At 65.0% G+C, this 225,554-nt stretch carries 205 protein-coding genes and 3 pseudogenes (2 of these 208 only partly in view); 117 read left to right on the top strand and 91 right to left on the bottom strand.

Going from position 1 to position 225,554, the window contains the following annotated elements:
• Positions 1–803, bottom strand: partial view of a heme/hemin ABC transporter substrate-binding protein gene (locus tag BB934_RS12095; protein WP_237050256.1) — the 5' portion only. It extends 136 nt beyond the left edge of the window; only the first 803 of its 939 coding nucleotides appear in the window; the start codon lies at positions 801–803; its stop codon lies off the left edge, out of view.
• 270 nt (positions 804–1,073) lie between these two features.
• Here BB934_RS12095 and hmuQ point away from each other — a divergent pair, with 270 nt between their 5' ends.
• From hmuQ to BB934_RS12080, 3 genes are read left to right on the top strand one after another with little or no spacing between them, the layout of a single operon-like run.
• Positions 1,074–1,412 (top strand): heme-degrading protein HmuQ, encoded by a 339-nt coding sequence (hmuQ, locus tag BB934_RS12090; RefSeq protein WP_099509857.1) that lies wholly within the window; start codon positions 1,074–1,076, stop codon positions 1,410–1,412.
• A 7-nt stretch (positions 1,413–1,419) separates the two neighbouring features.
• Positions 1,420–1,926 carry a heme utilization cystosolic carrier protein HutX gene (hutX, locus tag BB934_RS12085; RefSeq protein WP_099509856.1) on the top strand — a complete coding sequence of 169 codons (507 nt, stop codon included), beginning with the start codon at positions 1,420–1,422 and terminating at the stop codon, positions 1,924–1,926.
• Positions 1,927–1,951: 25 nt separating this feature from the next.
• Positions 1,952–2,707 carry a HugZ family pyridoxamine 5'-phosphate oxidase gene (locus tag BB934_RS12080; protein WP_099509855.1) on the top strand — a complete coding sequence of 252 codons (756 nt, stop codon included), beginning with the start codon at positions 1,952–1,954 and terminating at the stop codon, positions 2,705–2,707.
• A 9-nt stretch (positions 2,708–2,716) separates the two neighbouring features.
• On the opposite strand, the gene BB934_RS12075 is transcribed toward BB934_RS12080, so the two are convergent.
• Positions 2,717–4,468 (bottom strand): adenylate/guanylate cyclase domain-containing protein, encoded by a 1,752-nt coding sequence (locus tag BB934_RS12075; RefSeq protein ID WP_099509854.1) that lies wholly within the window; start codon positions 4,466–4,468, stop codon positions 2,717–2,719.
• A 136-nt stretch (positions 4,469–4,604) separates the two neighbouring features.
• Between BB934_RS12075 and BB934_RS12070 the strand changes: the two genes are divergently transcribed.
• Complete coding sequence (locus tag BB934_RS12070) at positions 4,605–5,603, top strand: YihY/virulence factor BrkB family protein (RefSeq protein WP_157934142.1); 999 nt, start codon at positions 4,605–4,607, stop codon at positions 5,601–5,603.
• Here the strand turns inward: BB934_RS12070 and BB934_RS47025 are convergent.
• Positions 5,600–5,764 carry a hypothetical protein gene (locus tag BB934_RS47025; protein ID WP_157934141.1) on the bottom strand — a complete coding sequence of 55 codons (165 nt, stop codon included), beginning with the start codon at positions 5,762–5,764 and terminating at the stop codon, positions 5,600–5,602. The genes BB934_RS12070 and BB934_RS47025 overlap by 4 nt on opposite strands.
• 91 nt (positions 5,765–5,855) lie before the next feature.
• On the bottom strand, positions 5,856–6,407 hold the full coding sequence (locus BB934_RS12065) for a sigma-70 family RNA polymerase sigma factor (RefSeq protein ID WP_099509852.1): 552 nt from the start codon (positions 6,405–6,407) through the stop codon (positions 5,856–5,858).
• A 375-nt stretch (positions 6,408–6,782) separates the two neighbouring features.
• Between BB934_RS12065 and BB934_RS12060 the strand changes: the two genes are divergently transcribed.
• The 8 genes from BB934_RS12060 to BB934_RS12025 all read left to right on the top strand — a co-directional run bounded on the left by BB934_RS12060 (position 6,783) and on the right by BB934_RS12025 (position 14,608).
• Positions 6,783–7,397, top strand: a complete 615-nt coding sequence (locus tag BB934_RS12060) for a ribonuclease D (RefSeq protein ID WP_099509851.1) — start codon at positions 6,783–6,785, stop codon at positions 7,395–7,397.
• A 50-nt stretch (positions 7,398–7,447) separates the two neighbouring features.
• Complete coding sequence (lptC, locus tag BB934_RS12055) at positions 7,448–8,242, top strand: LPS export ABC transporter periplasmic protein LptC (RefSeq protein WP_099509850.1); 795 nt, start codon at positions 7,448–7,450, stop codon at positions 8,240–8,242.
• Positions 8,239–8,883, top strand: coding sequence for an LptA/OstA family protein (locus BB934_RS12050; RefSeq protein ID WP_099509849.1), 645 nt, complete (start codon positions 8,239–8,241; stop codon positions 8,881–8,883). Before lptC ends, BB934_RS12050 begins: the two co-directional genes overlap by 4 nt.
• Before the next feature lie 28 nt (positions 8,884–8,911).
• Entirely contained in the window at positions 8,912–9,775 is an 864-nt protein-coding gene (gene lptB / locus BB934_RS12045; protein ID WP_099509848.1) for an LPS export ABC transporter ATP-binding protein, read from the top strand.
• Positions 9,776–9,886: 111 nt separating this feature from the next.
• Positions 9,887–11,311 (top strand): RNA polymerase factor sigma-54, encoded by a 1,425-nt coding sequence (rpoN, locus tag BB934_RS12040; protein ID WP_099509847.1) that lies wholly within the window; start codon positions 9,887–9,889, stop codon positions 11,309–11,311.
• A gap of 115 nt (positions 11,312–11,426) precedes the next feature.
• Positions 11,427–11,993, top strand: a complete 567-nt coding sequence (hpf, locus tag BB934_RS12035) for a ribosome hibernation-promoting factor, HPF/YfiA family (RefSeq protein ID WP_099509846.1) — start codon at positions 11,427–11,429, stop codon at positions 11,991–11,993.
• 83 nt (positions 11,994–12,076) lie between these two features.
• The gene (gene ptsN, locus BB934_RS12030; RefSeq protein WP_099509845.1) at positions 12,077–12,535 is read left to right on the top strand and encodes a PTS IIA-like nitrogen regulatory protein PtsN; all 459 of its coding nucleotides are present in this window, start codon (positions 12,077–12,079) and stop codon (positions 12,533–12,535) included.
• Between the two features lie 84 nt (positions 12,536–12,619).
• Positions 12,620–14,608, top strand: coding sequence for a methyl-accepting chemotaxis protein (locus BB934_RS12025; protein ID WP_099509844.1), 1,989 nt, complete (start codon positions 12,620–12,622; stop codon positions 14,606–14,608).
• Between the two features lie 8 nt (positions 14,609–14,616).
• Here BB934_RS12025 and BB934_RS12020 read toward each other — a convergent pair whose 3' ends face one another.
• The 3 genes from BB934_RS12020 to BB934_RS12010 form a co-directional block, all read right to left on the bottom strand.
• Positions 14,617–15,339: an SIMPL domain-containing protein gene (locus BB934_RS12020; RefSeq protein WP_099509843.1), complete on the bottom strand. Its 723-nt coding sequence runs from the start codon at positions 15,337–15,339 to the stop codon at positions 14,617–14,619.
• 91 nt (positions 15,340–15,430) lie between these two features.
• Positions 15,431–16,516 (bottom strand): polyamine ABC transporter substrate-binding protein, encoded by a 1,086-nt coding sequence (locus tag BB934_RS12015; RefSeq protein ID WP_099509842.1) that lies wholly within the window; start codon positions 16,514–16,516, stop codon positions 15,431–15,433.
• A 100-nt stretch (positions 16,517–16,616) separates the two neighbouring features.
• Positions 16,617–17,771: an aminotransferase gene (locus tag BB934_RS12010; RefSeq protein WP_099509841.1), complete on the bottom strand. Its 1,155-nt coding sequence runs from the start codon at positions 17,769–17,771 to the stop codon at positions 16,617–16,619.
• 322 nt (positions 17,772–18,093) lie between these two features.
• On the opposite strand from BB934_RS12010, the gene BB934_RS12005 reads away from it, so the two are divergent.
• From BB934_RS12005 to BB934_RS11995, 3 genes are all read left to right on the top strand, one after another.
• A complete protein-coding gene (locus tag BB934_RS12005) occupies positions 18,094–19,098 on the top strand; it encodes a FecCD family ABC transporter permease (protein WP_099509840.1) in 1,005 nt (334 codons plus the stop codon).
• Positions 19,095–19,889, top strand: coding sequence for an ABC transporter ATP-binding protein (locus BB934_RS12000; protein WP_237050255.1), 795 nt, complete (start codon positions 19,095–19,097; stop codon positions 19,887–19,889). The genes BB934_RS12005 and BB934_RS12000 overlap by 4 nt, the downstream gene beginning before the upstream one ends.
• A gap of 93 nt (positions 19,890–19,982) precedes the next feature.
• Positions 19,983–21,947 carry a nucleoside-diphosphate sugar epimerase/dehydratase gene (locus BB934_RS11995; RefSeq protein WP_099509839.1) on the top strand — a complete coding sequence of 655 codons (1,965 nt, stop codon included), beginning with the start codon at positions 19,983–19,985 and terminating at the stop codon, positions 21,945–21,947.
• On the opposite strand, the gene BB934_RS11990 is transcribed toward BB934_RS11995, so the two are convergent.
• From BB934_RS11990 to BB934_RS11965, 6 genes are all read right to left on the bottom strand, one after another.
• Positions 21,880–22,821, bottom strand: a complete 942-nt coding sequence (locus tag BB934_RS11990; protein ID WP_099509838.1) for an NAD-dependent epimerase/dehydratase family protein — start codon at positions 22,819–22,821, stop codon at positions 21,880–21,882. The two genes, BB934_RS11995 and BB934_RS11990, sit on opposite strands and share 68 nt — an antisense overlap.
• Complete coding sequence (locus BB934_RS11985; protein ID WP_099509837.1) at positions 22,818–23,930, bottom strand: MraY family glycosyltransferase; 1,113 nt, start codon at positions 23,928–23,930, stop codon at positions 22,818–22,820. Before BB934_RS11985 ends, BB934_RS11990 begins: the two co-directional genes overlap by 4 nt.
• Positions 23,931–23,934: 4 nt before the next feature.
• On the bottom strand, positions 23,935–24,942 hold the full coding sequence (locus tag BB934_RS11980) for an NAD-dependent epimerase/dehydratase family protein (protein ID WP_099509836.1): 1,008 nt from the start codon (positions 24,940–24,942) through the stop codon (positions 23,935–23,937).
• 104 nt (positions 24,943–25,046) lie between these two features.
• Positions 25,047–26,987 (bottom strand): hypothetical protein, encoded by a 1,941-nt coding sequence (locus BB934_RS11975; RefSeq protein WP_099509835.1) that lies wholly within the window; start codon positions 26,985–26,987, stop codon positions 25,047–25,049.
• Positions 26,988–27,262: 275 nt separating this feature from the next.
• Complete coding sequence (locus tag BB934_RS11970; protein ID WP_099509834.1) at positions 27,263–28,162, bottom strand: MBL fold metallo-hydrolase; 900 nt, start codon at positions 28,160–28,162, stop codon at positions 27,263–27,265.
• A 95-nt stretch (positions 28,163–28,257) separates the two neighbouring features.
• Complete coding sequence (locus BB934_RS11965) at positions 28,258–30,804, bottom strand: ABC transporter ATP-binding protein/permease (protein ID WP_099509833.1); 2,547 nt, start codon at positions 30,802–30,804, stop codon at positions 28,258–28,260.
• Between the two features lie 264 nt (positions 30,805–31,068).
• Between BB934_RS11965 and BB934_RS11960 the strand changes: the two genes are divergently transcribed.
• The 6 genes and pseudogenes from BB934_RS11960 to BB934_RS11935 all read left to right on the top strand — a co-directional run bounded on the left by BB934_RS11960 (position 31,069) and on the right by BB934_RS11935 (position 35,348).
• Positions 31,069–31,623, top strand: coding sequence for a tetratricopeptide repeat protein (locus BB934_RS11960; RefSeq protein ID WP_099509832.1), 555 nt, complete (start codon positions 31,069–31,071; stop codon positions 31,621–31,623).
• A gap of 102 nt (positions 31,624–31,725) precedes the next feature.
• Positions 31,726–31,938 carry a hypothetical protein gene (locus BB934_RS11955; RefSeq protein ID WP_157934140.1) on the top strand — a complete coding sequence of 71 codons (213 nt, stop codon included), beginning with the start codon at positions 31,726–31,728 and terminating at the stop codon, positions 31,936–31,938.
• A 47-nt stretch (positions 31,939–31,985) separates the two neighbouring features.
• Positions 31,986–32,266, top strand: a pseudogene (locus tag BB934_RS11950) (DUF2218 domain-containing protein).
• 257 nt (positions 32,267–32,523) lie between these two features.
• Positions 32,524–34,038, top strand: coding sequence for a sensor histidine kinase (locus tag BB934_RS11945; RefSeq protein WP_237050254.1), 1,515 nt, complete (start codon positions 32,524–32,526; stop codon positions 34,036–34,038).
• A gap of 70 nt (positions 34,039–34,108) precedes the next feature.
• Positions 34,109–34,606: an MmcB family DNA repair protein gene (locus BB934_RS11940; RefSeq protein ID WP_099509830.1), complete on the top strand. Its 498-nt coding sequence runs from the start codon at positions 34,109–34,111 to the stop codon at positions 34,604–34,606.
• Positions 34,607–34,814: 208 nt separating this feature from the next.
• The gene (locus BB934_RS11935; protein WP_099509829.1) at positions 34,815–35,348 is read left to right on the top strand and encodes a DUF6790 family protein; all 534 of its coding nucleotides are present in this window, start codon (positions 34,815–34,817) and stop codon (positions 35,346–35,348) included.
• A gap of 20 nt (positions 35,349–35,368) precedes the next feature.
• On the opposite strand, the gene BB934_RS11930 is transcribed toward BB934_RS11935, so the two are convergent.
• Positions 35,369–35,926, bottom strand: a complete 558-nt coding sequence (locus BB934_RS11930; RefSeq protein ID WP_157934139.1) for an ActR/PrrA/RegA family redox response regulator transcription factor — start codon at positions 35,924–35,926, stop codon at positions 35,369–35,371.
• 82 nt (positions 35,927–36,008) lie between these two features.
• Positions 36,009–37,364: an ActS/PrrB/RegB family redox-sensitive histidine kinase gene (locus tag BB934_RS11925; RefSeq protein WP_099509827.1), complete on the bottom strand. Its 1,356-nt coding sequence runs from the start codon at positions 37,362–37,364 to the stop codon at positions 36,009–36,011.
• 311 nt (positions 37,365–37,675) lie between these two features.
• On the opposite strand from BB934_RS11925, the gene BB934_RS11920 reads away from it, so the two are divergent.
• The 3 genes from BB934_RS11920 (at position 37,676) to BB934_RS11910 (ending at position 41,205) form a co-directional block, all read left to right on the top strand.
• A complete protein-coding gene (locus BB934_RS11920) occupies positions 37,676–38,938 on the top strand; it encodes a polyhydroxyalkanoate depolymerase (protein ID WP_099509826.1) in 1,263 nt (420 codons plus the stop codon).
• A gap of 76 nt (positions 38,939–39,014) precedes the next feature.
• On the top strand, positions 39,015–39,758 hold the full coding sequence (locus BB934_RS11915) for a M48 family metallopeptidase (protein WP_099509825.1): 744 nt from the start codon (positions 39,015–39,017) through the stop codon (positions 39,756–39,758).
• Positions 39,759–40,005: 247 nt separating this feature from the next.
• Positions 40,006–41,205, top strand: a complete 1,200-nt coding sequence (locus BB934_RS11910; RefSeq protein WP_099509824.1) for a multidrug effflux MFS transporter — start codon at positions 40,006–40,008, stop codon at positions 41,203–41,205.
• Here BB934_RS11910 and BB934_RS11905 read toward each other — a convergent pair.
• Together BB934_RS11905 and BB934_RS11900 are read right to left on the bottom strand one after the other, a co-directional pair.
• On the bottom strand, positions 41,190–41,540 hold the full coding sequence (locus BB934_RS11905; protein WP_099512783.1) for a DUF1330 domain-containing protein: 351 nt from the start codon (positions 41,538–41,540) through the stop codon (positions 41,190–41,192). The two genes, BB934_RS11910 and BB934_RS11905, sit on opposite strands and share 16 nt — an antisense overlap.
• A gap of 269 nt (positions 41,541–41,809) precedes the next feature.
• Positions 41,810–43,942, bottom strand: coding sequence for a transglycosylase domain-containing protein (locus BB934_RS11900; RefSeq protein WP_099512781.1), 2,133 nt, complete (start codon positions 43,940–43,942; stop codon positions 41,810–41,812).
• Positions 43,943–44,226: 284 nt separating this feature from the next.
• On the opposite strand from BB934_RS11900, the gene BB934_RS11895 reads away from it, so the two are divergent.
• Positions 44,227–45,534 (top strand): cation:proton antiporter, encoded by a 1,308-nt coding sequence (locus tag BB934_RS11895; protein WP_099509823.1) that lies wholly within the window; start codon positions 44,227–44,229, stop codon positions 45,532–45,534.
• A gap of 14 nt (positions 45,535–45,548) precedes the next feature.
• Here the strand turns inward: BB934_RS11895 and BB934_RS11890 are convergent, their stop codons facing one another.
• On the bottom strand, positions 45,549–46,991 hold the full coding sequence (locus tag BB934_RS11890) for a UdgX family uracil-DNA binding protein (protein WP_099509822.1): 1,443 nt from the start codon (positions 46,989–46,991) through the stop codon (positions 45,549–45,551).
• Positions 46,992–47,160: 169 nt separating this feature from the next.
• Entirely contained in the window at positions 47,161–48,375 is a 1,215-nt protein-coding gene (locus BB934_RS11885; RefSeq protein WP_099509821.1) for a putative DNA modification/repair radical SAM protein, read from the bottom strand.
• A 255-nt stretch (positions 48,376–48,630) separates the two neighbouring features.
• On the opposite strand from BB934_RS11885, the gene BB934_RS11880 reads away from it, so the two are divergent.
• Entirely contained in the window at positions 48,631–49,005 is a 375-nt protein-coding gene (locus tag BB934_RS11880; protein ID WP_099509820.1) for a ComEA family DNA-binding protein, read from the top strand.
• Between the two features lie 52 nt (positions 49,006–49,057).
• On the opposite strand, the gene BB934_RS11875 is transcribed toward BB934_RS11880, so the two are convergent.
• Positions 49,058–49,621 carry a PRC-barrel domain-containing protein gene (locus tag BB934_RS11875; RefSeq protein ID WP_099509819.1) on the bottom strand — a complete coding sequence of 188 codons (564 nt, stop codon included), beginning with the start codon at positions 49,619–49,621 and terminating at the stop codon, positions 49,058–49,060.
• A 205-nt stretch (positions 49,622–49,826) separates the two neighbouring features.
• Here BB934_RS11875 and BB934_RS11870 point away from each other — a divergent pair, with 205 nt between their 5' ends.
• From BB934_RS11870 to BB934_RS11860, 3 genes are read left to right on the top strand one after another with little or no spacing between them, the layout of a single operon-like run.
• Complete coding sequence (locus BB934_RS11870) at positions 49,827–50,372, top strand: TRAP transporter small permease (protein ID WP_099512779.1); 546 nt, start codon at positions 49,827–49,829, stop codon at positions 50,370–50,372.
• A 6-nt stretch (positions 50,373–50,378) separates the two neighbouring features.
• On the top strand, positions 50,379–51,686 hold the full coding sequence (locus tag BB934_RS11865) for a TRAP transporter large permease (protein ID WP_099509818.1): 1,308 nt from the start codon (positions 50,379–50,381) through the stop codon (positions 51,684–51,686).
• Between the two features lie 30 nt (positions 51,687–51,716).
• Positions 51,717–52,700, top strand: coding sequence for a TRAP transporter substrate-binding protein (locus BB934_RS11860; RefSeq protein WP_099509817.1), 984 nt, complete (start codon positions 51,717–51,719; stop codon positions 52,698–52,700).
• A gap of 389 nt (positions 52,701–53,089) precedes the next feature.
• On the opposite strand, the gene BB934_RS11855 is transcribed toward BB934_RS11860, so the two are convergent.
• Positions 53,090–53,512: an OsmC family protein gene (locus BB934_RS11855; RefSeq protein ID WP_099509816.1), complete on the bottom strand. Its 423-nt coding sequence runs from the start codon at positions 53,510–53,512 to the stop codon at positions 53,090–53,092.
• A gap of 103 nt (positions 53,513–53,615) precedes the next feature.
• Here BB934_RS11855 and BB934_RS11850 point away from each other — a divergent pair, with 103 nt between their 5' ends.
• From BB934_RS11850 to BB934_RS11830, 5 genes are all read left to right on the top strand, one after another.
• The gene (locus BB934_RS11850; RefSeq protein ID WP_099509815.1) at positions 53,616–54,260 is read left to right on the top strand and encodes a DUF1345 domain-containing protein; all 645 of its coding nucleotides are present in this window, start codon (positions 53,616–53,618) and stop codon (positions 54,258–54,260) included.
• A gap of 221 nt (positions 54,261–54,481) precedes the next feature.
• Positions 54,482–55,723 (top strand): glycosyltransferase family 2 protein, encoded by a 1,242-nt coding sequence (locus tag BB934_RS11845; protein ID WP_237050317.1) that lies wholly within the window; start codon positions 54,482–54,484, stop codon positions 55,721–55,723.
• A gap of 11 nt (positions 55,724–55,734) precedes the next feature.
• A complete protein-coding gene (locus tag BB934_RS11840) occupies positions 55,735–56,790 on the top strand; it encodes an HlyD family secretion protein (protein ID WP_099509813.1) in 1,056 nt (351 codons plus the stop codon).
• A 9-nt stretch (positions 56,791–56,799) separates the two neighbouring features.
• The gene (locus tag BB934_RS11835; RefSeq protein WP_099509812.1) at positions 56,800–57,060 is read left to right on the top strand and encodes a TackOD1 domain-containing metal-binding protein; all 261 of its coding nucleotides are present in this window, start codon (positions 56,800–56,802) and stop codon (positions 57,058–57,060) included.
• Positions 57,061–57,082: 22 nt separating this feature from the next.
• The gene (locus tag BB934_RS11830; RefSeq protein WP_099512777.1) at positions 57,083–57,622 is read left to right on the top strand and encodes a GNAT family N-acetyltransferase; all 540 of its coding nucleotides are present in this window, start codon (positions 57,083–57,085) and stop codon (positions 57,620–57,622) included.
• Here BB934_RS11830 and BB934_RS11825 read toward each other — a convergent pair.
• From BB934_RS11825 to BB934_RS11805, 5 genes are all read right to left on the bottom strand, one after another.
• The gene (locus tag BB934_RS11825; RefSeq protein WP_099509811.1) at positions 57,606–58,217 is read right to left on the bottom strand and encodes a DUF2239 family protein; all 612 of its coding nucleotides are present in this window, start codon (positions 58,215–58,217) and stop codon (positions 57,606–57,608) included. The two genes, BB934_RS11830 and BB934_RS11825, sit on opposite strands and share 17 nt — an antisense overlap.
• A 231-nt stretch (positions 58,218–58,448) precedes the next feature.
• A complete protein-coding gene (locus tag BB934_RS11820; protein ID WP_099509810.1) occupies positions 58,449–58,997 on the bottom strand; it encodes a regulatory protein RecX in 549 nt (182 codons plus the stop codon).
• Entirely contained in the window at positions 58,994–59,746 is a 753-nt protein-coding gene (locus tag BB934_RS11815) for a phosphatase PAP2 family protein (protein WP_099509809.1), read from the bottom strand. The genes BB934_RS11820 and BB934_RS11815 overlap by 4 nt, the downstream gene beginning before the upstream one ends.
• A 44-nt stretch (positions 59,747–59,790) precedes the next feature.
• The gene (locus BB934_RS11810; protein WP_099509808.1) at positions 59,791–60,432 is read right to left on the bottom strand and encodes an NrsF family protein; all 642 of its coding nucleotides are present in this window, start codon (positions 60,430–60,432) and stop codon (positions 59,791–59,793) included.
• Complete coding sequence (locus tag BB934_RS11805; protein ID WP_099509807.1) at positions 60,429–60,941, bottom strand: sigma-70 family RNA polymerase sigma factor; 513 nt, start codon at positions 60,939–60,941, stop codon at positions 60,429–60,431. The genes BB934_RS11810 and BB934_RS11805 overlap by 4 nt, the downstream gene beginning before the upstream one ends.
• Positions 60,942–61,190: 249 nt before the next feature.
• Between BB934_RS11805 and BB934_RS11800 the strand changes: the two genes are divergently transcribed.
• Positions 61,191–61,928 (top strand): spondin domain-containing protein, encoded by a 738-nt coding sequence (locus tag BB934_RS11800; RefSeq protein ID WP_099509806.1) that lies wholly within the window; start codon positions 61,191–61,193, stop codon positions 61,926–61,928.
• A gap of 42 nt (positions 61,929–61,970) precedes the next feature.
• Here BB934_RS11800 and BB934_RS11795 read toward each other — a convergent pair whose 3' ends face one another.
• The gene (locus tag BB934_RS11795) at positions 61,971–63,164 is read right to left on the bottom strand and encodes a winged helix-turn-helix domain-containing protein (protein WP_099509805.1); all 1,194 of its coding nucleotides are present in this window, start codon (positions 63,162–63,164) and stop codon (positions 61,971–61,973) included.
• Positions 63,165–63,357: 193 nt separating this feature from the next.
• Between BB934_RS11795 and BB934_RS11790 the strand changes: the two genes are divergently transcribed.
• Positions 63,358–64,869, top strand: coding sequence for an MDR family MFS transporter (locus BB934_RS11790; RefSeq protein ID WP_099509804.1), 1,512 nt, complete (start codon positions 63,358–63,360; stop codon positions 64,867–64,869).
• A gap of 18 nt (positions 64,870–64,887) precedes the next feature.
• On the opposite strand, the gene BB934_RS11785 is transcribed toward BB934_RS11790, so the two are convergent.
• Positions 64,888–65,145: a hypothetical protein gene (locus BB934_RS11785; RefSeq protein WP_099509803.1), complete on the bottom strand. Its 258-nt coding sequence runs from the start codon at positions 65,143–65,145 to the stop codon at positions 64,888–64,890.
• Between the two features lie 198 nt (positions 65,146–65,343).
• Between BB934_RS11785 and BB934_RS11780 the strand changes: the two genes are divergently transcribed.
• The 8 genes from BB934_RS11780 (at position 65,344) to BB934_RS11745 (ending at position 75,824) form a co-directional block, all read left to right on the top strand.
• On the top strand, positions 65,344–66,888 hold the full coding sequence (locus BB934_RS11780) for a helicase HerA domain-containing protein (protein WP_099509802.1): 1,545 nt from the start codon (positions 65,344–65,346) through the stop codon (positions 66,886–66,888).
• A gap of 189 nt (positions 66,889–67,077) precedes the next feature.
• The gene (locus BB934_RS11775) at positions 67,078–68,931 is read left to right on the top strand and encodes an ABC transporter ATP-binding protein (RefSeq protein ID WP_099512776.1); all 1,854 of its coding nucleotides are present in this window, start codon (positions 67,078–67,080) and stop codon (positions 68,929–68,931) included.
• Positions 68,932–69,312: 381 nt separating this feature from the next.
• Positions 69,313–70,749, top strand: a complete 1,437-nt coding sequence (locus tag BB934_RS11770) for a M20 family metallopeptidase (protein WP_099509801.1) — start codon at positions 69,313–69,315, stop codon at positions 70,747–70,749.
• A gap of 167 nt (positions 70,750–70,916) precedes the next feature.
• A complete protein-coding gene (locus BB934_RS11765; protein WP_099512773.1) occupies positions 70,917–71,855 on the top strand; it encodes a ring-cleaving dioxygenase in 939 nt (312 codons plus the stop codon).
• A 203-nt stretch (positions 71,856–72,058) separates the two neighbouring features.
• Complete coding sequence (locus BB934_RS11760) at positions 72,059–72,577, top strand: putative pterin-binding protein (RefSeq protein WP_099509800.1); 519 nt, start codon at positions 72,059–72,061, stop codon at positions 72,575–72,577.
• Positions 72,578–72,609: 32 nt separating this feature from the next.
• Positions 72,610–74,541 (top strand): putative bifunctional diguanylate cyclase/phosphodiesterase, encoded by a 1,932-nt coding sequence (locus BB934_RS11755; RefSeq protein WP_099509799.1) that lies wholly within the window; start codon positions 72,610–72,612, stop codon positions 74,539–74,541.
• A gap of 78 nt (positions 74,542–74,619) precedes the next feature.
• The gene (catB, locus tag BB934_RS11750) at positions 74,620–75,270 is read left to right on the top strand and encodes a type B chloramphenicol O-acetyltransferase (protein WP_099509798.1); all 651 of its coding nucleotides are present in this window, start codon (positions 74,620–74,622) and stop codon (positions 75,268–75,270) included.
• A gap of 164 nt (positions 75,271–75,434) precedes the next feature.
• Positions 75,435–75,824 (top strand): 6-carboxytetrahydropterin synthase, encoded by a 390-nt coding sequence (locus BB934_RS11745; protein WP_099509797.1) that lies wholly within the window; start codon positions 75,435–75,437, stop codon positions 75,822–75,824.
• A gap of 74 nt (positions 75,825–75,898) precedes the next feature.
• Here the strand turns inward: BB934_RS11745 and BB934_RS11740 are convergent, their stop codons facing one another.
• The gene (locus BB934_RS11740; protein ID WP_099509796.1) at positions 75,899–76,714 is read right to left on the bottom strand and encodes a MipA/OmpV family protein; all 816 of its coding nucleotides are present in this window, start codon (positions 76,712–76,714) and stop codon (positions 75,899–75,901) included.
• Between the two features lie 173 nt (positions 76,715–76,887).
• On the opposite strand from BB934_RS11740, the gene BB934_RS47020 reads away from it, so the two are divergent.
• The 4 genes from BB934_RS47020 (at position 76,888) to BB934_RS11725 (ending at position 78,511) form a co-directional block, all read left to right on the top strand.
• Positions 76,888–77,091 carry a hypothetical protein gene (locus BB934_RS47020; RefSeq protein WP_157934138.1) on the top strand — a complete coding sequence of 68 codons (204 nt, stop codon included), beginning with the start codon at positions 76,888–76,890 and terminating at the stop codon, positions 77,089–77,091.
• A gap of 70 nt (positions 77,092–77,161) precedes the next feature.
• Positions 77,162–77,434: an HNH endonuclease gene (locus BB934_RS11735; RefSeq protein ID WP_099509795.1), complete on the top strand. Its 273-nt coding sequence runs from the start codon at positions 77,162–77,164 to the stop codon at positions 77,432–77,434.
• Between the two features lie 80 nt (positions 77,435–77,514).
• Positions 77,515–77,694: a hypothetical protein gene (locus BB934_RS11730; RefSeq protein ID WP_099509794.1), complete on the top strand. Its 180-nt coding sequence runs from the start codon at positions 77,515–77,517 to the stop codon at positions 77,692–77,694.
• Positions 77,695–77,785: 91 nt separating this feature from the next.
• The gene (locus BB934_RS11725; protein ID WP_162299214.1) at positions 77,786–78,511 is read left to right on the top strand and encodes a dienelactone hydrolase family protein; all 726 of its coding nucleotides are present in this window, start codon (positions 77,786–77,788) and stop codon (positions 78,509–78,511) included.
• A gap of 6 nt (positions 78,512–78,517) precedes the next feature.
• Here the strand turns inward: BB934_RS11725 and BB934_RS11720 are convergent, their stop codons facing one another.
• Positions 78,518–79,216: a winged helix-turn-helix transcriptional regulator gene (locus BB934_RS11720; protein WP_099509792.1), complete on the bottom strand. Its 699-nt coding sequence runs from the start codon at positions 79,214–79,216 to the stop codon at positions 78,518–78,520.
• Positions 79,217–79,277: 61 nt separating this feature from the next.
• Here BB934_RS11720 and BB934_RS11715 point away from each other — a divergent pair, with 61 nt between their 5' ends.
• The 3 genes and pseudogenes from BB934_RS11715 (at position 79,278) to BB934_RS11705 (ending at position 80,649) form a co-directional block, all read left to right on the top strand.
• On the top strand, positions 79,278–79,709 hold the full coding sequence (locus BB934_RS11715) for a VOC family protein (protein WP_099509791.1): 432 nt from the start codon (positions 79,278–79,280) through the stop codon (positions 79,707–79,709).
• Positions 79,710–79,737: 28 nt separating this feature from the next.
• A pseudogene (locus tag BB934_RS11710) lies at positions 79,738–80,213 on the top strand (SRPBCC family protein).
• 10 nt (positions 80,214–80,223) lie between these two features.
• The gene (locus BB934_RS11705) at positions 80,224–80,649 is read left to right on the top strand and encodes a DoxX family protein (RefSeq protein ID WP_099509790.1); all 426 of its coding nucleotides are present in this window, start codon (positions 80,224–80,226) and stop codon (positions 80,647–80,649) included.
• A gap of 137 nt (positions 80,650–80,786) precedes the next feature.
• Here BB934_RS11705 and BB934_RS11700 read toward each other — a convergent pair whose 3' ends face one another.
• Positions 80,787–82,472 carry a sensor domain-containing diguanylate cyclase gene (locus BB934_RS11700; RefSeq protein WP_162299157.1) on the bottom strand — a complete coding sequence of 562 codons (1,686 nt, stop codon included), beginning with the start codon at positions 82,470–82,472 and terminating at the stop codon, positions 80,787–80,789.
• A 190-nt stretch (positions 82,473–82,662) separates the two neighbouring features.
• Here BB934_RS11700 and BB934_RS11695 point away from each other — a divergent pair, with 190 nt between their 5' ends.
• The 7 genes from BB934_RS11695 to BB934_RS11665 all read left to right on the top strand — a co-directional run bounded on the left by BB934_RS11695 (position 82,663) and on the right by BB934_RS11665 (position 90,488).
• Entirely contained in the window at positions 82,663–83,124 is a 462-nt protein-coding gene (locus BB934_RS11695; protein ID WP_099512771.1) for a DUF4126 domain-containing protein, read from the top strand.
• Positions 83,121–84,497, top strand: coding sequence for an FAD-containing oxidoreductase (locus BB934_RS11690; RefSeq protein ID WP_099509788.1), 1,377 nt, complete (start codon positions 83,121–83,123; stop codon positions 84,495–84,497). Before BB934_RS11695 ends, BB934_RS11690 begins: the two co-directional genes overlap by 4 nt.
• A 120-nt stretch (positions 84,498–84,617) precedes the next feature.
• Entirely contained in the window at positions 84,618–85,097 is a 480-nt protein-coding gene (locus BB934_RS11685) for a DUF992 domain-containing protein (RefSeq protein WP_099509787.1), read from the top strand.
• Between the two features lie 58 nt (positions 85,098–85,155).
• Entirely contained in the window at positions 85,156–85,623 is a 468-nt protein-coding gene (locus BB934_RS11680; protein ID WP_099509786.1) for a DUF6790 family protein, read from the top strand.
• 114 nt (positions 85,624–85,737) lie between these two features.
• Positions 85,738–86,049 (top strand): hypothetical protein, encoded by a 312-nt coding sequence (locus BB934_RS11675; protein WP_157934137.1) that lies wholly within the window; start codon positions 85,738–85,740, stop codon positions 86,047–86,049.
• A 30-nt stretch (positions 86,050–86,079) separates the two neighbouring features.
• A complete protein-coding gene (locus BB934_RS11670; protein ID WP_157934136.1) occupies positions 86,080–87,324 on the top strand; it encodes an efflux RND transporter periplasmic adaptor subunit in 1,245 nt (414 codons plus the stop codon).
• A complete protein-coding gene (locus BB934_RS11665; protein WP_099509783.1) occupies positions 87,321–90,488 on the top strand; it encodes an efflux RND transporter permease subunit in 3,168 nt (1,055 codons plus the stop codon). Before BB934_RS11670 ends, BB934_RS11665 begins: the two co-directional genes overlap by 4 nt.
• 11 nt (positions 90,489–90,499) lie before the next feature.
• Here the strand turns inward: BB934_RS11665 and BB934_RS11660 are convergent, their stop codons facing one another.
• The 6 genes from BB934_RS11660 to BB934_RS11635 form a co-directional block, all read right to left on the bottom strand.
• Entirely contained in the window at positions 90,500–91,018 is a 519-nt protein-coding gene (locus BB934_RS11660) for a DedA family protein (protein ID WP_099509782.1), read from the bottom strand.
• A 15-nt stretch (positions 91,019–91,033) separates the two neighbouring features.
• Positions 91,034–91,828, bottom strand: coding sequence for a bestrophin-like domain (locus BB934_RS11655; protein WP_237050252.1), 795 nt, complete (start codon positions 91,826–91,828; stop codon positions 91,034–91,036).
• Between the two features lie 104 nt (positions 91,829–91,932).
• Complete coding sequence (locus BB934_RS11650; RefSeq protein ID WP_099512768.1) at positions 91,933–94,332, bottom strand: bifunctional diguanylate cyclase/phosphodiesterase; 2,400 nt, start codon at positions 94,330–94,332, stop codon at positions 91,933–91,935.
• Between the two features lie 302 nt (positions 94,333–94,634).
• Positions 94,635–95,387, bottom strand: a complete 753-nt coding sequence (locus tag BB934_RS11645) for an acetoacetate decarboxylase (RefSeq protein ID WP_099509781.1) — start codon at positions 95,385–95,387, stop codon at positions 94,635–94,637.
• 32 nt (positions 95,388–95,419) lie between these two features.
• Complete coding sequence (locus tag BB934_RS11640) at positions 95,420–96,589, bottom strand: patatin-like phospholipase family protein (protein ID WP_099509780.1); 1,170 nt, start codon at positions 96,587–96,589, stop codon at positions 95,420–95,422.
• Positions 96,590–96,780: 191 nt separating this feature from the next.
• Entirely contained in the window at positions 96,781–97,416 is a 636-nt protein-coding gene (locus tag BB934_RS11635) for a MarC family protein (protein WP_099509779.1), read from the bottom strand.
• A 243-nt stretch (positions 97,417–97,659) separates the two neighbouring features.
• Here BB934_RS11635 and BB934_RS11630 point away from each other — a divergent pair, with 243 nt between their 5' ends.
• Positions 97,660–97,842 (top strand): hypothetical protein, encoded by a 183-nt coding sequence (locus tag BB934_RS11630; RefSeq protein WP_099509778.1) that lies wholly within the window; start codon positions 97,660–97,662, stop codon positions 97,840–97,842.
• A gap of 224 nt (positions 97,843–98,066) precedes the next feature.
• Here the strand turns inward: BB934_RS11630 and BB934_RS11625 are convergent, their stop codons facing one another.
• The 10 genes from BB934_RS11625 to mutM all read right to left on the bottom strand — a co-directional run bounded on the left by BB934_RS11625 (position 98,067) and on the right by mutM (position 109,799).
• A complete protein-coding gene (locus tag BB934_RS11625) occupies positions 98,067–98,453 on the bottom strand; it encodes an ester cyclase (RefSeq protein WP_099509777.1) in 387 nt (128 codons plus the stop codon).
• Positions 98,454–98,534: 81 nt separating this feature from the next.
• The gene (gyrB, locus tag BB934_RS11620; protein ID WP_099509776.1) at positions 98,535–100,961 is read right to left on the bottom strand and encodes a DNA topoisomerase (ATP-hydrolyzing) subunit B; all 2,427 of its coding nucleotides are present in this window, start codon (positions 100,959–100,961) and stop codon (positions 98,535–98,537) included.
• A 174-nt stretch (positions 100,962–101,135) separates the two neighbouring features.
• A complete protein-coding gene (locus BB934_RS11615; RefSeq protein WP_099509775.1) occupies positions 101,136–101,750 on the bottom strand; it encodes a LysE family translocator in 615 nt (204 codons plus the stop codon).
• A gap of 62 nt (positions 101,751–101,812) precedes the next feature.
• A complete protein-coding gene (gene recF / locus BB934_RS11610) occupies positions 101,813–102,994 on the bottom strand; it encodes a DNA replication/repair protein RecF (protein WP_099509774.1) in 1,182 nt (393 codons plus the stop codon).
• A gap of 265 nt (positions 102,995–103,259) precedes the next feature.
• Complete coding sequence (gene dnaN, locus BB934_RS11605) at positions 103,260–104,378, bottom strand: DNA polymerase III subunit beta (protein ID WP_099509773.1); 1,119 nt, start codon at positions 104,376–104,378, stop codon at positions 103,260–103,262.
• A 136-nt stretch (positions 104,379–104,514) separates the two neighbouring features.
• Positions 104,515–105,945, bottom strand: a complete 1,431-nt coding sequence (gene dnaA / locus BB934_RS11600; RefSeq protein WP_237050316.1) for a chromosomal replication initiator protein DnaA — start codon at positions 105,943–105,945, stop codon at positions 104,515–104,517.
• Positions 105,946–106,796: 851 nt separating this feature from the next.
• Complete coding sequence (gene rpsT, locus BB934_RS11595; protein ID WP_099509771.1) at positions 106,797–107,063, bottom strand: 30S ribosomal protein S20; 267 nt, start codon at positions 107,061–107,063, stop codon at positions 106,797–106,799.
• A 175-nt stretch (positions 107,064–107,238) separates the two neighbouring features.
• Positions 107,239–108,039: a TSUP family transporter gene (locus tag BB934_RS11590; protein ID WP_162299213.1), complete on the bottom strand. Its 801-nt coding sequence runs from the start codon at positions 108,037–108,039 to the stop codon at positions 107,239–107,241.
• 6 nt (positions 108,040–108,045) lie between these two features.
• A complete protein-coding gene (locus BB934_RS11585; protein ID WP_099509769.1) occupies positions 108,046–108,819 on the bottom strand; it encodes an enoyl-CoA hydratase in 774 nt (257 codons plus the stop codon).
• An 86-nt stretch (positions 108,820–108,905) separates the two neighbouring features.
• Complete coding sequence (mutM, locus tag BB934_RS11580) at positions 108,906–109,799, bottom strand: bifunctional DNA-formamidopyrimidine glycosylase/DNA-(apurinic or apyrimidinic site) lyase (RefSeq protein WP_099509768.1); 894 nt, start codon at positions 109,797–109,799, stop codon at positions 108,906–108,908.
• 157 nt (positions 109,800–109,956) lie between these two features.
• Between mutM and ubiE the strand changes: the two genes are divergently transcribed.
• The 10 genes from ubiE to BB934_RS11535 all read left to right on the top strand — a co-directional run bounded on the left by ubiE (position 109,957) and on the right by BB934_RS11535 (position 117,730).
• On the top strand, positions 109,957–110,706 hold the full coding sequence (ubiE, locus tag BB934_RS11575; RefSeq protein ID WP_099512766.1) for a bifunctional demethylmenaquinone methyltransferase/2-methoxy-6-polyprenyl-1,4-benzoquinol methylase UbiE: 750 nt from the start codon (positions 109,957–109,959) through the stop codon (positions 110,704–110,706).
• Positions 110,707–110,709: 3 nt separating this feature from the next.
• Positions 110,710–112,284 carry a 2-polyprenylphenol 6-hydroxylase gene (gene ubiB, locus BB934_RS11570; RefSeq protein WP_099509767.1) on the top strand — a complete coding sequence of 525 codons (1,575 nt, stop codon included), beginning with the start codon at positions 110,710–110,712 and terminating at the stop codon, positions 112,282–112,284.
• Positions 112,281–113,492 carry a bifunctional phosphopantothenoylcysteine decarboxylase/phosphopantothenate--cysteine ligase CoaBC gene (gene coaBC, locus BB934_RS11565; protein WP_099509766.1) on the top strand — a complete coding sequence of 404 codons (1,212 nt, stop codon included), beginning with the start codon at positions 112,281–112,283 and terminating at the stop codon, positions 113,490–113,492. The genes ubiB and coaBC overlap by 4 nt, the downstream gene beginning before the upstream one ends.
• Entirely contained in the window at positions 113,489–113,944 is a 456-nt protein-coding gene (gene dut / locus BB934_RS11560) for a dUTP diphosphatase (protein WP_099509765.1), read from the top strand. The genes coaBC and dut overlap by 4 nt, the downstream gene beginning before the upstream one ends.
• Before the next feature lie 11 nt (positions 113,945–113,955).
• Positions 113,956–114,405 carry an RrF2 family transcriptional regulator gene (locus BB934_RS11555; RefSeq protein WP_099509764.1) on the top strand — a complete coding sequence of 150 codons (450 nt, stop codon included), beginning with the start codon at positions 113,956–113,958 and terminating at the stop codon, positions 114,403–114,405.
• Positions 114,406–114,479: 74 nt separating this feature from the next.
• On the top strand, positions 114,480–115,454 hold the full coding sequence (cysK, locus tag BB934_RS11550; RefSeq protein ID WP_099509763.1) for a cysteine synthase A: 975 nt from the start codon (positions 114,480–114,482) through the stop codon (positions 115,452–115,454).
• 154 nt (positions 115,455–115,608) lie between these two features.
• Positions 115,609–115,959, top strand: a complete 351-nt coding sequence (locus BB934_RS11545) for a hypothetical protein (RefSeq protein WP_099509762.1) — start codon at positions 115,609–115,611, stop codon at positions 115,957–115,959.
• Between the two features lie 12 nt (positions 115,960–115,971).
• Complete coding sequence (locus BB934_RS11540; RefSeq protein WP_099509761.1) at positions 115,972–116,205, top strand: hypothetical protein; 234 nt, start codon at positions 115,972–115,974, stop codon at positions 116,203–116,205.
• Positions 116,206–116,220: 15 nt separating this feature from the next.
• Positions 116,221–116,388: a hypothetical protein gene (locus BB934_RS48540; protein WP_173909446.1), complete on the top strand. Its 168-nt coding sequence runs from the start codon at positions 116,221–116,223 to the stop codon at positions 116,386–116,388.
• Between the two features lie 100 nt (positions 116,389–116,488).
• Complete coding sequence (locus BB934_RS11535) at positions 116,489–117,730, top strand: MFS transporter (RefSeq protein ID WP_099509760.1); 1,242 nt, start codon at positions 116,489–116,491, stop codon at positions 117,728–117,730.
• 51 nt (positions 117,731–117,781) lie between these two features.
• Here BB934_RS11535 and typA read toward each other — a convergent pair whose 3' ends face one another.
• From typA to BB934_RS11510, 5 genes are all read right to left on the bottom strand, one after another.
• On the bottom strand, positions 117,782–119,608 hold the full coding sequence (gene typA / locus BB934_RS11530) for a translational GTPase TypA (protein WP_099509759.1): 1,827 nt from the start codon (positions 119,606–119,608) through the stop codon (positions 117,782–117,784).
• Positions 119,609–120,971: 1,363 nt separating this feature from the next.
• Positions 120,972–121,829, bottom strand: a complete 858-nt coding sequence (locus tag BB934_RS11525) for a GNAT family N-acetyltransferase (RefSeq protein ID WP_099509758.1) — start codon at positions 121,827–121,829, stop codon at positions 120,972–120,974.
• Positions 121,830–122,011: 182 nt separating this feature from the next.
• Entirely contained in the window at positions 122,012–122,380 is a 369-nt protein-coding gene (locus tag BB934_RS11520; RefSeq protein ID WP_099509757.1) for a type II toxin-antitoxin system VapC family toxin, read from the bottom strand.
• On the bottom strand, positions 122,377–122,574 hold the full coding sequence (locus tag BB934_RS11515) for a type II toxin-antitoxin system VapB family antitoxin (RefSeq protein WP_099509756.1): 198 nt from the start codon (positions 122,572–122,574) through the stop codon (positions 122,377–122,379). The genes BB934_RS11520 and BB934_RS11515 overlap by 4 nt, the downstream gene beginning before the upstream one ends.
• Before the next feature lie 317 nt (positions 122,575–122,891).
• A complete protein-coding gene (locus BB934_RS11510) occupies positions 122,892–124,124 on the bottom strand; it encodes an argininosuccinate synthase (protein ID WP_099509755.1) in 1,233 nt (410 codons plus the stop codon).
• 238 nt (positions 124,125–124,362) lie between these two features.
• On the opposite strand from BB934_RS11510, the pseudogene BB934_RS11505 reads away from it, so the two are divergent.
• From BB934_RS11505 to BB934_RS11455, 11 genes and pseudogenes are all read left to right on the top strand, one after another.
• A pseudogene (locus tag BB934_RS11505) lies at positions 124,363–124,991 on the top strand (DsbA family protein).
• Between the two features lie 298 nt (positions 124,992–125,289).
• Positions 125,290–126,987 (top strand): 30S ribosomal protein S1, encoded by a 1,698-nt coding sequence (gene rpsA / locus BB934_RS11500; RefSeq protein WP_099509754.1) that lies wholly within the window; start codon positions 125,290–125,292, stop codon positions 126,985–126,987.
• 260 nt (positions 126,988–127,247) lie between these two features.
• On the top strand, positions 127,248–128,213 hold the full coding sequence (gene sppA, locus BB934_RS11495) for a signal peptide peptidase SppA (RefSeq protein WP_099509753.1): 966 nt from the start codon (positions 127,248–127,250) through the stop codon (positions 128,211–128,213).
• Positions 128,214–128,238: 25 nt separating this feature from the next.
• Positions 128,239–128,553 carry an integration host factor subunit beta gene (ihfB, locus tag BB934_RS11490; RefSeq protein WP_099509752.1) on the top strand — a complete coding sequence of 105 codons (315 nt, stop codon included), beginning with the start codon at positions 128,239–128,241 and terminating at the stop codon, positions 128,551–128,553.
• 16 nt (positions 128,554–128,569) lie between these two features.
• Positions 128,570–128,923, top strand: a complete 354-nt coding sequence (locus BB934_RS11485) for a LapA family protein (RefSeq protein WP_099509751.1) — start codon at positions 128,570–128,572, stop codon at positions 128,921–128,923.
• Between the two features lie 23 nt (positions 128,924–128,946).
• A complete protein-coding gene (gene lhpI / locus BB934_RS11480; RefSeq protein WP_099509750.1) occupies positions 128,947–129,894 on the top strand; it encodes a bifunctional Delta(1)-pyrroline-2-carboxylate/Delta(1)-piperideine-2-carboxylate reductase in 948 nt (315 codons plus the stop codon).
• A 10-nt stretch (positions 129,895–129,904) separates the two neighbouring features.
• A complete protein-coding gene (locus tag BB934_RS11475; protein WP_099509749.1) occupies positions 129,905–130,567 on the top strand; it encodes a phosphoribosylanthranilate isomerase in 663 nt (220 codons plus the stop codon).
• A 58-nt stretch (positions 130,568–130,625) separates the two neighbouring features.
• Positions 130,626–131,846, top strand: a complete 1,221-nt coding sequence (trpB, locus tag BB934_RS11470; protein ID WP_099509748.1) for a tryptophan synthase subunit beta — start codon at positions 130,626–130,628, stop codon at positions 131,844–131,846.
• A 148-nt stretch (positions 131,847–131,994) separates the two neighbouring features.
• Positions 131,995–132,834 (top strand): tryptophan synthase subunit alpha, encoded by an 840-nt coding sequence (gene trpA, locus BB934_RS11465; protein ID WP_099509747.1) that lies wholly within the window; start codon positions 131,995–131,997, stop codon positions 132,832–132,834.
• A gap of 160 nt (positions 132,835–132,994) precedes the next feature.
• Positions 132,995–133,900: an acetyl-CoA carboxylase, carboxyltransferase subunit beta gene (gene accD / locus BB934_RS11460; RefSeq protein ID WP_099509746.1), complete on the top strand. Its 906-nt coding sequence runs from the start codon at positions 132,995–132,997 to the stop codon at positions 133,898–133,900.
• A 24-nt stretch (positions 133,901–133,924) separates the two neighbouring features.
• Positions 133,925–135,250, top strand: a complete 1,326-nt coding sequence (locus tag BB934_RS11455) for a bifunctional folylpolyglutamate synthase/dihydrofolate synthase (protein ID WP_099509745.1) — start codon at positions 133,925–133,927, stop codon at positions 135,248–135,250.
• A 315-nt stretch (positions 135,251–135,565) separates the two neighbouring features.
• Here BB934_RS11455 and trxA read toward each other — a convergent pair whose 3' ends face one another.
• From trxA to BB934_RS11390, 13 genes are all read right to left on the bottom strand, one after another.
• Entirely contained in the window at positions 135,566–135,886 is a 321-nt protein-coding gene (gene trxA / locus BB934_RS11450) for a thioredoxin (protein ID WP_099509744.1), read from the bottom strand.
• A 101-nt stretch (positions 135,887–135,987) separates the two neighbouring features.
• A complete protein-coding gene (addA, locus tag BB934_RS11445; protein WP_099509743.1) occupies positions 135,988–139,422 on the bottom strand; it encodes a double-strand break repair helicase AddA in 3,435 nt (1,144 codons plus the stop codon).
• Positions 139,419–142,595 (bottom strand): double-strand break repair protein AddB, encoded by a 3,177-nt coding sequence (addB, locus tag BB934_RS11440; protein WP_099512764.1) that lies wholly within the window; start codon positions 142,593–142,595, stop codon positions 139,419–139,421. Before addB ends, addA begins: the two co-directional genes overlap by 4 nt.
• Before the next feature lie 60 nt (positions 142,596–142,655).
• Complete coding sequence (locus BB934_RS11435; protein WP_237050315.1) at positions 142,656–143,324, bottom strand: nucleotidyltransferase family protein; 669 nt, start codon at positions 143,322–143,324, stop codon at positions 142,656–142,658.
• A 74-nt stretch (positions 143,325–143,398) separates the two neighbouring features.
• The gene (tsaE, locus tag BB934_RS11430; protein WP_173909445.1) at positions 143,399–144,985 is read right to left on the bottom strand and encodes a tRNA (adenosine(37)-N6)-threonylcarbamoyltransferase complex ATPase subunit type 1 TsaE; all 1,587 of its coding nucleotides are present in this window, start codon (positions 144,983–144,985) and stop codon (positions 143,399–143,401) included.
• Positions 144,986–144,993: 8 nt separating this feature from the next.
• Entirely contained in the window at positions 144,994–147,561 is a 2,568-nt protein-coding gene (locus BB934_RS11425; RefSeq protein ID WP_237050251.1) for a sensor histidine kinase, read from the bottom strand.
• Positions 147,562–147,966: 405 nt separating this feature from the next.
• On the bottom strand, positions 147,967–149,367 hold the full coding sequence (ahcY, locus tag BB934_RS11420) for an adenosylhomocysteinase (protein ID WP_099509741.1): 1,401 nt from the start codon (positions 149,365–149,367) through the stop codon (positions 147,967–147,969).
• Between the two features lie 240 nt (positions 149,368–149,607).
• Positions 149,608–149,928 (bottom strand): HPr family phosphocarrier protein, encoded by a 321-nt coding sequence (locus BB934_RS11415; RefSeq protein ID WP_099512758.1) that lies wholly within the window; start codon positions 149,926–149,928, stop codon positions 149,608–149,610.
• Positions 149,929–149,933: 5 nt separating this feature from the next.
• On the bottom strand, positions 149,934–150,335 hold the full coding sequence (locus tag BB934_RS11410; RefSeq protein ID WP_036360951.1) for a PTS sugar transporter subunit IIA: 402 nt from the start codon (positions 150,333–150,335) through the stop codon (positions 149,934–149,936).
• Between the two features lie 88 nt (positions 150,336–150,423).
• A complete protein-coding gene (locus BB934_RS11405; RefSeq protein WP_099509740.1) occupies positions 150,424–150,879 on the bottom strand; it encodes an HPr kinase/phosphorylase in 456 nt (151 codons plus the stop codon).
• Positions 150,876–152,738: a sensor histidine kinase gene (locus BB934_RS11400; protein ID WP_099509739.1), complete on the bottom strand. Its 1,863-nt coding sequence runs from the start codon at positions 152,736–152,738 to the stop codon at positions 150,876–150,878. The genes BB934_RS11405 and BB934_RS11400 overlap by 4 nt, the downstream gene beginning before the upstream one ends.
• 78 nt (positions 152,739–152,816) lie before the next feature.
• Complete coding sequence (locus BB934_RS11395) at positions 152,817–153,515, bottom strand: response regulator transcription factor (protein ID WP_099509738.1); 699 nt, start codon at positions 153,513–153,515, stop codon at positions 152,817–152,819.
• A 233-nt stretch (positions 153,516–153,748) separates the two neighbouring features.
• Entirely contained in the window at positions 153,749–153,997 is a 249-nt protein-coding gene (locus BB934_RS11390) for a hypothetical protein (RefSeq protein WP_157934135.1), read from the bottom strand.
• A gap of 16 nt (positions 153,998–154,013) precedes the next feature.
• On the opposite strand from BB934_RS11390, the gene BB934_RS11385 reads away from it, so the two are divergent.
• The 3 genes from BB934_RS11385 to BB934_RS11375 all read left to right on the top strand — a co-directional run bounded on the left by BB934_RS11385 (position 154,014) and on the right by BB934_RS11375 (position 157,254).
• Positions 154,014–155,624 (top strand): phosphoenolpyruvate carboxykinase, encoded by a 1,611-nt coding sequence (locus BB934_RS11385; protein ID WP_099509736.1) that lies wholly within the window; start codon positions 154,014–154,016, stop codon positions 155,622–155,624.
• A gap of 46 nt (positions 155,625–155,670) precedes the next feature.
• Positions 155,671–156,117, top strand: a complete 447-nt coding sequence (locus tag BB934_RS11380) for a hypothetical protein (RefSeq protein WP_099509735.1) — start codon at positions 155,671–155,673, stop codon at positions 156,115–156,117.
• 207 nt (positions 156,118–156,324) lie between these two features.
• The gene (locus tag BB934_RS11375) at positions 156,325–157,254 is read left to right on the top strand and encodes a DMT family transporter (protein WP_099509734.1); all 930 of its coding nucleotides are present in this window, start codon (positions 156,325–156,327) and stop codon (positions 157,252–157,254) included.
• On the opposite strand, the gene BB934_RS11370 is transcribed toward BB934_RS11375, so the two are convergent.
• The 3 genes from BB934_RS11370 to BB934_RS11360 all read right to left on the bottom strand — a co-directional run bounded on the left by BB934_RS11370 (position 157,255) and on the right by BB934_RS11360 (position 161,009).
• Positions 157,255–158,316: an aldose epimerase family protein gene (locus BB934_RS11370; protein ID WP_099509733.1), complete on the bottom strand. Its 1,062-nt coding sequence runs from the start codon at positions 158,314–158,316 to the stop codon at positions 157,255–157,257.
• Positions 158,317–158,379: 63 nt separating this feature from the next.
• Positions 158,380–160,101: an L-arabinonate dehydratase gene (araD, locus tag BB934_RS11365; protein WP_099509732.1), complete on the bottom strand. Its 1,722-nt coding sequence runs from the start codon at positions 160,099–160,101 to the stop codon at positions 158,380–158,382.
• A gap of 122 nt (positions 160,102–160,223) precedes the next feature.
• Positions 160,224–161,009 carry a FadR/GntR family transcriptional regulator gene (locus BB934_RS11360; RefSeq protein WP_157934133.1) on the bottom strand — a complete coding sequence of 262 codons (786 nt, stop codon included), beginning with the start codon at positions 161,007–161,009 and terminating at the stop codon, positions 160,224–160,226.
• Positions 161,010–161,364: 355 nt separating this feature from the next.
• On the opposite strand from BB934_RS11360, the gene BB934_RS11355 reads away from it, so the two are divergent.
• The 11 genes from BB934_RS11355 to BB934_RS11305 all read left to right on the top strand — a co-directional run bounded on the left by BB934_RS11355 (position 161,365) and on the right by BB934_RS11305 (position 173,045).
• Positions 161,365–162,336: a Bug family tripartite tricarboxylate transporter substrate binding protein gene (locus tag BB934_RS11355; RefSeq protein WP_099509730.1), complete on the top strand. Its 972-nt coding sequence runs from the start codon at positions 161,365–161,367 to the stop codon at positions 162,334–162,336.
• A gap of 80 nt (positions 162,337–162,416) precedes the next feature.
• Entirely contained in the window at positions 162,417–163,355 is a 939-nt protein-coding gene (locus BB934_RS11350; RefSeq protein WP_099509729.1) for a dihydrodipicolinate synthase family protein, read from the top strand.
• Positions 163,356–163,394: 39 nt separating this feature from the next.
• The gene (locus BB934_RS11345; RefSeq protein WP_418294739.1) at positions 163,395–164,873 is read left to right on the top strand and encodes an FAD-binding oxidoreductase; all 1,479 of its coding nucleotides are present in this window, start codon (positions 163,395–163,397) and stop codon (positions 164,871–164,873) included.
• 91 nt (positions 164,874–164,964) lie between these two features.
• On the top strand, positions 164,965–165,609 hold the full coding sequence (locus BB934_RS11340; protein ID WP_099512754.1) for a TetR/AcrR family transcriptional regulator: 645 nt from the start codon (positions 164,965–164,967) through the stop codon (positions 165,607–165,609).
• Positions 165,610–165,728: 119 nt separating this feature from the next.
• Positions 165,729–166,535, top strand: a complete 807-nt coding sequence (locus BB934_RS11335) for an ABC transporter permease (RefSeq protein WP_099509728.1) — start codon at positions 165,729–165,731, stop codon at positions 166,533–166,535.
• A gap of 34 nt (positions 166,536–166,569) precedes the next feature.
• Positions 166,570–167,577, top strand: coding sequence for an ABC transporter substrate-binding protein (locus BB934_RS11330; RefSeq protein ID WP_099509727.1), 1,008 nt, complete (start codon positions 166,570–166,572; stop codon positions 167,575–167,577).
• Positions 167,578–167,594: 17 nt separating this feature from the next.
• Complete coding sequence (locus BB934_RS11325; protein WP_099509726.1) at positions 167,595–168,407, top strand: ABC transporter ATP-binding protein; 813 nt, start codon at positions 167,595–167,597, stop codon at positions 168,405–168,407.
• 6 nt (positions 168,408–168,413) lie between these two features.
• On the top strand, positions 168,414–169,799 hold the full coding sequence (locus BB934_RS11320; protein ID WP_099509725.1) for an enolase-like domain-containing protein: 1,386 nt from the start codon (positions 168,414–168,416) through the stop codon (positions 169,797–169,799).
• An 11-nt stretch (positions 169,800–169,810) separates the two neighbouring features.
• A complete protein-coding gene (locus BB934_RS11315; protein ID WP_099509724.1) occupies positions 169,811–170,998 on the top strand; it encodes a Gfo/Idh/MocA family protein in 1,188 nt (395 codons plus the stop codon).
• Positions 170,985–172,175, top strand: a complete 1,191-nt coding sequence (locus tag BB934_RS11310) for a dihydrodipicolinate synthase family protein (RefSeq protein ID WP_099509723.1) — start codon at positions 170,985–170,987, stop codon at positions 172,173–172,175. The genes BB934_RS11315 and BB934_RS11310 overlap by 14 nt, the downstream gene beginning before the upstream one ends.
• A 3-nt stretch (positions 172,176–172,178) precedes the next feature.
• The gene (locus BB934_RS11305) at positions 172,179–173,045 is read left to right on the top strand and encodes a sugar phosphate isomerase/epimerase family protein (RefSeq protein ID WP_099509722.1); all 867 of its coding nucleotides are present in this window, start codon (positions 172,179–172,181) and stop codon (positions 173,043–173,045) included.
• Positions 173,046–173,120: 75 nt separating this feature from the next.
• Here the strand turns inward: BB934_RS11305 and BB934_RS11300 are convergent, their stop codons facing one another.
• Together BB934_RS11300 and BB934_RS11295 are read right to left on the bottom strand one after the other, a co-directional pair.
• The gene (locus BB934_RS11300; RefSeq protein WP_099509721.1) at positions 173,121–174,233 is read right to left on the bottom strand and encodes an Ldh family oxidoreductase; all 1,113 of its coding nucleotides are present in this window, start codon (positions 174,231–174,233) and stop codon (positions 173,121–173,123) included.
• An 86-nt stretch (positions 174,234–174,319) separates the two neighbouring features.
• Positions 174,320–175,570: a Gfo/Idh/MocA family protein gene (locus BB934_RS11295; RefSeq protein ID WP_099509720.1), complete on the bottom strand. Its 1,251-nt coding sequence runs from the start codon at positions 175,568–175,570 to the stop codon at positions 174,320–174,322.
• 356 nt (positions 175,571–175,926) lie between these two features.
• Here BB934_RS11295 and BB934_RS11290 point away from each other — a divergent pair, with 356 nt between their 5' ends.
• From BB934_RS11290 to BB934_RS11265, 6 genes are all read left to right on the top strand, one after another.
• On the top strand, positions 175,927–177,207 hold the full coding sequence (locus BB934_RS11290) for an ABC transporter substrate-binding protein (protein ID WP_099509719.1): 1,281 nt from the start codon (positions 175,927–175,929) through the stop codon (positions 177,205–177,207).
• Between the two features lie 91 nt (positions 177,208–177,298).
• On the top strand, positions 177,299–178,240 hold the full coding sequence (locus BB934_RS11285; RefSeq protein ID WP_162299156.1) for a carbohydrate ABC transporter permease: 942 nt from the start codon (positions 177,299–177,301) through the stop codon (positions 178,238–178,240).
• Positions 178,233–179,099, top strand: coding sequence for a carbohydrate ABC transporter permease (locus tag BB934_RS11280; RefSeq protein WP_099509718.1), 867 nt, complete (start codon positions 178,233–178,235; stop codon positions 179,097–179,099). The genes BB934_RS11285 and BB934_RS11280 overlap by 8 nt, the downstream gene beginning before the upstream one ends.
• A gap of 10 nt (positions 179,100–179,109) precedes the next feature.
• Positions 179,110–180,141 (top strand): Gfo/Idh/MocA family protein, encoded by a 1,032-nt coding sequence (locus BB934_RS11275; protein WP_099509717.1) that lies wholly within the window; start codon positions 179,110–179,112, stop codon positions 180,139–180,141.
• On the top strand, positions 180,141–181,019 hold the full coding sequence (locus tag BB934_RS11270) for an SMP-30/gluconolactonase/LRE family protein (RefSeq protein WP_099509716.1): 879 nt from the start codon (positions 180,141–180,143) through the stop codon (positions 181,017–181,019). Before BB934_RS11275 ends, BB934_RS11270 begins: the two co-directional genes overlap by 1 nt.
• A gap of 185 nt (positions 181,020–181,204) precedes the next feature.
• Positions 181,205–182,008, top strand: a complete 804-nt coding sequence (locus BB934_RS11265) for an NAD-dependent epimerase/dehydratase family protein (protein WP_099509715.1) — start codon at positions 181,205–181,207, stop codon at positions 182,006–182,008.
• A gap of 79 nt (positions 182,009–182,087) precedes the next feature.
• Here BB934_RS11265 and BB934_RS11260 read toward each other — a convergent pair whose 3' ends face one another.
• Positions 182,088–183,188: a Gfo/Idh/MocA family protein gene (locus tag BB934_RS11260; RefSeq protein ID WP_099509714.1), complete on the bottom strand. Its 1,101-nt coding sequence runs from the start codon at positions 183,186–183,188 to the stop codon at positions 182,088–182,090.
• 290 nt (positions 183,189–183,478) lie between these two features.
• Between BB934_RS11260 and BB934_RS11255 the strand changes: the two genes are divergently transcribed.
• Both BB934_RS11255 and BB934_RS11250 read left to right on the top strand, forming a co-directional pair.
• The gene (locus BB934_RS11255) at positions 183,479–184,534 is read left to right on the top strand and encodes an ABC transporter ATP-binding protein (protein ID WP_099512750.1); all 1,056 of its coding nucleotides are present in this window, start codon (positions 183,479–183,481) and stop codon (positions 184,532–184,534) included.
• 156 nt (positions 184,535–184,690) lie between these two features.
• On the top strand, positions 184,691–185,785 hold the full coding sequence (locus BB934_RS11250; RefSeq protein ID WP_099509713.1) for an NAD(P)/FAD-dependent oxidoreductase: 1,095 nt from the start codon (positions 184,691–184,693) through the stop codon (positions 185,783–185,785).
• A gap of 114 nt (positions 185,786–185,899) precedes the next feature.
• Here the strand turns inward: BB934_RS11250 and BB934_RS11245 are convergent, their stop codons facing one another.
• The gene (locus BB934_RS11245; protein ID WP_099509712.1) at positions 185,900–187,306 is read right to left on the bottom strand and encodes a sodium:proton antiporter; all 1,407 of its coding nucleotides are present in this window, start codon (positions 187,304–187,306) and stop codon (positions 185,900–185,902) included.
• 175 nt (positions 187,307–187,481) lie between these two features.
• Here BB934_RS11245 and BB934_RS11240 point away from each other — a divergent pair, with 175 nt between their 5' ends.
• Positions 187,482–188,270: a class II glutamine amidotransferase gene (locus tag BB934_RS11240; protein ID WP_099509711.1), complete on the top strand. Its 789-nt coding sequence runs from the start codon at positions 187,482–187,484 to the stop codon at positions 188,268–188,270.
• Between the two features lie 9 nt (positions 188,271–188,279).
• Here the strand turns inward: BB934_RS11240 and BB934_RS11235 are convergent, their stop codons facing one another.
• The 4 genes from BB934_RS11235 to polA all read right to left on the bottom strand — a co-directional run bounded on the left by BB934_RS11235 (position 188,280) and on the right by polA (position 194,242).
• On the bottom strand, positions 188,280–188,564 hold the full coding sequence (locus BB934_RS11235; RefSeq protein WP_099509710.1) for a hypothetical protein: 285 nt from the start codon (positions 188,562–188,564) through the stop codon (positions 188,280–188,282).
• Between the two features lie 229 nt (positions 188,565–188,793).
• Complete coding sequence (locus BB934_RS11230) at positions 188,794–190,131, bottom strand: adenylate/guanylate cyclase domain-containing protein (RefSeq protein ID WP_099509709.1); 1,338 nt, start codon at positions 190,129–190,131, stop codon at positions 188,794–188,796.
• 170 nt (positions 190,132–190,301) lie between these two features.
• The gene (locus BB934_RS11225) at positions 190,302–191,012 is read right to left on the bottom strand and encodes a glutathione S-transferase (RefSeq protein ID WP_099509708.1); all 711 of its coding nucleotides are present in this window, start codon (positions 191,010–191,012) and stop codon (positions 190,302–190,304) included.
• A 170-nt stretch (positions 191,013–191,182) separates the two neighbouring features.
• Positions 191,183–194,242 carry a DNA polymerase I gene (gene polA / locus BB934_RS11220; protein ID WP_099509707.1) on the bottom strand — a complete coding sequence of 1,020 codons (3,060 nt, stop codon included), beginning with the start codon at positions 194,240–194,242 and terminating at the stop codon, positions 191,183–191,185.
• A gap of 377 nt (positions 194,243–194,619) precedes the next feature.
• Between polA and BB934_RS50420 the strand changes: the two genes are divergently transcribed.
• On the top strand, positions 194,620–198,060 hold the full coding sequence (locus BB934_RS50420) for a calcium-binding protein (RefSeq protein WP_099509706.1): 3,441 nt from the start codon (positions 194,620–194,622) through the stop codon (positions 198,058–198,060).
• 81 nt (positions 198,061–198,141) lie between these two features.
• On the opposite strand, the gene BB934_RS11210 is transcribed toward BB934_RS50420, so the two are convergent.
• Positions 198,142–199,350, bottom strand: a complete 1,209-nt coding sequence (locus BB934_RS11210) for an ROK family transcriptional regulator (RefSeq protein WP_099509705.1) — start codon at positions 199,348–199,350, stop codon at positions 198,142–198,144.
• 224 nt (positions 199,351–199,574) lie between these two features.
• Here BB934_RS11210 and xylF point away from each other — a divergent pair, with 224 nt between their 5' ends.
• From xylF to BB934_RS11190, 4 genes are all read left to right on the top strand, one after another.
• Entirely contained in the window at positions 199,575–200,621 is a 1,047-nt protein-coding gene (gene xylF / locus BB934_RS11205; protein ID WP_099509704.1) for a D-xylose ABC transporter substrate-binding protein, read from the top strand.
• A 171-nt stretch (positions 200,622–200,792) separates the two neighbouring features.
• Entirely contained in the window at positions 200,793–202,091 is a 1,299-nt protein-coding gene (locus BB934_RS11200) for a sugar ABC transporter permease (protein ID WP_099509703.1), read from the top strand.
• A 12-nt stretch (positions 202,092–202,103) separates the two neighbouring features.
• Positions 202,104–202,883: an ATP-binding cassette domain-containing protein gene (locus BB934_RS11195; protein WP_099509702.1), complete on the top strand. Its 780-nt coding sequence runs from the start codon at positions 202,104–202,106 to the stop codon at positions 202,881–202,883.
• A gap of 259 nt (positions 202,884–203,142) precedes the next feature.
• Positions 203,143–203,895, top strand: coding sequence for an SDR family NAD(P)-dependent oxidoreductase (locus tag BB934_RS11190; protein WP_099509701.1), 753 nt, complete (start codon positions 203,143–203,145; stop codon positions 203,893–203,895).
• A 237-nt stretch (positions 203,896–204,132) separates the two neighbouring features.
• Here BB934_RS11190 and BB934_RS11185 read toward each other — a convergent pair whose 3' ends face one another.
• Positions 204,133–205,455, bottom strand: coding sequence for an AmpG family muropeptide MFS transporter (locus tag BB934_RS11185; protein ID WP_237050250.1), 1,323 nt, complete (start codon positions 205,453–205,455; stop codon positions 204,133–204,135).
• Between the two features lie 185 nt (positions 205,456–205,640).
• Here BB934_RS11185 and BB934_RS11180 point away from each other — a divergent pair, with 185 nt between their 5' ends.
• A complete protein-coding gene (locus BB934_RS11180) occupies positions 205,641–206,213 on the top strand; it encodes an NUDIX domain-containing protein (protein ID WP_269467695.1) in 573 nt (190 codons plus the stop codon).
• A 3-nt stretch (positions 206,214–206,216) separates the two neighbouring features.
• On the opposite strand, the gene fghA is transcribed toward BB934_RS11180, so the two are convergent.
• Together fghA and BB934_RS11170 are read right to left on the bottom strand one after the other, a co-directional pair.
• Complete coding sequence (gene fghA, locus BB934_RS11175) at positions 206,217–207,062, bottom strand: S-formylglutathione hydrolase (RefSeq protein ID WP_099509700.1); 846 nt, start codon at positions 207,060–207,062, stop codon at positions 206,217–206,219.
• 71 nt (positions 207,063–207,133) lie between these two features.
• On the bottom strand, positions 207,134–208,246 hold the full coding sequence (locus BB934_RS11170) for an S-(hydroxymethyl)glutathione dehydrogenase/class III alcohol dehydrogenase (protein WP_099509699.1): 1,113 nt from the start codon (positions 208,244–208,246) through the stop codon (positions 207,134–207,136).
• A gap of 111 nt (positions 208,247–208,357) precedes the next feature.
• Between BB934_RS11170 and BB934_RS11165 the strand changes: the two genes are divergently transcribed.
• A complete protein-coding gene (locus BB934_RS11165; protein ID WP_099509698.1) occupies positions 208,358–209,041 on the top strand; it encodes an MBL fold metallo-hydrolase in 684 nt (227 codons plus the stop codon).
• Positions 209,042–209,271: 230 nt separating this feature from the next.
• Here the strand turns inward: BB934_RS11165 and BB934_RS11160 are convergent, their stop codons facing one another.
• Positions 209,272–210,735: a catalase gene (locus tag BB934_RS11160; protein WP_099512746.1), complete on the bottom strand. Its 1,464-nt coding sequence runs from the start codon at positions 210,733–210,735 to the stop codon at positions 209,272–209,274.
• 141 nt (positions 210,736–210,876) lie between these two features.
• On the opposite strand from BB934_RS11160, the gene BB934_RS11155 reads away from it, so the two are divergent.
• Together BB934_RS11155 and BB934_RS11150 are read left to right on the top strand one after the other, a co-directional pair.
• Positions 210,877–211,752: a hydrogen peroxide-inducible genes activator gene (locus BB934_RS11155; protein WP_335645613.1), complete on the top strand. Its 876-nt coding sequence runs from the start codon at positions 210,877–210,879 to the stop codon at positions 211,750–211,752.
• Positions 211,753–211,956: 204 nt separating this feature from the next.
• A complete protein-coding gene (locus tag BB934_RS11150) occupies positions 211,957–212,985 on the top strand; it encodes a cysteine synthase A (protein WP_099509696.1) in 1,029 nt (342 codons plus the stop codon).
• A 46-nt stretch (positions 212,986–213,031) separates the two neighbouring features.
• On the opposite strand, the gene BB934_RS11145 is transcribed toward BB934_RS11150, so the two are convergent.
• The 4 genes from BB934_RS11145 to BB934_RS11130 form a co-directional block, all read right to left on the bottom strand.
• Entirely contained in the window at positions 213,032–213,490 is a 459-nt protein-coding gene (locus BB934_RS11145; protein ID WP_157934132.1) for a hypothetical protein, read from the bottom strand.
• 129 nt (positions 213,491–213,619) lie between these two features.
• A complete protein-coding gene (locus BB934_RS11140) occupies positions 213,620–214,387 on the bottom strand; it encodes a sulfite exporter TauE/SafE family protein (RefSeq protein WP_099509694.1) in 768 nt (255 codons plus the stop codon).
• Positions 214,388–214,518: 131 nt separating this feature from the next.
• Complete coding sequence (locus BB934_RS11135; RefSeq protein WP_099509693.1) at positions 214,519–215,058, bottom strand: GNAT family N-acetyltransferase; 540 nt, start codon at positions 215,056–215,058, stop codon at positions 214,519–214,521.
• Between the two features lie 10 nt (positions 215,059–215,068).
• Positions 215,069–215,668, bottom strand: a complete 600-nt coding sequence (locus BB934_RS11130; protein WP_099509692.1) for a helix-turn-helix domain-containing protein — start codon at positions 215,666–215,668, stop codon at positions 215,069–215,071.
• Between the two features lie 139 nt (positions 215,669–215,807).
• Between BB934_RS11130 and BB934_RS11125 the strand changes: the two genes are divergently transcribed.
• Positions 215,808–216,065 (top strand): hypothetical protein, encoded by a 258-nt coding sequence (locus tag BB934_RS11125; RefSeq protein WP_099509691.1) that lies wholly within the window; start codon positions 215,808–215,810, stop codon positions 216,063–216,065.
• A 63-nt stretch (positions 216,066–216,128) separates the two neighbouring features.
• Here the strand turns inward: BB934_RS11125 and BB934_RS11120 are convergent, their stop codons facing one another.
• Together BB934_RS11120 and BB934_RS11115 are read right to left on the bottom strand one after the other, a co-directional pair.
• On the bottom strand, positions 216,129–217,718 hold the full coding sequence (locus BB934_RS11120; RefSeq protein WP_099509690.1) for a hypothetical protein: 1,590 nt from the start codon (positions 217,716–217,718) through the stop codon (positions 216,129–216,131).
• Positions 217,719–217,897: 179 nt separating this feature from the next.
• Positions 217,898–219,061 (bottom strand): TAXI family TRAP transporter solute-binding subunit, encoded by a 1,164-nt coding sequence (locus BB934_RS11115; RefSeq protein WP_099509689.1) that lies wholly within the window; start codon positions 219,059–219,061, stop codon positions 217,898–217,900.
• A 428-nt stretch (positions 219,062–219,489) separates the two neighbouring features.
• On the opposite strand from BB934_RS11115, the gene minC reads away from it, so the two are divergent.
• Genes minC through minE form a run of 3 tightly spaced genes read left to right on the top strand, consistent with a single transcriptional unit; the run spans position 219,490 to position 221,257 of the window.
• The gene (gene minC / locus BB934_RS11110) at positions 219,490–220,158 is read left to right on the top strand and encodes a septum site-determining protein MinC (protein WP_237050249.1); all 669 of its coding nucleotides are present in this window, start codon (positions 219,490–219,492) and stop codon (positions 220,156–220,158) included.
• A 17-nt stretch (positions 220,159–220,175) separates the two neighbouring features.
• A complete protein-coding gene (gene minD, locus BB934_RS11105; RefSeq protein ID WP_099509687.1) occupies positions 220,176–220,991 on the top strand; it encodes a septum site-determining protein MinD in 816 nt (271 codons plus the stop codon).
• A complete protein-coding gene (gene minE / locus BB934_RS11100) occupies positions 220,988–221,257 on the top strand; it encodes a cell division topological specificity factor MinE (RefSeq protein ID WP_099509686.1) in 270 nt (89 codons plus the stop codon). The genes minD and minE overlap by 4 nt, the downstream gene beginning before the upstream one ends.
• 51 nt (positions 221,258–221,308) lie before the next feature.
• On the opposite strand, the gene BB934_RS11095 is transcribed toward minE, so the two are convergent.
• The 4 genes from BB934_RS11095 to BB934_RS11080 form a co-directional block, all read right to left on the bottom strand.
• Positions 221,309–222,451 (bottom strand): hypothetical protein, encoded by a 1,143-nt coding sequence (locus BB934_RS11095; RefSeq protein ID WP_099509685.1) that lies wholly within the window; start codon positions 222,449–222,451, stop codon positions 221,309–221,311.
• Positions 222,444–223,181: a hypothetical protein gene (locus BB934_RS11090; RefSeq protein WP_099509684.1), complete on the bottom strand. Its 738-nt coding sequence runs from the start codon at positions 223,179–223,181 to the stop codon at positions 222,444–222,446. Before BB934_RS11090 ends, BB934_RS11095 begins: the two co-directional genes overlap by 8 nt.
• A gap of 147 nt (positions 223,182–223,328) precedes the next feature.
• Complete coding sequence (locus BB934_RS11085; protein ID WP_418294738.1) at positions 223,329–223,718, bottom strand: septal ring lytic transglycosylase RlpA family protein; 390 nt, start codon at positions 223,716–223,718, stop codon at positions 223,329–223,331.
• Positions 223,719–223,922: 204 nt separating this feature from the next.
• Complete coding sequence (locus tag BB934_RS11080) at positions 223,923–225,137, bottom strand: MFS transporter (protein WP_418294750.1); 1,215 nt, start codon at positions 225,135–225,137, stop codon at positions 223,923–223,925.
• A gap of 272 nt (positions 225,138–225,409) precedes the next feature.
• Here BB934_RS11080 and BB934_RS11075 point away from each other — a divergent pair, with 272 nt between their 5' ends.
• On the top strand, positions 225,410–225,554 hold the start of the coding sequence (locus BB934_RS11075) for a DMT family transporter (protein WP_099509682.1). It continues 788 nt past the right edge of the window; 145 of the gene's 933 nt are visible here — the first part of the coding sequence; the start codon lies at positions 225,410–225,412; the stop codon falls past the right edge of the window.

Below are 225,554 nucleotides of genomic sequence, written 5' to 3'. Positions count from 1 at the left end.
GTCGCGGCGAAAGCGGGATAGGCGAAGGGATCGGACGCCGCGCCGCCGGGGCCGTGATTCATCATCACGATGGCGTCGGGCGCCGCCGCGATCAGTCCCTCGTCGGACAGGGGCTTCCAGCCGGTGAGGGAAGAGGCGACATTGGTGGCGCCGGCGAGCGCGAGCATGGCATCCGCTGTGGTGCCCTGGCCGCCGACGAGCGGGCGCCCGTTCTGCAGCGAGAGCACGAAGAGGGCCTTGGCCGGCCGCGTCACCCGCGCCTTCGCCTCGGCCAATTGCTTAAATCCCTTCTCGATCTCGGCCACGAGCGCGGCGCCCCTGTCCGGAGCGTCCACGGCCTTGGCGACGGTCTCGACCCGCTTCGCGATTCCGGCCGCGCTCGGTTCGTCCGTGACGCGGACGATCGACACGCCCGCCTGCTCGATCAGGCGCAGGGAATCGGGGGGGCCTGCACCCTCCGAGGCGATGACGAGCGTCGGGTTGAGGGACAGCACGCCCTCGGCGCCGAGCTGGCGGACGTAGCCGACATTCTTCTTCGTCTTCAGCGCCTCTTCCGGAAAGAGGCTCGTTGAATCCACGCCGACGATCTCGTCCTGCCGCCCCAGGCGATAGAGGATCTCGGTCACGGCTCCGCCGATGCTGACGATCCGGTGGGACGGATCGGCGCGCAGATGCGATGCGCAGAACAGGAGAGGCGATGCGAGAAGCAGGGTGCGACGCGACAGCATGGTCATGGTTGGGCCTGAGACGTGAACGGGATCGGATCGCTCGTCGCTGCACCCGGCAACGAGAGCTGGTTTCACACGGAAATCTCTAGTTTTTACTTGTTCTAAATTAGAATTGACGCATCATGACTATGAATTCGTAGTTTAGAACTCTCCAAAACTACATCCATCAGAGCCAATATTGACGCAGTTACTTGATTTGGCTATCGCGTGTAAACCCTCCCGTATCGGGAGGGAGGGCGATGCCAGGCTGTCGCCACCATCATCGTGAACGAATCGGAAGACATGCAGGATGGGCTTTTGGCGCGCCCGGCTGCATCGAGGCCGGCTCGGCAAAAGGAGAGCGCCATGTTCATCGCCATGAACCGCTTCAAGGTTCTTAAAGACGCCACGCAGGATTTCGAGCAGCTCTGGCTCTCCCGGGAGAGCCGCCTGCACGAGCTCGACGGCTTCGTCGAATTCCACATGCTGCGCGGTCCCGAGCGCGAGGACCACGTGCTCTATTCCTCGCACACGGTTTGGGCCTCGCGGGCGCATTTCGAGGCCTGGACGCGCTCGGAGCAGTTCCGCGCCTCGCACAGCCGGTCCAATACTGGATCCAACAAGCCGCTGACCCTCGGCCATCCCGAGTTCGAGGGCTTCGAGGTCATCCAGACCATCGGCCGCCACGCGACGGCCGCGGAGTAGCATCGTGATGCAGAGTGCAGAAGACCTCGTCCAACAGGATCTCGCCGCCAGTCCCGACGGCGTCCTGGAGACGATTGCCGAAACGCGCGACGTTCCCTTCCAGACCGTGCTCGATCGCCTGCCGCAGGGGACGACATCGCGCGTTCCGGGCGCGCTTTTCGAGGCTATCTGGAGCGACCTCACCGGCTGGGGCGAGCTCACCTTCGTCGTGCATACCCAGGACGGGTTCTTCGAGAGCGAAGGCACGATCGTGCCGGGCGAGTTCGGCCACGGCTATTTCAACGTCCACGGCGACAGCCCCATCGGCGGGCATTTCCGGATGGATCGCTGCCGGTTCATCTATTTCGTCGACCGGCCCTATTTCGGCACCCGCTCCTGCTCCCTGCACTTCGTCAACGAGGAGGGCGGCGCGATGTTCAAGATTTACGTCGGCTACAACAAGGACCATACTCTCAAGGCGGATCAGGTCGCCCGGTTCGAGGCGTTGCGCGCGCGATACCGCGACACCGAGTAACTGAGCGGCGAAGCGGAGAGGCGACATGGCAAAGGATCCGGTCCTGCCCGTCGACGACGAGGCCCGTGCGCTGGCAAAAAAGCTGATGCGCACCGCGCGCTCGGGCGCGCTCGCCACCAACGATGCCGAGAGCGGCACGCCGTTCGCGAGCCTCGTTCAGGTGGGAACGGATCTCGACGGCTCTCCGGTCATTCTCACCTCGCAGCTTTCCGCTCACACACGCCTGCTGGAAGCCGATCCGCGCTGCTCGCTGCTGCTCTCCTCCATCGGCAAGGGCGACCCGCTGGCGCATCCGCGCCTGACCCTCGTGGCGCGGGCTGAGCGCCTCGAGCGTGAGAGCGACGAGGCGGCTGATATCCGCCGCCGCTATCTGCTGCAGCATCCGAAGGCCGAGCTTTACGTCGACTTTCCGGACTTCGCCTTCTGGCGCCTCAAGGTTCTGTCCGGCAGCCTCAACGGCGGCTTCGGCAAGGCCTATCGCATGGCGGCGGAGGATCTGCTCGCCGATGTCTCCGGCTTCTTCGACTTCTACGATTTCGAGGCGGGAGCTGTGGAGCACATGAACAGCGATCACGCCGACGCGATCGCGCTTTATGCGACGCAGCTCTGCGGGGCGCGCGAAGGCGCCTGGCACATGATCGGCATCGATCCGGAAGGGATCCAGATGGCGCTCGGCGACGAGATCCTGCGGCTTGCCTTCCCGAAGACGCTCTCCGGCCCGCACGAGGTGCGCCCGATGCTCATCCGCCTCGCCAACGAGGCCCGCAGCAGGCAGTCGTGACCTACGCGCCTATTCGGGAATACCGGCGATCTGGAGCGCATCGAGATAGCGCTGCCCGAAGGCTTGGTCGCGCCAGGGATTGATCTGCCGCTGCAGGGTCAGCGTGTAGGTCGGGAAAGCCTCCATCAGCCGGTCCGCCGCGACCTTGGCCTCGTCCAGACGCCCGAGCCCCACGAGGGCACCGATCACGACCCGATAGGACGAACCGTAGCCGGGCATTTCGCGCAAAGCCGTCTCGCCCCATTTGAGCGCATCCTCGAACTGCTCGAGCATGAGGTAGCTCATGCCGATGCCGGACAGCGCGATGCCCTTCTCCGGATCGACCGGGCTTAACCGCATCGCCTTGTGGAAATGGTCGATGGCGATGAGCGGGCGGCTGGCATGGGTGTTGACCCATCCGCTGCTGGTATAGCTCTGGGCCGAGTTCGGGTTGAGGAAGAGCGAGCGCTCGATGGCGCTGAGCGCCGTCTCGTAGTCCTTCGCGCTGTAGGCGAGCACCTGGGCGGCGAAGCGCAGGCTGGTCGGGTCGTCGCGCGCTTCCGCCATCACCTCGCGCGCCATCCGGATCGCGACGCGGATGTCGTCGGGCTCGTGCCAGCACTGGCTCACCGAGATGCTGCGGATATAGGCGCCGAGCGCCTTGGCGAGGGTGAAGCCGGGATCGACGCTCAAGGCCTCGTTCGTGAGCTTGCGGGCATCGGCGAAGCCATCCTGGGTCATCCTGTAGAAGCCGGGCAGAGCGCGCAGGTAGAGATCGTAGGCCGTGACGGAGATCGTCGGCTTGTTGTGCGCGAGCCGGATCTCCTCGAACCGGATGCTCGGCTCGACCGCGCCGACGACGCTTTCCGTCACCCGGTCCTGTAATTCGAAGATGTCGCTCATGTCGCCGTCGAAGCGCTCGGCCCAGACATGATGCCCGGTCATGCCGTCGATGAGCTGGCCGACGATACGCACGCGAGATCCCACCTTCCGGATGCTGCCCTCCAGCACGTAGTGAACGCCGAGCTCGCGGGAGATCTGCCGGACATCGACGGCGCGGCCCTTGTAGGTGAAGGACGAGTTGCGGGCGATCACGAAGAACGACCGCACCCGGCTCAGGCCCGTGATGATGTCCTCGACCAGGCCGTCGGCGAAATATTCCTGCTCCGGGTCGCCGCTCAGGTTGGTGAAGGGAAGCACGGCGATCGAGGGCTTGTCCGGCAGCGGCAGAGTCTTGGCATGATCCGCACCTGCCGATGTATGATGGCCGGACTTGACCGCATACGCCCTGACCGGCTCCTCCATGTTCTTCACGCGCTGGAGCCCGAGATCGCTGAACGTGAGGGGCAGGAGCTTGCGCACATAGGCATAGGCCACCTCCGACATGCAGACGGATCCGGGATAGGCCAGCTCCTGCAGGCGCGCCGCGACATTGACGCCGTCGCCGAGAAGGTCGCCCTCCCGCACGACCACGTCGCCCACGTGCACGCCGATGCGAAACCTCAGGTTTCGGCCCTCCGGTTCCAGGTCCAGCCGGTCCTGGATGTCGACGGCGCATTGAACCGCATCGACCGCGCTCGGGAATTCGGCCAGGATGCTGTCGCCCGCGGTGTTGGCGATCCGGCCGCCATGCTCGTCGATGAGCGCGTCCATGATCTCGCGACGGGCCGTGAGCGCGCGCAGGGTCCCCGCCTCGTCGGCCTCCATCAGCCGCGAGTATCCTGCCACGTCGGCAGCGAAGATGGCGGCGAGCCGCCTCTCGACCTTCCTCTGCGGGCTCATGCAGCTCCCGGCACCCCGCCCGATGTCCATTCTGCGGCCTCTCGGAAGGGTAGTCCAGACAAGTGTGACGCAAGGGAAGTGGTCCGTGAGGTTTTACACCGGGAAGCGCCCGTCCCGGTGTGAGACATATTGGGCCTTGTCATCGCGTGCTGCGGATCGCATCAAGAGGTCGGATCGCGCAGGATCGTCCACCTCGCTCGATCTGCCGATCCCTCCCGCCGGACCGACGATGCGCTTCGCTCCCTTCCTTCTCCGCGCCCGATCCGTCCTTGCGGCCGTCGCCCATGCCGGCCGGAGCTTTGCGCGCAACGACGGCCTGGCCATGGCGAGCCATGTGGCGCTCTCGCTGGTGATCGCGCTGTTTCCCTTTCTAATCTGCGTCGCGGCGCTCGCGGCCTTCCTCGGAGCAGGGCGCATCTCGACCCATATCGTCCATCTGCTCTTCGACTTCTGGCCCGAGGGCGTGGCCGGCCCCCTGGCGCGGGAGGCCGACAAGGTTCTGATCCCACGCCGGAACGTGCTGACGATCAGCATCGTGCTGACCCTTCTCGTTGCCACCAACGGGGTCGAGAGCCTCCGGGTCGCCCTGTGCCGCGCCTATGGCGTGCAGCGCTTCCGGCCCTGGTGGCAGGCGCGGCTCATCGGCGTGGCTTTCATCCTCATCGGCGCGGGCGCCCTCGTCGCATCGTCGGTGCTCGTGGTGCTGTGGCCGTCGATCTGGCGGGCGACCGTGAACTCGATGCCCGATCTCCGCAGCCTGGGCCTCACCTACGACGTGGTCCGCTACGCTCTCGCATCCGTCGTGCTGGTGCTCGGCCTCGTCGCGGCGCATCTCTGGCTGCCCGATTCCCGGCCCCGCTCATGGGACGTGGTGCCCGGCATCGCGGCAACCCTCGTCCTGTGGCTCGCCGGCGCGAGCCTCTATGGCGAGTTCCTGGCCAACATGACCCACCTGAAATCCACCTATGCCGGTCTCGCGGGCATTCTGACGGCGCTCATCTTCCTGCAGATTTCAGCGGCGATCTTCATCTTCGGCGCCGAGGTCAATGCCGCACTGCGCCAGCGCAGCGAGACAGGCGAGAAGGGCGCCCGTTCAGCCCTGTCCGACAGCGGAACGCCCGCGCCGCAATCCTAGGTGCCGACGCCCTCGTCGCGATTCCTCTCGCAATCCCGCCTCGGCGTTTGCTGCGGAGCCTGCTTGTCTTGGGCGACGACGGTCTCGCCCGCGGGCGTCTCCGCCGCAGAGGATGGAACGGTAAAGGCTGTCAGGACGACAAGGGAGAAGATGCGGAGCATGGCCTATCAATCCTCGGTCGATGTGGGGCCGATCGTAGGCCGTGACGAACCCTATGGCCAGCCGTTTCGGCCGGCGGGCATCGTGCGGCGATCAGGGCGTGGAGTGCATCAGGAGCGCGGCCTTGATGAGACGATCGGGGCCGAGATCGTCGCTGGCATCGAATTTCAGCAGTTCGGTGAGGCGGTTGCGGGCCCGGTTGATGCGACTCTTGATGGTGCCGATATTCGTGCCGCAGATGCGCGCCGCATCCTCGTAGGACAGGCCCTCGGCGCCGACGAGCAGGAGCGCCTCACGCTGGTCGACGGGAAGCTTGCTCAGGGCCTTCATCATGTCGGTGAAATCGAGATGTGCGCCCTGGTCCGGCATCACGGCGACCTTTTCGGCCCAGGATCCTTCCGGATCTTCGACTTCACGCTTTCTCCGGCGGGTCTGCGTGAGAAAGTCGTTGCGCAGGATCGTGAAGAGCCAGGCCTGCATGCTGGTGCCGGGCTGGAACTTGTCGAGGTTGCTCAGGCCCTTGAGAAGAGTGGTCTGAACCAGATCGTCGGCCCTGTCGACGCTGCCGGAGAGGGAGATGGCGAAGGCCCTCAGGTGCGGAATCGAATTGAGCATCTGCTGCTTGAGGGAGTTTTCGACCGTCAATCTGCCAACCCCATGCGATTCGAGCTTGCAAGAAGAAGCCTCCCGGCGACCAGGCGCATTAACCTATGCGAAGCTTGGCCATATTCCATGAAAAGAACCGTGGAGTCATGGTCGGAATCGCGAGGGGGGAGAGAAAAATTTCCTCTTCTGGAGCGTGCCTGGAGGAGAATCCGGAGGATCCGCACGTCGGCAGGCCCTATCCGAACGGTGACAAAGGGGGAGCGTCGGGGCTTTGACGGCCGTTGTCACTTAAGTCCAGCTTCAACCAAGTAACGAAAAGCCCCGTTGGCCGCGGGCTTTTCGATTCTCGAAAAGTGCATTCCACTTTTGGGTCCGATGCTCTAGGACCATTCTCAGCGCAGTTTCGGATTTGCCATGACAGCACGCTTCCATCGCGGCGATCTGCCCGCGACCTACAGGCCCGGTCCCGCGATCGCCATCGATACGGAGACGCTCGGCCTCAATCCCCACCGGGACAGGCTCTGCGTGGTGCAGATCTCGACTGGGGACGGCACGGCCGACGTGGTGCAGATCCTGAAGGACGGGCCGCTGCCGGCGAACCTGATCCGCGTCCTCTCCGACGAGAGCGTGCTCAAGATCTTCCACTATGCCCGCTTCGATCTCGCGGTTCTGTTCCACACCTTCGGAATCATGCCGCGCCCGGTCTACTGCACCAAGGTCGCCTCAAGGCTCGTGCGCACCTATACCGACCGGCATGGCCTGAAGGATCTGGTGCGCGAGCAGCTCGGCATCGAATTGTCCAAGCAGCAGCAATCCTCCGATTGGGGCGCAGACACGCTCACGCCGGCCCAGCTCGACTATGCCGCCTCGGACGTGCTCCATCTGCACGCGCTCAAGGACAAGCTCGACCGGATGCTGGAGCGCGAGAACAGGCTCGGCATTGCGCATCAATGCTTCGGCTTCCTACCGACCCGGGCCCAGCTCGATCTGCTCGGCTGGGAGGACACCGATATTTTTGCCCATTCTTGACGCGCACTTAAACTTTCCCGCATAAAACCCATATCCGTCATAACATCGCCATGACACTCCGGCATGGCGCCGTGCCGATGGTCAGGCGGAAGGGGTTGCACGAAGTGACGGGAATCCAGGGCATCGCCATGCGTGAGAGCCCGGCCTTGAGGCCGGCCGAACGGTCGCGCGCCTTCCGGAAGGCCCGCCGCCACTCCCGCTGGGTGCGATTCGCCAAGGTGGCCATCCCCCTCGGCGCCCTGATGGGCATGGCCGGTGTCGGCGTGGTCGCCTATTACGATCCGTTCCGGAAGATCGAGAACCTGAGCTTCGGCTCCATCGGGGTGAGCGGGACCAACGTCACCATGGAAAGCCCGAAGCTGACCGGCTTCAAGAACGACAACCGCCCCTACGAGGTGACCGCCAGCGAGGCCACGCAGGATGTGCGCCGGCCCGATCTCGTGAATCTGAAGAACCTCAAGGCGCGCATCGTGACCGACGAGCGCGGCGGCGTCGCCCGGCTCAAGGCGGCGAGCGGCGTTCTCGACACCAAGAGAGAGCAGATGCGGCTGCGTGATGACATCGTGGTCACCACGGATTCTGGCTACGAGGTCAAGCTCCGCTCGGCCTTCGTGCGCTTCAAGGCCGGTTCGGTCGTCTCCAACCAGCCCGTCTCCGTTTCCTTCGGCAACGGCACCATCGATGCGGAAGGGCTGACCGTCGAGGATAACGGCAAGGTCATGAGTTTCAAGGGCCGCGTCCGCACCGTCATCGAGCCTTCCTCCTCCGCCCCAGACGCAGCCGGCACGAGCTCCACGGCGAAGTCCCCGGCCCCCGCGCCCCAACAGACAAGTATCCGTCCATGATGACTTTCTCACGCGCTGCCCTCGCCATCGCGCTCCTCTCCTGCCTTCCTGCAGGAGCAGCCTTCGCTCAGGCAAGCAAGGAGCGCGCCGTCGGCTTCGGCAATTTCGGCTCCAGCAAGGAGCCGATCAAGATCGACGCCAACAAGCTCGACGTGTTCGACAAGGAAGGCCGCGCGGTCTTTACCGGCGACGTGGTCGCGGTTCAGGGCGAGAGCACGATGAAGTGCACGATCATGACCGTGTTCTACGAGCAGCGTGACCAGAATGGCGGCCAGGCCGCACCTTCGACACAGGCTGCCGACGACAGCGCCATCAAGAAGATCGACTGCAAGGGGCCGGTCACCATCGTCTCGCGCACGCAGGTCGCGACCGGCGAGAACGCCACCTTCGACCGCGGCTCGAACAAGATCATGCTCGTCGGCAACGCCACCTTGAGCGACGGCCCGAACGTGACCAAGGGCGAGCGGGTGCTCTACGACATCAATACCGGCGTCGCCAATATCGAGACCACACCCGGCGGACGCGTGCGGGCGCTGTTCGTGCCCGGCAATGGCGGGCCTGCCCCGACCGGTGCCGGAAACGCCGCGCCGGGGGCAGGCACCGCCAAGCCCAAGCCGCAGCAGAAGCCGGCGACGAACTAGGACGGGGCTCTTCCCGCTCGATCATTCCATGGACAGCGATCAGCCTGTGAAACCGCTTTTCAACCGTTCTCAACCCGGTTCCTCCCATGTGAGCCTTCTCGACGCCCGCCCGGCCGGGACGGCTCCGCACGTCGTCTCCCGCGGCGAGAGCGAGGCCGTCTTCGGCGGCCCCGGCATCCTGGCGGTCAAAGGCCTGCAGAAGAGCTATCGCGGCCGCACCGTGGTGCAGGATGCCGGCCTGAACGTGCGCGCGGGCGAGGCCGTGGGCCTGCTCGGCCCCAACGGCGCCGGCAAAACCACCATCTTCTATATGATCACCGGCCTCGTCGGCGCGGATCGCGGCATCATCAGCCTCGACGGTCACGACGTGACCGGCCTGCCCATGTATCGCCGCGCGCGGCTCGGCATCGGCTATCTGCCGCAGGAGGCCTCGATCTTCCGCGGCCTCAATGTCGAGGACAATATCCGCGCGGTGCTCGAGATCGTCGAGCCGAGCCGCAAGGAGCGCGAGCGCAAACTCGACGCGCTGCTCGACGAATTCAACATCACCCGCCTGCGCAAGGCGCCCTCCATCGCGCTCTCGGGCGGCGAGCGGCGGCGCTGCGAGATCGCCCGGGCGCTCGCAGGCGAGCCGACCTTCATGCTGCTCGACGAGCCCTTCGCCGGCATCGATCCCATCGCGGTCGGCGACATCCAGAACCTCGTCCGTCACCTGACCCGCCGCGGCATCGGCGTGCTCATCACGGATCACAATGTCCGCGAGACGCTGGGCCTCATCGACCGCGCCTACATCATCCATTCCGGCCGCGTGCTCACCGAAGGCGCGCCGGAGGCCATCGTGTCGAACGAGGAGGTGCGCCGCCTCTATCTCGGCGAGGACTTCCGGCTTTAGCGCATCGCAGGCCCCGGGTTAGGATTATTGCCCTTTTGACGTCAGTGGAGGGAGCACGGTAGAAATACCGAGGCATGCAAAAAGCATGCCTAATCTATCCGAGGTGGGTTCATGGGTGCGATGCAACGGCTGGAGCTGCGCCAGGGCCAGTCCCTGACGATGACTCCCCAGCTCGTGCAATCGATCAAGCTGCTGCAGCTTTCACATGCGGAGCTTGCCGCCTATGTGGAGGCCGAGCTCGAGCGCAATCCGCTCCTGCAGGAGGGCGAAACCCCGGCTGATGCCCCCGTTCCGAGCCTTGCCGATTTCCTGCGCGCGAAGCAGCGGGCGGAAGCCGCAGGTCCGCGGATGGTGCCGGGCCCGCCTCCGTCGCGCAGCGAGGCTGTGCCGGCCTCTTCCGGGCAGCCGGCCGGCTCCGGCCACAGCGAGCTCAAGCCGGAAATGGAGGCGATGCTCGCCCAGGCGACGAGCCTTGCCGGCCATCTGGAGGCACAGCTCGATCTCGCTACTGGCGATCCCCGGCTCCGCAGCATCGGCGAGCACCTGATCCACAATCTCGACGAGGCCGGATATCTCACCGAGGACCTGGCGGAGATCGCGGCCCGCCTCCAGGTCGCGCCGGCGGAGATCGAAGCTGCGCTCGGCCTGATCCAGACCTTCGAGCCGTCCGGAATCGGCGCACGCAACCTCGCCGAATGCCTCGCGATCCAGCTCAAGGAACGTGATCGGCTCGATCCTGCCATGCAGGCCCTTCTCGCCCATCTCCATCTCGTGGCACGGCAGGATTTCGCGGCCCTGCAGAAAGTCTGCGGCGTGGATCGCGAGGATCTCGCCGACATGCTGTCCGAGCTTCGCAGTTTGGAGCCCAAGCCCGGCCTTGCCTTCACGCCGGCATCCATCCATGTGCTCGTGGCGGATGTGCTGGTCCGGTCGGCCGCCGACGGCGGCTTCGCGGTCGAGCTGAACCCGGACACCCTGCCCAGGATCCTGCTCAACCGGTCCTATTATACGGAAGTGGCGAAGGTCGTGCGCAAGGACGAGGACAAGAGCTTTCTGTCCGATTGCCTGCAGACCGCGAGCTGGCTTACCCGCAGCCTCGACCAGCGCGCCAGGACGATCTTGAGGGTGGCAGCGGAGATCGTCCGCCAGCAGGAGGACTTCTTTCGGGAGGGCGTCTCCGGCCTGCGTCCGATGACCCTCAGAAGCGTGGCGGAAGCGATCGGGATGCACGAGTCCACGATCTCGCGCGTCGCAGCGAACAAGGCCCTCGGCACCGAGCGCGGCACGCATCCGATGCGGTTCTTCTTCAGCGCCGCCACGGGAGAAGGCGAGCATTCCGCGAAGGCGGTGAGGCACCGAATCAGGCAGCTGATCGAGGCGGAGAGCCCGAAAGCGGTGCTCTCGGATGAGGCAATTGCCCAGAAATTGAAAGCGGCGGGCATCCGGGTCGCCCGGCGCACCGTCGCCAAGTACCGGGAGGCGATGCGGATCCCGTCATCGTCCGACCGGCGCAGGGTTCACCAGGCCAAAGCCTGACCGGCTCGGCTCGGTATTTCAAGACTTGCATTGGCTTTCATTCGGATCATCATCGGTCTCAAGCGCCGCCCATCGACGATCGCAACCAAGCGACGGCGCAGGGGAGGAGAACACGATGACATTGAGGGTGTCGGGGAAGAATCTCGATATCGGCGAAGCTCTCAGGTCTCAGGTTCAGGCACGGATGGCGGGAGCGCTGTCGAAATATTTCGACGGCGGCTATTCGGGCCACGTGACCGTCACCCGCGACGGAGCCGGCTTCCGCACCGAATGCGTGCTCCACCTGACCTCCGGCATGACCCTGGAAGCCTCCGGCGCCGCCCAGGATGCCTATGCCAGCTTCGACCAGACGGCGGGCCGAATCGAAAACCGCCTGCGCCGCTACAAGCAGCGCCTGAAAGGTCGCTCCGGCCCGCCCGGCAGTCGCGTGGAGGCCTCCTACTCCGTCCTGGCGGCCCCCGACGACGAGGCGATCGTGGAGGAGGGCTACCATCCGATGGTGATTGCAGAAACCACGAAGCCGCTGCACGCGTTCTCGGTCAGCGACGCCGTGATGCAGCTCGATATGACCGGAGTACCCGCTCTTGTGTTCATCCACGCTAGCACCGGACGCGTGAACGTCGTATATCGCCGCGGCGACGGGGCGATCGGATGGGTCGATCCGCCGCTCGCACAGCCTTGACGGGGTTTACCCCTTCTTGGCCCGGTTCTTGCGTGGAACGGTGAGAGGCCTTCCAGGCTTCACATCATATTGCAGCGTGATCGATGCCCTTGCTGGATTTTCTAGACCCTCAAGCCGTCCTGCCCGCTTTGCGCGTCAACGGCAAGAAGCAGGCTCTTCAGGAACTGGCCTCCCATGCGGCCCGTATTACGGGTATCACCGATACCGCCATCTACGAGGCGCTCCTGCAGCGCGAGCGCCTCGGTTCGACGGGGATCGGCGAGGGCATTGCCATTCCCCACGGCAAGCTGCCCGGCCTGACCCGGATCTTCGGCCTCGTCGCACGGCTCGAGAAGCCGGTCGATTTCGAGGCCCTCGACGCCCAGCCGGTGGATGTGCTCTTCCTGCTCCTGGCCCCCGAGGGCGCCGGAGCCGATCACCTGAAGGCCCTGGCGCGGGTCGCCCGCGTCCTGCGCGAGCCGGGGCTCATCGAGCGCGTGCGGGCGACGCGGGACGCCAACGCCCTCTACGCGATCATGACCGAGCTGCCGAAGGCTGCCTGAGCCTCGAATTCTAACCTAGCGTAAAGCCCTCCTTAACCGGTCCGCCCCAATCTTGCCGCAAAGTCCTAAAGGGGGATTCGGGGCATGGGGTCTTTGGCTCGGTTGAGGCGGCCGTCGGTTCGGCTGCGCGTCGCCACGTTGAGCGGCGTGATGGTGCTCGGCTTCGCGGTCATCGGCGCGGTGTTCCAGACCGGCCGCCACGAGGTGGACCGGGCTCTTTCGGCGCAGCAGACCTATTCGGCCCTCGCCGAGCAGGCGAACCAGTTCCGCGGCCGTGCCGATGCCCTGAAAGTCACGGCCGGCGAATGGACGTCAAGCCGCCTCGGCCATCACGGCCAGGCCTTCATCGACCGGCACAAGGCTCTGGCCGCCCAGCTCGACGAGATGGGTTCGGCCTCCGGTGCCGACCTGATCGAACCCGAGATCGCGGCGCTGAAGCAGCACGCCTCCGCCCTCATCACTCAGGGCAATGCCCTCAACAAGCTTTATGTCGCCGTCGGCAGCAAGCCCGACGAGGGGGCCCAAGGCCGCCTCCTCAAGGCGGAGGCCAATCTGGAAAAGCTGGTGCGGCCTCTCACTGGCAGCGGGGAGACCATTGCCTGGCGCCTCTGGGCCTCCATGCTCGGCATGTTCAACCAGGAGGCCCGCGCCCGCATCCTGCTCGAGGAGAGCATTCTGGGCGCCTTCGAGGTCGAACAGGGGCGGTTCACGCGAGCCCTGGCCCAGCTCTCGGCCGATCCCAAGGACAAGTCGGCCATCGAATCAGCGAGCATCACGTTCCAGGAGGCCTTCCACGCCTGGAGCGAGCTCGAGCATCAGGTCTCCGGCCAGGGCGAGAAGCTGATGGGGCAGTTCGACCTGCTCGTGCCGGCTCTCGACCAGCTGCTGACCAAGGTGCGCGCCGAGGCGCACAAGACAGAGGAGCAGCTCACCGCCTCGCAGAACCGCACCTTCTCCCTGATCCTCTGGGCGATGGGCGCCACGCTGCTGCTCGGCCTTGTCCTCAATTTCGTTGTCGGCCGCTCGATCTCCCTGCCGCTGACCCGTCTCCAGCAGGCCATGCGACGGCTCGCCGACGGCGATGCGGCGAGCGAGATCCCCTCGACCGGAGCGACCGACGAGATCGGCGCCATGGCGCGCACGGTTCTCATCTTCCGCGACAATGCCCGCGAACGCGAGCGGCTGACGCAGGAGCGCGAAGGCATGGCGGCCGTCGATGCCGAGCGCGCCCATGCGATTTCCCATGCGATCGCCGCCTTCGACGCCTCCGTCGAGCAGATCCTCGCCGAAGTCCGGGAGGTCACCGGCGATCTCGCCAAGGCCTCCGGGCAGCTCGAGGGCTCGGCCCATCACGTAACGGAGCAGGCGCAGATAGCGGGACAGGCCTCGACCCGCACCGCGCAGAACATGTCGGCGGTGGCGAGCGCAGCCGAGGAGCTCGATGCCTCGCTCGCCGAGGTCGCCACCCAGACGAGCGCCTCTGCGAAAGCCTCAGAGCGCGCCGTCGCCGAGGCGCGCGGCGCCTCCGGCAGCATGTCGACCCTGTCGGCAGCGACCTCCCAGATCGGCGAGGTGGCTGGCCTCATCCGCTCCATCGCGGCGCAGACCAACCTGCTCGCGCTCAACGCCACCATCGAGGCGGCGCGCGCGGGCGAAGCCGGCAAGGGCTTTGCGGTCGTGGCCAATGAAGTGAAGGACCTGGCCGGCCAGACCGCCAAGGCGACGGAGGAGATCGCCCGTCAGATCGAGGCCGTGCAGGCGGCCTCCCGCGAGACCCTGGTGGCGCTCGGCACCGTCCAGGCCTCGGTCGAGGATCTGGCGGGGGTCGTCTCTACTGTGGCCGGAACCGTCGGACAGCAGACGGCCGCGGTGTCCGAGATCGCCCATTCGGTCGCTCAGGTCTCGACGGAAGCGCAGGCCGGCACCTCCGCCATCCAGACGACGCAGGGGGTCGCCGTCCAGTCCCTCGAAGCGGCGCGCAACGTGGCGGACCTGTCCGTGGCTCTCGAGCAGCAGGCCGGGCGCCTCGGCGCCGAGATCGGCCAGTTCCTGAACAGCGTCAGAGCAGCATAGGGGACGGCTTAGGGCTTCGGCGCCATCTCCCAGACGAGCTGGACATTGGCGGTGTAGCGGATCGTCGCCGGCGGCACGATCGGGACCGATTCGGCGCCCTTGGCCATCGCCATGGACATGCGCATGTCCGGCTGCGGCTCGAAGGGCTGGGCCGAGCCGTCGCGGATTTCGATGAGACGGCCCAAACCGACTCCAGCCGCCGTTGCATAGACCTCGGCCTGACGGCGGGCATCGCGGACGGCTGCCTCGCGCGCCTTGTCGCCGCCCTCCTCCTGCTTGTCGAGGCCGAAGGCGACGGACTGGAAGGTCATGTCGCCGCTCGCCAGGATCTCGCCGGCGAGACGCCCGACCCCGTCGAGATCACGGGTGGTGATCTGCAGCCGGTGATGGGCCGAGAACTTCGGCGTCTTCACCTCCTTGCCGTCCGGCCCGACTTGTTGAGGGGTCTGGAAGACCTGGAAATTGGCGGTGCGGATGTCCTCGCGCTTGATGCCGAGGCTCTGGATCCGGGCGAGAACCCGCTCGGTTGCCGTGTTGTTGGCGCCGGTCGCCTGGGCAATGGTCTCTCCCTGGGTCGCCACGGTCACGTTGACGCGGGCGAAATCCGGCTTCAGCTCCGCTTCGCCCGTTCCCATGACGCTGATCGTCGGCGGTCGTGGCGGGAGGGGCTGGGCCGATGCCGGCGAAGCGAGGGTCAGGGCTGCAAGGGTGGCAGCAACGGCAAGGCGCATGGAGAAACGTCCTTCTTCAAACAAAAAGCTCCGCCAGAAGGCGGAGCTTCGTGGGTGCGCAGAATGTGCGCGACCGAACCTGAGCGGCGGATTAACGGCCGGTCTTCACCTTGGTCCAGAGCCGGGTGACGGTGCGCTGGGAGCGCTCGTCATAGGCGGTGTTGGTGAAGAGGCGTTTCATGGTGGCCTCGTCCGGATAGATGCCGGGATTGTCGAGGATGTCCTTGTCGATATGCTGCTTTGCAGCGAGGTTGCCGGAGGCGTAGGACACGTAGTTCGTGTTCATGGCGGCGATCTCGGGACGCAGCATGAAGTTGATGAACTCGTGCGCTTCGGCCACGTTCTTGGCATCCGCCGGAACGACGAAGCTGTCGAACCACATCAGCGCGCCCTCGCGCGGGATGACATAGCCGACCTCGACATTGTTCTTGGCTTCCTCGGCGCGGTTCTTGGCCTGGATCATGTCGCCCGAATAGCCCACCGCCACGCAGATGTCGCCGTTGGCAAGCGCGTTGATGTATTCGGAGGAGTGGAACTTCTGGATGTTGCCGCGGATGCGGAACAGGGCATCACCCGCCCTGTTCAGATCCTCTACGCGCGTCGAATCCGGGTTGAGGCCGAGATAGGCCAGCACGCCGGGGAAGAGATCTTCAGGTGAATCCAGCATGTAGATGCCGCAGGCCTTCAGCTTGGAGGCGATCTCCGGCTTCAACACAAGATCCCAGGTGTTGAGCGGCACGTCGCCGAGGATGTCCTTGACCTTCTTCGTGTTGAGGCCGATGCCGGTCGTGCCCCACATGTAGTTCACGGCATATTGGTTGCCCTGGTCGAACACGGCCAGACGCTGCGTCACCTCGGGCCATTGATTGGCGAGGTTCGGCAGCTTCGCCTTGTCGAGCTTCTGGAATACCTTGGCGCCGATCAGACGCTGCACGAAGGGGCCGGACGGCACCACGATGTCGTAGCCCGACTTGCCTGCCAGAAGCTTGGTCTCGACGATCTCGTTGTTGTCGTAGGTGTCGTAGACGACCTTGATGCCGGTCTGTTTCGTGAACTCGTCCAGCGCCTTCGGATCCACATAGTCGGACCAGTTATAGACGTTGACCACACGCTCCTGGGCGGTGGCGGCGGTGATAAGGCCAAGGCCTAAAGCAACCGAAGCGAGAAGACGGAACATTTTGGGGCTTAAACTCCTGCGGATAGAGTGACAACGGGGGCAGGCTAGGAAATTCTGAGCAAAGAAACAATGTCCAAGTTGTTGGCAGGCCACTCATATTTTAGGCGGCCCGCTTGATCGCCTGCGCCAACCGCTCCAGCCCGCTATCGAGGGTGGAATCCTTCTTGGCAAAGCAGAAGCGCACCACGTTCTTCACCGCGCCTTCCGCATAGAAGGCCGAAACCGGGATCGCCGCGACGCCGTGCTCCGTGACGAGGCGACGGCAGAAGGCGACGTCGTCGGTCTCGCCCAGGGCTGAGATGTCGATGTTGACGAAATAGGTGCCCTGGCTCGGGATCACGTCGAAGCCCAGCGTGTTCAGCCCCGCCGTGAAGCGGTCGCGGCTGCGGGCGAAGTTTTGGCGCATGTCCTCGAAATAGCCGTCATCCTTGCCAAGCCCGTAGGCCACCGCGACCTGCAGGTTCGGCGCCGTCGTGAAGGCGAGGAACTGGTGCGACTTCGCCAGCACCTTCATGATGGCGGGCGCAGCGCAGACAAGGCCGACCTTCCAGCCCGTGAGGCTGAAGATCTTTCCCGCCGAGCCGATCTTCACCGAGCGCTCGCGCATGCCCTCGAGCGCCAGGATCGTCCGGTGGCGCCGGCCGTCGAAGACCACATGCTCCCAGACCTCGTCCGAGATCGCGATGGCGTCGAACTTGCGGCAGAACCGGGCGAGGAGGTCCAGGTCCTCGTCCGAGAACACCGTCGCCGTCGGGTTGAGCGGGTTGTTGAACACGACCGCCTTGGTCTTGGGCGAGAAGGCCTTGGCGAGCGCCTCCTCGGTCAGCCGGAAATGCGGCGGCTGCAGGGTGACGAATTTCGGCACGCCGCCGGCGAGCCTCACCAGGGGCAGGTAGGCGTCGTACATGGGCTCGAACAGCACGACCTCGTCGCCGGGCTCGACGATGCCGAGGATCGCGCCGGCGAGTGCTTCCGTCGCGCCCGAGGTCACCATCACCTCCGTGGTCGCATCGAGGTCGACGCCCTGCCAGTGCTTGTAATGAGCGGCGATGGCCGTGCGCAGCTCCGGGATCCCCATCATCGAGGGATATTGGTTGTAGCCGTTGAGCACCGCCTCCGCCGCCGCCCGCCGCACGTCCTCGGGGCCGGGATCGTCCGGGAAGCCCTGGCCGAGATTGATCGCGCCGGTCTCCCGGGCCAGGCTCGACATCACTTCGAAGATCGTGGTGGGCAGGTTGGCGAACAGACGGTTCATGCCGCTCTCTCAATGGTTGTTGTTCGGGTTGTTGCCTGGGGCGCTGGCGTGCTTCGTATCATGGAGCGGGGGAAGATCGAACCGGCATTGTTGTCTCTTTCGTCATCCCGGACGAAGCGTAGCGAAGATCCGGGATCGCGTGCAGGATGGAGCGCTGTTTCCCTCCCTCCTTGTGAGGGGAGAGGGTTGCCAGTGCCTCATTCTGAAGACGATCCCGGATCGGCTCTGCCGTCCGGGATGACACGATGAGGGACGACTTTGTCATCGACGCATTTCGTGCTCTATCCGGACGAAGCAACGAAACCGCCACCATGTCCCTCGCATGTCTTTCGCCCGGTCGCCCCTCATCCCCGGCCTCATCGCCCTCATCGGGATCTTGAGCCTGGCCTCCCTCGTCATCGGCCCGGCGCCGATCGGGGTGACGGAGGCGCTCAAGGCGCTCGCGTCGGATCGGGGGGCGGCGAGCATCGTGGTGCGGGAAATCCGCCTGCCGCGCACGCTTCTGGCTCTCATGATCGGCGGGGTGTTCGGCCTCTCGGGCGCGGGGTTGCAAGGCCTGCTGCGCAATCCGCTCGCCGACACGGCCGTCTTCGGCGCGCCGCAGGCGGCGGCCTTCGGGGCCGTGCTCGTGATCTATTCCGGCCTCGTCGGCACCCTGTCCTGGGCCCTGCCCTTCGCTGCCATCGCCGGCGCGCTCCTTTCCGTCGCCCTCGTGGTGGCGGTGGCGGGGCGCAGCGCCACCATCGTCGGGCTCGTGCTGGCCGGGCTCGCGGTCGGAAGCCTCGCGGGAGCGGGCACGTCGCTCGCCATCAGCCTCTCGCCCAATCCTTTCGCGGTGACGGAGATCGTCTTCTGGCTGCTCGGTTCCTTCGAGGACCGCTCCATGATGCATGTGCTGCTCGCGCTCCCCTTCATCCTCCTGGCCTCGCTCCTGATCCTCTCGGCGGCACCTGGCCTGCGCGCCCTGGCGCTCGGCGAGGACACGGCGCGAAGCCTCGGCATCCATGTGTCGCGACTCAGAGCGCTCATCGTCGCCGGCGCCGCCATCGGCACCGGCGCATCGGTGGCGGTGGTCGGGTCCATCGGCTTCGTCGGCCTCGTGGCGCCCCATCTCGTGCGCCCCTTCGTCGGCTACGACCCGGCCCGAACCCTCATGCCGGCAGGTCTCGCCGGAGCGGCATTGCTGCTCGCGGCCGACATCGCGGTGCGGCTCATTCCGTCGCAGGCGGAGGTGAAGGTCGGCGTGCTGACGGCCCTGCTCGGCGTCCCGTTCTTCCTGTGGGTGATCGCCCGCCGCAAGGCCGAGCTGGTGGAGACGCCCGCATGATGCAGGACGGGATCCGCCTGGAAGCCCGCGCCCTGTCGGTGGATTTCAGGGACAGCCGCGCCCTCGCCGCCCTCGATCTCGCCCTCGAACCCGGACGCATCACGGTGCTGCTCGGCCCCAACGGCGCCGGCAAGACGACCCTGCTGCGGGCGCTTGCCGGGCTGATCGTGCCAGCGGCAGGCGCGGTGACCCTAAACGGCACGTCCCTCGCGCTGATGCGGCCCTCCGTGCGGGCGCAGGTCATCGCCTATCTGCCCCAGGGCGGCAGCATCGCCTGGCCGCTGCCGGTCGAAAGCGTGGTGGCCCTCGGCCGCCTGCCGCATGGGGAGAGGCCGGATTCCCTTCCTCCGAGCGGCCGGGACGCCGTCGCGGGCGCCTTGCATTCCGTCGGGCTGCAGGATTTCGCGCAGCGGCCGGCGACGGCCCTTTCCGGCGGCGAGCGCGCCCGGGTGCTGCTGGCCCGCGCTCTCGCGACGCAGGCGCCGGTGCTCCTCGTCGACGAACCCGTCGCTGCCCTCGATCCACGCCATCAGCTCGTCGTGCTCGACCTGCTGAAGGCCCGGGCCCGGGCCGGCGCCACGGTGGTTGCCATCATGCACGACCTGACGCTCGCCGCCCGCTTCGCCGACGACATCGTCCTGCTCGGCCAAGGAAAAATCGAGGCCTTCGGACCGCCGGAGAGCGTCATGACGGGGCCGCGTCTTGCGGCCATCTTCGGGATCGGCACGCGGATCCTGCGCGAGGTGGGAGGCCTCGTGATCGTCGCGGAGAGCCCGCTGCCGGAAGCCTGACAGGGATGCGCTACGGGCAGCGATGAAGTCATAGCGTTACATTGACAAAGACATGAGCCCGACCGATACCCCCTGGTAGGGCATGGCAAAGTTATGAATCGGCAGGGTCTCAAGAAAGCGCTTATCGTTGTCCACGATCTCGCTGTGACGGGTGTCGCCGTCGTGGCGACGTTCTTCGTGCGCTTCGAAGGGCCGCTCCTGCAGGAGCGCCTCGCTCACCTGCCGCTGTTCCTGCCGCCCTTCATCGCCTTCGCCGGCGTGATCTACTGGTTCTCCCACCTCTACAAGTCCAAGTGGCGCTTCGCGTCCCTGCCGGATCTCTTCAACATCTTCCGGGCCGCGACCATCCTGGCGGTCACCCTGCTGGTGGTCGATTACGTCCTCGTCTCGCCGCAGCTGCGGGGCACCTTCTTCTTCGGCAAGATCACCATCGCCCTCTATTGGCTGATCCAGATGTTCCTGCTGGGCGGCCCGAGGCTCGCCTTCCGCTACCTGAAATATGCCCGCTCGCGTCATACCCTGCAGCGCGATTCCAGCACGCCGACCCTGCTGCTCGGGCGCGGCAGCGACATCGAGGTGATCCTGCGCGCCATCGAGGCCGGCACGGTCAAGAAAACGCAGCCCAAGGGCATCCTGTCCTACCGTTCCGACGACCTCGGGCAATCCATGCGCGGCGTGCCGGTGCTCGGCACCTTCGCCGATCTCGATCAGGTCATCCAGGATTTCCACGAGCGCGGCACGCCGATCCGCCGCCTTCTGGCGACGCCGAGCGCTCTGACGCCCGAAGCCAACCCGGACATGCTGCTCGCCCGTGCCCGGCGCCTCGGCCTGCCGCTGGTGCGGGTCACGAGCCTGGGCGAGGGCATGCGCGATGCCGAGCTTGCGCCGCTGGAGATCGAGGACCTGCTCCTGCGCCCCACCGTGCAGATCGACCGGAAGCGGCTCGAGAACTTCATCCGCGGCAAGCGCGTGCTCGTGACCGGCGGCGGAGGCTCGATCGGTTCGGAGATCTGCACCCGCGTCGTCGCCTTCGGGGCGAGCGACCTCTTGATCCTGGAAAGCTCCGAGCCGTCCCTGCACCATATTCTCGAAAACCCGACGTTGTTGTCGAGCGACACCAATGTGGACGGAGCGATCGCCGATGTGCGCGACCGGGAGCGGGTGCTTGAGGTGATGAATGCGTTCAAGCCGGAAGTGGTCTTCCACGCCGCGGCCCTCAAGCACGTGCCCTATCTCGAGAAGAACTGGACCGAGGGCATCAAGACCAATGTCTTCGGCTCGGTGAACGTGGCCGACGCGGCGGTGGAGGCCGGCGCCGACACCATCGTGATGATCTCGACCGACAAGGCCATCGATCCGGTCTCGATGCTGGGAGCCACCAAGCGCCTTGCGGAGATGTACGGGCAGGCGCTCGATGCGGAATTCATGGGCCGCAACGGCGCCACCCGCATCATCGCCGTGCGCTTCGGCAACGTGCTGGGCTCGGTCGGCTCCGTGGTGCCGAAGTTCAAGGCGCAGATCGCCCGCGGCGGGCCGATCACCGTCACCCATCCCGACATGGTGCGCTACTTCATGACCACCCGCGAGGCGGCGGACCTCGTGCTCACCTCCGCCTCCCATGCGGAGGAGAGCCGCGCCGTGACGGAGCGGACCAACAGCGACGAGCGCGCCTCGGTCTATGTGCTGAAGATGGGTCAGCCGGTGCGCATCTATGAGCTCGCCGAGCGCATGATCCGGCTCGCCGGCTACGAGCCCGGCGAGGACATCGAGATCGCGGTGACCGGCACGCGTCCCGGCGAGCGTCTGCACGAGATCCTCTTCGCCCGCGAGGAGCCGCGCACCGAGATCGGCATCGATGGCGTCATGGCCGCCAAGCCCGTCTTCGCCGACCGTGACCGGGTCGACGGGTGGCTCCAGGTTCTCAACCTGGCCATCCGCGAGGGCGACAGGCTCCTGGCGGAACGGGCGTTCGAGGAGGCGATTCCGGAGTTCAAGCGCCGGAAGCCGGTGCCCCAGCCTGCCGCGCCAGCGCCGCAAGCGCGTCTCGCGTCGAACTGACCGGCTGCCAGCCCAGATCCTTCAGGGCCTGCGGGCTCGCGACGAGCGATCCTGCCAGCCGCTCATAGGCTTCCGCCTTTCCGGCGAGCGCCGCCGCCCCCTTCAGAACGAAGGACGGAACCGGAATCAGCCCCGGCCCGCGGCCGAGCCCGTGGCGCAAAGCCGTGACGATCTCAGGGATCGAGATCGGCTCCGGATCGGCGGCGATGAAGGGGCGCCGCAGGGGGCCTTGTGCCTTCAGCACCGTGTCGATCGCCGCAGTGAGGTTGTCCAGGGAGAGAAGCGAGCGTTTCGCGCTCAGGCCGCCGAGCGGCAGCGGCCAGGGCGATTGCGCCAGGGCCAGCAGGGCCGCCATGTTGCCTTTCACGCCGGGCCCGTAGACGAGGACGGGGCGGAGCGCCGTCCAGTCGAGGCCGAGCGCGCCCAGGCCCCGCTCGGCCTCGAGCTTCGAGCGGCCGTAAGGGTCGGTGGGCTGCGGCTCCTGTGCTTCGGTCAGAATGCCCTCGGCCACCGGGCCGGTCTGCGCGCGGATCGAGGACAGGAAGACGAAGCGCTTCACGCCGGCCCGCTCGGCCGCCTGCGCGAGCCGGATCGTCGCCTCCGTGTTGATGGTGCGATAGTCGTCCTCTGGCCGCCCCGACATGGCGTGCGCCAGGCCCGCTGAGTGGATCACCATGTCCACGTCGCGCAAAGCCGCAGCCATGTTGTGCGGCGAGGCGATGTCGCCGATCACGGCGCTCGACGCTCCGGCGGGCACCTCGGACGGGCGCCGCAGCAGCACCCGGACCCGGAAGCCGCGCTTCGGCAGCTCTGCGAGGAGATGGCGGCCGATGAAGCCCGTGGCGCCGGTCAGGGCAATCAGCGGTGCATTCATCGAACAATCTCCGGATGGGAACGGGCAAAGCGCCTGAGAACCAGGCCGACGAGAACGAGGCCTGCGGTAAGCGCCGCGATCTGCACCGCGGCCGAGGGCCAGAGGAGTGTCATAGCGGCGAGGCCGGCGAGGGCAAGGTTGAGCCCGAACACATGGGCGCTGACCTCGAGCGCCGAAAAGCCGTTGTCGGTGGCCTTCTGGTAGAAATGGCTGCGATGCGCCTCCCAAACCTTTTCGCGCCGCGCAAGGCGGCGCAGCAGGGTGATGGTGGCGTCCATCAGGTAATAGAGCGGCAGCAGGATCGCAGCAGTGAGCGCGCCCGTTCCGGCCAGCTGCAGCAGCATCCAGCCGACGAGAAGGCCGATCGGCAGCGAGCCGACATCGCCGAGGAAGAGCCGCGCGACGGGCTTGTTGAACGGGGCGAAGCCGAGGAGCGCGCCGCAGAGGGCAAGGGCGACTAAGCCTACCAGGATCGGCGTTCCGGCAACGAGCCCGAGCATGGCGATGGCGCCGGTGACCGGCACCATCTCGGCCACTGTGATCCAGTCGAGACCGTCCATGAAGTTGACGAGATTCACGAACCAGACGCCGCCGAGGATGAGAAAAGCCTGCTCCACCACGAGGGGAAAGGAATCCGGCAGCACCCGCAGGCCGCTCGTCGTCACGATGGCTGCGACCGCCCCGATCTGCAGGATGAGCCGCAGGCTGGCGGGCAGGGGACGGATGTCGTCGACAGCGCCGACGACGCTTAGAAGGATCGAGGCAGCCGCGACGATAACAAAGGCCCGAAGGAAGTGGTGCGGCAGATCAAGAATCGTGAATGCGAGCGCCATGGCTATCAGCGCGGCGCCGACAACCGCGATCCCTCCTCCTTGCGGAGTCGGGATCCTGTGGCTCGACCGGGCGTTCGGGCGTGCCAGCGCGTAGCGAACGAGGAGCGGCTTGAGGGCTACGATCAGGGTCGCCGCCAGCAGACCTGCGGCCGGCAGAATCGCCGAGAAAATGATGACGGTGAAGAAGGCGAAGGGATTGAACACGACGGAGAGCAGGTAACCCGCCAGCACCAACGCAGCCCATATGGCCAGAAGCTTGAGATAGTCCCCAGTCATCAGCTCACGCCCCGTGATACTCGCGGTACCATTCGACGAAGCGTCCGATGCCGTCCTTCAGCGAGGTCGCGGGCGCGAAGCCCACGTCGCGGCGCAGGTCGCTCACGTCGGCGCGGGTCTCGAGCACGTCGCCGGGCGGTAGCGGCACGTCCACGCGGTTGGCTTTCTTCCCCAGCGCGTCCTCGATCAGGGCGATCAGGTGGTTCACGTTTTCCGGGCTGTCGTTGCCGATGTTGTAGACCCGGTGCGGTGCGGCGCTGGTCGCCGGATCCGGCGATTCCGCGTTCCAGGCTGCGTCGGGTCGGGGCGTTCGATCGACCAGCCGCACGATGCCTTCCACGATGTCGTCCACATAGGTGAAGTCGCGCCGGACATCGCCCGCGTTGGCGACCTGGATCTCGCGGCCTTGCGCGATGGCGTGGGTGAACTTGTACACCGCCATGTCGGGCCGGCCCCAGGGGCCGTAGACGGTGAAGAAGCGTAAGGCCGTCGCGGGCAGGCCGAAGAGCGAGGCATAGGAATGCGCCATCATCTCGTTCGCCTTCTTGGTGGCGGCATACAGGCTGATCGGGTGATCCGTGCCGTCGTGCTCGGAGAAGGGCAGCTTGCGGTTGGCGCCGTAGACCGAGCTGGACGAGGCATAGACGAGGTGCTGGATCTGCCCGTGCCGGCAGGCCTCCAGCATGTTCATGAAGCCCATCAGGTTCGAGGCCGCATAGGGCTGCGGATCGACGAAGCGCACGCCCGGCTGGGCGGCGAGGTGGATCACCTTCTCGAAGCGATGCTCCCGGAAGAGATCCTGCGTCGCCTGCGCATCGGCAAGGTCGAGGCGCTCGCCGAAAAAGGTGTTGTGCGGGGTGAGCCGCGAGAACCGGGCTTCCTTCAGGCCCACGTCGTAATACGGCGTGAAGCTGTCGACGCCGACCACCCGATGGCCCTCGGCCAGAAGCCGCTGCGCCACATGGAAGCCGATGAAGCCCGCCGCGCCGGTGACAAGAATGGGAGCTGACATGAAAGTGCCGCCTGATGATGTGGCGGGCACCATAGTGGATTTTTCGGCAAAGGGGAGAGCGTTCGTCGCCGGGCAAATGATCCGGTCTTTCCCGTGCAATCCGCTCAGATGACGAAGAAGTCCTTGTACGTCACCTTGAGGTTCTTGGAGAGGGTAGCGAACTCCACCGGCTTGTATTTCGCGCCCGAGCCGTCGGCATCGTAGAAGAGGATGCCCTTGGCCTTGTCGTAGATGACGTAGTCGTTCCTGTCCTTGGCCTTAGCGCCGACGACGAAGAAGTCCTTCTTGAGCAGCACCGGCTCGCTTTCAGTCCCCTTGCCGAGCTTGGTGAAGATCTTGTTGTCGAGCCAGAGCGTGTCATCCACGACCTTGAAGTCGACAAGCTTGTCCTTGTTGGTGCTTCGGCTCGGCTTGGTGTCGAAGACGAAGATGTCCTTTCCCGCGCCGCCCTCCAGCATGTCGTTGCCTAAGCCGCCCCACAGCGTGTCAGGGCCGCTCCCGCCCGTGAAGGCGTCCCTGCCGGAGCCGCCCTTGATGATGTCGGAGGAGGACGTCCCCGTGAGGCTTTCGGAGACGACGTCCTTGACACTCACCGCGAGCCAAGCCTGGTGAGTCGCGCCCAGCTTGTCCGACACTTCGACCCTGATCCGATGCGAACTTGCCTGCTCATAGTCGAGCCTTGTGCCGTCCGTAACGGTCAGGACCCCGCTCGGGCTGAGGGCGAAACGGCCCCCGGCATCGTCGAGGAGGGTGTAGGTGAAGCCCTGATCGGTGACAAAGGCTTCCACGTGGATCTGAGCCGTCGACGATGCGCCGGATGACCCTTCTTCGAATTCGCCTCCTTCCAAACGGAGGCCGGTGGGCGTTGTAGGTCCGACCGGTCGGCCGTCGGCCGTATAGCGCTGCTGATAGATACCGTAGTCATGGCCATCCTGGCCGTGTGAATTCCAGGTGACGATCCATCCTCCGTCCTTCAACGTTGTTACGGACGCCAGGGACTGATCGCCCGGGGTGAAGGTGTTCACCCGGTTCTCGGCGCCGATCTTCTGCCCATCGGAGGCATAGCGCTGCTGGTAAATGTCCCCGGGGGAGGTCATCGAGGGACCGGACGTCCAGGTAACGAGCCAGCCGCCATCCGGCAGCGCCGTGACCGACGAATCGAACTGGTCGGCGATCGTGGTCGTATTCACCTGGACTTCCGTACCGACCTTCTCACCGTTCACGGCGAAACGCTGCTGGCGAATGCCGATGCCGGAACCGTCCGCATTGACCGAGGACCAGGTCACGACCCACCCGCCGTCCTTCAGCGCCGTCGCCGTCGAGAGGGCCTGTCCGGCCTCGACGAGCGTGTTGACCAAGGTCAGCTCCCCTACCGTCCAGCCATCGGCGTCATAGCGCTGCTGGAAGATGTCGATGTCGCCGTCGCCGTCGGAAGCGGGACCATGCCCCTCATAGGTTACGAGCCAGCCTCCGTCGGAAAGGGCAGTCACGGATGGGTGCTGCGCGCCGTATCTGTAGCTGTCGACGACGGTTTCCGTACCGATCGGAAATCCGTTGGCTCCAAAACGCTGCTGGCGGATCTCATATCCCATGGCGGTGACGTACGAGGCCCAGGTGACGACCCAGCCTCCGCCCGCAAGGGCCGTGACGGACGGCTCGGTTTGGAAGCTCGCCGTCGCCGTGTTGACGCGGATTTCATGGCCGACCTTCAGCCCATAGGCGTTGTAGCGCTGTTGGAAGATGCCGTCTCCACTTCCGTCCTGTCCGATCCAGGTCACCACCCAGCCGCCATCCGAGAGCCCTGTGGACGAGATCTGGTTCTCCCCGTTCATCGAGGTCATGTTGACCCGGACTTCGTCTCCGATCGCGAGGCCCTTGGCGTCATAGCGCTGCTGATAGATTCCCTGAGGGACGTCGTTCTGGTTGCGGGCTCCCCAGGTGACGACCCAGCCTCCGTCCTTGAGCGAAGCGACCGAAGACCATTCCTGGATTCCATTGGTCGTCGCGTTGACGCGGGTTTCGCCAAAGGTTGTCGTGGTGCTCATGACAAGCCCTCATTGTCTCTGGCCTGCCGGACCAGCTCGCGGCAAGCTATGAATATAATAATGTAACAATGAAGAGCCGACACCGGAATCATCCTGAATTTCCGCGTCGGGGCTTAAATGACGGCTGCCGCCGGGTTCGCAGATGAAGCCCTGCCTCATGCGGCCTTTCGCAGGAACCCCCGTCTCGGACGGCGTTCGGCGCAGCCGACCGACAACAGGCCTACCAGCCTGAACGCGGCATCATAAAATCCTTGAGAGATACCAGGGCGCCTGTCTCAGGCCGTGACCGCGAGCGTTTCCTGCTTGCTCGCACCCGTCACACCGGCAGGCTCGAAGGCCACAACCTGGCGCTCGCGGGCAATGAAGGCCGTGGGCATGATGGCCTGCATCTCGGCTTCCGATGCTTTCAGGGAAGCGTCGTCATGGCCGGGATAGAGGTGGAAGATCGCGAGAGATTTCACGTCGGCGCCCTGGGCGAGCTCCACGCCCTTCTGCCATGTGGAATGGCCCCAGCCGCGGCAATAGGCATATTCAGAGGCGGAGAACATGCCGTCGAAGATCATGAGGTCGGTGCCGTGGACGAAATCGGCGAGGCCGGGGTCGGGCCAGAGGTCGCTGTGCTCCACGTCGCTGATGTAGCAGACGCTGCGGCCCCGATGGTTGATGCGAAAGCCCGTGGCGCCGCCGGGATGGTTCAGGAGATGGGTCTCGACCCGCATACCGTCGTCGAAGATGAGGGGCTCGCCCGCGTGAAAGCCATGGTGCTCGAAACGGGCGGGCAGCTGGCTCAGGCGGACGGGAAAGAGCGGCGGCGCGAAGAGGCGGTTCAGCGGCTCCATGGCGCTCTCGCCTTCGAGATTGCCGCAATAGGTGCGGATCACGCGTTCCCTGCCGAGCAGGGCGGGCTTGAAGAAGGGAAGGCCGCTGATGTGGTCGAGGTGGAGATGGCTGAGGAGGATGTCGATCTTGTCGGGAGCGGTGGGGCCGAGTTCTGCACCTAGGGCGGCAAGGCCGGACCCCGCATCGAAAATGAAGAGGCGCTCCCCGCATCGGACCTCGACGCAGGGAGTGTGCGAGCCAAACTCGACGTATTGCGGGCCGGATGCACAGGTGGAGCCGCGTGTGCCCCAGAACCGGACCTGCAACGCGTCAGAGGATGCAACACGCCTTACCATGTCAGGATCATGATCAATGGAAAACCCTGCTGATGTGCGCTAGCGCACATTTGTAAGCTGCTCCCGAGCGGGCGGCCGGGTCAAGGTGGAATCCGTCAGGCACTCAGCGCCTCCCGTTGTCTGCCGCGGTGATCGACCACCGGTTCGCCCCTCTCGAAACGGATAACCGCGTCGAAGGGCGGTTGATCCATAATGGGCGAGATCGATGGCGTCACCAGGATGAGACCGCGGCCCACCAGCGCGCGGCGCAGATTGGCCACGAGCCGATCGGCGGCAGGTCCCGGCAATCCGTCGAGAGCGCGCTGCACCACCAGGATGCTCGGTCGGCGCACGAGGCCGCGCACGAGGTCGATGGCAGCGACCTCGCTCAGGGTCAGGTCGTCGCCCTGGACGTCGATGGGCGTGTCGAGGCCGATGCGCGAAACCTCGCCGTCGAGGCCCCGCTGGGTCAGGACGCGGCGCGTCACCTCCTGCACCGCCTCGAGCGCGCCGGCCTGATCGGCCGCGATGCGCCCGAAGAGCAGGTTGTCCTGGAGGCTCGCCGCCGCGCAGAAGCGCGCCTCGTCGTAGAACTCGATCGCGGATTTCAGGCTCACCGGCAGCATGCGGGCGAAATCCGCACGGGCGACGAGGATCTGCCGCTCCAGGCCGGGTTCGAGCAGGCCGAGGCGGTGCCGGCTCTCGTTGTAGCGCAGGGCGAGGCCGGTCAGGCGCTCCCTATCCCGGGCGGTCTGGTCGCTGCGCCGCTGCTCGTTCCTGCGGTCGACGAGATCCTGAAAATAGGGCCGGTCGGCGGCGGAGAAGAAGGAGAAGCGCTCGAAGAGCGGCGATCCGTCCGGGATGTCCGCGAAAATCTCGATCATGCTGGTTGCGATCGACAGGCCCATCCGGGCCAGGGGCTTGGTCAGCTCGTTGGCCTCCAGGATCGCCCACACGAAGGGGTGGCCCGCCAGGCGGTCTTCCTGGAAGGCATCGCCGATCGGCTGCCCGAACAGCAGGTTCTCGCCGATCGTGGCGTAGCGGTTGTAGCGCTCCATGCCGAAGGGATCGACGAAACGGTCGAGATTCTCGGCGACGAGCGCCGTCTGCACGGCCCGGCGGGCCTCCACGATGTCGGCGGCAAGCTTCGGCTCGCGCTCCGGATCGAGGGTGCCGGACAGGCCGCGGGCATGGGTCAGGCGGTCGAGGCCCGCGATGGCGATAGCATCGGACAGGCGGTGGTCGATCTCGCCCGCCGGCGCGACGCAGCCATAGAGCAGATTGTCCTTCAGGCTGCCTTCGATCAGCACCGTGTTTCCGGCAAAGGCGATGCGCCCGCTGCGTCCCACGGGATCGGCGGCGGCCAGATCGACGCCGCCATAGGTGAGACGGCCGAGGGAGGGCGGCATCTGGCCGCTCATGAGGGCCGCGAGCAGCCGCGGGCCCGCATCCCCGTCGCCGACGAGGGCGACATGGGACGGGAAGGCGAGGTTCAGGTTGACCGAGACGACCCGGGCGCCGCTCGTGGGATCGTAGGCGGAGACGCCCTGGGCCACGAGAGCGCCGCTTTCGGGAAGGACGGCCTTGCCCTTCAGGGCGGCACGCAGCTTCAACGGTCCTAGCCCCTTGCCGAGATCGATCAGCAGCGCCCGCGCCCGCAAGGCGAGCCGGTGCCACTGCACCACCTCGCGGGTGCCGTAGGCGGACAAGGCCGCGGCGAGCACGCAGGCCGCGACCGTGCCCGAACTGAGCGGACGGACCTGCGAGAACCACGCGCCGAGGGCCAGGACCGACAGGGGCGCGAGCATGAGCACTGCCGCGGAGGCCGCCTCGGCGAGCGCAAGGCGGTATTCTCTCAGCCTTACCGGCCGGTGGCTCAGCGCCAGGGCCTCGCGCACCCGGTCCCGTTCATAGGGTCCGGTGCCGTGGGCGCGCAGGGCCGGAATGCGCTGCTCGAGTGCGGCGAACACGCCTTCCGCCTCGTCGCCCTCCCGATGCCGCGCCGTGGTGGCATCGAAGCGCAGGAGGGACCGGCGGGCGCTGATCACGGCGCCGAAGGCAAGAACCGCCGCGAGGGTCGCGCCGAGGTGCCAGTCCATGACGAAGACATAAGCGCAGGCGAGCCCGATCATGCCGCCGAGCTTGACCGGGATGAGCAGGCTCGATCCGAGTACCCCGCTCTCCCGGGCAAGCCCCCGGGCGGCAAGCGCCGCCACCATGGCCACCTCGTCATGCGAGGCGGAGGGAACCTTCATGATGATGTCGAGCGCGGCCGCCTGGGTTTTCGCCAGCATCGCCGAGCCGATCCCGATGGTCAGCGCCTCGAGCCCGACCAGGATCAGGCCGATGAGCAGCGGGATGAGGAGGATCCCGGCGACCGAGGCGAGCGCGAAGGCCTCCGGCGACAGCATGAATCCGGAAAACAGCACGATCGGCTCGGCCCAGAAATGGCCCGGCGGATCGAGGGCGATCCGCAGGAACGGCCCCGGCGCGCTCCAGCCCCCGGCCGCGCCGGTGGCCCGGGCGACGACGACGCGCACCAGATCGAGGCCGATCAGAATCAGGAGGCCGGCCAGGGCCAGAAGGCCGAAGCCGATAAGATGGCGAAACGGAGAGGTTTTCCATGCCAGGCGAAGAGGGTCGCGCTCGATGACGGCTCCCAAGGACAACTCCAACGACGAGAATTCATGACGGAAGCGGAACCTAGCGCATCGCGCGCAAAAAGGGACCTGGTTTTGCGTATCCTATCGGCAGCATTTTGCGGCGAGGAGTGCGCTCCGGCACATGGTGCCGGATTCCGAAAGGGATTCGCGGTCTCGATTTCCGTGTCGGACCTTGCTCGGCGACCCCTCGTCGCGCCGCACTTGCCCCCTATGTCACCCTCCTGATTCACCGCCCTGCCTGTCACGGGGGATTGCGAGCCAGCCATGACATGCTCCCTGCCGCTCGATCCGGTTTTCCAGCTCGTCCTCGAGCTTCCGACCCGCAGGCCGAATTCCGGCCTGCCGCATCGCCTGACCCCGCTGTTCCGTGAACTGGCCGCGGTGGAGCCCGATCGCCCGATCGAGGAGATCGAGGACCAGATCTGGGCCTTGTGGGGATCGCACGAGGACAGGCTTGCGGAGGAGACGATGGCGGCCGCGGTGGATGCCATCGGCTCGGGCTCGCTCAGGCAGGCGCGTCCCCTCCTCGATCATCTCGTGACCAAGCATCCCTGCTGGGCCGAGGCCTGGAACAAGCGGGCGACGCTCGCCTCGATCGAGAAGCGCGATGCGGACAGCCTGCTCGACATCGCCCAGACTCTGCGGCTCGAGCCGCGCCATTTCGGCGCCGTCGCCGGCTTCGGCAATATCTGCCTGCGCCACGGTCATCTCAACGAGGCCCGCGCCGCGTTCCAGATCGCGCTTTTCATCAATCCTCACATGGACGACCTGCGCGACATGCTGGAGAACCTGTCGCCGCATCACCTGATGCTGCATTGAGGCCGTCCGCCTCCATTACGGAATCGTAATCCTCCCGCAATGCAGCGGGCAGCGCGCCATGCCTACGATCACAGCTCCATCGGCTCGAACGGAGCATCAGGCATGACGTCAATCCAGGACATGCGAGAGGACGGCGAAGCGATGGTTTCTCCTTCGGACCTGAAACAAATCAGGGATGCGGTGAGCGCATTGCGCGCCTCGCATCCCCGCAGCGTCCTGGCCGATCTGGTCGAGGAGAAGCTCCGCAGGATCGAGAACGACGGCCTGCCGCACATCGCCGTTCCGCAGGCGCCGGAATGGCGGCTTTTCTGGTAAGAGAGAACGACATCGATGGCCGATTCCGCCGTCCAAGGAGTGAATGAATGCTCGTCACCGAAGCGAAGGTTCCCACCGCCCATGCAAGCCGCTACCTGCAGCAGCTGAGTAAGCATTGGTCGCACAAGTTCGCCGTCACCTTCGACGCGACGCAAAGCACGATCCCCTTCTCCGAGGACCGGAAGGCGGAACTGACTGCTTCGCCGGACCACCTGCAGATCACGCTCAGCGTCGCGGATGAGGAGACACGCGACCGGATGAAAAAGTGATCGAGGATCATCTCAACCGCTTCGCCTTCCGCGAGACGCTGGAATACGCCTGGACCTAGAGACTCGAAAAGCCGATAAAACGTCCCCACGCCGCCGGTTCAAGCTCGGCCTTGGGATAGAAGGCCTTAAGGCAGGAAAGTTCGATCGACGCGGCGATTGTCGCAGATCGCCCGGCGACTATATTCAGCCGCTATGATCAACAGGGCTGCCCGCTCAGCCGGTTCGACAGACGAGCCGGCATCGCCATCGACATGCATCGCGCCAAGCGCGATCGTCCGGCCGCGGAGCCGCTCACGGGAAGAGTGGATGAGTACCCGTGCACGGTGACCTCAGGACGGCGCCCGCCGATTTTCTCGCCGGCGGCCGCGAGGCGTCGGCTCTGATGAAAACCTTCGACTGGGGCGCCACCTCCATCGGGCCGATGGACCTGTGGCCGCAGAGCCTGCGGACCACCATCAGCATCATGCTGCGCTCCCCGATACCCATGGTCCTTCTCTGGGGACCGGACGGGATCATGATCTACAACGATGCCTATACCGTCTTCGCCGGCGGCCGGCATCCGCGCCTGTTGGGGTCCAAGGTGCTGGAGGGCTGGGCCGAGGTGGCGGATTTCAACGCCAACGTGATGCGCGTCGGCATGGCCGGCGGCACGCTCTCCTATCGCGACCAGGAACTCACCCTGTACCGCAACGGGGTCCCCGAGCAGGTCTGGATGAACCTGGATTACAGCCCCGTCATCGACGAGACCGGCAAGCCGGGCGGCGTGCTGGCGATCGTCGTGGAGACGACGGAACGCGTCATGGCGGAACGGCGGCTCGCGGCGGAGAAGGATCGCCTGCGCGAGCTCTTCCATCAGGCTCCGGGCTTCATGGTCATCTACAGCGGTCCCGACCATGTGTTCGAGCTCGTCAACGAGGCCTATTACCAGCTCGTCGGCCGGCGCGAGATCATCGGCAAGCCGCTCCTCGAGGCCCTGCCGGAGGTCGCTGGACAGGGCTTCGACAGGCTGCTCGACAAGGTCTACGAAACGCAGGAGCCTTTCGTCGGCCGCGGTCTGCCCGTCTATCTGCAGCGGGATCCGACAAGGGGGGCGGAACAGCGCTTCGTCGATTTCGTCTTTCAGCCGATCCGCGATGCGCATGGCCGGATTACCGGCGTCTTCGCCGAAGGCAGCGACGTCACCGAGCGGGTGCGCTCGGAGGACCATCAGCGGCTCCTGCTCAACGAACTGAACCACCGGGTCAAGAACACCCTCGCGACGGTGCAGTCGATCGCGTCGCAGACCTTGCGGAATGCGGGGTCGACCGTGGCGGCGCGCGAGGCGATCGAGTCGCGGCTCTTCGCCCTATCCCGCGCCCACGACGTGCTGACCCGCGAGAACTGGGACGGCGCCTGGATCGGCGAGGTCGTCGGCGAAGCCATGTCGCCGTTCCAGTCGACGGGCCAGAGCCGCATCCATTGCCACGGCCCGGCCATCCGTCTCCCGCCCAATGTGGCCCTCGCCCTCGCGATGGCGCTGCAGGAACTCGCGACCAATGCCGTCAAGTACGGAGCGCTGTCGAACGAGAGGGGCGAGGTCGAAATCGCATGGCAGGTGGACCGGATGCGGGAGGAGCCGCATCTGCTCCTGCGGTGGGAGGAGCGGGGAGGCCCGCCCGTTTCCCCACCGTCGCGCCGTGGCTTCGGCACGCGGCTCGTCGAGCGCAGCCTCGCCCAGGGGCATCTCGGCGGCGAGGCGAGGATCGCGTTCGCTCCGGCAGGCGTGATCTGCACTGTCGATGCACCCCTGAAGGCCGCCGAGGACGAGAGCGAAACGGGTGCCCTGATCTGACCCGCCTTCGCGTCGCCAGCGCGACAACCGTACCGTTGCAGGCCGGCGGCGAGGGCGTAATTTAGGGGCCATGTCCGATTCGCCCGCCACTCTTTCCCGCCCCATCGTCCTGCCGACGGACGGCCGCCAATCGCTCGTAGCGGCCGGGATCCAGCGCGGCGTGCGCCGCCTGTTCTCGGAGCTCGGCCACGTCACCCTGCCCGAGTTCACCCTGGCGAATGGCCGGCGCGCGGATCTCATCGCGCTCGCGCCCGATGGGGCGCTCACCATCATCGAGATCAAGTCGAGCGTGGTCGATTTCCGGGTCGACCGGAAATGGCCCGATTACGAGGATTTCTGCGACCGGTTCTATTTCGCCGTGCCGGAGACGGTGCCCGTGGACATCCTGCCCGAAGATCGCGGCCTGATCATTGCCGACAGCTTCGGCGCGGCGATCATGCGCCCTTCCGCCCACCGCCCGCTCGCCGGCGCGCGCCGCAAGGCCGTCACCCTGCGCTTCGCCCATGCCGCCGCCGCCCTGCTGCACGCCCTGGCCGATCCGGACAGGATCGCCGACGGACGGCTTTGATATCTCTTCGGTCGAGCGACAGCCTATCAGGGTGTAGCGCGGGTTCACCTCTCCCCACTGGGGAGAGGTGGGCGGCTGGAGCCTTCGCGCCTATTCCTCATAATATGGCGCCGACATCCTTCCCGGGATGACAGCGAAGAGGTTTATCTAAAGACATGCCTGGCCATAATCCACGGCACACAGAGGCTGTGACGATAGTGGGACAATCATGAGACAGGTCATCATCTTTCTGCTCAGCAATTTCACGCTGACGCTTTTCGTCATCGGGCTGATCGCATCGCTCGTCGCGCTGCTGCGGCGGCCGCGCCCCTGGGGCCGTGCCGCGGTGGCGGAGGCGCTTCTGTCGTGGTTCCTGTTCTTCTCGCTCGGGGTCAGCTTCCTCTACAACTTCGTCATGCACGTCTTCTTCTCGGAGATGGCGGCCTCCTTCATCGGCTGGCAGACGAGCCCGTTCCAGAAGGAGGTCGGCTTTGCCAGCCTCGGCTTCTCGGTCGTGGGATTCATGGCCTTCAAGGGCAGCGACGGCCTGCGCCTCGCCGCGATTGTCGGACCGGCCTGCTTCCTCTGGGGCGCTGCCATCGGCCATGCGGTGCAGATGGTGCAGGCGCACAACTATGCCCCCGGCAATGCCGGCGTGATCTTTTATACCGACATCCTGCTGCCGCTGTTCGGTCTTGTCATGCTGTGGATGCGGCGCAAGGCTGGGGATTCGAGCGCGTTGCGGCCGGCCTTCCCGCGCTGAGATCGGGCGCCGGGCGCGATCTAGCGCGGCGCGCGCTTGGCGAGGATCCGCTGCAGGGTGCGGCGGTGCATGTTGAGGCGGCGTGCGGTCTCGGACACGTTGCGGCCGCACAGTTCGTAGACCCGCTGGATATGCTCCCAGCGTACCCGGTCCGCCGACATGGGGTTCTCGGGCGGCAGGGCACGTTCCCCGGGCTGGGCCATCAGGGCAGCATGGATCTCGTCCGCATCGGCGGGCTTCGCCAGATAGTCGAAGGCCCCCATCTTCACCGCGGTGACAGCGGTCGCGATGTTGCCGTAGCCGGTGAGGATGACGCCGCGTGCATCGGGACGCCGGTTTTTGAGGCGCTCGATCACGTCGAGCCCGTTGCCGTCGCCGAGGCGCATGTCGATCACGGCAAAGGCCGGCGGCTCGTTCTCGATCGCGGCAATGCCGTCAGCAACGCTTTCGGCCACGCGAACCAGGTAGCCGCGGCCTTCCATGGCGCGGGCGAGGCGGGTCGAGAAAGGCCGGTCGTCGTCGACGATCAAGAGACTCTTGTCGGCGCGATCTTCGAACGCGGCAGGCGCATCGGCCATCTGACCATCTCCTTGCATCTCGAGGCTGAACTCCTTGAAGCGGTGAACCCGGGGGCTCCCCTTTCATATGGGAATTCTTCCCCTAACCTTTGAGAGCGAGTTCGCCCTCACCCTGCGGCGAAATTGCCGCACCTCGTTCAAACGCATGACGGGGCCAAACGATCCGCGCGATGGCGCCGGAGGCGGGCGGCGCAGTGTTCGTCAGGGTCAATTCGGCCCCCGAACGCTCGATCAGGGTCTTGGCGATGAACAGGCCCAAGCCCAGTCCTCCGCCCTCCTCGCTGTCCTTCGTCCGCTCGGCCGCGCTTCGCGTCGTCACATACGGCTCCCCGACTCTCAGCAGAATATCGGGAGCGTAACCGGGGCCGTCATCCCTGATCTCGATGAAAACCTCGTGAGGAGACCAGCAGGCGTCGATCGTGACCTGGCTCTCGGCGAAGTCGGTGGCGTTGTCGAGGATGTTGGACAGGCCGTAGACCACCCCCGGATTGCGCCGCCCCGTCGGCTCGGGGCCGTCGCCCCACGCCGTCACCTTCACGTCGAAGCCGACCGCGCGCTGCGGCTCGACGATCTCCTCGACGAGGTGGCTGAGCGAGATCGTCTCCAGGAACTCGGCCTCGTCCTCCTGCCCCATGGAGGTGAGCTTGGTCAGGATCGTGCGGCAGCGCTCCACCTGCTCCTGCAGGAGCTTCAGATCTTCGCCGACCGCCCCCTCCTTGGGCATGGAATGGCTCATTTCCTTCGTCACCAGGGCGATGGTGGCGAGCGGCGTTCCGAGTTCGTGGGCCGCCGCCGCCGCCAAGCCGTCGAGCTGGGACAGGTGCTGCTCGCGGGCGAGCACCAGCTCGGTCGCGGCGAGCGCCTGGGCGAGCTGGCGCGCCTCCTCGGCCACCCGCCAGGCATAGATGCCGGTGAACGCCGTCCCGAGGACGACAGCGGTCCAGATCCCCGTGACGTAAAGGAATGGGAGGGTGAAGCTCTGCCCCGGAAACCAGGGCAGGGGCTTGTGGGAGAGCACCAGGAAGGTGGCGCAGCCGATTGCGAGAAGGCCGAGCCCGAGCGTGCGCTCGGGAGTGAGCGCCGTGGCCGAGATCAGGACCGGTGCCAGGAACAGCATGGCGAAGGGGTTTTCGAGCCCGCCGGTCAGGTAGAGGAGCCCCGCTAGCTGCAGGATGTCGAAGGCGAGGAGCGCGGTGGCGATGTTGTCACTCAGCCTGTGGCTTGCCGGATACTGGATGCGCAGGAGCAGGTTGACCCAGACCGAGATGCTGATCACCAGGAAGCAGAGGGCGAAGGGAAGGGGAAATCCGAGGCCGAAGCGGACCCCGGCCACGGCCGCCGCCTGGCCCACGATGGCGAGCCAGCGCAGGCGGACGAGCGTGTCGAGGCGCAGGTGCCGGGCGTGATGCGTCAGGCTCTTCTGGTCGATCTTGGACATCCTCGAACAGAATAGGGCCTGCCCATCGTTCGCCAAGCATTCGCTGCCAGCCTATTTTCCTAGATCCTCGGGCTGTCCGATGCCGATTCGTGAACGGCGCAACCTTGGCTGCAGAAAACCGGGCCTACTTTTCTGAACGATCCGCTGATTCCGCCTGCCGGATGCCCTGAAACCAAAGTAGGTGATCCGTTTTCGTAAGGAAGCAACTAGGCTGTTGCATTGGATTCGAGGAACTTTAATCTTAAAATTACGGTTGAGGATAAAGCCTACCGCAGGCTGCGAGAACAGGCGCCCGGCCCTTGGGGATACAGATGAACCTTTCTTACGTTTGGTACGATACCGCGCATTGGCTCTTGAGCCCTGCCCGCGCGGCCTCCGATTTGACGAAGCATTTCTTTGACAATCCCGACAATCCGCTGACGCACACCCCCTACGGCCGGACCGTCTCGGCGGCCTGCGAATTGTTCGAGCGCACCACGCGACGCTACACAAAGCCCGATTTCGGCTTCGAGACGACCCTCCTCGGCAACGAGGAGGTCGCGGTCACGGAGCGGATCGTGTGGGAGCGCCCCTTCTGCCGGGTCATCTCCTTCGAGCGCGATTCCGAAAGCGCCGCGGACCAGCCGAAGCTGCTGATCGTGGCGCCCATGTCAGGCCATTACGCCACCCTCCTGCGCGGCACTGCGGAGGCCTTCCTGCCCACGCACCAGGTCATGATCACCGACTGGGCCGATGCCAGCCTGGTGCCCCTGGCCGAGGGCCGCTTCGACCTCGACGATTATATCGATTACCTCAAGGCCATGATCCGGGATCTCGGCCCGGACCTGAACGTGATGGCCGTCTGCCAGCCGGCGGTGCCCGTGATCGCGGCGATCGCCCGCCTGGAGGCGGAGAACGACCCCTTCGTCCCGCGTTCCATGGTCCTCATGGGCGGCCCTATCGACACCCGCCGCTCCCCCACCGCCGTCAACCGGCTGGCCGAGGAGCGCGGCATCGAGTGGTTCCGGCAGCACTGCATCACCAAGGTGCCCCCGTCCCATCCGGGCTTCTGGCGCGACGTCTATCCGGGTTTCCTGCAGCTTTCGGGGTTCATGGCCATGAACATCGACCGGCATCTCACCGCCCATTGGGAGATGTTCAACCACCTCGTCGAGGGCGATGGCGATTCGGCCGAGAAGCACCGGGATTTCTACGACGAATACCTCGCCGTCATGGACCTGACCGCGGAGTTCTACCTCCAGACGGTGGAGACCGTCTTCGTCGACCACGCCCTGCCCAAGGGCGAGATGATGCACCGGGACGAGCCGGTCGACCTCATGGCGATCCGGCGCTGCGCCATCATGGCCGTCGAGGGCGAAAAGGACGACATCTCCGGCGTCGGCCAGACCCTGGCCGCCCTCGACCTGACGCCGAACCTGTCCTCCGACAAGAAGTCCTATCACCTGCAGACCGGGGTCGGTCACTATGGCGTCTTCAACGGCTCCCGGTTCAGGGTTCAGATCGCTCCTCGAATTGTTGAATTCATTGAGAATCACCATCGAGAGCCCGCTCGGAAGAGGGCGTCAAGAGCCTGAAGGCGTTCTCGATACGTTCCTGGGAGCGGCAAACGGCTGCGCTGACAGAATCGACGTAACGGGGCAGATTGCGGACATGAAATCCGCCCTGTTCCGCCGCGTTCCTGCGGACCCGCCTCATCTCAAGGTTCTTCACGGGGGCCAAGCCTTCAAGGTGGCCCTCAAGCGCCGTCCGACGGCCAAACGGATCACGCTGCGCGTCTCGAACGCGACCGGCGAGGTCGTGCTCAGCATTCCCGAGCGCACCGATGTCGGCCTCGCCCAGAAATTCGCCGACAGCCACAGCCAATGGATCGCCACCCGGCTCGCCAAGGTGCCGGAGCGGGTGATCTTCGAGCCCGGCGCCCTGGTGCCCCTGCGCGGCGTTCCCCACCGGGTCGTCCATTGGTCGACGATCCGTGGCGTGACCCAGGCCACGACCGGCGGCGCCGGCGAGCCGATCATCGCCGTCACGGGCGAGGCCACCCATGTGGCCAGACGCGTGCGGGATTTCCTCGAGACGGAAGCCAAGAAGGATTTCGCCGTTGCCGTGAAGCGCCATACGGCCCAGCTCGGGCAGCCGGCCAAGCGCATCACCGTGCGCGACACCAAGAGCCGGTGGGGCTCGTGCTCGGCCAACGGGTCGCTGAACTTCTCCTGGCGCCTGATCATGGCCCCGCCCTTCGTGCTCGACTATCTCGCCGCCCATGAGGTGGCCCATTTGCGCGAGCTCAACCATTCCCCGCGCTTCTGGAAGCTTACGTATCAGCTCTGCCCCCGCACCGACGAGGCGGAGGCCTGGCTCAAGACCTACGGCAGCGCCCTGCACCGGATCGGGTGATCAGACCAGTCGACGCCTCCTTGTTCAAAAACAGGACCTCATCCTGAGGAGGTCGCGTAGCGACCGTCTCGAAGGAGGATCCAGTGCTCGCTGGAAGCTCCTTCGAGACGCCGCTTGCAGCGGCTCCTCAGGATGAGGGTTGAGCAGTTCGAGACGTGGACCACCGGCCGAAATTCGTCTTAAAACAGTGACACGCCCTCCGTTTCGGCCTACTCCCGACCGCTCCCGTCATTGCCGAACTCACCTCATGCTCAAGCCCGATACCCTGGCCCTCACAATCGTCCTAGCGCTGCTCACCGCGCTCGGGCCTCTCTCGACGGACATGTACCTGCCCTCGCTGCCGGCCATTGCGGCGAGCTTTAAGGCGAGTACGGGCCAGACGCAGCTCACTCTCTCGGCCTTCCTCCTCGGCTTTGCCGCCGGCCAGTTCTTCTACGGGCCGATCTCCGACCGAATCGGGCGCAAGCCCGTGCTGCTCTTCGGGCTTGGGCTTTTCACCCTGGCAAGCCTGATCTGCGCGCTCTCGCCCAACATCGAGACCCTGATCGGCGCGCGCTTCCTGCAGGCGCTCGGCGCCTCCGGGCCCATCGTGCTCGGGCGTGCCATCGTGCGCGACTTCTACGAGGGCCCGCGCGCGGGCAAGGAATTGTCGCGCATGGGCACGATCATGGGCGTGGTGCCCGCCGCCGCGCCCGTTCTCGGCGGCGTCATCGAGCGCTTCACCGGCTGGCGCGTGACCTTCGGCGCGATGATCCTGTTCGGTGTGGCGCTCGCCGCCATCATCGTGCTGAAGATGCCGGAGAGCATCCGCCGGAAATCGGACATCCCGATCTCCTTCGCCGCGATCCTGCACGGCTTTCGCGTTCTGCTCGGCCATGCCGGCTACCGCACCTATGTGGGTCTTTCCATGCTCACCTATGGCGGGCTCTTCGCCTTCATCTCGGGCTCGTCCTTCGTGCTGCAGAAGATCTACGGCCTCGACGAGTTGTCCTTCGCCTTTTCCTTCACATTCGTGGTGGCAGGCTTCATGACCGGCACCACGATCGCGCAGACCCTTGTCGGACGCTACGGGCTCGACGGCACCATCCGCCTCGGGGTGATCTGCCTCGCGCTCGGCGGTCTCGTCATGCTGTCCCTGGTGCTGTCGGGCGTGCCTTCATCGCTCGGCATCAGCGCACCGATGGCGATTTACGGGATCGGCGTCGGCCTGACCATGCCGCAATCCATGGCCTCTGCCCTGATGCCGTTTCCGGATCGCGCCGGCGCGGCCTCTTCGCTCCTCGGCATCTGCCAGATGACCTTTGCCGCCATCGTCGGCATCCTTCTCGGCCGCAACCTCGATGCCTCCGCCATCCCCCTGCCTGCCACCATCGCCACCACCGGCGTGCTGGCGCTCGCCCTCTTTCTGGCGACGGGACGGGCGAGGGCTCATCAACCCAGGGGCTGATCGATCATCGGCAGCCCCGCAAGCACATCGGTGGCCTTGTGATCGGCGGACACGCCGTCGATGAAGAACACGTCGCCGCGCGAATTGTCGGTACGCAGGCGCAGGATCCGCCGATAGGCCGGAGAATCGTACCACGCGCGGGCGTTTCCCATGTCCGGGAACGCGATCACGATGAGATCGCCCGACCACGACCCTTCCACCACGGTCGCGGGTCCGCCATGGATGATGAAACGGCCGCCGAAAGGCGCAAGCGTTTCATCGATGCGCTTGAGATAGTCGACGATATCCGCGCCGAGATCGACGTCGTGCAGATGGCCGATGGCATAGGCGGTCATGACAAGCTCCCTCTTGATCGATGAAGCGAGCATGCCGGGGGCACGGAGCATTGGCGATTACGTGCCGGGTAATGGTTTGCGGGTCTTCAATGACACCGCTGTCATTCCGGGGCGACCATAGGTCGAGCCCGGAATCCATAACCACTAACGGCACAGAATGAGGCGCTGCGGTAGCCAGCCGTATATTTCCGCATTCTGTCGTGGTTATGGATTCCGGGCTCCGCTTACGCGGCCCCGGAATGACAGTGCGGTGACCGAGAGAGCCGGCCTCAGAGCCCGAACAGCTTCTCGAAGAAGTTCTTCTCGCGGCTGGCGCGTCGCTGCGGAGCCGGCTGCGGCGGGATCCAGCCGTTCTCTCCGGCGCTGGCATAGCGCGGATCCTGTCCAGCGCCTGCGACCGCCGGGCCCGACGGGGTGCGGAAGCGCTCGCTGCCGGGGAGCGCGACGGGCTGTTTATCCTTCAAGGCGATCTGCATGAAGTTGTGCCAGACCTCCGTCGGCAGGTTGCCGCCGGTGACGCGCTTGGTGAGCGCGCCGTCGTCGTTGCCGAGCCAGACGCCGGCGACGAGATTGCCGGAGAAGCCGACGAACCAGGCGTCCTTGTAATCGTCGGTGGTTCCGGTCTTGCCGGCGAGCGACCAGCCGGGAATCTGCGCCTTCTGCGCCGTGCCGACGACGAAGGTGTTGTGCATCATCTCGTTCATCATCGCGACGACGCTAGGGTCGATGACGCGGCCGAGGCCGCCGGCATTCGGGCGCTTGTAAATCAGCTTGCCGTCCGTGGTCTTCACCTGGGCGATCACGTAGGGAATGACACCGATGCCGCCATTGGCGAAGGCCGCATAGGCGGAGACCAGTTCGAGCGGCGTCACCTCGGAGGTGCCGAGCGCGAGCGAGCCGTTGGCCTGCAGCGGCGAGGAGATGCCGAGGCGCTGCGCCGCCTGCACCACGTTCTTCGGTCCGACCTCCATGTTGAGCTTGACCGCGATGGTGTTGAGCGAGAGCGCGAGCGCATCGCGCATGGCGATAGGCCCGCGATACTTGCGGTCGTAGTTCTTCGGCGCCCAGCCGCCGTAATTGACCGGACCGTCTTCCAGAACCGTGTCGGGCGTATAGCCGCGCTCCACGGCGGTGAGATAGACGAAGGGCTTGAACGAGGAGCCCGGCTGGCGCCGCGCCGCCGTGGCCCGGTTGAACTGGCTCGTCTCGTAATTGCGGCCGCCCACCAGTGCCCTCACCGCGCCGTCCGGCTGCATGGCGACGAAAGCGCCCTGGCTCACGTTGAACTTCTCGCCCTTGGCGTTGAGTTCGTCGACGAGCACGCGCTCGGCTGCCGCCTGCATGGCGGGCTCGACCGTCGTCGAGACGACGATGTCGGATTCGACATTGCCGACGAAATCGTCGAGCACGTCCATCACGTAATCGGCGGCGTAGTTGGCGGAGCCGGCGCCCTTGGGGCGCACGGGCTCGGCGGGAGCGCCGAGCGCGGTCTTGGTCATGCCGGGCGTGATGAAGCCGAGATCGTTCATGGCCGCGATCACGAGCTCGGCGCGGGCCTGGGCGCGCTCGGGATTGCGGTTGGGCGCAAGGCGCGAGGGGGATTGCACGAGGCCCGCGAGCACCGCGGCTTCCGAGAGCGACACGCTGCGCGCCGACTTGCCGTAATAGCGCTGGGCGGCGGCCTCGACGCCATAGGCGCCGGCGCCGAAATAGACCCGGTTGAGATAGAGCTCGAGGATCTGGTCCTTGGAATAGTTGCGCTCGAGCCAGAGCGACAGGATCGCCTCCTGGATCTTGCGCGAGGCGGTGCGCTCCTGGGTGAGAAAGAGGTTCTTGGCAAGCTGCTGCGTCAGGGTCGAGCCGCCCTGCAGGCCGCCCTTATGCGCCAGGTTGCGATAGACCGCACGGGCGATGCCCATCGGGTCGATGCCGAAATGGTCGTAGAAGCGCCGATCCTCGATGGCGACGAAGGCCTTGGGCAGATAGGGCGGCAGCTCTTTCAGCGTCACCGTGCGCCCGCCGGTCTCGCCGCGATTGGCGAGAAGCGAGCCGTCGCTTGCCATGATGGCGATGTTCGGCGGCCGTTTCGGCACCGTGAGCTGGTCGATAGGCGGCAGCTGGGAGGCGTAATAGGCAACCACGCCGCCGACGCCGATGACGCCCCAAAGGCACAGGACGAGCCCGGCATAGACGAGCTTGCTCAGGAGCGAGCGGCCGCCCTTGCGCTTGGCCTTCTTCGGCCGGGCGGGCCGGCGCGGCCCGTCGCCGCCGTTCCGAGAAGCTCGCCTGCGCGCCATCGTTCCCCCTGCCCGATCCTCGGGCGAGAGGTGAAAATCCAGCTCCCCCGCTTCCCCAGCGGGCGCATCGAACACCGGCTCGCGCCGGTCACGTCCGTTCGCCACGTTTAAAAACCCCGCATCGATCTGGAGCATCGGACCCAAAAGTGGACTTGCACTTTTGGGATCCATCCGTTGCTCCCGCCCTTGAAGAGCGCATCGTTATCGCGAAAAACCGGATCCACTTTTCGCGGACGCGGCCCTTCGGGTCCGCACGATGCGCCAGCCGGTATATCGTCCGGCCTTTCATGCTGTGGAGCACCCTAATTGTGGCGGTTTAAGGGGCGGTTAACGGGGATTAACCCCTTGCCTGCCGGAACTGCCGAGTCGCGAGCCGCGTTCGCTCCTCCATGGATCCGTATGTCGTCGTGCTCGCAGGCTTCGGCGCCGTGGTGCTGCTCACCGCCTGGCTGCCGATGGTGCTGAAGGAACTGCCGCTCTCCCTGCCCATCGTCTGCGTTGGCCTGGGTGTCGTCATCTTCTCGGTGCCCGCCGTGCCCGGCGTCGCTCCCCATCCGCAGGAGCATCTGGCGATCACCCAGCGGCTGACCGAGTTCGTGGTGCTCATCGCGCTGATGGGCGCCGGCCTGAAGCTCGACAGGGCGCTGGCCTGGGTCACCTGCGCGCTCACTTGGCGCCTGCTCGGCATCGCCATGCCCCTCACCATCGCGCTGCTCGCGGTCCTGGGCCATGCCCTGCTCGGGCTCGGCGCCGCGGCGGCCATCCTGCTGGGAGCGTCGCTTGCCCCGACCGATCCCGTTCTGGCCAGCGACGTGCAGGTCGGGCCGCCCGGCGAGGGCCTGGAGGACGAGGTCCGCTTCACCCTCACCTCGGAGGCGGGGCTCAACGATGGCCTGGCCTTTCCCTTCGTCAATCTCGCCATCGCGCTCGCGCTCGCCGGCCAGACCGGCGAGCCCTGGCTCGTCAAGTGGCTGACCGTCGACGTGCTATGGAAGCTGTCGGCGGGGCTCGTCGCGGGCTGGATCGTCGGCCGCGTTCTCGGCTGGCTGACCTTCCGCCTGCCGAACCGCGCCAGGCTGTCCCGGACGGGCGACGGCTTCGTGGCGCTCGGCATCACCTGTCTCGCCTACGGGCTGACCGAGATGATCCACGGCTACGGCTTCCTGGCCGTGTTCGTGGCGGCCTTGGGCCTGCGGTCCGCGGAGCGCAACAGCAAGTATCATGAGAAGCTGCACGATTTCACCGAGCAGCTCGAGCGTCTGACCATGATGATGCTGCTCGTGCTCTTCGGCGGTGCGATCGCCGACGGAGGGCTTTTCCGGGCCGTCAGCTTCGAGGTCGTGGTCTACGCGCTGCTTGCGGTGTTTCTCGTGCGTCCGTTGAGCGGCTGGATCAGCCTTCTCGGCCGCGACCAGCGCCTCGACGAGAAGGCGGTCATCAGCTTCTTCGGCATCCGGGGACTGGGGTCGGCCTATTACCTCGCCTACGGCCTCGGCCACGCGAAGTTCGAACAGCCGGACCTGCTCTGGTCGACGACCGGGCTGATCGTGCTGATCTCGATCCTGCTCCATGGCACGACCGTAACTCCCGTCATGCGCTATCTCGACCGGCAGCGCCAGAGTCGAGGCGATGTGGTGGAAGCGATGTGTCCGACAGACGTGGCGCCGGCTCCTGCGTCCGTCGCCTCGAAGCCTTAAAAGCCGGCCCTGTCTTACTCCGCCGCCAGCGGCAGCTCGCCGGTATCGAGGTCGGCCTGAGCGAGATCGTGGATGCGGCGCAGGTCGCTCACGAAAGCCTCGTAGGCCTCCTGCTTCGTCGCCTCGTCGGGCAGGCGCAGCAGGTAGGATGGGTGTACGGTCACATAGCCTTCGTAACCGCCGAAGCGGGCGCGTCCGCGCGAGCGGGTGATCGGGGTCGACTTGCCGGTGAGCGCGAGGAGCGCCGTTCCGCCGAGCGCCACCACGAGCTTCGGCTTGACCAGCTCCAGCTCCTTCATCAGCCAGGGCCGGTAATGCTTCACCTCGCCGGTGGTCGGCTTCGCATGGATGCGGCGCTTGCCGCGCAGCTCGAATTTGAAGTGCTTCACCGCATTGGTGAGATAGGCCTGGGAACGGTCGATCCCGGCGTCTCTCATGGCCTTGTCGAGGAGCTTGCCGGCAGGTCCCACGAAGGGCTGTCCCTGCAGGTCCTCCTGATCGCCCGGCTGCTCGCCGACGAAGACGATGTCGGCATGGACAGGGCCCTCGCCGAACACCGCCTGGGTGGCGCCGGGCACCAGCGGCCCCGCCTTGGCGATGATCGCGTTGAGCTCTCTCAAGCTTTTCGGCTCCTGATCCCACATGGCCTCGAGAGCCCGTTCGGGGGTGCGTTTGGCAGGCATCGTCGCCTCCTGTTCGATCATCCGGTCAACGCGCCGGACGGCGGTTTGGATCAGGCCGGGAATCGCTGCTGTCTCCGGCATGTTGTGCCAGTACTTCTTCGGCATCTCGGCGCGCATGGCGGTCGGGTTCACCCGCGCCGGGTTGAACACGCTCTCGTAATAGCCACGCCAGCCCTCCTCGAAGCTGTCCGCATCGGGCGCGTCCTCACGCCGTGCGGGCGGGCCGAAGCTCAGCGCCGCGCGGTCCCAGCGCACGGAGCCGATGGGGGTGAGGATCGTCCAGTCCATCGAGCGAAACCGGTCGACGAAGAACGGTGCCGCCGCTTCCAGGATGAAATGCTCCGGCTCGAACCAGGCGGCGAAGCGTTCGAGGCCTTCATGGTGCATGCGGCGGAAGCGCACGAAGGCGTGCATCTTGTGCAGGTCGCGCCGCACGGAGCGCGCCATGAGATCGAGCCGGTGCACCAGCGGATCGCTGGCGACCTCCAGCAGATCGCGCTCGCCGTTGAGCACGCGCCAGACGAGCCGGTAGAGCAGCGCATAGCGTTCCGGATCGCTGTGGCAGACCGCATGCTCGACGAGCCGGGCCACGCCCTTCGGAATCGACACGGCCGGTGCATCGCCGGCCACATCGTCACCGAACAGCGCAGGCGCATCGTCGACCTCGAAGACCACGTGCTGCGGCGCCAGCTCCTCTGCGATCAGCCATCGCACCGCATGGCGGAAGGTGTGGCGATCGGCGCCGGTCTTCAGGGTGATGCGGTGGAGATTCACGCCATCTCTCTTTCGTCATCCCGGACGCCGCAGGCGGTCCGGGATCGTTGGACGAGCGTAGCTCGGGTCTCCCCTCCCTCCTTGTGGAGGAAGGCTGGTAGCGTCTCACTCGTCTCGCGATCCCGGATCTGCGCTGCGCTTCGTCCGGGATGACACGCTGAACCTCTGCTCATCCGAACAAACTCAGCTGTTCCGGCTTCTCGATCAGCCGCTCGCGCAGGTCGAGTTTGTCGAGCCTGGCCTTCGGGTGATGATCGGCTGTGATGAGAAAAGTCTTGGCGCGTTTCAGTCCCGAGGTCAGGCGGGCGATATCCTCGAGCCGCAATGTCGTGTGTTTGCGCGCCACCACGATCTTGTCGACTGCCCGTGCCCCGAGGCCCGGCACGCGCAGCAGCATCTCGCGATCCGCGATGTTCACATCGACCGGGAAGCGGTGGCGGTTCTTCAGCGCCCACGCGAGCTTCGGGTCGATGTCGAGATCGAGCATACCCTTGTCGCCACTGGCCGCGATCTCGTCCACGTCGAAGCCGTAATAGCGTAAAAGCCAATCGGCCTGATAGAGCCGGTTCTCGCGCATCAGCGGCGGCGATTTCAGGGGCAGGATCGCGCTCGAATCCGGGATCGGGCTGAAGGCGGAATAATAGACGCGCTTCATGGCGTAATGACCGTAGAGCTTGGCGGAGGTGCGCAGGACATCCTCGTCCGTGGTCTCGTCGGCGCCCACGATCATCTGCGTCGATTGGCCGGCGGGCGAGAAATGGCGCCGCTCCTCGCGGGCTTCCTCGATGCGCTCTGACATCTGCGCCATGGCGGTCTCGATCGAGGCGCCGTCCTTCTCTGGCGCCAGCCGTTCCAGGCTCTTCTCCGTCGGCAGTTCGAGGTTGATCGACAGGCGGTCGGCCCACAGGCCCGCCTCCTCGATCAGCCAGGGGCTCGCCTCGGGAATCGTCTTCAGGTGGATATAGCCGCGAAAGCCGTGGTCGCGGCGCAGCTTCTTCGCCACCAGGATCATCTGCTCCATGGTGTAGTCGGGCGAGCGGATGATGCCCGAGGAGAGAAACAGACCCTCGATATAGTTGCGCTTGTAGAACTCGATCGTGAGCGTCACCACCTCGTCGACGGAGAACTTCGCCCGCTTCACGTTGGACGAGCGCCGATTGACGCAATAGGCGCAGTCGAACAGGCAGTAATTGGTGAGCAGGATCTTGAGCAGGGATACGCAGCGCCCGTCCGGCGTGTAGGCGTGGCAGATGCCGGTTCCCACCGTGGAACCCAGGCCGCCCGCATCCGCCTTGCGCTTGGGCGCGCCGGAGGAGGAGCAGGAGGCATCGTATTTCGCCGCGTCCGCCAGGATGCGCAGCTTCCGGCTAAGCTTCTCGTCCATGGATCTTCCGCACAATTGTTCTCGTTTTGTTCTAGCATGAAGATGGGGCGCTGGCGAGGGCCGGGGAAGGGGCGGGAGGTCGCACGCCCGGAGCGATAGACTTCAGGTGATGGGCTCGCAATCCGCCTATAGCTTCGTGAACCTGAATTCCGACCGGATGAAAACGGATCGTTCCAGCCTGGCTGCGCGTTGATCCGGTGCTTCGAGGAAGCCGGGCCGAAGCCCTAGCAAGTCCGGCCATTGAACGAGGTTACAATGCGCCTCTCCCGTCTAGGAGCGTTGATCGCTCTTGGTTCCCTGCTCGCCTCACCGGCTCTCGCGCAAACCGCGGCGCCCGGCACGTCCATGCCCGGTTCGGCGGCAAAGCCGCCGATGGCCAGTACCGCTCCGTCAACGAGCCCGGCCAAGCCGGTTCCCAGCACGACATCGTCCACGAGCGCCCTGATCGACATCAACACCGCTCCCAAGGACGAGCTCGACAAGCTGCCCGAGATCGGCTCGGCGCGGGCCGATGCCATCATCAAGGGGCGCCCTTACAGGGGCAAGAACGAGCTCGTCGACAAGAAGATCATTCCGCAGAACGCCTATGATGCAATCAAGGATCGCATCATCGCGCATCAAAAGTCATAGACGGTACGAAAAAAGGGGCCCGGTCGGGCCCCTTTCGATGATCGACGACCTGTTAGCGGCTGTACTTGAATTCCGGGGCCGCCTTGAGCTGATCCTTGGTCATGTTCAAAAGAGCATGGTCCGGAGCCGACCGGTTCATGGTGTCGGCCGGCGCGGCCGTCGTCGTCGTCGTGGTCGAGCCGGTCGTTGCGGGGGTGCCAGCGGTGGTGCCCATCGTCGTACCGGCCGTCCCGGTGGTGGTGGTGTTCGCAGCGGTTGCGGCAGCCCGCGGCTCGTTGACGAACTTGATCTGGTCGAAGGGCACGGCCACGTCATGTTCGCCCATGCCGAGGAAGCCGCCCACGCCGATCACGACGGCCACGACCTTGCCGGTCTGGTCCACGAGCAATTCGCTGATGTCGCCGATCTTCTCATTGGCGTCGTTGTAGACGTTCAAGCCTTCGATCTTGGAGGCTCGCCACTGGCCCGCACGCTCCTGGGTCATCCAGTTGCCTGCAGACATGGTGGACGACGCGGCGTTCGGGGTGGCCGAAGGAGCGGGAGACGTTTGGGCAAGAGCGGGCGCCGACAGCAGAGCCGTACCGAGAAGCGCTGCCATGAGATGCTTGGAAGCCATATTCATCCTCCTGATTTGTATGTGACTCAACGATCACATCTGACCTCTCAACGGCGAAGTTGGTGTTTGGTTCTGTCGACACGCTGAGCATTGTCGCAGGTTGTGCCCGATGCCTGTGCAGCCCGAGTGGAGGAACCTCTTGCTCCCGCCGCGAATGCCCCTAAACTCGGCCACGCTTCATCGTCGATTTCTCGCAACGGACCGCATGATCCGAACCTTCCTCGACGGCCTTTATCTCGTCGCCGGCTACCTCGCCGGCGTGTTTCTTCTCATCATCTTTCTCCTCATGATGGGCCTGTCCCTCGGGCGGGGCATCGGCATCAACATCCCGGCCGGCGACGACCTTGCCTCCTGGTCCATGGCAGCGATGGCGTTCCTGGGGCTCGCCCACACGTTCCGCTCCGGCGAGATGATCCGGGTTGGCCTCATCACCGATCGACTGCGGGGACGCAGTCGCTGGTGGTTCGAGATGTTCTCGCTCGTAATCGGCGTCGGATTCGTCGGCTTCTTCGCCTGGCATGCGGTTCAGCTTACCTATGACAGCTGGCGCTTCAACGACATGTCCCAGGGCGTGGTGGCGATCCCGCTCTGGATCCCACAGACCGGCTATGCCGCCGGCCTCGTGATCCTGTTCATCGCCTTCGTCGACGAGTTCGTCCATGTGCTGCGCGGCGGCGATCCGCGCTACGAGAAGCCGCCCGCCACCACCGCCGAAGAGGTGGTGGAGCGCGCGATCCAGAGCGGAGTGTAGGGCGTCATGGAACTCATCGAGATTTCCGGCCTGCTGCTCCTGCTGCTCGCCCTGCTTCTTGCTGGCGGCGTGTGGATCGCGATTGCACTCATGGCCTGCGGCTGGGTCGGCATGCAGTTCGTGGGCGGCGGCATCCCGGCAGGCTCGGTGCTCGCTACCACCATCTGGGGCAATTCGGCGTCCTGGACATTGGCCGCCCTGCCGCTCTTCATCTGGATGGGCGAGATCCTGTTCCGCACGAGGCTTTCGGAAGAGATGTTCCGCGGCCTCGCGCCCTGGCTCAACTGGCTCCCCGGCCGGCTGATGCACGTGAACGTGCTTGCCTGCGGTCTCTTCGGCTCCGTCTCCGGCTCCTCCGCGGCCACTTGCGCGACGGTGGCCAAGATCGCTCTGCCGGAATTGAAGAAGCGCGGCTACGACGAGACGGTGAGCTTAGGGTCGCTTGCCGGCGCCGGCACGCTCGGCATCCTGATCCCGCCCTCGATCACCATGGTGGTCTATGCGGTGGCGGCGAACGTCTCGATCATCCAGATCTTTCTGGCGGGCTTCCTGCCGGGCCTTCTCGTGATGGCACTCTATTCCGGCTACATCGCTGTGTGGTCGCTGCTCAATCCGAAGAAATCCCCGCCGCCCGAGCCGCGGATGAGCCTTCGCGAGAAGCTTAAGGAATCGACCAATCTCGTCCCGGTGGCCTTGCTGATCACGCTGGTCTTTCTCACCCTGCTGCTCGGCTGGGCCACGGCTACGGAATGCGCCGCCTGGGGCGTGCTCGGTTCGCTGGCGATCGCCTGGTGGTCGGGCTCCCTGTCGTGGGACTCGTTCTGGGCCAGCGTCATGGGCACGACGCGCATCACCTGCATGATCATGCTGATCCTGGCCGGTGCCTCCTTCATGTCCACGTCGATGGCCTATACGGGCATTCCGCAGGCGCTGGCGAGCTGGGTCGACGGCCTGCATCTCTCGCCCTACGCGCTCATCGCCGCGCTCACGATCATGTACATCCTGCTCGGCACGGCGCTCGACGGCATCTCGATGATCGTGCTCACCACGGCGGTGGTGATCCCGATGGTGAAAACCGCCGGCTTCGACCTGATCTGGTTCGGCATCTTCCTCATTCTCGTGGTCGAGATGGCGGAGGTCTCGCCGCCGGTCGGCTTCAACCTCTTCGTGCTGCAGACAATGTCGGGCAAGGATTCGAACACGGTGGCGCTCGCAGCATTGCCGTTCTTCTTCCTGCTCGTCGCAGCGGTGGCGATCATCACCGTCTTTCCGCAGATCGTGATGGTGCTGCCGCAGATGGCCTTTCCGGACTAGAATTTCCATAACAACCAGAGGAGAACGACGATGAAGCACATGACGCGCCTCAGCCTGAGCCTCGCGGGCGCCCTGCTCCTGGCAGCGCCTGCCATGGCGCAGACCAAGTGGAACCTGCCCGCCGCCTATCCGCCGGACAACTTCCACACCGAGAACCTGAACGCCTTCGCCAAGGATGTGGCCGACGCCACCGGCGGCAAGCTGCAGATCACGGTCCACGGCAACGCCTCGCTGTTCAAGGCGCCGGAGATCAAGCGCGCAGTGCAGACCGGCCAGGCCCAGGCCGGCGAGGTGCTGATGTCGCTGCACGAGAACGAGGATCCGGTCTACGGCCTCGACGTGGTGCCCTTCCTCGCCACCTCCTTCGATCAGGCGAAGAAGCTCTGGGACGTGCAGAAGCCGGCCGTGGAGAAGAAGCTTTCGAGCCAGGGCCTGATGCTGCTGTTTGCGGTGCCGTGGCCGCCGCAGGGCATCTTCGCCAAGAAGGACATCAATACGGTGGATGACCTGAAGGGCGTGAAGTGGCGCTCCTACAATCCCGGCACGGCGCGCATCGCGGAACTCGTCGGCGCGCAGCCGGTGACGGTCCAGGCGGCGGACCTGCCGCAGGCGCTCGCCACCGGCGTCGTCAACACCTTCATGACCTCGGGCGCCACCGGCTACGATTCGAAGGTGTGGGAATCGCTCTCGCATTTCTACGACACCCAGGCCTGGATCCCGAAGAACCTGACCTTCGTCAACAAGGCCGCCTTCGACGCCCTCGACAAGCCGACCCAGGAAGCCATCCTGAAAGCCGCCAAGACGGCGGAGGAGCGCGGCTGGAAGACGGCTCAGGAAAAGACCAAGTGGTACGTCGACCAGATGACCGCGAAGGGCATGAAGGTGCAGCCGCCGAGCGCCGAGCTTAAAACCGGCTTGCAGAAGGTCGGCGAGCAGCTGACGCAGGACTGGCTCAAGAAGGCAGGCACCGACGGACAGGCGATCGTCGACGGCTACAAGAAGGCGGCGATGTAGGGTTCAAACGTCATCCCGGACGGCGAAGCCGATCCGGGATCGCATGACGAGTATGGTGCTATTGCCCTCCCTCCTTGTGGGTGAGGGCTAGGGAGGGGGGTGTGAGCGGTAGCCTATCAAGGTCAGGCGCCAGCACCCCCCTCTCCAACTCTCCCCCACAAGGGGGGAGAGGGTTTCTCCGCCTGGTTTTGAAAACGATCCCGGATCTCGCTTCCCTCGCCGGGGATGACACCCCTGACGTCATGGCCGGGCTTGTCCCGGCCAGCCCGATACGGACAAGCGCGGCGCTTCAATCAATCGAGATCACCGGCACGAGGCCGGTGATGACGTGGATTTTTAGTTCTGCACCCGATCCCGGATCTCGCTTCGCTCGTCCGGGATGACGCTCTTTAAGCCAGCGTGAAATCCATCGTGATTTCGGCGTTGAGCACCTTGGAGACGGGGCAGTTCTTTTCCGCTGCGCGGGCGAGCTCCTCGAACTTGGCACGGTCGATGTTCGGGACCTTTGCGTTCAGCGTCAGCGCCGATTTCTTGATTGCGAACCCGCTTCCCTCCTGTTCGAGGGAGACGACGGCTTCCGTGGCGAGCTCGGTCGGGGTGAAGCCGGCGCCCTGGAGCTGGAAGGCGAGCGCCATGGTGAAGCAGCCGGCATGGGCCGCGGCGATCAGCTCCTCCGGATTCGTGCCCTTCTCGTTCTCGAACCGGGTCTTGAAGGAATAGGGCGTCGCCGACAGAACGCCGGAATCCGAGGTGAGCTGGCCGGTGCCGTCCTTGCCCGTGCCCTGCCAGACGGCTCTTGCTTTGCGGTTCATCCTGATCTCCTTTTGCGGATAGGATGGGTGATCTAGCGCGTCGTGCGGAAAAGTGGACCCAGGTTCCGCATTCGACGATGCGCTTCAGTCAGGTGGCGTTTCGATGATGATTCCCATGCAAGCCCGCCTGCGTCCGCGGCTTCTCGGCTCCGCCGGCATCGCGCTTCTTGTCTTCGCCCTTCTGCCGGCGTCCTGGCTCCTGAATTCGCGCCTGCTCGTGGCCTGGGATATCGGCATCGTCTGTTACCTGATCCTCGCCTGGACCATGGCCCTGAGCTCCTCGACCGTCCAGATGCAGCAGAGGGCGGCGGAGGAGGACGAGAGCGCCATCGTCGTGCTCGCTCTGACCCTCGCGGCGTCGATTGCGAGCCTGGCCGCCATTGCGGTGGAATTGACCGATATTCACAACAGCCCGGCCAACCAACAGGCATCTCGCCTCGCCATCGCGGGGATCACGATCCTGTGCTCCTGGTTCTTCGTGCACACGATCTACGCGATCCATTACGCGCATGAATATTACGGCGACGACGGCGAGCGGCGAGGCCTCGCCTTCCCGCACGGGGACAAGCCGGATTACTGGGATTTCCTGTACTTCTCGTTCAATCTCGGCGCCGCGGCGCAGACCTCGGACGTGGTGATCGTCTCGAAGCGCATGCGCCGCCTGGCGCTGGCCCACACGGTGCTGGCCTTCCTCTTCAACACCACGATCCTAGCGCTCGCCGTCAATGTCGGCGCGGGGCTTTTATAGCCTGCTCCAGCTCAGCCGAGGCTTTCTCCCGGTCATTTCAGCCCTCGTAGCGAGATCCGCTTAGGGCTGTAACGTTACGAAGGAACGAATCCCCTTCTAAAGGGATTAATCGAACAGCCCAGATTGGGACCCATTCATCTGGGCCCCACGATGGACTCGAGAATGACGCAACGTCATCGGCAACAAATCAAAACGAAAGCGGGGCCATTCTCTTGAACGACATGCTGCTTCTGTTGAGCCACGCGGATTGGATTCTGCTGGCCTTCTCGGTCTTCGTGCTCGACATCCCGCGCTACACGATCTCCCTCCTCTCGCTGGTGGCGCTGCGCTGGCCCCGGCGGCCCGCGATCCTGGAGGCGGAGGGCGGCGTCACCATCAGCGTCATCCTGCCGGCCTTCAACGGCGGTCCCGGCCTTCTGCAATCCATAGCCTCCCTGCATCGGCAGACGTTCAAGCCCCTGGAAATCATCGTCGTCGACGACGGCTCGACGGACGATACGCTCGCGACCGCAAGGGAGGCGCAGGCAGCGGGGCTGATCGACACGGTCATCCATCACGGCACCCGCTGCGGGCGCAGCCCGGCCGTGAATGCCGGTGCCCGCTTCGCCCGCGGCGACCTGATCCTCGCGATGGACCCCGACACAATCTTTGCGCCCAACGCGCTGGCGCGCCTCGCCGCTGCGTTCCGCGATCCGCGTGTCGCCGCCGCCTGCTGCAATCTCGGCGTCAGCAACGAGGATGCCTCCTTCACAACGGCGTTGCAGGGGCTCGAGTACCTCATGTCTATCAGCGCCGGAAAATCCTTCCTCAACATCTTCGGCGCGATCTCGTGCTGCTCGGGCGCGTGTTCGGTCTATCGGAGCGATATCTTCCTGGAGCGGGGCGGGCTCGATCCCGGTCCGGGCGAGGATCTCGAGATGACCCTGCGCCTGCGCCGCCTCGGCTACCGGGTGCGGTTCGTGTCCGAGGCCTGGGCCGATACCGCAGTGCCCGACAATCCCGTCAGCCTGATCCGCCAGCGCCAGCGCTGGGATCGGGATTCGTTGCGGATCCGGCTCATCGAGTATCGCGAGATCGAGATCTTCAAGCCGGAGCGGCTGTCGGACACCCTCCAGCGCCTCGACTTCATCGTCTTCGACCTCGTCCCGACATTGTCGTTCCCGTTCTATATGATCTACTGCACCCTGATCTTCGGCCCGCAGACCCTGCTGTTTCTGATTGCGGTCTATGCGCTCCTGCTCGGGATCGCCCTGTTCAACATCGCGCTTGCGAGCCTTCTGTTCGGCCGCTCGCCGACCCTGTTCGGCCTGTCGGTCGCATTGGTGTTCCCGTTCTACCAGGGCATCGCGATGAAGCTGACGCGCTTCGTCGCCTATTCGTCGGAAATCCTGTTCTCCGCCTCGCGTTCCGACGATTACGTTCCGCCTCGCGTTCGGCGAGCCCTGACGGGCCAGCGCACGTGAAAGGCCGTGCCATGAACATTCAGCTCCGCCGCCTCGATCCGAACGTCCCCGATCCCGTCGAAAGCCGTCGCTCGGCGACCGGCCGCTTCGTGCGCTTCGTCTATGCGCTCGGCGTGCTCGGCGTGCTCGGCTTCTTCGTGTTCCGCTTCAGCGCACCGCTCGTTTTCTTAAGCGGACCGGGGATCGTCTCGGCCCCGCGCGAGATCGTGTCGGTGCCCTATATCGTCCAGGTCCAGCGCATGGACGTGGCGCCGGGCGCCACGGTGCAGGCGGGTACGCCGGTGGCCCTCGTCCGCTCGCCGCAGGTGAGCGAAACCCAGGCCAATCTCGTCCGCGCGCTTGCCGAGGTGACGACGCGGGAGGCGGAGCTGCGCATCAAGGCGCGGCTTGCCCGCGATTCGCTCGAGGCCGCGCGCTCGCGCCTGCGCATCGCCGACGATAACATGCGCCGGCTCGAAGCGGTCGCGAACGCGGACAGCGCTAGCGTCGCCTACCGCACCGAGGTCTACCGCGAACGGGCGCAGGCCGTTCAGAACGCGGTGGCACTCGAGGCGGAGGCCGATGAATCCTCCGTGCAGCTCCTGCGCCTCGCCGAAACGCGCCAGCAGATCCAGGGCCAGTTCGACCGCACGGAGAAGGAGTTCGACGGCGGCCGCGTGCTCTCACCCGTGAACGGCATCGTCGCGACCCACATCGCCCGGGCCGGAGAGACCGTCGTTGCCGGTTCCTCCATCGCCGAGGTCTTCCAGGCCGGAAACGTCTATGTCGACTGGTACATTCCGGATTTCCGGCTCGTCGACCCGCAGCCCGGCTACCGGGTCGTCGTCGGGATCGGCCGGACCCGGGTGCTCGGGACCATTGCCGAGATCCTGCCCCTCTCCGACACGTTCGAGAGCCGCCGCAGCTCGATCCTGCGCGAGCCGCAACGGGGCCAGGTCGCGCGCATCCGTCTCGATCCGGAGGTGCAGCCGCCGGCGCTCAATTCGACCGTGAACGTCTACATGTACTACACCGATATCGCAGGCCGGATTGCGGAAGGCTTCGTGCACGTCTTCAATCTCGATTGAGGCGTGACGATGCCATCCGATGCGATCCGTTTCACATGTCCGGCCTGCGGCAGTTCCGAGCTCGAGGCCACGCCGATCGTCCATCACCTGATCTGCGCCTATGTGGGGCCTTCTTACGATTTCGAAGCGCGGGACGGGCATCGCTGCCCGAAATGCCTGAGAGCGCTGCGCGATCATGATCACGCCGCGGAGATCGTCGGTGAAAGCGCGCGCTGCCGGCTATGCGAAACGGAATTCGTCGTGCCTCATGATCCCGTTCAAGGCGCGTGATTCGGAACTGTCAGTTCAAACGATGTTTTCTCTCACTTCAAATGCCGTTTCCGTCCCGGTCGTCGAGACCGAGCGCCTCCTCCTGCGCGGCCATCGCACCGACGATTATGCCGATTGCTTCGACCTCTGGACCGATGAATCGGTGACACGGTTCATCGGCGGCAGGCCGTCGACTCAAGAAGAAGTCTGGGCGCGCCTTCTGCGCTATGCCGGCCTCTGGGCATTGCTCGGCTTCGGCTATTGGGTCGTGACCGAGAAGGAGAGCGGCCGCTTCCTCGGCGAAGTGGGCTTCGCCAATTTTCGGCGCGAGATCGAGCCCTCCCTCGACGGGATGCCGGAGATGGGCTGGGTGATGGCGCCGCATAGCCACGGCAGGGGCTATGCCACGGAAGCGGCTCTCGCTGCTCTCGCCTGGGGCGACCGGCATTTCGCCGGACGGCAAATGGCCTGCATCATCGCACCGGAGAACGAAGCCTCGATCCGCGTGGCGGAAAAGTGCGGTTTCCAGGAATTGCGGCACACCACCTACAAGGGCAACCCGACCATCATGTTCGTGCGGTAGCCGGTGAGGGCTCCTGCGCGAAAGCGCCATCGGCCAGCTTCTCGGCATGAGCGCGAAGATCCTTCGGCCATAGCCGGATCAGAGCTGCGAACAGCGTCCGGTCTCCGGCGAAGAGCGCCCGCGCGGCGTCCTCGAAGCCGGCCTCGTTGCCGGCGAGCGTCGACATGAACCGGTAGAGCGATTCCTGCGCCTGCCGCACGCGATCCTTCGACTCGCTGCCGCGCCGCGCGTCCTCGACGAGCTTGCGCAGGGCGACCGATGCGCCGCCCGGCTGCGCGTTGAGCCATTCCCAATGCCGCGGCAGCAGCGTCACCTCCCGTGCGACGACGCCGAGCTTCGGCCGGCCGGGTCCGCGCGGCTCCGACTTGCCGGCATGAGAGGTTGCAGGTTTTTCCAGCCGCTCCAGCACGTCCTCGATTGTGCCGCGAAAATCGATTTCGATGACACGACAGGTTTCATCGTCGAGAACGATGACTGGCGCGCTCTCGCCCTTGTCGAGCACAGTCTTGGTCGCCTCGGCCACCGCGGGAAGGGCGCCTGAAGCGATCCGGCGCAGGCCTGCAAAGGCCGTGTAGGTTTTGTAATTCTCGGCCATGTTGTCCTCAGGGGCTAGCTCATACTTCGATGCGAGGCACAGACGTCTTCTCCCTCCCCCTTGTGGGGAGGGATCAAGGGTGGGGGTGTGAGCGATAGCCTATGAAGGTGTGGCGCTAGCACCCCCACCTCCAACTCCTCCCCACAAGGGGGAGGGTTCCAGGGCCTCAATCTGTTTGTTTTTTATCCGGGTTAAATTTGGCTGTCAATAATATCCGGATAAAATAGGGTGTTATGAAACGTCAGCCTCATCGTCCTTCTCGCCGTCGACCACGTCCCGCGCAACATCGAAGCGGAAGCCGGCCCGGGCCATGGCGGCGAGGTCCTTGTCGCGGTAAGGCGCCCGCTCGCCCGGGCGGAACGGGCCGAGCTTGCGGCGGCGGGCAAAGGCGCGCGCGGCCTGCGCCTCGTCGCCGTCTTCGCCCTCCAAAGCCGCCGCGATGGTGGTGCGGTCGACGCCCTTGGCGGAAAGTTTTGCCTGGATCGCCCGCGCCGAGCCGCCCCGGCGGCGCAGGGTCGCGACGCGGGCTTCCGCATAGCGCGCATCGTCGATGAGGCCGCTGCGCAGGCTTTTGGCCACTACGTCGTCGACCATGTCGTGAAAGGCGGCCGGATCCTCGCCGCGCAGGCGGCAGCGCTTCTCGACCTTGCGGCGGAGCACCCGGCGCAGGTTGTCGGCCGAGGAGGCATAGCGCTCGAGATAGGCGAGCGCAGCCCTCTGCAGGTAGGCGGGCGTTACCTGCCGCGGCGGCTTGCGAAGCGGTTTGCCTTCATCCCTCATTCCGGCTTCGCATCGGATGGAGGCGAGGTCTCACCCGGCTTTTCCACCTGGCCGCGCCGCTGGAGCTGGAGCGCCGCGAACCAGCACAGCGCGGCCCAGGCCGCGCCGACGGCCCAGCCCGCCAGAACGTCGCTCGGCCAGTGCACGCCGAGATAGACGCGGCTCACGCCGACGAGCAGGGTCACGACGATGGCGAGCGTCATGAGGAAGGCGCTGACGCGCCGGCTCTTTTCCACGCGGGCGAGCAGGGCGCCCAGCGTCAGGTAGGTGATGGCCGACATCATGGCATGGCCGCTCGGGAAGCTGGCCGTGTAGATCCGGGTCGCATGGGGCACGAGATCGGGACGTGGGCGCTCGAAGCCCATCTTGAGCCCCGTTGAGATCAGCATGCCCCCGACGATGGCGACGAGCACCAGAAGAGCGGCTCCCTGCCTGCGGGTCATCATCAGATAGACCCAGGTGGCGAGGGTGATGAGGGTCAGGATCGCGTAGCCGCCGAGGCCGGTGATGTCCCGGGCCGATTCCTCCAGCCAGGACGGCCCGAGGGGGTTGGCCGGGTTCTGCGGGTCGCGCAGGGCGAGCAGGAGCTGGCTGTCGATGGCATGGGTCTCGCCCTCCCGCACCTCGTCGGCCAGTTCTATGAAGGCCCAGGCGAAGAAGCCGCAGGCAGAGAGCGACAGAAGCGGGCCGATCTCGTTGAGGCGCAGGCGAAGCCACAGGCGCGTGGCAGGGGCGATGAACGTGCTCATGGCTCCTTGAGATAGGAGAGTTTGCTGCCGCTGGCGAGAGGCGCTTACCAGCGCAGCCACCAGCCTCCGAGCTTCGCGCCGACGGCGCTCACCATCAGGATCGCCGGCACATGCCATGCCGCGATATACAGAAGGGACGGCTCCGGGCAGTGCAGCACGTAGAGCATGGAGGTCACGCCCGCCGCGAGCAGTCCCGCCATGGCGCCAAGAAGGCCAGGCTGCGTCGGCGCACCTCGTTTCAGCACGCCCATGGCGGCGATCAGAATAGGCAGCGACAGACCCGAGACCAACAGGAAGCAGCCCAAGGGATCCTCGCCGAGCAGTCGTCTGGTCCAGGTCGAGGCGGGATGCAGGATCAACTCGATGGCGACGCCGGTAAGCAGCAGCAGAATGGGCCATGCCAGGGTGCCGAAGCCGATCTCCGCCTCCGGCTTCTGCATCAGAAGGGAGAGGCGGAACGCGCAAGCCGCAAGCGCGAGAGCCGCCGCCAGGGTCACTGCCGTGGTGAGATTGGGGCCGTGGGCGAGGTGAGGGCTGGGAGCGAGGAACAGGACGATGACTGCGCCGACGAGCATGCTCGATAACAGGAGCGCCACGATCAGCCATGCGGCTGCATGCCGGTGCTTGACGGGCGCCCTGCCCGACAAGTCCATTGTAAGAGCGCGAATGAGATGCTCCGTCTTCACTCCGATCCTCCAAACTTCGCGGCGAGTGCTTTAAGGCCCCGATGGAGGGCTACACGAACTGCTCCCTCGCTCATCCTAAGCCGCCGAGCGGCCTCGCGGATAGTCACACCGTCGAGAGTCAGGGCCTGCAGAACATCCCGCTGACGGGGTGGCAGAATTTCTAGGAAGCGCCCGGCCGATCCGGAAAGAGAGGGCTCCGGCTCAGGAGTTGGCAGGATCTCCGCCATCGTCTCGACGGGAACGGTCAACCGTCGTTTGTTTTTGCGGGCGTGGTCGAGAACCTTGTAATGCGCGATGGCCCGCAGCCACGGAACGATAGGCCGGGATTCGTCCCAGGTGTGCCGCTTTAAGTGAATCGCCAATAGGGTATCCTGCAAAACATCCTCCACATCGCTCCCGCTCAGTCCTAGCCTGATCGAATCGTAGGCGATGACACGACGAAGAGCGCGCGCGACATCACTCAGCAGACGCGCATAGGCATCCGCATCGCCGCGGTTTGCAGACCGCATGGCGTTCGCCCAAACTTCCTCGTGTTCCGTCACACGATCCCCTTTCGGGCTTATTCGCAATGACGAGGCTAATTGTTACGCAATATATTTTTATAACATTTCATTTCACAAGTATGTGAACGGAGTAACTTTCAGAGATTGCGATCCGAATAGGTGATTGGACGGCCGAGCCGAGGCGGCACCTCGTCGGCAAAAAGATCCACAACAACGCGGGGCTGGACCTTCACCTTAAGGAAAAAGGATCTCAGCATGTATCGCTCTCGTACCCTCGTGGCCGCTCTCGCCATCGGCCTTGCCTCTACGTCTGTCGCTTTCGCACAATCGCGGCCCACGTCGGATTCCATGAACGCTCAAGGCGCCGGCAAGCGCGTCCGAATCACCATCGAGAACCTGACGACCAGCCAGACCCTGTCGCCTCCGGTCTTCATCAGCCACAACTCCAAGGCTCCTCCGCTCTTCAAGGAAGGCGAGGAGGCGTCCTTCGGCCTGATGCGCATTGCGGAAGGGGGCAATGCCGGTCCGTTGCTGTCGGCGGTGGTGACGAAGAACATCGGCGACGAGTTCGGCTCTGTCGGTTCGGGAACGTCGATCCTGCCGGGCCAGAGCCGTGTGATCGAACTCGAGGTGACACGCGAGTTTCCGATGGTATCCGGCGCTGCCATGCTCGTGATGACCAATGACGGCTTTACCGGCGTCAACGGCCTCAACGCCTATGAGCTGACCGCGCCGCGGCGCATCGAGGCGATGGCCTATGACGCCGGCACGGAGAAGAACAACGAGCGCAAGTCGGCTCTCATCGCCATGATGGGCACCGATCGCGATCCGGAAAACGGCAAGATCAAGATGCATGCCGGCATCCGAGGCGATGCCGATGCGCCGGCCGACTGGAAGTTCGATCCGTCGAAGCCCGTGACCCGCATCACCGTCGCGCCGGTCGGCATGGAAGCGACCGGCTCCGTCAACAGCGACGGCATGATGAAGCGCTAAATCTATCCGGCCTCACGCCATGGCGTGAGGCCGGACATTCTCTTACACCGCCAACCCTTTGCGCCACGCCTTCGGCGCGGTGATGCTGCCGAGATTGAGCCACGCGGCCATGAGGCGAAGCTCCTCGCCGAGCGCCGGCGCGATCATCTCGGCGGGAACTCCGGCTTCCGGGTGGATCGAGTGCACGATGAGGTTGCCGCCCGTGCGGTCGGCCTTGAGGTCGACGCGGGCGACGATTTTGTCGCCGAGCACGAAGGGCAGGCAGTAATAGCCGAATTCGCGCTTCTCGACCGGCGTGTAGATCTCGATGCGGTAGCGAAAATCGAACAGGCGCTCGGTACGCGTGCGCTCCCAGACGATGGGATCGAAGGGCGAGACCAGCGCGCGGGCCTCCACGCGGCGCGGGATTTTGGCGTCGGGGTCGAGATAGACCGGCCCGTTCCAGCCCTCGACGGTGACGGGGATCAGGTCGCCCGCCTCCACCAGTTCCGGGATGCGCGCCTTCGCGTCCTGCGGCTCGATGCGGAAATAGTCGCGCAGGCAGCGTTCGGAGGCGATGCCGAGCGAGCGGATGGACAGGCGCAGCAATTCGCGCTGCGCCTCGTCCTCCGACGGTGTCGGCACGTTCAAGATCTCGCTCGGCAAAACCCGTTCCGGCAGGTCGTAGATGCGCTCGAATCCGCGCCGCGTGGCGGTGGTGACCTCGCCGGCCCAGAACAGCCATTCCATGGCGCGCTTGCCGTCGCTCCAGCCCCACCAGGAGCCCTGGCCCTTATGTCCGCCGGACAGCTCGCCCGCAGCCATGGGTCCCCGCGTGGCGATCTCGCGCCGGACCTCCTCGATGAAGGCGCGCTTCTCGCGGCCGAACCGGGCAAGCCCGCCATAGGTGCCCTCGCCGCGCTTCGCCCGCTCCATGCGCCAGCGGAAATAGGGATGCAGGTCGAGCCGGATCAGCGAGGCCTCGTGGCCCCAATACTCGAAGGCTTCCCGCTTCTTGCGGTGATAGGCGGTCTTTTCGAGAAGGCCCCGGTCATAGGCGCCGATGCGCGAGAAGAGCGGCATGTAATGGGCCCGCACCAGCACATTGACCGAATCGATCTGGAGCAGGTGCGAGCGCTGCAGGACACGGCTCAGGTGGCGCTTGGTCGCCGCTGCCGGTCGGCCTTCGTGAAACCCTTGTGCCGCCAGCGCAATGCGCCGGGCCTGGGCAAGGGAGAATCGGGTGCGAGGTGCCATGGCGCGAACAATACCGGAACGGGATTGCCCGACGCCAGGGGGGCGGGATAGGGTTAGGCGGCCAAGGCGGGCGGAACCTGTGGATGGCTCTCCTGCTTGAAGACCGGTCGGCGGGCGAACGCATATCTGCCCTGCAATCGACGGGCGGACAAAATCACCGTGCGTCGCCTAGATGGGCTCTCTTCGGAACGCGATGGATACGATGGACCAGTCACCGAACGAGCGGCTGCAGGGCAGTCCGGCTCCCGCCCTCAGCCATGCCGAGATCCGCACGATCATCCTCGGCGTCCTGCTCGCCATGTTCCTGGCGGCGCTCGACCAGACCATCATCGCGACGGCATTGCCCACCATCGGCCGCGAGCTCGGCGACCTGGAGCACCTGCCCTGGATCGTGACGGTCTATCTTCTGACCTCCACCGCCGTGACGCCGCTCTACGGCAAGATCAGCGATTCCTACGGCCGGCGCGTCACCATGCTGGTCGGCATTGCGATCTTCATCGCCGGATCCATCGCCTGCGCGCTGGCGCCGACCATGTTCGTCCTCATCCTGGCCCGCGCCCTGCAGGGCGTCGGCGGCGGCGGCCTGATCGCGCTCGCCCAGACGATCATCGCCGACATCGTCGCGCCGCGGGAGCGCGGACGCTACCAGGTCTATTTCGCCAGCGTCTTCATGACCTCGAGCCTGCTCGGCCCGGTGCTGGGCGGCTTCTTCGCCGAGCACATGCACTGGTCGGTGATCTTCTGGATCAACATTCCCCTCGGCCTCGTCGCTTTGGTCATTGCCTATCACAGCCTGAAGAAGCTGCCGCGCCACGACCGTCCGCATCGGCTCGACCTGCTCGGCGCGGCTCTTCTCGTGGCGGCCACTGTCGCTCTGCTTCTGGGCCTGAGCTGGGGCGGGATCCGTTATCCCTGGGCCTCACTGCCGGTGCTCGGGCTGTTTGCCGCCTCGCTCGCGCTCTGGGGTCTTTTCGCCCTGCGCATGCGCCTGGCGCCCGAGCCGCTGATTCCGCCCGGCGTACTGCACAATCCGGTCGTGCGCATGGCGGTGCTCTCCGCCTGCTTCGGCATGGGCACCTATATCGGACTCACCATCTACCTGCCGGTCTATTTCGAGACCGTGCGCGGCCTCTCCGCGAGCCATTCGGGTCTCTCCCTCATTCCGCTCATGGCCGGAACCGTGGTCGGCGCGACCCTGTCCGGCCGCAGCATGGCGAAGGTGAAGCACTACAAGCGGCTGCCCATCGCCGGCCTTCTCGTCGCCATGGCGACCACCGGGCTCCTCGCCGCCTACGGCCAGTCCCTCTCCATCGTCACCGTCGAGATCATCCTCGCGATCATCAGCGTCGGCCTGGGCACGGTGCTGCCGGTCACCATGGTGTCGACGCAGAATGCGGTGGCGCCGCATCAGATGGGAACGGCGACCGGCACGGCGAACTTCTTCCGCTCCCTCGGCGGCGCCTTCATCGTGGCGATCTTCGGCGCCATCGTCATCGGCGGCTCGGGCCTGAGCGGGGCCGCGAGCTTCGAGGCGCTGGGCGCTGCGGCGGCCCAGAGCGGCGTCGATCTCGCCCATGTGTTCAGCTACGTGTTCGTGGCGGCGCTCATCGGCTTCGGCCTGTCGCTCGCCTTCCTGCTCGCTCTCGAGGAGCGGCCCCTGCGCGGCACCGCCGTCAAGGCCGCGGAGGCGGCCATCGCCGATTGAACCGTTCCTGCGGGCGGTTCATAGCCGCCCGCGCAGGAGGATCCACAGGGCGGACAGACCGATCGCCAGCAGTAGAACAATCCCCACCGTCGTGAAAACCGTCTCGGCCCGGGAGGCTCCCGCCGGAGGGAGGGTGGCTCGATCAGCTTCCTCAAGGGTGAAGAAGCGTTCAGCGGCCGCTCGATGACTTGTCGGTCTCAGCATTTGCCCGGGCTCGGCCGCGGCTGTCCAAACGCCTTGGCCGAGGACGGGGCTGTAGGAAAGCTCGAGGGGCATGGTTCCTCCTCGGCAACGGCTGATGGGGGCCTTTCACGGTTAATCGCTTAACGGCAGCGGGGTTTCCCCGATCCCGCGGCGTCATGTCTGGGGATAGCCTCTCTCGCCTGTGGAGGACTTATCTGTATGCGGCACTGACCGAGGCTTTGCCGTGTTAGGACCGAGCCGGATTTTTCCGTAGCTGCACGAGGGAGGCTGATGAAGGTCGGCATCGACATGGGAGCGGCATCCTCCGCCCCCGGAGGACAATCGGCTCTGCTCGATCTGGAGGAGCTTCTGGCGACGCGTCTGCTCGTCCAGGGCAATTCCGGCTCCGGCAAGTCGCATCTCCTGCGCCGCCTTCTCGAGCAGAGCGCCAATCTCGTCCAGCAGGCCATCATCGACCCGGAGGGTGATTTCGTCACCCTCGCCGACAAGTTTGGCCATGTGGTAGTCGATGCCTCCCGCAGCGAGGGCGATTTGCAGCGCATCGCCGCCCGTGTGCGCCAGCACCGGGTCTCGGTGGTCTTAAGCCTCGAGGGTCTCGATTCGGAGGCGCAGATGCGCTGCGCGGCGGCCTTCCTCGGCGGCCTCTTCGATGCGGAGCGCGATTACTGGTATCCGATGCTCGTGGTGGTGGACGAGGCGCAGCTCTTCGCGCCCGCCGCCGCCGGTGACGTGTCGGACGAGGCCAGAAAAGTCTCGCTCGGCGCCATGACCAACCTCATGTGCCGCGGAAGAAAGCGCGGATTGGCCGGCATCATCGCGACCCAGCGCCTCGCCAAGCTCGCCAAGAACGTGGCGGCCGAAGCCTCGAACTTTCTCATGGGCCGCACCTTCCTCGACATCGACATGGCCCGCGCCGCCGATCTTTTGGGCATGGAGCGCCGGCAGGCCGAGATGTTCCGCGACCTCGAGCGTGGCCATTTCGTCGCTCTTGGCCCCGCGCTCTCGCGCCGCCCGCTGCCGATCCGCATCGGGGAGGTCGAGACCTCGACCCGCAGCGGCACCTTCAAGCTCATGCCCCTGCCCGAACAGCCGAAGCAGGAGGCCCGCGACCTCATCTTCAAGGCCGGCGAGGACGAGGTGGTGGCCCGCCCGGTCATGCCGCGGCGCGCGCCTCCGCCGCCGCCTGCTCCTTCGACCAACGATCTTTTAGCCCAGCTCGCCCGCACGCGGCCGGCCGCCGCGCCGGAACCTCAAGCCGAGGAGACCGAGCAGTCCAAGGCCGAGCGCGAGGCCGCACTCGATGCGATCCTGCGCGAGATCCTCGCCGATCCCGAAGCCGCTTTCCGCTCGGTCGCCGTTCTGTATCAGGATTTCCTCGTCCGCTGCCGCATCCGCCGCGTCTCCGGCGAGCCCCTGAATCTCAACGCCTTCCGCCGCCGCCTCGCGGTCGCCCGCGCCGGCGTCGATACGGCGACGGCCGAAGGGTCGGAATGGGACCGCGCGGTCGCCTTCGCCGCCGATCTGGCGGAAGACATCCAGGGCGTCTTCCTGCTCATCGCCCGCGCTGCCATGGAAGGCTCGGCCTGCCCGCCCGACGGCGAGATCGCGCGAGCCTGCGGCAGCCGCTCGCCGGGGCGCGCTCGGCGCCTCATCGCCTATATGGAAAGCCGCAACATCGTCGTGACCCGCAACGACCCGAGGGGCCTGCGTATCATCGCGCTCCCCGATCTCGGCTGGGAAACCGGCCCCGGCGATCCGAACGCCTTCGAAGAGCCGCAGGCGCCGGAGCCGCGGGATCTGTTCGCGGTGGGGTAGGAAGCGCTTATCACGAACGTTTGAAGCGACCGACGCATTCACTCGCCTCTGGTTTTCAAAGTCAGAGGCGCCGATTGATAAGATCCATCAGTCAATTTGAAGGGCGTTCGTCACTGCTCGGCCAAAGAGTGTTGCATCATTGCGCCCCTCGCCCGTCTGATTCGGGGCGACGACGATGAGTTCAAGCCGATGTTCCGCTTTTTCGAGACCCGGATCGATTTCCGGAAACAGCCGCCCGAGGAGCCGCCGCCGGATACGCTGTGGGGGTTCTACTGGCACTTCATCGCCCAGGCGAAGGGCCTCTTCATCGCGCTCTTCGCGCTCGGCTTCGTGCTCGCGATCTTCGAGGCGCTGATCCCCTATCTCATCGGCCGCCTGGTCAACGCGCTCTCGCACAGCTCGCCCGAGGGCATTTTCAGCGAGGCGGGCCCGCTGCTGATCACCATGGCGGCGGTCATCCTGCTGGTGCGGCCCTTCGGGACGATCCTGTTCCGGCTCCTCGTCAACCATTCGCTCGCGGTGTCCTTCACCACGATGGTGCACTGGCAGAACTACTGGCACGTGGTGCGTCAGCCCCTCGCGTTCTTCCAGGACGATTTCGCCGGCCGCATCGCCAATCGAGTGCTGCAGACAGGAAGACCCTTGCGCGAAAGCATCCTGTCGGTCGCCCGCGCCGTGTGGCAGATCCTGATCTTCGGCGCCGCCTCCATCGGCCTCCTCGGCACGCAGGACATCCGCCTCGCCCTGCCGATGGCGGGATGGTTCACGCTCTATGCCCTCCTGCTGGTCGTTGCCCTGCCGCGGATCCAGAAGCGGTCGCGCGTGTCGAGCGAGGCGCGTTCCGCCGTGACCGGCAAGGTGGTGGACAGCTTCACCAACATCATGACGGTGAAGCTGTTCGGGCGCCGAAAGGAGGAGGACGACTACATCAGCGAGGGCTATAGCAGGCTCAACGACGCCTTCATGAGCCAGCAGCGGGTGAACACGGTCTATGTCGCCGCGCTCACCCTCATCAATGCGGTGTTCCTGGTGGCGACCGGTGCCATGGCGGTGTGGCTGTTCAGCGCCAACCGGATCGATGCCGGCACCATGACCACGGCGCTTCTGCTCTCCACGCAGATCGTCTCCATGTCGGGCTGGGTCGCCTTTGAGGTCATGAGCATCTTCGAGAATGTGGGCACGGTGCAGGAGGGCATGAAGACGATCTCGCGCCCGCTCGCGATGCAGGACCTGCCCGACGCGAAACCGCTGAACGTGTCGCGCGGCGAGATCCGCTTCGAGAATGTCAGCTTCAGCTACGGCGAAGGCGATACGGTCATCGACGGGCTCGACCTCACCATCCGCCCGGGCGAGAAGATCGGCCTCGTCGGCCGCTCCGGCGTCGGCAAGACCACGCTCGTCAACCTGCTCCTGCGCTTCTTCGAGCCGCAGGAGGGCCGCATCCTGATCGACGGTCAGGACATCGCCGGCGTCAAGGAGGAGAGCCTGCGCGCGCAGATCTCCGTGGTGACGCAGGACACCTCCCTGCTGCACCGCTCCATCAAGGAGAACATCCTCTACGGGCGGCCACAGGCCGGCGACGACGCGATGGCCGCGGCAGCGCGCCAGGCGCATGCCACGGACTTCATCGAGCGGCTCGCCGACGGGCGCGGACGGCGCGAGTTCGAGGCGCATGTGGGCGAGCGCGGCGTGAAGCTGTCAGGTGGTCAGCGCCAGCGCATCGCCATCGCCCGCGTGATCGTCAAGGATGCGCCGATTCTGGTGCTGGACGAGGCGACGTCGGCCCTCGATTCCGAGGTCGAGGCCGCGATCCAGGAATCGCTTGCCACCCTGATGGAAGGCAAGACGGTGATCGCCATTGCGCATCGGCTCTCGACCCTGCAGCTCATGGACCGCCTGATCGTCATGGATGACGCGCGCATCGTCGAGGAGGGCACGCACGAGGAACTGCTGGAAAACGGCGGCCTCTATGCCGGCCTGTGGTCGCGCCAGTCCGGCGGGTTTCTCTCGGCGCGCAAGGGCGTGGCGGACGAGGCGGTTTAGAGGTTCGATTGCGCCAGGCCGAGATGTTCACCACGTCATCACCGGCCCTGTGCCGGTGATCTCGATACGAGGAACACCGCGCTTCACCGCATCGGGATGGCCGGCACGAGGCCGGCCATGACGTGGTGAGTGAGGACGCCACAGTGTCATTCCCGGCCAGAGCGCAGCGAAGGGGAAGGGAATCCATAGCGCTGAGCGTGTGGGTGGATCCCCTTACCGGCCTGCGGCCGCCGGGGATGACAAGCGCATGCTCCCCTGGCTGGAGACCTTATGCAGCGTCGGCTCGTCTGCACTGCGAAAGGCGAACGGCCTTCTCCCTTTCACGTCGGCACGAACCTGATATTGTCGCGCCGTTCATCTATTGCGAGACATAATAACATTATGAACAACGATCGCCTGAGCCTTGAAGCCATTTCCCGCCATGTCGATGCCAAGGCCGACGATTACTGCGCCTTGAGCGACCGCATCTGGGCCGCACCGGAGCTCGCCTTCGAGGAGCATCGTGCGGTCGCCGAGCAGATCGCCATGCTCGAGCGCGAGGGCTTCCGCATCGCCAGGAATGTGGGCGGCATGGCCACCGCCTTCGTCGCGGAATGGGGCTCGGGCGGCCCGGTGGTTGGCATCCTCGGCGAGTTCGACGCCCTGCCCGATCTCGCGCAGGTCTCCGGCGTCACCGAACATAAGCCGACCACCGGCGGAACGCCGGGCCATGGCTGCGGCCACAACCTGCTGGGAGCCGGCTCCGCCTTGGCCGCCGTCGCCCTCAAGGATGCGCTGGAGCGTGAGGGCATCGCCGGCACGGTGCGGTATTACGGCTGCCCGGCGGAGGAGAGCGGCTCCGGCAAGACCTTCATGGCCCGGGCCGGCCTGTTTCACGATCTCGATGCGGCCTTCTGCTGGCATCCGAGCCTCGTGAACGAGGTGCAGACTAGCTCGTCGCTCGCCTGCATCCAGGCCTATTTCCGCTTCAAGGGCCGCGCGGCGCATGCGGCGGCGGCGCCCCATGTGGGCCGTTCCGCGCTCGATGCGGTGGAGCTGATGAATGTGGGCGTCAACTACATGCGCGAGCACATGCCCTCCGATGCGCGCGTGCATTACGCCACCACCAATACCGGCGGCAGCGCGCCGAACGTGGTGCAGGCCTTTGCCGAATCGCTCTATCTCGTGCGTTCGCCGCATCTGCCCGATGCGGAGCGCCTGTTCGAGCGCGTGAAGAAGATCGCCGAAGGCGCCGCGCTGATGACTGAGACTTCGGTCACGGTGCAGATCACCGATGCCACCTCGAACGTGCTGCCGAACAAGGCGCTGCAGGAGGCCATGTACGAGAACATGCGCCGCCTCGGCCCGCCCGCCTTCGACGCGGCCGACGTCGCCTTCGCGGAAAAATTGCAGAGGGAGGCGCTGACCGAGGAGGAGATCTTGGCCAGCGTGAAGCCGCACGATCTGTCGCTGAAGAGCAAGGTGCTGCACGACGGCGTGCTGGCCATGCCGGCGCGGGAAGAGGTCATGATGGGCACCACCGATGTCGGCGATGTCAGCTGGATCGTACCTACGGTGCAATGCCACACGGCGTGCTTTGCCATCGGCACGCCGTTCCACACCTGGCAGCTCGTGACTCAGGGCAATCTGCCGGCCGCGCATAAGGGCATGGTGCTCGCCGCCAAGGCCATGGCTGCCACCGCGGCCGATGTCCTGCGCAATCCGGAACTCGTCGCCCGCGCCAAGGCGGAGCTGAAGGAGCGCAACGGCGGGCGCGACTATCTCTGCCCGATCCCGGCGGACGTCACGCCCGACGACCTGCGCGCGAAAGCGGCTTAATCCTTTCAACGTCATAGCCGGGCCTGTGCCGACCATGACGTGGAAGGGTGCGCATTCGCATGCGATCCTTGCGCTTGCATTTCGGCAAGATCGCCTTGGCGTGGCGCTGGCTCGTAACGGCATGCTTGCAGGTCTATCTTCATCGCAACACTGATGGAGACAGCACCATGAAGCTGACGGGAATTCACCATTTGACGGCCGTGACGGCCAATGCACCGGGCAACCACGCCTTCTACACGCAGTCCCTAGGGTTGCGCCTCGTCAAGAAGACGGTGAACCAGGACGACGTGAGCGCCTATCACCTGTTCTATGCGGACGGAAAGGCCTCGCCCGGCACCGACATCACCTTCTTCGACTGGCCGGTGGAGCGCGAGAAGCGCGGCACGCACAACATCGCCCAGACCGCCCTGCGCGTGAACGGCGAGACGGCTCTGAAATGGTGGAAGGATCGGTTCGGCAGCCTGAATGTCCGCAGCGATGAGATCGTGGAGCGCGATGGGCGGCTCTCCCTCGATTTCGAGGATTTCGAGGGCCAGCGCCTGAGCCTCGTCGACGATGGCGGCAAGGGCGAGTTCCATCCTTGGGAGCGCAGCCCGGTTCCGGTCGAGCACCAGATCCGCGGGCTCGGCCCGATCCGCATCAGCGTGCCGAAGCTCGAGCGCACCGCCCGGGTGCTGACGGAGGCCATGGACATGCGCGCCGCCCGCGAATACCGCATCGGCGATACACCGGTTCATGTGTTCGAGATGGGCGAGGGCGGACCTGCAGCCGAGCTGCATGTGGCGGTCGAGCCCGGCCTGTCACCGGGGCGTCCCGGCGCGGGCGGCGTGCATCACGTGGCCTTCCGCACGCCCAACGAGCAGACCTATCAGGAATGCTGGGAGAGGTTGCAATCCCTGAAGGCGCCGTCGAGCGGCCCGGTGGACCGCTATTACTTCCAGAGCCTGTATTTCCGCGAGCCGAACGGCATCCTGTTCGAGATCGCCACCGACGGTCCGGGCTTCGCCACCGACGAACCCATGGACAAGCTCGGCGAGAGCCTTGCCCTGCCGCCGTTCCTGGAGCCGCGGCGGGCCGAGATCGAAGCCGGCCTCAAGCCGCTCTAGGTCAGGCCTCATATCCTTCCTGAACAAAGGCCGCCTCCGCCTAGCGCTGAGGCGGCCTTTGCACGTTTCCGCTACGCTTCGATAACTATTACAAAATAACACCGGCAGATTCGTCGCTTTTACTTGCGAGACAGAGTTGTGTAACACTTTGCTCAAATTTATGTGTTGCTATCGCTTGTAATACTTTTCCGTAGGGGATCCGCATGCTTGGGGCCAAGGTGAAAACAGGTCTGATGGGGGCGCTTGTCGCGTTCGTCGGAATCGTAGGTGCGGCTTACGCCGCGACGCTCGCCGCCCCGACGGAGCGGCCGGTCCTGACGATCACGGGCAAGATCGGCGTGACCAACAAGGACAACACGGCGCAGTTCGACCGCCCGATGTTGGAATCGCTCGGCATGGTGGCCGTCGAAACGACGACGCCCTGGCATGAAGGCAAGGTCAAGTTCGAAGGCGTTCCGGTCGACAAGCTGATGAAGCAGGTCGGCGCGACGGGCGACCGCGTCGTCGTGACGGCCCTGAACGATTACACCACCGAGATCCCGATGGAGGATTTCGCAAAGTACAAGGTGATCTTGGCAATCAAGCGCAACGGCGAATACATGCCTGTGCGCGACAAAGGTCCCCTGTTCATCATCTATCCCTATGACAGCGATCCCGAGCTGAAGAGCCAGACCTATTATGCCCGCTCGGCCTGGCAGGTTGCCAAGATCGATGTGAGATAGCGAAGGCAAGGCTGCTTCCGGAGGCTGCCCATTTGTCGCTGCGCACGTTCAAAACGGTCATTGCCATCGTGATTGGCGGCTTCATGGTCGCCGGCGCCTATATTTCGGTGCTGGTGGTCGAACGCCAGGGTGCGCTGCGGCAGATCTCCGCCTATAACCCCGCCTGGGAGGCCAGTCAGGCGGCATCCGAATTCATTCGCCTCGAGCATCGGCTTGCGCAGGTCGAGCGGCCGGACAGCGGCGTCGACAAGGATGAGGTCGAGCTGCGCTACGACATCCTCGCCGGGCGTGTGCACATGCTCAACGAGGGCGATTTCCACGAGCTGCTCCGGCGCGATCCCGAACATCAGGTCACCCTCCGCGGGCTGGAAAAGGCCCTCACCTCCATCGAGCCGCTGATCAAGGAGCTGGACCGTCCCGGCACCGTCAGGAAGATCATGGAGGTCCTGCAGCCGTTCGAGGGCAGCCTGTCGCAGATCGCGTCGACGGCGCTCATGTATGGCTCGGAGGTGATCCGCAGGGATCAGCAGGAACTCATTCGCCTGCACTGGGTCTTCTCCGCCATCGCCGCCAGCCTGATCCTCATCGGAATTGTGCTGATCGCGCTTCTCAACCGCCACAACCGCCTGCTCGGGCGCGCCCACCAGGAACTGCACGTCCTAGCCCACCAGGATGCGCTTACCGGCCTTCCCAACCGGGTGGTGCTGCGCGAAAAGCTGGAACAGGCCCTCGCAGGGATGAGGCCGCAGGGCCGCACCGTCTCCGTTTCCTATCTCGATCTCGATCACTTCAAGGACGTGAACGATTCTTTCGGCCACGAAACCGGCGACGAATTGCTCAAGGCGGTGGCCGACCGGCTGCGCGCCTGCATTCCCCCCGGGGAGGGCCAGGTTCGCAACCTGATCTCCCGGTTCGGCGGCGACGAATTCGCCATCCTGCAGACCGGGATCCGCAGGCCGGAGGAGAGCGCCGCCCTGGCCTCGCGCGTCGTTCAAGCCCTGCAGGAGCCGTTCAGCGTGAACGGCCAGGAGATTTTCATCGGCACGAGCATCGGCATCGCCCTGGCGCAGCGGCACATGAACTCGAGCCAGATCCTGAAGAATGCCGACATGGCGCTCTATCATGCGAAGGCGGACGGGCGCGGCACGTTCCGCTTCTTCGAGCCGGAGATGGATGCCCAGCTCCAGGCCCGCCGGGTGCTGGAAGTGGATCTGCGCAAGGCGATCGGCAACGGAGAGTTCGAGCTCTTCTACCAGCCCCAGATCAACATCGAGGCCAACGAGATCGGCGGCTTCGAGGCTCTTCTGCGCTGGCATCATCCCGAGCGCGGCCTGGTTCCGCCGGCGGAGTTTATCCCCGTCATCGAAGATACCGGCCTCATCTCGCCCCTGGGCGACTGGATCATCGAGGAGGCCTGCAGGGAAGCGGCCTCCTGGCCGCGGGACATCAACGTCGCCGTCAATCTCTCGCCGATCCAGTTCCGCAACCGCGGCCTCGTGCAAAGCGTCACCCGGGCTCTCGCGGTGTCGGGACTTGCGCCGCATCGGCTCGAGCTGGAGATCACCGAGTCGGTCCTTCTCCAGGACAGCGAAACCACCGTGTCCACGCTTCATCAGCTGCGCCGTCTCGGCGTGCGCATCGCCATGGACGATTTCGGAACCGGCTATTCGTCCCTGAGCTACCTGCGCAGCTTTCCGTTCGACAAGATCAAGATCGACCAGTCTTTCGTGCGGGAGATGTCCCAGCGCACCGACTGCCTGGCGATCGTGCAATCCGTCGCCAGTCTCGGCGCGAGCCTCGGCATGCCGACCGTGGCCGAAGGCATCGAGACGGAGGACCAGTTGCGCCAGATCCAGGCCGCAGGCTGCACCGACGCCCAGGGCTATTACTTCGGGCGGCCCAAGCCGGCGCGGGAGCTGGTTCACACGCTCGCCGCCCTCAAGCACAAGGCCAAGGTGGCCTAACGGAAACGATCCGAAAGCGGCGAGAGACGGGATCCCCAAGCTTGGCTGCGCCAGGCTCCTCTCCTAAGATGGGGCGTGATGACGAATTTCTTCGAAAGCCCTTTGCAGGGGATCCCCCTGTCGGAGCAGGTGACCAATCCGCATATCAAGGTCGGACGGTACAGCTATTATTCCGGCTATTACCACGGCCATTCCTTCGACGACTGCGCCCTCTACCTGCTGGCCGACGAGCCGGAGGTCGACAAGCTGATCATCGGCAGCTTCTGCTCCATCGCGACGGGCGTCACCTTCATGATGCACGGCAATCAGGGCCATCGGCGCGACTGGGCCTCCACCTTCCCGTTCTTCTACATGAACGGGGACGGCGCGTTCGGGAATCCGCAGGATCCGTTCGTTCCCGCCGGCGACACGGTGGTCGGCAACGATGTCTGGATCGGCGCCGAGGCGATGATCATGCCGGGCATTACGATCGGCCATGGCGCCATCATCGGAAGCCGGGCGGTGGTGACCCGCGATGTGGAACCCTACACCATCGCTGCCGGAAATCCGGCGAAGCCGATCCGCAAGCGCTTCTCCGAAGTGGAGATCGCCATGCTGCTCGAGATGGCTTGGTGGGACTGGCCCGTCGAGCAGATCAAGGATGCAATGCCGCTTCTCTGCGCGTCCGATATTGCCGGGCTCCATCGCTTCTGGCGCGAGCGGGAGGTGCGGATGCCAGACACCATATGACCGAAAGGCCATGAGAGAAAATACCTCGCCGCACTTTGCCGGAATCGGTGTCCTATGTTACGCAGGATCAACCTGCCGGAGCGTCATTCCGGCATGAGCGCGTGGGGGCTGGCCGCGTTTCACGCCGAGAAAACAGACGATAGCCATTCGTGGGAGCAGGTTTGATGAAGACATATTGCGAGTTCACGTTCGATGCGGCGCATTCGGTGGCTCCCTATTCCGGGCTGCACGGACATACCTTCATCGTGAAGCTGACCTTCGGCGGAGCCGTCGATGAGGTTTATGGCTGGCCGGTCAACCTCTACGACGTCGAAAACTACATCAAGGAAATCAAGGGCGAGCATGGATCGGGCCTGGATCACGGGAACCTCGATCTCAACCCCGCGATCGGCGTCGCCTCGCTCGAGAACGTCACCAAATACGTCTGGAAGCTGGTGAAGGAGCGCTTCCCGGGGCTGGAGGAGGTCGAGCTCAAGCGCGGCATGGCCGGCTCGCAGGAAGGCTGCATCTACCGCGGTGAGGAAGCGGCCCGGGCCGGCAGCCTCGCGGCCTGACGCATTCGTCATCCGGAGCAAAAAGAAGCCGCCCGAAAGGGCGGCTTTTTCCATTTGCCGTGTGGCTCCAGCCTTTAGGGCGTGTAGGCGAAGGAATAGGAGGCGGTCAGGCCGAAGCCGTACTGGTTCTCCGAGCCAAATTGCTTGACGATCGGGCTGTCGGCGGCGTCGCCCACGAGGCGCTTGTAGGTCACGAAGGCGGTCGTCGACCATTCCGGAGACCAGGTGTAGGTGAGAGCGCCCGTCGCGCCGACCGATGTGATGCCGCCCGAGGGGTCGTAAGGCGTCACCTGGCCGTTCAGCGCCGCCTCGGCGGGCGTCACGCCGAAATAGGTCTGGGTGAACTCGCTGTCGCCGAGCGCTAGCCGGGGACCGATCGAAACCGTGAAGGCGCCGAACCTCTGGACGGCGTCGAGGCCGAAATCGGCGACGAAGCCCTCATGCCCGTTGAAGCCGCGCCGGATCTCGGCGCGGGCGCGCAGGAAATCCAGGGGCCAATATTCCACGAAGACACCGGGCTCGATCGCCCAGTCGACCTTCGCCAGGCCGTAAAGCTCTCGATTGTCCTGCAGGTAGCGACCGCCCTGGAAGCGGCCGACGACGCCGATGCGGAGCACGGATTCATCCAGGAACGAGAAGCTCAGGCCGTCATCGGGGGCGCTGTAGCGCTCGACCGTACCGGGGCGGCGGAAGCTGAGCGAGGGATAGCCGATGAAGCCGTATTCGTCCGAGCCCGGATAGGACGGCCCGACCCTCACATTGCCCTTTACGGTGACGATCCAGCCCTGGGAGGATTGAATCGGCTCAGGGGAGAAGAGATCGGCCGCCTGAGCTGCGGTGGCACCGGTCGTGAGGGCGGCGAGGAGGGCAAGGGATGGGGCAGCGCGCATAGCTCTTCCGTTTCGAGACTCCACCCTGCCGTGGTGGCCTCAAACGGCCGTAAGGTCAAGCATCCGTTGCGCCTATGGTTTCGCTATCGTGACGCAAGGGATGAGCGGGAGCCGAGAACTTTCGGGGAGCCGAGCGGTTGACGACGGATAGATCGTTGCAATGGGAGAGCTTCTTGTCTGCAAGAAACGACAGCCGGCAACAGCCTGATGAATTCTACCCCAAGCCTCCCCCGACCGAGCCGCTGCCCGCCATGCCGATCCCTCCCGAGACGCCTCTGCCGTCGGTTCCGCCAAGCGCGCCCTCATCCCTTCCGGAGCAGCCGCCGGAGTCCGAAAAGCCGGTGCTCCACCCGATGCTGCCGCCCGAAGTTCCGTGAGGATTCGGGCTCCCCGGATCGTTCCGAACGTGCGACATGACGGTACTGGCACGGAGGCGGCTTCCCGCACATGAAGGCAGCGCATCGCATCAAGCTCTTCGAGGATATCTATACCCGCGACGAGGGGCGCTGCGTCTATTGCTGCAAGCCCGCGCGCCGTCCGGGACGGGGCGTGAAACGCGCGCCCGACCTCGCGACCCTCGATCATGTGGTTCCCAAGTCCACCGGAGGCCCGCTCGCGCGAGACAACCTCGTGCTCGCCTGCTCCGCCTGCAACAACGAGCGGGGCACCATGGATGCCGAGACCTTCCGGGCGCTGAAGGCGGTGCGACGGGACGGGTGAGGGCCGGCATCGGCGTGGAACAGGGTCCTTCGCATCGACGTTCGACAGCAGGATCGTTTCAAGGCGAAAGGACTGGGTCGATGAATATCGAGGATCAAGTGCGCAACGCCATCGTCGCCGAACTGAAGCGCCAGTCGGAGGTAGGCGAGCAGGGGCTTCGCGTCAGATCGGGCGACGCCGAGATGATTACCGTCGAGGGAAAGGTCAATCTCGACGAGCTGACCATGGCGGTGGTTGGATCTCTCGCCGGCGGTCCTTAAGCCTCTGCAACAATGTCAGGCTTGAAAGACCACGTTCGTGCCGTAAGACGTGTCGGGACGACGTAGGGAGCGCATCTTGGCCAGGCAGGACATGACCATTCGGACGGAGGACGGAAACGCCAAGGCGGGGCTGTTCCACCCAGGCGCGAAACCGACGGCAACCGCGCCCGGCGTCATCCTCTACATGGATGCCTTCGGGCCGCGCCCTGCCCTCGATGCCATGGCCGAGCGTCTTGCCGGCGAGGGTTATCTCGTCCTGGTTCCCGATCTCTTCTACCGCTTCGGCGATTACGGCCCCTTCGATGCCAGGACGGCTTTTGCCGAAGAGCCCAGCCGCAGCGCATTGCGGAGCATGATCGACGGCACGAGCCAGGACATGACCCGGCGCGATTCGGGCGCCTTCATCGCTGCCCTAACGGAGGCGGGCGCAACCGGGCGCATCGGCACGGTCGGCTATTGCATGGGCGGCAGCCGCGCCATCCGTGCGGCGGCGGCCTATCCCGACCGCATCGCCGCCGCGGCGAGCTTCCATGGCGGTCGCCTCGCCAGCGATGCGCCGGACAGCCCCCATCGTCACGTGGCGACGATCAAGGGGCGCGTCTATGTCGGCAGCGCGGGCGTCGATGGCAGCTTCCCGCCCGAGCAGTCCGCCCTGCTGGCGGAGGCCCTGCGCCGGGCCGAGATCGATCACATCATCGAAAACTATGTCGGTATGGCCCATGGCTGGGCCGTCCCCGACCACAGCGTCTACGACGAGCGCGGCGCCGAGCGGCACTGGACGCGCCTGCTCACCTTCTTCGACGAGACGCTGCGCTGAAACCTCTCAGGTGAGGGAGGCTTTAGCGGGAAGCGGAAACAGACCGGTGAACGTTTTCGCCAACGCCCGGTCGCCCTCGACCTGGAGCACGCCGGCCTGTTCCAGCACCTCGAGCGGCTGGCCGCCATAGATCGCGCCGGCGAGAACCGGCGGCGTGCCGGTGAGAACCAAGTCTGCTTCCTCGATGGAGCCGCGTGCGATCTCGATTTTCCCGTCGGCCAGATGCGCGAGGAATGTTTCTTCGCCGAGGCAAAAGCCGATCCTTCCTGCAACATCCTTCGCCCGTTCCGCATCGAGCATCGTCCTGAGCGAGAGAAAGAACGAGGCGGCGCTGAACGGCAGGGCCGGGTTGTGCGACGGGGAGCGCGCGGCCCAGCGTCCGAGAGCCTGGAAGATCGGCTCGCTCTCATAGCCCCACTCGGTCAGCTCGTAGACCTGCGAGGCCGCCGGCGGCGGCAGCCGGCGCTTGAGGAGAACGCCGGCCGCTTCCAGGCTCTCGAGGCGCTGGGTGAGGACATTGGCACTGATCCCGGGAAGGCTCTCGCGCAGGTCGCTGAAGCGCTTCGGGCCCAGCATCAGCTCGCGCATCACCAGGAGCGCCCAGCGCTCGCCGACGAGGTCGAGGGCGTGAGCCGCAGCGCAGGCGTCCTCGTAATGACGCTTGGTGCGGGCCTCAGCAGGTTCAGTTATTTTTTCTAACGGCATAGTTGCTATTTATAACTTTCCGTGGAATCAATGTCAAATCACAAGCCAGAGGAAGAGCCCGATGCCCAAGCTGATCTTCGTGAACCTGCCCGTTGCCGACCTTCCCAAGTCCATTGCCTTCTACGAGGCCTTGGGCGCCGTGAAGAACGAGCAGTTCACCGACCATACCGCCGCCTGCATGGTCTTCTCCGAGACCATCCATGCGATGCTTCTGACCCACGAGAAGTTCCGCCAGTTCACGCCCAAGGCGATCGCCGACGCGAAGAAGACGAGCGAAGTGCTGATCTGCCTCTCTGCCGACAGCCGCGACGAGGTCGACGCGACGCTCGCCAAGGCGACCTCTGCCGGCGGCAAGGCCGATCCGGGTCCGCAGCAGGATTACGGCTTCATGTATGGCCGCAGCTTCGAGGATCCCGACGGCCACATCTGGGAGATCATGTGGATGGATCTGGCGGCCGCGCAGGAGGCCATGGGCGCCAACACCGCTGCGTGAGTGAAGAGAGCTTCCAGGGAGCAGAGACATGACCGACCCAAACGCCAAGCACGAACTCTCGATCACGCGTTTCATCGCGGCCTCGCCGGAAGCCGTCTCAAGGTCTGGACCGAGCGCACCGGCGAATGGTGGGCGCCTCGCCCCTACACGACGCCTGTCGTCGAATTCGATCTTCGTCCCGGCGGCAGCGCCCGCACGGTGATGCGCTCGCCCGACGGCACCGACATGCCCCATGGCGGCGTGTTCCTGGAGGTCGTGCCCAACCGCAGGATCGTCATGACCGATGCCCTCAAGCCGGGCTGGATTCCGCAGGAGGCATTCATGGTCGCCATCATCACCTTCGAACCCGAAGGCTCGGGCACGCGCTACACCGCCCGCGTGCTGCATTGGAGCGAGGAGGCCATGAAGCAGCACGAGGAGATGGGCTTTCACGAGGGCTGGGGCATCGTGGCAGGCCAATTGGCGGATCTGGCCGAAGGCCGGTCCGCAGCCTCGGCAGCGTGAGGAGGATGCGATGACGGCAGCGCAGCACATGGCAACCGCACCGGCGGAGTCGAAAGGTGCCATCGTCTGGACCGGACGAATCCTGAGCGGCCTCGTCGTTCTGTTTCTTCTGTTCGACGGAGCGATCAAGCTGGTTCCGCTTCAGGTGGTGACAGATACGGTCATCCCGCTCGGCTGGCCGACCGACGCCACAACCTGGCGTGCGCTCGGCATCGTGCTGATCGCCTCCGCCCTGCTCTATGCCTATCCGCGCACCTCGGTGCTCGGCGCGATCCTGATCACGGCCTATCTCGGCGGCGCCGTCGCCACCCAGATGCGGGTGGGCTCCCCCCTGTTCAGCCACACCCTGTTCGGCGTCTATCTCGGCATCATCCTGTGGGGAGGTCTCTGGCTGCGCGATCCGCGTGTGCGGGCTCTGCTGCCGATGGCGCGCTAGAGCATCGGACCCAAAAGTGGACCCACTTTTGGGATCCAATCCGATGCTCCACTCCTTGAAGAGCGCATCGTTGAACGCGGCCCTTCGGGTCCGCACGATGCGCTAGCGCCTCGCCGGTTGCTCCCAAAGGTCGCCTCTCAGGCGACCGCGGAGGCGAGCTGGATCTGCAGCCCGTCGATCGTCACGCGGTTGCGCCCGGCGGCCTTGGCCTTGTAGAGCGCGTCGTCCGCGCGCTCGATCACGTCCTGGATATCCCGGTCGTCGGGCCCGGCCAGGGCGCCGCCGACGCTGACGGTCACCGACAGCGTCCGGTCCTGGTACGCGATCGCGAGCGCCTCGACGGCGCGGCGCAGGTTCTGGGCGACGGTGATGATCCCGGTCTCGTCCACTTCGTGGATGAGGACGATGAACTCCTCGCCGCCGAAGCGGGCGATCTTGTCGGTGGCGCGCAGGGTTCCGTTCAGCGCGGTTCCGATGGCTTGGATCACCACGTCGCCGGCCGCGTGCCCATAGGTGTCGTTGACCGCCTTGAAGAAGTCGATGTCGAGAAGCAGCACGGCGAGGGAATGCCCGTGGCGCCGATGCAGGCCGAAGGCCTCATCGGCGAGCAGCGCGAAGCCGCGCCGATTGAGCAGGCCCGACAGGGGATCCGTCTCAGCAAGCTGGCGCAGGGCCATCTTGTCCTTCTCATGCTGCGACGACGCCTCGATCACCTGCTGCTCTGCCGCGCCGGCCCGCCGGAGAAGCGAGCGGAGTGCCGCCGAGAGCCTGACGATTTCCGCCGACCCGGAAACGCGGGGCACCTGCGAGATCGTCGGGTCGCGACCGATCTTGTCGGCCGCCTCGATGATGGTCTGCAAGGGGCGTGCGACGCCCCTGGCGATGAAGCGGGCGCAGATGAGTCCGATCAGAGCGATGACGAGACCGAGGCCCATGATCGTCCAGACGATGCCCTTGGTCGCCGCGAAGGCGACGCTGTCCGGCTGGCGTGCAATCACGATCCAGTTGAGGCCCGGATAATCCCGGTAGCCGCCCGCGACGGCGAAGCCGGTGAGCATGGGCTCCGTGCCCGACGGATCCTCGAAGGCCCCCGCCGTGGCTTGGCGCATGGCGCGGACGCGCTCCTCCGGAAACGGCTTGCTGCCGATATCCGGCCCGAGCAACATCGTGCCGTCGCCGGAGAGGATCCAGAGCGATTTTCCGCCGGATAGGCTCTGGCTGCCGAGCACGGCCCGCCGCCGCTCTTCGGCCCAGGTCCAGCTCAGATGGGCGCCGACCACGCCGATGACGCGACCGGTTTCGTCGCGCACGGGCGCCGCCACGTCGACGAAGCGGAAGGGCTCGTTGTTCGGCGCAGGCCCCAGAAGAGTGGCGAGGAGCTTCGCTTCATGCACGTCGCCGACGGCCGGCCCCTTGAGCCCGTCCTGAAACCACGGACGCTCACGGACCGACTGCCCCTCGAGCATGCCCTTCGTCGCCGCGCGGACCGTCCCGTCGGGCGTCGCGTATCCGATCCAGGCGTAATCGGGATAGGAGGTCCGCAGCTGCTCGAGCACCTGACGGATCACCGCCGGATCACCGGCCCAGATGTCCTTCAGGGGCGGCATGGCGGCCAGATTGCGGGCTTCCCTGAACCGCTCGAACATGCCGCGGTCGAGAAGGCTCGCGGTGAGAACCGCATCCTGGGTCTCGTTCTCCATGACGATCTGCCGGACCCGGCTCTGGGCGATGTAAGCCGCCCCCGCAGCCAGGATGCAGACGAGGGCCAGACACAGCACGCCGACCAGCAGAGTGACCTGCTGCCGGAGAGACCAATGCCGCATCGCTATCATGAAAGCCGTTCGCCAAGGGAGATGAGAACCGAAACGGTGAGCCTTATATCGGCATAAGCTTGCGCGTGTCACCCTATTACGCGGAAAGTTATGGTTGGGGTCTCCCGGCGGCGATTCCGGGCAGGATTGAAAAATTCAGCTTGGCCATGCAAGCTTCGCGCGATTGCGGGGAAGAGCGATGATCCTCTATGTCTTGGCGCTCCTGATCGGAGTGATAGCCGGCCTGCGTGCGATGACGGCGCCGGCAGCCATCAGCTGGGCGGCCTCTCTCGGCCTCCTCAATCTCGAAGGAACCTGGCTCGCCTTTCTGGGCTATCGGTGGACGCCATGGATCATGACGGTCCTCGCTATCGGCGAACTGATCGGCGATCAGCTTCCCACCACGCCGAGCCGCAAGACGCTGATGCCTTTCGCCACCAGGATCATCATGGGCGGCCTGTGCGGCGGCGCCATCGCGGTGCAGGGCGGTTCCTTCCTCGGCGGCCTTGTTGCCGGCGCACTCGGCGGTATCATCGGGACATTGGGAGGAGCGGAGGGCCGCGCGCGTCTCGCCGCCGCCTTCGGCAAGGACCGTCCCGCCGCCCTGATCGAGGATGCTGTCGCGATTCTCGGAGCGGTGCTGATCGTGGGAGCGCTGCCATGACGCAAACCTTCGATGCCATCGTCGTCGGCGCCGGACAGGCGGGGCCTTCGCTGGCCGCACGGCTGGTTGCGGCTGGCATGAAGGTCGCCGTCGTCGAGCGTAAGCTGATCGGCGGGACCTGCGTCAACACCGGCTGCATGCCGACCAAGACGCTGGTGGCGAGCGCCTACGCCGCCCATCTCGCGCGACGGGGCGCGGATTACGGGATCGCGACCGGCCCGGTCGGTATCGACATGAAAAAGGTCAAGGCCCGCGCCGACACCGTCTCGACGAATGCGCGCACGAATCTGGAGACATGGCTGCGCGGCATGGACGGCGTTACCGTGATCGTGGGCCATGCCCGTTTCGAGGGGCCGGACACGCTGCGCGTCGGAGACGAGTTGCTGCAGGCGCCGCGCATCTTCCTCAATGTGGGCGGCCGGGCCAGCGTTCCCGACATGCCGGGCGTCGGCACGGTCGACTACCTCACCAACACATCGATCCTTCAGCTCGATGCGGTTCCTCGGCATCTGGTCGTGGTCGGAGGCAGCTATATCGGCCTTGAATTCGCGCAAATGTACCGCCGCTTCGGCGCGGAGGTCACCATCGTCGAGAAGGGGCCGCGCCTGATCGCCCGCGAGGACGAGGATGTCTCGGAGGCCATTCGCGACATCCTTTCCGCCGAGAGGATCGCTATCCGCACGAATGCCACCTGCATCGGCTTCAAGCCGCATGCGGACGGCGTCGCGGTCGATGTCGACTGCACCTCCGGCGATCCGTTCGTCGTCGGTTCGCATGTGCTGCTTGCCGTCGGACGCCGGCCCAACACCGACGATCTCGATCTCGACAAGGCAGGCGTAACGACTGATGCGCGCGGCAACATCGTCGTGGACGAGTCGCTTGCGACGACCGTGCCCGGCATCTGGGCGCTCGGCGACTGCAACGGCCGCGGCGCCTTCACGCACACCGCCTACAACGATTACGAAATCGTCGCCGCCAACCTGCTCGACGGCGCCGCGCGCCGCGTCAGCGAGCGGATCCTCGGCTATGCGCTCTACATCGACCCGCCGCTCGGCCGCGTCGGCGTGACGGAGACGGAAGCCCGCAAGAGCGGCCGCAGGCTTCTCGTCTCCAAGCGCCCCATGACGCGGGTCGGGCGTGCGATCGAGAAGGACGAGACGAAAGGCTTCATGAAGGTCGTCGCCGATGCCGAGACGAAGGAGATCCTCGGGGCCGCGATCCTGGGAACCGGCGGCGACGAGGCGATCCACGGCGTACTCGACATGATGAATGCCAAGACAGCCTATCCGACGCTGCAATGGGCGGTGCCGATCCACCCGACCGTCTCGGAACTGATCCCGACCGTTCTGGGCGACCTGAAGCCCGCGATCTGAGACGTTCACGCGACGCCTTGCAAGCTTATCCTTAAGAGTACCTTGCAAAAATCTCTCAGCGGGTAAGCTGGAGCGTGCATCACATCATGAAGTAGGACATTCGAACCGGAGGTTTTTGCCATGGCATTGCGTCATCTTGTAACAACCGTTCCCGTTCTCGCCGTACTCGCCGCCGCATCTCCTGCCGACACGCGCGCGGCCGCGCAGGTCGGCCTGCTGTCATGCGATCTTTCGGCCGGGATCGGTCTGATCCTGATGCAGAGGCAATCGATGACATGCACGTTCCGGCGCACGGGCGGCGGCCCCGTCGAAAGATATACGGGAACCATCAACGAATACGGCATCGAACTCGGCGGCGTTGCGAGAGGACATCTCGTCTGGGCCGTTGCAGCCGAAACGCAGGGCATTCCCGCCGGCGCGCTTGCCGGAACCTATGCGGGCGTTGCCGCGGATGCCGCTTTCGGTCCCGGGGCCGGTGCCAGCGTGCTCATCGGTGGAACCGGTCGAGCGTTCTCGCTCCAACCGGTCTCGGTCGAGGGCGAGGTCGGCGTCAACATCGCCGCGGGAGTCCGAACCATCGAGTTGAGGCCCGCGAGCTGAGGCTCCTCCGGCTTCGATGGACAACGGTCGCGGCGTTTTGAGGTCCGTTGGAGGTCCAATGTATCTTGTCAGCGTCCTGGGATTGGCGGTTGTTCTTCCCATTGTCTCCATCCTGCTCGACATGACCCTGGCCGGAAGCGCAATCACCCTGCCGCTTGTCGGGAAATGGTTCGTGTTCTGGGCCGTCGGAATCCGCCTGTTTATGGCGGGCATACGCCAGGTCCTGCAACCGTCCTTCACCGCCGTGACGATCTTCAAGATCAAGGATCCCGAGGCCGAAAAACTCGTCACCGAGATCGGCTTCGGCAATCTGTCCATGGGCCTCATCGGCATCCTGTCGCTAGCGGTCCCAAACTGGCTGGTCCCAAGCGGTGTGGCAGGCGGGCTCTATCTCGGCCTGGCGGGCCTCAAGCACATCGCATCGAAGAATCGCACGCGTGAAGAGACCATCGCGATGGTGACCGACCTGCTTGTCGCGCTGATCGTCGGCATCGCGATTGCCGCAATCTTCCTTCAGCGCGCTTGAACCGGACGATGTTCCCAAGTTCGACGCTATTGAATCCTAGGGCGCTGAATGGCAGGATAGGAAAATCGTACGGTGCCCCTCCGAAGCATGCTCTTCGCATCAAAGGACGGTTCGATGTCCATCATCCCACCAGTGCTTTCCCTCATCGCTTCGCTGTCGATCGGCGTGGCCGATACACTTCCCGAATTCGATACCCCCCGGAATTGCGAGGCCGCCATGAAGGCGGTGGGCGGTTCGCAGATCCAGACCGTGCAGCAATGCATTGCCGACGAAAGAAGCGCGCGGGCGGAAATCGAAAGGCAATGGGGAACCTTCGCGGCAAGCCTTCGCGATCGCTGCATCGATGAGACTCAGGTCGGCGGCGGCCCGAGCTATGTGGACATCCTCGAATGCCTCCGATTCGGCGCTAGCGCGAAACCGATGTGAGGCGCGAGGGGCCGTGCCGGAGCGATGACAATGGCTCCATTGCCGTTTCCGGCTCGAAGTCCCGAGGCCCTGTCTCTCCAGGGCCGGCGATCGTGGAAGCTTCTGGCCGTCGTGATATTGCTCGGCTGCTGCACCCCTCATAGCCCCGTTTCGGCCCAGCCGGCGGGACCGCCCCCGTCGGTCGTCGTTGCGCCGATTCGTGCGCAGGACGTCACCGACCGCGTCCATTTCATCGGCAATGTCGAGGCGACCCAGCAGGTCGAGCTGAGAGCCCGCGTGGAGGGCTTTCTCGACAAGGTGGCCTTCGCCGAGGGCAGCTTCGTCGAAGCGGGAACGATGCTCTATCAGATCGAGCAGGGGCCGTATCAGGCCTCGCTCGACCAGTCCAAGGCGGGGCTCGCATCGGCCGAGGCGCAGCTCGCATCCGCGCAGGCGACCTTGACGGCGAGGCAGGCCGAGCTCGATCGCCAGACGACTCTGGCGCGGCAGCAATTCGCCTCGCAGGCGGTTCTCGACCAGGCAACCGCCCAGCGGGACGAGGCCGCCGCCGCCGTGCAGCAGGCAAAGGCGCAGATTCAATCGGCGCAGGCGCAGATCAACACCGCGACCTTGAACCTCTCTTACACGACCGTCATGGCTCCGATTGCCGGCCGCATCGGTAAGTCCGCGGTCACAATCGGCAATCTCGTCTCCCCCAGCACCGGCGTGCTCGCCACCATCGTCCAGATGTCGCCGATCCGTGTCGTCTTCTCGATCCCGGAACGGGACTACGTCGCTCTCATGAAGTATCTGTCCGGACCGGACGGGCGCGCAGCCGCGAACCCGTTCGATCTGTTCGCACCGCATCTTCTCCTGCCCGATGGCACCGATTACGGGAAGTCCGGAAAGATCGAATTCATCAACAATCAGATCGATCCCTCGACCGGCACGGTCGCGGTGCGGGCCGTGTTCGAGAACCCGGACAACCTCCTCCTGCCCGGCCAGTTCGTGTCCGTCACGGTGCAGATCGGGCGTCCGCAAATGCTTCCGAACGTGCCTCAATCGGCCATCATGAGGGACGACCAGGGGCCTTACGTCTATCTCGTGGACAAGGACAACCGGGTCCAGAAGCGTCCGATCAAGACCGGCATCCGCACCGATACCGGTTATGCGGTCGAGAGCGGATTGCAGGAGGGCGAAACCGTCATCGTCGACGGCATCCAGAAAGCCCGTCCGGGAATCGTGGTGCAGCCGGTCGCGGCCGCAGCACCGGATCCTGCGGGACCCCGCCGATGATTTCGGGTGTCTTCATCGCGCGGCCGCGTCTGGCCATCGTCATCTCCCTCGTCATCACGATCGCCGGCCTTCTGAGCCTGTTCACGCTCCCCGTCGCGCAATACCCGAACATCACGCCGCCCGTCGTTCAGGTGAGCGCCTCGTATCCGGGGGCCGACGCCTCGACGATCGCACAGACGGTGGGAGCGCCGATCGAGCAGCAGGTGAACGGCGTCAAGGGCATGATGTACATGTCGTCGACGAGCTCGTCCTCCGGCACATACTCGCTCCAGGTGACGTTCGCGCTCGGCACCGATCCCGACCTCGCCCAGGTCAACACCCAGAACCGGGTGGCCCTGGCCACGTCGCAGCTTCCGGCCATCGTCAACAGCCTCGGCGTCAACGTCCAGCAGCAATCGACCAGCATGCTGGCCGTCATCAACGTCTCTTCCGACGACCCGTCCCAGGACCCGATCTTCATCTCCAACTACACGAGCATCAACCTGCAGCCGGCGCTGGCGCGGGTGCCCGGCGTCGGATCGACGACCCTGTTCGGCGCTCTCAACTACTCGATGCGCATCTGGCTCGACGTCGACAGGATGACGGCTCTTTCGATTACGCCCGGCGATGTGGCGGCGGCCATCGAGGGGCAGAACATCCAGGCCTCGCTCGGCCAGATCGGCGGCGCGCCGATCGCTTCCGACCAGGTCCTCCAGTATACGGTCGAAACGAAGGGCAGGCTTCTCGAACCGTCCGAGTTCGAGAACATCGTGCTGCGATCCGGCGGCAATGGCGCCGTCGTGCGCATCCGCGATATCGGACGGGTCGAGCTCGGCGCACAATCCTACAATCAAACCTCGCGACTCAACGGGGTGCCGGCAGCGACATTGGCGATCTACCAGCTTCCCAACGCCAATGCGCTGAGCGTCGCCAGGCAGGTGCGCACGCAGCTGGCGCAGCTGCAGAGCCGCTTTCCCCCGAACCTCAAGGCGGAAGTCATCTACGATTCGACCCTGTTCGTGTCCGCCTCCATCAAGGAGATCGCCGAGACATTGGGGCTGACGGCCATCGTCGTGCTGCTGGTCGTCTTCATCTTCCTCCAGGACCTGCGCGCCACGATCATCCCCGCGGTGACGATTCCGGTGTCGCTGATCGGCGTCTTCGCGATCTTCCAGATCGCCGGCTATTCGGCCAACACGATCAGCCTGTTCGCCATCGTGCTCGCCATCGGCCTTGTGGTCGACGATGCGATCGTGGTCGTCGAGAACGTGCAGCGTATCATGGAAGAGGAGGGGGCTTCCCCCCGCGAGGCCGCGCTGAGGGCCATGGAGCAGGTCACGGGTCCCATCGTCTCGACGACTCTCGTGCTGTTTGCGGTGTTCGGGCCCGTCGCCTTTCTTCCCGGCATCACCGGTGAACTCTACCGGCAGTTCGCCGTCACCATCTCGGCGGCGGTCGCCATCTCGGCCGTGAATGCGCTGACCCTCTCTCCTGCGCTCTGTGCCGTCGTCTTAAGGCCGCCCAAGCATCGCACGAGCGGTCCCTTCGCCCTGTTCAACAGCGGTCTCGACCGGATCCGGCATCGTTATGTCGGTATTGCCGGACTGATCGCGCGCCGGTCCGTGGTGGCGGGGCTGATCGTCCTCGTCGCGGGCGCCGCCGCGGCGCTGGGTTTCATCCGGCTGCCGACCTCGTTTCTTCCGAGCGAGGATCAAGGCGTCATGTTCGTCGACGTCCAGCTGCCGGACGCTGCCGCCCTGCCGCGGACGGAAGCGATCATGGGCGAGGTGGACTCGATTGCGCGCTCGCTCCCGGGCGTGGCCAATGTCATCACCGTCTCCGGCTTCAGCCTTCTGACGAGTGCGCCCTCATCGAGCAGCGGTCTTGGCATCGTGGTCCTCAAGCCCTGGTCGGAGCGGACCAGCGCCGAGACGAGCCTCGGGGCGATCTATCAGAAGCTCCGCAGCGAATATGCAGCGCTGCCCGGAGCCAATGTCACGCCCTTCCCGCCGCCGGCCATTCCAGGACTCGGTGCTTCGGGCGGGTTCGATTTCCGGCTGGAGGCGGTGGGCAATCAAACGCCGGAGGATCTTGCCATCGCGCTGCGCTCCGTTATCGCCACCGCCAACCAGGACCCGCGCATCGCGCACGCCTATTCGACCTATTCGGCATCGGTTCCCCGCCTCTTCATGGACTTGAACCGCGTAAAGGCCGAGAGCCTCGGTGTGTCCGTCGGCGATCTTTTCGCGACGATGCAGGCGATGCTCGGGTCCTTTTATGTCAACCAGTTCAACTATCTGGGCCGGACGTTCCAGGTCAACATTCAGGCGGATGCCTCCTTCCGTTCACGGGTCAGCGACATCTCCCGCCTCTACGTCCGTAACAGGAGCGGGGCGATGGTGCCGTTGAGAACCGTTGCCGATATCCGCACGCAGCTCGGGGCCGATCTCGTCTACCGGTACAACCAGTTCCCGTCGGCCCAGATCTCCGGCGATTCCGCACCCGGCTACAGTTCGGGCGATGCGATGGCAGCCATGACCGCCGCCTTCGATAAGACGCTCCCTTCCGGCTACAATTTCGACTGGTCGGGGCTCTCCTTCCAGGAGGCCAGCCAAACCGGGGCGGGCACCGCTCTCATCTTCGCCCTCGCGTTGATATTCGGATATCTGTTCCTTGTCGGCCTCTACGAGAGCTGGATGGTGCCGCTTGCCGTAGTCACTTCCATTGTGATCGCCGTTCTCGGCTCTGTTCTGACCGTCACGGTCCTGGGTCTCGGCAACGATCTCTATACGCAGATCGGCCTCGTGCTCCTGATCGGGCTGTCGGCGAAGAATGCGATCCTTATCGTGGAGTTCGCGCATGAGCAGCGGGATGCCGGAAAGACCCGTTACGACGCGGCGTTGGCTGCGGCCGGAATGCGTTTTCGCGCCGTCGTGATGACCGCCATCGCCTTCATCATCGGTCTTGTCCCCCTCGTGATCGCGACGGGTGCGGGCGCTAACAGCCGCATCCATCTGGGCTTTACGGTGCTGGGCGGCATGGTGGCGGCAACGCTCTTCGGCATTCTCGTCGTTCCGGGCCTTTACGTCATGTTCCAGTGGATGGGCGACAAGGCCTTCGGGGTGCCCGACGAGCCGAAAGCGGCAGCCGACGCACGGCCTGCTTCGAGCGGCGAAGCGGCCTGATCGCCTGGGCTTTACACCATCTTGTGGAACAGGTCGGTGAAGAGATAGGGCCCGAACGTCCAGAAGCCCGCCCAGAGCGAAGCGCCGAGGGCATTGGCGACGACGAAGTGGCTCCACGGCATGCCGACCGATCCGGCCACGAGTCCATTGAGCTGCCGCAGCAGCACGACGAACCGGGCGGTCAGGACCATGACGAAACCTCTCTTCCGAGCCATCGCCTCCACATTAGCCAGACGCTCCGGGGTCAACTTGACCAGCGATCCGAAACGCTGGAGCAGCAGGCGTCCGCCGAAGCGGCCGATCAGGTATCCCGTGCTGTCGCCGAGCACGCCGCCCATCCAGGCGGCGAGGAAGACGTGCACGATGGCAAGGTCACCACGGGCCGCCAGAAGAGCGGCGGCGATCAGTGCGCTTTCGCCCGGAAGCGGAACGCCGAAGGACTCGAAATAGATGATCAGGAACAGGGCGAAGGCGCCATAGCTCACGATGGCCGGCTCGATCCATGCAAGCGCCTCCTGGAACAGGCTCATCGGATATCGCTCTCGTCAGCGCGCTTCGATTTCGGCGATGGCATCGGATATCGGAGAAACGGAGACCCGGATCAATCCGCGTGTCGGAGAGCCGAGCTCGAGGATCAGGAAGATCCCTCCGGAGATGGCCAGCGCGGACAACAGCAGGATGGTGATTACGGTCTTGTTGCTGGGAGCGAAAAGGCCGAAGCTCGCATACAGCAGAGACAGCCAGAAGATGACGAGGATCAGAAAGGGAGGCGGGGTGAAAACGCTTGTCCTCTCCACGAGAATCCAGCGCGCATCCGAGATCGCATCGATCAGCTGCAGGGCCTGCGACTGGATCATGCGCAACCGATCGTCGCCGGGACGCAACTCGGCGACCCGGTCGTTGATGGCCTCGAGCATATAGAGGTTGTCGAGGCTCAAACGATCGTCGCTGCGGCCCATGGACAATTCATATGCCTTCGCCTCAGCGTATTTGCGCAGCTCGTCTCGGATGCCGGAGGCGTCGGGGCCATATCGGACCAGGACCCGGTTGAGTTTGACGATATCGATCGCCAATGTCGTGATCGCGTTGGTCCGGGCGCTGAACGCCGTATTGGCCGTGCTGATCATCAGGCTGATCACGAGCGCCGCAAGCGTGCCCACCACGGCCATGGACACCGAGACGGCCGTTCGCGACTCGACGCTCAGATGATTCGTGGGAAGCTGGCGGGAGAGCCCCAATCCGAGCAGGGCGCCGCAGAAGATCGCGAAGAAGGTGAGCAGGCTGACCACCACGGAATTCATGAGCAGGCCTGCATCCTCCGATCCTTGCGCGTCAGGCATTAGGGGGCTTCAGCCCATCCGCGTCAAGGTCTCGAAAGGACGGGCGGGAACGACCGGTTGCGTCTCGGAACCCTGCCGGCCTCAGGCGCCTGCGCCACGCGCTCTCACTCCGCCACAGCTCTAAGAAGAGGTTTCGGAAGCGCGACGATGTTGTCGCAGATCAGCGAGCTCAGCTCATGAATCGGCGCCGGATGACCGACGAGATAGCCCTGAGCCTCGGTGCATCCCTCGAGGCCGAGGAAGCTCAGCTCTTCGGCCGTCTCCACGCCTTCGGCGATGACCGGAAGCCCGAGACCTCGGCCGAGGCCGAGGACGGCCCGGACGATGGCCGCAGCCTGCGGCTTGGTGTGGACGGCCTGAATGAAGGACCTGTCGATCTTGATCTTGTCGAACGGAAAAGCCTGCAGATTGGACAGCGACGAATAGCCGGTGCCGAAATCGTCCATGGCGATGTTGACGCCGAGCGTCTTGAGTTTCTGCAGAGCCAGAAGCGCCCGGTTGGGATCGCGGATGAGGGCCGTCTCGGTGATTTCGATTTCGAGCCGCTTGGATGAAAGGCCCGTCTCTTCGAGGATGCTGCGCACCAGTTCGACGAAGCCGTCGCTGCTCAGCTGCAGGGCCGAGACGTTGACGGCGACATTGAGCGGGCGCATCCATCCGACGGCCTCCCGGCAGGCCTCGCGCAGGACCCATTCGCCGATCTTCAGGATCAGCCCGCTTTCTTCGGCGATGGGGATGAAGATGGACGGTGAGACGCTGCCTCGCACCGGATGGGTCCAGCGCAGCAGAACCTCGAAGCCGAGCACCTCGCCGGTGTCGACCTGCGCCTGCGGCTGGAAGACCAGACGCAGCTCGTCGTTGTCGATGGCATGCCGCAGGTCGTGCTCGATGCTGCGGCGTTCGCGGATCTGCGCTCCCATCCCCGCCTCGAAGAAGCGATAGGCGCCTTTCCCTTCGGCTTTTGCGCGATAGAGAGCGGTGTCGGCGCTGGAGAGAAGCTCCGTGCGGTCCCGTGCGTCGGACGGGTACAGGGCAATGCCGATGCTGACCGAGACGACGCCGGCGGGCGTCTTGTCCGTATCAGGGCCCTTGAGGGATTTCAGCAAGCTCTCAGCCAGCTGTCCGACCTGGGCGGGATCGGTGGCCTGCGGAACGATGATGGCGAACTCGTCGCCGCCGAGGCGCGCAAGCATGTGGTCTTCGGCCAGGACGGACGAGAACTGCTGGGCGATGTGCTGAAGCAGCTGATCTCCCGCCGAATGTCCGTAGAGATCGTTGACGTCTTTGAAGCCGTCGAGGTCCAGGCAGAGCAAAGCAAGCTGCTGGCTGGTTCTGCGATGCAGCTTGATCTCGCGATTGAGCCGCTGGTCGAAACTCGCGCGGTTGTCCAACCCGGTCAACGGATCGTGATGCGCGAGATAGCGGATCTGCGCCTCGGCATTGCGGCGGTCGCGCAGGTCGCGGAACGCCACGACATTGTGCAACTCGCCGTTATAGGTGATCTGCCGCGTGATCAGCTCGACAGGAATCAAGGTTCCGTCACCGTCCAGCAGATCGGCTTCGATGGCTTGTCCGGCAACCGCAAAAAGCGCTTCGCGCCTCTTGGCGTTCGGCAGGCAGGCGGCCAGTTCCCGTCCGCAGATCTGCTCCGGGGCCAGATTTGCAAGCCGTGCGAAGCTCTGGTTGACGGAGACGATGGTCTCTCCCTTGCAGAGCACGAGGCCCTCGACAGCTGCGTCGGTGAGGTCCCGCATTCGCTCCATCTCGAGCGCTTCGCGCCGTCGCTCCCGCAGGTCGAGGCTCAAGGCTGCGACGGCGAGCAGGAGGATGACCAAGCTGATGAAGGCCACGCCGATGGCAAGCCATTCGGACTGAAGGGCCAAAGACGAAAGTTCGATGCTGGGATCGGGCGTGATCGCTGCAGCACCCATGGCCGTGAAATGGTGGCTGCAGATCGCCAGCGTCAGCAGTCCCGCGCCGATCAATTTCCGGCGCATCGTATGGCCTTTGAGACCCGTGAACAGGGAGAGAGCGCCGAGGAGCGCACCGAGCAGGATCGAGACGATGACCAGTACGGGATTCCACGCGATGGTGCCGGCCACTTCGAAGGCGGCCATGCCGGTGTAGTGCATCGTGGCGATGCCGCCTCCGACAACGGCCCCCCCGAGACCTGCCCACACACGTCCGGGCATGAGAGCGACGCAGAATCCGACACCTGTCAGGGAGACGGCGGCCAGCAGGGACAGGATCGTCAGCGCGACGTTGTATCCCGTGGGCAGGCTGGGAGCGAAGGCCAGCATCGCGATGAAATGCGTTGCCCAGATGCCGAACCCGGTGGAGATGGCAGCGATCCCAAGCCAAAGGCCCTGCCGGCTGCCCACGGATCGGGGTGCGTGGTGGAGAAGATGAACTGCCGTGAGGGATGCAAGACCGCACACCAGTGCTGCCAGGGCAACGAGCCGGAGGTCGTGCTCCTCAACGATGCAGTTATAGACCGTCAGCATGACAAACCTTAACGCCTCCGTCCTCGAGACGGCCCGGCGCAGGGCGGTTCGATTCGAAGCTTCGATCCTGAAAATGGCACATGGGAAATATACCGGGTTCGCACCGGTATGGCGGAGCAGCATCATGCCTTTGGACCGGCGTCTCTTGAGCGACGTCCAATCCGCCATCTTTGGTTTTTGTTCTTAGCGCCGAACTATTCTGCGATGGGCATGGCGAGTCAACGCAAGACGCTGCGCCTCGGCGCCCGGTCCGTTCAAAAGGTTAACGGTTCGTATGCGGATATCGAGGCACGCGCGATATCCTATTTCAGGTAGTCGTAGACCACCTCGCCAAGGCCGAGGGTGAGGTCGGCGATGTAGTGGCTCGCGGAGACGACTTCGCGCACCGGCAGGCGGGCGACGTCGCACATGGCGTGCTCGAAGAGCTGCAGCGCGGCAGGCCCGGTCCAGGCGCCCTTCAGCTGCACGTCCTCCATGTAGTATCGGACGAGTTCGCAGATCCGCGGCGTGCAATCCACATGCGGGATGATCTTGATCATGAAGGCCGGTTTGGCCATGCCCTTGGCTATCGTCGCGAGATCGATCTCCCGATGCTTGTAGCCCATCGTGGCGGTGACGCAGAGCACCGATCCGTAGTGCAGGGTGCCGACGAGCGTCTCCTGCTCGTGCGCGAGCTTGGGGCTCGCGAGCTTCTTCGGAAAGCCCCAGATCTCGCGTCCGCCGGCGATCGGCGAGTTGTCGTCGAGATACATGGCATGCACGTAGCCGCCTTCCTGCACCTCGCCGGACGGCGTGGTGAAGCGCACGGGAATCACCTGTCCGGTTTCGGTGTAGTCGCCGAAGCCCGTCGAGTCGGGCATGCGGATGAACTCATAGGCGACGGTGTCGCCGATGACCTCGAGCGGCTCCGGCACCACGGCGCGCAGCACCTCCGGATCGGTGCGATAGGTGATGACGACGAATTCCCGGTTGTAGAAGCGATAGGGCGGTTTCGGATAGGCCGGGTCGTTGAGCGGCATGGCGAAGGCTTTATCGCGAACGTCGGAGATCTTCATGGCTTCCTCATGAGGTCGGTCGGCATGGTGGATCAGGGCTCGGAGAGGTCGAAGGTCGCAACCCCGTCCGGCGTGACAGGCCGCTTCAGAATATCGGGATGGCGCAGAGTGCGTGCGGTGTCCTCGTAGCCCGCGGACCAGTGCTCCTCCATGGTCTCGCGCGAGAACTCGTAATCCTTGGACGAGCCTTCGTAGCTTTTGGCGCGGTAGATCAGGTGGACGATGTTGTGCACCGTTTCGTCGGCCTTTGCCCGCAGCAATGCCATTTCGGAATCGGCGTTCAGCAGGTCCTGGTCCGACACCAACTGGAGCAGCCGGTGGGCGGCGCGGCGCAGGCGCTGCTCCTGCTTGAACTGATCGGTGTTCTTGCGGGTGCGGCTCGAGAAGCGGATGTCTTTCTGCCGCAGGTCGATGCCGACGAGGTCGTGCGGGATCTCGCCTCTGGCGCTCCAGAGATCGACCTGGAACACCAGCGAATCCTGCCGCGGCCTGGAATCGCGCAGCCATTGCAGCGGCGTGTTGGAGACGAGCCCCCCGTCCCAGTAATAGTCTCCGCCGACCTGGACGGCGGGAAAGCCTGGGGGAAGCGCACCGCTCGCCATGATGTGCTCCGGCTCGAGAGTGCGTTCGGCATTGTCGAAGAATTCGAGATTGCCCGTGCGGATATTCACGGCTCCGATGGCGAAGCGGGTCTCCTGCGCATTGATGCGGTCGAAATCCACCAGCTCCTCCAGCGTCTCCCGTAGCGGGCCGACATCGTAGAAGCTGTTGGTCTCGATATTCGCGGAGCCGAGAAAGGGAGGGAGCTGCCGCGGAAAGAAGAAGCCGGGCGCCCCGTTCATGAGCGTCGTGCAGGCCTGCGTCTGGTTGACGAGGGTATGGAGGAACTCGCTGCCGAATTCGAGGGCACCCAGCATCGACGTTCCGATCGAGGGCATCCATGGCGGCGGCGCGGTGATGCGCTCCCAGAATGCTCTCAGGCGCGCAACGCGCTCTTTCGGCGGGTTGCCGGCGATGATCGCCGCATTGATCGCCCCGATCGAGATGCCACCGATCCAGTTCGGGTGCAGATCCGCCTCGGCCAGCGCCTGATAGACCCCGCCCTGATACGCGCCCAAAGCGCCGCCGCCCTGGAGCACCAGCGCGAGGCGCTCGAATTGCGGGCGTTCGGTGACGGGCCTGACCCCGGTTCTCGTCGTCATGAAAAACCTCACAAGAACGAAGGACCGCCCGCGCCGATCAGGGTCCAGCGCTCAGATGGTCCGTTCGTGATGAGCGATCGGCATGAAGGGCAACACAGGTCGTAGGGGTGACCCCACGAGACTGACACGAGAGGGCATGCACCGCAATGGCTCTTGGGAGGCACCACTTGCCTGCGCCCACCCGCACTCTGTCAGATCGGAGGCAGCTTGAGCCATTGCGCCAGGGCACTGACGATGAGGTTGACGGACAGAGCCGCGAGGATCACCCCCATGATGCGGCGGATGACATTGGCGCCGCCATGACCGATGATTCTGCCGATCGCGTTGCCCAGCAGAAAGACGACGAGCATCAAGGTCAGGACTGCGGCGAGGACGCCGTAGGTGACGACCTGCTCGGGAAGCGTGAATCGGTGATTGTCGGTGAGGATGATGATCGCCAGCATGGAGCCCGGACCGGCAATGATCGGCGTCGCCAGGGGATAGATGGCGACCCTCAACGCGTTGTTGCCCGGTTCGTCCGGAGATGATGCGCCGGATCGGGGCTCTCCCAGCACCATGGAGATGGAGAACAGGAGCAGGATGATCCCACCTGCGATCTGGAAGGACAGCAGCGATATGCCCATGGCGTGGAGCAGGAACTGGCCCGCCACGCCGAAGAAGATGAGAATGCAGAAGGCGATGACGACGGCGAGAGCCGCTGCCCGGCGTCGTTCCTGGCGCGCGAGCTCTTCCGTGGCCCCTAAGAACAGCGGCAGATGCCCGATCGGGTCGAGCATCGCCCAGAGTGTGAAGAACTGGTTCAGCAGCAGGCCTTGATCTTCCAGCATCTCTTGCTGTGTCCCTCTGGATCCCGAGACGAAGGATGAACGGCCTCACATCCGGTCACAAGTCGATAACGTCCTTTGCTCGGCAGCATATTTCCTCGGACGGAAAAGCTTGACCGAATGTGTCCTCGCCGAGCACACTCGTCCGAACAGGGTCCAGAGCCCGCCAGCCTGTACCAGTTCAAAGCCTGCCGCTTCGATGCACCACCAACAATCGAGAAATTCGGTCTGACAAGGGAGAAGTCGATGCAAGTCAAGCTGTCGTTCCTGGTTCTCGCTACAATCGCGGCCCTGGTTTCGGGCTGCATGTCGAGCAGTGCGGACCGCCCGCCGAACTATGTCGAGTCGCAGCTCACGCAAGATCCGCTTCCGCGCGGCTCGATGGTTGCATCGCCGGATCTCCCCGACGAGATCGGCGAGCCGGAATAGGCCTGCGCCGGCCAGGGTCCGTCATGATCGGACGCCCGCATGGTCTCCGGGATGGGAGACGGCATGTACGGCACCTGTTCACGATGGCTCCCCGGCCGGCGTGCTGCCGGCCGTTCTCGGCCATGCCGGCACGGCTGCGCCCCGCGCGGGAGCTGACGATGGCGATGATCCGAAGGCGAAGGCCGAGAGCCGGCCGCCATCGCGCCCGGCGGCGAGATGCGTGATTAAATCTGAGCTTCGATGGCCGCCTTGTCGATCACCGACCAGACTTGCACAATCTTTCCTTGCCGGAATTCGTAGAACACGTTCTCGGTGAAGGACACCCTCTTCCCATTGACATCGAGGCCAAGGAAATTTCCCTTTGGCGTACAGTCGAAGCCCAGCCGGCTCGCGATGTAAGGCGGATCGGACATCAGCAGAAGAATGCTGAAGTGAAGATCCGGGATGTCCTGAAAGTCCTGCTCCAGCATCTCGCGATAGCCTGATATCCCGATCCGCCGACCATTGTGGGACACCTCGTCATGAACGAAGTTTTTCAGCTTCGGCCAGTCCTGCTCGTTCAGGCAGGCGATGTAGTCGCGGTAGAGGGCTGAGAGATCGGTTTTCAGCATGATCCTTACCCGGAAATGAAAGGGCGGCGCACCTGCGAGAGACGCGCCGCCCTTGGCCTAACGAAAAACTGCGAACCGGGCTTACACGTCCAGGTTCGCCACCGAGAGGGCGTTCTCCTGGATGAACTCGCGGCGGGGCTCCACCACGTCGCCCATGAGCTTGACGAAGAGATCGTCGGCGTCGGTGGTGTCCTTCACCTTGACCTGCAGCAGCGAGCGCACGTCGGCATCGAGCGTCGTTTCCCAAAGCTGCTGTGCGGTCATCTCGCCGAGGCCCTTGTAGCGCTGGAGCTGCAGGCCCTTGCGGCCCGCGGCAAGCACCGCGTTGAAGAGCGAGAGCGGACCGTCGATCTGCATCTCGTCGTTCTTGCGCACGAGCTTTGCCGGCTTGGCATAGACGTCCTGCAGGGACTTGGCACGCTCGTCGAGCTTCTTGGCCTCCTGACTGGCGATGAGCGCCTGGTCGAGCGTTGCGGTCTGCGTCACGCCGCGCACGGTGCGCGAGAAGACATAGCCGCCGTCGCGGACCTCTCCGGTCCAGCCGCGCTCGAGCTCCTCAGAGATCGCATCGAGACGCTGGGCGATATAGGCTGCTGCCGCAGGACCGCGATCGGGATCGTCGACCACATCGGGGCGCAGCGCGCCGGCAGTCGCCGCCTGCTCCACCGCCTTGCGGTTATAGCGCGTGTGCAGGCTGTTCAGCACCTGCCGCACGAGGCGGGCCTCGTCTATCAGGCCTTTGAGCTGATCGCCCTGGAACTCCACGCCGGTTTCGAGGCGCAAAGCTGCGGCGTCGATGCCGGCATCGATGAGGAAGTCCTCCAGCGCGCGTTCGTCCTTCAGGTAGATCGCCTGCTTGCCGCGGGTCGCCTTATAGAGCGGCGGCTGCGCGATGTAGAGATAACCGCGGTCGATCAGCTCCGGCATCTGCCGGAAGAAGAAGGTGAGCAGCAGCGTGCGAATGTGCGAGCCGTCCACGTCCGCGTCCGTCATGATGATGATGCGGTGGTAGCGCAGCTTGTCGAGGTTGAACTCCTCGCGGCCGATGCCGGTGCCGAGCGCAGTGATCAGCGTACCGATCTCTTGGCTGCCCAGCATCTTGTCGAAGCGCGCGCGCTCGACGTTGAGGATCTTTCCGCGCAAGGGGAGCACGGCCTGGAAGGCGCGGTTGCGGCCCTGCTTGGCGGAGCCGCCGGCCGAGTCGCCCTCGACGAGCAGCAGCTCGCATTTCGACGGATCGCGCTCCTGGCAATCGGCGAGCTTGCCGGGCAGTGATGCGATGTCGAGCGCGCCTTTGCGGCGGGTGAGCTCGCGCGCCTTGCGCGCAGCCTCGCGGGCGGCGGCTGCTTCCACCACCTTGCCGACGAGGGTCCGGGCTTCCTGCGGATGCTCCTCGAGCCAGTTGTTGAGCGCCTCGTTCAGGACGTTCTCGACGGCGGGACGCACTTCGGACGAGACGAGCTTGTCCTTCGTCTGCGACGAGAACTTCGGATCCGGCACCTTCACGGACACGACGGCGGTCAGACCCTCGCGGCAATCGTCGCCGGTGAGCGAAACCTTTTCCTTCTTCGTGAGGCCGGAGGATTCCGCATAGCCGTTCACCTGACGGGTGAGCGCTGCACGAAAGCCGGCGAGATGCGTGCCGCCATCCCGCTGCGGGATGTTGTTGGTGAAGCAGAGCACGTTCTCGTGGTACGAATCGTTCCACCACAAAGCCACCTCGACGCCGATGCTGTCCTTCTCCGAGCGGATGAGGATCGGCTGCTGGATCAGCGGGGTCTTGGCGCGGTCGAGATAGCGCACGAAGGCTTCGACGCCGCCCTCGTACATCAGCTCCTCGCGCTTGTGCTCCGCGTGGCGCTTATCGGTAAGGATGATGCGCACTCCCGAGTTCAGGAAGGCGAGCTCGCGCAGGCGATGCTCCAGGGTGGCGTAATCGTACTCCACCATGGTGAAGGTATCCGTGGAGGCTAGGAAGGTGACTTCCGTGCCGCGCTTGCCTTCGGCGTCGCCGACGACGGCCAAGGGCGCCACCGCGTTGCCATGACGGAACTCGATCTCGTGCGCCTTGCCATTGCGGTAGATGCGCAGCTTGAGCCAGCTGGAGAGGGCGTTCACCACGGACACGCCGACGCCGTGCAGGCCGCCGGAAACCTTGTAGGAATTCTGGTCGAACTTACCGCCCGCGTGCAGCTGGGTCATGATGACCTCGGCCGCCGAGATGCCTTCGCCCTGGTGGATGTCGGTGGGAATGCCGCGGCCGTTGTCGGTGACGGTCACCGAGCCGTCGGCATTGAGCGTCACGGTCACTTCCGTTGCATGACCGGCGAGTGCCTCGTCGATGGCGTTGTCCACCACCTCGTAGACCATGTGGTGCAGGCCCGAGCCGTCATCGGTATCGCCGATATACATGCCCGGCCGCTTGCGCACCGCATCAAGGCCCTTGAGCACCTTGATCGATTCCGCGCCATAGGCATCGGCATTCACGTTGATAGCAGGTTCGGCCATTTGGGATCCTTCAAGGCGCGCGGAAAAGGACAGGGCGCGCCAGGGTTTTGATTCGTCAGATCAATTATTTAGGGATGAATGGTTGAAATTTCACCCCCGCGCGCATATGCGCGCGTAAAAACGGGCGGAAAATCCACCAAAAATTGCCGAATCGGGGCCGAAGGGCGGTCCCCGTCAGCGTGACGCAACGGCGGCCGCGGCGCCCGCCAGCATGGCGCCGGTGGTCCGGTTGAGGATCCGGATGGCCTTGGGCGTCGTAAAGAGCTGCCGGGCGCGGGCGGCAAGCACGATATAGCCCGCAAAGACCACGCCCAGAACGGTCAAGGTCGCCGCCACCAGTTCGGCAAAGCCCAGCACGGTGATGCGGGTCAGGTCGAGGATCGTGGGCAGGAGCGCGAGGTAGAACACGATGGTCTTCGGATTGCCGAGCGTCAGCGCCAGCCCGCCCAGAAGAAGCCTGGCCGGATGCTCGGCTCGCTCCTCCGCCGTCACGTCCTTGGCGACCGCAGGCGCGGTCCAGATCTTGTAGGCAATGTAGAGCAGGTAGGCCGCGCCGGCATATTTGATGACCAGGAACACCTCGTGGAACGCCTGGGCCAGGGCGGCGAGGCCGAGAATCGCGAAGGTCAGCCAGACCACGTCGCCCAGGGCCACGCCGATGCTGAAGGCGATGGCGTCCCTCGGGCCCCGTCCCAGAACCCGCGCCACGATGGCGGCGATTCCCGGTCCCGGCGAGGCTGCGGCGATGAAGAGGGCGGAGGAGAAGAGCAGAAGGCCTGCGAGATCCATGGTTCTCTACCGACGAGCGACAAGGTGCCGGTCAGCATAGATCGAACCGGCCCGTCCCGCCATTAAGCTCTTGTGATGGGTTCGATCACGCCGGGTGACACCTGCAGCACGTCGGCCCGGCCCTCAAGTTCCGCAAAAAGGCTCGGGTCCGCCCCCGTCATCCAGACCTGCCCGCCGAGCGATTCCAGCGCGTGGTAGAGGCCGGCCCGGCGGCGGGGGTCGAGATGAGCGGCGACCTCGTCGAGGAGCACGAAGGGCGCGATGCCGCTCATGCTGGCGACGAGCCGGGCATGGGCGAGGACGAGGCCGATGAGAAGGGCCTTCTGCTCGCCTGTGGAAGCGGTGTTGGCGGGGATATCCTTCGGGCCGTGGCGCACGAGCAGGTCGGAGGCCTGGGGGCCGACGAGGGTGCGCCCGGCGGCGCGGTCGCGGTGGCGGTGATCGCGCAAGGTCGCCCGGTAGCGGTCCTCGGCGTCGACGGCGGGAAGCGTCGCCACGAGCGCGTCGATCTCGCCTTCCAGGTTCAGCGTGGCGAAGGGGAAGGGGGATTCCTCCTCGCGGGTTTCGAGCACCAGCGCAGCAAGCCGCTCCACGGTCTCGCGGCGGGCGGCGGCGACCGCGATGGCAAGTTCCGCCACCTCGCGCTCCAGCGCATCGAGCCAGAGACGGTCGTCGGGGTTCTCCTCGAGCACCCGATTGCGCGAGCGCAGCGCCCGCTCCAACGCGTTCACTCGCGTGCCGTGCTCCGCATCGACCGCAAGAACCAATCGGTCGAGAAAACGGCGCCGGTCGCCGGCAGGTCCGCGAAACAGCGCGTCGAGATCCGGGGTGAGCCAGACGACGCGCAGGTATTCGGCAAACGCCGTGGGCGAGGAAGCCGGCATGCCGTCGATGCGGCAGACCCGTGAGGCACGGGACCCTTCCCGCGAGGCGCGGGAGCCTTCATTCTGATGCTCGATTCCCGTGCCGAGCCGATGCTCGCCGTAAGGCGCATCGAGGGTGACGGAAACGGCGAAGGATCCCGGTCCCTCGTCGCGCGCCATGTCGGCGAGTTCCGCGCGCCGCAAGCCGCGCCCCGGCATGAAGAGCGAGATCGCCTCCAGCACGTTGGTCTTGCCGGCCCCGTTCTCGCCCACCAGCGCCACAAGCGGGCGTGCGACCGAGAGATCCAGGCTCGCATAGGTGCGGAAATCCTGGAGGATCAGACGGGCGATTCGGGAAGCGGCGGCGGGGGAGGAGGACATGCGCCCCCTTCATTCAGGAGCGGGCGCGAAAGATCAAGCACGAGATCCTCCGCACTGTCATTCCGGGGCGGCGCGTAGAGCCGAGCCCGGAATCCATAAGCATGACATTTCAACAAAGGACGATGGGAGCCGTGTCTCGTTTTGCAACGTCGATGGTTATGGATTCCGGGCTTCGCTGCGCGGCCCCGGAATGACAGTGCTAGACTGGTTTTCGCGATCCCGGATCGTCGCTCTGCTCCGTCCGGGATGACCAATCTCTAGCGGCTTACACCCGCATCGGCATCAGGACGTAGAGCGCGGGGGCGCCTTCGCGGTCCTGGACGATGGTGGGGGAGCCGGGATCGGCGAGCTTGAACAGGGCCGTGTCGCCGTCGAGCTGGCTTGCGATGTCGAGAAGGTAGCGGGCGTTGAAGCCGATATCGATTGGCGCCGCATCGTAATCGACCTCGAGCTCTTCCGTCGCGCTGCCCGAATCCGGGTTGTTGACGGTCAAAGTCAGGCGTCCGTCGCCCAGCGCGAGCTTCACCGCGCGGCCGCGTTCCGACGAGATGGTGGAGACGCGGTCCACGGCCTTCGAGAACTCGCCGCGCTCGACCACGAGAACCTTGTCGTTCCCGGCCGGGATGACGCGCTGGTAATCGGGGAAGGTGCCGTCGATGAGCTTGGAGGTCAGCACCACGCCGTCGAAGGTCAGCCGCACCTTGGCGGGGGACAATTCGATGGTGACGCTCTCGGAGCCGTCTTCCACGAGCTTGACGATCTCGGCCACGGCCTTGCGTGGCACGATCACGCCGGGCATGCCTTCCGAACCGTTCGGCGCCGGGATCTCGACCCGGGCGAGGCGGTGGCCATCGGTGGCGACCGCGCGCATGACAATGGAGCCGCCCGCATCGATTGTGTGGAGATAGATGCCGTTGAGGTAGTAGCGCGTCTCTTCCGTCGAGATCGCGAACTGCGTCTTCTCGATCAGACGCTTGAGATCGGCGGCAGTGAGCGTGAAGCGATGCGGCAGGTCGCCGGCGGCGAGATCGGGGAAGTCGCTCTCCGGCAGCGCCTGCAGCATGAAGCGCGAGCGGCCGGAACGGATCTGCATCTGGCCCATGTCGGGGCTCATCTCGAGCGAGACCTGCGCGCCGTCCGAGAGCTTGCGCACGATGTCGTAGATCATGTAGGCCGGAACGGTGGTGGAGCCTGCCTCGGTGATCTCGGCGGGGATCGTTTCCGTCACCTCGATGTCGAGGTCGGTCGCCTTCAGGCGCAGGGAACCCTCATCCGCCCGCAACAGGACGTTCGAGAGGATCGGGATGGTGTTGCGACGCTCGACGACGCGGTGCACATGCCCCAGCGCCTTCAGCAGAGCGGCGCGCTCAACGGTAACTCTCATAACCTAGCACCTGGTTTCGGTGAAATTCTTGGCCGATCCCATGAAGGACGACGCCTCCGGGCGGGACAAGCAGGGCAGCAGATTGGCTTTTGTCGCCCGAGAAAGCAAGGCCGGGGCAGCCCCCGGCCCGGAAGGCTTACTCCTGCAGCATCCGCTTGAGGAGCTCGACCTCGTCGGAGAGGGCGTGGTCCTCGCCTAAGGCCTTCTCGATCTTGCGCACGGCGTGGAGCACCGTGGTGTGGTCCCGCCCACCGAAGCGGCGGCCGATCTCAGGCAGGGAACGCAAGGTCAGCACCTTGGACAGGTACATGGCGATCTGGCGCGGGCGCACCACGGCGGCGGTGCGGCGCTCCGACAGGATGTCGGAGCGGGAGACGTTGTAGCGGGACGCCACCAGCTTCTGGATATCCTCGATCTTGACCCGCTTGGGCTCCCGGTTGCGCACGAGATCGCGGATCGCGGTCTCGGCGGTTTCCAGGGTGATCGCGGAACTGGTGAGCGTCGCATGGGCGAGCAGGCGGTTGACCGCGCCTTCGAGATCGCGCCCGTTGGCGGTGATGGCACGGGCGACATAGGCGATGACGCTCGAGCCGACCTCGAAGGTGGGGTGGATCGTTTTCAGGGCATCGATGCGCGTGGTGAGGATCGAGGTGCGCAGCGCCTCGTCGAGCGCGCTGACCTCGACCACGAGACCGCCGGCAAGACGCGAGCGCACGCGCTCGTCGAGATTTTCCAGATCGGCCGGCGGACGGTCCGCGGCGATGACGATCTGGCGGCCCGCATCGATCAGGGCATTCAGCGTGTGGCCGAATTCCTGCTGGATCTGCTTGCCCTGGATGAACTGCACGTCGTCGATGACGAGCAGGTCGATGCCACGCAGGCGCTCCTTGAAGGCGAGCGACGTCTGCGCCTTCAGGGAGGCGACGAAACCGTACATGAAGCGGTCGGCGGTGAGATAGATCACCCTGCGTCCCTGCGCGCGCACCTCGTGGCCGATAGCATGCAGAAGATGCGTCTTGCCGAGGCCCACACCCGCATGGAGATAGAGCGGGTTGTAGATGGCCTGGCCGTTCTGGGCATGGGCGACGCGGTCGGCGGCCGCATGGGCGAGCGCATTGGAGCGGCCGACGATGAAGCTGTCGAAGGTCAGGCGGGAATCGAGCGGCGCGCCGCCGAGATCGCCGGACTCGCTGCGGTCCTCGTGGGCGGACGCCATGGAGGGAGACTTGATCTCGCTTGTCATGCTGGGCATCGCCATCGAAGCGGTCGGTGTCGTGCGCGGGGCTTCGCTCGTCCGGCGCTGGGCGGCCGGATCGCGTCCAAGCGTGTTGCGCACGCCGATGGAGATGCGCCCCACATCGCCGGCCTCGGAGCGGTAAACCGCCAGCACCCGATCGGCATAGTGGGATTCGATCCAGCTCTTCAGGAAGCGGGTGGGAACCGTCAGATAGGCACAGCCCTCGACCACCGAATCCAGCTCCAGGCGACCGAACCAGCTGGCGAAGATGTCCTCGCCCAGTTCGGCCCGGAGGCGGCGCTTCACCCGCGCCCATACATCCGATGCCATTTGTTCGCCGGGAGCTTCCTTGCCGTTCTCGCTGGGAGCGGCAAAGGTGCGGTGATCTTCGCTGCGATACATCAATGTTCCTCCACGAGGTCCCGACCCTACAAGGCCGGAAACCCCCACGCATGACCCGCTTTGAACACCAAGGCACAGATGGCTCACAGGTTATTCAAAGCGCGGCGCCCCCAATTGTACTAAAGATTATATGATCACTTTTAAGTGGAGACGCTCACTGACTGTCGTCCCCTTTATCTTCACTCAAGGTCTATCAAGTTTACCTCTCGGTAAAGGACGGGCCTTCGCTTGCTTCTTGAGAGAATGAAACAACGGCCGATCCCCCGCTTATGGTGTTTTAGTTCGATCTTTGAGTGAGGACTTAACGGCGAGCCGTTGAAGCAGGTTGACCTTACACAGGGTGCGCGACGGGGTGCAATACGGCCGAGTCGAGTCGCGAGCCATTGCAAGCCTCCAATCGGGTTCACAGCCTCGTCCACAGGTTTTGAATCGGGGCTTTAAAGTCCTGACTCTTCAACTGATTCACTGTGTCGCTACAGTCGGTCCGCAGGCCTGAAAAAAGAGTCTTTCCGCAACCTTGATTCAGAACCGATTCGCCTCGACTCGGTAGGTGATTCTGATGCTTCGCGATGCTTTGCCTGCTAACCTATTGAGCGGGCTGGTTCTTTTATGTGCGGTTTGAAACCGAACTGTGGAGCTTTCAACCGGTCAGTCGGGGATAAAGTCAAGCTCCCGTGTGGATAAAATTTGGATGCGGATTCCGGCTTCGGATACGAAAAAACCCGGCCTCTCGGCCGGGTCTGATCGACGATGAAAAAGACAGCTGTCGAAGCTGCTTCTTAAGCGCTCAGCGTCTTGATGCGGCTCGCCAGACGCGAGACCTTCCGCGACGCGGTGTTCTTGTGCACGATGCCCTTCTGGGCGGCGCGCATCATCTCCGGCTCGGCGGCGCGCAGAGCGGCCGCGGCCTCGGTCTGATTACCGGCAGCGATCGCCTCTTCAACCTTGCGGACGAAGGTCCGCATCCGGCTACGACGCGACTTGTTGATCGCGGTGCGCTTTGCGATCTTGCGGGTCATCTTCTTGGCGGACACGGTGTTGGCCATGGCCCATCCTCGTTCTTTTCAAAATCCCGATGTGCCAAGCCCAAGCCTGTCGAGAGCTTCGGCGCCGATCGGGTGATTGCATGGAAACCGAAGAGCCCGCGGGACGCGCGGGCTCATGTGAGGCGGCTTATAGACGCGATACCTGCGAACGTCAACGTCCGTGGGCCTTTGCGCGTCAAAAAAGCGCCAGCGCCGCCTTCTGAAGGGCCTGGCGCCAGGGATTGGCGGGATCCAGAAGGAGCCTGAGCGCCATGAGGCTCGACACCAGGACCAGGAGCGGCCGGATGATCCGGGCCCCCAGCCGCATGGCGAGACGCGAGCCGATCTGGGCTCCCAGCAGCGAGGCTCCCGCCATGACGAGCCCGATCGGCCACACCACGGCACCGGTTGCGGAATAAAGGAGAAGGCTGCCGAAATTGCTCGCCAGATTGACAAGCTTGGTATGGGCGGTCGCCTTCACCACGCCGTAGCCGAGCAGCGTCACGAAGGCGAGCATATAGAAGGAGCCCGCGCCCGGCCCGAAGATGCCGTCGTAGAAGCCGATGGCGACCGGTGCCGTCAGGCCGAAGGCCAGGGCCGTCATGCGGGCATGGGCGTCCTCGTCCTTCATCTTGCGCGACAGGGCGAAGTAGAAGGCGATGGCGATGAGCAGCAGCGGGATCAGCACTTCGAGCACGGAGCGCGGCAGGAACTGGACGCACAGGGCCCCGGCGATGCTGCTCAGGAAAGCCACCAAGGTGAAGCCCCAGGCCTTCTGCCACTCGATCAGCCCCTTGCGGCCGAAGGTGTAGGTGGCGGAAGCGGCAGCGACCGAGCCCTGGACCTTGTTGGTGGCGATCGCCTGGGCCGGATCGAGGCCCGCGAGCAGGAGGGCCGGCACGGTCAGAAGCCCGCCGCCTCCGGCGATGGAATCCACGAAGCCCGCAAGAAAGGAGACCGCGGCAAGCGCCGCGATCATGTCGAAGCCGATATCGATCACAGTTTACTGGTTCTTGAACTCGGCCGGGCGCTTGCCGACGAAGGCGGCCATGCCTTCCTTCTGGTCGGCGGTGGCGAACATGGCGTGGAACAGGCGCCGCTCGAAGCGGATGCCCTCGGAAAGCGAGACCTCGTCGGCGCGGTTGATGGTTTCCTTCGTCATCATGGCGATGGGCAGCGACATGGCGGCGATGGTCTCGGCCGTCTTCATGGCCTCGTTCAGAAGATCCGCGAGCGGCACCACGCGGGCGACGAGGCCCGAGCGCTCGGCCTCCTCGGCACCCATCAGGCGGCCCGTCAAGCACATCTCCATGGCCTTGGCCTTGCCGATGAGCCGCGTCAGGCGCTGCGTGCCGCCCATGCCCGGCATGACGCCGAGCTTGATCTCCGGCTGGCCGAACTTGGCGTTGTCGGCCGCGATGATGAAGTCGCACATCATGGCGAACTCGCAGCCGCCGCCGAGCGCGAAGCCCGCCACCGCCGCGATCATCGGCTTGCGCCGCCCCGACACCTTCTCCCAGCCGGAGAAGAGATCGGCCATGTAGGTGTGCGGGTAGGCGAGTTCCGCCATCTCCTTGATATCGGCGCCGGCGGCGAAGGCCTTCTCCGATCCCGTGATGACGATGCAGCCGATATCGGCGTCCGCGTCGAAGGCGTCGAGCGCCTGGTTCACCTCGTTCAGCAGCGCCGTATTGAGGGCGTTCAGGGCCTGGGGCCGGTTGAGGGTGATCAGCCCCACCTTGCCGCGCGTCTCAACGAGAATCGTCTCAAAAGCCATGCCCGCGTCTCCTCATCGCTGGATGAGACACCGGTAGGCGAGGCCGGAAAGCCGGGCAAGAGAAAATCGGACGAGAGGCTTTCGTTTCAGGCGCGGGAGCGCTTCTGGCAGACCGGGCAATAGAAGGTGGAGCGTCCGGATTGCACGAGGCGCGTCACCGTGCCGGTGCAGGCGGGCGTCACGCAGGACTCTCCTTCCCGGTCATAGACCTTGAAGGAGTGCTGGAAATAACCGAGCGAGCCGTCGACCTGAGCATGATCGCGCAGGGTCGAGCCGCCGGCCTCCACGGCCTCCGCGAGCACGTCCCGGATGATATCGGCGAGCCTGTGCGCCTTCTCCGTCGGCTTGCCCGTTTTCGTTGCGAGAGAGCCCGCCGGGGCTTCCGGGTGCAGGCCGGTGCGGAACAGGGCTTCGCAGACATAGATGTTGCCGAGCCCCGCGATCAGGCGCTGATCGAGAAGCGCGGCCTTCAGGGGCGTGCGCTTGCCCTGGAAGAGCCGGGCGATGGTCTCGCCGGAGAGCTCGTTGCCGAGAGGCTCGATGCCCATGCCGGAAAAATGCTTCGAGGTCTCGATCCCCGAGCGCGGCACCAGGTCCATGAAGCCGAAGCGGCGGGCGTCGTTATAGGTGATGGTCGCGCCGTTGGAGAGCTGGAACACCACATGGTCATGGGCGCCGAGGCCCCCGTGCTCGTAGTGGAACTCGCCCGGCACGCGGGTTTTGCCCCCTTGCGTCACGAGAAACCGGCCGGACATGCCCAGATGCATGACCAGCACCTCGCCGGAGGAGAGATCGGCCAGCAGATACTTGGCCCGGCGGCTCAAGGATTGGACCTCCTGCCCCTCGAGCCTCTGGGCGAACCGCTCCGGGAAGGGGAAGCGCAGATCGGGCCGGCGCTGGGCGACCTTGGTGAAGCGGGCGCCGACCATGGCGGGCTCCAGGCCGCGGCGCACGGTTTCGACTTCAGGCAGTTCGGGCATCAACCATCTCTCGGGTTCTTGATGCCCCTTACATAGCCATCCGGTCCCGCTTCCGCTATGGATCGCCCTTCAAAGGGTGGAGCATCGGATCGATCCCAGAAGTGCAAATTCACTTTTGGGTCCGATGCTCTAGGTGACGGGAGCTTTGGTGCAGATCATGACCGACGAGAACACCCATTTCGGGTTCCAGTCCGTGCCCCTCGGCGAGAAGCAGGGCAAGGTCAACGAGGTCTTCCGCTCGGTGGCGAGCCGCTACGACCTGATGAACGACCTCATGTCCGCCGGGCTCCACCGCCACTGGAAGGATACGCTCGTCTCGACCCTGCGTCCGCCCCGCGACCGGCCGTTCCGCCATCTCGACGTGGCCGGCGGCACCGGTGACGTGGCCTTCCGTATCCTCGACGGGAGCGGCCCGCAGACCCGCGTGACCGTGCTCGACATCAACGGCGAGATGCTGAAAGTCGGCGCCGAGCGGGCCGGCCACCGGTATGAAGGCCGTATCGATTTCGTCGAAGCCAATGCGGAGGAACTGCCCTTCGAATCCAAGACCTTCGACGCCTACACCATCGCCTTCGGCATCCGCAACGTCCCGCGCATCGACGTGGCGCTTCGCGAGGCGCACCGGGTGCTCAAACCCGGCGGACGCTTCCTCTGCCTCGAATTCTCGAAGGTCGACGTGCCGGTGCTCGACAGGATCTACGACGCCTATTCCTTCAACGTCATCCCGAAGCTCGGGAGCATGGTGACGGGGGATGCGGAATCCTACCAGTATCTGGTGGAATCGATCCGCCGCTTCCCGACGCCGGCCGCCTTCGCGCAGATGATCGAGGAGGCGGGCTTCAGGCGCGTGACGCACCGCGCGCTGACGGCCGGCGTCGTCGCCATCCACTCGGGCTGGAAGATCTGACACGTGATCGGCAGCCTCGTTCATCTCGTCCGCAATCTGCGCGCCGGCTTCGTCCTGGCCCGCGAGGGCGCGCTCGCGCTCGTCGATCCGAGCGCCCTGCCGCCGTCAGCGCGGCTGGGTCTGCGGATCGCGCGGATCATCGAACGGCCGCAGGCCGGCGACGGCGCGACGCGCCTCTCGAAGGCATTGACGCGGCTCGGTCCGTCTTACGTGAAATTCGGCCAGTTCCTGGCCACCCGTCCCGACATCGTCGGCGTGGCGGCCGCCCGCGACCTGGAGCGCCTGCAGGATCGCATGCCGCCCTTCCCCCGTGCGGAAGCCGTACGCATGGTCGAGGTCGCCCTCGGCCGTCCCATCGACGAGCTTTTTCTCGAATTCAGCGAGCCGATCGCCGCCGCCTCCATCGCGCAGGTCCACAGGGCCCGCATTCGCACGGCCGAGGGCGAGGAGATCCTCGCGGTGAAGGTGGTGCGGCCCGGCGTGCGCGAGGGCTTCGCCCGCGATCTCCAGGCCATGCGCGCCGCCGCCCGCCTGTTCGAGCGCATGGTGCCCGATGCGCGCCGCCTCAAGCCGCTCGAGATCGTGGAGGCGCTGGCCCGCTCCGTCTCCGTCGAGATGGATCTGCGGCTCGAGGCCGCCGCCGTCTCGGAGCTTGCGGAAAACACCAAGGACGATCCGGATTTCCGCGTGCCGAAGCCGGAATGGGACCTGACCGCCCGCGACGTGCTCACCACCACCTGGATCGACGGCATCCGCCTCAACGATCTGGCGGGAATCGAGGCGGCGGGCCTCGACCGGGTGGCGCTCGGGCGCACCGTGATCCAGTCCTTCCTGCGCCACGCCATCCGCGACGGCTATTTCCATGCCGACATGCATCCCGGCAACCTGTTCGTGGATGCCGAGGGCCGCCTCGTCGCGGTCGATTTCGGCATCATGGGCCGGCTCGGCATGAAGGAGCGGCGCTTCCTGGCCGAAATTCTTTTGGGCTTCATCCGCCGCGATTACCTGCGCGTGGCGCAGGTGCATTTCGAGGCCGGCTATGTGCCGCCGCATCATTCGGTGGAGGATTTCGCGCAAGCGATCCGCGCCATCGGCGAGCCGATCCACGACCGGCGCGCCGACGAGATCTCCATGGCGAAGCTGCTCACGCTTCTCTTCGAGATCACGGCGCTCTTCGACATGGCGACCCGCATCGAGCTCGTCATGCTGCAGAAGACCATGGTCGTGGTGGAGGGCGTGGCCCGCAACCTCGATCCGAAGCTCGACATGTGGACCACGTCCGAGCCTGTGGTGCGCGACTGGATCGAGCGCAATCTCGGCCCCCTCGGCCGCGCCGAGCAGGCAGGAAGAGGCCTGTGGACGCTGGCCGGCGTCATCGGCGACCTGCCGGAGCTTGCTTTGCGCGCCGAGCGCGTGCTCAACCAGCTCGAGGACGTGACGGCCAAGGGCGTGATGCTCGACCAGGACAGCGTCGCCGCCATCGGCCGTGCCGAGGCGCGGGGCAACCGCTGGGGCGTGGCGGCCTTGTGGATTATCGCCGCCTCCCTGATGATCATGCTGTTCAGGGGCTTCGCATGACGGCGCTTTCAGGCAAACGCATCCTCCTCGTCATCGGCGGCGGCATCGCGGCCTACAAGTCGCTCGACCTCATCCGCCGTCTGCGCGAGCGCGGCGCCTCAGTGCGCTGCGTGCTCACCGCCGGTGCGCAGCAATTCATCACGCCGCTTGCGGTGTCTGCTCTCACCGGCCAGCGCTCGCATACCGATCTCTTCGACCGCGAAGACGAGGCCGATATCGGGCATATCAAGCTCGCCCGCGACGCGGATCTCGTCGTCGTCGCGCCGGCCACCGCCAATCTCATGGCGAAGATGGCGGGAGGGCATGCGGACGATCTCGCCTCGACGGTGCTTCTCGCCACGACCCTTCCCATCCTGATCGCGCCGGCGATGAACGTGCGCATGTGGCTGCACCCGGCGACGCAGCGTAATCTGAAAGTCCTGCAGGCTGACGGCGTGCATGTGGTCGGCCCCAACGACGGCGCGATGGCGGAGGCCGAGTTCGGACCCGGCCGCATGGCCGAGCCTTTGGAGATCGCGGCGGCCGTCGAGCGCCTGCTGGCACCCTCGGGACCGCTTGCCGGCAAGCATGTGATCGTGACGTCCGGGCCGACGCATGAGCCCATCGACCCCGTGCGCTACATCGCCAACCGCTCCTCCGGCAAGCAGGGCCACGCCATCGCGAAAGCCGCGGCAGAGGCCGGCGCGCGCGTGACCCTGATCTCCGGCCCCGTCACCTTGCCCGATCCCTCCGGCGTCACGATCGTGCATGTGGACAGTGCGCGCGAGATGCTCGAGGCCGTCGAAAAGGCGCTGCCGGCCGATATCGGCATCTTCGCCGCCGCCGTCGCCGACTGGCGCGTTGCCAATGCGGGCGAGCAGAAGATCAAGAAGAAGGACGGCGCCTTGCCGAACCTGTCACTGACGGAAAATCCCGATATTCTCGCCACCATTTCGCACCTCTCGGACAACCGCCCGCCGCTCATGGTGGGCTTTGCGGCTGAGACCGAGAACGTGATCGAGCATGCGAAGCAGAAGCTCGCGAAGAAGGGCTGCGACCTCATCGTTGCCAACGACGTCTCGACCGAAACGGGGGTCATGGGCGGCGACAGCAATAGCGTGCATCTCGTCACGGCCTCGGATGTGGAGACCTGGCCGACCCTGTCGAAGACCGATGTCGCGAAGAAGCTCGTTGAACGTCTGGGTCTGGTGGGAGGCGAAAGACCATGAGCCGCCAACTGCGCATCCGGCGTCTTGCCCATGCCGCCGACCTGCCGCTGCCGCGCTACGAGACTGCCGGCGCCGCGGGCATGGATCTCGTCGCGGCCAATCCGTCCGATGCGCCGATCGTCCTCGAATCCCTGGCGCGAGCGCTGGTTCCCACCGGTCTCGTCTTCCAGCTTGAGCCCGGTTTCGAGGCGCAGGTGCGGCCCCGTTCCGGGCTTGCCTTCAAGCATGGCGTGACCGTGCTCAATGCGCCGGGAACCGTCGATGCGGATTACCGCGGCGAAGTGCAGGTGCTGCTCGTCAACCTGGGCTCCGAGCCTTTCACTGTCACGCGCGGCATGCGCATCGCCCAGCTGGTCGTCGCGCCGGTTCTCCAGGTCGAGCCGGTCGAGGTCGAGCTGGTCGACGAGACGCCGCGTGCCGCCGGCGGGTTCGGCTCGACGGGCCTGGGCTAGGGGGCATCCGCATGAATTTTCTCTCGCGCCGCTCGCTTCTCGCCATCGCTGCCGTCACCGACATTGCGCTCCATGCCCGCCCCATGCCGGTCTCCGCCAAGGCGCTCGCTGGCCGGCACAACCTGCCGCCGCGCTATCTCGAGCCGGTTCTGCAGGCGCTGGTCCGGCAGGGCATCCTGAAGGGGGTGCGCGGGCCGCGCGGTGGCTACGAGTTGGCCCGCGAGCGGCGGCGGATCACGGCCGGGGATATCGTGCGCATCGCCATGTCGGCGCTGGAGGAGGACGGTTCCTCGCCGGTGCCGGAATCCCGTCTCGCGGAGGCTGTCGTCTCGCCCCTGGTCCAGCGCGGAACCGAGGCTTTTTTGAGCGAGCTCGACAAGGTGACGGTGGAGGATCTGTGCCAGAAGGCGCAGGCCGAAGCGGCCGTCGACGCCATGCCCGCGGTTGATTTCACGATATGATGCGTGAATTGAGGTAAATATCGACACATTGTGCGGGAAAGGTTAAGTTTTCTCCGACTTCAAGGAGGAAATGGATGGCTGACACTCGCAATCGGTCGGATGCCAAGCCCGGACATGGCCGCATCTACGGCTCCATCACGGAGACCATCGGCAACACCCCGCTCGTGCGCCTGAACCGGCTGCCCAAGGAGCATGGGATCGACGCCGAGATCCTAGTCAAGCTCGAGTTCTTCAACCCGATCTCGAGCGTGAAGGACCGTATCGGGGTAAGCATGATCGAAGCCATGGAAGCGGCCGGCAAGATCACGCCCGACACGACCCTGATCGAGCCCACCTCGGGCAATACGGGCATCGCGCTTGCCTTCGTCGCGGCAGCGCGGGGCTATCGGCTGATCTTGATCATGCCCGAGACGATGTCCCTCGAGCGGCGCAAGATGCTGGCCTATCTCGGTGCGGAACTCGTTCTCACGCCCGGACCCCTGGGCATGAAGGGCGCGCTGGCCAAGGCCGAGGAGCTCCTGAGCGAGATCCCGAACTCTGTTATGCCGCAGCAGTTCAAGAACCCGGCCAACCCCGAGATTCACCGTAGGACGACGGCGGAGGAAATCTGGAACGATACCGGCGGGCAGTTCGATGCCTTCGTCGCCGGTGTCGGCACCGGCGGCACGATCACTGGCGTTGCGCAAGTGATCAAGCCGCGCCTGCCGAACATGAAGGTGATCGCCGTCGAGCCGGAGGATTCCCCGGTGCTCTCCGGCGGCCAGCCCGGGCCCCACAAGATCCAGGGCATCGGCGCCGGCTTCGTGCCGGATGTGCTCGACCGTTCGCTCATCGACGACGTGGTGACAGTCGGCAACCAGACCGCCTTCGACACCGCGCGCAAGCTTGCCAAGCTGGAGGGCATTCCCGGCGGCATCTCCACCGGCGCCAATGTGGCGGCGGCGCTCGAAGTCGCCGCACGGCCCGAGTTCAAGGGCAAGCGCATCGTCACCGTCGCGCCGTCCTTCGCCGAGCGCTACATCTCGAGCGCTCTGTTCGAAGGTCTCTGAGCCTCATTGGATCAACGGATTTAGGGCGGCTTTCGAGCCGCCCTTTTTGTTTGCGCTCGTCCAAGCTTAGCCAGAACTTCACTCCGCTCGTCGGGTTCTCCCTGCTGCATCCAAATTCAAGCGATGTTTCCAAGATGATTTGATGGAGTTCATTATGGCGGAACGCAAAGCGCCTCATTCATTGAAGGATCAACCTGCGGACCAGATCCGCAACGAGCAGCGCGGCGTCATCGACAGCTCGGTGGATCCGAACCGGGAGGGCGGCATCGAGGGCAATGCCACGATGCGCGAGGTCTGGGACGAGCCCGGTGGCGAGGCCTATGCCTATCGCCAATCCATGGGTGGCGCCGGAAACCGGGACGAAGGGCATGATGAGCTCACGGCCGCCGAGACGCCCGAGACCACCAAGCACCTGAGCGATGCCAGCCTGTCGCCGAAGGACAAGGATGCGACCGCCGAGGCCATCGAGCGGGCGACCGCGGTCAAAGGCAAGGACAAGAGCTGAGAGGAGAGCGCCATGGGCAACGCAGGCTACGGCAATCACACCGACGACACGGAGAAGGACGCGGGCTCCAAGCGCGCGAAGCCGCCTGAAGGCGCGTCCAAAGCACCGCAGAAGCCCGCCTCCGGCAAGAGGCCGGCCGCAGGCCCGCACGACCAGCCGCATCTGACGAACCCGGATGCGACGCCCGGAACCGGATCATTGCCGGAATCGGGCGAGCACGACGCGACGAATTCGACGAGTTCCTGACATAAGGAGACGAGAATGGCTCAACCCGACAAGAAGAAGCCAAGTCAGGCGACCGAGGAGGATATCGATGCTCCGCGGCTGACCCCTCAGGGTCGCGAAAACCCGGAAGCCTCCGGCGAGGATTCGACGAACCCGATGGGCGAGGGTGCGAAGAAAGGGCAGAGCGACAAGGCTGAGGGATAAAAAAAGCCGGGCCTTAGCCGCCCTCCCACAGGAATCGGGTGGCGGCCGTTCATGAAACATTGTCTCATGAGGTGGAACGCTCACGAAGGTCTTCCACCTCATGTCCCATCCTCTTCCTCCCTCCTTCCGTCGGCTTGCGTGGTCGAATATCGCCGCTCAATCCGCCGAGCAGATCGGTCTCGCCGCCTCGCCCATGATCGCGGTTCTGGCGCTCGGCGCGGGAACGGGCGAGACGGGCCTGCTCGTCGCCATGCAGGCCCTGCCGTTCCTGCTGCTCTCGTTTCCGGCCGGAGTCCTGGCCGATCGCATGCCGCGCCGCGTGCTGATGACGGTCGCTGAAGTCCTGCGGGCGCTGGCTCTCCTCACCCTTCCCATTCTGGCAGCCTTCGAACTCCTTTCCGTTCCGGTGCTCGCGGTTCTCGGCTTCGCGGCGGCGACCGGGACGGTCGTCTTCAGCGTGGCCGCTCCGGCCCTCGTTCCGAGCTTGGTGCCGCGCGAAATGCTGGCGCGGGCCAACGGTGCCCTCGAACTGGCGCGCAGCCTGGCCTTCGCCGCCGGGCCCGCCCTGGCGGGTGCCCTCGTCGGATGGGCGGGCGCATCGCAGACCTTCATGCTCGCGGCCGCGCTTTCCATGCTGGCCGCTCTGTTCCTGATCCAGGTGCCCGAAGCGCCGCGTCCGAGCCTGCCGGAGCGGCATTTCTGGCGTGATCTGAAAGAGGGCGCGGCTTTTGCGTGGATTCATCCGCTGCTCAGGCCGATCCTGCTGACGGCGGTGGCCTGGAACCTTGCCTGGTTCGTGCTGCAGGCGGCCTATGTGCCTTATGCCGCCCATGTGCTCGGGCTGACGGCGTCGGGCATCGGAACGTCGCTGGCGGCCTATGGCATCGGCATGGTCGTCGGCGCTCTCGTAGCGCCTCGTCTGATCGCCCGCCTTGCCTTCGGTGCGGCGATCGTCGTCGGGCCTCTGGTTTCGGTCGCCGCCGCCCTGACGATGGTTGCGACCCTCTGGATGCCGACCGGCATCCTGGCCGGGCTGTCCTTCTTCCTGTTCGGGGCCGGCCCGATCCTCTGGACCATCAGCCAGACCACCCTGCGCCAGACGGTGACGCCGGGTGCGCTTCTCGGGCGGGTCTCGGCTCTCGTCATGACCGCGACGGCGGGGGTGCGCCCGGTCGGCGCCGCCATCGGCGCAGCGGTCGGGATCGCTTATGGACCGGAGGCGTGCATCGTGATTGCAGCATTGGGCTTCCTGGTGCAGCTCCTCGTGATCCTGACCTCGGCGGTGCCGAAGCTGACGGCCTTGCCGGATCCCGTTGCGGAGCCGGTGCCTGTCAACCCATGAAAAAAGGCCGCCTCAGGAGGCGGCCTTTTAATTCGACGATCGCGAGGAAAATTATGCGCTCAGCGCTTCCTTAGAGCGCTCGGCGCGCTTGCGGTCGTTCGGATCGAGGATCGCCTTGCGGATGCGGATCGACTTCGGCGTCACCTCGACGAGCTCGTCGTCCTGGATCCAGGCGAGCGAGCGCTCGAGGGTCATGCGGATCGGCGGCGTCAGGCGCACCGCCTCGTCCTTGGAGGTCGTGCGGATGTTGGTGAGCTTCTTGCCCTTGAGCACGTTCACCTCGAGATCGTTCTCGCGGTTGTGCTCGCCGACGATCATGCCCTGATAGACCTTCCAGCCGGGCTCGATCATCATCGGGCCGCGGTCTTCCAGGTTCCACAGGGCGTAGGCCACGGCCTCGCCGGCATCGTTGGAGATCAGCACGCCGTTGCGCCGTCCCGAGATCTCGCCCTTGTAGGGCTCGTAGGCGTGGAACAGGCGGTTCATGATCGCCGTGCCGCGGGTGTCGGTCATCAGCTCGCCCTGGTAGCCGATGAGGCCGCGGGTGGGAGCGTAGAACACGAGGCGCTGGCGGTTGCCGCCAGAAGGGCGCATCTCGACCATGTCGGCGCGGCGCTCGGACATCTTCTGCACCACGACGCCGGAATATTCCTCGTCCACGTCGATCACGACTTCCTCGATGGGCTCGAGAAGCTGGCCGGCCTCGTCCTTCTCGAACACCACGCGGGGACGCGACACGGCGAGCTCGAAGCCCTCGCGGCGCATGGTCTCGATCAGGATCGCGAGCTGCAATTCGCCGCGGCCGGAGACGTAGAACGAATCCTTGTCGGCGGCTTCCTCGATCTTGAGCGTGACGTTGCCTTCCGCTTCCTTAAACAGGCGGTCGCGGATCATGCGGCTCGTCACCTTGTCGCCCTCTGTGCCGGCGAGCGGGCTATCGTTGACGATGAAGGACATGGTTACAGTCGGCGGATCGATGGGCTGGGCCTGGATCGGAATGTCGTTCTCGGGCGCCGAGAAGGTGTCGGCCACCGAGCCCTTCACGAGGCCCGCGATGGAGACGATGTCGCCGGCCTCGCCGATCTCGATCGGCTGGCGCTCCAAGCCGCGGAAGGCGAGGATCTTTGACACCCGGCCGGTTTCCACCACGTTGCCCTTGCGGTCGAGCACTTTGATCGACTGGTTCGGCTTCACGGTGCCGGAGCTGATGCGGCCGGTGACGATGCGGCCCAGGAAGGGATTGGCCTCGAGCAGGGTTCCGAGCATGCGGAACGGGCCTTCCTCGGTCTTGGCCGGCGGCACGTGCTCGAGCACGAGATCGAACAGGGGCGCGAGGCCCTGATCGCTCGGGCCTTCCGGCGTCTTGGCCATCCAGCCGTTGCGGCCCGAACCGTAGAGGATCGGGAAGTCGAGCTGCTCGTCGGTGGCGTCGAGGGCCGCGAACAGGTCGAACACCTCGTTGACCACTTCGATATGGCGGGCGTCGGGCCGGTCGATCTTGTTGATGGCGACGATGGGGCGCAGGCCGATCTTGAGGGCCTTGGACACCACGAACTTGGTCTGCGGCATCGGGCCTTCGGCCGCGTCCACCAGCACGATGGCGCCGTCGACCATGCTCAGGATACGCTCGACCTCGCCGCCGAAATCGGCGTGGCCGGGGGTGTCGACGATGTTGATGCGGGTGTCCTTCCAGACGACCGAGGTCGCCTTGGCCAGGATGGTGATGCCGCGCTCCTTTTCGAGGTCGTTCGAGTCCATGGCGCGCTCTTCCACGCGCTGATTCTCACGGAAGCTGCCCGATTGCTGGAGCAGCTTGTCGACGAGGGTCGTCTTGCCATGGTCGACGTGTGCGATGATGGCGATGTTGCGGAGTTTCATGAGGCGCGTCTTTCAAAGCAAAGCAGCCCGGCACGCGGCAAGCGTAGCCGCGCCCCTGGCTCGTACCGGGCGAAAATGATTGCACTGCAATATAGGGAGAAAGGTAAGGCCGCAATAGGGCGGGCAACAGGATTGCAAGCGCGGCTGTTTCGCGCATAATGGTAATTCTGTTTCATTTGAGCCTCGGAACCCGACGATTGCCGGCCGCCGGGTTGCCCGCCCGTTCAATTTCACTCGTCCCGGATCCCGATGAATGCCCAGCCCCTGATCGAGGCCGACGAGGCCTTCAACACCATGGCCCAGCAGCAGGGCGTCGGCGACGAGTTCCTTGCCTATTCCGCCGAGGATCCGGTGCTGATCCGTCAGGGCAGCATGCCGCTCATCGGGCGCTCCGCGTTTCATGAAGCCTTTGCGGGGCCGGGCCGGCCCTGTCCTGGGAGCCGCTCAGGGCCGAGATCGCCGGGAGCGGGGATCTCGGCTACTCCTTCGGCCGCTACATTCTGCGCGAGGGCGGCGCGATCAAGGCCCATGGGGTCTATGTCAGCATCTGGAAGAAGCAGGCGGACGGCTCCTGGAAGTTCGTGCTCGACGGCGCCGGGACGACGCCGCGGGAAGTGATCCTTCCCTGATTTGTGCGACGCGCATGTGTCGACGGACCAGCACCGTGGGGCCCGGAGCCGTTGGGCTCCGAGCCTTTCAGGTATCGAGGGTGGCGCGAAGGGCAGCCCGGCTCGATGATGCATGAGAGTGATGGAAGAGCCGGGAGGCCGCTTCGCGTCCGGTTTGTTTCGGCGGACAGGCGGCGCCGGTTCGGCGACTGCCCGAGGCGGTGACCGCAATGTCAGCGGCGGCCTCGACCCAATCCCTATTCAGCGGCGCACAGCCTGGGCCACTCGCCTGGCCCGCGTGCGAGGCGAACCAGCGAGACCGGGTCTGCTCCCACACTGCGACGCCTCGCGAGCGCGCCCCTCGAAGAAGAGACCCTCACGATATAGCAGAGCTTATGGCCGCCGTCAAGAACAAAGTGAGAACATAACATTGCCCGCCACTTTCTTGTCTCCCTCTCACGTCATCACCGGCCTCGTGCCGGTGATCCCGAATTGAGAGGTGCCGCGCTTTTCCGCATCGGGATGGCCGGCACGAGGCCGGCCATGACGGGGTGGGTGGCATCAGAGACGGTCATCCCCTCTCCCGGCTGGGAGAGGGGCAGGGGTGAGGGAGCGCCCCTGACGAGAAAGCGTCACGACTTGCCGAAAGCCGAACCGCTGGCTGCACCTCCCTCCACCCTGGCCTTCCCTCACCCCAGCCCTCTCCCAGCCGGGAGAGGGAGCGCGTGCCGCCTGTCATCTGCGGACCGACTGCGTCATCCCAGCTCGAAGGTCGAGATGCCGTAGGTCCGGGACAGGGGCAGGTCGGGCGCCTCGCCGCGATACATCCGGGCGGTTTCGAAGACCGGCGACAGGCCGTGGCGGGCGGCGAGTCTGATCGCGGCTTCGTTCGGCTCGGGCAGGTCGAGAAAGATTTCGGCGCCCCCGGCCCGCGCGGTCAGCGCGCGAAATAGCAAGTCGGCCTCGCGCTCGCCCTCGGCGAAGAGCGGCCCGATCTTGAAGCCGCTGCGGCAGGCGCGCAGGACACCATAGCCCTTGACAGCGCCTTCCTCGACGAAGGCGAGGGCCTTGCGCGCGTCGTCCTTAAGCCAGCAGCGCAGAAAAGTGTCGCGCGCGGCGGGGAAGAAGTCCCGGTCATAGGCGAGAACGGCCTCGACGAGGGCGGCATCGACCGGCCGGATGCGCGGGTCGTCGGGCGCATCCACCTGCGCCGCGCCGCCGAAACGCACGTTGCGATGCGCCAACGCGAAGCCCGAGCGGGCATAATTCGCCTGCTGCGCGACGACGCCGTCGAGGCCGACGATGCGGCCTGTCAGGTGATCCATGCCGGCCTGCCAGAGCCGATAGCCAAAACCCCGACCACGCCATTCCGGACGCACGATGTAGAGGCCGAGAAAGCCGAACGTGTCGGCATAGCGCACGACCGAGATCGAGGCGACGGGCTCGTCGCCCGCAAAACCCATCAGGAAGCCCGCCGGATCGGCCGCGTGAAAGCACCCGGCATCGTCGAGCCCCGGATTCCAGCCCTCCGCCGCCGCCCACTCGACCGCCCGGTCGAGATCCGCGCGCGTCATCGCGCGGATGGTGAAATTGTCCGGCTCGGCATGGGCCATACTCGGCCTCGTCGGTCATCGTATCGGGAACGTTCGTTCAAGGATAGAACGGGCGCCACGCGAGGCAAGCGCGTTGCAGGATCGTGCATAGCGCTAGAGTTGTTTCCACTGACGTGGAATCATCTGTCATCTTTGGTTTTCCGCAACCGGATCCGCTTCGCCGAAAGATGCTCCAGCGAGCCTTATTCAAGCTCCGTGGACCCGTGCAGTCGTGCGGCCAGACGCTCGAGCCTTTTATCGCGGGTCCACAGGGATGATCCCGCCGTCAGCTTCGCCGAAGCGAGAAGATGGGCATCGATGAGGCCGATGCCGGTGCCATGGAGGGTTTCCGCTTCGATGAGACTCAAGACTTCCTGGTCCGTTGCCATTTCCGCCCGAGGCAATTGTCCGAGCAGTTCAAGAATGGTTTGTCGGTTCCGGAGGCTGCCGAGTGCAAGCTCGCCCAGCACGAAAGGATGCATGAGGACGCGGCCGGCTTCCAGGAGGCGGGCCAAGTTGTCGTCGCCCGTTTTGAGATGATCGATCCAGACGGAGGTGTCGACCAGGATCATGCGGGATCGGGCTGCCGCCGCGGGATGGGTCGCAGATCCGGCTCGCTGCCGCCGAGCTTGGCGAGGCGCCGCGCGCTTTCACGCTGAATCAAGGCTTCCAAAGCCTCTCGAACCAGGGCGGATTTCTCGCGCAGACCCGTCATCGCCTGCGCCTTCGCAACAAGACTGTCATCCAGGGCAATGGTCGTGCGCATGATCGGCCTCTCATCGGATAGGCACAGAACATCGCATCAAAAGATGACGAAAACAATGCCGGCGCATTCTCCCTCCCCCTGGTGGGGAGGGATAAAGGGTGGGGATGTAGGCGCCCAACCTTCAAAGGCTATCGCTCACACCCCCCTCCAACTCCTCCCCACAAGGGGGAGGAGGGCTTCGGTCGTGCCCTGATTGCCTTGGGCCAGCCTCTCAGGGCTGGAAGATCGTGACCCGCATCTGGGGCGTCGGACGCAATCCAAAAGAAAACGACCGGGAAGGGACCTGGCCGTTTGTGCCAGCCGTTTGCGCTTGTCGCTTACAGCCCAAGCTTCTTCTTGCGCTGGGCCAACGTGCGCAGGCGCAGCGCGTTGAGCTTGATGAAGCCTGCGGCGTCGCGGTGGTCGTAGGCGACGGCGCCTTCCTCGAAGGTGACGAGGTCCTGGTCGTAGAGCGAGTAGGGGCTTGTCCGGCCGATGATGTGGACGCCGCCCTTGTAGAGCTTGAGCTTCACGTCGCCGGCGACGAATTCCTGGGACTTGTCGATGAGCGACTGCAGCATCTCGCGCTCGGGGCTGAACCAGAAGCCGTTATAGATGAGCTCGGCATATTTCGGCATCAGCTCGTCCTTCAGATGCGCCGCGCCGCGGTCGAGGGTGATCGACTCGATGCCGCGATGGGCGAGATGAAGGATCGTGCCGCCGGGGGTCTCGTACATGCCGCGGCTCTTCATGCCGACGAAGCGGTTCTCGACGAGGTCGAGGCGGCCGATGCCGTTGATCTTGCCCAGTTCGTTGAGCTTTGCCAGCAGGTCAGCCGGGCCGAGCTTCTTGCCGTCGATGGCGACCGGGTCGCCCTTCTCGAAGGTGATCGTGATCACGGTCGGCGTGTCGGGCGCGCTCTCGGGGCCGTCGGTGCGGGAATAGACGTAGTCCGGAACCTCGGCCGCCGGATCTTCCAGCACCTTGCCCTCGGAGGAGGCGTGCAGGAGGTTGGCGTCGACGGAGAACGGCGCCTCGCCACGCTTGTCCTTGGCGATCGGGATCTGGTTCTGCTCGGCAAACGCGATGAGCTGCTCGCGGGAGCGCAGGTCCCATTCGCGCCAGGGCGCGATCACGGTCACGTCGGGCTTCAGCGCGTAATAGCCGAGCTCGAAGCGCACCTGGTCGTTGCCCTTGCCGGTCGCGCCGTGGGCGACCGCGTCGGCGCCGACCTTTTCCGCGATCTCGATCTGCTTCTTGGCGATCAGCGGCCGGGCGATGGAGGTGCCGAGCAGATAGAGGCCCTCGTATTGCGCGTTGGCGCGGAACATCGGGAACACGTAGTCGCGCACGAACTCGTCGCGCAAATCCTCGATGAAGATGTTCTCCGGCTTGATGCCCAGAAGCTCGGCCTTCTTGCGCGCCGGCTCCAGCTCCTCGCCCTGACCGAGATCGGCGGTGAAGGTCACCACCTCGCAGCCATAGGTGGTCTGCAGCCACTTGAGGATGATGGAGGTGTCGAGGCCGCCGGAATAGGCGAGCACGACCTTGTTCACGCGCTTCTCAGCCATAGCGAAGGGTTCCAGAGTGCAAGGGTTCAGGAATAGGATGCCTGCGACTTAAATCGGAAGCCTTGTCCGTGCAACGGGCATTTATCGGGGCGGCATGCTTCCTCTGCATTCCTGACCGGAATGCCGTGGACTGCCATAACCGAAGGGGATGCGGTACGCCCCCTGCCGGGGGAATAACGAGCCGGCTTAGGGAGGCGCAAGCCTTGCTGCCGGAACCGCCTGGCCTCAAGAGACGCTCATGATCCGTCAGCCCATTCTCGAATTCTGGTACGAATTCGCCTCGGCCTATTCCTATCTCGCCGCCATGCGCGTGGAGAAGGCGGCGCAGGCGGCGGGAATCCAGCTCCTGTGGCGCCCCTTCCTGCTCGGGCCGGTGTTCAAGGCCCAAGGGTGGGAGACCTCGCCGTTCGCGCTCCATCCCGACAAGGGCCGCTACATGTGGCGGGACATGGAGCGCGAGGCCGCCCGGCTCGGGCTGCCCTTCTACCGTCCCAAACCTTTCCCCAGAAGGGTGTCCTCGCCGCGCGCATCGCGCTGCTGGGGGCCGATCGCGGCTGGACGCCCGCCTTCACCCGGGCCGTCTATACGGCCGAGTTCGGCGAATGCCGGGACATCTCCGACCCGCAGGTCCTGAGCCCGATCCTGACGGATCTCGGCCTCGATCCGGAGGCGATCCTCGCGGAGGCGCTGACCGACTGCAACAAGATGCGCCTGCGCCGCATGGGCGAGGAGGTGCTCTCGCGCGGCATCTTCGGCGCGCCCACCTTCTTCACCGAGGACGGCGAGATGTTCTGGGGCAACGACCGCCTCGAACAGGCCCTCGACTGGGCGCTCGCCCAGGCCCGGCGCTCGGATTGGCCGGTTTGACGACCAAACCCTTGAAAGCCTTGTGATCCGAAGCCACTTGGGATAAAGAAACCCCCATCCGACAGGACATTGACGGTTTTCGATTGTCAGGGTGCGTGTTCCGCGCCCTCGCGGCGTCCCGAAAAAGTCTTGTCGGTACAGCGTTTTCATCCGTCGACGATACGCCGGCCCGCTCTCGAGAGCGGCATGCCTCGGACATGGCCCTAAAGGGGCGTCCTCGGGCAGCGGCGGATGGGAACGGCCCGTTAACACGAGCCGCCGGCGTTGCCCCTTGAACGAGGGCCATTCAGGAGAACCTATGTCTGCAGCTTTGCAACAGCCGAGTCGTGAAGATTTCGCGGCCCTGCTCGAAGAATCCTTCCGCACGAACGAGATCAGCGAAGGCTCGGTCGTGAAGGGCAAGGTGGTCGCGATCGAAAAGGACGTCGCGGTCATCGATATCGGCGCCAAGACCGAAGGTCGCGTCGCCCTGAAAGAATTTGCCGGCCCGAACCGCGACCAGACGGTTGTCGTCGGCGACGAGGTCGAGGTCTATGTCGAGCGCATCGAGAATGCGCTGGGCGAGGCCGTCATCTCCCGTGACAAGGCCCGCCGCGAAGAGTCGTGGGTGAAGCTCGAGAAGGCCTTCGAGGCCCAGGAGCGCGTCAACGGCACCATCTTCAACCAGGTGAAGGGCGGCTACACCGTCGACCTCGACGGCGCCGTGGCGTTCCTGCCGCGCTCCCAGGTCGACATCCGCCCGGTCCGCGACGTCACCCCGCTGATGGGCGTGGCTCAGCCGTTCCAGATCCTCAAGATGGACCGCCGCCGCGGCAACATCGTCGTGTCGCGCCGCACGGTTCTCGAAGAGAGCCGCGCCGAGCAGCGCTCCGAGCTCGTGGCCAACCTCGAAGAGGGTCAGGTCATCGACGGCGTGGTCAAGAACATCACCGAATACGGTGCGTTCGTTGATCTCGGCGGCATCGACGGCCTGCTGCACGTCACCGACATGGCATGGCGCCGCGTCAACCATCCGTCCGAGGTCGTAACCATCGGCCAGACGGTCAAGGTGAAGATCATCAAGATCAACCACGAGACGCACCGCATCTCGCTCGGCATCAAGCAGCTGCTCGCCGATCCGTGGGAGGGCATCGCCGCCCGCTACCCGGTCCAGGCGAAGCTCAAGGGCCGCGTCACGAACATCACCGATTACGGTGCGTTCGTCGAGCTCGAGCCGGGCATCGAAGGCCTGATCCACGTCTCCGAGATGTCCTGGACGAAGAAGAACGTCCATCCGGGCAAGATCATCTCCACCTCGCAGGAGGTTGAGGTCGTGATCCTCGAGGTCGATCAGGTGAAGCGCCGCATCTCGCTGGGCCTGAAGCAGACGCTCCAGAACCCGTGGGAGGCCTTCGCCGAGAAGCACCCTGTCGGCACCGTCGTCGAGGGCGAGGTGAAGAACAAGACCGAGTTCGGTCTCTTCATCGGCCTCGAGAACGACGTCGACGGCATGGTCCATCTCTCAGACCTCGACTGGAACCGTCCGGGCGAGCAGGTCATCGACGACTTCAAGAAGGGCGATGTCGTGCGCGCCCAGGTTCTCGACGTGGACGTCGAGAAGGAGCGCATCTCGCTCGGCATCAAGCAGCTGGCCGGCGACCCCTTCGCCGAGGCCGGCGAGCTGAAGAAGGGCCAGATCGTCACCTGCGAGGTTCTCGAGGTGAAGGACGGCGGCCTGGAAGTGAAGATCGTCGATACCGACCTCTCCACCTTCATCAAGCGCAACGAGCTTGCTCGTGACCGCGCCGACCAGCGCCCCGAGCGCTTCGCCGCCGGCGAGAAGCTCGATGCCCGCGTCACGCAGTTCGACCGCAAGGCCCGCCGCGTCACCGTCTCCATCAAGGCCCTCGAGGTCGCCGAGGAGAAGGAAGCCATGGCTCAGTACGGCTCGGCCGATTCGGGTGCGTCGCTCGGCGACATCCTCGGCGCCGCCCTGAAGGCCAAGGACAAGAAGTAATCGGGCTCTGAACGTCAGAGTTTGATGGATCCCCGGGCTCCGGCCCGGGGATTTTTTATTTCAGGAAACCCGCGCGAGCGATCATGCGGGTTTTTTGTTGGCCGGCTCGCTTGCTGCCCTATCTGCCTTCTCGCCAAAGCATTTTCCCAGGCGATGGGGATTCCGATGCGCCGCCTGGAAAATGCATTCAAACCAATCTAGGGTGCTGCCCCTCGCATCCGACTTGGAACCAGCAAAAGACGAACCCGAGAGATCCGCCGATGTCCATCGATGCCGAAGCCATCGCCGACCGCCGCCGCCTGCGCCGCAAGCTCTCCTTCTGGCGGGTGCTGGGGTTCTCCGGCCTCATCGCCGCCGTGGCCGCGCTGGGCTATGCTGCCGCGGACCGGGCGGGATACGGCGCGATCCAGAACCAGATCGCGCGAATCTCCGTCGACGGCGTGATCACCGGCAACCAGCGCCTCGCGGACCTGATGCAGCGCGTGGGCGATTCGAGCGCGGTCTCCGGCGTCGTGATTTCCATCAACAGTCCCGGCGGCACCACGACGGGATCCGAAGAGATCTACCGCAACATCCGCAGGCTTGCCGAGAAGAAGCCGGTGGTCACCTTCGTCGACGGCACGGCGGCCTCTGGCGGCTACATCACGGCGATTGCGACCGATTACATCGTGGCGCGCGAAACCTCGCTCGTGGGCTCCATCGGCGTGCTCTTCCAATATCCCGACCTGTCCGGGCTCATGGGCCAGGTCGGCGTGAAGCTGGAGGAGGTGAAATCCTCGCCGCTCAAGGCGGAGCCGAGCCCCTTCAAGCCGACCTCGCCCGAGGCCCGCGCCGCCATGCAGGCCGTGGTCAACGACACCTATGACTGGTTCAAGGCCCTGGTGCGCGACCGCCGTCGCCTGAACGAGGGCGAGCTGAGTGCTGCCTCCACCGGCCAGGTCTTCAGCGGCCGTCAGGGCGTGCCCATGAAGCTCGTCGACAAGATCGGCGGCGAGCGCGATGCGGTCGCCTGGCTCGAGCAGACGAAGGGCGTGGCCAAGGACCTGCCGATTCGCGACTGGAAGCCGAGCAGCGACCGGGATTTTTCCATCTTCACCATGAGCGCGACATTGGCCGATCTCTTCGGTTTCGAGCGTGTGGCCGAAGGCTTACGCCGGGTATCGTCTCATGCGCAGATTGCACAACTTGACGGCCTCCTGGCTGTCTGGCAACCTTCGGAAAAATAAAGCAACGTCAAAGATATAGCCGCCCATGATCAAATCCGAACTGGTGCTCAAGATCGCCGAGCAGAATCCGCATCTCTACCAGCGCGATGTCGAGAAGATCGTGAATGCGATTCTCGACACCATCGGCGACGCGCTGGCCAGGGGCGACCGGGTCGAGCTGCGCGGCTTCGGGGCGTTCTCCGTGAAGAAGCGGGATGCCCGCACGGGCCGCAACCCGCGCACGGGTGCATCCGTTTCCATCTCCGAAAAGGTCGTTCCCGTGTTCAAGACGGGCAAGGAAATGCGACAGCGGCTCAACGCTCCGGCTCCGAAGGTGCTCAAGGCCGCGGCCGCCCAGTGATTCGTGAGAGGTGTCCGTGATTCGGTTTCTGAAGGCGCTTATTCTTTTGCCGGTGGCCATCCTGATCGTGCTGCTCGCCGTGGCGAACCGCGCGCCGGTGACCCTGTCGCTCGATCCGTTCTCCCAGGATGCACCGGAATTCGCGACGCAGCTTCCCCTCTTCGCGGTGATCTTCGCTGCCGTCATGCTCGGCGTGGTGATCGGCGGCGTGGCAAGCTGGCTCGCGCAGGGAAAGAACCGCAAGTCCCGCCGCGAGCTCAGGCGCGAGACGCGTCAGCTGCGCTATGAGACCGAGCGCCTGAAGGCGCAGAGCGCGCCGGGCACGACCCTGCCGGCAACGGTTCCGTCCTCCCAGAGCCAAGGCTTCTAAGAGAAGGCTTCCAAGACCCTGCCATGCGTGTCGTGACATCTGCCGAGATCGATCGGGTTCTGACCTTTCCTGCCCTGATCGAGGCTCTCGCCGAGGCCTTTTGCGGCGACATGGTCACGCCGGTGCGCCACCACCACGAGATCGAGCGGAAAGGGGCCCACGGCACCCTGCTGCTCATGCCGTCCTGGACGGGGCCCGCCATGCAGGACGGCTTTCTCGGCGTGAAGATCGTCACCGTCTTTCCGGAGAACGGCACCCGAAGCCTGCCCAGCGTGATGGGCTCCTACCTGCTCATGGACGGAACCACGGGCGCGCCGGTCGCCGTTCTCGACGGCGCGCGCCTCACCGTCTGGCGCACGGCCGCCGCCTCGGCGCTCGCGGCGCGCCATCTGGCGCGCGAGGACGCGAGCCGCATGGTGATGGTCGGCTCAGGCGCGCTCGCTCCCTTCCTGATCCGCGCCCATATGAGCCAGCGCCCGATCCGTGAGGTTGCGCTCTGGAACCACAAGGCTGAGAAGGCCGAAACGCTTGCCGCCGAGCTCAAGGCCGAGGGCCTGCCCGTCACCGCGGTGACGGATCTGGAGGCCGCCGTGCGCGCGGCCGATCTGGTCTCCTGCGCCACGCTTTCGAGCGCGCCCATCGTCAAGGGTGCCTGGCTGAAGCCGGGAGCGCATCTCGATCTCGTCGGCGCCTTCAATCTCAAGATGCGCGAGGCGGACGACGAGGCCCTGCTTCGCTCGCAGGTCTATATCGATACGCCCGCCGCCAAGGTCGAGGGCGGCGACGTGGCCGTGTCGCTCCAGGGCGGCGCCATCTCCGAGAGCCATGTGCGCGGCACGCTTGCCGACCTGTGCCGGACCCCGCCGCGCCGTGAGATTCAAGCCATCACCGCCTTCAAATCGGTCGGTGCCGCGCTGGAGGATCTGGCTGCGGCAATGCTCGTATGGCGCTCGCTGGCAAAAGCGTTGTAAAATACCCCTTATGGACAACCTGATTAAAATCTGTGGGCTCTCCACGCCCGAGACCCTCGACGTCGCCCTTGGAGCGGGCGCGGATCTCGTCGGCTTCGTGCGGTACCCTAAGAGCCCCCGTCACGTGAGCCTCGATCTCGGCCACCGTCTTTCCCTGCAGGCGAAGGGACGGGCGCAGCGCGTCGTTCTTCTGGTCAATCCCGGCGACGAGGACATCGCCCAGGCCATCGAGGCCATCAACCCTGACCTGATCCAGCTGCATGGAAGCGAGACGCCCGAGCGCGTGGCCGAGATCCGGTCGATGGTCAGGCGGCCGGTCATGAAGGCTTTCGGCATTGCGGAGCCTTCGGATCTCAAGGCGCTGACCCCCTATGCCGGTGGCGTCGACCGCATCCTGCTCGACGCCAAGCCGCCCCGCACGGCGAATGCCCTGCCCGGCGGCAACGGGCTCGCCTTCGACTGGCGGGTCCTGAACGGGCTTGACCCCAAGCTTTCCTTCATGTTGTCAGGGGGCCTCACTCCCGACAACGTGGCGGAGGCGATCCGACTTACCAAGTCGCAGGCCGTCGATGTGTCGACCGGGGTGGAAAGCGGACCGGGTCTCAAGGATCCGGCGCGGATCGAGGCCTTCATCAGGGCCGCCCGGACAGCATTCGCTGCTGCCCATCACTAACATCGGGGTGCGTCCCGCTTCCAGGGCGTGCCTTAAGATCTTCAAGGCAGGACAGGCCGTGTCAGCTCAAGCCCAACCCAATTCCTTCCGCACCGGTCCCGACGAGCGCGGGCATTTCGGCACCTTCGGCGGCCGCTTCGTCGCCGAGACCCTGATGCCGAACATCCTCGAGCTGGAAAAGGCCTATGAGGCGGCGAGGAACGATCCGTCCTTCCATGCCGACATGGCGAGCTACTCGACCCATTACATCGGCCGCCCGAGCCCGCTCTATTACGCGGAGCGCATGACCGAGCATCTCGGTGGCGCGAAAATCTACTTCAAGCGCGAAGAGCTGAACCATACCGGCGCGCACAAGGTGAACAACGTGCTCGGCCAGATCCTTCTCGCCCGCCGCATGGGCAAGAAGCGCATCATCGCCGAGACCGGCGCCGGCCAGCATGGCGTGGCCACCGCAACGCTCTGCGCGCGCTTCGGCCTCGACTGCGTGGTCTATATGGGCGCGGTCGACGTGGAACGGCAGAAGCCGAACGTGTTCCGGATGCACATGCTCGGCGCCAAGGTCGTGCCCGTGCAGTCCGGAACGAAGACCCTGAAAGACGCCATGAACGAGGCTCTGCGCGACTGGGTCACGAACGTCTCCGACACCTTCTACTGCATCGGCACGGTGGCGGGGCCGCATCCCTATCCGGCCATGGTGCGCGACTTCCAGTGCGTCATTGGCAACGAGACCCGCGAGCAGATGATGGAAGCCGAAGGCCGCCTGCCGGATTCGCTCGTCGCCTGCATCGGCGGCGGCTCCAACGCCATCGGCCTGTTCCACCCGTTCCTCGACGACAAGGACATCGAGATCTACGGCGTGGAAGCCGCCGGCCACGGCCTCGACAAGCTGCATGCGGCCTCGCTCTCCGGCGGCCGTCCGGGCGTACTGCACGGCAACCGCACCTATCTGCTCATGGACCATGACGGGCAGATCCAAGACGCCCATTCCATCTCCGCCGGCCTCGATTATCCCGGCATCGGCCCGGAGCATGCCTGGCTGCACGAGATGGGCCGCGTGACATACCTCTCCGCCACCGACACGGAGGCGCTGGAAGCCTTCCAGCTCTGCTCTCGCCTCGAGGGCATCCTGCCAGCGCTCGAGCCCAGCCATGCGCTCGCCAAGGTGATGGAGCTCGCGCCGAAGAAGCCGAAGGATCACCTGATGGTGGTCAACATCAGCGGCCGCGGCGACAAGGACCTGTTCCAGATCGCCGAGCATCTGGGCGACCAGATCGTTTAAAACTGCCCGGTGTCATCCCCGGCGGCCGAAGGCCGGGAAGGGGATCCACGATCAGACGCAGCGGTATGGATTCCCTTCCCCTCCGCTGCGCTTCGGCCGGGAATGACATTCGTGTTCATTCTCATCTCCCCATGCTAAAGACCCGCCCATGACCCAACGCATCGAAGCCCGCTTCCAACAATGCCGCGCGGAAGGCCGCGCCGCGCTCGTCACCTATGTGATGGCCGGCGACCCGGATCCGGAGACGTCGCTCGAGATCCTGAAGAGCCTGCCGAAGGCCGGGGCCGACATCGTCGAGTTCGGGCTGCCCTTCACCGATCCCATGGCCGACGGCCCGGCGATCCAGGCGGCGGGCCTGCGGGCCCTGAAGATGGGCCAGGACACGGTCAAGACCCTCGACCTGGTCCGCCGCTTCCGGGCCGGGGACCAGGACACGCCCGTGATCCTCATGGGCTATTTCAACCCGATCTATGTCTACGGCGTCGACCGCTTCCTTGCCGATGCGAAAGAGGCGGGCGTCGACGGCCTGATCGTCGTCGACCTGCCGCCGGAGGAGGATGACGAGCTCTGCCTGCCGGCCCTCAAGGCAGGCCTTGCCTTCATTCGGCTGGCCACCCCGACGACCGACGACAAGCGCCTGCCGGCGGTGCTCGCGAACACGGCGGGCTTCGTCTATTACGTCTCGATCACCGGCATCACAGGCGCCGCGACGCCGGATTTCGGCAAGGTCGCGACGGCCGTGGAGCGGATCAAGCGCCACACGCCGCTTCCCGTCGTGGTCGGCTTCGGCGTGAAGAGCGGGGCGCATGCGGCTTCGGTGGCTAAAGGAGCCGACGGCGTGGTGGTGGGCTCGGCGATCATCGACGCCCTGAAAAACACCCTCGATGCCGAGGATCGCGCAACGGCAGGTTCGGTCGCGGCGGTGACGAAGCTGGTGAAGGAACTGAGCGACGGCGTGCGCTCGGTGGCAAAACGCGCCGCGGCCTAATACATAGAGCAAGGCCCCTCATCCTGAGGAGCAGCCTTAAGGCTGCGTCTCGAAGGAGGGTCCAGAGAGCACTGGAGACGCCCTGATCCTTCGAGACGGCGCTGACGCGCCTCCTCAGGATGAGGGCTTCCGGGACGCTCCTGACAGAGAAGGATAAGCGATGAACTGGATTTCCGAAGTCGTCCGTCCGAAGATCAAGACGCTCTTCAAGCGCGAGGCGCCGGACAATCTGTGGATCAAGTGCCCGGAGACGGGGCAGGTGGTGTTCCACAAGGATGTGGAGGCGAACCAGTGGGTGATCCCCGGTTCCAACCACCACATGCGCATCTCCGCCACCCAGCGCCTGCAGCTCATGTTCGACAACGGCACCTGGCTCGACGTGGCCCTGCCCGAGGTCGCCGTCGATCCGTTGAAATTCCGGGACGAGAAGAAATACATCGACCGCTTGAAGGATGCCCGCACCAAGACCGGCCAGCAGGATGCGTTCAAGGTCGGCTTCGGCCGGGTCGAGGAACTGCCGATGACCGTCGCCGTGCAGGATTTCGGCTTCATGGGCGGGTCGCTCGGCATGGCGGCGGGCGAGGCCTTCATCAAGGGCGCGGAAACGGCGCTCGACAAGAAGACCCCCTTCGTGCTCTTCGCCGGCTCCGGCGGCGCGCGCATGCAGGAGGGCATCCTCTCCCTGATGCAGATGCCGCGCACCACGGTGGCGATCCGCCGCCTGCGCGATGCGAAGCTGCCCTATATCGTCGTGCTCACCAACCCGACCACGGGCGGCGTGACCGCGTCCTATGCCATGCTCGGCGACGTGCATCTGGCCGAGCCCGGCGCGCTCATCGGCTTTGCCGGCCCGCGCGTGATCGAGCAGACCATCCGCGAGAAGCTGCCCGACGGCTTCCAGCGCGCCGAATACCTGAAGGAGCACGGCATGGTCGATGCGGTGGTGCACCGGCACGACCTGAAAGCGACGGTCGCCCGCCTGTCGCGCCTCTTCACCAAGGCACCGTCGGTCCATATTCCTGCGACCCCGGTCGGCCCTGACGTGACGGCCGCTGCGGCCGAGTAAGAACGAGTAAGAAAGAGCAGGGCGATGGATTCCTCCGATGCGCTGATCGCGCGCTTTCTCGCCCTGCATCCGAAGACCATCGATCTCTCGCTCGGGCGCATCCAGCGGCTTCTGGGTCAGCTCGGCCATCCCGAGCGCCGCCTGCCGCCCACGATCCATGTGGCGGGCACCAACGGCAAGGGCTCGACCATCGCCTTCATGCGGGCGATCCTGGAGAGCGCGGGGCTTGCCGTCCATGTCTATACCTCGCCCCATCTCGTGCGCTTCCACGAGCGCATCCGGCTAGGGCGGATCGGCGGCGGGCGCTATGTGACTGAGGAGAGGCTTGTCGAGGCCTTCCGGCGCTGCGAGGCGGTGAATGCGGGCGAGCCGATCACCGTGTTCGAGATCACGACCGCGGCCGCCCTGCTGCTCTTCTCGGAGGAGCCTGCCGACGTGCTCCTGCTCGAAGTCGGCTTGGGGGGCCGCTTCGACGCCACCAACGTCATCGACAGCCCGGCCGCCGCAATCGTCACGCCCATCGGTCACGACCACGCGGAATATCTCGGCACCACGCTTCATGCCATCGCCGGGGAGAAGGCCGGCATCTTCAAGCGCGGCTGCCCGGCCGTCATCGCGCCGCAGGATTACATCGAGGCCGACCAGACCCTGTTCGCCGAAGCCGAGCGCATCGGCGCCGCGCCGATCCTCGTGGGCCAGCAGGATTTCTCCGTGCACGAGGAAGGCGGACGCCTCGTCTACCAGGACGAGAACGGTCTCCTCGATCTGCCGCGCCCAAAACTCTTCGGGCGGCATCAATACGTCAATGCCGGGACGGCGATCGCAGCCCTGCGCGCGGCCGGCTTCGAGCAATTCGAAACCTCGGCCTTCGAGGCGGGCGTCACCCGGGCCGAATGGCCGGGCCGCCTGCAGCGGCTCAACCGGGGTCGCCTGCCGGAGATCGCGCCGAAGGATTGCGAGATCTGGCTCGACGGCGGCCACAACCCCGATGGCGGCCGGGTGCTTGCCGCCGCCATGGCCGACCAGAGCGAACGCTCGGACGCGCCTCTCGTGCTCATCGCCGGCATGCTCGGCACGAAGGACAGCCAGGCCTTCTTCAAGAATTTCGCCGGCCTCGCGCGCGAGGTGATCGCCGTGCCGATCGCCGGCCAGATCGCTGCGCGCCCGGCAGACGAGGTCGCGTCTATCGCGGCCAGTGTCGGGCTCACCACCTCGACTGCGCCGAGCGTCGAATCGGCACTCGCGGCGCTTCACAACTACGTCTGGGACCGCCCGCCCCGCGTGCTGATCTGCGGCTCGCTCTACCTCGCCGGCGAAGTCCTGGCGGCGAACGGGACATTGCCGGAGTAAAACCAAAGCGGTCATCCCGGACGGCGAAGCCGATCCGGGATCGTCGCCCGAATAGAGCGACTGAACCTCAACGCTGTCATTCCCGCGGAGGCGGACCCGAAGGGCCGCGCCGCAGGTGTGGAAATCTATAACCGCTGACTGTGCCTTGCTTGACCAACGTCGTGGTTATGGATTCCGGACTCCGCTACGCGGCTCCGGGATGACAGTGCCATATCCTGCACCCGATCCCGGATCTCGCTTCGCTCGTCCGGGATGACGGCCCAAAAAGAAAAGGGGCCTTTCGGCCCCTTCGCATCGCTTCACAATCGGCTGGCCTTATGCCGAAGCCTGGATCCAGCGGGAGAGCTCGCCCTTGGGGGCGGCGCCGACCTTCTGGGCGACGACCTTGCCGTCCTTGAACAGCATCAGCGCCGGGATCGAGCGGATGCCGAGCTGGGACGAGACCTGCGGGTTCTCGTCGACGTTGAGCTTGGCGATCTTCACCTTGCCTGCCATCTCGTCGGAAATCTCTTCCAGCGCCGGGCCGATCATGCGGCAGGGACCGCACCACTCGGCCCAGAAATCGACCACGACGGGCTCGGAGGATTGCAGGACGTCCTGCGCGAAGCTTGAGTCGGTCACCTTAACGGTCGCCATACCATCACCTTTGACGTTGCACGCGACTCGAGGTTGAGCCGCTCGGCTATAGGGCCAAGGTAAGAACCGGCGTTTCGGGAATCAAGCAAGGGCACCGGTCCTCACGCCGCTTTGATGAGGGTAAGTGCCGATTCCAGGTCCGGTTCCATGAGCTCGTGGATCACCGGGCCCGAGGTCCAGATCAGGAAGGTGCGGATGCGCTTTCCCGGATAGATCTCGGCGAGCAGCATCCGGTAGAGGGCGAGCTGGGCCACGTAGGAGCGCGGCGGCGGCTGGCCCGCTTTCGGCGGGCGCGCGGTCGTCTTGAAATCGGCCACCAGCACGTCCGATTCGAGAACGGCCAGCCGGTCGATCTGGCCCGAGACCATGATCGCGCCCTCGGCTGTCAGCACCCGCCCGGCGATGGGCGCCTCCGCCCGCGAGCCCTTGCCGAAGAGCGGCTTCAGGTCGGGATGATCGAGCACGGCGAGAGCATTGGCCAGAACCGATTCGCGCAGCTCCATGGGCAGACGCGGCGCGCGCGCTTTCACGTAAGCGCGCGCCATGCTCTCCCGATGCTCGGGCGAGAGCGCCGGCAGGCGTTCCAGCAGGGCATGGACCAGGGTGCCGCGCAGCCGCGCCTCGGGTGCATAGGGCCCGTCGCCGGGCCGCGTCATGCGGTCGGCGGCGCCGAGCGCGCTCGAGGGGCGGATCGGGGGCAAGGGCTCCGGCTCCGGCAGAACCATCGTCGTCAGCCAGTCCGGCACGGCGATGGGATCGAGCGGCGGCACGTCCGCTTCTGCGGCGAGCGGGCGTGCGAGGGGCGAGCCCTCGCGCCAGACCGCGATCTCGCCATAGGGCGCTTCATCGCGTTCCAGGCCGCCGGCCTTCGCGACGAGCCCGTGGCGGATCATCTCGCACCAGGCCTCCTGCCTGGTCTCGTTGCCGTTCGTCCGGTAGGGCGCGATCACCAGGCGGTCCTTGGCGCGGGTCATGGCGACGTAGAGCAGCCGGTTGTGCTCCTCATAGCCCTTGGCGTGCAGGAGTTCGCGCGCCTGAATCATCGCGCCCGAATCGGAATTCCTGCCCGGCGCCCAGACCGGGATCCTGTCGCCGGTTTCCGTCTGCAACTGCAGCAGCGCCGGATCGCGGCCGAGCACCTCGCAGCCGTCGATGAGCACGACGATGGGAGCCTCGAGGCCTTTCGCTCCGTGCACGGTCATCACGCGCACCTCGTCGTTCACGGAATCGAGGTCGCGCTTGATGGTGTGGGAGGCCGATTCGAAGCGGTTGAGGAAAACGGTGAGTGAGGGCGTCTCCGTCATCTCCGATTGATGCGCGAAGCACAGGAAGGCATCGATGGCGTCGCCCGCTTCGCTGCCCAAGCGTGCCACGAGCAGCGAGCGTCCGCCGCGGGGACCTAGCAGGGTGGCGAAGAAGCCGAAGGGGCCGTGGATGCGCGCGAGCTCGCGCCACGCGCTCAACGCTTCGCATCCGCGCCTCGCCTTCGCATCGCCGGTATCCGCATGGCGGGTCAGCGCCGCATGCAACGATTCATCCTCTGCGCGGTCGGTGGCGATGCGGATGAGATCGTCGTCGGTCAGTCCCACGAGCGGAGATTTCAGCGCGGTCGCGAGCGTGAGATCGTCGTCCGGCAGCAGCGCCGCGCGGCCCGCCGCCACGAGATCGAGCACGGCGATGTGCTCGCCGATATTGAGCCGGTCGGCGCCGGCCACCGGCACGCCTGCCCCTTTGAGGGCGCGGATCACCGCCTCGAAGGCGGCGCCGCGCTTGCGCACCAGCACGAGCACGTCGCCGGCCGTCCAGACGCGCCCCATCTCGTCGCCCTTGGTGGTCCAGCATTTCACCGCCTGCGCGATGCGGCGCGCGACGATGACGGGCGGCGCATGCTGCTCGGGCTCGTCGATGGGCAGAACCCAGGCCTCCGGCTCCTCTTCCTCGGCGGGCGTCTCGATGGGCCACAATTCCACGAGGCCCGGCGCATGCGGACGCGCAGACTCGTGCACGGTGCCGATGGCCTTGTCCTCGAAGGACAGGCCCTTGAAATTCCGCTCGAGAGCGAAGGTGGCGTCGACCGCCGAGAGCACGGTTCTCCCTGAGCGGAACGACATGGTCAGCGACACGTCCTCGAAATGAAGCTCCGCCTCGCGCACCTTCTGCGACCAGCTTCGGCGTGTCGTCTCGAATTGCTGGGGCGCTGCTCCTTGAAAGCCGTAGATCGACTGCTTGGGATCGCCGACCGCAAAGAGCGTGCGCATGCGTTGGCCGTTCGCACCGGCGCCCGCGGTGAAATCCTCGGTGATCTTGCGCAGGATCTCCCATTGCTCGGGGTTCGTGTCCTGCGCCTCGTCGATCAGCACGTGGTCGATGCCGCGATCGAGCTTGTAGAGCACCCAGGCCGTGTCGCCGCGCGAGAGCAGCGCCAGGGTCTTGTCGATGAGATCCTGGAAGTCGAGCGCGCCGAGACGCATCTTCGCCTGCTCGACGCGGGTGTGGATTTCGGCGGCGAGCGTGAAGAGAGCCCCCGTGCGCTCGGCGGCGCGCGCGGCCTTGCGCTTGTCGATGAGCGCGCACACGCGATCCTGCTCGCGCAGCAGCGCGTCCTTCAGGCTCTCGCCGACATCCTTGGTGAGGAAGGCCGAGCCCTTGCGCGGCGTACCGCCATCCGTGAGGAAGACCGAGAGGTAGTTTTCGAGCTTGTCTGCGACGTCCCTGGCCTCGGCGGCAGCGATGAGGGAGGCGGCCCGTTTCTGGTCGGTCGCTTTTCCGGCGAGAAGTTCCTGCGCGATGGCAGGCCAGTCCTGTGGCTTGAGTCCGCCTTCGAGCATCGCTCGCTCGACACTCTCAAGCGTCTCGTCCGGCCCCAGACCGAGCTCCCTGCGAAGCCGCGCAGGGCCTGCCCGATCGTGCAGGAACCGCTTGCATTTCAGAGCCGCGTCGATGGCGGCGGCGAGCGCATCGCCCACCGCATCGACGCTGACGATGTCGAGGGCTTCCGCCAGTTCCGGGAAATTGCCGCTCGCCGCATCGGCCATCACATTGGATGTCGCCTGCGCCAGCATCTCGTCGGTCTGGCTCTCGTCGAGCACGGCGAAGCGCGCGGGCACGTTGGCCTCGAACGGCACGAGGTGCAGCAGCCGCTCGCAGAAGGCGTGGATGGTGTCGATCTTCAATCCGCCCGGCGTCTCCACCGCTCGGGCGAAGAGCGTGCGCGCGAGCTTCACTTGGGCACGCGTCGGCTTCGCGCCTTCGAGTTCCGTCAATTCCGTGACGAGGCTGTCCTCGTCGAGCGTCACCCAGCGCCCCAGGCGCTCGAACACGCGGATCGCCATGTTGGCGGCGGCGGCCTTGGTGAAGGTGAGGCAGAGGATCCGGCCGGGCAGGGAGCCCGCGAGCAGCAGACGCACCACGCGGTCGGTGAGCACCTTGGTTTTTCCCGCGCCCGCATTGGCTGACACCCAGGCCGAGGCGCGCGGATTGGCGGCGCGGCGCTGCGCATCCTTGGTGTAGTCCGGGATGACGAGATCCGTGCTCATTCGGATCCCTCGCCACCGCCCGCGCTCGCCAGCGACCATTCCTTCACGCGCGCCAGATGATCGTATTCCGAGAAGCGGCGGGCATATTTCGGGAAGGGCCGCGAGACATACGCCGCTTCGCCCTTCGCGAAGCGCGCGATCATGCCCTCGAAGCGGCGTCGGTGCTCCTCGACGATCTCCGCAACGGGGCGCGTTTCCTTGCCCGTCGGCCCGATCTCGCGCGGCTTGATCGGCTCGCGTCCACCGGTGGTGTGGATGTAGATCAGGTCCGGCGTCTCCTTCGCCATGGGGAGGCCCTTGAAGGCGCCCTTCATCAGCATCATCGCCTCGAGGGTCAGCTGCGGCGAGAAGCCGGCATAGACTTCCTTCACGCCGGGCGGCTGGCCGGTCTTGAAGTCGACGATGGTGAAGCCGCCGTCGCGACGGTGCTCGATACGGTCGGCGCGGGCGCGCAGATTGAAGATCGTGCCGTCGGGCAGCGGGATCGACAGGCGTCCGGAGCGTTCCGCGTAGATCTCCACGAGATCGGCGCGGCGGTTCTGCTCCCACACCACGAATTCCGTCGCCAGCCGCGTGAAGCGCGGCCACCATTCCGCATAAAGCTCGGGATAGGCTTCCGCGATCTCGGCGAACGCGTCCGTGCCGAGCGCGAGCAGGATCTCCTGCGCATGCGCCGGCAGCGCTTTCGGGTACTGCTCGGCGAATGTCCCCAGCACATCGTGAATGATCGTGCCGCGCTCGGCGGCGCTCGGCGTCACGGCGATGGCATCGAGCGCGTCGAGCTTGAGGACGTGGCGCGCGAAGATCGAGTAGGGATCGCGCACCAGGATCTCGATCTCCGTGACGCTGAGATCGCGCGGGAACAGCGCCGGATCGGGCTTCGGCCGCGGGCGCGGCAACGGCGGTGCAGGCTCCGGCGTGTCGAGGTTGCGAGCGAGGCGGCGATAATACTCGCCTGCCTTCGTCATGCGCTCCCACACTTCCTTGCCGGTGAAGGCCTTGAGCCGCTGCAGGAAGCGCGAGGGCACCATGGGCGAGCCGTCGCGCTTCGTCGCCCGGGTGATCACCACGTCGTGCGTGCCGAGCGCCTGCACGAAATCGTGCGCGGTCTGGCCGATGCGCCGCTCCGGCGGCATCAGGCCGACGCGTGCGCGCATGGGACGGTTGAGGAACGCATCCGTCACCGTGCGCGGCGGCCATGTGCCCTCGTCCAGCCCGCCGAGCACCACGCGGTCGACGGAGAGCAGGCGCGCTTCGAGAAGGCCCAAGATCTTCAGGCGCCGGTGCGTGGAGCGCGGCGACGGGCTCAATGAACGCTGCTTGGCGAGCGCGGTGAAGAAGGTGGGATAATCGACGAAGCGGCCCGAAAGGGGATGGCCTTCCTCTGCGCGGATGTCGGAATTCTCCAGGTCGTCGAAGAGCGCTGCGAGCGCTTCCTGCGAGGCATCGTCGTCCTGCTCGTCCGGTGCATCGTCGGCCCCGGTCCAGAGCAGCTCGACGGCCCGGCGATGATGCTCCACCAAAGCCATCAGATCGAGCTTGCCCTCACCATGCGCGGCGGGCGTGAACGTGTCGAAGGCGATGCCGAGACGTTCCAGCAGCGCGTCGGCGAGGTCCCAGTCGGCCTCGGTCAGGCGCTTGCGCGGACGCGGCGCGCGGCGGTCCTCCTCGGCACGACGTGTCGCTAAAGCCGCGCGCATCCCTTCGATGCCGAGGGCGGGCGCGGGCCCGCGCAGCACGCCGATCTCGAGCACGCTCGCCGCATGCTCCACGGTTTCGCGCGAAAAGCCGAGGCGCACGAGCGGATGCGCGAGCAGCGCCAAAAGACGCACGGGCCGCAAGTCGTCCGCCGCCGCTTCGGCGGCAAGCCGCGCGAGGCGTCCGGCCGGCGTGTCGGAGAGCGGAATGCCGGCGGAATCCTCGACGGAGAGGCCCCAACGGGCGAGCTCCGCCGTCACGCGTGCGGCGAGCGCGCGGTCGGGCGTGACGAGGGCGGCGGTCCTGTGGGGATGGGCGATGGTTTCGCGCAACGCGATCGCGATGGCGAAGGCCTCCTCGCGTTCGTCCATGGCTTCCACGATGGCAAGGCCCTCGCCGCCGCTCCGGCTCAAGCCGACGCGATCTTCGGCTGAGATCAGCGACCAGCGGTCGGTGGTGTCCGCAGGGCGCAGGGCTTCCGAGAGCAGATGGTTGCGCGCTCTCGCCGATTCCGGCACCTCGCCCAGCACCGTGACGGCGGCGCGCGGAACGCGCAGATGTCTGTCGAGCAGGCGCCTGAGCGAGGCCTGCGGGTGGCTGTGCACCGGATCGGTTTCGTCGTCGCCCGCGCCGCCGATGGTCGCCCAGCTCTCCTCGTCGAGATCCGTGTCGAGGCCGGGGAGCACGATGGCGCCTTTGGGAAGGCGCGCGATCACGCCCATGAGGTTTGCGGTCGCCGGCACCGAGCCCGTCGAGCCCGCGACGATGATGGGCTGCTCCGGACGCTCGCGAGTGAGGCGCTTCGCTTCCGCTTCCAAAAGAGCGTTGCGACGCTGCGCCGGATCGCTGGCCTGGCGCTCGGCCAAAATCTTGGGCCAGTTCTCGCTCGCGATCTGCACGAAGTGGCGCGTGATCTCGAAATAGGTCGAGTAATCGGAATCCACCGCCAGTTCGAGAGCATGCCAGTCGATGCCTTCCGTGGTGAAGGCGTCCATCAGGGTCTCGAGATCGCCCGCGAGGTTCACCGCATCGGCGGGAGAGGCCGGCACCATGAAGGGCACCTCGGGGCCGAGCTGCAGCAGCGCCCGGTCCACTTGCGCCGACCAGCGCTGCACGAGGCGCGTGAGGATGAGGCGGCGCTCGAGCGGCGGGATCGGGGGCTTGAGGCTCGCGGCCTCCTGCAGCGGCGTGCCCTCTAGCCCCGTCAGCTCGAACTCGGCCTCGTCGGTCTCGCCGAGCGGCACGATGTGCGGCAGGAGCTGCGCCTTGCCTTCACCGCGCTCGGCCAGCAGCGCGATCAGCGCGCGGGTGGCGCGGCGGTTCGGAACATAGATCGTGATGTCGGCCAGCGCCGCGGGATCGTCGGCTAAAGGCCCGACGAGGCGGCCATCGAGCAGCGCGTCCACCAGGGTCGGCAGGAAGGCGCAACCCGGAGGGATGGAAAAGACGCGCGGTAAAGTTCTTGAATCATGCATGACCTGGTCGGAAAACCGGTTCCCACTTTTCCGGGTCATGATGCTCGGCACCTCACACTCTCATCGCTTGCCGGCGGCGAGGCACTTTTCTGCCTCGGCAATGGCCTGGGGCTCTCCAACATGCAGCCATTGCCCTTCCATGCACAAGCCGTAGAGACGGTCCTTGGCGATGGCGCGGTCATAGAAGGCGTTGGCCGAGAACGCGCCTTCCGGCGTGCCGTGGACGAGCTCCGGCTTCACGATGGCGACGCCCGCATAGGCGAAAGGGGCGCTGTCGTCGGTTCCGCGGCGGCGCAGACGGCCGTCCCCGTCCTGATGAAAATCGCCGCGGCTCTCGAATCCGATGCTTGTGGATAACGGCGCCACGAGCATCAGGATGTCCATCTGCTCCGGGTCCCAGGCCTTCACCAGACGCTTCAGGTTCGGCTCCTGTCCCTCGATCCAGAGCGAGTCGGAGTTGAAGGTGATGAAGGGATCGCTGCCCAGCAGCGGCAGCGCCTTCTTCACGCCGCCGCCGGTCTCCAAGAGTTCGCTGCGCTCATCCGAGATGACGATGCGCGGCGTCTCGCGCGTGCGCAGATGCGCTTCGAGCATGTCGGCGAAGTGGTGCACGTTCACCACCACGCTCTCCACGCCCGCCTCGTGCAGCTTGTCGAGGGCGAAATCGATCAGGCTCCGGCCCGCCACCTTCACGAGGGGCTTCGGCATCGTGGCGGTGATCGGCAGCATGCGCTTGCCCAATCCTGCAGCGAGGACGATGGCTTTGCGGGGCGCGCGCGAAGGGGTCTGGGTCAAGGGCTGGCTCAGGATTCGGGAGGGATTTCATCCACATGCGGGATGAGTCTGGGCAGGTAATTCTCATACCAGACCTTGAGCTTCCCCAGGGCCGGATGGGCGAGGTTGCGGATGAGGTAGGCTTCGATCCGCGGCAGGTGCTTGAGGTAATGCGGCTTGCCGTCGCGCCGGTCGAGGCGGGCGAAGATGCCGAGGATCTTGGTGGCGCGCTGGCCGGCCATGATCGCGTAGGACCGGGCGAAGGCCGACACCTCGAAGGCGGCATCGGCGCCTTTCCGCTCGCGGGCATAGAGGCCGATGAGCTTCAGTTCGAGCTCCGGCGGCACGGTCACGCGGGCATCCTGCAAAAGGGAGGCGACGTCGTAGGCCGGCGCGCCCAAAACCGCGTCCTGGAAGTCGATCATGCCGACCCGCTGTAGCCCTTCGCGTTCGGGCAGCCAGATCAGGTTGGGGGAATGGTAGTCGCGCAGGGTCCAGGTGGCCGGCGCGGCGAGAACCTCGCCGAGGGTCTCGGTCCAGAGATTGACGAATTCCGCCCGGGCCGAGCCGGACAGCTGCGTGCCGATGATGTGCGGCACATACCAGTCGAGCAGCAGCTCCACCTCGATCAGCAGCGCTTCGAGATCGTAGGGCGGGATCGGATGCTCGATCCCCTCGGCCACGGGCAGCGCCTGCGGCAGCGCCTGGCCGTGGAGCTTGGCGAGAAGCCGGGTCGCCTCCGCATAGCGCTCAGGGATCGGTGCGGTCCCGTCGGTGAAGGGCTCGGCGCCGAGATCCTCGATGAGGAGGAGGCCCGCCTCCAGGTCCTCGCCGTAGATGTAGGGCGCGCTGAAGCCCTGCGCCCGCAGGCCCTTGTCCATGGCGACGAAGGCATTCACGGTCTCGGCGAGCTTGGCGATGGTGGTGTAGGGCTTGCCCCGCCGCACCGCCGGCCCGACCGGGCGCGGCGGCGAGATCATCAGGAGCGCGGTCTCGCCGGACGGCTTCACCAGGCGCTCGTAGGAGCGGATCACCGAGGCATCGGCAGTCATGGGATGGCGCGCGGCATCGCTCCAGCCGCAGCGCTCGACCAAGTGTCGATAGGCCTTCATGCGCTGGAGCCGGGAGGCGAAGGCGCCCGTGCCGGTGAGCATGGCAAGGCGCCCCTTGCCCTGGCTTCCGGGCGCGAAGTCGAGGCGGATGTCGAGATGCTCGGGCTTGAGCCCATCCTCGGCGCGCTCCGGCCATTCGACGAGCGCGATGGCATTGTCGGTCATCTCGTCCCAGCCGAGCTCCACCAGCTCGTAGCTGCCCGAGAGGCGGTAGAAATCCGCATGGACGATGGGCGAGCGCGGACCGTCATAGACCTGCATCAGGGTGAAGGTCGGGCTCGGGACCTCCAGCTCCGGCTCGCCGGCGAGAAGGCGCACGAGGGCGCGGGCCAGCGTCGTCTTGCCGGCGCCGAGGCCGCCGGACAGGGTCACGAGATCGCCGGGTTTCAGCTCCTCGGCCAGAATGCGCGCGAAGTGCTCCGTCGCTTCGTGGTCGGGAAGCGTCACGATCCATGCGGCCTGCGAAATGTCCTGCTGGGGCATGAGGGCCAATCCGTTCACCATCGCTGATCCTACTCGGCTGCGATGGGAGTTAGCGCAGAATGCGCGGACCGGCCATCGGACGGAGTTTCGCGCCTTTCATTGGGGAAGATGCATGTGACCGTGGTGCCGACCCCCGGCGCGGACGAAATCTCGATCCGCCCGCCGTGCAGCTCGACGAAGGAGCGCACGATGGACAACCCCAGGCCCACGCCGCGATGGCGCGTCCCGAGCGTATGGCTCTCGAACCGCTCGAAGATGCGCGCCTTGATCTCCGGCGGAATGCCGCGGCCCTGATCCTTCACGTCGAAAATCACCTCGCCGCCGCGCTTGCGCGCCGAGACGCGGATGGTCTGGCCGGGCGAGGAGAAGCCAACCGCATTGGAGAGCAGGTTGAACAGGATCTGGCGCACGCGCTTGCCGTCGGCGACAAAGGTGCCGATGTCGTCCGGCACGTCGATGACGAGGTCGAGCGAGGATTCCGCAAGCCGGTCCTCGAGACCGCGCATGGCGGCCTCGATGGTGGAGCGGATGTCGACGATCTCCGGCGACAGCTCCAGCGAACCGGTGTCGATGGAGGCGAGATCGAGAATGTCGTTGAGGATCGCGAGCAGCGATGCCGACGAGCGCATGATGTGATCGGCATAATCGCGCTGGCGCGGATTGAGCGAGCCGACCGTCTCGTCGCCGAGGAGCTGCGTGAAGCCGATGATGTTGGTGAGCGGCGAGCGCAGCTCGTAGGAGACGTGGTGCACGAATTCGTCGCGAAGCCGCGAGGCGCGTTCCAGCGCATCGTTGCGCTCGGTGAGCGCGCGCTCCACGTTCACGCTCGCCGTCACGTCGGTGAAGCTCAGGAGCGTCGCGCCGTCGGGAAGCGGCTGCGCGGTGCAGTCGAGAGCGGTGCCGTCATGCCGCTCGATGCGGCAGGAGAGGCCCATGCGCATGTCGGCAAGGCCCGCCACCGCGCCGCGGATGTCGATCCACGGCTCGTCGCGCGGCGCGAGCGGACGGCAGGTTTTGATGAGCGTATCGATATGCGGGTTGGCAGCCGTCATCTCCGGCGCCAGGTTCCACATCTCCGCGAAGGCGCGGTTGTGCAGCTTGAGGCGCCCGTCCGAGCCGAACACCGCGACGCCCTCTTTCAGGGTGTCGAGGGTCTCGCTCTGCACGCGGGTGAGCGAATGCACCTGCGAGGCGAGCTCGAAGCGCTCGCTCACATCGTCGAAGAGATAGGTCACGCCGCCTTGCGGGTTGGGATTGATGACGATGCGAAGCGTCCGCCGGTCGGGCAGGTGCCACCAGATTTCCTGCTGTTCGACCGAGCGGTAGCCTTGCAGGAAATCGGCCTTCCAGGCGCGGAAATCCGCCTGCTCGGGCAGCTTGCGCGCCGCACGCAAGCGGTCGAGAACCTCGCTGTCCGAGGGACGCAAGGCGAGGAAGGCAGCATCGAGGCCCCAGAGGCGCTGGTAGGCGGCATTGCTGAAGATGAGGTTCTGCGAGCCGTCGAAGATTGCCACCGCGGTCGGCAGCTGATCGAGGGTGCGCACATGGGCATCCATCTGCCGCTGCAGATCGGTGCGCACCGCTTCGAGCTCCGACACGTCGACGGCAATGCCCGCGCTGCCGCCGGCGGTGGGCCGCTCGATCACGTCGAGCACCGCGCGGTGGCCGGCGACGACGGCAGTCACGCGGCTCGAGAAGGTGGTGCCGGCCTGGCGCTGGCGCCGCGCCTCCTCGCGGGTCGGCGCGCCGAGCAGCTCGAGGGAGCGTCCGATCGCATCGTCGAGATCCCTGGCCTCGACGGAGCGCAGATAGGCCTGATTGGCCCAGAGCAGACGATCCTCGGCGTCGCGGATCCACAGGGGATAGGCGACATCGTCGAGCAGCATCGTCATCGAGCGCAGGTCGCTGCGCGCGGTGGAAAGCTTCGCCTGCGCCTGCAGCAGCTCCGACCGGTCGCCGGTCACGTCCCGCAGGCGCAGGATCGCGCGCCCGCCGATGGTGCGGCCCTCGACGTCGATGAAGCGGTTGCCGAGGCAGCGCGCGGTCAGGCGAAAGGCCTGGCCGCGCTCCCTGAGCTGCTCGAGGGCGCTCTCCACGGCGGCGGCATCGGCGGGACCAAGCCAGGTGCCGAAGGCAAGCGCCCGCTGGGCAGGGGCGTTCTCGCCGACGATGGTGGGATCGCCCTGGAAGCGCGGCTCTCCGTCGCGTCCGTTCCAGCTCACGAGCAGCTGCCGCTCGGAGCCCATCAGCAGGGCGGCGAGGTCGTCGGCGCCGTGCAGGGCCGCGAGTTCGTTGCGGAGCCGGCGCTCGGCTCGCCCGGCGCGCCGGCGCTCGTACATCAGCAGCAGGGAGGTGGTGGTCGAGAAGGCGACCAGGCCCATGAACAGGCCGAAATAGACGGCGTTGTGCAGATCGAAGCGGCGCAGGAGGCCGAGGAGATCGGAGGCTGTCTCGGCAAACGGAAGCAGCAGGTCGTCGGCGAGCGCGGCCTGGGACGTTCCGGCAAGCAGCAACAGGGAGAGGGATATGCGGCCCGAGCCGGCGGGAGAGAATCTCCCGTCCTTTCCGCTCTCCTGACGCTCCCCTTGCGCGGCCATGCCGTGCTGCCCTTTCTTCCTGTGGCCGACAAAGGGCCAAGTTCGAGCCATCCCCCGCCACGTCCTCCGACGCCACAGAGGCCACCCGTCTACGCATGAACGGAACTGCCGGCACAGGTATGTGGCCGAAGCACAGGCCGGTCGATTCGCGTTCACTCTAGACCACCCCCGACTCCGCCAGAAAGGGGGTTAACACCCGCTTAAACTTCCTTTGGAGAACCTGTGCGCAATTCGTCGAACCATATTGCATTTGTGACACACACGTGTCGGTGCGACAGCGGGCGATTCGGGAGAGAATCGAACCCGAAAATGGTCCCCATTTTTAGTCCGGAAATGCTCTCGCAGACGGACAAAAAAAGCCCGGCCGGAGCCGGGCTTTCGAGGAGCGGCTCAGGAAGGAGCCGATCAGTAGCGGTAGTGATCCGGCTTGAACGGGCCCTTCTCGGAGACGCCGATATAGGACGCCTGGTCGGGACGCAGCTTGGTGAGCTTCACGCCGATCTTTTCGAGATGCAGCGAGGCGACCTTCTCGTCCAGGTGCTTGGGCAGGGTGTAGACATTCTTCTCGTACTTGCCGGCATTGTTCCAGAGCTCGATCTGGGCGAGCGTCTGGTTGGTGAACGAGGCCGACATCACGAAGGACGGGTGACCCATGGCGTTGCCGAGGTTCACGAGGCGGCCCTCCGAGAGCAGGATGATGCGGTGGCCGTCCGCGAAGGTGATCTCGTCGACCTGCGGCTTGATGTTGGTCCACTTGAGGTTCTTCAGGCCAGCGACCTGGATCTCGTTGTCGAAGTGGCCGATGTTGCAGACGATGGCCCGGTCCTTCATCGCCCGCATGTGGTCGAGGGTGATGACGTCCTTGTTGCCGGTGGCGGTGACGAAGATGTCGGCGCGGGGAGCCGCGTCCTCCATGGTCGTGACCTCATAGCCTTCCATCGCGGCCTGCAGAGCGCAGATCGGGTCGACTTCCGAGACGAGCACGCGGCAGCCGGCCTGACGGAGCGAGGCGGCGGAGCCCTTGCCCACGTCGCCGAAGCCCGCGACCATGGCGACCTTGCCGGCCATCATCACGTCCGTGCCGCGGCGGATGCCGTCGACGAGCGACTCGCGGCAGCCATAGAGGTTGTCGAACTTCGACTTGGTGACCGAGTCGTTGACGTTGATCGCCGGGAAGAGGAGCTTGCCCTCCTTGGCCATGATGTAGAGGCGGTGGACGCCCGTGGTGGTCTCTTCCGACACGCCCTTGATCGAGGCGGCGACTTCGGCGAACCAGCCCTTCGGCTTTTCCTTGAGCAGGCGCCTGATGAGCGCGAAGAGGACTTCCTCTTCCTCGGCGCCGGGCTTGTCGAGGAAGGCCACGTCGCCCTGCTCGGCGCGCAGGCCGAGATGAACGAGCATGGTGGCGTCGCCGCCGTCGTCGAGGATCATGTTCGGCACGCCGCCGCCATGCCAGTCGAACAGCTTGGCAGTGTAGTCCCAGTACTCGGTCAGCGTCTCGCCCTTATAGGCGAAGACCGGAATGCCGGCGGCGGCGATGGCCGCGGCGGCATGGTCCTGGGTCGAATAGATGTTGCAGGAGACCCAGCGGACATCGGCGCCGAGAGCCTTCAAGGTCTCGATCAGCACTGCGGTCTGGATGGTCATGTGCAGCGAGCCGGCGATGCGGGCGCCCTTGAGCGGCTGCTTCGGGCCATATTCCTCGCGGACGGCCATCAGGCCGGGCATCTCGGTCTCGGCGATCGAAATCTCCTTGCGGCCGAAATCGGCAAGGCTGATGTCTTTGACGATGTAATCCTGTGCCATGGTGGCCTCTCTTTCACCCGTTCGGTTGAGTTGGCGCAGTCTCTACCAGAGCTCGCGGGGAGAGGCAATCAAGATATAAAGATGTCTTTATATGTTTCGTTGAGGCGGGCGAACACCAACACCTCTTCCCGTCATGGCCGGGCTCGTCCCGGCCATCCCGATAAGGCGAAGCGCCGCGCTTTTCGGATCGAGATCACCGGCTAAAGGCCGGTGATGACGGGCTCAGGAGACTTTGTGGACTTACTCGTCCTCGCCGAACCGGTTGGCGAGGAGGTCGTGGATGGCCTGGAGGCAGATGGTGGCGTCCGGGCCCTTGGCGGTGACCGTGATGGAGGTGCCCTGTGCGGCGCCGAGGGTGAGCAGGCCCATGATGGAGCGTCCGCCCACGGTCTCGCCGCAGCGGGTCACCGTCACCTCCGCGTTGAAGCGCTCGACGGTCTGGACGAACTTGGCGGAGGCGCGGGCGTGCAGGCCACGGCGGTTGATGATCGGCAGCTCCCGGACCAGGACGCCCTCGGGCACGGCAAGGGGCGGGCAGTCCTGATCGAGAGGCCGATCCATGGTGGTCATTTTCCCGAGAGAACGCGCGACGCGATGTTGATGTATTTGCGCCCCGCCTCCTGGGCATGGGACACCGCGTCGGACAGCGGTTCTTCGTCGCGCACGCTGGCGAGCTTGATCAGCATGGGCAGGTTGATGCCGGCGACCACCTCGACGGAGCCGCCGTTCATGCAGGAGAGGGCCAGGTTCGAGGGCGTGCCGCCGAACATGTCCGTGAGAACGACAACCCCTTGACCCGAATTGACACGGCACACGGCGGCCATGATGTCCTTGCGCCGTGTCTCCATGTCGTCGTCTGGGCCGATCGTGATCGTTTCAAGCTGCTCCTGAGGCCCCACCACATGCTCCAGCGCCGCCTTGAATTCCGTCGCGAGCTGCCCGTGGGTGACGAGCACCATTCCAATCATAATGTTACAGGTCCGAACGCTCCAAGAGCGGAGCCGCTATTTTGTGCACCGCGAAGCCAAGCGCAAGAGCATTGAGAGGAAAAGTTCATCACAGTGTCACGACCGTGTCGCAAACACCACTCAGGCAGCCCAGGGCGATGTCAGCCGAGATTGCCCCGGCCTGCAGGCGAAGGCGAGGGACCATGACGCCGCATAGGACAATATGCTTGTCGCGGTTTTCGGGATAGCGGTCGGGGTCGTCGCACAGATCGATCGCCAGGCGGACGATGGCGGCGGCTTCGAAGGATTGCCGGACGATGCCGAGGCCGTGGATCTCGATGCAGCCGCCGAGCGGATCCACCGGACGCGCGAGGAGCCGGCCGTGGCGTCCTTCGATGCGGGTGCGGTCGTCGCTGACGAGGCGTCCGAAGCGGCCCGTCTCGCTGGCCCGGGCGATCACCTCGCGGGCGAGCGTCGACTTGCCCGATCCCGAGGGACCGCGGATCAGGAGTCCCGCCTCGCCGACGAGCACGCAGCCGGCATGGATGGTCTCAATCGCGATCACGCTTCCCTCTTCCCCGGCTCGCGCCTGGCCTTGTCCTTCTTCTCCTGGTCCTTCCTGTCCTGATCCTTCTTGGCCTTCGCCCCTTCGATGGGCAGGCGGATGACGAAGCGGGCGCCGAGGCGCCGGGGCTCGCCGGTCTCGTCGGGGGAGCCGAGCCGGTTCTCGGCGCGGATCGAGCCGCGATGGGCCTCGATGATCTGCCGCGAGATCGACAGGCCGAGACCCGAATTCTGGCCGAAGCCCTGCTCGGGCCGGTCGGTGTAGAAACGCTCGAAGATCCGGTCGAGGGCGTCGGGCTCGATGCCGGGCCCGCTGTCCTCCACGAGGATCTCGACCTCGTTCTTGCGGCGCCGGATCGACACCCGCACCGTCTCGTCGGGCGGGGAGAAGGAGCGCGCGTTGTCGATCAGGTTGTTGAAGATCTGGCCTAGGCGGCTGTCGTGGCCGAGGACCAGGAAGGCATCCCGGCCATGCGCCTGCCGGTCGATGTTGAGGGTGATGAGCGGTTCGTGCTCCTGGCGGCGCTCGTTGGCGACGGAGACCACAGCCTCGAGCAGGCGGACCATGTCCACGGGCTCCGCATCGGCGCGGGCGAGCTCCGCATCGAGGCGCGAGGCGTCCGAGATGTCGCTGATCAGCCGGTCGAGGCGCTTCACGTCATGCTGAATGATGGATAACAGCCGCTGGCGCGAGTCGTCGCTGCGGGCGAGCGGCAGGGTCTCGACCGCGCTGCGCAGCGAGGTCAGCGGGTTCTTCAGCTCGTGCGCCACGTCCGCGGCGAAGCTCTCGATGGCGTCGATGCGGTTGTAGAGCGCCTTCGTCATGTCGCGAAGCGCGCCTGACAGATGGCCGATCTCGTCGGCGCGGCCGGTGAAGTCGGGGATCTCCTGGCGCGACTTCGTTCCCCAGCGCACCCGTTCGGCGGCCTCCGCCAGGCGGCGGACCGGGCCGGCAATGGCGCCGGCGAGAAACAGGGACAGGACGATCATGACCACGGCCGCCACCAGGAAGACCTGCAGCAGGGCGAAGCGCTCGGAGGCGATGATGGCGTCGATATCGCCTTCCTGGGTCGAGAGCAGAAGCGCGCCCTGGACCGCGCGGAAGCGCTGGATCGGCACAGCCACCGAGACGATGGTCTCGCCCCGGGTGTTGACGCGCACCACGCTCGATTGCTGGCCGGCAAAGGCCTGCTGCACTTCCGGCAGAGACTTGCCGTTGGCGGGGCCGGCCTCCTCGAGCACCGGACGCTTGGTGCGCCGGAACATCTTGCGGATGCTGTTCCAGGTCCGCTCCATCACGCTGGTGGTGTCTTCCACATTCGCGACCGGCGGCAGCTCCATGCGCAGGATGTCGCCGCGGGAATAGAATGACCGGGAATCGAGCAGCAGCAGGCCGTCCCTGTCGAAGATCCGGGCGCGGGTCTTGGTGGGCGTCACCAGCCGGCGCAGCAGGGGCGCGACCCGCTCGGGGTTGATCGAGAATTCGAGCGACGAGAAGGATTCGTCGGTGAACCGTTCCGTTTCGCCGGCCTGCATCTGAAGCAGCTGGTCCGGATCGATGGTGATGGTGTTGGTCTCGACCGTCGCCGAGCCGGCGATGGCGCCCGCGATGATCTCGCCCTGGGTCAGAAGGCTCTGCACGCGGGCTTCGATCAGCCCCTCGCGGAACTGGTTGAGGTAGAGGAAGCCGACGAGGAGCGCGACGAGGCCGGCGAGGTTGAGCACGACGATGCGGCGGGTCAGGCTCGACGAGCCGCGCTGGACGATCATGCGGCCGAAATGCTTCAGCCGCTCAAGAGCGCTCCGGGGAGCCGGCGGGTCGTCGAATGTCGCGTCGGCGTGGATGGGCTCAGCCTTCATACCGCTCGTTCACGCATGGGCCGATGCGAGGCACCGGACCATGGCAGTCCTTCCAGGTTGCTTGCGCCTTCAAAAGCGTCAGGCTTCCTTGAAGCGGTAGCCCACGCCGTAGAGGGTCTCGATCATTTCGAAACTCTGGTCAACCGACTTGAACTTCTTGCGCAGGCGCTTGATGTGGCTGTCGATGGTCCGGTCATCCACATAGACCTGGTCGTCATAGGCCGCATCCATCAGGGCGTTGCGGCTTTTCACCACCCCCGGGCGCGTGGCGAGCGCCTGCAGGATCAGGAACTCCGTCACGGTCAGGGTGACCGGTTCGCCCTTCCAGGTGCATGCATGGCGCTCCGGATCCATCTTGAGCTGCCCGCGTTCGAGCGCCTTCGGGTCGGCCTCCTTGGGAGCGGTCTGGTCCTTGGGCGCGAAACGGCGCAGAACGGCCTTCACACGCTCGACCAGGAGACGCTGGGAGAACGGCTTCCGGATGAAGTCGTCGGCGCCCATCTTGAGGCCGAACAACTCGTCGATCTCCTCATCCTTCGAGGTCAGGAAGATCACCGGCAGGTCCGATTTCTGGCGCAGGCGGCGCAGGAGCTCCATGCCGTCCATGCGCGGCATCTTGATGTCGAAGATGGCGAGATCCGGCGGAGCGTGCTTGAGCCCGTCCAGGGCCGAGGCCCCGTCCGTATAGGTCTGAATGCGGTACCCCTCCGCCTCGAGGGCGATGGATACAGAGGTCAGGATATTGCGATCGTCATCGACGAGGGCGATCGTTGGCATGAACTCTTCCTTAGCTTAAGCACGGACGAATGTCGGCGTTTTCGTCCCGTCTGACAACGCAGAAGGCCCTAAAATGTCCCCAACTGCGCCTTTCTCGTGGCACAAATATGGTTTCGCCCAGGAGAAGGACCAGGGGGCGAGGCTGACGTGGTGTCCAAGGGGCGGCAATTCAACCGCCGCTGAACATCGGTCGCGCCGCTTAGCGGGGGCGGGCATCCGGCTCAGCGTCTTCCCTAGCGGAAGAACGCCATCATACGAAAGAACTCTCCAAAATCCTGAAAATTCGGGAGAATGAGCCGGATTGAAGTCTGGTTTCCGCGAAAATAGAATGCGATGAAACGGCTTGAGTTGACCGGATCGGCAGCTGACCTAAAGAAGGTTCCATGTTCAAGCGTGACGGCAAAGTTTTGCCCGAATTGTTTGGCCCACCCCATCTGACGACCATCGGACGGCGGCCCATCCGGCCGCGCGATGACCGGCAATCAGGAGAAGTCTTCCGTGGAAAATATCGGCGTGTTCAACAGCGCACAGGGCTCTGAGGCCTCCGGCCTTCGCAACCTCAAGCGGGTCTACTGGAATCTCGAGGCGCCCGCGCTCTACGAGCATTCCCTCACCCGGGGCGAGACCAAGCTTGTGCAGGGCGGTGCGCTTCTGGCCGAGACCGGCGTGCATACGGGCCGTTCGCCCAAGGACAAGTTCGTGGTGCGCGACGAGACCACGGAAAGCACCGTCTGGTGGGACAACAACGGCTCGATCACCCCCGGCCATTTCGACGCCCTGCTGGCCGACTTTCTCGCCCATGCCGAGGGCAAGGAGCTGTTCGCGCAGGATCTCTACGGCGGCGCCGATCCGGCCCACCGGGTCAAGGCCCGGGTCTTCACGGAATATGCTTGGCATTCGCTCTTCATCCGCAACCTGCTCATCCGCCCCGAGAAGGGGGAGCTTGCCGATTACGTGCCCGGGCTCACCATCATCGACCTGCCCTCCTTCAAGGCGGACCCGGCCCGGCACGGCTGCCGCACGGAGACGGTCATCGCCTGCGATTTCAAGCGCAAGATCGTGCTGATCGGCGGCACGTCCTATGCGGGCGAGATGAAGAAGTCGGTCTTCACCTATCTCAACTACGTGCTGCCGGCGCAGAACATCATGCCCATGCATTGCTCCGCCAATGTGGGCGACAAGAGCGACGTGGCCGTGTTCTTCGGCCTCTCTGGCACCGGCAAGACGACGCTCTCCGCCGACCCGAACCGCGTCCTGCTCGGCGACGACGAGCACGGCTGGGGCCCGAAAGGCGTGTTCAATTTCGAGGGCGGCTGCTACGCCAAGACCATCCGTCTTTCCCGCGAGGCGGAGCCGGAGATCTTCGCCACCACCGAGCGCTTCGGCACGGTGCTGGAAAACGTGGCGATCGACCCGATCACCCGCATTCCCGATTTTGACGATGCGTCGAAGACGGAGAACACGCGCTGCGCCTATCCGCTCGACTTCATTCCCAATGCCAGCGCCACCGGCCGCGCCGGCATCCCGAAGAACATCGTGATGCTCACCTGCGATGCCTTCGGCGTGCTGCCGCCCATCGCCAAGCTGACGCCGGCGGAAGCCATGTATCACTTCCTCTCCGGCTACACCGCGAAGGTGGCGGGCACGGAGAAGGGCGTGAAGGATCCGGAAGCAACCTTCTCCACCTGCTTCGGCGCGCCCTTCATGCCGCGCCATCCGTCGGTCTACGGCAACCTGCTGCGCGATCTCATCGCCAAGCACCATGTGGATTGCTGGCTCGTCAACACCGGCTGGACCGGCGGCAAGTACGGTGTCGGCCGGCGCATGCCGATCCGCGTCACCCGCCGCCTGCTGACGGCGGCGCTCGACGGCTCGCTCTCCCGCGCCGATTTCCGCCGCGATCCCTATTTCGGCTTCGCGGTGCCGACCTCGGTGCCCGGCGTCGAGCCGCACATCCTCTATCCGGTCAAGACCTGGCAGAACAAGGCCGAGTTCGCCGAGACCGCCAAGCGCCTGATCGACATGTTCAACGAGAACTTCAAGCGCTTCGAGAGCCACGTGGATTCGGACGTCCGCTCCGCCGCACCGCAGGCCTTGATTGCCGCTTAGCGAATAAGGTTACATTTTACGCCGAATAATGTTACTAAGGCGGCCCATGGGCCGCCTTTTCGCTTTTCTCACGCCGTTGTTTCTCGCTGGCATCGCCATAGGCCTGATGGCCTCTCCGGCGCTGGCCGAAGTCTGCGACAAGGTTCTGGGCGAGGGAAGAATCGGCTGGCCGATGCACGCCGGATTGTGGCGCGATCTGCTGAACGAGATTCTGTCGTTTCCTGTCCTGATCGGATTGGGTGTCGCGGCCATCACCATTGCGGGCCCCGGTTTCGGCCGCTGGTTCTCTCTCCCGGCCGGGCTCGGGGTGGGAACCCTCGCCGCAATGTCGATTCAGGAGAACCTGTTCCCGCATCAGCTCGTGGAAATGGCGCGGCGCGAGGGCTGCGGCGATGCCTACCTGGCGAGTGCCATTCTCTCCACCCTCGTGACGGCTCTGTTGATAAGCACTTTTGTTTGGTCGTTCTATCGCAAGTCCGACCAGGATAACTGATGAAACCTTGCTCGGTCAGCACCCAAGCCCGCGCGTAATTCTTCCCTAGCGGAAACGCTGTTGGAATTCGGCTCGACGACGAACCGGCCCCGAACGCTTCCCAGCCATGCATTCCGGGAATTTTGATGCGGCGAAAACTCTGTATGATGACAGGCAAATAAGACGGGATTCGCCTCGCGCGGTCTCGCGTCCAGGTGGGATCCGCTCGTGCTCCAGCTGACAGGCGTTCTCTTGGCGATTGGCGCAAACGCCTTGTTTGCGGCCAGCGACACCCTCGTGAAGCTGCTTTCCACCCGCTACCCCATCTTCCAGATCATCGCCATGCAGGCGAGCGTCGCCTGCATCGTGGTGGGCTTCGTCATCTGGCGCGACAGAGCCTATCGGTTCTCTGCGATCCGAAATCCGAAGATGCTGATCGGCCGGGGCTTTCTCGCCGGTGTCGGGACCGTGTCTGGCTTCTACGCCTTCTCGCTCCTGCCGCTTGCCGACGTCTATGCGATCACCTTCGGCTCGCCCCTCGTCGTCACTGTCGCGGCCGCCTGGCTCCTCGGCGAACGCACGGGGCTCGCCCGCTCGATCGCCATCCTGATCGGCTTTGCGGGCATCCTGATCATGGTGCAGCCGGGACATGGCGCGCTGTCCCTCGGACATCTGGCCGCCTTCATGAACGTCTTCGTCGGCGCCGGCGTCGTCCTGATCATGCGCTCGATCGGCTCACAGGAAAACCGTGCAATCATGGTGGCCGCCGTGATGGCGGGACAGCTCGCGGCGAGCCTTCCGGGCGTGTTCCTGAGCCATGCTCCCGCCTGGAGCGATGTCGGCCTCGTCGTCGTCTCGGGTCTCGTGATGGTGTCGGCGCAATTCCTCATGATCGAGGCCTTGCGCCGGGCTCCGGCCTCCAGCGTCGCGCCCATGCAATACACCAAGCTGGTCTGGGCTATCCCGGTGGGGCTTTTCGTGTTCGGCGACGAGCCGAAGCTGCATGTGCTGGCCGGTGCGCTTGTGGTGATCGGGTCGGTACTCTACCTGCTCAATCATCAGCGCCGGGCCGAAGGCTGGGCCCGTGCGGCGAGCGTTTCGGCGCCCGACGATCTCGAGACGGCCGCGCAGCAGGAATGTGTGAAGAAGGCCGGCTGATCAGCGCAGGCGCGACGGCTCCACGCCGAAGAACGGAATGCGCATCGCATGGCGATAGGTTTCGCCCGGACGCAGCACGGCCGAGGGGAAATGCGAAATGTTCGGCGCGTTCGGATAGTTCTGCGTCTCGAGCGCAAAGCCGGCATGCTTGTCGTATCGGGCGCCGCCCTTTCCAGTGGCCGGAGCCTTGCCGAAATGATTGGCGGTGTAGAACTGGACGCCCGGCTGGTTTGTCCAGATCTCCAGTCCTCGGCCCGAGACCGGATCGAGGGCGCGTGCGGCGCGGTGCAGGGGTCCGCTATCGCCGTCGAGGCAGAAATTGTGGTCGTAGCCGGCATCGGGCAACTGCGCATGATCGTCGATCATGGCGCCGATGGGACGCGATGACCGGAAATCGAAAGCCGTGCCCGCGACGGATGCCAGCTCGCCGGTCGGGATCTTGCCGGGGCCGACCGGGGTGTAGCGATTGGCGTCGATGAGAAGGAGCTGGTCGCGGATGTGGCCGCTCTCGTGGCCGCCGAGATTCCAGTAGCCGTGATAGGCCATGTTCATGACGGTCGGCCGGTCGGTCGTCGCTTCCATGACGATTTCGAGCGCAGCATCCTCCGTCAGCCTGTAGGTGACGGAAGCGGCGACGGCGCCTGGATAGCCCTCGTCGCCGTCGGGCCGGTTCAAGGTCAGACGGACGGCGTTGTTCGCCGTGTCGGCTTCGCCGCTCCAGAGCCGTTTGCTGAAGCTGGCAAAGCCGCCGTGGATGTGATTGGGCGGCTCGTTGGTCGAGAGCGAATAACTCTGTCCGTCGAGGGTGAATGTCGCGTCAGCAATGCGATTGGCATAGCGCCCGCAGATCGCGCCGGCGGAGCCGCGGTTCCTGACGTAGGATTCCACGTCGTCGTAGCCGAGCACGATGTCGGCCAGGCGTCCTTCGCGGTCGGGGACGAAGAGGCGGCTCAGGGCTGCGGCATAGGTGATGACCGTCGCACGGATCGCGCCGTTCTCGATCTCGAAGGCTTCGACGGGCTGGCCGTCGATGGAACCGAAGGTGCTTTTCTGGATGCTCATGAGCGGACCGCAAAAATGCCGGCAGCGCCGCGCTATGGCCTTGCTGCCGGCAGTTGGGAAGAGCTAGTGAATCTCGGGCTCCGGCACGCCGCCGGATCCTTCGAGGAAGTCGAAGTCGCAGCCCTCGTGGGCCTGTCGGATATGCTGGGCGAAGAGCTTGTTGTAGCCGCGCGGATAATCGCGCGGCGGCGGCGACCAGGTGCGCAGGCGATCCGCGATCTGCTCGTCGCTCACATGGAGATGGATCGAGCGTTTCGGCACGTCGACGGTGATGAGATCGCCGGTGCGCACCGCGGCGAGCGGGCCGCCGATATGGGCTTCGGGCGAGACGTGCAGGATGCAGGCGCCGTAGCTGGTGCCGCTCATGCGTGCATCGGAGATGCGCAGCATGTCGCGCACGCCCTGTTTCAGGAGCTTCTTCGGAATCGGCAGCATGCCCCATTCCGGCATGCCCGGCCCGCCGATGGGACCGGCATTGCGCAACACCATGATGTGATCGGGCGTGACGTCGAGATCGAGATCGTTCACGGCCTTCGTCATCTCGTCATAGGTGTCGAACACGATAGCCGGGCCTGTGTGCTGTAAAAGGCGCGCTTCCGCTGCCGGCGGCTTGATCACGCAGCCGTTCGGCGCGAGGTTGCCGCGCAGGATCGCCGTGCCGCCGGAGGCCGCGATCGGCTTGTCGAGCGGGCGGATCACGTCGTCGTTGTAGACAGCGGCGCCTTCGAGCGCGTCGCGCAGCGTTCCGACCACCGTGCGCTCGTCGAGATGGAGCAGGGGCTCGAGGCGCGAGAGCAGGCCGCGGATGCCGCCGGCGATGTGGAAATCCTCCATCAGCCATTCGCCCGAGGGGCGCAGGTTGGCGATCACCGGCACCTTCTGCGCGAAATCGTCGAAATCCTGCAAGTTGACCTCGATGCCGGCGCGCCCTGCCATCGCCACGAGATGGATCATCGCGTTCGTCGAGCCGGCAAGCGCGTTGTGAACCATGAGCGCGTTCTCGAACGAGCGCCGCGTGAGGATGTCGCTGGGTTTCAGATCGTCCCACACCATGTCGACGATCCGACGGCCGGTGAGGCTCGCCATGCGCGGGTGAGCGGCATCGACGGCCGGAATCGAGGCGGCTCCCGGCAGGCTTAGGCCCAGGGTCTCGACGATGGACGTCATGGTCGAGGCGGTGCCCATGGTCATGCAGGTGCCGGGCGAGCGCGCGATGCCTGCTTCCATGTCGTTCCATTGCTGGTTCGTGATCGTGCCGGCTTCCTTCTCGGCCCAATATTTCCAGATGTCCGAGCCCGAGCCGAGGATCGTGCCGCCATGGTGGCCGCGGATCATGGGGCCGGCCGGCATGAAGATCATCGGCAGGTTCATGCTGATCGCGCCCATCACGGTCGCGGGGGTGGTCTTGTCGCAGCCGCCCATGAGCACCGCCCCGTCGATCGGATGCGAGCGCAGCAATTCCTCCACCTCGAGCGCGAGGAGGTTGCGGTAAAGCATGGTGGTCGGCTTGACGAAGTTCTCCGACAGGGACAGCGCCGGCAGCTCGATGGGAAAGCCGCCCGCCTGCCATACGCCGCGCTTCACATCCTCGACGCGCACGCGGAAATGCGCGTGGCAGGGGTTGATGTCGCTCCAGGTATTGATTATCGCGATCACGGGCTTGCCCATGAAATCTTCCCGCGCATAGCCCATTTGCAGCGTGCGGGACCGGTGCCCGAAGGACCGCAGATCGGTTACGCCGAACCAGCGGTAACTTCTCAACTGCTCAGGCGACCGCTTCGTCATGACCGTCTCTCTCCCTGCGCGACCCGGCGCAAAAGCCATATATCATACAAATTTAGAAATTGGTCGCCGTTTTGGGAGGGCCTGTCAAGTGCGCACGGGCGCCTGGCGACCGCGATCTGCCGTCAGGCTTTCGCGGCGGAGCGCAGCTTGGGCGTCCTGAGTGCAGGCTTCGCGGAATTCTGCGTGATGCGCGCCGAGTAGCGGTTGCGGCTGTTGGCGAGATGGGCGCGCATCATCGCCGCAGAGAGGTTCGAGTCGCTCATGGCGATGGCGTCGCGGATCGCCCGGTGCTCGCGCTCGATCACGGCGAGATAATCCCGATGCCCTTGATCCTCGCCCACCTGGCGCGCGATGTGACCGCGCGGGACCGCGAACTCGCCGAGGAAGTTCAGGAAGCGCACGAAATACGGATTCTTGGTTGCGGCCGCGAGAATGCGGTGAAATTCGAGATCCGCCGCGATGCCGTAATCCTCGCCTCGGACGATGTTTTCGAGCGCGCGGTCGAGCGCGGCCATTTCTTCATCCGTGCGGCGCACCGCAGCGAGCGAAGCGGCTTCCACCTCAACGGCCAAGCGCAGTTCGAGCATCGCGAGAATGTCGTCGACCTCGCCGCTGCTGAGGGAGGCGAAGAAATCCGATTTCGGCGGCGGCGGCAGCACGAAGGCGCCTGCGCCCTGGCGGGTCTGAACGAGCTTGGCGGCCTTGAGCGCGGCCACGGCCTCGCGCACCACCGTCCGGCTCACGCCTGCGGCTGCTGCGAGCTCGGCTTCCGTCGGCAGCCGGTCTCCCGCCTGCAGCCGTCCTTCGGCGATCTCGCGGGAGATCGCTTCTGCCAGATCGCTCACCAGATTGCGTTTGCGGGCGACGGTGTTGAGGGACAGGCCGGAGAGGAAGGTGCTTTCGGTCATCGAGCTGTTGCGTGCCTCTTGCAAGGCGCTGAAATTCGGGATCCGCCCGCCGCCGCTCCCGATCCTTCGAAAGTGGTTCGTCAGGCCTGCCCGGGGTTCCTGAGCGCAGGCCGATCGTTACGGACGGATGTCCGATCCGGACGGCCAACTTGTCGTATGTCTCACTACTTGCCACGGTCCGGGAAGTCAAAAGAAATCGGTCCTAGGGGCCCATCTCCTGGTGGAAAGACGCTCGACGCCGACAGAGTTTGACTCAGGCGGATCGGCTTGTCAAAATTTGTATGTTGCCATACAAGACCTGTGCCGCTGTTCCAGCGCCGAACTCAACGACAAACGGATTCAGGGAGGTTTTCATATGAAGGCAATTCTTGCGGCCATCGGCCTGTCCTGTCTCCTCGGCGTCGGCGCGGCCCAGGCCCAGGCCCCGGCGTGGCCGCAGAAGCAGGTGACGATCATCGTCCCCTTCGGCGCCGGAGGCACGACGGATCTCTTCGCCCGCATCGTCGCCGAGCAGCTTCAGGCCAAATACGGCAAGCCCTTCGTGATCGAGAACCGTCCCGGTGCCGGCGGCAATATCGGAACGACCGCCGTCGCCAAGGCCGCGCCGGACGGGTATACCCTTCTCGTCGGCACGGTGAGCTCTCACGCCATTAACCCGTTCCTCTACAAGAACCTGCCGCACGACACGGAAAAGGATTTCGTGCCGATTACCGGCCTCGCCAAGCTTCCCAACCTGCTGGTGGTGAACCCCAAGATCCCGGTCAAGACCTTCGCCGAGTTCGTCGAATACGCGAAGCAGAATCCCGGCAAGCTGAACTATGGATCGTCGGGCGCGGGAACGTCGCAGCATCTCGCCGCCGAGCTGTTCCAGCTCAAGACCGGCGCGAAGATGACCCATGTGCCGTTCCGCAGCTCGCAGGACATCGTCAACGGCCTGATCGGCGGGCATATCGATCTCGCCTTCGACAACATGACCATTGCCTGGCCCCAGGCGCAGGGCGGCACCGTGCGCGCCCTTGCCGTCACCAGCACCGAGCGCAGCCCGCAGGCGCCGGAGATCCCGACCGTGGGCGAGACGCTGACCGGCTTCGACGCGACCTCATGGAACGGATTGTGGGCGCCCGCAGGCACGCCGCAGGCCATCGTCGACACCATCGCGGCCGACGTGAAGGCCATTCTCGAAAAGCCAGAGGTCCAGAAGAAGGCCGCCGAACTGGCCTCGACACCGGCGCCGATGACCCCGAAGCAATTCGCCGAGTACATTCAGGCCGAGCGGCAGAAATGGTCGGAGGTCGTGAAGACCGTCGGCATCCAAATCGGCCAGTGACCGGCCGCGTACCGATTGCACAGCCGAGCGAGTGATCGAGCGGCCAACCCAGAACAGCCATCAATTAAGCGAGACATATCATGCTGACAAAGATCGAAACCTCCGAACTCGCCCGCTCCGTTCTGGCCGTTCCGCCCTTCGCCCTGACGCCCGACTTCGAGGTCAGCCGGGAAGGCAATGCGAAGCTGATCCGCCATCTCGAAGCCGGCGGCGTCTCGACGCTGCTCTATGGCGGCAATGCCAATGTCCATAACTGGCCCGTGTCGCGTTTCGCCGACTGGCTCGACAGCCTCGAGGAATCGGCGGCCGACAACACATGGCTCATTCCCTCCGTCGGTCCGGACTGGGGCAAGCTCGTCGACGAAGCGGCGATCCTCAAGCAGCGCCGCTACCCCGTCGCCATGGCGCTGCCGATGATCGCGCCGCAGACGCCGGACGGCGTGGTGCGCGGGCTGCAGGATTTTGTCGACCGCTCCGGCGTGCCGCTGATCGTCTACATCAAGACCGACGGCTACGTGCCCGCCAAGGCCATCGGGCGACTGGTGGAGCAGGGCGCCGTCTTCGGCATCAAATATGCCGTGCCGCGCAACGACCTGAAGCAGGATGCCTATCTGCAGGAACTCATCGATGCGGTCGGTGCGGAGCGCATCGTCAGCGGCTTCGGCGAGCCGCCGGCCTTCCCGCATCTCACGCATTTCAAGCTCGCCGGCTTCACGGCCGGTTGCGTCTGCATCGCGCCGCATCTGTCGATGTCCTATCTGCACGCGTTGAAGCGCGGCGACGAGGCGGAGGCCAAGCGCCTGCTCGAGGTGTTCCTGCCGCTCGAGGCCATCCGCGAGCGCCATAACGCCATCCGCGTCCTGCACACGGCGGTCTCGCTCTCCGGCGTCGCCGATATGGGTCCGATCCTGCCCTTGCTCATGGAGGCCGATCCGGCGATCCATGGCGAGATCAAGGAGGCGGCGCGGGCGCTGCTCGCCGCCGAAATGACCGCTCGACAGCAGGCGGCTGCCGCGTAATGTGATCGGCCAAGCCGTTCGGGCCGGAAGCCCGGCGGCATGAAGGCGCCTGTGATCTCGATGGTTGAGTTCGATAGCGGTCTCCTGGATGTGCTCCGCGCACGTCTGGGGGCCAAGCATGTGATCGTCGATCCCGCCGACATGGCGGGCTATCTCGTCGAGGAGCGGAAGCTCTACCGCGGCACCGCCATGGCGGTCGTCCGTCCGGGCAGCACGGAGGAGGTCGCCTTCGTCGTCCGGGAATGCGCGAAGGCGGGCGTCGCCATCGTGCCGCAGGGCGGCAATACCGGCCTCGTCGGGGGAGGCGTACCGCATCGGGGCGTCGTGCTGTCCCTGGCGCGGCTCGACCGCATCCGCGAGGTCAACGCCTTCAACGCCACCATCACCGCCGAAGCCGGCTGTATCCTGAAGAGCGTCCAGGATGCGGCTAGGGCGGTGGATTGCATCTTCCCCCTGTCGCTCGCCTCTGAGGGCTCCTGCCGGATCGGCGGCAACATCGCGACCAATGCGGGCGGCGTGAATGTGCTGCGCTACGGCAATACCCGCGACCTCGTTCTCGGGCTCGAAGTAGTTCTGGCAGACGGGCGGATCTGGAACGGTCTCAAGGGTTTGCGCAAGGACAATATGGGCTACGACCTGAAGAATCTCTTCATCGGGTCGGAAGGGACGCTCGGCATTATCACCGCCGCGGTGCTGAAGCTGTTTCCGCGGCCCAAGACGCAGGTGGTCGCCTTCGTCGGCTGCGCGTCTCCCCATGCGGCGCTCGACCTCTTCGAGAGCCTGCGCCAGCGCGCCGGCGACGAGCTGACGGCCTTCGAGTTCATGCCGCGCTTCGCCCTCGAGATCGTGCTCAAACATGCCCCCGGCGCAATTCGTCCGCTTGAAGGGGACCATGCCGCCTATGCCCTGATCGAGCTGTCCTCGCCCGATCCCGAGCTCGACCTGCGCGAGCAGATGGAAAAGGTGCTGGAGGCGGCTTTCGAGGCCGGCATCGTCGAGGATGCCACCATCGCGGCGAGCGAGGCCCAGAACGCGGCGCTCTGGCATTTGCGCGAAAGCCTCTCCGACGTGCAGGGGCTCGAGGGTGGATCGATCAAGCACGACGTGTCCGTGCCCGTTTCGGACGTGGCGGACTTCATCATGACGGCAAGCCAGGCCTGCGAGGCGGCGTTGCCGAGCGTGCGCGTCTGCGCCTTCGGCCATTTCGGCGACGGCAACATCCATTTCAACCTGAGCCAGCCCGTGGACATGGAGAAGCAGGTCTTCCTCGCGCAATGGGAGCGTTTCAACCGGATCGTCCACGACATCGTCCATGCCATGAACGGCTCGATCGCCGCCGAGCACGGGGTCGGCCTCATCAAGCGCGACGAGCTGGCGCGCTACAAGGATCCGGTCGCCCTCGACCTGATGAGAACCGTGAAGGCGGCGCTCGATCCTCAGAACATCCTCAACCCCGGCAAGATCGTGACGCTGGGCGAGGATCTGCCGCCGGCCCTGCCGGTCGGGGGCAAGACGTGACGCGCCCGTTCCGTTTTGCCGGCGGTTGAGGTAACAAGGCCGAGCCTGCCCGTCAGGCCGGATGCAACCGGACCGAAGAAACTGGATCTCCATGAGCGCCTCCGACATCAGCAGCCGACAATTCGTTCGGGACGCCGAGGCGACGAAGCGTCGGATCCTCGACGCGGCGACGGCGGAGTTCGCCGGCCACGGCTATGGTGGCGCGCGGGTCGACCAGATCGCGGAGGCAGCCCGCAGCAACAAGCGCATGCTCTACTATTATTACGGGAGCAAGGAGGCGCTGTTCCTGGCAACCCTCGAGGCGGCCTACGACCATATCCGCGCGGCGGAGCGGGAACTGCACCTGGAAGAGCTGTCTCCGCTGCAGGCGCTGGAAGAGCTTGTCCGCTTCACCTGGAACTACTTCGTGAAGCATCCCGAATTCATGATGCTGCTCAACACCGAGAACCAGCATCGCGCGAAGCACCTGAAAAAATCCGGGCAGGTGCACACCATGAACTCCCCGGTGATCGAGACCATCGGCATCATCCTCGAACGCGGCGAGAAGACCGGGGCCGTTCGCCCCGGCATCGATCCGGTCCAGCTCTACGTGTCCATCGCCGGGCTTTGCTACTTCTACCTGTCCAACGTCTACACCCTGTCCGTGGCGTTCGGCCGGGAGCTTCTGTCCGCGCCCGCCATGAAGGAGCGCATCGACCACGTGGTCGATTTCGTGATCGCCGGCGTGCGCGCCTGATTTTTCCCGAACGGCGCTTGACATGTCCGACAACCGGGCCTCTAATTAACCGGTTGGTTACATAGAGCGGCCGAAGCCGCCGAAGGAACCCGTCGGAAACGCCCTTGAGGATGACGCCCATGCCGTCGAAGCTCGCGCGCGCCAGCCAGAATCTGCTAAACTCGGCCTGGATCAGGCCGTTCGGGCTGCTGGTCCTGACGGTCGTCCTCTGGGATCTCGCGGTGCGCATCTTCCGGATCCCGCCCTATCTGGTGCCGCCGCCGAAAGACGTGGCGGTGGCATTCTGGAACGAGGGAGGCATGCTGCTGGTGGAAGCGATCCCCACGACCACGGCGACCCTGGGCGGGTTCCTCCTCTCGGCCCTGTTCGGCATTCCGATCGCCATGCTCATCGCCGGCTCGCGCACGGTCGAATCCTACCTCTATCCGCTGCTCGTCTTCTCCCAGTCGATCCCCAAGGTCGCGGTGGCGCCCCTCTTCGTGGTGTGGTTCGGCTTCGGCATGGCGCCCAAGGTGATCTCGGCCTTCCTGCTCGGCTTCTTTCCGGTCGTGGTCGCCGGCGTCCAGGGCTTCAAGTCCCTCGATCCCGAGATGCGCGATCTGGTGCGTTCCATGAAGGCCTCGCGCCTGCAATCCTTCACCATGGTGAGCCTGCCCTATGCGCTGCCGGCGATCTTCGCCGGACTGAAGGTCTCAGTGACGCTTGCCGTCGTCGGCGCCGTGGTCGGCGAGTTCGTGGGCGCCAATTCAGGCATCGGCTTCGTGCTGCAGCGCTCCATCGGCAATTTCGAGCTGCCGACCATGTTCGCGGCGCTGGTGATCCTGGCCTCTATCAGCGTCATCCTGTTCTGGATCATCGATCTCATCGAGCGTTTCACCGTGCCCTGGCACGCCAGCCAGCGGCACGATTTCGCAGCAACCGCTTAAATCACAAGGGCGGAGCATCAACCGGAGGAAGTCCATGAGAAAACGTACGTTCCTGAAAGCTACGCTTTTTGCCGCCACGGCCCTCATTCCCTTCGCGACCCTGCCGGCACAGGCTGCCGACAAGGTCGTGCTGATGCTCAACTGGTACGTCTACGGCGAGCATGCGCCGTTCTTCTACGGCAAGGAGAAGGGCCTCTACGCGGCCGAGGGCATCGATCTCGAGATCCAGGAAGGGCGCGGCTCGGCCGTGACCGTGCAGGCGGTCGCCGCCAAGACGGTGGACTTCGCCTACGCCGACGTTCCCACCATGATCCGCGCTGCGGTGAAGGGCGCTCCCGTCACGTCTCCGGGCGTGCTGCTGCAGAAGAACCCCATGTCGGCGATGGGCTTCTCCGAGAAGAACATCCGCAAGGCCGAGGATCTGCGCGGCAAGATCGTTGCGACGACGCCGGGCGATTCCATGTCGCAGATCTGGCCGCTGTTTCTTAAAAAGGCCGGGCTGAAGGAAAGCGAGATGCGCATCGTCTCCGGCGACGCGCAGACGAAGCTCAACGCGGTCATCAACGGCCAGGCCGACGTGCTGCTCGGCTACGTCATGGACCAGAGCATGAAGATCAAGGACGCGACGGGCAAGAACGTCACGCCGGTCATGTTCGCGGATTACGGCGTCAACCTCGTCTCCTCCGGCATCATCGCGCACAAGGACACGCTGAAGGAGAAGGCCGATCTCGTCCGCCGCTTCATGAACGCCACCACCAAGGCGATCGAGGGCGCGGAGAAGGCGCCCGCCGAGGCGACGCAGGCCGTGCTGAAGGCGCTGCCGAAGGCCGGCAAGCCCGACACGCTGCAGGAGGGCTTCGAGCTGACGATTCCGCTCTACCGCACGGAAGAGACCAAGGGGCAGCGCCCGTTCAACGTCTCCGACGCCAACATGGCCGAGACGGTCAACCTGCTCATCGAATACGGCGGCCTCGACCCGGCGGCGAAGAACGATCCGAAGCAGTTCTACAGCCGCGAGTTCCTGCCCAAGGCGACGCAGTGAGCAGGCAGGCGCAGGCCATGGCACATCTTCGTGTCATCCCGAAAAGCGAGGCGTCCGCGCCTCGCTCCATGATCGAGATCCGCAATCTCGCGAAGACCTACCGCACGCGCAGCGGCGACGTGCCGTCCCTGCGGCCGATCAATCTCGACATCACGGAAGGCGAGTTCGTCGCCGTGGTCGGCCCGTCGGGATGCGGCAAGTCGACATTGCTCAAACTGGTCGCCGGCCTCATTCCGCCGAGCGAAGGCGAGGTGCAGATCGGCGGCGTCGCGGTGAGGGAACCGCCGGACGATGTGGGCATCGTGTTCCAGAGCCCGGTGCTGCTGCCCTGGCGCTCGGTTCTGCGCAACGTGATGATGCCGGTCGAGGTGCGCAAGCTCGACCGGGAGAGCCATCTCGCCCGTGCCCGCAAGCTGCTCGCCATGGCGGGGCTCGAGGACTTCCAGAACAAATATCCCTGGCAGCTCTCCGGCGGCATGCAGCAGCGCACCGCCATCTGCCGGGCGCTGGTGCACGATCCGAAGATCGTTCTCATGGACGAGCCGTTCGGCGCGCTCGATGCCATGACGCGCGAGCGCATGAATCTCGAGCTCCAGCGCATCCACCACGAGACCGGCAAGACGATCCTGCTGATCACCCATTCCATTCCCGAAGCGGTGTTCCTGGCGGACCGCGTGGTCGTCATGTCGGAGCGGCCGGGTACGATCGCCGCGATCTACGACGTGACGCTGCCGCGGCCGCGCAACCTTGAGGTCATGGGACATCCGACCTTCGTCGATCTCACGCAACGGATCCGCGGCCATTTCTATGCCCGCGGCCATCTGGACTAAAAGACCATGTCAGGCGCCCGGATTCGCATCGTTCAGATAAAGACCTTCGAGCGGCCGATGCGCTTCGCGCGTCCGTTCCGGTTCGGGCTCGTCACCGTCGACGAGGCGCCGCAGGCCTTCGTGCAGGTTGTGGTCGGGGTGGAGGGCATCGGCGTCGCGACCGGCGTCACCGCCGAGATGATGATGCCGAAATGGTTCGACAAGAACCCCGCCAAGACGCCCCATGACACCATCGCCGATCTCAAGGCCAGTCTCAATGAGGCGGCGCGCATCTATGCCGAGGCGGATGGTTGGGACACGGCCTTCGGCCACCACGCACGCGGCTTCGCGGCGCAGAAGATGTGGGCCGCCGATCGGGGCCTGCCCGGCCTCGTCGCATCCTACGGGCCGGCGCTGATCGACAAGGCGGTTGCCGACGGCGTGCTCAAGGCGCTGAAGCTCTCCTTCCCCGAAGGATTGCGGCGCAATGTCTTCGGCATCGATGCGCGGCAGACGCCGGATCTCGACGAGGAGCGCATCCGAACCTTCCTGGCGGATATCCGTCCGGTCGGCGAGGTCCGGCTCCGGCATACGATCGGGATGCTGGATGCTCTCGAGGGTGAGGGCAGTCTCGCGGAGGAGATCGCTCACGCGCGGCTGCTTCTGTTCAAGATCAAGATCGGCGGCGACGTGGACGCGGACATCGCGCGCCTGCAGGCGATCCACGCGCTTCTGTCGCTGCAGGTGCCGGATTACCGCGCGACGCTGGACGCCAACGAGCAATACGACCCTGAGCGTCTGCGTTTACTGTTGCAGGCGATGCAAAGCGGCGGGCTGCAAGCCTTCCGCGAGCGCCTGCTCTATATCGAGCAGCCCTTCGACCGGGCCGGGACCTTCGCGGCGCCCCTGGGCGATCTCGCCGCCGAGATCCCGTTCATCATCGACGAGGCGGATGGCGATTACGATGCCTTTCCGCGCGCGGTCGAGCTCGGTTATCGCGGCGTGTCCTCGAAGGCCTGCAAGGGCTTCTACAAGTCGATCCTGAACGGCGTGCGCGCCGCTGCCTTCAACGAGCGCCAGCCGGGCCGGTTCTTCGTCTCCGCCGAGGATCTCACCTGCCAGGCGGGGCTCGGGATCGAGCAGGACACCGCGCTCGTCGCCACGCTCGGGCTCACCCATGCCGAGCGCAACGGGCATCATTACGTCGATGGCTTCGGCCCCGCACCGGATGCGGAAGCGGTGCGCTTCGCCGCTGCGCATCCCGATCTCTACCGGAAGCAGGGCGGCCGCATCGGCCTTGCTTTCGAACGCGGTTCTCTGCCGACCGCTTCCCTGTTGTCTGCCCCAGGTTTCGCCGGCGCTGCCGAGCCTGACTGGAGCAGTCTCGTTCCTCTCTCGCAACATTATCGATAGGAGATTTCATCATGGCTCAACGCAGGTTAGGCATTGTGATGCATGGCATCACCGGCCGCATGGGAATGAACCAGCACCTCATCCGCTCCGTGGCTGCCATCCGCGCCGAGGGCGGCGTGACCCTGTCCGACGGGTCGAAGGTCCAGCTCGATCCGATCCTCGTCGGACGCAATGCGGACAAGATCCAGGAGCTTGCGAAGACCTATGGCATCGAGCGCTGGACGACCGATCTCGATGCCGCCATCGCCGATCCGAAGGATGAGATCTTCTTCGATGCGGCGACGACGCAGATGCGTCCGACCCTGCTCGACCAGGCGATCAATGCCGGCAAGCACATCTATTGCGAGAAGCCGATCTCCACGAACCTGCCGGAGGCGCTGCGGATCGTCCGTCTCGCCCGCGAGAAGGGCGTGAAGAACGGCACCGTGCAGGACAAGCTCTTCCTGCCCGGCCTGCAGAAGCTGAAGATGCTGCGCGATTCCGGCTTCTTCGGCCGCATGCTCTCGGTTCGCGGCGAGTTCGGCTATTGGGTGTTCGAGGGCGATTGGGGCCAGCCGGCGCAGCGTCCGTCCTGGAACTACCGTTCCGAGGACGGCGGCGGCATGATCCTCGATATGGTCTGCCACTGGCGCTACGTGCTCGACAACCTTTTCGGCGAGGTGCGCTCGGTCTCCTGCATCGGCTCGACGCATATTCCCGAGCGCGTCGACGAGAAGGGCAAGCCCTATCCGGCGACCGCCGACGATTCGGCTTACGCCACCTTCATGCTCGATGGCGGCGTGATCGCCCACATCAACATGTCCTGGTGCACCCGTGTCTACCGTGACGATCTCGTCACCTTCCAAGTGGACGGAACGCACGGTTCGGCCGTCGCCGGCCTCACCGATTGCGTGATCCAGCCGCGCCAGGCGACGCCGCGCCCGGTCTGGAATCCCGATCAGAAGCAGACCATCGACTTCTACGACACCTGGCAGCCGGTGCCCGACAATACGGTCTACGACAACGGCTTCAAGACGCAGTGGGAGATGTTCGTCCGTCACGTCGTCGAGGATGCGCCCTACCGCTACACCCTCGTCGAAGGCGCGAAGGGCGTTCAGCTCGTGGAATGCGCTCTCGAGAGCTGGCGCGAGCGCCGCTGGGTCGACGTGCCGCCGCTGAATGTAGGCGCCTCGAAGGAGAAGCAGCATGAACCGGCCTGAGACCGTCAGCGCCCTGTCGATCCGCCTGCCGCAGGCGGATCGCAGCGTGGAGACCTATAAGCTCTCCGCCCCAAAGTCCTTCCCCGACAAGGTGAGCGGGCCGATGAACCGCATCGCGTTCTCGGCCGCCCACGTGGTGGCCGATCCGCTCGCCGATGCGGACCCGTGGCTGCAGGCCGCCATCGACTGGGACAAGACCATCGCCTATCGCGAGCGCCTGTGGGATCTCGGCCTCGGCGTCGCGGAAGCCATGGACACGGCGCAGCGCGGCATGGGCCTCGACTGGCCGACCTCGCTCGAGCTGATCCGCCGCTCGGTCGGCGCCGCCAAGGCGCGGGGCGATGCCCTCGTGTTTTCCGGTGCCGGCACGGATCATCTCGCACCCGAAGCTGCGCGCAGCGTCGACGACGTCATCCGCGCCTATGAGGAGCAATTCGCCGCCATCGAGGCGGTGGGCGGACGCATCATCCTCATGGCGTCGCGGGCGCTTGCCCGCGTCGCCAAGTCCGCCGACGATTACGTCCAGGTCTACGACCGCATCCTCAGCCAGGCGAAGGAGCCGGTGATCATCCACTGGCTCGGCGACATGTTCGATCCGGCGCTCGCCGGCTATTGGGGCACGAGCGATCTCGATGCCGCGATGGATACATGCGTGTCGATCATCAACAGCCATGCGGAGAAGGTCGACGGCGTCAAGATCTCCCTTCTCGACAAGGACAAGGAAATCGCCATGCGCCGCCGCCTCGACAAGCGCGTGCGCATGTATACGGGCGACGACTTCAACTATGCCGAGCTGATCGCGGGAGACGACCAGGGCTATTCGCACGCGCTGCTCGGCATCTTCGATGCCATCGCGCCTGCGGCCTCGTCGGCTCTCGTGAGTCTTGCGGCGGGCAAGATCGACACGTTCCACGAGGTGCTCGCCCCGACCGTGCCGTTGTCGCGACACATCTTCCGGGCGCCGACGCGGTTCTACAAGACGGGCGTGGTGTTCATGGCCTATCTCAACGGCCATCAGGACCACTTCACCATGGTCGGCGGACAGGAGAGCGCCCGCTCGACCCTGCATCTCGCCGAGCTCTTCCGCCTGGCGGACAAGGCCGGTCTCCTGCGGGATCCGGACCTTGCGGTGGAGCGCATGCGCTTCGTCCTCGCCACGCATGGGGTGGAGGCGTAAGAGATGCGTAACTTCACACGCGATCACCGCGCCCTGTCGATCAACACCGCGACGGTGAGAAAGCAGGGCGACCTCGTCGCCATCGCTGAGGCCTGCGCCCGAGCCGAGATCAAGGCGATCTCGCCCTGGCGCGACCAGGTGGCGACTGTGGGCCTCAACCGCGCCGTGGCGGCGGTGAAGGATGCAGGGCTCGAACTCTCCGGCTATTGCCGCGGCGGCATGTTCCCGGCCGATGCGGCAAGGCTGCAGGAAGCCACCGACGACAACCGCCGCGCGGTGGACGAGGCCGTCGCCCTCGGCGCACCCTGCCTCGTGCTCGTGGTCGGCGGCCTGCCGCAATATTCCCGGCCAGGCTCTGAAGCTTCGAAGGACATCGACGCGGCGCGCGCCCTGGTCGAGGACGGGATCGCGACACTGCTCGACTATTCCCGCAAGGCCGGTCTCCCGCTCGCCATCGAGCCGCTGCATCCGATGTATGCGGCGGATCGTGCCTGCGTGAACACCATGAGCCAAGCTCTCGACATCTGCGACCGGGTCGATCCCGAGCGTACGGGCATGCTCGGCCTTGCGGTCGACGTCTACCATGTGTGGTGGGATCCGGACCTGAAGGAACAGATCCGCCGCACGGGCAAGGACAGGCTTCTTGCCTATCACGTCTGCGACTGGCTCGTGCCGACGACCGATCTGCTGCTCGATCGCGGCATGATGGGCGATGGCGTCATCGACCTGCGCGGCATCCGCGAGGCCGTCGAGGCGGTCGGATATGCCGGCTACTCGGAGGTGGAGATCTTCTCCGAGAACAACTGGTGGAAAAAGCCGATGGAGGAGGTGCTCGCCACCTGCATCGAGCGGCATCGCGCGGTCGTCTAAAAACCGCGCGCTTGCGATCTTTGACATCGTGTCTTGAAACATTGGCTCCCGCCCACGGGCGGGGGCCACAACCCGTCAGGCTGCGCGTGTCGGTTTCAACAGGAACGGAGCGCCCGCAGCTTCTGCGATCTCCCGCACTTTCAGCATCAACGTTTCCGGGATCGGAATGCCGTTGGCGAGCCGCTCCTCGCGGGAGATCCATTCCGGATCGCCGGGCACCAGAACCGGCTCGTCGTCCCGGACCGACCTCGTGGCATGCAGGGTGTCGATCGCGACATCCAGATCGGACCAGAAGTCATCCAGCGGCCTGAAGGCTGCGGGATTCAGCGCCATGAAGAAATGGCCGATATTGTCGGGATCGGACGGCTTTTGCGTCAGGTTCCGGATCGGCGAGAAGGAACCGCCGGAGAGGGTGCCGGACAGGATCTGGGCGATCAGGCCCAATCCGTATCCCTTGTGCCCGCCCATCTCGGTGCCGGCGCCGCCGATGGGTGTCAGCCCGCCCTCCCGGCTCTCGAAAATCTGTCTGAAGGCCTGGCCGGAATCGGTGACGTTCCGGCCCTCTCTATCCATCACCCATCCGGCCGGAAGATCCTTGTCCTGGAGCGCGTAAACCTTGACCTTGTTCGCGGCGGCGACACTGGTGGAGATGTCGAGGCAAACCGGACGATGACGGCCCGCGGGTGCGGCTATCGCAATCGGATTGGTTCCGAGAACGCGCTCGACCCCGTTGGTGGGCACCACGGAGATCACGCGGGTCGTCGAGGAGACGACACCGATCAGCCCGCGCTCCGCTGCCATTGTGGCGTAATAGCCCGCTGCGCCGAAATGATGCGAGTTGAAAACCGACACCACGCCGACATCGTGGGCGAGCGCCTTGTCGATGGCGAGGTTCATGCCCATCAGCGCCGCGGGATGTCCCAGTCCGGCGCCGCCGTCGATCAGGGCCGTGCTCGCGCTCTGCCGCACGATCCTCGGCTCCGCCCGAATCCGCAACTGCCCGGCGTCCTGCATCTGCGCATATTGCGTCAGCATGGAGATGCCGTGGGAATCGATGCCGCGCAGGTCGGTCTCGACCATCACCTCCGCCGTCCGGCGCAGGGTTTCTTCGCTCATGCCCCAGGCGCGCAGGATCGCTTCGATCTGGGCGCGAATCACCTCGGCCGAGACAGTCTCGCTCGCGATCATGGATTGCTCTCTTGCATATTCGATGCGACCGCTCCGGCACGCGGAGCAGGTGAGGAGGTGGCAGTCAAGCCACCTCCCGTCTTTCGTCAGGCTGCGATGGCCTGCGCCGGGTCGAGCAGCTTCGAGACGCTGACCATCTGACCCGTCTTCGAACTCTGAAGTGCGGCGATGCCGCACAGCACCGACATGGCGCCCGCGCGAGAACCGGCGCGCTGGTTCAGGGGATCCGGGGTGCCCGGCTTGAACAGCATGTCCTGCAGCTTCGGATCGCCGCCGAAATGGCCGCCCGGCTCGTGCGGGACCTGGATGGTCTCAACGCCGCCGAAATTCCGCACGAGCTGGATCTCGTCGTATTCCGGCGTTTCCCAGGGCTGGCGCTCGTATTGCCGCATCTGGATGCGGCCCTTGGTGCCGTCGAAGGCGATGAAATGCCCTTCGATGGGCATATAGGTGTTCACCGAATAGGTGACCTGCACGCCCTTGCGATAGCGGATCATGGCCGACATCGTGTCGGGAATGTTGATCTCCTCGCGGAACACGCAGGCATCGCGGACATAGCCGTCCTCGCGGGACGGATCCTCGTAGAGGGCCTCGAGCCACGGGTCCTTGCTGACGTCCATGTAGTAGTCGCAATAGCTGGCATGCTCGCAGGTCTTGCAGCGCTCGCCCCGGAAGGGGCCGGCCTTGCCGTATTTGCGCAGGCTGGCGAAGGCGAAGACCTGCTCCGGATCGTCGTCCAGGTACCAGTTCATCAGATCGAAATGGTGGGTGCTCTTGTGCACGAAGAGGCTGCCGGAATTCTCCTCCACCGCGTGCCAGCGGCGGAAGTAGTCGGCCCCGTGCTTGTTGTCGAGAAACCAGTGGAAATCGATGGAGGTGACGTCGCCGATCACGCCCGAGTTCAGCAGCTCCTTGATCTTCCGGACGGTCGGAGCGTAGCGGTAATTAAAGGTCACATCGACGCGGCGCCCGGTGCGCTTCTCGGCGTCGAGGATGCGCCGCACCTTCTCGGCCGTGGTGGTCATCGGCTTCTCGGTGATGACGTCGACGCCCGATTCGAGGGCGCGCACGATCATCTCGTCGTGATTCGAGTCACGGGTGCAGACGATGACCTGATCCGGCTTGACCGCCGCGATCATCTCCTGGGCGTCGGTGTAGATGGGGGCATCTATTCCCAGAAAGCCCCGCGCCCGCTCGGCACGAAGGCGGTTCGTGTCGCAGAGGGCGACGATGTCGACATAGTCACTGTAGTCCTTGACGACGTTGATCCCCCACATGCCCGTGCCGCGGTGGCCGGTCCCGATGAGGGCGATCCGTTTCCTGCTTGAGAGGTCCATTCTCCTGAGGTCTCCTGCTGCTTCGCTCGGATGGTGGTGAGAGCGTTAAATTTGTCAGACAAATTAGAGCTTTCAGCCGTTGGCAAACCACGGGTCGGGCTCGTTTCGTCTGCGTTTTATCTCTTGAAAGGCTTCGGTCGGGAAGCTTAGACCGCCGAATTACATCATACAACTGGTTGACATACAACCATTCTAAATTCTAGCTTCATGTCGGACGGCGACAAAAGAAACGCGCCCCGTGACGGCTGAGGCGAGGATGGAAGACCGGCCTGAGCAGGCGCCACAAGAGGGCTGTCGTCGAGGGCCATAAATTCGCGCTGCCGGTGAGGCAGCCTCATAAGAGGGAGACACGCCACATGACACATGACTTCAACCGCAGGACCTTATTAAAAGCGGCTCTTGGCTCCGCCGGACTTTCCGCTTTCGGCAGCCTGCCGGCCTTTGCCCAGGATTCCCGCATCCGCCTGTACTGGTGGGGATCCAAGGAGCGCTCCGACCGTACGCTGAAAGCGGTCTCGCTCTACCAGGACCGCAATACCGGCGTGAAAATCGATGGCGAAACCTTGGCCTGGGGTGATTATTGGCCGCGGCTCGCGACGCAGGCGGCCGGCCGCAATGCTCCCGACCTGATCCAGATGGATTATCGCTACGTTGCGGAATATGCCCGCCGCGGCGCTCTGCTGCCGCTCGACGAGTTCGTCGGCAAGTCCCTCGACATCAGCGATTTCGACAAGGCGTCGCTCGACAGCTGCAAGGTCGACGGCAAGCTCTACGGCATCAATCTCGGCAACAACTCGAACGCCATGATCTACAACAAGGCCGCGTTCCAGAAGGCGGGCGTGGCCGAGCCGGTCGACGTGAACTGGGACAAGTTCTTCGAGCTCGCCGCCGCCGTCACGAAGGCGCATAACGGCGAGTATTACGGCACGTCCGACGGCAGTGGAGAGGAGTCGCCTTACGAGAACTGGCTGCGCCAGCGCGGCAAGGCGCTGTTCACCGAGGACGGTAAGCTCGGCCTCGACGAGAAGGACGCCACCGACTGGTTCGCCATGTGGGCCAAGGCGCGTGAAACGAAGGCCTGCCCGCCGGCCGATCTGCAGGCGCTCGACAAGAACAACATCGAGACCAACCTGCTGACGCAAGGGCGCGCCGCCTGCGCCTTCAACCATTCGAACCAGTATGTCGGCTACCAGGTGCTCAACAAGAACCCGCTCGGCATCACCATGTACCCGCAGGGCGCAGGCCCGAGCCCGGGTCACTATCTCAAGCCGTCGATGATGTGGAGCATCTATGCCCGCACCAAGGTGGCCGATCCGGTGGTGAAGTTCGCGAACTTCACCGTGAAGGATGTCGAGGGTGCAAAGCTCCTCGGCGTGGAGCGCGGCGTCCCGGCTTCGCCGAAGATCCGCGAGGCGGTCTCGGCCGAACTCGACGCCATGGGCAAGCTTGTGGTCGACTTCATCTCGCACGTCACGCCGAAGGTCGGGCCGATCCCGCCCGCTCCTCCGAAGGGCGCCGGAGAGATCCAGACCATGCTGCGCCGCATTTCGGAGCAGGTCGGCTTCGGCCGTCTGTCCGTGGCCGATGGCGGAAAGCAATACGTCAGCGAAGCCCAGGCCATCCTGAGCCGCGCCTGACGCAAAGCGCCGCTTTTTGACTCACCAGGCTGACCCAGCCGAACCGGGTCGGCCTGTCCGTCTATCATGACATTGCTGTGAGCCATTCTATATGACGACAACCGCTCAAATCCCATTGACGATCATCGAGCCGGAGAAGACGAGCAAGCGCTGGCGCGGCCTGTCCCGTGCGCTTGTCGCCTATTCCTTCCTCGTCCCCTGGCTCATCGGCTTCCTCGGGCTGACGCTCGGCCCGACGCTCGCATCCCTTTATCTGTCCTTCACCAATTTCGATCTGCTGCAGGATCCGCAGGTCATCGGCCTGGCGAATTACCAGCGCATCTTCACCAATGACGCGAAGTTCTGGCATTCCATGCAGGTGACGTTCATGTACGTCATCCTGGCCGTGCCGCTGAAGCTGGCCTTCGCCCTTGGATTGGCCATGGTGCTCAATCGCGGCATCGCCGGCCTGCCCCTCTACCGCGCCCTGTTCTATCTGCCCTCGCTGCTCGGCGCGAGCGTCGCCATCGCCGTGCTGTGGCGCCAGCTCTTCGCGAAGGACGGTCTCGTCAACGTGGTGCTCGGCTTCTTCGGCTTCGACGGGCCGAGCTGGATTTCGGACCCGAGCTACTCGCTCTATACGCTGGTCCTGCTCAGCGTCTGGCAGTTCGGCTCGCCGATGATCATCTTCCTCGCCGGCCTGCGGCAGATCCCTTCGGACGTGTACGAGGCTGCCAGCATCGACGGCGCCAACAAGATACAGCAGTTCATCAAGATCACGCTTCCGCTGCTCACGCCGGTGATCTTCTTCAACGGCATCGTGCAGACCATCGACGCCTTCAAGGCCTTTACGCCGGCCTTCATCATCAGCGAGGGAACCGGCGGGCCGATCGATTCGACGCTCTTCTACACCCTCTACCTCTATCAGGAAGGCTTCGCCTATTTCCGCATGGGGTATGCGTCGGCCCTGGCATGGATCCTTCTGATCATCATTGCCTGCTTTACCGCCTTCTCCTTCCTGACCTCTCGCTACTGGGTCCATTACAATGACTGACACCACAGCAGTTGCGACGACGCCGAACGTCAGCGGAGGCCGCTCTCTCCTGTATCACGTGATCCTCTGCGGCGTGTCGCTGCTCATGCTCTATCCGCTCCTGTGGATGCTCGCGAGCAGCTTCAAGCCTGACGACGAGATCTTCGGCAATGCCTCGCTCTGGCCGGAGACCTTCACCATCGATGCCTATATCCGCGGCTGGTCAGGCCTGACGGTCAGCTTCGGGACGTTCTTCTGGAACTCGCTGGTCATCTCGGTGCTCAGCGTGATCGGCAACGTGTTCTCCTGCTCACTGGCCGCCTATGCCTTCGCGCGGCTGAAATTCCCGCTCAAGAACCTCTGGTTCGCGCTCATGCTGGGCACGCTGATGCTGCCCTATCACGTGACGCTCATCCCGCAATACGTGCTGTTCCTGAACCTCGACTGGGTGAACACCTTCCTGCCGCTCGTCGTGCCGAAGTTCCTGGCCGCGGACGCGTTCTTCATCTTCCTGCTGTATCAGTTCTTCCGCGGCATCCCGCGCGAGCTCGACGAGGCGGCGATCATCGACGGGGCGGGACCCTGGCGCATCTTCTGGAGCGTCATGCTGCCGTTGTCGATGCCGGCGCTGGCCACGGCTGCGATCTTCACCTTCATCTGGACCTGGGACGATTTCTTTGGCCCCCTGATCTATCTGAACGATGCCAGCCAGTACACGGTCCAGCTCGGCCTGCGCACCTTCGTCGACTCGACCGGCAAGTCCGACTGGAGCGCTCTCTTCGCCATGTCCGTGGTCGCCCTGATCCCGGTTCTGTTGTTCTTCGTGGTCTTCCAGCGCCTTCTCATCGAAGGCATCGCGACCACCGGTCTGAAGGGTTAGGGCAGGACGCATGTCAGCATCCGGAGTTCGCTTCGCCGTCATCGGCATCAACCACAACCATATCTTCGGTCAGGTCGATGCCCTTCTCGGCGCCGGGGCCGAGTTCGTCTCCTTCTTCGCCGAAGAGGACGATCTCGCCGCTCCCTTCGCGGAACGCTACCCGCAGACGCGGCGCGTTCACGATGCCCGCCAGATCCTCGAGGACGACAGCATTGCCGTCGTCGTCAGCGCCGCGATCCCCAGGGACCGGGCGCGGATCGGCCTTGCCGCGATGCGGCACGGCAAGGACTACATGGTCGACAAGCCGGGCATGATCACGCTCGAGGAATTGGCCGAGGTCCAAAGGGTTCAGAAGGAGACCGGGCGCATCTACTCGATCTTCTACTCCGAGCATTTCAGCAGCCGCGTGACCGACAAGGCCGGAGAGCTCGTGCGCTCCGGCGCCATCGGCCAGGTGGTGAACACGCTTGGCCTGGGGCCGCACCGGCTCAACGCGCCGATCCGCCCGTCCTGGTTCTTCGAGCGCGAGGCCTATGGCGGCATCCTCACCGACATCGCCTCGCATCAGTGCGAGCAGTTCCTGTTCTTCACGGGGGCAAAGGACGCCGAGGTCACCTATGCGCTGGTGGCCAACCGCGCCAATCAGCAGACTCCGGGCTTGCAGGATTTCGGCGAGATGACGCTCAAGTCGGAGAACGCCACCGGTTATATCCGCGTCGACTGGTTCACGCCGGACGGGCTGCCGATCTGGGGTGACGGGCGCGTCATGCTCGTCGGCACCGAAGGTACGATCGAGATGCGCAAATACATCGACGTCGCCGGCCGTGAGGGCAAGGACCACCTGTTCCTCGTGGACAAGACCGGCATGCGTCATCTCGACTGCTCCAACGAGGAGCTGGCTTACGGTCGCAATTTCCTGAACGATGTGCGCGACAGGACCGAGACCGCCATGGGGCAGGAGCATTGCTTCAAGGCCATGGATCTCGTGCTGAAGGCGCAGGCCATGGGGGAAGCGACTCCCGCAGGGCAGGGCGCGCGCTGATGCTCGAATTCCGATTGCTCAAGGACGTTCGCTGCGGGGTCGGCGAAAGCCCCGTCTGGGACGACCGCCGCAAGGTCCTGTTCTTCATCGACATCAAGGCGCCCGCGATCCACTCCATCCGGCTCGACGGCTCGGAGCATCGCACCTGGCCCATGCCCAAGGTCGTGGGCTCCGTCGGGCTCGGGGAAAGCGGCCGGCTGGTCGTGGCGCTGGAACGCTCCATCGCCGTCTTCGACCCGGACAGCGGCGGCCTCGAGATTCTTGCCGAGATTCCCGGCGAGCCGGCAGCGAACCGTCTCAACGACGGCAAGGTGGGGCCGGACGGCGCCTTCTGGGTCGGCTCGATGGACGACCGGCCTCAGAAGGAGCTGCGCGGCTCGCTCTACCGGGTCGATGGACGCGGCGAGGTGACCCGAGTGCTGGAAAATGTCTGCTTCGTGTCCAACGGGCTGGCCTGGTCGGCCGACGGCCGCACCCTGTTCCATTCCGATTCCCGCGGACCCTGGATCGACCGCCACGATTTCGAGCCCTCATCGGGTAGCCTTCGCAACCGGGTGCGCATCGCGACCCTGGACGAGGCTACCGGCCGGCCGGATGGCGGCGCCTGCGATGCGGAGGGGTTTTATTGGAGCTGCGGCGTCTCCGCGGGCCGCCTGAACCGCATCACGCGGGATGGAACGATCGTGGAATCCCATCCCGTTCCCGTTCCGGCGCCCACCATGCAGTGCTTCTGCGGAGACGATCTGCGGACGCTGGTGATCACCTCTCTGAAGCCGGACAATCCGGACGTGCTGGCCGGCGCCCCGCAATCCGGCAGCCTGTTCATCGCGTCGTCCCCGGTGGCCGGCGCCCGGGTCGAGCGGTGGGCCGACGCCTGACGGCTGTCTCCTCAGCGGATTCCTCCGGCCACCCTCGCCAGGATGGCTGGGACCCCGCCATCCCTCCCATCCTGAACTCTGTTGTGGAGAGAGCAATGCCTCAGCTCCGTCAGCAGCCGAGGTCGGGATGCAAAATTTATCATATATCGTATAAATATCTCGACATTCAGTCTCGGTGACCGATCATGACCTTGAACCGACTTCTCATCACGGGTGCGGCTGGAACGCTCGGCCATATCCTGCGCGGCGCCTTTGCCGGACGATTTCAGCTGCTGAGATTGTCGGACCGCTCGCCGCTCGGCCCGACGGGACCGGAAGAGGAAGCGATCACCTGCGATCTGGTCGACGCAGCCTCCGTGCGGCGCCTATGCGAGGGGGTTGATGCCATCGTCCATCTCGGCGGCATCGCCAACGAAGCGGCGTGGCCTGAGCTGCTGCAATCCAACATCGCCGGCGTGATCAACCTCTACGAAGGTGCGAGGAAAGCCGGCGTGGAACGGATCATCTTCGCGAGCAGCAACCACGCCACCGGCATGTATCCGAACGACAAAACGCTCTCACATGAAACACCGCCCCGACCCGATTCGCGCTATGGGCTGACGAAGGCCTTCGGCGAGGACGTGGCGGCGCTCTATGCCTACAAGCACGGCATCCGCAGCTTCTGCCTCCGCATCGGCTCATGCCTGCCCAAACCCGACAACCGAAGGGCTCTGTCCACATGGCTGTCGCAGGCGGATTTCGTCCGCCTGGTCGAGGTGGGGCTGAGCGCCGATTACGTGCATGAGATCGCCTATGGCGTTTCCCGCAATACGCGGTCCTGGTGGGACAATTCCGCTGCCTATCACCTCGGCTACCAGCCGCAGGACGATGCGGAGATCTTCGCGTCCGAGGTCGAGGCGATCGAGCTCGGCACGGAGCTCGCGCGCGGGCATCAGGGTGGAAATTTCGTGGCGACGGAGTTTTCCAGTCGAGAGGCATGGCTGGCCTGAACGCGGCGCGATCTCGGTCGGTCGCCAACAAAAAGGGCCAGGGCGATGCATCGCCCTGGCCCCTGTCGTGTGAGACGGCTTAAGCCCGCGCGGCGTAGCGCAGGATGTCGGCGCCTTTGTTCGCGAGGCTCCAGTTCTTATAGCGCGGATGGTCGGGCCCGACCTCGAGCGTTTGCGGACGCTCGGTCTCGATGGATTGATAGAAGGCCGTGAGAAGCTCGAGCGAACGACGCGCATCGGTCAGCGTGATCGGCAGTTCGCCGCCCGAGAGAAGCGCCGCGTGATAGGGCGCGAACAACCCTTCGAAGCGGGTCGGCACGAAATTCCAGCCCTCGAAGGCCTGGTCGATCTGCGCCTGAACTTCGGGCGAGGCGGGAATGATCTTCCACGGATCGTCGCCCGGCGCATAGGGCTTCTGGCAGCTCTCGAAGGTCACGTTCTCGAAGCAGAAACGAAGGCGGCTGATCTCGTCCTGCGAGCCGAGGGTCGCAGCGGTCGAGGCGAGCGCGCCGTTCTGCAGCTCCAGGCTGCCGACGACGCAATCCTCGACCTCGATGTTGTTTACGCGTGTGGCCGCGCGGGCAAACACGGACTTCACCGGGCCCATGATGAAGGTGAGCAGGTCGTGCAGGTGGATCGCATGGGTGACGAGAACGCCGCCGAGCTCGGTGTCCCAGCGCCCGCGCCAGGGATTGTCGTAATATTTCGCGGTGCGCTTCCAGAACACCTCGACGGAGGCGAGATAGGGCTTTCCGGCGATGCCCTGGTCGATGATGTGCTTGGCCTTCATGATGCCGTTGCCGTAGCGGTACTGGAAGATCGGCAGCACCCGGCCGCTGGATTGCTTCTCGGCCTCGATCACCTTGTCCACGTCGGCCACGGAGCCCACGAGCGGCTTCTCGCAGACCACGTTCTTGTTGGCGGCAAGCGCCGCAAGGATCTGCTCGAGATGGACGGCGGGAGGCGTGCAGACATCGACGATGTCCACCTCCTCCATGCGCAGGATCTCGCCGAAATCCTTGGTCCGGCGCTCGATGCCGAATTCGTCGCCGATGCTCGCCAGCCGCTCGTCGCTGAGGTCGCAGATGGCGACGACGCGGAACTTGTCCGGATGGGCGGCATAGGAAACGATGTGAGTGCGGCCGATTCCGCAGCCGACGACCGCAACATTCTTGATCATGAGCGCTTTTCTCCCCTTCGCTCCGGGCGCAAGTTGTCCGGAGCCAGCGTCGTAAAATCCGGTTCCTGTGCGTGATAATGCAACGGCGACTCATTGTGGCCGGGCGTCAGGAACCGTAATGTTGGCGATGCAACGGCACTCCGGCTTGCATGTCAAGATTTGTCGTGCAACATGATATGTGCTTAACTTGATCGCGCCATGAGAATGCCTACGATAGCGTGGCTGTATCAGGGATTCTGGCAAGCACCCGCAGAGGGCTGAAGAACAGAACGTTTTTGGAGGAAGATTTCGTGGCCTCAGTTGAGATCCGCAACATTCGAAAGAACTTCGGAACCGTCCCGGTCATTCACGGTGTCTCCATCGAGATCCAGGACGGCGAGTTCGTGATCCTGGTCGGGCCGTCCGGCTGCGGCAAATCCACCCTCCTGCGCATGATCGCGGGACTGGAAAGCGTGTCCGGCGGCGAGCTTCGCATCGGCCCGAAGGTCGTGAACGACGTTCCGCCCAAGGAGCGCGACATCGCGATGGTGTTCCAGAACTATGCGCTCTACCCGCATATGACGGTCGCCGACAACATGGCCTTCTCGCTCAAGCTGAAGCGGGCGCCCAAGACCGAGATCAAGTCCCGCGTCGACCGCGCCGCCGAGATCCTCGGCCTGGGCAAGCTTCTCGACCGCTATCCGCGCCAGCTCTCGGGCGGCCAGCGCCAGCGCGTCGCCATGGGACGCGCCATCGTGCGCGATCCGCAGGTCTTCCTCTTCGACGAGCCGCTCTCCAACCTCGATGCCAAGCTGCGGGTCGCCATGCGCACGGAGATCAAGGCCCTGCACCAGCGGCTGAAGACCACCACCATCTACGTCACCCACGACCAGATCGAGGCCATGACCATGGCCGACAAGATCGTGGTGATGCACGATGGCGTGGTCGAGCAGGTCGGCGCGCCGCTCGAACTCTACGACCGGCCGGCCAACCTCTTCGTCGCCGGCTTCATCGGATCGCCGGCCATGAACTTCCTCAAGGGGCATCTGCAGGGCGGGCGCTTCGTGACCGATACCGGGCTGACCCTGCCGGTCGCCAATCCGCCTGCCGCCTCGGACGGGCAGCCGATCATCTACGGCATCCGGCCGGAGCATTTCATCCTCGACGACGTCGACGGCGTTCCGGCCGAGGTCGCCGTGGTCGAGCCGACCGGGTCGGAGACGCAGGTCTTCGCCAAGTTCGGTGGCACGGATATCGTCGGCGTGTTCCGCGAGCGCGTCGATGCTCAGCCGGGCCATCACATCCGTATCACGCCCGACCCGAAGCTGGTGCACCTGTTCGACGAGCAGACCGGCAAGCGCCTCTGATTGCCGACAATCGTAACGGCGGCCCGCGCAAGCGGGCCGCTTTTTCGTTTCTGCTACACCCCGCAGCACGGTCATCTCTAGGCCGAAGCGCTGGCCGGCAAAGGCGCGTCATTGTATGCCGCTGAGCGAAAGAGCCTTGGGTAACGGGAGGCGGTCATGGACGTTCTGGTAATCGGGGCCGGCGTCGTCGGATTGGCGATTGCGCGGGCGCTGGCTCTTCGCGGGCATAGCGTGATCCTCGCCGAGGCCACCGGCGGCATCGGCAACGGCATCTCCTCGCGCAACAGCGAAGTGATCCATGCTGGCATGTATTATCCCTCCGGCTCCCTGAGAGCCCGTCACTGCGTCGCCGGGCGGCGCATGCTCTACGCCTTCTGTGCGAGTCACGGCGTGCCTCACGCCAAATGCGTCAAGCTCATCGTCGCGACCAACGATCTTGAGCAGGCCAAGATCGAGGGCATTTTTGAGCAGGGACTGGCGAACGGCGTCGAAGGCCTCTCTTTCCTGACGGGCGAAGAGGCGCGACGTCTCGAGCCCAACCTTGCCTGCACCGGCGCCGTGCTGTCGCAGGAAACCGGTATCGTCGACAGCCACGCGCTCATGCTGGCGCTCCAGGGCGGTCTGGAGAACGCTGGCGGCGTCATCGCCTTCAATGCACCGGTCCTGAACATCGCTCGGAGTGATTCCGGCTGGCACGTGCAGGTTGGTGGAGCGGAGCCGACCGAGCTCGTCGTCGACGCCATCGTCAATGCGGCGGGCCTTGGGGCCCAGGCGCTTGCTCGCGCGACGGAGGGCTATCCGACGGAGCGCGTGCCGCCGCTGGTGCTGGCCAAGGGCAATTACTTCGGCTGCCTCGGCAAGCCTGCCTTCTCGCGCCTGATCTATCCCGCTCCCGTCGACGGCGGCCTGGGCACCCATGTGACGCTGGACCTTGCCGGCCGCATGCGGTTCGGGCCCGATGTGGAATGGATCGAGCGCGAGGAATACGAAGTCGATCCGCGCCGGGCCGAGAGTTTCTATGCCTCGATCCGCCGCTACTGGCCCGGTCTCCCCGACGGCGCGCTCGTGCCCGATTACTCCGGCATTCGCCCGAAGCTCTCAGGGCCGGGCGAGAAGGCGGCCGATTTCATCATCGACGGCCCGGCGGAGCATGGACTGCCCGGCCTCGTCCACCTCTTCGGCATCGAGAGCCCCGGGCTGACATCCAGCCTCTCGATCGCGGAGGATGTGGCGGAGAGGCTGAGCGCCTAAAGACAAGTGTCATCCCGGGACTGCGCAGCAGAGCCCGGGATCGGTTGACGAGAATGGCGCGTCGTTGGCTGACGATCCCGGATCGCCTTTTAGGCGTCCGGGATGACGCGTTTGTTATCCCCTGAAGAACAGCAGTGTCAGCAGCAGGAAGGTCGGGATCAGGATGGCGCCCGACCAGAGCAGATAGCCGAAGAAACTCGGCATCTTCACGCCGCCCTCGCGGGCAATCGCATAGACCATGAAGTTGGGTGCATTGCCGATATAGGAGTTCGCGCCCATGAACACGGCGCCGGCCGAGATCGCCGCGAGCGTCAGCGCGCCGGTCGTCATCAGCTGCTGCGCATCGCCGCCGGCGAGCTCGAAGAACACGAGATAGGTCGGCGCATTGTCGAGGAATGACGAGAGGCCGCCCGAGAGCCAGAAATAGGCGGCGTTGTTGGCGCTGCCGTCCGGGTTGGTCACGAGCGCGACGAGCGGCGCGAAGGCGCCGTTCGCTCCGGCCTTGAGCATGGCGAGCACCGGGATGATCGCGATGAAGATGCCGGCGAAGAGTTTTGCCACTTCCTTGATCGGGCCCCAGGAGAAACCGTTCTCCGCGCGGTTCGCCTGCGGCGTCAGCGTCAGGGAGGCGATCGTCACCGCGATCATGATGAGATCGCGCAACGCATTGGCGAGCTCGATCTCGATGCCGAGCAAGGTTGCACGGCCGAGATCGATTGTGGCGCTCATGAGGATGGCGGCGATGATGACGAGGATCAGGACGAGGTTGATGCCGCCGGTGATGCGCACCGGATTGTCCGGAGTCGGATCGGGCCGGACGTGTCCTTCCTTTTTGTAAATCACCAGGTCGACCGCGAAGAAGAGCGCAAGCAGAAGCACGCTCGCGAAAAGCGTCGCGGGCAGCAGGTGCGTGGTGGTCCAGAAGAAATCCACGCCGCGCAGGAAGCCGAGGAAGAGCGGCGGATCGCCGAGCGGCGTGAGCGAGCCGCCGATATTCGACACCAGGAAGATGAAGAAGACGATCACGTGAACGTTGTGCCGCCGATCGTCGTTGGCGCGCATGACCGGACGGATCATCACCATGGACGCGCCCGTGGTGCCGATGAAGCTGGCGAGCACGGTGCCGATCGCGAGCAGGATCGTGTTGGTGCCCGGCGCGCCGTGGATGTTGCCGCGCACGAGAATGCCGCCGGCGACCGTGAACAAGGCGAGCAGCAGGAGGATGAAGGGGATGTATTCGAGGAGCGCCGTATGGGCGAGAGCATGGATCGCCGTCGACGGCCCGAAGGCGAGCGCCATGGGAACGAGGACCAGCAAGCCCCACAGGGCGGCTATCTTGCCCTGATGGTGTTCCCAGGCATGCGGCGCCAGAAGCGGGAAGAGGGCGATCGACAGCAGGATGCCGGCGAAGGGCAATGCCCAGGCGATGCCGAGGCTCGCCCCGTCGAACTCCGCCGCGAAAGCTGCTTGAGGTAGGAGTGTCAAGGCGGCGGCGAGCGCCAGGTTCGGGAGGCGAAGCATGTCGTGCGGATCCCCAGGCCGGCTCGACCGGCTCGTTCCTCGATGATTGAGGAACGCTTTTATGGGAATGGGCTTAACGCCGCAACGGCTCGGCTGTTAACCGGCTATTCACCATAAGTCAAAGATAGTAAAACATCGTTACAGTGATATGTTGGCCAAGGGGTCGCCATAACCGATGTGCCGCTTTCTCGCCTACAAGGGCTCGCCGATCTTCCTCGACGAGCTTGTCTGCGCCCCGGCTCATTCGCTGGTCCACCAGTCCCTCCACGCCGTCGAGGCCAAGACCGGGACGAACGGGGACGGCTTCGGTATCGGGTGGTACGGCGAGCGCCCGGAGCCGGGCATCTACCGTGAGGTGAGGCCCGCCTGGTCCGACGAGAACCTGCGCAGCCTGTGCGAGCAGGTGCGCTCGGGGCTCTTCTTCGCCCATGTGCGCGCCTCCACCGGCACCTCGACCACCCGGGCCAACTGCCATCCCTTCGCCCATGGGCCTTATCTCTTCATGCATAACGGCCAGATCGGCGGCTACGGGCGCATCAAGCGCCGGCTCGAAGCCCTGATCCCGGACGAGCTCTACGACCGCCGCCTCGGGACCACGGATTCGGAAGCGATCTTCCTCTTGGGCCTCGCCAACGGATTGCCCGAGGAGCCCGTCACCGCGATGGCAAAGACCCTGAAGCAGGTGCGCGGCCTGATGGATGAGGCCGGCATCGACGACGCCTTACGCTTCACGGCGGTCTTCACCGACGGCAAGAACCTGTGGGCTTATCGCTGGGCCTGCGATGCCAAGCCGCCCACGCTGTATTTCCGCGAGGACAACGGCAATCTTCTCGTGGTCTCCGAGCCGATCGACGACAAGACCAAGGGCTGGCGCGAGGTGCCGAAGGGCTGCAGCCTCGTCGCGAAAAACGGCAGCATCTCGGTGGAATGCCTGAACGAGGCCATGGGACGCCTGGCAGCCTGACGGCTCCCGTCAGGCGTTCAAAGGGCCGGCCGGTTGCGACATCAGGGAGAGGAGCGCCCCTTTCAGCGCCTCCATCTGATGCTCGGTCTCCGTTCGCGCCGAACCCGCGTCCACATGCAGAAGCCCTTTCAACCGCGCGATCTCGGCAGATTGCCGCTCGTTTTCCGCCAGCAGGATCGAGACCTTGTCCTCGGCGATGCGAAGCCGCGCCTGGGCTTCGTTCCGCTCCTGCTCGCGCAACTGCGCGCGGTCGCGCCAGAGACGGATCGCAACACCCTCGGTTTCTTCAGTCATGGCCGGCTCCTAATCCGGCCGTAGGATCCACGGCCAGAATGGAGGAAATGAGGCACGGTCCGTGCTCGGTTGCATGGCTTTCTGATTTCATCCCTAGAGCATTTTTCGGCGAAGTGGATCCGGTTCACCGTCAAAAATGCGGCAAGCCAAAGAAGAGAGGTGATTCCACGCAAGTGGAAACAGCTCTAGGCTGTCGAATGGCTTCGATGCGCGGTGTCGCCGAGACACGTTAGGGCGCGACGGCCGTCGCCGGCATCGTGATCTCGCCCTCGGCAGACAGCTCGATCTGCTCGTGCCGTCGGTGAGCCCTGTCGAGCCAGTCGGTGAGCACGGATTGGTCCAGGAAGAAGCGGGCGAGGCGGCCTTCCCGGTGCGCGGTGAGAAAAGCAGACAGGGCCGCATGCTCGACCTGGCCGTCCTCGTCTGTCTGCAGGCCTCCGATGCGATTTGCGGTATGCTCTTCGGCCAGAAGAAAGTGGGCAGGCGCAAAATCCGGATGCTCCGCGAGCAGGGCATTGAGCCGCGCTCTGCGCTCCGCTCCGTCGAATTGCAGGGCATAGACGAGAGCGGTTGCGCGGGTCGGTGCATCCTCGTTCAGTTCCGCATAGACCTGTTGCGCAATGAAGCGGCCCTCATGGGCCCGCACGAGGGCGGCGTAGCGCAGATGAGGGTCGATGAAGTCGAGGCCCATTCGTGCGAGCGTGTAATACGCGCGGTGCGCTGCGATGGCCTCGCCCTTGGCCTCGAAGAGCAGGGCATTGTGGTAGAGGCCCGGCGCGGATCCCGGATCGTCGATCTGCCCGCCTTTCTGCGCGAGCCGCGAAAAGGCCTCCACGGGGTTGGCCGTGAGCTGCAGCGCCTGGGCGGTCTTGTCGGCCGGGGGCAGGGCGCTCGCATCAACTGACCGCTCCGGCTGAGAGGGGCGCGACAGCTGCCGATCCGAGACGAAGCTTCCGACGCCGAGCAGAATGGACAGACAGATGCCCGCAAGGGACAGTGCACGCATGGCGAAGGACAGTCTCGGCTTGCGCAGCGGATTCCCGCCCGTCGGGCATCGCGGGCCCGCGATCGTGAAGGCATGCACCGGAAACGGGATGTTCTTGACGTGCCGTTCGCCAATATCGACGAAAGCGGCCGAGACCTGCGCCGAGACCGCCTCATAGACCGCGCGCGAGATGCAGATGCCCCCCGGCGAGGCCAGCGTTTCAAGCCGTGCCGCGAGATTGACCGCCATTCCGAGAAGATCGTCCTTGCGCTCGACCACCTCGCCGACCGAGATGCCGATGCGGAACTGCAGCCACTTGCCGGAGGACTGTGCACCGATCTGGGCTCGAGCGAAATCCTGGATCTCGATAGCGGCCCGTGCGGCATCGAGTGCGGTCTCGAACGCGCACATGATCGAGTCGCCGGCAGTATTGAAGATCCGCCCACCGTGGCGCACGACGAAGCCGTCGAGGACGTAGCGGCACTCCGCCAACTGCCGCAGCGTTCCCTCCTCATCCTCGGCGATCAGCCGGGAGAAGCCGACGACGTCCGCGGCAAGGATGGCAGCCATCCTGCGTTTCATGGCGCGGTCCCGCCGGACGTGCGGGCGTCGGAGAAAAGCGGCGGTGGCACCTCGTGTTCCGGCAAGAAGAGGCCCCTTTTACGTCACGATACATCATAACGAGTTCCCGAAGGGAGAAAAGGGGCTCGGCTTGGTTTTCGGATCCGATAATCCGTTTGAGGTATGGCGCGTTACTGATCCAACTCAGGGTAGTGCCGGAAGATGCCGTCTTCATTGAAGGGAATACGTCGCGGAGAGGCGAGATAGGCCCTGATACGGGGCCGTTCCATTACGGAATCGTGCAGGGCTGCGATCTTGGGCAGCTTCTTCAGGGCCCGGCCGGTCGCCTTGGGAAAAGCATAGGAGAGCCCCTCGACGACCTGGAACAGGGACAGGTCGGCATAGGTCGGCCTGCCGCCGACGAGATGGGCTGGGCCTTCCGGATTGCGGGCCAGGATCGTCTCGAACCAGGTCAGGAATTTCGGGATCCGGCTCTCGCGGAACTCTTCGGCGCGCCGACGGGCTTCTTCCTTCTGGTCCTCGTAATAGAGCCCGACGCCGACCGGATGATGGCTGTCATGGGCCTCGGCTACGAAATCGCTGATGGTAAGCTGGATCTGGTGCGTCCACAGGCCTCCTTCCGGATCCTTGGGGGCGAGGCCGTGCCAGGCCCCGAGATAGAGCAGGATCGCCGCCGTCTGGGCGACGATCGTGTCGCCATCCTTGAGAAAAGGCGGGGCGAAGGGCGGCTTCTCGGCGCTGTCCATCAGGCGCGTCATCGCCCCCATCCCCTTCGGCCGCCGCGCCACGTCCACATACTCGGCTCCGGCCTCTTCCAGCGCCAGACGCACGAACTCGCCTCGTCCCTGGATCGTCGGCCAGTAGTAGAACTCGTAGGGCATGAGGTGCTCCGGATGGTCGACGGTGAACGACGATCAAGCAGGCATTATGTAGAACGTCCGGTTGCTTCTTCATCCCCGGACTTGTTCCGGAAATCCACGTTCCCGAATTCAGGCTTCGCGAAGACGTGGCTGGCCGGGACAAGCCCGGCCATGACGGGCTTTAATGCCTCTCAATGCGCCTCGTCCCAGTTCTGCGCGGCGCGGGCTTCCACGGCGAGCGGCACTTTCAGGGTCACGGCCGGGAAGGGTGCTTCCGTCATCACGCGCGAGATCACGGGCAGGGTCGCATCGACCTCGTCGTCGGGCACCTCGAACACCAGCTCGTCGTGCACCTGCAGCAGCATGCGCGCGGAAAGGCGCTCGGCTTTGAGCGCATCCTCCATGCGGATCATCGCGCGGCGGATGATGTCGGCGGCGGTGCCCTGGATCGGCGCGTTGATGGCCTGGCGCTCCACGCCGGCGCGCTCGGACGGATTGCCGGACTTGATCTGCGGATAGTGGCAGACGCGTCCGAACAGCGTCGTCACGTAGCCCTTGTCGCGCACGAACTTCTTCGTCTCGTCGATATAGGTGCGGATGCCCGGAAAACGCTCGAAGTACTGCTTGATGAAGGCAGACGCGTCGGCGTTCGGAATGCCGAGGCGGACTGCGAGGCCGAAGGCGGAAATGCCGTAGATGATGCCGAAATTGATCGTCTTGGCCTGGCGGCGCAGATCGGACGTCATCCGATCGAGGGGCACGCCGAACATGGCGGAGGCCGTCGCTGCGTGAATGTCCTGACCATTGGCGAAGGCCTCCTGCAGCTGCGGAATGTCGGCGATATGCGCGAGCAGGCGCAGCTCGATCTGGCTGTAATCGGCCGAGACGATCTGGTGCCCTTCCTGCGCGACGAAAGCCTTGCGGATCTTGCGTCCTGCCTCCGTGCGGATCGGAATGTTCTGCAGGTTCGGATCCGACGACGAGAGACGCCCCGTCGTCGTCGCTGCGAGCGAGAACGAGGTGTGCACCCGCTTGGTGTCCGGATGCATGTGCTGCTGCAGCGTGTCGGTATAGGTCGATTTCAGCTTCGAGAGCTGGCGCCATTCGAGAATTTTTGCGGGCAGCTCGTGACCGGCCTGGGCCAGCTCGTCGAGAATGGTCGCGGGCGTCGCCCATTGGCCGGACGGCGTCTTCTTCGCACCCGGCAGGCCCATCTTGCCGAAGAGGATGTCGCCGATCTGCTTCGGCGAGCCGAGCGCGAATTTCTCGCCGGCCATCTCGTGAATCTCGTCCTCGAGTCGCGCGAGAGTCTGCGCGAAATCGCCCGAAAGACGGCTCAGGATCTGCCTGTCCACGAGGATGCCGCGCATTTCCATGCGCGCGAGCGTGTCGACCATCGGCCGCTCCAGTGTCTCGTAGACAGTGGCCCGGCGCTCGGCGACAAGGCGCGGCTTCAACAGCTGCCACAGGCGCAAGGTGACATCCGCATCCTCAGCCGCGTAAGCCGTGGCTTTGCCGATCTCGACCTTGTCGAAGGTGACCTTGTTCTTGCCCGTGCCCGCCACCTCGGAGAAGCTGATCGGCGAGTGGCCGAGATGACGGCGCGAGAGCTCGTCCATGCCGTGCGATCCCTTGCCCGCATCGAGCACGTAGGAGATCAGCATCGTGTCGTCGAAGGGCTGCACCTCGATGCCGTAGCGCTTCAGCACGATCCAGTCGTATTTGAGGTTCTGTCCGATCTTGAGGATTGACGCATCCTCCAACAGCGGACGGATGACATCGAGCGCCTCGCCGATAGGGATCTGGCCCTTCACGAGCCCGCCGCCGAAGAGATCGGATTCGTCCCGGTGCTGGAGGGGCACGTAACAGGCCTTGCCCGCCTCAAGCGCCAGGGAGAAGCCGACGAGATCGGCTAAGGTCGCATCGAGGTCGCTCGTCTCCGTGTCGACGGCGACAAAGCCCTGCTCGCGCGCCGCAGCCACCCACTCCTTCAGGCGTTCGAGGCTGGTCACGGTCTCGTAGGCGCTGACGTCGACGGGCACCGAGGAGGCCTCGGTCGCGCGCTTGCCCGCAAGCTGCGAGGGCATGCCGAGACCTTCGACCGGCTTGCGCAGGGCGGCGGTCTCCGGCAGGTCGAGGCCGGCGAAGGGATCGACCTCGCCCGAGGCCGCATCGGCCTTGCCGAAGAACGGCACCGCATCGTCGGTGGGGGCGATGATGCCCGTTCCCGCGCCGTCGCGCACCCAGCGGATCGCCTCGCCGCCGGGCAGGAGGCGCGGATCGGGCTCGATGGCGGTGGGATCGGCATCGTAGAGTTCCGACACCCGTCTTGTGAGGGTATTGAACTCCATGGCCTTGAGGAAGCCGATCAGGGTTTTCGGGTCCGGTTCGGGCAGGCGCAGATCGTCGAGCGGCACCGGCACCGGCGCCTCGCAATCGAGGGTCACGAGCTTTTTCGAGAGCCGCGCGGATTCCGCGTTGGCGATGAGGGTCTCGCGGCGCTTGGGCTGCTTGATCTCGGGCGCGCGCTCCAAAAGCGTTTCGAGATCGCCGTATTCCTTGATCAGCTGCGCCGCGGTCTTGAGGCCGATGCCGGGCACGCCCGGCACGTTGTCGGAGGTGTCGCCCATCAGCGCCAGCACGTCGCCGATCTTTTCGGGCGGAATGCCCTCCCATTTCTCGGTGACGGCGGCCTCGTCGAGATTGCGCTCGGGCCGGTAGCCGGGCTTGCCCTTGGAGCCCGACTCGAAATCATAGAAGCACACCTTCGGGCCCACGAGCTGCATCAGGTCCTTGTCGGAGGAGATGATCAACACGTCGGCCCCGCGGGCCTTGGCCTGCTGGGTATAGGTGGCGATCAGGTCGTCGGCCTCGTAGCGCTGCAGCTCCACCGGCTCGAGCCCGAAGGCACGGATGGCTTCGCGCATGATCGGCATCTGGACCTTCAGGTCCTCCGGCGCGTCCGGCCGGTGGCCCTTGTAATCCTCGTAGAGCTCCTTGCGGAACGAGCCCTCGGACTTGTCGAGCACGATGGCGAGATGCGTCGGCTTCAACCCCGCCGCCCCGTCGCGCATGAACTGCAGAAGCTTCGACACGAAGAGCCGCACGGCGCCCGACGGCATCCCGTCCGCGGAGCGGGAATTGTACTTCTGGTCCTGGTTCATGGACTGGAAGTAGGCCCGGAAGATGAAGGACGAGCCGTCGACGAGAAACACATGATCGCCGGCTTGGACGGGACGGGAGGAGGGCATCGGGTCTCGGGGGCTTTGGGAGGCTGCTCTGAGGGGAAGAAATAGCGGGTCCGGGGGCGGATGGCTATGGATTGCCGAGATCCTGGGCAAAAGCAGCGGCACAGCCAACCGAGATTCGGCCGTTGGGCGGACATTTGAATTGATATAATGTGCGATAACGCACTGCCCTGAGATCGTCGGTGTGGCAGATACAATGTCGCAGGAGCTTGGCGTCTCAGCGCTTAACCCATTGTATTTTAAGAGATTGCTCTCATGCCAAAGAAGTTTGTCAACAGTATAGCCTTGCGCTGCGCTATACGTAACGTTATCTCAAATGAAATTGAGTGATTCTCAACAAGGTTCGCGACACTCGCGGGGAAGTTGCAGGGAGATAGGGTATGACGCTGAAGTTTTGGAATACGGAGAGTAACCTCGCGACCGGTTCGGGTGTCGACCGCGAGATAGTCGCCTCGCTTCCGAACGGCGGCTATGTGGTCGTCTGGCGTGATACCAAAAAGATCTATTTTCAGCGCTATGACGGCTTGGGCACGAAGGTTGGTGGCCCCACAATCGTGGCAGAGGACGCGCGGGACCATAACATCGCCGATATCGCAGTGGATCCAGTTAGCGGGGAATTTGCGATTTCGTGGAACTCCTCTCAAGGCGATGCCCCTGGCTCGTTCGCAATAACCACCCGATTCTTCGACCTTAATGGAAATGCTCTTGCCACAGATAACCTCGCGTCAGAACTGTCCATCGACAACGCTGATGCTCCCGCCATGGCTCGTAACGGCAATAACAGTTATGTGACTGTCTTCGACAGGGGCAGCGCAATCTCCTTGTTTGTCCATAACCGTGACGGTGTTCAAAGAGCATTCTCGGTTGTCCCGAACGAGGTCGGCGTCGGAAACGTCGACGTAACCGAACTCGGCGGAGGCAAGTTCCTCGTCAGCTATGCGATTGGCGGCGGGACCAACTCGGTCAGGGCCAAGTTGATCGACTTGAACGCGACCAACCCTGTACCCACAGCGAATAAATTGATCATTACCGGAAGCGATGCCGATGTGATTGCCCTCAAGGATGCCAACGGGCAATTGACCGGTTCCTATGCCGTCACGGTTCAAAACGCCGAGTCTATCCGAACATATATCTACCATGCGAACGGTACCCTCGATAAGTCCTTCACAGTTTCGAACGAGGGAATGAAAGAGGGCGATTACGTTCACGCCGTTGCCCTGACGGGTGGCCGCATCGCGGTCATCTACTCAGCCACGGTGCAGACACCCGCCGACAACGGCGATATTTTCCTGAAGATCATCGACCCAAGCCTTCCGGAAAGCGATCCTGCCAGCATCGTGACATTCCCAACGCGGATCAATCGCGGATCCACCGGGCAAGGGCAGCAATACACGCCGACCATCACCGAGATGAAGGACGGCCGCGTCTCGCTCTCATGGTACGATCCCTCCAAGAACTCCATTGCGCATACGATCGTCGATCCCCGCATTGTCAAAGTCACCGTTGACGGCTCCGCGTTCGACGACATCTACGTCGGCACCGAATATGACGGTGACGAACTCCGCGGCAATGGCGGTGATGACAAGCTCTATGGCGGCGACGGAGATGACAATCTCATCGGCGGTGCAGACGACGACCTCCTTGTGGGCGGCGCCGGCAATGACTTTTTTGAAGGCGGTATGGGAGCGGACAGATTCTTCGGTGGAGCGGATCCCGCCGATGCCGGGACGAAGGACAAAGTTACCTATTACCGCTCCACCGCCGGCGTGCAGGTCTATCTGCACAACGGCAAGGCCAGCACCGGCGGCGAGGCGGAGGGCGATTCCTTCAGCGGCATCGAAGCTGTCGACGGATCAGAGCACGCTGACCTGATCGAAGGCAACGGCGCGGCGAACACCCTTTGGGGGAACCACGGCGATGACCTGCTGAAGGGCTTTGACGGCGACGACACGCTCAACGGTGGCAATGGCTCGGACACCCTCTATGGCGGTCTCGGCAGCGACGTGTTCGAAGGCGGCAATGACACCGGCTGGGACACTGTTACCTACGAGTTCACCAATGCCGGCGTCGTCATTGATCTCACCAATACGGACAACAACCAAGGAGAGGCAAGGGGCGACAGCTATAGCGGCATCGAGGCCTTCATCGGCTCCCAGGGGCACGACACGATCCGGGGCTATGCCGACGAGGTCAACAGCTTCCTCGGCAAAGCCGGCAACGACTCGCTTGTCGGCGGCAACCTCGCTGACGCCCTTAGCGGCGATGCCGGCAACGACATCCTCCAGGGTGGATTGGGAGCCGATAATCTCGTCGGCGGAGAGGGGGCCGATTTTGCTTCCTACGCCGATGCGACTGGTCCTGTCCGGGCGGATCTCCATGATGCGGCGAGCAACACCGGCGCCTATGCGCAGGGAGATACATATTTTAGCGATGATCCAGCCCTTATAATCGAAGGTCTGATCGGCTCCAACTTCGACGATACCCTCGTCGGCTCCGAGTTCGACACAACCCTCATCGGTGGCGCCGGAAACGATCAGCTCCGTGCATTTGACGGCAACAACATCTTGCAGGGTGGTCTTGGAGAGGATCAACTCGTTGGCGGTCTTGCCTTCGACTTCGCGAGCTATGCTAGCGCAACCGCTGGCGTGACAGTGAATTTGGGCTTGGCCGTCCAGCCTGCAGGAACAGGCGAAGCGGCTGGAGACAGCTTCACCAGCATCGAAGGCCTGATCGGCTCGGCCTTCGGCGACTCGCTGACCGGCAACGGAGTCGCCAACCATCTCAAGGGCGAAGGCGGCAACGACGGGCTGAACGGCGGAGCGGGCGCCGACAGGTTGGAGGGCGGGATCGGCAGCGACACCTATTATGTCACGGCCGGCGATCGCATCGTCGAGCATGCAGGCCAAGGCACCGATACCGTTGTGATCACCAGCGACTTCGTCGTGACGGGCAATGACTTCGCCAATATCGAGAACATCATCCTCGACGTCAGCACGCTCAACAACACCTTGACCGGCAGCGAGACCGATAACGTGCTGAACGGCAACGATACCGGCAACAGGCTCGAGGGCCTCGGCGGCAACGACACTCTTTATGGCCTCGGCGGCAACGATGGGCTCTTCGGCGGCGCGGGTGACGACGCGCTCTTCGGCGGCGCCGGCATCGACGCTCTCTTTGGCGATGCAGGCAACGACATTCTCGATGGCGGCACCGGCATCGATGCCATGAACGGCGGGGTCGGCAACGATGTCTACTACGTCAACGATGCCGGCGATTCCGTGGTCGAAGCCGCCGGCGGCGGCATCGACACGGTCTATGCCAGCGTCAACTTCAACATGGGCGCCGGGACCGAGGTCGAGTATCTGTATGCCACCGGCGCGGCCGGGCTGATCCTCACGGGCAGCAACTTCGCCAACACGATCATCGGCAATGCCGGCGCCAACAAGATCTATGGCGGCCTCGGCAACGACTTCTTGACCGGCGGTGCGGGCAAGGACATCTTCGTGTTCGACACCAAGCCCAACAAGAGCACGAATGTCGACCGCATCATGGACTTCAACGTCCGTGACGACAGCTTCCACCTGGACAACAAGTACTTCACCAAGCTCGGATCCGGTACCGCCTCGAAGCCGAAGAAGTTCAACTCGGACATGTTCGTGATCAACAACAAGGCCAAGGATCGGGAGGATCGGGTCGTCTACGACAAGAAGACGGGCGCGCTCTACTACGACCAGGACGGCACCGGCTCGAAGGCGCAGATCAAGATTGCGACCCTGAACAAGAACCTCAAGCTGACCTACAGCGACTTCTTCGTCATCTGATCGAGTGACGAAACGACAACGGGCCGCTCGGTGCAAGCCGGGCGGCCTCTTCGTTTTGGCGGCGTTTTCCGCAAGCCGTGATCACGCCGCCTTCAGGCGCGCGAGATCGAGATCGAGTTCGCGCAGGGCCTGCATGACGACGCCCTCCGTCAGAAGGTCCATGGAGGATTCCACCACATGGATCGCCGCGAGCGCCCGCAGCTCCGGAATGGTCTGCGATTCGAGCGCGGCTTCGAAGGAGGGGCGCAACAGGTCCATGGCGCGGGTGCCGGGGCCGCAGAGCACGATGTGGTCGGGCTCCAGCGTCTGGATCAGGATGCCGACCGCATCGCCGAGCACCTCGCCCGCTGCGTGGAACAGGTTGATGAGGGCGGGATCGCCCGCGCGGGCCTGGGCCACGATGGAGACCATGGCGTCCTCGCTCGGCAGCAGCAGGGTCGGGGCTGGGCGATGGTCGATGAGCTGCGCGTCCCGGTGCAGGGCGTAATCGGCGAGATAGGCCTCGATGCAGCCGCGCCCGCCGCAGCGGCATTGCGGCCCGCTCCGGCGCAGGCGCACATGGCCGAACTCGCTGCCGCCGAAGCGCGCGCCGCGATAGAGCTCGCCCTGGATCAGGAAGCCGAGGCCGACGCCGTCGCCGACCATGAGGCAGGCGGTTCTCCCTAAGCGCAGCTCCGCATGCCTCTGCGTGATGGCGAAGGCCATGGCGCTGGCGTCGTTCTCGATCAGCACCGGCTTGCCGAGCCGCTCGCCGAGGCCGGAAGCAAGGGGAAGATCGCGGGTGCCGAGCACCGGGCTCCAGGCGACGATTCCGTCCTTCGTGTCCACATAGCCCTGGCAGGCGAGGCCTATCGCCTTCACGTCCGCAGCACCTGAATCCTGCGCGAAGACGGCGATCGTTTCCGCGAGCACGTCCATCAGCTCGTCGGCGCCGAGACTGCGCAGGGGGCGCTCGATATGGCGGCTCGCCCGGTTGCGCCCGGCGCTGTCGACGAGCCGGAGCTCGATGCGGTTGAACCCGGTCCAGACGCCGACGACCGAGCCGAGGGTGTCGGCAAAGAACAGGCGCGTCTTGGGCCGCCCCCGGATCAGCCCTGAGGCCTGATCGGCCGCGTCCTCGGTGACCAGGATCCCCTCGTCGAGCAGGCTCGCGGTGAGTTCCGAAACGCTGGCCGGGCTCATGCCGAGATGCTGGCCGATCTCCACCCGCGCCATGGGGCCTTCGCGGCGCAGGGCATCGAGCAAGCGCCGGCGGGCGGTTTCGCGGGGAGACAGGGGCAACGTGGTCATGGCTTCACTTTATTCGATCTATGAATAAAACAATTCCAAAGAATGGGGATATCAGACCAAAATATTAGACGAATGGTGCTTGAACCCCCAAACGGCTCCGATAATTATTTCCGCGCTCGAAAAATAACGCATGGCAGGTTGAGCCACGTCCGTCGATCCGTCCGGATCCGACACCTCGCCATAAGCACGACGCCTTGTGAGGCAAGGCGTTCAGGAGGGAACCGATGCTATCGAAGAAACATGCCCTGATCAGCCTTGCCGCTCTGGCATTGTCCGCGACCGCCGCCTTCGCCCAGGCCAAGGGTCCGGTGGTCGGCGTCAGCTGGTCGAATTTCCAAGAAGAGCGCTGGAAGACCGACGAAGCCGCTATCAAGGCCGCCGTCGAGAAGGCCGGCGGGACCTATGTCTCTGCAGACGCCCAGTCCTCGCCCTCAAAGCAGCTCACCGATATCGAGAGCCTGATCTCCCGCGGCGCCAAGGCGCTGGTCGTGCTGGCGCAGGATGCGGATGCGGTGCGCCCGGCTGTCGAGAAGGCGATCGCCGAAGGCATCCCGGTGGTCGGCTATGACCGTCTGATCGAGATCCCGCAGGTCTTCTATCTCACCTTCGACAATGTCGAGGTCGGCCGCCTGCAGGCCCGTGACGTGTTCAAACTGAAGCCCGAGGGCAACTATGCCTTCATCAAGGGTTCGGGCTCCGATCCGAACGCCAACTTCCTGTTCCAGGGCTCGATGGAAGTGCTCAAAGGCGCCATCGATTCCGGCAAGATCAAGAATGTCGGCGAGGCCTATACCGACGGCTGGCTCCCGGCCAATGCGCAGCGGAACATGGAGCAGTTCCTCACCAAGAACAACAACAAGATCGATGCGGTGATCGCCGCCAATGACGGCACCGCGGGCGGCGCCATCGCGGCTCTTGCGGCACAGGGCCTCGCGGGCTCCGTGCCGGTCTCGGGCCAGGACGCCGACAAGGCGGCGCTGAACCGTGTCGCCCTCGGCACGCAGAGTGTGACGGTCTTCAAGGATGCGCGCGAACTCGGTCGCAACGCCGCGGAAATCGCCGTGCAGCTCGCAGGCGGCAAGAAGCTCGCCGAGATCCAGGGCGCGAAGCCGTGGAACCTCGGCCCGAAGAAGCAGAACATGACCGCTCTCTTCCTCACGCCGGTCGCGATCACGAAGGACAATCTCGACGTGGTCATCAATGCCGGCTGGGCCTCGAAGGACGTGGTCTGCCAGGGCGTGAAGGCAGGCTCCGTGAAGGCCTGCAACTAACTCCTACCTTGTCATTCCGGGGCGCGCCGATGGCGCGAGCCCGGAATCCATAAACACTACATTTCAAGAGGGGCGGTAAATGTGCCGCCCCTTTCTGAACCGTCAGCGGTTATGGATTCCGGGCTCCGCTTCGCGGCCCCGGAATGACACTTTTGCACAACGAGCCATTCCATGACCGCACCTGTTGCCACGACTGCCCCGCCGCCGAGCGCCGCTTCCGGCTCGCTCCTGTCGAAGCTCGAGATCGATGTGCGCATGCTCGGCATGCTCGCGGCGCTCGCCGTCATCTGGATCGGCTTCGACATTCTCTCCGGCGGTGTGTTTCTCACGCCGCGCAACCTCTGGAACCTGTCGGTCCAGACGGCCTCGGTCGCGATCATGGCGACCGGCATGGTGCTTGTCATCGTCACGCGCAACATCGATCTCTCGGTCGGCGCCATCCTCGGCGTGGTGGGCATGATCATCGGCGTCGCGCAGGTGCAGTGGCTGCCGGCTTATCTCGGCCTGGAGCATTGGATGACGGCACCGCTCGCCGTGCTCATCGCCGTCACCATCGGCGGGCTCATCGGCCTGTTCCAGGGCTGGCTCATCGCCTATCTCGGCATTCCCTCCTTCATCGTCACCCTCGGCGGTCTGCTGGTGTGGCGCGGCGCGGCCTGGTGGGTCACGACGGGCCAGACCATCGCGCCCATGGATACACGCTTCAAGGCCTTCGGCGGCGGCGTCGAGGGCGCGCTCGGCGCCACCGCCACCTGGGTCATCGCGGCAATCGCCTGCGGCGGCATCATCGTCGCCCTGGGCCTCGCCCGCCGCCGCCGGCTGCGTTTTGGCTTCCCGGTGCGTCCCGGCTGGGCCGATGCGGTCATCGCCGGCATTTCCTGCGTTGCCGTGCTCGGAGCCGCCGCCATCGCCAATGCCTATCCGCTGCCTGCCGGCACGGCGCGCCGCTGGGCGGAGGCTAACGGCATCGCCTGGCCCGAAGGCGGCCTGTTCATTCCACACGGCGTGGCGCTGCCGGTGCTGATCGCGGTCGTCGTCGGTCTGGCGATGACCTTCATCGCCACGCGCCGCCGCTTCGGCCGCTATGTCTTCGCCATCGGCGGAAATCCCGAGGCTGCGGAGCTGTCTGGCATCAACACCCGCTGGACGTTGATGAAGGTGTTCGGCCTCATGGGCCTGCTCTGCGGCATCTCCGCCTGCATCTCGACCGCGCGTTTGAATGCGGCAACGAATGCCGCCGGCACTCTCGACGAGCTTTACGTGATCGCCTCCGCCGTGATCGGTGGCACGTCGCTCGCCGGCGGCATCGGTACCATCGCGGGTGCGATGCTCGGCGCCCTCGTCATGCAGTCGCTGCAATCGGGCATGGTGCTGCTCGGCGTCGACACGCCCTTGCAGAACATCGTTGTCGGCGCGGTGCTCGTGCTGGCGGTCTGGGTCGACAGCCTCTATCGCCGCCGCATCAAGTAGGACAAGTGCATCATGCCAACGAATGAAACGGCGCCTCTCGTCGAGATGCGCAACATCTCCATCGCCTTCGGCGGCATCAAGGCCGTGGACGGCGTCTCCGTCGATCTGCGTCCCGGCGAGGTGGTCGGCCTGCTCGGCCATAACGGCGCAGGAAAATCGACGCTGATCAAGATCCTCTCCGGCGCCTTCAGACCGGATGCGGGCGAGATCTTTGTCAACGGCGAGCATGCCGACATCTCGACGCCGCGCGATGCCAAGCGCTACGGCATCGAGACGATCTATCAGACCCTCGCGCTCGCCGACAACATCGACGCTGCCGGCAACATCTTCCTAGGGAGAGAAGTTCTCACGTCCTACGGCACCCTCGACGATGCGACGATGGAATCCGAAACCCGCAAGGTCATGGCCCGCCTCAATCCGCACTTCCGCCGTTTCAAGGAGCCGGTGAAGGCGCTCTCCGGCGGCCAGCGGCAATCGGTGGCGATCGCGCGCGCGATCTACTTCAACGCCCGCGTGCTCATCATGGACGAGCCGACGGCGGCGCTCGGCCCCGCCGAGACGCAGCAGGTCGCCGATCTCGTGTTACAGCTGAAGAAGGAGGGCATCGGCATCTTCCTCATCAGCCACGACATCCACGACGTCTTCGGCCTTGCCGACCGGGTGAGCGTGATGAAGAACGGCAAGCTCGTGGGCTCGGCCAACGTGCAGGACGTGACGCAGGACGAGGTGCTCGGCATGATCATCCTCGGCAAATGCCCGCCGGGTGCCACGCCGGGACCGGGCGCGAGCTGATTGTCGTTGCGTCCTCCTGGACGAAGCGTTAGCAGAAAGTATGCATGAGCCTCTACTGTCATTCCCGCGAAGGCGGGAATCCAGTACCACAACGTTGCCAATAAAGCCTCTCAGTGTGGGACAGTTTCGTTCTGTTTCGTCAGCGGATATGGATCCCCGCTTTCGCGGGATGACAGGGCTATAATCTGCTGATGATTCCAGATCTTCGCTGAGCCTCGGCCAGAGCGCGACATTCCTCTTTCAGAATGAGTAAGAGACCATGACCCAGACGATTTACGGCTCCCTCAAGGGCAAGAGTGCTCTCATCACCGGCGGCGCGAGCGGCATCGGCGAGAGCATCGCGCGTTCCTTCCATGCGCAGGGCAGCAAGGTTGCCGTCCTCGACTACAATGCCGAGGCCGGCCAGGCCCTGGCGAAGGAGCTCGGCGAGCGCGTGCATTTCGAGCACAGCGACGTGCGCGATATCCCCGCCTTTCAGGCGGCGATCCGGCGCGCGAGCGATGCGCTCGGCCCGATCACGATTCTCGTCAACAATGCGGCACGCGACGACCGCCACACCATCGATCAGGTCACGCCGGAATATTGGCGCGAGCGCTTAGCCACCAATCTCGACCATCAGTTCTTCGCGGCGCAGGCCGTGCTGCCGGACATGGAGAAGGCGGGCGGCGGCTCGATCATCAACATGGGCTCGACGAGCTACATGGTGAGCGACGATTCCTTTGCGGCCTACAAGACCGCGAAATCCGCTTCGGTCGGCCTCACCCGGGCGCTTGCGCGCGAGCTCGGGCCGAAGAACATCCGCGTCAACTGCCTGGTGCCGGGCTGGATCATGACCCAGCGCCAGATCGATCTCTGGCTGACGCCGGACAGCGAGAAGGAACTGCTCAAGCGCCAATGCGTGAAGCGCAAGCTCGTCCCGCAGGACATCGCCAATGTTGCGCTCTTCCTCGGCTCGGACGAGTCCAGCGCCATGTCGGCGCAGACCTATCTCGTTGACGGCGGCTGGGTTTAAACGCAGTCTCGATTAGACGTCATCCCGGACGGCGCGAGCCGATCCGGGATCGCGAGCAGGATGTGGTGCTTGAATCTCAACACTGTCATTCCCGCGCAGGCGGGAAACCAGAAACGCTGACGGCGCCGAACTGGTCGAAGGTCGCGGTTATGGATTCCGGCCTTCGCCGGGATGACAGTGCTTGGCTCGCTAGACGATCCCGGATCTCGCTTCGCTCGTCCGGGATGACGCGAGAAGTCAGGCCCTCGACCCCGCACCGACAGCGGCAGCCTCGTCGAACTCCTCGTCCTTTTCCTTCACCGTCTGCATCGTATCCCGCCTGACGATGAAGCACAGGATCACTAGCGGGATGCCGATGCTGGCCGTGGCGGTGAAGAGAAGCGGATAGCCATAGGCGTCCACCACCGCGCCCGACGCGCCGCCGATGAGCTTGCCGGGCAGGGCATAGAGCGAGCTGAGCAAGGCGTATTGCGACGCGGCGAAGCCGGGCGATGTCAGCCCCGACATGTAGGCGATGAGGGCCGAGCCGGCGAAACCGGCTGCAAAATTGTCGATGCTGATCGAAAGGATGAACAGCAGCTTGTCGGCGCCCTCGACGGCGAGCCAGGCGAACATCAGGTTGGATGAGGCGGCGATGACGGCGCCGATCAGCAGCGTCCACCACAGGCCCAGTCGCGTAAGCGCCAGGCCGCCCGCGAAGGCACCGATGATGCCGACCCAGATGCCGTAGAGCTTCGAGACCTCGGCGATATCGGCCTTGGAGAAGCCGAGGTCGATATAGAGCGGATTGGCCATGACGCCGGCCACGAAATCCGGCAGGCGGAAGCACGCGATGAGCGCCAGGATCGGGATCAGCATCAGGCCCTTGCGCCGGAACAGATCGGCGAGAGGTTCGGTAACTGCTGCAGCGAACGGCAGATGCTGGCGTGCGGCGCTTTCATCCACGCGCGGAGAGAGCAGGGTGCCGACGAGACCGACCGCCATCAGCGCCGCCATGGTCCAGTAAGCGCTGCGCCAGTTCACGAATTCCGCGATGTAGAGCGCGCCCGCACCGGCGCAGATCAAGGCCAGGCGATAGCCGAGCTGATAGGAGGCCGCCATCATGCCCTGCCGCTCGGTGGCGGCGACGTCGATGCGCCAGCCGTCGATAACCACATCCTGCGTCGCCGATGCGAAGGCGACGAGCAGGGCTGCGGCCACGGTCAGCCCCAGGCTGGACTGCGGATCGCCGAAGGCGATGCCGATCAGGCCCAGTGCCACGACGATCTGCGACAGCGCCATCCATCCGCGCCGGCGGCCGAGCAGACGGGACAGGATCGGCGCATCGTAGCGGTCGACGATCGGCGCCCAGAGAAACTTGAAGGAATAGGCCAGCGCCACCCAGCTCAGGAGGCCGATCTCGGTCCGCGAGATCCCCGCCTCCCGCAGCCAGGCCGACAGCGTGCTGAAGACGAGCAGGAAAGGAAGCCCGGAGGAAAACCCTAAGGGCAGCATGAGTGCGATGCGTCCGTCGGTCAGGACATCACGGAGCGACAGACGATGTTTGGGTGTACCGGCCATGAAATCATCGAATAACTGAGAACGGCGGCCACATTGGCATAAGGCGGTGCCGATGCAAAATCCGCCGATGGTCCTGATTGTCCTTCACGGTCGCGCTCCGCTTCGACCGGGACGGCGGGATACCTTGAGCGTTCGGTGGGTTGTCCCCTAGGGTTGGAAGAGAGCGGAACGGGAAAGAGCGCGGCGTGGCAGGCTACAGCATCAAGCAGATCGAAACCATCTATGAAGGCTGGCGGAAGCTTTTCAGGCTGACGGTCCAGATGCCGGACGGCCGGCTCATGGCGCGGGAGGTGCTGAACAGTACCGATGCCGCCGTCGTGCTGCCCTACGATCCCGAGACGCGCAGAGTCATCCTGGTCCGGCAGTTCCGCGCGCCGGTCATGCTTGCCGAGGGGCATGCGGATCTTCTGGAGGCAGTCGCAGGACTTCTCGACGGAGACACGCCCGAAATCTGCGCCCGGCGCGAGGCCATGGAGGAGGCGGGCCTGCGCCTCGGTGCGCTCGAGCCGGTCGGCGTCGCATGGTCGGCCCCCGGGATGACGACGGAGCGCCTGCACCTTTTTCTCGCGCCCTACACCGCCGCCGACCGGGTCGGCAAGGGTGGTGGCCTTGCCGAGGAGCACGAGGAGATCGAGGTTCTGGAGATCACCCTCGACAAGCTGGCCCGGATGCTGAAGCGTGGCGCCGTCGCGGACCTCAAGACCGTAGCCCTCATACAGGCGCTCCAGCTCCGGCGTCCGGACCTGTTCGCGACCTGAGCATCAACGGCTGAGCCGCTCCGCATGCCAGCGCAGATGATCCTCGATGAAGGTGGCGATGAAGAAGTAGGAATGGTCGTAGCCGTCCTGCATCCGCAGGTTCAGCGGAATCCCGGCCTGGGCGCAGGACGCCTGCAGCAATTGCGGCTTGAGTTGGGTCTCGAGGAAGCCGTCGGCAGTACCCTGATCGACCAGCAGGCCGGGCACACGTGCGCCGCTCTCGATCAGTGCGCAGGCATCGTATTCGGACCAAGCCGAACGGTCGGGGCCGATATAGTTCGACAGGGCTTTCTCGCCCCAGGGACAGTTCATGGGCGACGCGATCGGCGCGAAGGCCGAGACGGCCTTGAAGCGTCCGGGATTGCGCAACGCAATGGTGAGCGCTCCATGCCCACCCATGGAATGGCCCGTGATGCCCTGCCGGCTCATGTCGGCGGGCAGGTTCTCGGCGATCAGTTCCGGCAGCTCATGCTCGATGTATGAGCGCATGCGATAATTCTTGGCCCAAGGCTCCTGCGTCGCATCCACGTAGAAGCCCGCGCCGAGGCCGAGATCGTAGGCGCCTTCCGGGTCGTCGGGCACGCCCTCGCCGCGGGGGCTGGTATCGGGCGCGATCAGGATCAGGCCGAGCTCCGAGGCCACCCGCTGCGCGCCCGCCTTGACGGTAAAATTCTCCTCCGTGCAGGTGAGCCCGGAGAGGAACCACACCACCGGCACCTTGGCGTCTTTCGCCTGCGGCGGAACGTAAACCGCAACGCGCATCGGCGTGCCGGTTTCACGGGAAGCATGACGGTAGACGAATTGCGTGCCGCCGAAGCAGCGCGCCTGCGAGACGACCTCGAAACTCAACGATCTCTCCCGAACATTTTTCTTACCGCATTTTCGACGGCGAACCGGTGGCCACTTCGCCTGAAAATGCTTTAGTACACGATGACCGAGCGGATCGACTTGCCCTCGTGCATGAGGTCGAAGGCGGTGTTGATCTCGTCGAGCGGCATGGTGTGGGTGATCAGGTCGTCGATGTTGATCTTGCCCTCCATGTACCAGTCGACGATCTTCGGCACGTCCGTGCGGCCGCGCGCGCCGCCGAAGGCCGTGCCCTTCCACACGCGTCCGGTGACGAGCTGGAACGGGCGTGTCGCGATCTCCTTGCCCGCTTCGGCCACGCCGATGATGATGCTCTCGCCCCAGCCGCGATGGCAGCACTCGAGCGCCTGGCGCATCACGGTCACGTTGCCGGTGGCATCGAACGAGAAATCCGCGCCGCCGCCGGTGAGATCGACGATCGCCTGCACCACCTTGTCGGCGCCGATCTCGTTCGGGTTGATGAAGTCGGTCATGCCGAATTTCCTGGCCATCTCGACCTTGGTCGGGTTGATGTCGACGCCGATGATCTTGTCGGCACCGACCATGCGCGCGCCCTGGATCACGTTGAGCCCGATGCCGCCCAACCCGAACACCACCACGTTGGCGCCGGGCCACACCTTTGCCGTGTAGATCACCGCGCCGATGCCGGTGGTGACGCCGCAGCCGATATAGCAGATCTTGTCGAAGGGTGCGTCCTCGCGCACCTTGGCGAGCGCGATCTCCGGCAGCACGGTGAAGTTCGCGAAGGTCGAGCAGCCCATGTAGTGAAACACGGTCTCGCCGTCGCAGCGGAAGCGGCTGGTGCCGTCGGGCATGACGCCCTGGCCCTGCGTGGCGCGGATCGCGGTGCAGAGATTGGTGCGGCGCGACAGGCAGGATTTGCAGTTGCGGCATTCCGGCGTGTAGAGCGGGATCACATGGTCGCCGACCTTCAGCGTCGTCACGCCCGGGCCGACCTCGCGCACGATGCCCGCGCCCTCATGGCCGAGGATCGCCGGGAACTTGCCTTCGCTATCGAGACCCGAGAGGGTATAGGCGTCCGTGTGGCAGACGCCCGTCGCCATCACCTCCACGAGCACCTCGCCCGCCTTTGGGCCTTCGATGCGGATGGTCTCGATGGTGAGCGGCTTGCCAGCCTCCCACGCCACGGCGGCCCTGGTTTCCATGCTCGTGTCCTTCCCATGATTCGATCAGGGGACTATGTGAAGCCGCGCTTCATCTGGTCAATAGAAGCCGTCTTCGTATCCCTGGACTTCACAGACAGGGCCGAGCGACATATGTCTGCCGGCAAACTCACGAAGGAGCGACTTGTGCCCGATGTCCGCGCCGCCATCATACCCGTGACGCCCTTCCAGCAGAACTGCACCTTGCTGTGGTGCGAAAAGACGAAGAAGGCCGCCGTGGTGGATCCCGGCGGCGATCTCGAGCGCATCCGCGATGCCATCGCGCAGAGCGGCGCGAGCGTGGAGAAGATCATTCTGACCCATGGCCATATCGATCACGCGGGCGGAGCGGCGGAGCTTCGGGACGAGCTCGGCGTGCCGGTCGAGGGACCGCACGAGGCGGACGACTTCCTGCTGCAGCGGCTCGCCGAACAGGGAAAGGCCTACGGCTTCGAGGCCCGTGCGGTGACGCCGGACCGCTGGCTCAACGAGGGCGACACGGTGAGCGTCGGCGACCTCACCCTCGACGTGCTGCATTGCCCCGGTCATTCGCCGGGCAGCGTCGTCCTCGTCTCGCCCACGCAACGATTCGCCCTTGTCGGCGACGTGCTGTTCCAGGGCTCGGTCGGGCGCACCGACCTTCCCGGCGGCGACGGCAAGGCATTGATCCGCTCGATCAAGGACAAGCTTCTGCCGCTCGGCGACGACATCGCCTTCATCTGCGGCCACGGTCCCATGAGCACCATCGGCCAGGAGCGGCAGACCAACCCGTTCCTGAGGGGCGAGGAGTTGGTTTGAGGCCAAAGCATAACGCAACTGTCATTCCGGGGCCGCGTAGCGGAGCCCGAAATCCATAAACACGACGTCTCAGCAAAGAGCGAGCAGCGTTGCGCCTCTTCCTGCCACGTCAGCGGCTATGGATTCCGGGCTCGGCCTCCGGCCGCCCCGGAATGACAGTGCGCAAATTGAAAACAAAAACGGTCCGGGATCGCTCCCGGACCGTTCTTTTTGCCCCTACGGCTTTATCTTTATTCCGCGGCCTGGATCAGCACCGCGCCCTTGAGGCCCATGCGGTCCGCCACGCCGAGGCCATAGGCCTTGTCGGCGAGGTAGAAGTGCACGATCTGGCGCTTCACGATCGCCTCGGGCACGCCCTGCATCGCTTCCGCGATGTTGTCCATGAGCCGGTCCTGCTCGTCCGGCGTCATGAGGCGGAACAGGTCGCCCGGCTGCTTGTAGTCGTCGTTGCCGGCGCGGTGATCGTAGCGATCGGCATCGCCCGAGATCTTGAGCGGCGGCTCGGCGGCGCGTCGCGTCTGCACCGGACCGTTGAACGAGTTCGGCTCGTAATAGGCATCGCCCCGGTTCGGGATATCGGACAGCATCGCGCCGTCGGCGTGGTAGTGATGAACCGGGCAGCGCGGACGGTTCACCGGCAGCGCCTCGTAATGGGTGCCGACGCGGTAGCGGTGCGCATCCGCATAGGCGAAGATGCGGCCCTGCAGCATCTTGTCCGGCGAGAAGCCGATGCCGGGCACGATGTTCGACGGCGAGAACGAGGATTGCTCGACCTCGGCGAAGTAATGCTGGGCGTTGCGGTTCAGCTCGAGGATGCCGACCTCGATCAGCGGATAATCCGCATGCGGCCACACCTTGGTGACGTCGAACGGATTGTAGGAGGTCTTCTCCGCATCGGTCTCGGGCATGACCTGCACGCAGAACTTCCAGCGCGGGAACTCGCCGACTTCGATGGCCTCGTAGAGATCGCGCTGCGCGCTCTCGCGGTCCTTGGCGACGACGGCCTCACCCTCGCGGTTCGTCCAAGTCTTGATGCCCTGCATGGACTTGAAGTGGAACTTGACCCAGAAGCGCTCGTCCGCCTCGTTGATGAACGAGTAGGTATGCGAGCCGAAGCCGTGCATGAAGCGGTAGCCCTGCGGCAGGCCGCGATCCGAGAACAGGATCGTGATCTGGTGCAGGCTCTCGGGGCTGAGTGACCAGAAATCCCACATGGCGGTCGTCGAGCGCAGGTTCGTGGCCGGATGGCGCTTCTGCGTGCGGATGAAGTCGGGGAACTTGACCGGGTCGCGCACGAAGAACACCGGCGTGTTGTTGCCGACGATGTCCCAGTTGCCCTCGTCCGTATAGAATTTCAGCGCGAAGCCGCGCACGTCGCGCTCGGCATCCGCCGCGCCGCGCTCGCCGGCGACAGTCGAGAAGCGCAGGAACGCTTCCGTCTGCTTGCCGATCTCGGAGAAGACCTTGGCCTTGGAATATCGGGTGATGTCGTTGGTGATGGTCAGCGTGCCATAGGCCGCCGAGCCTTTGGCATGAACCACGCGCTCCGGGATGCGCTCCCGGTTCTGGTGCGCGAGCTTCTCGATCAGCTGGTAATCCTGGAGCAGCAGCGGGCCCCGCGAGCCGGCAGACAGGCTGTTCTGGTTATCGGCGATCGGCGCACCTGCCGTGGTGGTCATGGTTGTTTTTGTCATGGTCGTCCCCATTGCGTGGGGCGCAAGATGGCGATGCGGTGCGATAAGGTCCAATTGTATTGATTACAAACTGCGATCAGTTATTCTTATCGCACGATGATCACGCTCCGACAGCTCCGATATTTCGAAACGCTGGCGCGCATGAAGCATTTCGGTCTGGCGGCCGATCAGTGCTCCGTCACGCAGCCGGCCCTCTCCATGCAGATCAAGGAATTGGAGCGGGAACTCGGCGTGGAACTCGTCGAGCGCAGAGGAAACTTCGTTGCGCTGACCCTCACCGGCCAGGAAATCGCCGCACGGGCGGAGACGATCCTGAATCAGGTGAGGGAACTGTCGGATTACGCGCGCCAGCACCATGGCGTCCTGACCGGGCCCCTGCGGCTCGGGATCATCCCGTCGGTCGCGCCCTATCTGCTGCCCGACATCCTGACGGAGGTGGCCAGGCAGTATCCGGCGCTCGACCTGCAGATCCGCGAGACGCAGACGAGCGCCCTCGTGGAGGAGCTGACCCGGGGCGAGCTCGATGCGGTGCTGCTCGCCCTTCCGCTCCAGCAGCCACAGCTCGAAACCATGGCTCTGTTCGACGACCGCTTTCTCATCGCGGTCCAGAGCCAGGCGGCGCATAGCTGGACGACCGGCGATCTGCGCGCCCGCATCGGGCAGGAACGGCTGCTTCTCCTGGAAGAAGGCCATTGCCTGCGCGATCAGGCCCTGCAGTTCTGCCAGATCGCCAACATGCAGGCGCGCAAGGCGCTGGGCGCCGCCTCGCTCACCACCATCATGCAAATGGTGGCGGCCGGCCATGGCATCACGCTTCTGCCGGAGATTTGCGCGAAGACCGAGGTCGACCGGCAGCGCGTCGCACTGATCGAATTTCCTGACGATGCGCCGATGCGCATCGTCGGCCTCGCCTGGCGCCGCACATCGACCCGCAAGAACGACTTCATCGCGCTCGGCACCCTGATCAAGTCGCTCAAGCAGCAAGGAGCCGAATTGGACGAAGCCCCACGGACGTGAGGCGGAGTCATGAAGGTCAGGGGCGCTGTTTCCGGATGTGCCTTGCGTGACCAGCGAGCAGTTCGTTATAAAGAACATTACGCGATGCGCTTTGGCCATTATTCACGAGTATAATCGTGAATAATGGCCTCGCCATCAACGTCTTGATGTCTCCGGTCGCCGCGCGACAATCCCGGTGCCCTTCCAAAAGCCTGCGAGTCCACGATGATCAAGCCCGACGTTCCCGCCGCCATCGGCAATACTCCCCTGATCAAGCTCCGCCATGCCTCCGAGCTGACCGGATGCACGATCCTCGGCAAGGCCGAGTTCATGAACCCGGGGCAGTCGGTGAAGGACCGCGCCGCGCTCTTCATCATCGAAGATGCCGTCCGGCGGGGCACCTTGCGGCCGGGCGGGATCATCGTCGAGGGAACGGCGGGCAACACCGGCATCGGCCTCGCGCTCGTCGCCAATGCCCTCGGCTTTAGGACGGTGATCGTGATCCCGGACACACAGAGCCAGGAGAAGAAGGACATGCTGCGGCTCGCCGGTGCCGAGCTGATCGAGGTGCCGGCGGTGCCCTACGCCAATCCGAACAACTACGTGAAGGTCTCTGGCAGGCTCGCCGAACGCCTCGCGGCGTCCGAGCCGAACGGCGCGATCTGGGCCAACCAGTTCGACAACGTGGCGAACCGGCAGGCTCACCTGGAGACGACGGGACCGGAGATCTGGGAGCAGACGGACGGAAAGGTGGACGGCTTCGTCAGCGCCGTCGGCACGGGCGGCACGCTTGCCGGCGTCGGCATGGCGCTGAAGGAACGCAATCCGAAGGTGGCGATTGCCCTTGCCGATCCGATGGGCGCGGCTCTCTACAGCTACTACACGACGGGCGAGCTGAAGGCGTCGGGCTCGTCGATCACCGAAGGCATCGGCCAGGGCCGCATCACCGCGAACCTGGAGGGCGCGCCGATCGACGTGGCGTTCCAGATCCCGGACGAGGAAGCAATTCCGATCGTGTTCGATCTGCTCGCGCATGAAGGCCTGTGCCTCGGCGGATCGTCGGGCATCAACGTTGCAGGCGCGATCCGGCTGGCGAAGCAGCTCGGTCCCGGGCACACCATCGTCACCGTGCTGTGCGATTACGGCACGCGCTACCAGTCCAAGCTGTTCAACCCCGACTTCCTGCGCTCGAAGAACCTGCCCGTTCCGAGCTGGCTCACGAAAGAGGTCACCATCGATCCGGGGCTTGTCTAGAGAAGAGGGGGCCGCGTCCGATACCGTCGGAAGCGGCCTTGCTTCATCAGGCTGCGGAGGAGGTGCTGGCCTCGGCGCTCGTCGTGGACGGCGTCTCCTCGGGGCGCTGCGGCTGTTGCGGGCGGCTGAGATTGGCCGGCGAGCGGTTGGCGGACACCGCCGACGGCGATGTGGACGATGCCTTCGCGTGGACCGTGTGCAGATCGGACTGGATGCTGTCGATCAGATCGATAAGCCAGCTCTCGCCGCCCTGGACGCGTTCGCGCAGGGCGGATTTCGCGATGTCGAGCTTCGCCGAAATCTCCATGGTGTTGCGCGATTGCAGGTCGCCGAAATCCCGCTCGATGGCGGCCAGTTCGCGCACCAACTCGTCGCGCAAGGGGCGTTGATCCTCGACCGTGATCAGAGGCGAGTTCAGCATGCCGCGCAGGGCAGCCCATCGCAGGCCGAGAGCGCTGACGGATTGCGTTCCTTCGAGTCCTGACTGGTTTTGGGAATCGGCCACGAGCATTTCCTTTTCGCGAGAGCTTGAGAATCGGGTCGTCGCAGGAAGGAGCATGGTTGTGGCGTGAATCGGGCAGCCTCCCGCAAAAGACCGCCCGGACTCGTGCTATTTCGAATATGGTTATCGAATTCAGCGGATAAAGAAATACAGTGTCAGTGCGGCGCCGACGGCGATCACGAGCCAGCGGATGACGCTCGCCGGCAAGCGGCGGCCGAAGACGACGCCGAGATAGCCGCCGATCACCGAGGCCGCGCCGACGATGAGCGTCTCGGGCCAGCTCACGAGCCCGGCGACGACGAACAGCACGACGGCGACGAGCTGGATCAAGGTGGAGCACAGATGCTTTGCCGAATTGATCAGGTGAAAGTCGTCGCCCTCGGTGATGGCGAGCGCGGCCAGCATGACGATGCCCATGCCGGCGCCGAAGAAGCCGCCATAGACCGCGACGCCGGTCTGGAAGACGAGGCCTGCAGCCCAAGCCTTCGTTGAGGGATGATGCCCCTCCTGCTTGCCGATGGCGCGGGCGAGCGCCACGATCTTCGGGCTTGCGGCGAAGAGCACGGTGGCGAACAGCAGAAGCCACGGCACGAGCTGCCGGAAGGCCTCGTTGTTGGTCACCGTGAGAATGTACGCGCCGCCGAGCCCGCCGATGAGGCTGACGATCCCGAGCGCAGCAAAGCGCCGAATATTGGCGGCGAGCTCGCGCCGGTAGGCCCAGGCGCTCGACAAATTGGCCGGCGTGACCGCCACGGCGCTGGTCGCATTGGCGATGACCGGCGGCAGGCCCGCGGCGACGAGGGCGGAGAAGGTGAAGAAGGTTCCTCCACCCGCGATCGCATTGACAAGGCCGGCGGCAAGACCCGAAGCGGCAAGAAGCGCCGCGTTAGACAATTCCATGATCGCTCGAACTGGTGTGAAGATGAGACAGGACGGTTCGAGCCGCCATAGCATGGCGATGTGGCCATGTCCCCCAGGCGATTGTCTAGGCAGATATGCTTCGCGCGCTCTCCGACCCCTTGCGGGTGGGTTCAGGCTGCCGCGAGCAGCTTGTAGAACACCGTCGTGTCGCAGAACCCGCCCTGCGGCCAGAGCGCGTAATTCGGGATGATTCCCGACTTGGTCCAGCCGACGCGCTCGTAGAGGCGCTCCGCATCGCCGCCGGTGACCGTGTCGAGCACGAGCACGGTCTTGCCCGCCTTCCGCGCCGCCGCCTCGGCGGCGAGCATGAGGGCGGCGCCGATGCCGTGCTTCCTGAACCTGCGATGGACGAGCATCTTCGCGATGTCGGCCCGGTGCGGCTGGTTCTCCGGCTGTTTCAGGATGACCTGCACGGTGCCCACCACTTGTCCGCTCGTCCGATCCTGCGCCACGAGCAGGATGCGCTCGCCCGCAATCGCGCCCTCGGCGACGCCATGCCAGAACGCATCGGCTCGGTCTCGGGACAACGGCAGCATGAAGCTGACCGACGCGCCGCCCTCGACGCAGTCGATGAGGACGTCGGACAAGGCGCAGACTTGGCCGAGGGCTTCCTGCGGAGCGAGCGCGCGGATGGTGAATTGGTCGATCATGACGCTTTCCTCAGCGTTGCGCGGCAGAGCCGGCCCGTGTGTCGATCGCGAGCGCCACCAGGTAGCGGGCGGGTCGCTCGGAGTGGTTGCGGAAGATGGTCGGCCGGTCGAGGCGCATGGACAGGCAGTCGCCGGTGCCGAGATGATAGGTGTCGTCACCGAGGGTCAGGTCGATATCGCCTTCGATCATCCAGATCTGCTGATGAACGACCGACGCGCGGTGCCCGGTGTCATAGGCCACGCGCGCTCCCACCGGCAGCACGACCTCGACCAGCTCGATGGGCGAGGGGAAGCCGAGTGCAGAGAGATTGCGGCGGAGGTAGCCGCTGTCCGGATCGCGCCAGACGCGCTGATCGGCGCGGTGCGCCAGGGGCGAGGCACCGGCGCTGTCCTTTTCGGCGAAGAGAGAGGCCAGGGTCACCCCGAGACCGGCAGCGAGCTTGTCGAGAACCATCGCCGTCGGGCTGCTCTCGCCGCGCTCGATCAGGGAAATCATCGAGCGGCTCACCCCGGTCCGTTCGGCGAGACCGTCGAGAGTTAGGCCGTTCTCAGCCCGCAGATCGCGCAGGCGGGTCGCCAGATGGGTGTTAAGCGTGGAGGGATGATCCATTAAGATAGATTATTAAATCCAATATACTGGAGTCAAGCACCGGACAGCGAAGCTTGGCAGCCGTAAAGACGTCGGTTTGCTGTGGATCACGGTGGGGCACTCCATTGCCCTTGAGAGAACAAAAGAAGATTTTCAAGGCATGTCGAACGTGATCCCCCTCGCTCCGCGCCTGAAGCAAGGACAACCGCCTGCCGCCGAGGCGGAGGAGAGGGCCGCGCTCGCCGCCGATCTCATCGACCTGATCGAGCGCGTGCGGGAGCTGACCGAGCATGTGGCCGGATTGCCTGGCCCCGCAATTCAGATCCAGCAGACCGCCCAGCAGCTCCTGGATGCCGGCACCGCGCTCGAGCGGGCGGTGGATTCGCTCACCGATGGTGGCGATTGGGTGCCGTTCTAGAGCATCGGACCCGAAAGTGGGTCCACTTTCGGGGTCAATTCCGATGTTCCACTCGCTAAACTCCTACTTCAGCGCCTCTATGCGTTCTCCGGCCTGAGCGATGCCGAGCGCTCGCGCCTGCGCGTAAAGCTCCCGCGCCCTGGCGGCGTCGCCGCGGATCCCCCGGACGCCAAGCTGCGACAGCATGTTCGGGTCGAAGGTCTCGGCCAGCAGGAAGGCCGCGCGCGCATTGCCGCTTCCCATGGCGCGTTCGAGCAGGAGGCGGGCTCCGCTCACATCTCCTTTGTGAAGAAGCTCTTGCGCACGGGCCGTCAGGCGGTCTTCGGCCTTGGGAGGCTCGACCGCCGCAGCCGGCTTGGGCTCGGATGCCGGGTTGGGCTCGGATTTCGGCACGGAAACCGCCGGTGGCAGGACTCTGGCCGGGTCCAGGCTTCTCTGGGCAAGCGGCAGGGGCTGGATGCCCTCGGGCAGTGAGGCGACCACGACGGAGGTGGGCACTCTCTCGGAAGGCGTCGAGGCCGCACCCGGAAGGGTCAAGGCGGGAGCGCCTGCGACCGGTGAAGCCGGCAGAGACGCCGTGGCCTGAACAGGGATGTCCTCCGGCACGGGAGCGGCGAGCGGCGGCTCGGCACCGGCGGCGGCGATGCGGAACACGACCGGCGCGGCGCTCGGCCGAAGAGGCTCCTGCAGCATGCGCAGATCCTCCTCGGCTTCGGTCAGGGCCTGGTTCAGGATATCGCTGCGGGTCTGGGACCTGGCCAGGGCCTTCTCCAGTTCGGCCACACGGGTCGACTGGGACGCCATGGACTCGCTCCTGGAGGCCTGCAGATCGCGCAGGTCCTTCTGGGCGCCGGCGAGCTGGCGTGCAGCGGCGGCGGCCTGCTCCCTTTCCTTCCCGAGCAGCGCTTCCAGCTCGGCGGTCTTCGATGAGCCTGCCGCGTTGTCCTGCTCGCGCGTCGTCCGCAGGCTGCGGTTCTCCTCCTGCAGCCGCGCCAGTTCGATACGAGCCGCGTCGCTGCGCTGCCGCTCGCGCTCCAAGGCCTGCTGGATCTCGGATGCCTTGGCGGATTGCGTTTCCGTTTCGGTGGCCAGGCGTTCCGCGAGGGCATTGTGCTCCTGCGTGAGTCCGTTCAAGGTCTGCGAGACTGTGCTGCTGAACGATTGCTCACGCTCGAGCGCCTGCTGCATATCGGCCAGGTTCGCAGAAGTCGGTGCAAGCGGGCAGGCGTCGGATGTCGCCGTCTGGACGATTTCGCCCGCTGCGGCGGCCGGGCGGGCTTCGCCGCGGATGCCAAGCTCCTGCAGGGCTTTGAGGAAGTTCGGGTCCTTGATATGGTCGGCGAGAACGATCGCAAGGGTGCCGACTTCGATCGCCGCGTTGAGGCTGTTCTCCGCTGCCGTGACATCGCCCCGTCGGATCAGGGATTCGAGTTCCGCAGCAAGCTGCCTGCGGTCGGGAGATGTGAGGAGGAGAGGCAGAAGATTGCGGAAATCGCTCGCGCTTTCCCTGTCGGCCGCGGCTGCGTCCAGGGTCGAATCAGGGATGGAAAGATTTTGGGCGGCTGCGGGGCCGAGAAGTGCAAGCCCGATCAAAGAGGCGGCCAGCAGCTCGGCGGTGAAAGATCTCAATCCAAATTCATCGTGCCCAATCATGTCGGACCTCCTTCGATGGTCACCGAAGGCGGGCGATCCGCCTTCGGCTTCGGTCCTGTCTTGGTTTCTCGGCGTATCGTGCGAAAAGTGGCCCCGGTTTTCCGCACTCAACGATGCGCCGCGTAGGAGATCGAGCATCGAATAGATCCCAAAATGGAATCCGCTTTTGGGTCCGATGCTCAGTCTTGCCGTGTCACGCGCCGGGGCGATCTCTGCCGGTCGTTCTGCCATGCGAGGAATTCCCGGAACAGGACCTCTCGCTGCTCCGCGGACACGTTGACGCCTCTGCTGTTCATGAAGCTCTCGAAGCTCTGGCTCTGGGCCGACGGCTTGCTGGCCATGGCGGCGCGGTCGAGCCAGGCCTGGGCCGGCCTTACGCGCTCCCAGCCGGGCACGTCGGCGGCGAGGTTGACCTCTTTCCATTTCGGGTGGCGGCCGGGCTGCAGGAACTCGTCGAAGCGCGAGAAGAAAGCATCCACGAAGCGCCGGACACGGTTGTAGCGGTCCGAATTCTCCGGCCAGTTGAACACGGCAAGCAGGCTGCCGACCGCCAGGGTCTCGACCGGCTTGTCCTTGTCGACGAGCTGCGGATAGTCCGCATTCGCGAGGCTCGCTGGGAAGTAGCTTTCCGCGATCTCGCCCTCGAAGGGAATGGCGAGGAGATGGAAGCGGCCCTCGGTCTGGAACTCGGCGATGGCGCGAACCGGCCGTCCGGCCACGTAGACGGCGGCTTGGATCTCGCCCGACTTCAGCTTGGCATAGGAGGACGCCTGATCGAAGGTGGTCATCTCCGGCTTGATCCCGAGCTTGCCGAAGATCAGGCGCGAGGTCAGGTTCGTGCCGCTGCCGGACTTGTCGATATTGACCTTCTTGCCGTCGAGCTGCCGGATATCCGTGATCTCCCGGTCGGCGATGATGTGGACCTCCTCGTTGTAGAGGCGCGTGATGAAGCGCAGGCGCCGCACCGCATCGCCCTGGAGGTTCTCGGCGCTCAACTGCTCGCGCGCATCCATCTGCACGATGCCGATATCGACCCCGCGCAGGAACATGATGTCGCGCAGGTTCTGCAGCGAGCCGCGGCCGATCATCGGCAGCACCCTTAGATCCTCGCCGTCGAGCACATTGGCGAGGTCGGCGGCGATGCGGATATAGGTTCCGTCGGCGCCGCCCGAGATCACGCCCAAGGTGCCGGAATTCGCGCGGGCCGGGTTGAAGGCGGGAGCCGTCTGGGCCGATGCACCGACGAGGCCGGAAACAAGAAGGGCTGCGACGAGAGGCAATCGGCAGGACAGGCGATGGATTAGGCTGGTTACGGAAAAGAAAGAGTTGACCAGGCCCGACATTCTTCATCCTCCCTGGATGTGCCTCGCGGCTGTTGTCGATTGGATCGCTCGCTTCAGCATCGGATCTTGAAAATAGTCTTAGCAATGATGAAACAAAACGAAACAAAGCTCATCGTATGCCCCTGGGGAACACGGTCAATTGCGTTTCGCTGCCGAGCTAATACTCAAGAAGTGCTAGGTCGTACTCAAAAAGGGATAGGGGTTATCTTTATATTCCTTGAAAAAGTGGAATTTCTTATTTGGGCAAAATAGAGGCTGGGCAGCGTGTCAGGGGGCTGCGGCATTAAGATATTTCTGGGTTCGGCAGGGCTCCTTTAACGGTCCGTTAACCATAAACGGTCGAAATCAACACAATTAAAGGAAACCGTACTCCCGTGACCATTGCCGTTCGCAACCGTCCATCTCTTCGCTTCCGTGGCAGGTCCTTCATGGCCCTGGTCCTCGCGCCAGAAGTGCCGCTGAGGGACTGGCTCGAGGATCTCGATGCGGTCTCGGAGCGCTCGCCCGGCTTTTTCACGGGGCGGCCCATCATTGCCGACGTCTCACAGCTGAAGCCGTCCAAGTCCGAGCTGAAATTTCTCCTCGCCGCCTTCAAGATGCGCAACATCCGCATCATCGGCCTCGAGGGCGCGGCTCCGGAGAATGTCGACGCCGACATGCCGCCGCAGATCAACGGCGGAAAGCCTGCCGGCGACATCGACGTGCCGGATGCGGCCAATGCCGCCGTCGCGGCCGCGGGCACGCCTTTCGCCGATGCGCCGGTGCCTGAGAAGTCGCTCCTCATCGAAGGCTCAGTCCGCTCGGGTCAGTCGATCCTGCATCCGGAAGGCGACGTGACGGTTCTGGGCTCCGTCGCCTCGGGATCGGAGATCGTCGCGGGCGGCTCGATCCACATCTACGGCTCGCTGCGCGGCCGCGCCATCGCCGGCTGCACGGGCAACGGCAAGGCCCGCATCTTCTGCCGCAAATTCGAGGCCGAGTTGATCGCGATCGACGGGCTCTACAAGACCGCTGACGATCTGGGGGGCAAGTTCCTCGGTCAGCCTGTGCAAGTGAACCTGGATGGCGATTCCATCATCCTGAAAACATTGGACTGAAAGAAAGAGAGACGACGATGGCCAAAGTCTTGGTCGTAACTTCCGGAAAAGGTGGCGTTGGCAAGACAACGTCTTCGGCAGCTCTGGGGGCAGCACTGGCACATGGCGGCGAGAAAGTCGTCGTCATCGACTTCGACGTCGGCCTGCGCAACCTCGATCTGGTGATGGGGGCCGAGCGCCGCGTGGTGTTCGACCTCATCAACGTGGTGCAGGGCGATGCCAAGCTCAACCAGGCGCTTATCCGCGACAAGCGGATGGAGAACCTCTCGCTGCTTCCCGCATCCCAGACCCGCGACAAGGACGCGCTGACGGAAGAGGGTGTCGCCCGCGTTCTCAACGAGCTGCGCGAAAAGTTCGACTGGATCATCTGCGACAGCCCGGCCGGCATCGAGCGCGGCGCGACGATGGCCATGCGCCATGCCGACGTCGCCGTCGTCGTGACGAATCCGGAAGTCTCCTCAGTGCGCGATTCCGACCGCATCATCGGCCTGCTCGATTCGAAGACGGAGCGCGCCGAGAAGGGCGAGCGCATCGAGAAGCACCTGCTGCTCACCCGCTACGACCCGGCCCGCGCCGAGCGCGGCGAGATGCTGAAGGTCGACGACGTGCTCGAGATCCTCTCCATCCCGCTCCTCGGCATCATTCCCGAGAGCGAAGAGGTTCTGCGCGCCTCGAATGTCGGCTCGCCGGTCACGCTCAACAATCCTGCCAGCGCCCCGGGACGGGCCTATTTCGACGCCGTCCGCCGGCTCAAGGGCGAAACGGTCGAACTGACCATTCCCACCGACAAGAAGGGCCTATTCGGCAAACTGTTCGGACGGAGGGCCGCATGAATCTGCTGAGTTTCTTCAACCGGCGCACATCCGCGCCCGTGGCGCGCGAGCGCCTGCAGATCCTGCTGGCGCATGAGCGCGGCATCGTCGGGGGCAAGCCCGACCTCGTCGCCCAGCTGCGGGAAGAAATCCTCGCCGTCGTCCGCCGCCATGTGATGGTCGATCAGGACAACGTGCAGGTGAAGATGAACCGCGATTCCGACATCTCGACCCTCGAGATCGAGATCGAGATCCCGGGTCCGGGCTCCATCGCAGTAAGCGCCTGAGCCTTCTATACTGATACCTCCGCAGTCCCTGCCTCATGCAGGGACCGTTTTTTACTGCGACTGACCCCATACGCCGAGTTTGGCGGCGCGTGCCTTGTCGGCCGCCGCCTTGAGCTCCGGCGTCGCGTCGCCGGTCGGCCGTCCGCCGCCGTTGAACAGGACCACCCGCGACAGGTCCTGGCCGCCGACCTGGCATCGATAGACATCGTTCGATCCCGCCGGCTCGCAGGCCACTTCGCGGCCGTTGAGATACTGGGTCAGGTCTTCCGGCTTGCCTGCGCCCGGTGCCCATTCGACGCCGAAGAGGCGCACCACCTCGCCGTTCAGGGACAGGGTTGCCGTGTCGATCACGTCGGGCACGCCGCGTAAAGCGGCCGAGGAGGCCGTCGATCCGGTGACGGACGGCTCCGGTTCGCGGATGGGACCGGCGGCAGCAAGGTTCGATGCGGGAGGCGGTGTCGTGCTGGCCTGCGACGGTGCCGCATCGTCGCCGCGGAACATGAAGGCGCCGACGCCCAGAAGCGCCACGACGGCGACCGCGCCGAGCGCGAGGCTCGGCCTCGCCCAGGACCGCTTCCTCATGTCGCCGAAAACCTGTCGTTGGTGCTCGGCCACGATCGGAATGGCTTCCTCCGGCATCGGGTCAGCGGACCCCTGCGGAAGTGTCGGTGCGTCCGAGGCGGCGAGGGCATCGTGCTGATGCGCACGGAGTTCGGGGGCCTCATCCCGTATGTGTGCAAGGGGCGCAGGCTTGTCCAGTTCCGGGCTGGCCGCAGCGTCCGACTTCGTGCCGGGATCGAGAGCAAGCCAGTCGCGCTTCGGCTTCTCGCGCGGTTCGATCGGCCCATCCGCTCCGGCCTGTTCCGCATCGCGCTTCCCCGGCCGGAACAGCACCGGGTATCGCACGCGCAGCTCGTCCAGGAGGTCGTGCAGCGTGAATTCCACGTCTTCGCCATCGAGGCGCTTCGTGCGCGGCTTGCCGTCGTGGTCGATGATCGTGAGCTTGAGCGCACCGTCCACCTCGGACGGGCGCACGGAGGATTCGATGATGAGCTCGAGGGCGCGGTAGGCATCGTCGGTCGGGTGGATCCGGTCGAGCTCCGCCCGGATGATCTCACGCATTCTCTCGCGCATGTGAGCCCAATGATGGCGAGGATCCGCCGGCGAATCGCGGGTGATGGAATCGTCATTCATACGAGGCGCCCTCCTGGACGATGCTGCGCTTGCGCTCCTGACCGAGCAGCGTACTGTGTTCCGCAACGATGACCGGCTTGTCGCCGATGAAATGCACGACGAGCTGGAGCGCTCCGGTGCCCCGCGACATCCGGCGGCGCTTGGGATGGGAGGCCGTGAAATCGAACACCGCGTGCACGGTGCAGATTTCGCCGGCCGGGTTGCAGACGGTGCCGATGCCGTCCTGGCGCGGGCGATAATCGCGCTCAGGCCAGCGCCGCACGAAACGCCGCTTCTCGTTGAAGAGCCGCTGCATGCTCACCTCGCGCCCGTGGAAGATAATGCGGGGCGCATAGAAGATCGCCGTCGCCTCGAGCGCATCCTCGTTCGCGGCCGACCAGGATTCGAGATAATCGATGGCGAAGCTCTTGGCCGCCGCGGCCCGGGCCGAACGCTTCTCGGCATCGGGATCCTTCATCGGCTGCGCGGCGATGGCCGGACTAGGCGGAGGGGCCGCCGGCGTTTGGGGCTGTGCCGTCTGCGGCGGGCTTGCGGGCGCAGGCGATGCGGCCTGTGGTGGGGGAGGGGCGGGCGTCGGCTTCTGCGGCTCGGCATTCCGAGCGGGCGCCGTCGCGCTTTCCGGCGGAGGATCGACCCAGCTTCGTCCGGGCTGCGCCGCGGCCATGGGAGCGACCGCCATCAGCAGGGTCAGGAGGGCGGTTTTCGATGTCAGCGATCGGCCGATCTTCATGCGTTTCCAAAAGCCCTCTTTGGCAAAGGTGACCGGGGGAAAGCGGGTAGAAGGCCTCTCGGTTCCAAAGGCCCTCTCCGGCAGGAACATCCTGCCGGAGAGGCTTGAAAATGGTTCGGTGATGAAAAGGGTAGAGGCCGAAAAAAATTAAAGCTGGGCGACGTCGACGGAGCCGACGCCCGAAATCCCGAGGGCCTGCGCCGAGGCCTTGGACAGATCGATGACGCGGCCATGGGCGTAGGGACCGCGGTCGTTGATGCGCACCACCACCGACTTGCCGGTCTTCTTGTTCACGACCCGGACCTTGGTGCCGAAGGGCAGGGTCCGGTGGGCGGCGGTCATGTCATTGGTGTCGAAGGTCTCGCCGCTCGCGGTCCGGCGGCCCTGGAAGCCGGGTCCATACCAGGAAGCGCGGCCGCTCTGGATCACTTTCCCCATGGCTGCCGCAGGCTCGGCAAAGGCAGCGGGAGAAAAGAACGCCGCCGATCCGGAAATGAACAGGCTGGCAAGAGCGAGCGTTACCTTACGTTGATCCACAATGCATTCCCTTGTCTGTTGTCGATGGAACGCAAAATGAAGGTTAATGGGGCAACATTAAGACGATTTATTCGCACCGGACTATGCAGAAATAGCCTCTATTAACCACTTGGTGAGGTGTTAATATCTATTTGATGTTGCAATATACCATCAGTAGAAACGGTTATTCTGAAGTAACTTGGAACTATAGCCTTAGTCATAAGGCTAGGGAATCTGCCCTGCCCGGCGCGGCGGGAGAGCCATCAGCCAGAGGGCCAGGGCCAGAGCCGCCAGCAGGAGAATCGTCACGAGGCCGGCAACGCCGCCCCATCCCCAACGGGTCCAGAACACGCCGCCGAGGGTACCGACGGCGCTGGAGCCGAGATAATAGCAGAACAGGTAAAGGGCCGAGGCCTGCGCCTTCGCATCGACGGCCCTGTTTCCGACCCAGCTGCTGGCGATGGAATGTCCGCCGAAGAAGCCGAACGTGACGGCGACGATGCCGGCGAGGATCAAGGCAAGGTGCTGGGAGAGTGTCAGGGCCACGCCGGCGAGCATGATCGCGATCATCGCCCACAGCACCCGTCGGCGTCCGAGCCGACCGGCGAGCTCGCCGATCCAGGCCGAGCTTAAGGTCCCGATCAGATAGGCCGCGAAGATCGCGCCGATGGCGGTTTGGCTTAAGGAATAGGGCGGCTCCGTGAGGCGATAGCCGAGATAGTTGTAGAGCGTCACGAAGGCGCCCATGAGAAGGAAGGCCTCCGCGAACAGGGCGCGCAGACCGGGGTCCCGCAGGTGCACGCCGAGGGAGCGCAGCAGGTCCTGCGGATCGGCCCGGCGCGGGTGGAAATGCACCGAGGCGGGAAGGCTGCGCCAAGCGGCGATCGCCGAGACCAGCCCGATGGTCCCGATAAGCCCTACCGCAAGACGCCAGGACCCGAGATCGGTCAGCACGCCGCCGATGATCCGCCCGGCCATGCCGCCGATCGCATTGCCACCGATGAAGAGACCCATGGCAAGGCCGATGGATTTGGAATCCACCTCCTCGCTCACATAGGCCATCGCCACGGCGGGAAGGCCGCTCAAGGTGATCCCGATCAGCATGCGGGTCAGGAGCAGGCTGGTCCAATTGGGCGCCGTGGCGGAGAGGATGGTGAGGAGCGCCGAGGCGAACAGGGAGGCTACCATGACCGGCTTGCGGCCCCAGACCTCGGAGAGGGAGCCGGCGACGAGCATGGCCACTGCGAGAAGGCCGGTGGAGAGCGACAGGGACAGGCTGCTGACCGCGGCGCTGACATGGAATTCGCGCGAGAATTCCGGCAGCAGAGGCTGGACGCAATACAGGATGGCAAAGGTTGAAAAGCCGGCCGCGAACAGGGCGAGATTTAACCGCCGAAAGGCGGGCGTCCCGCTCACCAGACGGCTCGGCACGTCCGACATGTGATCCTGCATGAATTCGTTCCGCGATCTGCGATGGAGCGCAGGCCTTGTGGGCCGAAGCCCGGAAAAGGGCGGGGCCATGAGTTTCTATGCTTAGGATGCAAGTGTAGGCTAGTCGACCAACCGATCCATTCATCCAATGCATGGAATATGTGCCGAGTTTGCACTTCTCCTGCTCAGGAAACAGTATTTTATGGAAGCCATATTACCTTCCAACTCGAGACCTTCAGGCTCGTCGCGTCCGCGCACGAGCCTCATTTTTTGAGTCTTTCATGGCCCCGGCTCCCCGGACGACGAATGCCGCCCCGCAGGCCGCCGCAGGCCTGCCGGTTTCCTCTCCGTTGCGGGGAATCCTGTTCCTGATCACCTCCACGATCGTGTTCTCCGTGGCGGACGTGATCACCAAGCAGCTTGCCG

It is taken from the genome of Microvirga ossetica, from assembly GCF_002741015.1.
Lineage (GTDB): Bacteria > Pseudomonadota > Alphaproteobacteria > Rhizobiales > Beijerinckiaceae > Microvirga > Microvirga ossetica.
The sequence above is the reverse complement of the archived record's forward strand: the minus strand, read 5'-3'. Positions and strand labels throughout refer to the sequence as shown.

What these genes read in the sequence shown, in the direction of transcription:
- BB934_RS11705 (WP_099509790.1), top strand. Translation starts at nt 80,224, where the DNA reads ATGACGGCAGCGCAGCACATGGCAACCGCACCGGCGGAGTCGAAAGGT.
- cysK (WP_099509763.1), top strand. Translation starts at nt 114,480, where the DNA reads ATGGCTGACACTCGCAATCGGTCGGATGCCAAGCCCGGACATGGCCGC.
- sppA (WP_099509753.1), top strand. Translation starts at nt 127,248, where the DNA reads ATGTCCATCGATGCCGAAGCCATCGCCGACCGCCGCCGCCTGCGCCGC.
- BB934_RS11730 (WP_099509794.1), top strand. Translation starts at nt 77,515, where the DNA reads ATGAATATCGAGGATCAAGTGCGCAACGCCATCGTCGCCGAACTGAAG.
- coaBC (WP_099509766.1), top strand. Translation starts at nt 112,281, where the DNA reads ATGACGGCGCTTTCAGGCAAACGCATCCTCCTCGTCATCGGCGGCGGC.
- BB934_RS11745 (WP_099509797.1), top strand. Translation starts at nt 75,435, where the DNA reads ATGAAGACATATTGCGAGTTCACGTTCGATGCGGCGCATTCGGTGGCT.
- BB934_RS11850 (WP_099509815.1), top strand. Translation starts at nt 53,616, where the DNA reads ATGATGATTCCCATGCAAGCCCGCCTGCGTCCGCGGCTTCTCGGCTCC.
- BB934_RS11210 (WP_099509705.1), bottom strand. Translation starts at nt 199,350, where the DNA reads ATGACCACGTTGCCCCTGTCTCCCCGCGAAACCGCCCGCCGGCGCTTG.
- BB934_RS11825 (WP_099509811.1), bottom strand. Translation starts at nt 58,217, where the DNA reads ATGGCCGAGAATTACAAAACCTACACGGCCTTTGCAGGCCTGCGCCGG.
- minD (WP_099509687.1), top strand. Translation starts at nt 220,176, where the DNA reads ATGGCCAAAGTCTTGGTCGTAACTTCCGGAAAAGGTGGCGTTGGCAAG.
- BB934_RS12060 (WP_099509851.1), top strand. Translation starts at nt 6,783, where the DNA reads ATGACAGCACGCTTCCATCGCGGCGATCTGCCCGCGACCTACAGGCCC.
- xylF (WP_099509704.1), top strand. Translation starts at nt 199,575, where the DNA reads ATGCTATCGAAGAAACATGCCCTGATCAGCCTTGCCGCTCTGGCATTG.
- BB934_RS11525 (WP_099509758.1), bottom strand. Translation starts at nt 121,829, where the DNA reads ATGGCCCATGCCGAGCCGGACAATTTCACCATCCGCGCGATGACGCGC.
- BB934_RS11780 (WP_099509802.1), top strand. Translation starts at nt 65,344, where the DNA reads ATGAAGGTCGGCATCGACATGGGAGCGGCATCCTCCGCCCCCGGAGGA.
- catB (WP_099509798.1), top strand. Translation starts at nt 74,620, where the DNA reads ATGACGAATTTCTTCGAAAGCCCTTTGCAGGGGATCCCCCTGTCGGAG.
- BB934_RS11245 (WP_099509712.1), bottom strand. Translation starts at nt 187,306, where the DNA reads ATGCTTCGCCTCCCGAACCTGGCGCTCGCCGCCGCCTTGACACTCCTA.
- BB934_RS11475 (WP_099509749.1), top strand. Translation starts at nt 129,905, where the DNA reads ATGGACAACCTGATTAAAATCTGTGGGCTCTCCACGCCCGAGACCCTC.
- BB934_RS11080 (WP_418294750.1), bottom strand. Translation starts at nt 225,137, where the DNA reads ATGTCGGACGTGCCGAGCCGTCTGGTGAGCGGGACGCCCGCCTTTCGG.
- BB934_RS11320 (WP_099509725.1), top strand. Translation starts at nt 168,414, where the DNA reads ATGTCAGGCGCCCGGATTCGCATCGTTCAGATAAAGACCTTCGAGCGG.
- BB934_RS11395 (WP_099509738.1), bottom strand. Translation starts at nt 153,515, where the DNA reads ATGCCAACGATCGCCCTCGTCGATGACGATCGCAATATCCTGACCTCT.
- BB934_RS11300 (WP_099509721.1), bottom strand. Translation starts at nt 174,233, where the DNA reads ATGATCGCGAGCGAGACTGTCTCGGCCGAGGTGATTCGCGCCCAGATC.
- rpoN (WP_099509847.1), top strand. Translation starts at nt 9,887, where the DNA reads ATGGGTGCGATGCAACGGCTGGAGCTGCGCCAGGGCCAGTCCCTGACG.
- gyrB (WP_099509776.1), bottom strand. Translation starts at nt 100,961, where the DNA reads ATGGCCGAACCTGCTATCAACGTGAATGCCGATGCCTATGGCGCGGAA.
- BB934_RS11625 (WP_099509777.1), bottom strand. Translation starts at nt 98,453, where the DNA reads ATGCTGAAAACCGATCTCTCAGCCCTCTACCGCGACTACATCGCCTGC.
- minE (WP_099509686.1), top strand. Translation starts at nt 220,988, where the DNA reads ATGAATCTGCTGAGTTTCTTCAACCGGCGCACATCCGCGCCCGTGGCG.
- BB934_RS11910 (WP_099509824.1), top strand. Translation starts at nt 40,006, where the DNA reads ATGCTCAAGCCCGATACCCTGGCCCTCACAATCGTCCTAGCGCTGCTC.
- ubiE (WP_099512766.1), top strand. Translation starts at nt 109,957, where the DNA reads ATGACCGACGAGAACACCCATTTCGGGTTCCAGTCCGTGCCCCTCGGC.
- BB934_RS11775 (WP_099512776.1), top strand. Translation starts at nt 67,078, where the DNA reads ATGTTCCGCTTTTTCGAGACCCGGATCGATTTCCGGAAACAGCCGCCC.
- BB934_RS11305 (WP_099509722.1), top strand. Translation starts at nt 172,179, where the DNA reads ATGCGTAACTTCACACGCGATCACCGCGCCCTGTCGATCAACACCGCG.
- BB934_RS11865 (WP_099509818.1), top strand. Translation starts at nt 50,379, where the DNA reads ATGGAACTCATCGAGATTTCCGGCCTGCTGCTCCTGCTGCTCGCCCTG.
- BB934_RS11905 (WP_099512783.1), bottom strand. Translation starts at nt 41,540, where the DNA reads ATGACCGCCTATGCCATCGGCCATCTGCACGACGTCGATCTCGGCGCG.
- BB934_RS11270 (WP_099509716.1), top strand. Translation starts at nt 180,141, where the DNA reads ATGCTCGAATTCCGATTGCTCAAGGACGTTCGCTGCGGGGTCGGCGAA.
- lptB (WP_099509848.1), top strand. Translation starts at nt 8,912, where the DNA reads ATGGACAGCGATCAGCCTGTGAAACCGCTTTTCAACCGTTCTCAACCC.
- BB934_RS11290 (WP_099509719.1), top strand. Translation starts at nt 175,927, where the DNA reads ATGACACATGACTTCAACCGCAGGACCTTATTAAAAGCGGCTCTTGGC.
- BB934_RS11915 (WP_099509825.1), top strand. Translation starts at nt 39,015, where the DNA reads ATGAAATCCGCCCTGTTCCGCCGCGTTCCTGCGGACCCGCCTCATCTC.
- BB934_RS11150 (WP_099509696.1), top strand. Translation starts at nt 211,957, where the DNA reads ATGATCAAGCCCGACGTTCCCGCCGCCATCGGCAATACTCCCCTGATC.
- BB934_RS11225 (WP_099509708.1), bottom strand. Translation starts at nt 191,012, where the DNA reads ATGCCCTACGAGTTCTACTACTGGCCGACGATCCAGGGACGAGGCGAG.
- BB934_RS11665 (WP_099509783.1), top strand. Translation starts at nt 87,321, where the DNA reads ATGATTTCGGGTGTCTTCATCGCGCGGCCGCGTCTGGCCATCGTCATC.
- BB934_RS11690 (WP_099509788.1), top strand. Translation starts at nt 83,121, where the DNA reads ATGACGCAAACCTTCGATGCCATCGTCGTCGGCGCCGGACAGGCGGGG.
- BB934_RS11350 (WP_099509729.1), top strand. Translation starts at nt 162,417, where the DNA reads ATGCTGACAAAGATCGAAACCTCCGAACTCGCCCGCTCCGTTCTGGCC.
- hpf (WP_099509846.1), top strand. Translation starts at nt 11,427, where the DNA reads ATGACATTGAGGGTGTCGGGGAAGAATCTCGATATCGGCGAAGCTCTC.
- BB934_RS11155 (WP_335645613.1), top strand. Translation starts at nt 210,877, where the DNA reads ATGAAGCATTTCGGTCTGGCGGCCGATCAGTGCTCCGTCACGCAGCCG.
- BB934_RS11400 (WP_099509739.1), bottom strand. Translation starts at nt 152,738, where the DNA reads ATGAAGGCTGAGCCCATCCACGCCGACGCGACATTCGACGACCCGCCG.
- BB934_RS11885 (WP_099509821.1), bottom strand. Translation starts at nt 48,375, where the DNA reads ATGGACGAGAAGCTTAGCCGGAAGCTGCGCATCCTGGCGGACGCGGCG.
- addB (WP_099512764.1), bottom strand. Translation starts at nt 142,595, where the DNA reads ATGCATGATTCAAGAACTTTACCGCGCGTCTTTTCCATCCCTCCGGGT.
- BB934_RS11685 (WP_099509787.1), top strand. Translation starts at nt 84,618, where the DNA reads ATGGCATTGCGTCATCTTGTAACAACCGTTCCCGTTCTCGCCGTACTC.
- BB934_RS11170 (WP_099509699.1), bottom strand. Translation starts at nt 208,246, where the DNA reads ATGGAAACCAGGGCCGCCGTGGCGTGGGAGGCTGGCAAGCCGCTCACC.
- BB934_RS11960 (WP_099509832.1), top strand. Translation starts at nt 31,069, where the DNA reads ATGACATGCTCCCTGCCGCTCGATCCGGTTTTCCAGCTCGTCCTCGAG.
- BB934_RS11370 (WP_099509733.1), bottom strand. Translation starts at nt 158,316, where the DNA reads ATGAGCATCCAGAAAAGCACCTTCGGTTCCATCGACGGCCAGCCCGTC.
- BB934_RS11790 (WP_099509804.1), top strand. Translation starts at nt 63,358, where the DNA reads ATGGATACGATGGACCAGTCACCGAACGAGCGGCTGCAGGGCAGTCCG.
- BB934_RS11380 (WP_099509735.1), top strand. Translation starts at nt 155,671, where the DNA reads ATGGGCCGCCTTTTCGCTTTTCTCACGCCGTTGTTTCTCGCTGGCATC.
- addA (WP_099509743.1), bottom strand. Translation starts at nt 139,422, where the DNA reads ATGAGCACGGATCTCGTCATCCCGGACTACACCAAGGATGCGCAGCGC.
- BB934_RS12075 (WP_099509854.1), bottom strand. Translation starts at nt 4,468, where the DNA reads ATGAGCCCGCAGAGGAAGGTCGAGAGGCGGCTCGCCGCCATCTTCGCT.
- BB934_RS11515 (WP_099509756.1), bottom strand. Translation starts at nt 122,574, where the DNA reads ATGCGCACGACCATTGCCCTGGATGACAGTCTTGTTGCGAAGGCGCAG.
- BB934_RS11650 (WP_099512768.1), bottom strand. Translation starts at nt 94,332, where the DNA reads ATGCTGACGGTCTATAACTGCATCGTTGAGGAGCACGACCTCCGGCTC.
- BB934_RS11510 (WP_099509755.1), bottom strand. Translation starts at nt 124,124, where the DNA reads ATGGCTGAGAAGCGCGTGAACAAGGTCGTGCTCGCCTATTCCGGCGGC.
- BB934_RS11815 (WP_099509809.1), bottom strand. Translation starts at nt 59,746, where the DNA reads ATGAGCACGTTCATCGCCCCTGCCACGCGCCTGTGGCTTCGCCTGCGC.
- recF (WP_099509774.1), bottom strand. Translation starts at nt 102,994, where the DNA reads ATGTCCTCCTCCCCCGCCGCCGCTTCCCGAATCGCCCGTCTGATCCTC.
- BB934_RS11645 (WP_099509781.1), bottom strand. Translation starts at nt 95,387, where the DNA reads ATGAAGATCTCCGACGTTCGCGATAAAGCCTTCGCCATGCCGCTCAAC.
- BB934_RS11880 (WP_099509820.1), top strand. Translation starts at nt 48,631, where the DNA reads ATGCGCCTCTCCCGTCTAGGAGCGTTGATCGCTCTTGGTTCCCTGCTC.
- BB934_RS11240 (WP_099509711.1), top strand. Translation starts at nt 187,482, where the DNA reads ATGTGCCGCTTTCTCGCCTACAAGGGCTCGCCGATCTTCCTCGACGAG.
- BB934_RS11940 (WP_099509830.1), top strand. Translation starts at nt 34,109, where the DNA reads ATGTCCGATTCGCCCGCCACTCTTTCCCGCCCCATCGTCCTGCCGACG.
- BB934_RS11235 (WP_099509710.1), bottom strand. Translation starts at nt 188,564, where the DNA reads ATGACTGAAGAAACCGAGGGTGTTGCGATCCGTCTCTGGCGCGACCGC.
- hutX (WP_099509856.1), top strand. Translation starts at nt 1,420, where the DNA reads ATGCAGAGTGCAGAAGACCTCGTCCAACAGGATCTCGCCGCCAGTCCC.
- BB934_RS11840 (WP_099509813.1), top strand. Translation starts at nt 55,735, where the DNA reads ATGAACATTCAGCTCCGCCGCCTCGATCCGAACGTCCCCGATCCCGTC.
- BB934_RS11935 (WP_099509829.1), top strand. Translation starts at nt 34,815, where the DNA reads ATGAGACAGGTCATCATCTTTCTGCTCAGCAATTTCACGCTGACGCTT.
- BB934_RS11630 (WP_099509778.1), top strand. Translation starts at nt 97,660, where the DNA reads ATGCAAGTCAAGCTGTCGTTCCTGGTTCTCGCTACAATCGCGGCCCTG.
- BB934_RS11330 (WP_099509727.1), top strand. Translation starts at nt 166,570, where the DNA reads ATGAGAAAACGTACGTTCCTGAAAGCTACGCTTTTTGCCGCCACGGCC.
- BB934_RS11920 (WP_099509826.1), top strand. Translation starts at nt 37,676, where the DNA reads ATGAACCTTTCTTACGTTTGGTACGATACCGCGCATTGGCTCTTGAGC.
- BB934_RS11115 (WP_099509689.1), bottom strand. Translation starts at nt 219,061, where the DNA reads ATGTCGGGCCTGGTCAACTCTTTCTTTTCCGTAACCAGCCTAATCCAT.
- BB934_RS11130 (WP_099509692.1), bottom strand. Translation starts at nt 215,668, where the DNA reads ATGGATCATCCCTCCACGCTTAACACCCATCTGGCGACCCGCCTGCGC.
- BB934_RS11835 (WP_099509812.1), top strand. Translation starts at nt 56,800, where the DNA reads ATGCCATCCGATGCGATCCGTTTCACATGTCCGGCCTGCGGCAGTTCC.
- minC (WP_237050249.1), top strand. Translation starts at nt 219,490, where the DNA reads ATGGCCCTGGTCCTCGCGCCAGAAGTGCCGCTGAGGGACTGGCTCGAG.
- BB934_RS11585 (WP_099509769.1), bottom strand. Translation starts at nt 108,819, where the DNA reads ATGGCTTTTGAGACGATTCTCGTTGAGACGCGCGGCAAGGTGGGGCTG.
- BB934_RS11265 (WP_099509715.1), top strand. Translation starts at nt 181,205, where the DNA reads ATGACCTTGAACCGACTTCTCATCACGGGTGCGGCTGGAACGCTCGGC.
- BB934_RS11520 (WP_099509757.1), bottom strand. Translation starts at nt 122,380, where the DNA reads ATGATCCTGGTCGACACCTCCGTCTGGATCGATCATCTCAAAACGGGC.
- BB934_RS11360 (WP_157934133.1), bottom strand. Translation starts at nt 161,009, where the DNA reads ATGACCGAAAGCACCTTCCTCTCCGGCCTGTCCCTCAACACCGTCGCC.
- BB934_RS11535 (WP_099509760.1), top strand. Translation starts at nt 116,489, where the DNA reads ATGTCCCATCCTCTTCCTCCCTCCTTCCGTCGGCTTGCGTGGTCGAAT.
- BB934_RS11260 (WP_099509714.1), bottom strand. Translation starts at nt 183,188, where the DNA reads ATGATCAAGAATGTTGCGGTCGTCGGCTGCGGAATCGGCCGCACTCAC.
- BB934_RS11785 (WP_099509803.1), bottom strand. Translation starts at nt 65,145, where the DNA reads ATGCCCCTCGAGCTTTCCTACAGCCCCGTCCTCGGCCAAGGCGTTTGG.
- BB934_RS11335 (WP_099509728.1), top strand. Translation starts at nt 165,729, where the DNA reads ATGCCGTCGAAGCTCGCGCGCGCCAGCCAGAATCTGCTAAACTCGGCC.
- BB934_RS11165 (WP_099509698.1), top strand. Translation starts at nt 208,358, where the DNA reads ATGTCTGCCGGCAAACTCACGAAGGAGCGACTTGTGCCCGATGTCCGC.
- BB934_RS11715 (WP_099509791.1), top strand. Translation starts at nt 79,278, where the DNA reads ATGCCCAAGCTGATCTTCGTGAACCTGCCCGTTGCCGACCTTCCCAAG.
- lhpI (WP_099509750.1), top strand. Translation starts at nt 128,947, where the DNA reads ATGCGTGTCGTGACATCTGCCGAGATCGATCGGGTTCTGACCTTTCCT.
- BB934_RS11425 (WP_237050251.1), bottom strand. Translation starts at nt 147,561, where the DNA reads ATGGCCGCGCAAGGGGAGCGTCAGGAGAGCGGAAAGGACGGGAGATTC.
- BB934_RS11995 (WP_099509839.1), top strand. Translation starts at nt 19,983, where the DNA reads ATGAATCGGCAGGGTCTCAAGAAAGCGCTTATCGTTGTCCACGATCTC.
- BB934_RS11230 (WP_099509709.1), bottom strand. Translation starts at nt 190,131, where the DNA reads ATGAAACGCAGGATGGCTGCCATCCTTGCCGCGGACGTCGTCGGCTTC.
- araD (WP_099509732.1), bottom strand. Translation starts at nt 160,101, where the DNA reads ATGACGAAGCGGTCGCCTGAGCAGTTGAGAAGTTACCGCTGGTTCGGC.
- BB934_RS11310 (WP_099509723.1), top strand. Translation starts at nt 170,985, where the DNA reads ATGAACCGGCCTGAGACCGTCAGCGCCCTGTCGATCCGCCTGCCGCAG.
- BB934_RS11120 (WP_099509690.1), bottom strand. Translation starts at nt 217,718, where the DNA reads ATGATTGGGCACGATGAATTTGGATTGAGATCTTTCACCGCCGAGCTG.
- trpA (WP_099509747.1), top strand. Translation starts at nt 131,995, where the DNA reads ATGACCCAACGCATCGAAGCCCGCTTCCAACAATGCCGCGCGGAAGGC.
- BB934_RS11980 (WP_099509836.1), bottom strand. Translation starts at nt 24,942, where the DNA reads ATGTCAGCTCCCATTCTTGTCACCGGCGCGGCGGGCTTCATCGGCTTC.
- BB934_RS11615 (WP_099509775.1), bottom strand. Translation starts at nt 101,750, where the DNA reads ATGGATCTCGCAGGCCTTCTGCTCTTCTCCTCCGCCCTCTTCATCGCC.
- BB934_RS11985 (WP_099509837.1), bottom strand. Translation starts at nt 23,930, where the DNA reads ATGACTGGGGACTATCTCAAGCTTCTGGCCATATGGGCTGCGTTGGTG.
- BB934_RS11930 (WP_157934139.1), bottom strand. Translation starts at nt 35,926, where the DNA reads ATGGCCGATGCGCCTGCCGCGTTCGAAGATCGCGCCGACAAGAGTCTC.
- BB934_RS11285 (WP_162299156.1), top strand. Translation starts at nt 177,299, where the DNA reads ATGACGACAACCGCTCAAATCCCATTGACGATCATCGAGCCGGAGAAG.
- dnaA (WP_237050316.1), bottom strand. Translation starts at nt 105,945, where the DNA reads ATGGCATCGGATGTATGGGCGCGGGTGAAGCGCCGCCTCCGGGCCGAA.
- BB934_RS11415 (WP_099512758.1), bottom strand. Translation starts at nt 149,928, where the DNA reads ATGGATCGGCCTCTCGATCAGGACTGCCCGCCCCTTGCCGTGCCCGAG.
- BB934_RS11970 (WP_099509834.1), bottom strand. Translation starts at nt 28,162, where the DNA reads ATGGTAAGGCGTGTTGCATCCTCTGACGCGTTGCAGGTCCGGTTCTGG.
- BB934_RS11805 (WP_099509807.1), bottom strand. Translation starts at nt 60,941, where the DNA reads ATGCGGTCTGCAAACCGCGGCGATGCGGATGCCTATGCGCGTCTGCTG.
- BB934_RS47025 (WP_157934141.1), bottom strand. Translation starts at nt 5,764, where the DNA reads ATGCTCCGCATCTTCTCCCTTGTCGTCCTGACAGCCTTTACCGTTCCA.
- BB934_RS12020 (WP_099509843.1), bottom strand. Translation starts at nt 15,339, where the DNA reads ATGCGCCTTGCCGTTGCTGCCACCCTTGCAGCCCTGACCCTCGCTTCG.
- BB934_RS11190 (WP_099509701.1), top strand. Translation starts at nt 203,143, where the DNA reads ATGACCCAGACGATTTACGGCTCCCTCAAGGGCAAGAGTGCTCTCATC.
- typA (WP_099509759.1), bottom strand. Translation starts at nt 119,608, where the DNA reads ATGAAACTCCGCAACATCGCCATCATCGCACACGTCGACCATGGCAAG.
- BB934_RS11660 (WP_099509782.1), bottom strand. Translation starts at nt 91,018, where the DNA reads ATGAGCCTGTTCCAGGAGGCGCTTGCATGGATCGAGCCGGCCATCGTG.
- BB934_RS12005 (WP_099509840.1), top strand. Translation starts at nt 18,094, where the DNA reads ATGTCTTTCGCCCGGTCGCCCCTCATCCCCGGCCTCATCGCCCTCATC.
- polA (WP_099509707.1), bottom strand. Translation starts at nt 194,242, where the DNA reads ATGCCCTCCTCCCGTCCCGTCCAAGCCGGCGATCATGTGTTTCTCGTC.
- BB934_RS11870 (WP_099512779.1), top strand. Translation starts at nt 49,827, where the DNA reads ATGATCCGAACCTTCCTCGACGGCCTTTATCTCGTCGCCGGCTACCTC.
- BB934_RS11740 (WP_099509796.1), bottom strand. Translation starts at nt 76,714, where the DNA reads ATGCGCGCTGCCCCATCCCTTGCCCTCCTCGCCGCCCTCACGACCGGT.
- BB934_RS11975 (WP_099509835.1), bottom strand. Translation starts at nt 26,987, where the DNA reads ATGAGCACCACGACAACCTTTGGCGAAACCCGCGTCAACGCGACGACC.
- BB934_RS11860 (WP_099509817.1), top strand. Translation starts at nt 51,717, where the DNA reads ATGAAGCACATGACGCGCCTCAGCCTGAGCCTCGCGGGCGCCCTGCTC.
- BB934_RS11325 (WP_099509726.1), top strand. Translation starts at nt 167,595, where the DNA reads ATGGCACATCTTCGTGTCATCCCGAAAAGCGAGGCGTCCGCGCCTCGC.
- BB934_RS11795 (WP_099509805.1), bottom strand. Translation starts at nt 63,164, where the DNA reads ATGGCACCTCGCACCCGATTCTCCCTTGCCCAGGCCCGGCGCATTGCG.
- BB934_RS11670 (WP_157934136.1), top strand. Translation starts at nt 86,080, where the DNA reads ATGGCTCCATTGCCGTTTCCGGCTCGAAGTCCCGAGGCCCTGTCTCTC.
- BB934_RS11725 (WP_162299214.1), top strand. Translation starts at nt 77,786, where the DNA reads ATGACCATTCGGACGGAGGACGGAAACGCCAAGGCGGGGCTGTTCCAC.
- ahcY (WP_099509741.1), bottom strand. Translation starts at nt 149,367, where the DNA reads ATGGCACAGGATTACATCGTCAAAGACATCAGCCTTGCCGATTTCGGC.
- BB934_RS11845 (WP_237050317.1), top strand. Translation starts at nt 54,482, where the DNA reads ATGCTGCTTCTGTTGAGCCACGCGGATTGGATTCTGCTGGCCTTCTCG.
- BB934_RS11135 (WP_099509693.1), bottom strand. Translation starts at nt 215,058, where the DNA reads ATGATCGACCAATTCACCATCCGCGCGCTCGCTCCGCAGGAAGCCCTC.
- ptsN (WP_099509845.1), top strand. Translation starts at nt 12,077, where the DNA reads ATGCCCTTGCTGGATTTTCTAGACCCTCAAGCCGTCCTGCCCGCTTTG.
- accD (WP_099509746.1), top strand. Translation starts at nt 132,995, where the DNA reads ATGAACTGGATTTCCGAAGTCGTCCGTCCGAAGATCAAGACGCTCTTC.
- BB934_RS11200 (WP_099509703.1), top strand. Translation starts at nt 200,793, where the DNA reads ATGACCGCACCTGTTGCCACGACTGCCCCGCCGCCGAGCGCCGCTTCC.
- BB934_RS11275 (WP_099509717.1), top strand. Translation starts at nt 179,110, where the DNA reads ATGTCAGCATCCGGAGTTCGCTTCGCCGTCATCGGCATCAACCACAAC.
- BB934_RS11680 (WP_099509786.1), top strand. Translation starts at nt 85,156, where the DNA reads ATGTATCTTGTCAGCGTCCTGGGATTGGCGGTTGTTCTTCCCATTGTC.
- BB934_RS11800 (WP_099509806.1), top strand. Translation starts at nt 61,191, where the DNA reads ATGTATCGCTCTCGTACCCTCGTGGCCGCTCTCGCCATCGGCCTTGCC.
- BB934_RS11955 (WP_157934140.1), top strand. Translation starts at nt 31,726, where the DNA reads ATGACGTCAATCCAGGACATGCGAGAGGACGGCGAAGCGATGGTTTCT.
- BB934_RS11855 (WP_099509816.1), bottom strand. Translation starts at nt 53,512, where the DNA reads ATGAACCGCAAAGCAAGAGCCGTCTGGCAGGGCACGGGCAAGGACGGC.
- BB934_RS11830 (WP_099512777.1), top strand. Translation starts at nt 57,083, where the DNA reads ATGTTTTCTCTCACTTCAAATGCCGTTTCCGTCCCGGTCGTCGAGACC.
- lptC (WP_099509850.1), top strand. Translation starts at nt 7,448, where the DNA reads ATGACACTCCGGCATGGCGCCGTGCCGATGGTCAGGCGGAAGGGGTTG.
- BB934_RS11765 (WP_099512773.1), top strand. Translation starts at nt 70,917, where the DNA reads ATGAAGCTGACGGGAATTCACCATTTGACGGCCGTGACGGCCAATGCA.
- BB934_RS11160 (WP_099512746.1), bottom strand. Translation starts at nt 210,735, where the DNA reads ATGACAAAAACAACCATGACCACCACGGCAGGTGCGCCGATCGCCGAT.
- BB934_RS11555 (WP_099509764.1), top strand. Translation starts at nt 113,956, where the DNA reads ATGAATTTTCTCTCGCGCCGCTCGCTTCTCGCCATCGCTGCCGTCACC.
- BB934_RS11875 (WP_099509819.1), bottom strand. Translation starts at nt 49,621, where the DNA reads ATGGCTTCCAAGCATCTCATGGCAGCGCTTCTCGGTACGGCTCTGCTG.
- BB934_RS12050 (WP_099509849.1), top strand. Translation starts at nt 8,239, where the DNA reads ATGATGACTTTCTCACGCGCTGCCCTCGCCATCGCGCTCCTCTCCTGC.
- rpsA (WP_099509754.1), top strand. Translation starts at nt 125,290, where the DNA reads ATGTCTGCAGCTTTGCAACAGCCGAGTCGTGAAGATTTCGCGGCCCTG.
- BB934_RS11990 (WP_099509838.1), bottom strand. Translation starts at nt 22,821, where the DNA reads ATGAATGCACCGCTGATTGCCCTGACCGGCGCCACGGGCTTCATCGGC.
- BB934_RS48540 (WP_173909446.1), top strand. Translation starts at nt 116,221, where the DNA reads ATGGCTCAACCCGACAAGAAGAAGCCAAGTCAGGCGACCGAGGAGGAT.
- trxA (WP_099509744.1), bottom strand. Translation starts at nt 135,886, where the DNA reads ATGGCGACCGTTAAGGTGACCGACTCAAGCTTCGCGCAGGACGTCCTG.
- mutM (WP_099509768.1), bottom strand. Translation starts at nt 109,799, where the DNA reads ATGCCCGAACTGCCTGAAGTCGAAACCGTGCGCCGCGGCCTGGAGCCC.
- BB934_RS11410 (WP_036360951.1), bottom strand. Translation starts at nt 150,335, where the DNA reads ATGATTGGAATGGTGCTCGTCACCCACGGGCAGCTCGCGACGGAATTC.
- BB934_RS11540 (WP_099509761.1), top strand. Translation starts at nt 115,972, where the DNA reads ATGGGCAACGCAGGCTACGGCAATCACACCGACGACACGGAGAAGGAC.
- ihfB (WP_099509752.1), top strand. Translation starts at nt 128,239, where the DNA reads ATGATCAAATCCGAACTGGTGCTCAAGATCGCCGAGCAGAATCCGCAT.
- BB934_RS11295 (WP_099509720.1), bottom strand. Translation starts at nt 175,570, where the DNA reads ATGGACCTCTCAAGCAGGAAACGGATCGCCCTCATCGGGACCGGCCAC.
- BB934_RS11315 (WP_099509724.1), top strand. Translation starts at nt 169,811, where the DNA reads ATGGCTCAACGCAGGTTAGGCATTGTGATGCATGGCATCACCGGCCGC.
- BB934_RS11125 (WP_099509691.1), top strand. Translation starts at nt 215,808, where the DNA reads ATGTCGAACGTGATCCCCCTCGCTCCGCGCCTGAAGCAAGGACAACCG.
- BB934_RS12080 (WP_099509855.1), top strand. Translation starts at nt 1,952, where the DNA reads ATGGCAAAGGATCCGGTCCTGCCCGTCGACGACGAGGCCCGTGCGCTG.
- BB934_RS11340 (WP_099512754.1), top strand. Translation starts at nt 164,965, where the DNA reads ATGAGCGCCTCCGACATCAGCAGCCGACAATTCGTTCGGGACGCCGAG.
- BB934_RS50420 (WP_099509706.1), top strand. Translation starts at nt 194,620, where the DNA reads ATGACGCTGAAGTTTTGGAATACGGAGAGTAACCTCGCGACCGGTTCG.
- BB934_RS11195 (WP_099509702.1), top strand. Translation starts at nt 202,104, where the DNA reads ATGCCAACGAATGAAACGGCGCCTCTCGTCGAGATGCGCAACATCTCC.
- hmuQ (WP_099509857.1), top strand. Translation starts at nt 1,074, where the DNA reads ATGTTCATCGCCATGAACCGCTTCAAGGTTCTTAAAGACGCCACGCAG.
- BB934_RS11435 (WP_237050315.1), bottom strand. Translation starts at nt 143,324, where the DNA reads ATGCTGCCGATCACCGCCACGATGCCGAAGCCCCTCGTGAAGGTGGCG.
- BB934_RS11655 (WP_237050252.1), bottom strand. Translation starts at nt 91,828, where the DNA reads ATGCCTGACGCGCAAGGATCGGAGGATGCAGGCCTGCTCATGAATTCC.
- rpsT (WP_099509771.1), bottom strand. Translation starts at nt 107,063, where the DNA reads ATGGCCAACACCGTGTCCGCCAAGAAGATGACCCGCAAGATCGCAAAG.
- BB934_RS11700 (WP_162299157.1), bottom strand. Translation starts at nt 82,472, where the DNA reads ATGCGGCATTGGTCTCTCCGGCAGCAGGTCACTCTGCTGGTCGGCGTG.
- BB934_RS11770 (WP_099509801.1), top strand. Translation starts at nt 69,313, where the DNA reads ATGAACAACGATCGCCTGAGCCTTGAAGCCATTTCCCGCCATGTCGAT.
- BB934_RS11185 (WP_237050250.1), bottom strand. Translation starts at nt 205,455, where the DNA reads ATGGCCGGTACACCCAAACATCGTCTGTCGCTCCGTGATGTCCTGACC.
- dnaN (WP_099509773.1), bottom strand. Translation starts at nt 104,378, where the DNA reads ATGAGAGTTACCGTTGAGCGCGCCGCTCTGCTGAAGGCGCTGGGGCAT.
- BB934_RS11455 (WP_099509745.1), top strand. Translation starts at nt 133,925, where the DNA reads ATGGATTCCTCCGATGCGCTGATCGCGCGCTTTCTCGCCCTGCATCCG.
- BB934_RS11250 (WP_099509713.1), top strand. Translation starts at nt 184,691, where the DNA reads ATGGACGTTCTGGTAATCGGGGCCGGCGTCGTCGGATTGGCGATTGCG.
- BB934_RS12025 (WP_099509844.1), top strand. Translation starts at nt 12,620, where the DNA reads ATGGGGTCTTTGGCTCGGTTGAGGCGGCCGTCGGTTCGGCTGCGCGTC.
- BB934_RS11635 (WP_099509779.1), bottom strand. Translation starts at nt 97,416, where the DNA reads ATGCTGGAAGATCAAGGCCTGCTGCTGAACCAGTTCTTCACACTCTGG.
- BB934_RS11895 (WP_099509823.1), top strand. Translation starts at nt 44,227, where the DNA reads ATGGATCCGTATGTCGTCGTGCTCGCAGGCTTCGGCGCCGTGGTGCTG.
- BB934_RS11675 (WP_157934137.1), top strand. Translation starts at nt 85,738, where the DNA reads ATGTCCATCATCCCACCAGTGCTTTCCCTCATCGCTTCGCTGTCGATC.
- BB934_RS11140 (WP_099509694.1), bottom strand. Translation starts at nt 214,387, where the DNA reads ATGGAATTGTCTAACGCGGCGCTTCTTGCCGCTTCGGGTCTTGCCGCC.
- dut (WP_099509765.1), top strand. Translation starts at nt 113,489, where the DNA reads ATGAGCCGCCAACTGCGCATCCGGCGTCTTGCCCATGCCGCCGACCTG.
- BB934_RS11280 (WP_099509718.1), top strand. Translation starts at nt 178,233, where the DNA reads ATGACTGACACCACAGCAGTTGCGACGACGCCGAACGTCAGCGGAGGC.
- tsaE (WP_173909445.1), bottom strand. Translation starts at nt 144,985, where the DNA reads ATGGTGAACGGATTGGCCCTCATGCCCCAGCAGGACATTTCGCAGGCC.
- BB934_RS11735 (WP_099509795.1), top strand. Translation starts at nt 77,162, where the DNA reads ATGAAGGCAGCGCATCGCATCAAGCTCTTCGAGGATATCTATACCCGC.
- BB934_RS11760 (WP_099509800.1), top strand. Translation starts at nt 72,059, where the DNA reads ATGCTTGGGGCCAAGGTGAAAACAGGTCTGATGGGGGCGCTTGTCGCG.
- BB934_RS11640 (WP_099509780.1), bottom strand. Translation starts at nt 96,589, where the DNA reads ATGACGACGAGAACCGGGGTCAGGCCCGTCACCGAACGCCCGCAATTC.
- BB934_RS11925 (WP_099509827.1), bottom strand. Translation starts at nt 37,364, where the DNA reads ATGTCCAAGATCGACCAGAAGAGCCTGACGCATCACGCCCGGCACCTG.
- BB934_RS11345 (WP_418294739.1), top strand. Translation starts at nt 163,395, where the DNA reads ATGAAGGCGCCTGTGATCTCGATGGTTGAGTTCGATAGCGGTCTCCTG.
- BB934_RS11090 (WP_099509684.1), bottom strand. Translation starts at nt 223,181, where the DNA reads ATGAAGATCGGCCGATCGCTGACATCGAAAACCGCCCTCCTGACCCTG.
- BB934_RS12015 (WP_099509842.1), bottom strand. Translation starts at nt 16,516, where the DNA reads ATGTTCCGTCTTCTCGCTTCGGTTGCTTTAGGCCTTGGCCTTATCACC.
- BB934_RS11355 (WP_099509730.1), top strand. Translation starts at nt 161,365, where the DNA reads ATGAAGGCAATTCTTGCGGCCATCGGCCTGTCCTGTCTCCTCGGCGTC.
- BB934_RS12010 (WP_099509841.1), bottom strand. Translation starts at nt 17,771, where the DNA reads ATGAACCGTCTGTTCGCCAACCTGCCCACCACGATCTTCGAAGTGATG.
- BB934_RS11820 (WP_099509810.1), bottom strand. Translation starts at nt 58,997, where the DNA reads ATGAGGGATGAAGGCAAACCGCTTCGCAAGCCGCCGCGGCAGGTAACG.
- BB934_RS11720 (WP_099509792.1), bottom strand. Translation starts at nt 79,216, where the DNA reads ATGCCGTTAGAAAAAATAACTGAACCTGCTGAGGCCCGCACCAAGCGT.
- BB934_RS11545 (WP_099509762.1), top strand. Translation starts at nt 115,609, where the DNA reads ATGGCGGAACGCAAAGCGCCTCATTCATTGAAGGATCAACCTGCGGAC.
- BB934_RS12000 (WP_237050255.1), top strand. Translation starts at nt 19,095, where the DNA reads ATGATGCAGGACGGGATCCGCCTGGAAGCCCGCGCCCTGTCGGTGGAT.
- BB934_RS11095 (WP_099509685.1), bottom strand. Translation starts at nt 222,451, where the DNA reads ATGAATGACGATTCCATCACCCGCGATTCGCCGGCGGATCCTCGCCAT.